The organism is Microbispora sp. CA-102843, from assembly GCF_050936215.1.
Classification (GTDB): Bacteria; Actinomycetota; Actinomycetes; order Streptosporangiales; family Streptosporangiaceae; genus Microbispora.
Map to the genome: position 1 here is coordinate 9,543,606 of NZ_JBNJNF010000001.1, position 226,062 is coordinate 9,769,667.

210 protein-coding genes, 2 tRNA genes, 4 pseudogenes and 2 riboswitches (2 of these 218 running past the window's edge) are annotated in these 226,062 nt (G+C 70.5%); of the genes and pseudogenes, 104 read left to right on the forward strand and 112 right to left on the reverse strand.

The window, feature by feature from the left end:
- The 3 genes from ACQEVJ_RS44555 to ACQEVJ_RS44565 form a co-directional block, all read left to right on the forward strand.
- On the forward strand, nt 1-318 hold the 3' portion of the coding sequence (locus ACQEVJ_RS44555; RefSeq protein WP_433111708.1) for an MFS transporter. Its footprint begins 939 nt before the window's first position; 318 of the gene's 1,257 nt are visible here — the last part of the coding sequence; the start codon falls outside the window, past its left edge; it ends in the stop codon at nt 316-318.
- A 221-nt stretch (nt 319-539) separates the two neighbouring features.
- The gene (locus ACQEVJ_RS44560; protein ID WP_433111710.1) at nt 540-1,118 is read left to right on the forward strand and encodes an RNA polymerase sigma factor; all 579 of its coding nucleotides are present in this window, start codon (nt 540-542) and stop codon (nt 1,116-1,118) included.
- Nucleotides 1,119-1,120: 2 nt separating this feature from the next.
- On the forward strand, nt 1,121-2,179 hold the full coding sequence (locus ACQEVJ_RS44565) for an LCP family protein (protein ID WP_433111713.1): 1,059 nt from the start codon (nt 1,121-1,123) through the stop codon (nt 2,177-2,179).
- Nucleotide 2,180: 1 nt separating this feature from the next.
- On the opposite strand, the pseudogene thrS reads toward ACQEVJ_RS44565, so the two are convergent.
- A pseudogene (gene thrS, locus ACQEVJ_RS44570) lies at nt 2,181-3,410 on the reverse strand (threonine--tRNA ligase); the annotation flags it as partial.
- Nucleotides 3,411-3,682: 272 nt separating this feature from the next.
- Between thrS and ACQEVJ_RS44575 the strand changes: the two are divergent.
- The 3 genes from ACQEVJ_RS44575 to ACQEVJ_RS44585 are packed head-to-tail and all read left to right on the forward strand — an operon-like array spanning nt 3,683 to nt 5,488.
- Nucleotides 3,683-4,417 (forward strand): CPBP family intramembrane glutamic endopeptidase, encoded by a 735-nt coding sequence (locus tag ACQEVJ_RS44575; RefSeq protein ID WP_433111716.1) that lies wholly within the window; start codon nt 3,683-3,685, stop codon nt 4,415-4,417.
- 31 nt (nt 4,418-4,448) lie between these two features.
- Nucleotides 4,449-4,787, forward strand: a complete 339-nt coding sequence (locus ACQEVJ_RS44580; RefSeq protein ID WP_433111719.1) for a PadR family transcriptional regulator — start codon at nt 4,449-4,451, stop codon at nt 4,785-4,787.
- Complete coding sequence (locus ACQEVJ_RS44585; RefSeq protein WP_433111722.1) at nt 4,784-5,488, forward strand: hypothetical protein; 705 nt, start codon at nt 4,784-4,786, stop codon at nt 5,486-5,488. Before ACQEVJ_RS44580 ends, ACQEVJ_RS44585 begins: the two co-directional genes overlap by 4 nt.
- Nucleotides 5,489-5,703: 215 nt before the next feature.
- Here ACQEVJ_RS44585 and ACQEVJ_RS44590 read toward each other — a convergent pair whose 3' ends face one another.
- Both ACQEVJ_RS44590 and ACQEVJ_RS44595 read right to left on the reverse strand, forming a co-directional pair.
- Nucleotides 5,704-6,525, reverse strand: coding sequence for a class I SAM-dependent methyltransferase (locus ACQEVJ_RS44590; protein WP_433111725.1), 822 nt, complete (start codon nt 6,523-6,525; stop codon nt 5,704-5,706).
- Between the two features lie 25 nt (nt 6,526-6,550).
- Nucleotides 6,551-7,150: a TetR/AcrR family transcriptional regulator gene (locus ACQEVJ_RS44595; RefSeq protein ID WP_433111728.1), complete on the reverse strand. Its 600-nt coding sequence runs from the start codon at nt 7,148-7,150 to the stop codon at nt 6,551-6,553.
- Between the two features lie 101 nt (nt 7,151-7,251).
- Between ACQEVJ_RS44595 and ACQEVJ_RS44600 the strand changes: the two genes are divergently transcribed.
- The gene (locus tag ACQEVJ_RS44600) at nt 7,252-8,406 is read left to right on the forward strand and encodes a methyltransferase (protein ID WP_433111731.1); all 1,155 of its coding nucleotides are present in this window, start codon (nt 7,252-7,254) and stop codon (nt 8,404-8,406) included.
- A gap of 1 nt (nt 8,407) precedes the next feature.
- On the opposite strand, the gene ACQEVJ_RS44605 is transcribed toward ACQEVJ_RS44600, so the two are convergent.
- From ACQEVJ_RS44605 to ACQEVJ_RS44630, 6 genes are all read right to left on the reverse strand, one after another.
- Complete coding sequence (locus ACQEVJ_RS44605; protein WP_433111734.1) at nt 8,408-9,268, reverse strand: DUF72 domain-containing protein; 861 nt, start codon at nt 9,266-9,268, stop codon at nt 8,408-8,410.
- Between the two features lie 24 nt (nt 9,269-9,292).
- Nucleotides 9,293-10,246: a DUF4380 domain-containing protein gene (locus ACQEVJ_RS44610; RefSeq protein WP_433111737.1), complete on the reverse strand. Its 954-nt coding sequence runs from the start codon at nt 10,244-10,246 to the stop codon at nt 9,293-9,295.
- Complete coding sequence (locus tag ACQEVJ_RS44615; protein ID WP_433111740.1) at nt 10,239-11,309, reverse strand: zinc-dependent alcohol dehydrogenase family protein; 1,071 nt, start codon at nt 11,307-11,309, stop codon at nt 10,239-10,241. The genes ACQEVJ_RS44610 and ACQEVJ_RS44615 overlap by 8 nt, the downstream gene beginning before the upstream one ends.
- The gene (locus ACQEVJ_RS44620) at nt 11,306-12,316 is read right to left on the reverse strand and encodes an ABC transporter permease (RefSeq protein ID WP_433111743.1); all 1,011 of its coding nucleotides are present in this window, start codon (nt 12,314-12,316) and stop codon (nt 11,306-11,308) included. Before ACQEVJ_RS44620 ends, ACQEVJ_RS44615 begins: the two co-directional genes overlap by 4 nt.
- Before the next feature lie 8 nt (nt 12,317-12,324).
- Entirely contained in the window at nt 12,325-13,818 is a 1,494-nt protein-coding gene (locus ACQEVJ_RS44625; RefSeq protein WP_433111746.1) for a sugar ABC transporter ATP-binding protein, read from the reverse strand.
- A 63-nt stretch (nt 13,819-13,881) separates the two neighbouring features.
- Complete coding sequence (locus ACQEVJ_RS44630; protein WP_433111749.1) at nt 13,882-14,895, reverse strand: substrate-binding domain-containing protein; 1,014 nt, start codon at nt 14,893-14,895, stop codon at nt 13,882-13,884.
- Nucleotides 14,896-15,033: 138 nt separating this feature from the next.
- Here ACQEVJ_RS44630 and ACQEVJ_RS44635 point away from each other — a divergent pair, with 138 nt between their 5' ends.
- The 6 genes from ACQEVJ_RS44635 to ACQEVJ_RS44660 are packed head-to-tail and all read left to right on the forward strand — an operon-like array spanning nt 15,034 to nt 20,117.
- Entirely contained in the window at nt 15,034-15,798 is a 765-nt protein-coding gene (locus ACQEVJ_RS44635) for an SDR family NAD(P)-dependent oxidoreductase (protein ID WP_433111752.1), read from the forward strand.
- Nucleotides 15,799-15,816: 18 nt separating this feature from the next.
- Nucleotides 15,817-16,521 (forward strand): FadR/GntR family transcriptional regulator, encoded by a 705-nt coding sequence (locus ACQEVJ_RS44640; protein ID WP_433111755.1) that lies wholly within the window; start codon nt 15,817-15,819, stop codon nt 16,519-16,521.
- Nucleotides 16,518-17,663 carry a galactonate dehydratase gene (gene dgoD / locus ACQEVJ_RS44645; protein WP_433111758.1) on the forward strand — a complete coding sequence of 382 codons (1,146 nt, stop codon included), beginning with the start codon at nt 16,518-16,520 and terminating at the stop codon, nt 17,661-17,663. The genes ACQEVJ_RS44640 and dgoD overlap by 4 nt, the downstream gene beginning before the upstream one ends.
- Nucleotides 17,664-17,668: 5 nt before the next feature.
- Complete coding sequence (locus tag ACQEVJ_RS44650) at nt 17,669-18,301, forward strand: bifunctional 4-hydroxy-2-oxoglutarate aldolase/2-dehydro-3-deoxy-phosphogluconate aldolase (RefSeq protein WP_433111761.1); 633 nt, start codon at nt 17,669-17,671, stop codon at nt 18,299-18,301.
- Nucleotides 18,298-19,242 carry a sugar kinase gene (locus ACQEVJ_RS44655; protein ID WP_433111764.1) on the forward strand — a complete coding sequence of 315 codons (945 nt, stop codon included), beginning with the start codon at nt 18,298-18,300 and terminating at the stop codon, nt 19,240-19,242. Before ACQEVJ_RS44650 ends, ACQEVJ_RS44655 begins: the two co-directional genes overlap by 4 nt.
- On the forward strand, nt 19,239-20,117 hold the full coding sequence (locus ACQEVJ_RS44660) for an SMP-30/gluconolactonase/LRE family protein (protein WP_433111767.1): 879 nt from the start codon (nt 19,239-19,241) through the stop codon (nt 20,115-20,117). The genes ACQEVJ_RS44655 and ACQEVJ_RS44660 overlap by 4 nt, the downstream gene beginning before the upstream one ends.
- On the opposite strand, the gene ACQEVJ_RS44665 is transcribed toward ACQEVJ_RS44660, so the two are convergent.
- Both ACQEVJ_RS44665 and ACQEVJ_RS44670 read right to left on the reverse strand, forming a co-directional pair.
- Entirely contained in the window at nt 20,105-22,495 is a 2,391-nt protein-coding gene (locus ACQEVJ_RS44665; RefSeq protein ID WP_433111770.1) for a discoidin domain-containing protein, read from the reverse strand. The two genes, ACQEVJ_RS44660 and ACQEVJ_RS44665, sit on opposite strands and share 13 nt — an antisense overlap.
- Nucleotides 22,496-22,809: 314 nt before the next feature.
- Nucleotides 22,810-27,102 carry a BTAD domain-containing putative transcriptional regulator gene (locus ACQEVJ_RS44670; RefSeq protein ID WP_433111773.1) on the reverse strand — a complete coding sequence of 1,431 codons (4,293 nt, stop codon included), beginning with the start codon at nt 27,100-27,102 and terminating at the stop codon, nt 22,810-22,812.
- 227 nt (nt 27,103-27,329) lie between these two features.
- On the opposite strand from ACQEVJ_RS44670, the gene ACQEVJ_RS44675 reads away from it, so the two are divergent.
- From ACQEVJ_RS44675 to ACQEVJ_RS44690, 4 genes are all read left to right on the forward strand, one after another.
- Nucleotides 27,330-27,752 carry a hypothetical protein gene (locus ACQEVJ_RS44675; protein WP_433111776.1) on the forward strand — a complete coding sequence of 141 codons (423 nt, stop codon included), beginning with the start codon at nt 27,330-27,332 and terminating at the stop codon, nt 27,750-27,752.
- 193 nt (nt 27,753-27,945) lie between these two features.
- Nucleotides 27,946-28,518, forward strand: a complete 573-nt coding sequence (locus tag ACQEVJ_RS44680) for a dihydrofolate reductase family protein (RefSeq protein ID WP_433111779.1) — start codon at nt 27,946-27,948, stop codon at nt 28,516-28,518.
- A 74-nt stretch (nt 28,519-28,592) separates the two neighbouring features.
- The gene (locus ACQEVJ_RS44685) at nt 28,593-29,069 is read left to right on the forward strand and encodes an NUDIX domain-containing protein (RefSeq protein ID WP_433111782.1); all 477 of its coding nucleotides are present in this window, start codon (nt 28,593-28,595) and stop codon (nt 29,067-29,069) included.
- 103 nt (nt 29,070-29,172) lie between these two features.
- Nucleotides 29,173-29,721, forward strand: a complete 549-nt coding sequence (locus ACQEVJ_RS44690; protein WP_433111785.1) for a dihydrofolate reductase family protein — start codon at nt 29,173-29,175, stop codon at nt 29,719-29,721.
- Between the two features lie 9 nt (nt 29,722-29,730).
- Here ACQEVJ_RS44690 and ACQEVJ_RS44695 read toward each other — a convergent pair whose 3' ends face one another.
- The 3 genes from ACQEVJ_RS44695 to ACQEVJ_RS44705 form a co-directional block, all read right to left on the reverse strand.
- Nucleotides 29,731-30,156 (reverse strand): nucleoside deaminase, encoded by a 426-nt coding sequence (locus ACQEVJ_RS44695; protein WP_433111788.1) that lies wholly within the window; start codon nt 30,154-30,156, stop codon nt 29,731-29,733.
- Entirely contained in the window at nt 30,153-31,007 is an 855-nt protein-coding gene (locus ACQEVJ_RS44700; protein WP_433111791.1) for an LLM class flavin-dependent oxidoreductase, read from the reverse strand. The genes ACQEVJ_RS44695 and ACQEVJ_RS44700 overlap by 4 nt, the downstream gene beginning before the upstream one ends.
- Nucleotides 31,004-31,890, reverse strand: a protein-coding gene (locus ACQEVJ_RS44705; RefSeq protein WP_433112833.1) for an IS5 family transposase whose coding sequence is annotated in 2 segments (ribosomal slippage) — nt 31,004-31,164 and nt 31,164-31,890 — 888 coding nt in all. Because the reading frame shifts where the segments join, the coding sequence is not laid out codon by codon here. The genes ACQEVJ_RS44700 and ACQEVJ_RS44705 overlap by 4 nt, the downstream gene beginning before the upstream one ends.
- 226 nt (nt 31,891-32,116) lie before the next feature.
- On the opposite strand from ACQEVJ_RS44705, the gene ACQEVJ_RS44710 reads away from it, so the two are divergent.
- Complete coding sequence (locus tag ACQEVJ_RS44710; protein WP_433111794.1) at nt 32,117-32,563, forward strand: Lrp/AsnC family transcriptional regulator; 447 nt, start codon at nt 32,117-32,119, stop codon at nt 32,561-32,563.
- A gap of 185 nt (nt 32,564-32,748) precedes the next feature.
- Here ACQEVJ_RS44710 and ACQEVJ_RS44715 read toward each other — a convergent pair whose 3' ends face one another.
- Nucleotides 32,749-33,261, reverse strand: a complete 513-nt coding sequence (locus ACQEVJ_RS44715; RefSeq protein WP_433111796.1) for a MarR family winged helix-turn-helix transcriptional regulator — start codon at nt 33,259-33,261, stop codon at nt 32,749-32,751.
- 91 nt (nt 33,262-33,352) lie between these two features.
- Here ACQEVJ_RS44715 and ACQEVJ_RS44720 point away from each other — a divergent pair, with 91 nt between their 5' ends.
- Nucleotides 33,353-35,623, forward strand: a complete 2,271-nt coding sequence (locus ACQEVJ_RS44720; protein ID WP_433111799.1) for an LLM class flavin-dependent oxidoreductase — start codon at nt 33,353-33,355, stop codon at nt 35,621-35,623.
- A 3-nt stretch (nt 35,624-35,626) separates the two neighbouring features.
- Here ACQEVJ_RS44720 and ACQEVJ_RS44725 read toward each other — a convergent pair whose 3' ends face one another.
- Nucleotides 35,627-36,580 carry a helix-turn-helix transcriptional regulator gene (locus ACQEVJ_RS44725; protein ID WP_433111802.1) on the reverse strand — a complete coding sequence of 318 codons (954 nt, stop codon included), beginning with the start codon at nt 36,578-36,580 and terminating at the stop codon, nt 35,627-35,629.
- 95 nt (nt 36,581-36,675) lie between these two features.
- Here ACQEVJ_RS44725 and ACQEVJ_RS44730 point away from each other — a divergent pair, with 95 nt between their 5' ends.
- Nucleotides 36,676-37,227 (forward strand): DinB family protein, encoded by a 552-nt coding sequence (locus tag ACQEVJ_RS44730; RefSeq protein WP_433111805.1) that lies wholly within the window; start codon nt 36,676-36,678, stop codon nt 37,225-37,227.
- Between the two features lie 85 nt (nt 37,228-37,312).
- On the opposite strand, the gene ACQEVJ_RS44735 is transcribed toward ACQEVJ_RS44730, so the two are convergent.
- Nucleotides 37,313-38,116: an aminotransferase class IV family protein gene (locus ACQEVJ_RS44735; protein ID WP_433111807.1), complete on the reverse strand. Its 804-nt coding sequence runs from the start codon at nt 38,114-38,116 to the stop codon at nt 37,313-37,315.
- A gap of 118 nt (nt 38,117-38,234) precedes the next feature.
- Here ACQEVJ_RS44735 and ACQEVJ_RS44740 point away from each other — a divergent pair, with 118 nt between their 5' ends.
- The gene (locus ACQEVJ_RS44740) at nt 38,235-38,579 is read left to right on the forward strand and encodes a MerR family transcriptional regulator (RefSeq protein ID WP_433111810.1); all 345 of its coding nucleotides are present in this window, start codon (nt 38,235-38,237) and stop codon (nt 38,577-38,579) included.
- 100 nt (nt 38,580-38,679) lie between these two features.
- Here the strand turns inward: ACQEVJ_RS44740 and ACQEVJ_RS44745 are convergent, their stop codons facing one another.
- A complete protein-coding gene (locus ACQEVJ_RS44745; protein ID WP_433111813.1) occupies nt 38,680-39,249 on the reverse strand; it encodes a TetR/AcrR family transcriptional regulator in 570 nt (189 codons plus the stop codon).
- Nucleotides 39,250-39,407: 158 nt separating this feature from the next.
- On the opposite strand from ACQEVJ_RS44745, the gene ACQEVJ_RS44750 reads away from it, so the two are divergent.
- The 8 genes from ACQEVJ_RS44750 to ACQEVJ_RS44785 all read left to right on the forward strand — a co-directional run bounded on the left by ACQEVJ_RS44750 (nt 39,408) and on the right by ACQEVJ_RS44785 (nt 45,631).
- Entirely contained in the window at nt 39,408-40,334 is a 927-nt protein-coding gene (locus tag ACQEVJ_RS44750; RefSeq protein ID WP_433111816.1) for an NADP-dependent oxidoreductase, read from the forward strand.
- Nucleotides 40,335-40,498: 164 nt separating this feature from the next.
- Complete coding sequence (locus ACQEVJ_RS44755) at nt 40,499-41,446, forward strand: aldo/keto reductase (RefSeq protein ID WP_433111819.1); 948 nt, start codon at nt 40,499-40,501, stop codon at nt 41,444-41,446.
- A gap of 300 nt (nt 41,447-41,746) precedes the next feature.
- Nucleotides 41,747-41,992, forward strand: a complete 246-nt coding sequence (locus ACQEVJ_RS44760; protein ID WP_433111822.1) for a hypothetical protein — start codon at nt 41,747-41,749, stop codon at nt 41,990-41,992.
- The gene (locus ACQEVJ_RS44765; protein WP_433111825.1) at nt 41,989-42,348 is read left to right on the forward strand and encodes a ribbon-helix-helix domain-containing protein; all 360 of its coding nucleotides are present in this window, start codon (nt 41,989-41,991) and stop codon (nt 42,346-42,348) included. Before ACQEVJ_RS44760 ends, ACQEVJ_RS44765 begins: the two co-directional genes overlap by 4 nt.
- Nucleotides 42,349-43,098: 750 nt before the next feature.
- A complete protein-coding gene (locus tag ACQEVJ_RS44770; RefSeq protein WP_433111827.1) occupies nt 43,099-43,629 on the forward strand; it encodes a ricin-type beta-trefoil lectin domain protein in 531 nt (176 codons plus the stop codon).
- 653 nt (nt 43,630-44,282) lie between these two features.
- Entirely contained in the window at nt 44,283-44,753 is a 471-nt protein-coding gene (locus ACQEVJ_RS44775) for a hypothetical protein (RefSeq protein ID WP_433111830.1), read from the forward strand.
- 138 nt (nt 44,754-44,891) lie between these two features.
- Nucleotides 44,892-45,212, forward strand: coding sequence for a type II toxin-antitoxin system Phd/YefM family antitoxin (locus tag ACQEVJ_RS44780; RefSeq protein WP_433111832.1), 321 nt, complete (start codon nt 44,892-44,894; stop codon nt 45,210-45,212).
- Complete coding sequence (locus ACQEVJ_RS44785) at nt 45,209-45,631, forward strand: type II toxin-antitoxin system VapC family toxin (RefSeq protein WP_433111835.1); 423 nt, start codon at nt 45,209-45,211, stop codon at nt 45,629-45,631. The genes ACQEVJ_RS44780 and ACQEVJ_RS44785 overlap by 4 nt, the downstream gene beginning before the upstream one ends.
- Before the next feature lie 266 nt (nt 45,632-45,897).
- On the opposite strand, the gene ACQEVJ_RS44790 is transcribed toward ACQEVJ_RS44785, so the two are convergent.
- Nucleotides 45,898-46,419 (reverse strand): DUF5958 family protein, encoded by a 522-nt coding sequence (locus tag ACQEVJ_RS44790; protein WP_433111838.1) that lies wholly within the window; start codon nt 46,417-46,419, stop codon nt 45,898-45,900.
- A gap of 194 nt (nt 46,420-46,613) precedes the next feature.
- Nucleotides 46,614-47,009: a contact-dependent growth inhibition system immunity protein gene (locus ACQEVJ_RS44795; protein WP_433111841.1), complete on the reverse strand. Its 396-nt coding sequence runs from the start codon at nt 47,007-47,009 to the stop codon at nt 46,614-46,616.
- Between the two features lie 225 nt (nt 47,010-47,234).
- Between ACQEVJ_RS44795 and ACQEVJ_RS44800 the strand changes: the two are divergent.
- Nucleotides 47,235-48,154, forward strand: a pseudogene (locus ACQEVJ_RS44800) (IS256 family transposase); the annotation flags it as partial.
- 409 nt (nt 48,155-48,563) lie between these two features.
- Here ACQEVJ_RS44800 and ACQEVJ_RS44805 read toward each other — a convergent pair.
- Nucleotides 48,564-49,820: an MFS transporter gene (locus ACQEVJ_RS44805; RefSeq protein ID WP_433111844.1), complete on the reverse strand. Its 1,257-nt coding sequence runs from the start codon at nt 49,818-49,820 to the stop codon at nt 48,564-48,566.
- 84 nt (nt 49,821-49,904) lie between these two features.
- On the opposite strand from ACQEVJ_RS44805, the gene ACQEVJ_RS44810 reads away from it, so the two are divergent.
- Together ACQEVJ_RS44810 and ACQEVJ_RS44815 are read left to right on the forward strand one after the other, a co-directional pair.
- Nucleotides 49,905-50,543: a FadR/GntR family transcriptional regulator gene (locus tag ACQEVJ_RS44810; protein WP_433111847.1), complete on the forward strand. Its 639-nt coding sequence runs from the start codon at nt 49,905-49,907 to the stop codon at nt 50,541-50,543.
- A 223-nt stretch (nt 50,544-50,766) separates the two neighbouring features.
- Nucleotides 50,767-51,006, forward strand: a complete 240-nt coding sequence (locus tag ACQEVJ_RS44815) for a tyrosine-type recombinase/integrase (RefSeq protein WP_433111849.1) — start codon at nt 50,767-50,769, stop codon at nt 51,004-51,006.
- A gap of 410 nt (nt 51,007-51,416) precedes the next feature.
- Here the strand turns inward: ACQEVJ_RS44815 and ACQEVJ_RS44820 are convergent, their stop codons facing one another.
- Together ACQEVJ_RS44820 and ACQEVJ_RS44825 are read right to left on the reverse strand one after the other, a co-directional pair.
- Nucleotides 51,417-51,737 carry a helix-turn-helix domain-containing protein gene (locus tag ACQEVJ_RS44820; RefSeq protein ID WP_433111852.1) on the reverse strand — a complete coding sequence of 107 codons (321 nt, stop codon included), beginning with the start codon at nt 51,735-51,737 and terminating at the stop codon, nt 51,417-51,419.
- On the reverse strand, nt 51,734-52,132 hold the full coding sequence (locus ACQEVJ_RS44825) for a type II toxin-antitoxin system RelE/ParE family toxin (protein WP_433111855.1): 399 nt from the start codon (nt 52,130-52,132) through the stop codon (nt 51,734-51,736). The genes ACQEVJ_RS44820 and ACQEVJ_RS44825 overlap by 4 nt, the downstream gene beginning before the upstream one ends.
- Before the next feature lie 200 nt (nt 52,133-52,332).
- On the opposite strand from ACQEVJ_RS44825, the pseudogene ACQEVJ_RS44830 reads away from it, so the two are divergent.
- Nucleotides 52,333-52,710: pseudogene (locus tag ACQEVJ_RS44830) on the forward strand (tyrosine-type recombinase/integrase); the annotation flags it as partial.
- Between the two features lie 56 nt (nt 52,711-52,766).
- Here the strand turns inward: ACQEVJ_RS44830 and ACQEVJ_RS44835 are convergent.
- The 6 genes from ACQEVJ_RS44835 to ACQEVJ_RS44860 form a co-directional block, all read right to left on the reverse strand.
- Nucleotides 52,767-52,842, reverse strand: a tRNA-Ala gene (locus tag ACQEVJ_RS44835).
- Nucleotides 52,843-52,993: 151 nt separating this feature from the next.
- The gene (locus tag ACQEVJ_RS44840) at nt 52,994-53,710 is read right to left on the reverse strand and encodes an HAD family hydrolase (protein WP_433111858.1); all 717 of its coding nucleotides are present in this window, start codon (nt 53,708-53,710) and stop codon (nt 52,994-52,996) included.
- A 39-nt stretch (nt 53,711-53,749) separates the two neighbouring features.
- The gene (locus ACQEVJ_RS44845; protein ID WP_208802288.1) at nt 53,750-53,869 is read right to left on the reverse strand and encodes a DLW-39 family protein; all 120 of its coding nucleotides are present in this window, start codon (nt 53,867-53,869) and stop codon (nt 53,750-53,752) included.
- A 305-nt stretch (nt 53,870-54,174) separates the two neighbouring features.
- Nucleotides 54,175-54,570 carry an ATP-binding protein gene (locus ACQEVJ_RS44850; protein WP_433111861.1) on the reverse strand — a complete coding sequence of 132 codons (396 nt, stop codon included), beginning with the start codon at nt 54,568-54,570 and terminating at the stop codon, nt 54,175-54,177.
- 142 nt (nt 54,571-54,712) lie between these two features.
- Entirely contained in the window at nt 54,713-55,618 is a 906-nt protein-coding gene (locus ACQEVJ_RS44855) for a helix-turn-helix domain-containing protein (RefSeq protein ID WP_433111864.1), read from the reverse strand.
- A gap of 77 nt (nt 55,619-55,695) precedes the next feature.
- On the reverse strand, nt 55,696-55,923 hold the full coding sequence (locus ACQEVJ_RS44860; RefSeq protein ID WP_433113297.1) for a DUF397 domain-containing protein: 228 nt from the start codon (nt 55,921-55,923) through the stop codon (nt 55,696-55,698).
- Between the two features lie 320 nt (nt 55,924-56,243).
- On the opposite strand from ACQEVJ_RS44860, the gene ACQEVJ_RS44865 reads away from it, so the two are divergent.
- The 3 genes from ACQEVJ_RS44865 (at nt 56,244) to ACQEVJ_RS44875 (ending at nt 58,087) form a co-directional block, all read left to right on the forward strand.
- On the forward strand, nt 56,244-56,642 hold the full coding sequence (locus tag ACQEVJ_RS44865; protein WP_433111867.1) for an ATP-binding protein: 399 nt from the start codon (nt 56,244-56,246) through the stop codon (nt 56,640-56,642).
- A 103-nt stretch (nt 56,643-56,745) separates the two neighbouring features.
- Complete coding sequence (locus ACQEVJ_RS44870; protein ID WP_433111869.1) at nt 56,746-57,567, forward strand: SAM-dependent methyltransferase; 822 nt, start codon at nt 56,746-56,748, stop codon at nt 57,565-57,567.
- A gap of 205 nt (nt 57,568-57,772) precedes the next feature.
- Entirely contained in the window at nt 57,773-58,087 is a 315-nt protein-coding gene (locus tag ACQEVJ_RS44875; RefSeq protein ID WP_433111872.1) for an STAS domain-containing protein, read from the forward strand.
- 18 nt (nt 58,088-58,105) lie between these two features.
- Here ACQEVJ_RS44875 and ACQEVJ_RS44880 read toward each other — a convergent pair whose 3' ends face one another.
- The 3 genes from ACQEVJ_RS44880 to ACQEVJ_RS44890 are packed head-to-tail and all read right to left on the reverse strand — an operon-like array spanning nt 58,106 to nt 60,322.
- Entirely contained in the window at nt 58,106-59,002 is an 897-nt protein-coding gene (locus tag ACQEVJ_RS44880) for an SRPBCC family protein (RefSeq protein ID WP_433111875.1), read from the reverse strand.
- Nucleotides 58,999-59,340 carry an ArsR/SmtB family transcription factor gene (locus ACQEVJ_RS44885; protein WP_433111878.1) on the reverse strand — a complete coding sequence of 114 codons (342 nt, stop codon included), beginning with the start codon at nt 59,338-59,340 and terminating at the stop codon, nt 58,999-59,001. Before ACQEVJ_RS44885 ends, ACQEVJ_RS44880 begins: the two co-directional genes overlap by 4 nt.
- A 46-nt stretch (nt 59,341-59,386) precedes the next feature.
- Complete coding sequence (locus ACQEVJ_RS44890; RefSeq protein WP_433111881.1) at nt 59,387-60,322, reverse strand: aldo/keto reductase; 936 nt, start codon at nt 60,320-60,322, stop codon at nt 59,387-59,389.
- Nucleotides 60,323-60,433: 111 nt separating this feature from the next.
- Here ACQEVJ_RS44890 and ACQEVJ_RS44895 point away from each other — a divergent pair, with 111 nt between their 5' ends.
- From ACQEVJ_RS44895 to ACQEVJ_RS44920, 6 genes are all read left to right on the forward strand, one after another.
- On the forward strand, nt 60,434-61,756 hold the full coding sequence (locus ACQEVJ_RS44895; protein WP_433111884.1) for an NUDIX hydrolase: 1,323 nt from the start codon (nt 60,434-60,436) through the stop codon (nt 61,754-61,756).
- A gap of 118 nt (nt 61,757-61,874) precedes the next feature.
- On the forward strand, nt 61,875-62,312 hold the full coding sequence (locus tag ACQEVJ_RS44900; protein ID WP_433111887.1) for a CBS domain-containing protein: 438 nt from the start codon (nt 61,875-61,877) through the stop codon (nt 62,310-62,312).
- Nucleotides 62,309-63,598, forward strand: a complete 1,290-nt coding sequence (locus ACQEVJ_RS44905) for an ArsB/NhaD family transporter (RefSeq protein ID WP_433111890.1) — start codon at nt 62,309-62,311, stop codon at nt 63,596-63,598. Before ACQEVJ_RS44900 ends, ACQEVJ_RS44905 begins: the two co-directional genes overlap by 4 nt.
- A gap of 102 nt (nt 63,599-63,700) precedes the next feature.
- A complete protein-coding gene (locus ACQEVJ_RS44910) occupies nt 63,701-63,910 on the forward strand; it encodes a heavy-metal-associated domain-containing protein (protein WP_433111893.1) in 210 nt (69 codons plus the stop codon).
- Nucleotides 63,907-64,713, forward strand: coding sequence for a hypothetical protein (locus ACQEVJ_RS44915; protein WP_433111896.1), 807 nt, complete (start codon nt 63,907-63,909; stop codon nt 64,711-64,713). Before ACQEVJ_RS44910 ends, ACQEVJ_RS44915 begins: the two co-directional genes overlap by 4 nt.
- Before the next feature lie 28 nt (nt 64,714-64,741).
- Nucleotides 64,742-66,979 (forward strand): heavy metal translocating P-type ATPase, encoded by a 2,238-nt coding sequence (locus ACQEVJ_RS44920; protein ID WP_433111899.1) that lies wholly within the window; start codon nt 64,742-64,744, stop codon nt 66,977-66,979.
- 145 nt (nt 66,980-67,124) lie between these two features.
- On the opposite strand, the gene ACQEVJ_RS44925 is transcribed toward ACQEVJ_RS44920, so the two are convergent.
- Nucleotides 67,125-67,454, reverse strand: a complete 330-nt coding sequence (locus ACQEVJ_RS44925) for a hypothetical protein (RefSeq protein ID WP_433111902.1) — start codon at nt 67,452-67,454, stop codon at nt 67,125-67,127.
- 171 nt (nt 67,455-67,625) lie between these two features.
- Here ACQEVJ_RS44925 and ACQEVJ_RS44930 point away from each other — a divergent pair, with 171 nt between their 5' ends.
- The gene (locus ACQEVJ_RS44930; protein WP_433111905.1) at nt 67,626-67,892 is read left to right on the forward strand and encodes a hypothetical protein; all 267 of its coding nucleotides are present in this window, start codon (nt 67,626-67,628) and stop codon (nt 67,890-67,892) included.
- Nucleotides 67,893-68,103: 211 nt separating this feature from the next.
- Nucleotides 68,104-68,349 (forward strand): transcriptional regulator, SarA/Rot family, encoded by a 246-nt coding sequence (locus ACQEVJ_RS44935; protein WP_433111908.1) that lies wholly within the window; start codon nt 68,104-68,106, stop codon nt 68,347-68,349.
- A 9-nt stretch (nt 68,350-68,358) separates the two neighbouring features.
- Here the strand turns inward: ACQEVJ_RS44935 and ACQEVJ_RS44940 are convergent, their stop codons facing one another.
- Nucleotides 68,359-68,682: a hypothetical protein gene (locus tag ACQEVJ_RS44940; protein WP_433111912.1), complete on the reverse strand. Its 324-nt coding sequence runs from the start codon at nt 68,680-68,682 to the stop codon at nt 68,359-68,361.
- Nucleotides 68,683-68,948: 266 nt separating this feature from the next.
- Between ACQEVJ_RS44940 and ACQEVJ_RS44945 the strand changes: the two genes are divergently transcribed.
- Nucleotides 68,949-69,164 carry a hypothetical protein gene (locus ACQEVJ_RS44945; protein ID WP_433111915.1) on the forward strand — a complete coding sequence of 72 codons (216 nt, stop codon included), beginning with the start codon at nt 68,949-68,951 and terminating at the stop codon, nt 69,162-69,164.
- 4 nt (nt 69,165-69,168) lie between these two features.
- Nucleotides 69,169-69,474 carry an alkaline phosphatase PhoX gene (locus ACQEVJ_RS44950; protein ID WP_433113300.1) on the forward strand — a complete coding sequence of 102 codons (306 nt, stop codon included), beginning with the start codon at nt 69,169-69,171 and terminating at the stop codon, nt 69,472-69,474.
- Between the two features lie 49 nt (nt 69,475-69,523).
- Here ACQEVJ_RS44950 and crcB (ACQEVJ_RS44955) read toward each other — a convergent pair whose 3' ends face one another.
- Genes crcB (ACQEVJ_RS44955) through crcB (ACQEVJ_RS44965) form a run of 3 tightly spaced genes read right to left on the reverse strand, consistent with a single transcriptional unit; the run spans nt 69,524 to nt 70,772 of the window.
- Nucleotides 69,524-69,895, reverse strand: a complete 372-nt coding sequence (gene crcB / locus ACQEVJ_RS44955; protein WP_433111918.1) for a fluoride efflux transporter CrcB — start codon at nt 69,893-69,895, stop codon at nt 69,524-69,526.
- Nucleotides 69,892-70,245 carry a DUF190 domain-containing protein gene (locus tag ACQEVJ_RS44960; RefSeq protein ID WP_357222965.1) on the reverse strand — a complete coding sequence of 118 codons (354 nt, stop codon included), beginning with the start codon at nt 70,243-70,245 and terminating at the stop codon, nt 69,892-69,894. Before ACQEVJ_RS44960 ends, crcB (ACQEVJ_RS44955) begins: the two co-directional genes overlap by 4 nt.
- Nucleotides 70,242-70,772 carry a fluoride efflux transporter CrcB gene (gene crcB / locus ACQEVJ_RS44965; protein WP_433111921.1) on the reverse strand — a complete coding sequence of 177 codons (531 nt, stop codon included), beginning with the start codon at nt 70,770-70,772 and terminating at the stop codon, nt 70,242-70,244. The genes ACQEVJ_RS44960 and crcB (ACQEVJ_RS44965) overlap by 4 nt, the downstream gene beginning before the upstream one ends.
- 491 nt (nt 70,773-71,263) lie before the next feature.
- On the opposite strand from crcB (ACQEVJ_RS44965), the gene ACQEVJ_RS44970 reads away from it, so the two are divergent.
- Both ACQEVJ_RS44970 and ACQEVJ_RS44975 read left to right on the forward strand, forming a co-directional pair.
- On the forward strand, nt 71,264-72,430 hold the full coding sequence (locus ACQEVJ_RS44970) for a hypothetical protein (RefSeq protein WP_433111924.1): 1,167 nt from the start codon (nt 71,264-71,266) through the stop codon (nt 72,428-72,430).
- Nucleotides 72,427-74,274, forward strand: a complete 1,848-nt coding sequence (locus tag ACQEVJ_RS44975; protein ID WP_433111927.1) for a BTAD domain-containing putative transcriptional regulator — start codon at nt 72,427-72,429, stop codon at nt 74,272-74,274. Before ACQEVJ_RS44970 ends, ACQEVJ_RS44975 begins: the two co-directional genes overlap by 4 nt.
- Here ACQEVJ_RS44975 and ACQEVJ_RS44980 read toward each other — a convergent pair.
- The 6 genes from ACQEVJ_RS44980 to ACQEVJ_RS45005 form a co-directional block, all read right to left on the reverse strand.
- A complete protein-coding gene (locus tag ACQEVJ_RS44980; protein WP_433111930.1) occupies nt 74,221-75,591 on the reverse strand; it encodes an MFS transporter in 1,371 nt (456 codons plus the stop codon). The genes ACQEVJ_RS44975 and ACQEVJ_RS44980 overlap by 54 nt on opposite strands.
- A 101-nt stretch (nt 75,592-75,692) precedes the next feature.
- On the reverse strand, nt 75,693-76,889 hold the full coding sequence (locus ACQEVJ_RS44985; protein WP_433111933.1) for a cytochrome P450 family protein: 1,197 nt from the start codon (nt 76,887-76,889) through the stop codon (nt 75,693-75,695).
- On the reverse strand, nt 76,886-78,139 hold the full coding sequence (locus ACQEVJ_RS44990) for a glycosyltransferase (protein WP_433111936.1): 1,254 nt from the start codon (nt 78,137-78,139) through the stop codon (nt 76,886-76,888). Before ACQEVJ_RS44990 ends, ACQEVJ_RS44985 begins: the two co-directional genes overlap by 4 nt.
- Nucleotides 78,136-80,343 (reverse strand): prolyl oligopeptidase family serine peptidase, encoded by a 2,208-nt coding sequence (locus tag ACQEVJ_RS44995; RefSeq protein ID WP_433111939.1) that lies wholly within the window; start codon nt 80,341-80,343, stop codon nt 78,136-78,138. The genes ACQEVJ_RS44990 and ACQEVJ_RS44995 overlap by 4 nt, the downstream gene beginning before the upstream one ends.
- A gap of 15 nt (nt 80,344-80,358) precedes the next feature.
- Nucleotides 80,359-81,564, reverse strand: coding sequence for a radical SAM protein (locus tag ACQEVJ_RS45000; RefSeq protein ID WP_433111942.1), 1,206 nt, complete (start codon nt 81,562-81,564; stop codon nt 80,359-80,361).
- 89 nt (nt 81,565-81,653) lie between these two features.
- A complete protein-coding gene (locus ACQEVJ_RS45005; protein WP_433111945.1) occupies nt 81,654-81,779 on the reverse strand; it encodes a hypothetical protein in 126 nt (41 codons plus the stop codon).
- Nucleotides 81,780-81,948: 169 nt separating this feature from the next.
- Between ACQEVJ_RS45005 and ACQEVJ_RS45010 the strand changes: the two genes are divergently transcribed.
- From ACQEVJ_RS45010 to ACQEVJ_RS45035, 6 genes are all read left to right on the forward strand, one after another.
- Nucleotides 81,949-82,161, forward strand: coding sequence for an aroma-sacti cluster domain-containing protein (locus ACQEVJ_RS45010; RefSeq protein ID WP_433111947.1), 213 nt, complete (start codon nt 81,949-81,951; stop codon nt 82,159-82,161).
- Entirely contained in the window at nt 82,158-85,271 is a 3,114-nt protein-coding gene (locus ACQEVJ_RS45015) for an AAA family ATPase (RefSeq protein ID WP_433111950.1), read from the forward strand. The genes ACQEVJ_RS45010 and ACQEVJ_RS45015 overlap by 4 nt, the downstream gene beginning before the upstream one ends.
- Nucleotides 85,268-86,170, forward strand: coding sequence for a S8 family serine peptidase (locus ACQEVJ_RS45020; protein WP_433111953.1), 903 nt, complete (start codon nt 85,268-85,270; stop codon nt 86,168-86,170). Before ACQEVJ_RS45015 ends, ACQEVJ_RS45020 begins: the two co-directional genes overlap by 4 nt.
- On the forward strand, nt 86,157-86,783 hold the full coding sequence (locus tag ACQEVJ_RS45025) for a GAF domain-containing protein (RefSeq protein WP_433111956.1): 627 nt from the start codon (nt 86,157-86,159) through the stop codon (nt 86,781-86,783). The genes ACQEVJ_RS45020 and ACQEVJ_RS45025 overlap by 14 nt, the downstream gene beginning before the upstream one ends.
- A 438-nt stretch (nt 86,784-87,221) precedes the next feature.
- On the forward strand, nt 87,222-88,952 hold the full coding sequence (locus tag ACQEVJ_RS45030) for a tryptophan halogenase family protein (RefSeq protein WP_433111959.1): 1,731 nt from the start codon (nt 87,222-87,224) through the stop codon (nt 88,950-88,952).
- Between the two features lie 123 nt (nt 88,953-89,075).
- On the forward strand, nt 89,076-89,354 hold the full coding sequence (locus tag ACQEVJ_RS45035) for a DUF1540 domain-containing protein (RefSeq protein ID WP_433111962.1): 279 nt from the start codon (nt 89,076-89,078) through the stop codon (nt 89,352-89,354).
- On the opposite strand, the gene ACQEVJ_RS45040 is transcribed toward ACQEVJ_RS45035, so the two are convergent.
- Nucleotides 89,335-89,604, reverse strand: a complete 270-nt coding sequence (locus ACQEVJ_RS45040) for a hypothetical protein (protein ID WP_433111965.1) — start codon at nt 89,602-89,604, stop codon at nt 89,335-89,337. The genes ACQEVJ_RS45035 and ACQEVJ_RS45040 overlap by 20 nt on opposite strands.
- Before the next feature lie 114 nt (nt 89,605-89,718).
- On the opposite strand from ACQEVJ_RS45040, the gene ACQEVJ_RS45045 reads away from it, so the two are divergent.
- On the forward strand, nt 89,719-90,096 hold the full coding sequence (locus ACQEVJ_RS45045; protein WP_433111968.1) for a substrate-binding domain-containing protein: 378 nt from the start codon (nt 89,719-89,721) through the stop codon (nt 90,094-90,096).
- A 34-nt stretch (nt 90,097-90,130) separates the two neighbouring features.
- On the opposite strand, the gene ACQEVJ_RS45050 is transcribed toward ACQEVJ_RS45045, so the two are convergent.
- The 5 genes from ACQEVJ_RS45050 to ACQEVJ_RS45070 form a co-directional block, all read right to left on the reverse strand.
- Nucleotides 90,131-91,912: an IucA/IucC family protein gene (locus tag ACQEVJ_RS45050; protein ID WP_433111971.1), complete on the reverse strand. Its 1,782-nt coding sequence runs from the start codon at nt 91,910-91,912 to the stop codon at nt 90,131-90,133.
- Nucleotides 91,909-92,481 carry a GNAT family N-acetyltransferase gene (locus tag ACQEVJ_RS45055; protein ID WP_433111974.1) on the reverse strand — a complete coding sequence of 191 codons (573 nt, stop codon included), beginning with the start codon at nt 92,479-92,481 and terminating at the stop codon, nt 91,909-91,911. The genes ACQEVJ_RS45050 and ACQEVJ_RS45055 overlap by 4 nt, the downstream gene beginning before the upstream one ends.
- Before the next feature lie 64 nt (nt 92,482-92,545).
- A complete protein-coding gene (locus ACQEVJ_RS45060; RefSeq protein ID WP_433111977.1) occupies nt 92,546-93,856 on the reverse strand; it encodes a lysine N(6)-hydroxylase/L-ornithine N(5)-oxygenase family protein in 1,311 nt (436 codons plus the stop codon).
- Nucleotides 93,843-95,348, reverse strand: coding sequence for a pyridoxal phosphate-dependent decarboxylase family protein (locus ACQEVJ_RS45065; protein WP_433111980.1), 1,506 nt, complete (start codon nt 95,346-95,348; stop codon nt 93,843-93,845). Before ACQEVJ_RS45065 ends, ACQEVJ_RS45060 begins: the two co-directional genes overlap by 14 nt.
- An 85-nt stretch (nt 95,349-95,433) precedes the next feature.
- Nucleotides 95,434-96,459, reverse strand: coding sequence for an ABC transporter substrate-binding protein (locus ACQEVJ_RS45070; RefSeq protein ID WP_433111983.1), 1,026 nt, complete (start codon nt 96,457-96,459; stop codon nt 95,434-95,436).
- A gap of 121 nt (nt 96,460-96,580) precedes the next feature.
- On the opposite strand from ACQEVJ_RS45070, the gene ACQEVJ_RS45075 reads away from it, so the two are divergent.
- Genes ACQEVJ_RS45075 through ACQEVJ_RS45100 form a run of 6 tightly spaced genes read left to right on the forward strand, consistent with a single transcriptional unit; the run spans nt 96,581 to nt 103,105 of the window.
- Entirely contained in the window at nt 96,581-97,621 is a 1,041-nt protein-coding gene (locus ACQEVJ_RS45075) for a FecCD family ABC transporter permease (RefSeq protein WP_433111986.1), read from the forward strand.
- The gene (locus tag ACQEVJ_RS45080) at nt 97,618-98,658 is read left to right on the forward strand and encodes a FecCD family ABC transporter permease (RefSeq protein ID WP_433111989.1); all 1,041 of its coding nucleotides are present in this window, start codon (nt 97,618-97,620) and stop codon (nt 98,656-98,658) included. Before ACQEVJ_RS45075 ends, ACQEVJ_RS45080 begins: the two co-directional genes overlap by 4 nt.
- A 50-nt stretch (nt 98,659-98,708) precedes the next feature.
- Nucleotides 98,709-99,524 carry an ABC transporter ATP-binding protein gene (locus ACQEVJ_RS45085; RefSeq protein ID WP_433113303.1) on the forward strand — a complete coding sequence of 272 codons (816 nt, stop codon included), beginning with the start codon at nt 98,709-98,711 and terminating at the stop codon, nt 99,522-99,524.
- 54 nt (nt 99,525-99,578) lie between these two features.
- A complete protein-coding gene (locus ACQEVJ_RS45090) occupies nt 99,579-101,810 on the forward strand; it encodes a penicillin acylase family protein (protein ID WP_433111992.1) in 2,232 nt (743 codons plus the stop codon).
- The gene (locus ACQEVJ_RS45095; RefSeq protein WP_433111995.1) at nt 101,800-102,381 is read left to right on the forward strand and encodes a GNAT family N-acetyltransferase; all 582 of its coding nucleotides are present in this window, start codon (nt 101,800-101,802) and stop codon (nt 102,379-102,381) included. The genes ACQEVJ_RS45090 and ACQEVJ_RS45095 overlap by 11 nt, the downstream gene beginning before the upstream one ends.
- A 16-nt stretch (nt 102,382-102,397) precedes the next feature.
- Nucleotides 102,398-103,105: a hypothetical protein gene (locus ACQEVJ_RS45100; protein WP_433111998.1), complete on the forward strand. Its 708-nt coding sequence runs from the start codon at nt 102,398-102,400 to the stop codon at nt 103,103-103,105.
- A 69-nt stretch (nt 103,106-103,174) separates the two neighbouring features.
- On the opposite strand, the gene ACQEVJ_RS45105 is transcribed toward ACQEVJ_RS45100, so the two are convergent.
- The 10 genes from ACQEVJ_RS45105 to ACQEVJ_RS45150 form a co-directional block, all read right to left on the reverse strand.
- Nucleotides 103,175-104,092 (reverse strand): RNA polymerase sigma-70 factor, encoded by a 918-nt coding sequence (locus ACQEVJ_RS45105; RefSeq protein WP_433112000.1) that lies wholly within the window; start codon nt 104,090-104,092, stop codon nt 103,175-103,177.
- Nucleotides 104,089-105,294 carry an NAD(P)/FAD-dependent oxidoreductase gene (locus ACQEVJ_RS45110; RefSeq protein ID WP_433112003.1) on the reverse strand — a complete coding sequence of 402 codons (1,206 nt, stop codon included), beginning with the start codon at nt 105,292-105,294 and terminating at the stop codon, nt 104,089-104,091. Before ACQEVJ_RS45110 ends, ACQEVJ_RS45105 begins: the two co-directional genes overlap by 4 nt.
- Before the next feature lie 118 nt (nt 105,295-105,412).
- Nucleotides 105,413-105,934, reverse strand: a complete 522-nt coding sequence (locus tag ACQEVJ_RS45115; protein WP_433112006.1) for an AAA family ATPase — start codon at nt 105,932-105,934, stop codon at nt 105,413-105,415.
- A gap of 20 nt (nt 105,935-105,954) precedes the next feature.
- Nucleotides 105,955-106,173, reverse strand: a complete 219-nt coding sequence (locus ACQEVJ_RS45120; protein ID WP_433112009.1) for a hypothetical protein — start codon at nt 106,171-106,173, stop codon at nt 105,955-105,957.
- 80 nt (nt 106,174-106,253) lie between these two features.
- The gene (locus ACQEVJ_RS45125) at nt 106,254-106,922 is read right to left on the reverse strand and encodes a response regulator (protein WP_433112012.1); all 669 of its coding nucleotides are present in this window, start codon (nt 106,920-106,922) and stop codon (nt 106,254-106,256) included.
- Nucleotides 106,919-109,501, reverse strand: a complete 2,583-nt coding sequence (locus tag ACQEVJ_RS45130) for a DUF4118 domain-containing protein (RefSeq protein ID WP_433112015.1) — start codon at nt 109,499-109,501, stop codon at nt 106,919-106,921. The genes ACQEVJ_RS45125 and ACQEVJ_RS45130 overlap by 4 nt, the downstream gene beginning before the upstream one ends.
- A gap of 6 nt (nt 109,502-109,507) precedes the next feature.
- Entirely contained in the window at nt 109,508-110,374 is an 867-nt protein-coding gene (locus ACQEVJ_RS45135) for a potassium-transporting ATPase subunit C (RefSeq protein ID WP_433113306.1), read from the reverse strand.
- Nucleotides 110,375-110,388: 14 nt separating this feature from the next.
- Complete coding sequence (kdpB, locus tag ACQEVJ_RS45140) at nt 110,389-112,524, reverse strand: potassium-transporting ATPase subunit KdpB (RefSeq protein ID WP_433112018.1); 2,136 nt, start codon at nt 112,522-112,524, stop codon at nt 110,389-110,391.
- Between the two features lie 2 nt (nt 112,525-112,526).
- The gene (gene kdpA, locus ACQEVJ_RS45145) at nt 112,527-114,188 is read right to left on the reverse strand and encodes a potassium-transporting ATPase subunit KdpA (RefSeq protein ID WP_433112021.1); all 1,662 of its coding nucleotides are present in this window, start codon (nt 114,186-114,188) and stop codon (nt 112,527-112,529) included.
- Nucleotides 114,188-114,277, reverse strand: coding sequence for a potassium-transporting ATPase subunit F (locus tag ACQEVJ_RS45150; protein ID WP_433112024.1), 90 nt, complete (start codon nt 114,275-114,277; stop codon nt 114,188-114,190). The genes kdpA and ACQEVJ_RS45150 overlap by 1 nt, the downstream gene beginning before the upstream one ends.
- Before the next feature lie 323 nt (nt 114,278-114,600).
- On the opposite strand from ACQEVJ_RS45150, the gene ACQEVJ_RS45155 reads away from it, so the two are divergent.
- The 4 genes from ACQEVJ_RS45155 (at nt 114,601) to cydB (ending at nt 118,094) form a co-directional block, all read left to right on the forward strand.
- On the forward strand, nt 114,601-115,011 hold the full coding sequence (locus tag ACQEVJ_RS45155) for a DUF3147 family protein (RefSeq protein WP_433112027.1): 411 nt from the start codon (nt 114,601-114,603) through the stop codon (nt 115,009-115,011).
- Nucleotides 115,008-115,484 (forward strand): DUF3147 family protein, encoded by a 477-nt coding sequence (locus ACQEVJ_RS45160; protein ID WP_433112030.1) that lies wholly within the window; start codon nt 115,008-115,010, stop codon nt 115,482-115,484. Before ACQEVJ_RS45155 ends, ACQEVJ_RS45160 begins: the two co-directional genes overlap by 4 nt.
- Before the next feature lie 314 nt (nt 115,485-115,798).
- Complete coding sequence (locus ACQEVJ_RS45165) at nt 115,799-117,073, forward strand: cytochrome ubiquinol oxidase subunit I (protein WP_433112033.1); 1,275 nt, start codon at nt 115,799-115,801, stop codon at nt 117,071-117,073.
- Nucleotides 117,074-117,086: 13 nt separating this feature from the next.
- Entirely contained in the window at nt 117,087-118,094 is a 1,008-nt protein-coding gene (cydB, locus tag ACQEVJ_RS45170) for a cytochrome d ubiquinol oxidase subunit II (protein ID WP_433112036.1), read from the forward strand.
- A 12-nt stretch (nt 118,095-118,106) separates the two neighbouring features.
- Here cydB and ACQEVJ_RS45175 read toward each other — a convergent pair whose 3' ends face one another.
- The 11 genes and pseudogenes from ACQEVJ_RS45175 to ACQEVJ_RS45225 all read right to left on the reverse strand — a co-directional run bounded on the left by ACQEVJ_RS45175 (nt 118,107) and on the right by ACQEVJ_RS45225 (nt 130,378).
- Entirely contained in the window at nt 118,107-119,153 is a 1,047-nt protein-coding gene (locus tag ACQEVJ_RS45175) for a glucose 1-dehydrogenase (RefSeq protein ID WP_433112039.1), read from the reverse strand.
- On the reverse strand, nt 119,153-120,970 hold the full coding sequence (locus ACQEVJ_RS45180; protein WP_433112042.1) for a glycoside hydrolase family 15 protein: 1,818 nt from the start codon (nt 120,968-120,970) through the stop codon (nt 119,153-119,155). The genes ACQEVJ_RS45175 and ACQEVJ_RS45180 overlap by 1 nt, the downstream gene beginning before the upstream one ends.
- A gap of 156 nt (nt 120,971-121,126) precedes the next feature.
- Nucleotides 121,127-121,324: pseudogene (locus ACQEVJ_RS45185) on the reverse strand (winged helix-turn-helix transcriptional regulator); the annotation flags it as partial.
- Nucleotides 121,308-121,781, reverse strand: coding sequence for an N-acetyltransferase family protein (locus ACQEVJ_RS45190; RefSeq protein WP_433112045.1), 474 nt, complete (start codon nt 121,779-121,781; stop codon nt 121,308-121,310). The gene ACQEVJ_RS45190 and the pseudogene ACQEVJ_RS45185, both read right to left, overlap by 17 nt.
- A 127-nt stretch (nt 121,782-121,908) precedes the next feature.
- Nucleotides 121,909-123,357, reverse strand: a complete 1,449-nt coding sequence (argG, locus tag ACQEVJ_RS45195; RefSeq protein ID WP_433112048.1) for an argininosuccinate synthase — start codon at nt 123,355-123,357, stop codon at nt 121,909-121,911.
- 90 nt (nt 123,358-123,447) lie between these two features.
- Entirely contained in the window at nt 123,448-124,533 is a 1,086-nt protein-coding gene (locus tag ACQEVJ_RS45200) for an ROK family protein (protein WP_433112051.1), read from the reverse strand.
- 299 nt (nt 124,534-124,832) lie between these two features.
- Nucleotides 124,833-125,420, reverse strand: coding sequence for a hypothetical protein (locus ACQEVJ_RS45205; protein ID WP_433112054.1), 588 nt, complete (start codon nt 125,418-125,420; stop codon nt 124,833-124,835).
- A 150-nt stretch (nt 125,421-125,570) separates the two neighbouring features.
- Nucleotides 125,571-127,898 (reverse strand): ThuA domain-containing protein, encoded by a 2,328-nt coding sequence (locus ACQEVJ_RS45210; protein ID WP_433112057.1) that lies wholly within the window; start codon nt 127,896-127,898, stop codon nt 125,571-125,573.
- 378 nt (nt 127,899-128,276) lie between these two features.
- Nucleotides 128,277-128,933, reverse strand: a complete 657-nt coding sequence (locus ACQEVJ_RS45215; protein WP_433112060.1) for a phosphatase PAP2 family protein — start codon at nt 128,931-128,933, stop codon at nt 128,277-128,279.
- 13 nt (nt 128,934-128,946) lie between these two features.
- Entirely contained in the window at nt 128,947-130,002 is a 1,056-nt protein-coding gene (locus ACQEVJ_RS45220) for a M56 family metallopeptidase (protein WP_433112063.1), read from the reverse strand.
- Nucleotide 130,003: 1 nt separating this feature from the next.
- Nucleotides 130,004-130,378 (reverse strand): BlaI/MecI/CopY family transcriptional regulator, encoded by a 375-nt coding sequence (locus ACQEVJ_RS45225; protein WP_433112066.1) that lies wholly within the window; start codon nt 130,376-130,378, stop codon nt 130,004-130,006.
- A gap of 102 nt (nt 130,379-130,480) precedes the next feature.
- Between ACQEVJ_RS45225 and ACQEVJ_RS45230 the strand changes: the two genes are divergently transcribed.
- A complete protein-coding gene (locus tag ACQEVJ_RS45230; RefSeq protein ID WP_433112068.1) occupies nt 130,481-130,933 on the forward strand; it encodes a hypothetical protein in 453 nt (150 codons plus the stop codon).
- Nucleotides 130,930-132,090 carry a glycosyltransferase family 4 protein gene (locus tag ACQEVJ_RS45235; RefSeq protein ID WP_433112071.1) on the forward strand — a complete coding sequence of 387 codons (1,161 nt, stop codon included), beginning with the start codon at nt 130,930-130,932 and terminating at the stop codon, nt 132,088-132,090. The genes ACQEVJ_RS45230 and ACQEVJ_RS45235 overlap by 4 nt, the downstream gene beginning before the upstream one ends.
- A gap of 9 nt (nt 132,091-132,099) precedes the next feature.
- Here the strand turns inward: ACQEVJ_RS45235 and ACQEVJ_RS45240 are convergent, their stop codons facing one another.
- Genes ACQEVJ_RS45240 through ACQEVJ_RS45250 form a run of 3 tightly spaced genes read right to left on the reverse strand, consistent with a single transcriptional unit; the run spans nt 132,100 to nt 134,790 of the window.
- Nucleotides 132,100-132,396 carry a FeoC-like transcriptional regulator gene (locus tag ACQEVJ_RS45240; RefSeq protein ID WP_182901832.1) on the reverse strand — a complete coding sequence of 99 codons (297 nt, stop codon included), beginning with the start codon at nt 132,394-132,396 and terminating at the stop codon, nt 132,100-132,102.
- Nucleotides 132,393-134,570 carry a ferrous iron transport protein B gene (feoB, locus tag ACQEVJ_RS45245; RefSeq protein WP_433112074.1) on the reverse strand — a complete coding sequence of 726 codons (2,178 nt, stop codon included), beginning with the start codon at nt 134,568-134,570 and terminating at the stop codon, nt 132,393-132,395. Before feoB ends, ACQEVJ_RS45240 begins: the two co-directional genes overlap by 4 nt.
- Nucleotides 134,563-134,790, reverse strand: coding sequence for a FeoA family protein (locus ACQEVJ_RS45250; RefSeq protein WP_433112077.1), 228 nt, complete (start codon nt 134,788-134,790; stop codon nt 134,563-134,565). Before ACQEVJ_RS45250 ends, feoB begins: the two co-directional genes overlap by 8 nt.
- 228 nt (nt 134,791-135,018) lie before the next feature.
- On the opposite strand from ACQEVJ_RS45250, the gene ACQEVJ_RS45255 reads away from it, so the two are divergent.
- Complete coding sequence (locus tag ACQEVJ_RS45255) at nt 135,019-135,249, forward strand: hypothetical protein (protein WP_433112080.1); 231 nt, start codon at nt 135,019-135,021, stop codon at nt 135,247-135,249.
- A 199-nt stretch (nt 135,250-135,448) separates the two neighbouring features.
- On the forward strand, nt 135,449-136,054 hold the full coding sequence (locus ACQEVJ_RS45260) for a superoxide dismutase (RefSeq protein ID WP_433112083.1): 606 nt from the start codon (nt 135,449-135,451) through the stop codon (nt 136,052-136,054).
- Nucleotides 136,055-136,208: 154 nt separating this feature from the next.
- On the opposite strand, the gene ACQEVJ_RS45265 is transcribed toward ACQEVJ_RS45260, so the two are convergent.
- The 5 genes from ACQEVJ_RS45265 to ACQEVJ_RS45285 all read right to left on the reverse strand — a co-directional run bounded on the left by ACQEVJ_RS45265 (nt 136,209) and on the right by ACQEVJ_RS45285 (nt 143,784).
- Nucleotides 136,209-136,838, reverse strand: coding sequence for a TetR/AcrR family transcriptional regulator (locus ACQEVJ_RS45265; RefSeq protein ID WP_433112086.1), 630 nt, complete (start codon nt 136,836-136,838; stop codon nt 136,209-136,211).
- 46 nt (nt 136,839-136,884) lie between these two features.
- Nucleotides 136,885-138,090, reverse strand: a complete 1,206-nt coding sequence (locus tag ACQEVJ_RS45270) for a cytochrome P450 (RefSeq protein WP_433112089.1) — start codon at nt 138,088-138,090, stop codon at nt 136,885-136,887.
- Between the two features lie 142 nt (nt 138,091-138,232).
- A complete protein-coding gene (locus ACQEVJ_RS45275; RefSeq protein ID WP_433112092.1) occupies nt 138,233-138,535 on the reverse strand; it encodes an STAS domain-containing protein in 303 nt (100 codons plus the stop codon).
- Nucleotides 138,535-142,707 (reverse strand): SpoIIE family protein phosphatase, encoded by a 4,173-nt coding sequence (locus ACQEVJ_RS45280; RefSeq protein ID WP_433112095.1) that lies wholly within the window; start codon nt 142,705-142,707, stop codon nt 138,535-138,537. The genes ACQEVJ_RS45275 and ACQEVJ_RS45280 overlap by 1 nt, the downstream gene beginning before the upstream one ends.
- A gap of 186 nt (nt 142,708-142,893) precedes the next feature.
- Entirely contained in the window at nt 142,894-143,784 is an 891-nt protein-coding gene (locus ACQEVJ_RS45285; protein WP_433112098.1) for a helix-turn-helix transcriptional regulator, read from the reverse strand.
- 202 nt (nt 143,785-143,986) lie between these two features.
- Between ACQEVJ_RS45285 and ACQEVJ_RS45290 the strand changes: the two genes are divergently transcribed.
- From ACQEVJ_RS45290 to ACQEVJ_RS45305, 4 genes are all read left to right on the forward strand, one after another.
- Nucleotides 143,987-145,009, forward strand: a complete 1,023-nt coding sequence (locus tag ACQEVJ_RS45290; RefSeq protein WP_433112101.1) for a zinc-dependent alcohol dehydrogenase family protein — start codon at nt 143,987-143,989, stop codon at nt 145,007-145,009.
- Nucleotides 145,010-145,034: 25 nt separating this feature from the next.
- Nucleotides 145,035-145,436 (forward strand): (R)-mandelonitrile lyase, encoded by a 402-nt coding sequence (locus tag ACQEVJ_RS45295; protein WP_433112104.1) that lies wholly within the window; start codon nt 145,035-145,037, stop codon nt 145,434-145,436.
- Between the two features lie 129 nt (nt 145,437-145,565).
- Nucleotides 145,566-145,791, forward strand: a riboswitch (cobalamin riboswitch).
- A 134-nt stretch (nt 145,792-145,925) separates the two neighbouring features.
- Nucleotides 145,926-148,397, forward strand: coding sequence for a ribonucleoside-diphosphate reductase subunit alpha (locus tag ACQEVJ_RS45300; protein WP_433112107.1), 2,472 nt, complete (start codon nt 145,926-145,928; stop codon nt 148,395-148,397).
- Between the two features lie 64 nt (nt 148,398-148,461).
- On the forward strand, nt 148,462-149,481 hold the full coding sequence (locus tag ACQEVJ_RS45305; RefSeq protein ID WP_433112110.1) for a ribonucleotide-diphosphate reductase subunit beta: 1,020 nt from the start codon (nt 148,462-148,464) through the stop codon (nt 149,479-149,481).
- 59 nt (nt 149,482-149,540) lie between these two features.
- Here ACQEVJ_RS45305 and ACQEVJ_RS45310 read toward each other — a convergent pair whose 3' ends face one another.
- From ACQEVJ_RS45310 to ACQEVJ_RS45335, 6 genes are all read right to left on the reverse strand, one after another.
- Nucleotides 149,541-150,089 (reverse strand): DUF7676 family protein, encoded by a 549-nt coding sequence (locus ACQEVJ_RS45310; protein ID WP_433112113.1) that lies wholly within the window; start codon nt 150,087-150,089, stop codon nt 149,541-149,543.
- Entirely contained in the window at nt 150,089-151,927 is a 1,839-nt protein-coding gene (locus tag ACQEVJ_RS45315) for an ATP-binding cassette domain-containing protein (protein WP_433112116.1), read from the reverse strand. The genes ACQEVJ_RS45310 and ACQEVJ_RS45315 overlap by 1 nt, the downstream gene beginning before the upstream one ends.
- 2 nt (nt 151,928-151,929) lie before the next feature.
- Complete coding sequence (locus tag ACQEVJ_RS45320) at nt 151,930-153,006, reverse strand: iron chelate uptake ABC transporter family permease subunit (protein ID WP_433112119.1); 1,077 nt, start codon at nt 153,004-153,006, stop codon at nt 151,930-151,932.
- Nucleotides 153,003-154,220, reverse strand: coding sequence for an ABC transporter substrate-binding protein (locus ACQEVJ_RS45325; RefSeq protein WP_433112122.1), 1,218 nt, complete (start codon nt 154,218-154,220; stop codon nt 153,003-153,005). Before ACQEVJ_RS45325 ends, ACQEVJ_RS45320 begins: the two co-directional genes overlap by 4 nt.
- 231 nt (nt 154,221-154,451) lie before the next feature.
- Nucleotides 154,452-154,636: riboswitch (cobalamin riboswitch) on the reverse strand.
- A 65-nt stretch (nt 154,637-154,701) separates the two neighbouring features.
- Nucleotides 154,702-157,023: a 5-methyltetrahydropteroyltriglutamate--homocysteine S-methyltransferase gene (metE, locus tag ACQEVJ_RS45330; RefSeq protein WP_433112125.1), complete on the reverse strand. Its 2,322-nt coding sequence runs from the start codon at nt 157,021-157,023 to the stop codon at nt 154,702-154,704.
- 250 nt (nt 157,024-157,273) lie between these two features.
- The gene (locus ACQEVJ_RS45335; RefSeq protein WP_433112128.1) at nt 157,274-157,711 is read right to left on the reverse strand and encodes a VOC family protein; all 438 of its coding nucleotides are present in this window, start codon (nt 157,709-157,711) and stop codon (nt 157,274-157,276) included.
- Between the two features lie 297 nt (nt 157,712-158,008).
- Here ACQEVJ_RS45335 and hpnR point away from each other — a divergent pair, with 297 nt between their 5' ends.
- Together hpnR and ACQEVJ_RS45345 are read left to right on the forward strand one after the other, a co-directional pair.
- Nucleotides 158,009-159,484 carry a hopanoid C-3 methylase HpnR gene (hpnR, locus tag ACQEVJ_RS45340; protein WP_433112131.1) on the forward strand — a complete coding sequence of 492 codons (1,476 nt, stop codon included), beginning with the start codon at nt 158,009-158,011 and terminating at the stop codon, nt 159,482-159,484.
- Nucleotides 159,485-159,651: 167 nt separating this feature from the next.
- The gene (locus tag ACQEVJ_RS45345) at nt 159,652-160,500 is read left to right on the forward strand and encodes a hypothetical protein (protein WP_433112134.1); all 849 of its coding nucleotides are present in this window, start codon (nt 159,652-159,654) and stop codon (nt 160,498-160,500) included.
- A 159-nt stretch (nt 160,501-160,659) separates the two neighbouring features.
- On the opposite strand, the gene ACQEVJ_RS45350 is transcribed toward ACQEVJ_RS45345, so the two are convergent.
- Nucleotides 160,660-161,934 carry a flavin-dependent oxidoreductase gene (locus tag ACQEVJ_RS45350; RefSeq protein WP_433112137.1) on the reverse strand — a complete coding sequence of 425 codons (1,275 nt, stop codon included), beginning with the start codon at nt 161,932-161,934 and terminating at the stop codon, nt 160,660-160,662.
- Nucleotides 161,935-162,083: 149 nt separating this feature from the next.
- Between ACQEVJ_RS45350 and ACQEVJ_RS45355 the strand changes: the two genes are divergently transcribed.
- From ACQEVJ_RS45355 to ACQEVJ_RS45380, 6 genes are all read left to right on the forward strand, one after another.
- Nucleotides 162,084-162,842 (forward strand): IclR family transcriptional regulator, encoded by a 759-nt coding sequence (locus ACQEVJ_RS45355; protein WP_433112140.1) that lies wholly within the window; start codon nt 162,084-162,086, stop codon nt 162,840-162,842.
- Nucleotides 162,843-163,038: 196 nt separating this feature from the next.
- Nucleotides 163,039-164,532 (forward strand): UbiD family decarboxylase, encoded by a 1,494-nt coding sequence (locus ACQEVJ_RS45360; RefSeq protein ID WP_433112143.1) that lies wholly within the window; start codon nt 163,039-163,041, stop codon nt 164,530-164,532.
- The gene (locus ACQEVJ_RS45365; RefSeq protein WP_433112146.1) at nt 164,529-165,572 is read left to right on the forward strand and encodes an ABC transporter substrate-binding protein; all 1,044 of its coding nucleotides are present in this window, start codon (nt 164,529-164,531) and stop codon (nt 165,570-165,572) included. Before ACQEVJ_RS45360 ends, ACQEVJ_RS45365 begins: the two co-directional genes overlap by 4 nt.
- Complete coding sequence (locus ACQEVJ_RS45370) at nt 165,569-166,369, forward strand: ABC transporter ATP-binding protein (protein ID WP_433112149.1); 801 nt, start codon at nt 165,569-165,571, stop codon at nt 166,367-166,369. The genes ACQEVJ_RS45365 and ACQEVJ_RS45370 overlap by 4 nt, the downstream gene beginning before the upstream one ends.
- Nucleotides 166,366-167,205 carry an ABC transporter permease gene (locus ACQEVJ_RS45375; RefSeq protein WP_433112152.1) on the forward strand — a complete coding sequence of 280 codons (840 nt, stop codon included), beginning with the start codon at nt 166,366-166,368 and terminating at the stop codon, nt 167,203-167,205. Before ACQEVJ_RS45370 ends, ACQEVJ_RS45375 begins: the two co-directional genes overlap by 4 nt.
- A complete protein-coding gene (locus tag ACQEVJ_RS45380; protein ID WP_433112155.1) occupies nt 167,202-167,855 on the forward strand; it encodes a UbiX family flavin prenyltransferase in 654 nt (217 codons plus the stop codon). The genes ACQEVJ_RS45375 and ACQEVJ_RS45380 overlap by 4 nt, the downstream gene beginning before the upstream one ends.
- Before the next feature lie 88 nt (nt 167,856-167,943).
- Here ACQEVJ_RS45380 and ACQEVJ_RS45385 read toward each other — a convergent pair whose 3' ends face one another.
- On the reverse strand, nt 167,944-168,669 hold the full coding sequence (locus ACQEVJ_RS45385) for an alpha/beta fold hydrolase (RefSeq protein WP_433112158.1): 726 nt from the start codon (nt 168,667-168,669) through the stop codon (nt 167,944-167,946).
- Between the two features lie 160 nt (nt 168,670-168,829).
- Between ACQEVJ_RS45385 and ACQEVJ_RS45390 the strand changes: the two genes are divergently transcribed.
- From ACQEVJ_RS45390 to ACQEVJ_RS45405, 4 genes are all read left to right on the forward strand, one after another.
- Nucleotides 168,830-169,648 carry a helix-turn-helix domain-containing protein gene (locus ACQEVJ_RS45390; RefSeq protein ID WP_433112161.1) on the forward strand — a complete coding sequence of 273 codons (819 nt, stop codon included), beginning with the start codon at nt 168,830-168,832 and terminating at the stop codon, nt 169,646-169,648.
- A gap of 1,208 nt (nt 169,649-170,856) precedes the next feature.
- Nucleotides 170,857-172,056, forward strand: coding sequence for an RNA ligase RtcB family protein (locus tag ACQEVJ_RS45395; protein ID WP_433112164.1), 1,200 nt, complete (start codon nt 170,857-170,859; stop codon nt 172,054-172,056).
- Nucleotides 172,053-172,775: a peptide chain release factor H gene (gene prfH / locus ACQEVJ_RS45400; RefSeq protein ID WP_433112167.1), complete on the forward strand. Its 723-nt coding sequence runs from the start codon at nt 172,053-172,055 to the stop codon at nt 172,773-172,775. The genes ACQEVJ_RS45395 and prfH overlap by 4 nt, the downstream gene beginning before the upstream one ends.
- Nucleotides 172,776-173,235: 460 nt before the next feature.
- Complete coding sequence (locus ACQEVJ_RS45405) at nt 173,236-174,192, forward strand: alpha/beta fold hydrolase (RefSeq protein WP_433112169.1); 957 nt, start codon at nt 173,236-173,238, stop codon at nt 174,190-174,192.
- Nucleotides 174,193-174,480: 288 nt separating this feature from the next.
- On the opposite strand, the gene ACQEVJ_RS45410 is transcribed toward ACQEVJ_RS45405, so the two are convergent.
- The 3 genes from ACQEVJ_RS45410 to ACQEVJ_RS45420 are packed head-to-tail and all read right to left on the reverse strand — an operon-like array spanning nt 174,481 to nt 177,488.
- Complete coding sequence (locus ACQEVJ_RS45410; RefSeq protein ID WP_433112171.1) at nt 174,481-175,941, reverse strand: hypothetical protein; 1,461 nt, start codon at nt 175,939-175,941, stop codon at nt 174,481-174,483.
- A complete protein-coding gene (locus tag ACQEVJ_RS45415; RefSeq protein ID WP_433112174.1) occupies nt 175,938-176,774 on the reverse strand; it encodes an undecaprenyl-diphosphate phosphatase in 837 nt (278 codons plus the stop codon). Before ACQEVJ_RS45415 ends, ACQEVJ_RS45410 begins: the two co-directional genes overlap by 4 nt.
- Before the next feature lie 57 nt (nt 176,775-176,831).
- On the reverse strand, nt 176,832-177,488 hold the full coding sequence (locus ACQEVJ_RS45420) for a DedA family protein (RefSeq protein ID WP_433112177.1): 657 nt from the start codon (nt 177,486-177,488) through the stop codon (nt 176,832-176,834).
- Nucleotides 177,489-177,619: 131 nt separating this feature from the next.
- On the opposite strand from ACQEVJ_RS45420, the gene ACQEVJ_RS45425 reads away from it, so the two are divergent.
- The 3 genes from ACQEVJ_RS45425 to ACQEVJ_RS45435 are packed head-to-tail and all read left to right on the forward strand — an operon-like array spanning nt 177,620 to nt 179,692.
- Nucleotides 177,620-178,009, forward strand: a complete 390-nt coding sequence (locus ACQEVJ_RS45425; RefSeq protein WP_433112180.1) for a BlaI/MecI/CopY family transcriptional regulator — start codon at nt 177,620-177,622, stop codon at nt 178,007-178,009.
- Between the two features lie 9 nt (nt 178,010-178,018).
- Nucleotides 178,019-178,954, forward strand: a complete 936-nt coding sequence (locus ACQEVJ_RS45430) for a M56 family metallopeptidase (RefSeq protein ID WP_433112183.1) — start codon at nt 178,019-178,021, stop codon at nt 178,952-178,954.
- A 39-nt stretch (nt 178,955-178,993) separates the two neighbouring features.
- Complete coding sequence (locus ACQEVJ_RS45435) at nt 178,994-179,692, forward strand: response regulator transcription factor (RefSeq protein WP_433112186.1); 699 nt, start codon at nt 178,994-178,996, stop codon at nt 179,690-179,692.
- Here ACQEVJ_RS45435 and ACQEVJ_RS45440 read toward each other — a convergent pair.
- Complete coding sequence (locus ACQEVJ_RS45440; protein WP_433112189.1) at nt 179,637-180,902, reverse strand: ATP-binding protein; 1,266 nt, start codon at nt 180,900-180,902, stop codon at nt 179,637-179,639. The genes ACQEVJ_RS45435 and ACQEVJ_RS45440 overlap by 56 nt on opposite strands.
- 67 nt (nt 180,903-180,969) lie before the next feature.
- Between ACQEVJ_RS45440 and ACQEVJ_RS45445 the strand changes: the two genes are divergently transcribed.
- The 3 genes from ACQEVJ_RS45445 to ACQEVJ_RS45455 all read left to right on the forward strand — a co-directional run bounded on the left by ACQEVJ_RS45445 (nt 180,970) and on the right by ACQEVJ_RS45455 (nt 184,844).
- Nucleotides 180,970-182,199, forward strand: coding sequence for an MFS transporter (locus tag ACQEVJ_RS45445; RefSeq protein WP_433112191.1), 1,230 nt, complete (start codon nt 180,970-180,972; stop codon nt 182,197-182,199).
- Nucleotides 182,200-182,586: 387 nt separating this feature from the next.
- Nucleotides 182,587-183,849, forward strand: a complete 1,263-nt coding sequence (locus tag ACQEVJ_RS45450; protein WP_433112193.1) for a COG4705 family protein — start codon at nt 182,587-182,589, stop codon at nt 183,847-183,849.
- Nucleotides 183,850-184,085: 236 nt separating this feature from the next.
- On the forward strand, nt 184,086-184,844 hold the full coding sequence (locus ACQEVJ_RS45455) for a phytanoyl-CoA dioxygenase family protein (protein WP_433112195.1): 759 nt from the start codon (nt 184,086-184,088) through the stop codon (nt 184,842-184,844).
- 172 nt (nt 184,845-185,016) lie between these two features.
- Here ACQEVJ_RS45455 and ACQEVJ_RS45460 read toward each other — a convergent pair whose 3' ends face one another.
- Both ACQEVJ_RS45460 and ACQEVJ_RS45465 read right to left on the reverse strand, forming a co-directional pair.
- Nucleotides 185,017-185,874, reverse strand: a complete 858-nt coding sequence (locus tag ACQEVJ_RS45460) for an alkaline phosphatase family protein (RefSeq protein ID WP_433112198.1) — start codon at nt 185,872-185,874, stop codon at nt 185,017-185,019.
- Nucleotides 185,875-186,108: 234 nt separating this feature from the next.
- Entirely contained in the window at nt 186,109-186,972 is an 864-nt protein-coding gene (locus tag ACQEVJ_RS45465) for a LysR family transcriptional regulator (protein ID WP_433112201.1), read from the reverse strand.
- Between the two features lie 211 nt (nt 186,973-187,183).
- Here ACQEVJ_RS45465 and ACQEVJ_RS45470 point away from each other — a divergent pair, with 211 nt between their 5' ends.
- Both ACQEVJ_RS45470 and ACQEVJ_RS45475 read left to right on the forward strand, forming a co-directional pair.
- On the forward strand, nt 187,184-188,056 hold the full coding sequence (locus ACQEVJ_RS45470; RefSeq protein ID WP_433112204.1) for an aldo/keto reductase family oxidoreductase: 873 nt from the start codon (nt 187,184-187,186) through the stop codon (nt 188,054-188,056).
- A 1,149-nt stretch (nt 188,057-189,205) separates the two neighbouring features.
- On the forward strand, nt 189,206-189,661 hold the full coding sequence (locus ACQEVJ_RS45475) for a hypothetical protein (protein ID WP_433112207.1): 456 nt from the start codon (nt 189,206-189,208) through the stop codon (nt 189,659-189,661).
- Between the two features lie 1,353 nt (nt 189,662-191,014).
- Here ACQEVJ_RS45475 and ACQEVJ_RS45480 read toward each other — a convergent pair.
- Nucleotides 191,015-192,085, reverse strand: a complete 1,071-nt coding sequence (locus tag ACQEVJ_RS45480; RefSeq protein ID WP_433112210.1) for an IS110 family transposase — start codon at nt 192,083-192,085, stop codon at nt 191,015-191,017.
- Between the two features lie 492 nt (nt 192,086-192,577).
- Here ACQEVJ_RS45480 and ACQEVJ_RS45485 point away from each other — a divergent pair, with 492 nt between their 5' ends.
- Nucleotides 192,578-193,072 (forward strand): GNAT family N-acetyltransferase, encoded by a 495-nt coding sequence (locus ACQEVJ_RS45485; protein WP_433112213.1) that lies wholly within the window; start codon nt 192,578-192,580, stop codon nt 193,070-193,072.
- A 110-nt stretch (nt 193,073-193,182) separates the two neighbouring features.
- The gene (locus tag ACQEVJ_RS45490) at nt 193,183-193,824 is read left to right on the forward strand and encodes a site-specific integrase (protein WP_433112216.1); all 642 of its coding nucleotides are present in this window, start codon (nt 193,183-193,185) and stop codon (nt 193,822-193,824) included.
- Nucleotides 193,825-193,890: 66 nt separating this feature from the next.
- Here the strand turns inward: ACQEVJ_RS45490 and ACQEVJ_RS45495 are convergent.
- The 9 genes from ACQEVJ_RS45495 to dnaA form a co-directional block, all read right to left on the reverse strand.
- Nucleotides 193,891-193,964 (reverse strand) — tRNA-Ile (locus tag ACQEVJ_RS45495).
- Between the two features lie 166 nt (nt 193,965-194,130).
- On the reverse strand, nt 194,131-194,838 hold the full coding sequence (locus ACQEVJ_RS45500) for a DUF3566 domain-containing protein (RefSeq protein WP_433112219.1): 708 nt from the start codon (nt 194,836-194,838) through the stop codon (nt 194,131-194,133).
- 217 nt (nt 194,839-195,055) lie between these two features.
- A complete protein-coding gene (gene gyrA / locus ACQEVJ_RS45505; RefSeq protein ID WP_433112222.1) occupies nt 195,056-197,557 on the reverse strand; it encodes a DNA gyrase subunit A in 2,502 nt (833 codons plus the stop codon).
- Nucleotides 197,558-197,585: 28 nt separating this feature from the next.
- Nucleotides 197,586-199,493 (reverse strand): DNA topoisomerase (ATP-hydrolyzing) subunit B, encoded by a 1,908-nt coding sequence (gyrB, locus tag ACQEVJ_RS45510; protein ID WP_433113309.1) that lies wholly within the window; start codon nt 199,491-199,493, stop codon nt 197,586-197,588.
- A gap of 396 nt (nt 199,494-199,889) precedes the next feature.
- Complete coding sequence (locus tag ACQEVJ_RS45515) at nt 199,890-200,423, reverse strand: DUF721 domain-containing protein (protein ID WP_433112225.1); 534 nt, start codon at nt 200,421-200,423, stop codon at nt 199,890-199,892.
- On the reverse strand, nt 200,413-201,600 hold the full coding sequence (gene recF, locus ACQEVJ_RS45520; protein WP_433112228.1) for a DNA replication/repair protein RecF: 1,188 nt from the start codon (nt 201,598-201,600) through the stop codon (nt 200,413-200,415). The genes ACQEVJ_RS45515 and recF overlap by 11 nt, the downstream gene beginning before the upstream one ends.
- A 173-nt stretch (nt 201,601-201,773) precedes the next feature.
- Nucleotides 201,774-202,718 carry a phosphogluconate dehydrogenase (NAD(+)-dependent, decarboxylating) gene (gene gnd / locus ACQEVJ_RS45525; protein ID WP_433113312.1) on the reverse strand — a complete coding sequence of 315 codons (945 nt, stop codon included), beginning with the start codon at nt 202,716-202,718 and terminating at the stop codon, nt 201,774-201,776.
- A 104-nt stretch (nt 202,719-202,822) separates the two neighbouring features.
- Entirely contained in the window at nt 202,823-203,962 is a 1,140-nt protein-coding gene (gene dnaN, locus ACQEVJ_RS45530; protein WP_433112231.1) for a DNA polymerase III subunit beta, read from the reverse strand.
- Between the two features lie 523 nt (nt 203,963-204,485).
- Nucleotides 204,486-206,132 carry a chromosomal replication initiator protein DnaA gene (gene dnaA, locus ACQEVJ_RS45535; protein WP_433112234.1) on the reverse strand — a complete coding sequence of 549 codons (1,647 nt, stop codon included), beginning with the start codon at nt 206,130-206,132 and terminating at the stop codon, nt 204,486-204,488.
- Nucleotides 206,133-206,567: 435 nt separating this feature from the next.
- On the opposite strand from dnaA, the gene rpmH reads away from it, so the two are divergent.
- The 8 genes from rpmH to ACQEVJ_RS45575 all read left to right on the forward strand — a co-directional run bounded on the left by rpmH (nt 206,568) and on the right by ACQEVJ_RS45575 (nt 212,375).
- Complete coding sequence (rpmH, locus tag ACQEVJ_RS45540; protein ID WP_015772801.1) at nt 206,568-206,705, forward strand: 50S ribosomal protein L34; 138 nt, start codon at nt 206,568-206,570, stop codon at nt 206,703-206,705.
- Between the two features lie 82 nt (nt 206,706-206,787).
- Entirely contained in the window at nt 206,788-207,144 is a 357-nt protein-coding gene (rnpA, locus tag ACQEVJ_RS45545) for a ribonuclease P protein component (protein ID WP_205830638.1), read from the forward strand.
- A 23-nt stretch (nt 207,145-207,167) separates the two neighbouring features.
- Nucleotides 207,168-207,455: a membrane protein insertion efficiency factor YidD gene (yidD, locus tag ACQEVJ_RS45550; protein WP_433113316.1), complete on the forward strand. Its 288-nt coding sequence runs from the start codon at nt 207,168-207,170 to the stop codon at nt 207,453-207,455.
- 4 nt (nt 207,456-207,459) lie between these two features.
- Complete coding sequence (gene yidC, locus ACQEVJ_RS45555; RefSeq protein WP_433112237.1) at nt 207,460-208,410, forward strand: membrane protein insertase YidC; 951 nt, start codon at nt 207,460-207,462, stop codon at nt 208,408-208,410.
- Between the two features lie 18 nt (nt 208,411-208,428).
- Nucleotides 208,429-208,923, forward strand: a complete 495-nt coding sequence (locus ACQEVJ_RS45560) for a protein jag (RefSeq protein WP_433112240.1) — start codon at nt 208,429-208,431, stop codon at nt 208,921-208,923.
- A 201-nt stretch (nt 208,924-209,124) separates the two neighbouring features.
- Nucleotides 209,125-209,805, forward strand: a complete 681-nt coding sequence (gene rsmG, locus ACQEVJ_RS45565; RefSeq protein WP_433112243.1) for a 16S rRNA (guanine(527)-N(7))-methyltransferase RsmG — start codon at nt 209,125-209,127, stop codon at nt 209,803-209,805.
- A 319-nt stretch (nt 209,806-210,124) separates the two neighbouring features.
- Nucleotides 210,125-210,898 (forward strand): ParA family protein, encoded by a 774-nt coding sequence (locus tag ACQEVJ_RS45570; protein ID WP_433112246.1) that lies wholly within the window; start codon nt 210,125-210,127, stop codon nt 210,896-210,898.
- Between the two features lie 490 nt (nt 210,899-211,388).
- Nucleotides 211,389-212,375 (forward strand): ParB/RepB/Spo0J family partition protein, encoded by a 987-nt coding sequence (locus ACQEVJ_RS45575; protein WP_433112249.1) that lies wholly within the window; start codon nt 211,389-211,391, stop codon nt 212,373-212,375.
- Nucleotides 212,376-212,967: 592 nt separating this feature from the next.
- Here ACQEVJ_RS45575 and ACQEVJ_RS45580 read toward each other — a convergent pair.
- On the reverse strand, nt 212,968-213,918 hold the full coding sequence (locus tag ACQEVJ_RS45580) for a D-alanine--D-alanine ligase family protein (RefSeq protein WP_433112251.1): 951 nt from the start codon (nt 213,916-213,918) through the stop codon (nt 212,968-212,970).
- A 309-nt stretch (nt 213,919-214,227) separates the two neighbouring features.
- Nucleotides 214,228-215,460 carry a PLP-dependent aminotransferase family protein gene (locus tag ACQEVJ_RS45585; RefSeq protein WP_433113319.1) on the reverse strand — a complete coding sequence of 411 codons (1,233 nt, stop codon included), beginning with the start codon at nt 215,458-215,460 and terminating at the stop codon, nt 214,228-214,230.
- Between the two features lie 352 nt (nt 215,461-215,812).
- On the opposite strand from ACQEVJ_RS45585, the gene ACQEVJ_RS45590 reads away from it, so the two are divergent.
- The gene (locus tag ACQEVJ_RS45590) at nt 215,813-216,433 is read left to right on the forward strand and encodes a GNAT family N-acetyltransferase (RefSeq protein WP_433112254.1); all 621 of its coding nucleotides are present in this window, start codon (nt 215,813-215,815) and stop codon (nt 216,431-216,433) included.
- A 99-nt stretch (nt 216,434-216,532) separates the two neighbouring features.
- On the opposite strand, the gene trxA is transcribed toward ACQEVJ_RS45590, so the two are convergent.
- The 8 genes from trxA to ACQEVJ_RS45630 all read right to left on the reverse strand — a co-directional run.
- Nucleotides 216,533-216,856 (reverse strand): thioredoxin, encoded by a 324-nt coding sequence (gene trxA / locus ACQEVJ_RS45595; RefSeq protein ID WP_030508599.1) that lies wholly within the window; start codon nt 216,854-216,856, stop codon nt 216,533-216,535.
- A gap of 78 nt (nt 216,857-216,934) precedes the next feature.
- Nucleotides 216,935-217,864 (reverse strand): thioredoxin-disulfide reductase, encoded by a 930-nt coding sequence (gene trxB, locus ACQEVJ_RS45600; RefSeq protein ID WP_433112257.1) that lies wholly within the window; start codon nt 217,862-217,864, stop codon nt 216,935-216,937.
- Nucleotides 217,865-218,015: 151 nt separating this feature from the next.
- Nucleotides 218,016-218,993 carry a zf-HC2 domain-containing protein gene (locus ACQEVJ_RS45605; protein ID WP_433112260.1) on the reverse strand — a complete coding sequence of 326 codons (978 nt, stop codon included), beginning with the start codon at nt 218,991-218,993 and terminating at the stop codon, nt 218,016-218,018.
- On the reverse strand, nt 218,983-219,624 hold the full coding sequence (gene sigM / locus ACQEVJ_RS45610) for an RNA polymerase sigma factor SigM (RefSeq protein WP_433112263.1): 642 nt from the start codon (nt 219,622-219,624) through the stop codon (nt 218,983-218,985). Before sigM ends, ACQEVJ_RS45605 begins: the two co-directional genes overlap by 11 nt.
- 9 nt (nt 219,625-219,633) lie before the next feature.
- Nucleotides 219,634-221,148: a protein kinase family protein gene (locus ACQEVJ_RS45615; RefSeq protein WP_433112266.1), complete on the reverse strand. Its 1,515-nt coding sequence runs from the start codon at nt 221,146-221,148 to the stop codon at nt 219,634-219,636.
- Between the two features lie 416 nt (nt 221,149-221,564).
- Nucleotides 221,565-223,163, reverse strand: coding sequence for a murein biosynthesis integral membrane protein MurJ (gene murJ, locus ACQEVJ_RS45620; RefSeq protein ID WP_433112269.1), 1,599 nt, complete (start codon nt 223,161-223,163; stop codon nt 221,565-221,567).
- A 93-nt stretch (nt 223,164-223,256) separates the two neighbouring features.
- Nucleotides 223,257-225,524, reverse strand: coding sequence for a hypothetical protein (locus tag ACQEVJ_RS45625; RefSeq protein ID WP_433112272.1), 2,268 nt, complete (start codon nt 225,522-225,524; stop codon nt 223,257-223,259).
- Between the two features lie 46 nt (nt 225,525-225,570).
- Nucleotides 225,571-226,062, reverse strand: partial view of an aminoacyl-tRNA deacylase gene (locus tag ACQEVJ_RS45630; RefSeq protein ID WP_433112275.1) — the 3' portion only. 45 nt of this gene lie beyond the right edge of the window; only the last 492 of its 537 coding nucleotides appear in the window; its start codon lies off the right edge, out of view; its stop codon occupies nt 225,571-225,573.

Genomic DNA, 226,062 nt, shown 5'->3' on the forward strand with positions numbered 1-226,062 from the left:
ACGGTCGTGGGCGGGGCGTTCGTGATGGGGGTGTGCTTCGACATCTTCGGCGTGCTGTGGCAGACCACCATGCAGCGCGAGATCCCGGCCGAGTCGCTGTCACGGGTGAGCTCCTACGACGCGCTCGGGTCGCTGATGTTCGGGCCGCTCGGCCTGCTGCTGGCCGGGCCGGTGGCCATCGCGGTGGGGCCGCGGCCGGCGCTGGTCGCCTGCGGGGCGGTCATCATCGTGGCCACGCTGGCCGCGCTGCTGGCCCCCGGCGTACGCGGACTGCGGGTCGTCGACGAGAAGCCCACACGCGTGCCCGCCGCGTCCTGAAACGCGACACCGGACGCGATGACGGCCTCGTACGTGTGACCAGGGCCCGGGGCGGGGCCGAAACGCCGCACCCCGGGCCGGCCGACACCTACCGAGTAGGCGCAGCGCCGGCAGCGGCACCTTTGGCGCGTCCATGCCATGAACCCGAAGCGCGACAAGTGGCGAGACATGGCTGTCAGATCCCCGAAGGGTTAGGCGGCCTCGATGCCATGGTGTCGTTGATGATCCCCCTCACCTCCCCACGCCTGGACTCGGACCTGATCGCCGAGTCCAGGGCGCGGCCCGAGGCGTTCGCGGCGCTGTTCGACCGCTATGCGGCGATGCTCTACCGCTATGTGTCCCGCCGCCTCGGTCCGGAGGTCGCCGAGGACCTGGTGGGCGAGACGTTCCTGGTCGCCTTCCGGCGCCGGGACCGCTACGACCTCACCCGCCCCGACGCCCGTCCCTGGCTGTTCGGCATCGTCAGCAAGCTCGTCTCCCGGCACCACCGCGACGAGGCCGCCCGCTACCGGGCACTCACGCGCAGCCCGCTGGACGACGTCGCGGACTCCCCCGCCGAACGAGTGGAGGACGGCGTGAGCGCGACGGCCGTCCGCCCACTGCTGGCCGCCGCGCTCGCGCGCCTGTCGAAGGGCGACCGCGACGTTCTGCTGCTCATCGCCTGGGCCGACCTGTCGTACGACGAGGCGGCGCAGGCCCTCGGCATCCCCGTGGGCACGGTGCGCTCACGCCTGAACCGGGCCCGTCGCAAGGTGCGCGAGGCGCTCGGCCACACCAATCCGCTGCGGGACGAGGAGTAGCCATGGACGACCTGACGATGCTCCGCGACCTCGGCCGTGGCCTCGAGCATGAGCCCCCGGCAGGTCTCGCACGCCAGCGGCGTCGCCTGCTCGACGAGGTGACGGGCGGTCGCCGCCCGCGCCTGACGAGATGGACGGGCGGCCGCCGGGCGGGGTGGATCGCCCTGGCGGCGGTCGCGGTGGTCACCGCCGCGCTGGTCGTGGTGCCGACCGTGCTGCTGCGCGGGACCACCGGCGCGCAGACCGTGGCGCCGCCCACCTGGGAGCGGCCGCAGAAGAACGGCGGGGCGCTCACCGTGCTGCTCCTCGGCTCCGACCGGCGCCCGACGTCCGCAAACGTCGGCGACCTGGGCGAGCGCAGCGATCTCATGGTTCTCCTGCGGCTGTCCGCCGACCGGAAGCGGGCGACGGCCGTCAGCCTGCCCCGCGACTCCATGGTCCGGATCCCGCAGTGTCGGTCGGCCGACGGCAAGACCGTCGCCGCACATCAGGACTTGATCAACCAGGCGTACGCGATCGGCGGCCTGACCTGCGCGTGGAGGACGGTGGAGACCACCACGGGCGTGCGCGTCGACCATGCCGTCGCCATCCGCTACGACGGATTGGAGAAGCTGGTCGACGCGCTCGGCGGCGTCGTGGTCACCCTCCCCCGCGCCGTGGACGACCCCAAGTCGAAGCTGAAGCTGCCGGCCGGCCGCTCGGTGGTGGACGGCAGGACCGCGGTGGCGTACGCGCGCCTGCGGTTCGCGCTCGGCGACGGTTCCGACATCGCCCGCGTCAAGCGGAACACGGCCCTGATGCAGGCGATGCTGAAGAAGGTGTCGCGTCTCGACGATCCCGCCGCCCTGGCCGCCTTCGTCCGCGTGGCCGCGACGTCCGCTACCACGGACGCGGGGCTCGACCTCGACACCATGCTCGGTCTGGCACGGGACGTGCAGCGGGCCGGCACCCGGGTCTCGTACGTGACCGTGCCGTGGCGGCCCTACACGAAGGACCCGAACCGGATCGAGTGGAAGCAGCCGGACGCCGCCCGCCTGTTCGCACGGCTCGCCGCGAACTGAGTCACGACGCGGGCTCCCACAGGGCGGCGGCGCGGGCGTCGACGAGACCGCCGACGCGGGCCAGCACTTCGGCGGCGGGCATCGCCTCCAGAGTGCGGCCGTCGCGCAGGCGCAGCGCGACCTCGTCGCCCGCCGCCTCCTTCGCGCCGATCACCGCCTGGTAGGGCACCAGCCGGGCGGTCCGGACGCGGGCGCCCAGGCTGCCGTGCTCGGGCCCGGAGACCTCCGCCCGCAGGCCCAGCTCGCTGCAGCGCCGTACGAGCGCCTCGGCCCGAGGCAGCTCGGCCTCGGTCACCGGCAGGACCACCAGCTGGGTGGGGGCGAGCCAGGCGGGGAAGGCGCCGCCGTACACCTCGATGAGGTGCGCCACGGCCCGCTCCACGCTGCCGATGATGCTGCGGTGGACCATGACGGGCCGGTGCCTGCCGCCGTCCGGGCCGATGTAGTGCAGGTCGAACTGCTCCGGCTGGTGGAAGTCGACCTGCACGGTGGACAGGGTGGCCTCGCGCCCCGCGCCGTCGGCGATCTGCACGTCGATCTTCGGGCCGTAGAACGCCGCCTCGCCCTCCACGGCCTCGTACGCCAGTCCGGAGCGGTCGAGGACGTCGGTCAGCATCGCGGTCGCCCGCCGCCACATCTCGGGGGCGGCCACGTACTTCCCCCCGGCCCCGGGCAGGGACAGCCGGTAGCGGACCGGGCGGATGCCGAGCGCGGCGTACGCGCGCCGGATCATCTCCAGCGCCCCGGCCGCCTCGGCGGCGACCTGGTCGAGGGTGCAGAAGATGTGCGCGTCGTTGAGCTGGATCGCCCGCACGCGGGTGAGCCCGCCGAGCACGCCCGACAGCTCGGAGCGGTACATGCCGCCCAGCTCGGCGACGCGCAGCGGCAGCTCGCGGTAGCTGTGCGAGCGGGAGCGGTAGATCAACGCGTGGTGGGGGCACAGGCTCGGCCGCAGCACGACCTGCTCTCCCCCGAGGTCCATGGGCGGGAACATGTCGTCGCTGTAGTGGGACCAGTGCCCCGAGATCTCGTACAGCTCCCGTTTGCCCAGCACGGGGGAGTACACGTGCCGGTAGCCCGCCCGCCGTTCGGCGTCGCGGATGTACTCCTCCAGGGTGTGCCGGATGACGGCGCCGTCGGGCAGCCAGTAGGGCAGTCCAGAGCCGATCAGCGGGTCGGTGTCGAACAGGCCGAGCTCGCGGCCCAGCTTGCGGTGGTCGTGCATCGCGGTCTCCTCGCGTTCGTCTGCGGCGAGGCGAGTGACCGGACGACGAAGCCCCGGGGCACTCGCCCCGGGGCTTCGATGAAAGTACGTGTCAGCGCGCCGGGACGGTCTCCGGCGTCGTCGTCAGGTGGGCGCGCATCATGCCGCGAACGCTAGCACAGCCGTTGATCGTCTCCGAAGCGGTTCCGCGGAAGACGGCGCTCGCTATCTAGGTTGCAATCCTAACTAGCTCGCTTTATCGTCTAAATCGCCAAGACAGGTAAGAAGGGCGGCAATCCATGAGCATCTCTGCGAGCTTCTCGACCCCGGGCCTGCTCCTGACGGTCGCGCTGACGGCCTATCTGGCCTTCGCCGCTCCCTGGCTGGGCAAGCGTCAGTACGACCGGCTGGCACGACGCCGCGCCCACGACCCCCGGGCGCTGGTGCACGCGTACCGGCTGTGGATCGCCGAGGAGTGGGTCTGGCTGGCCGTGGCGGCGTTGATCCTGGTGCTGTCGCCGGGGCTCGACCCGGCGGATCTGGGATTCGCGATGCCGGGCAACCTGGACCAGGTCGCCCCAGCGGTCGCCGGCATGATGAGCGCCATCGTGATCGGCACTCTGCTGCTCCGCCGCCTCGCCCGCTCGGGCCGTGCCGTACCCGGCCAGTCGGCCGTGGCGGAACTGATGCCGCGCACCTCCGCCGAGCGGTGGCACGGCCTCGCCATGGCGGTGACCGCGGGCGTCTGCGAGGAGATCGTCTACCGCGGCCTGCTCATCGCGTTCGGCGTCGGCGTGCTCGGCCTGAACACCACTCTGGCCGCCGCCCTGGCCCTGGTGGTCTTCGTCGCGGGCCACTTCTACCAGGGCTGGAAGGGCATGGTCGTGGTGGCCCTCCTCGGCTTCTGGCTCAGCATCGTGTACGTGTCCACCGGCAGCCTGCTGCTGCCGATCCTGGTGCACATCCTGATCGACGTCCGGGGCCTCGTGTGCATGCCGGCGCCCGCCCGGAACACGGCCGGCGAAGCGGTCTAGGTAGCACTCCTACCGTGCGAGGATGAGGCACATGGCGACCGACCGCCGCGCGAGCTGGCTCAAGGGCGTCCTCGACCTGCTGGTGCTGGCCAGCCTGACCGAGGGCGAGAACTACGGCTACGAGATCGCCAAGTTGCTCGCCGGCTCCGGGCTCGGGCAGATCCGCGGCGGCACGCTCTATCCCGTGCTCAACCGGCTGGAGGAGGCGGGCCTGGTGTCCGCCGAGTTCCGGGTGACCGAGCGCGGGCCGGGCCGGCGCTACTACCGGCTGACCGAGCAGGGCCGGCAGACGCTGGCCGAGCAGGGCCGCCTGTGGCTGGCGTTCGACGAGTCCGTACGCACGGTGCTGACCTCGGGAGGGTTGAAGTGAGCACCTACCTCGACCAACTGGAGGCCCTGTTGCGCGCGGGTGACGTGCCCGCGGCGCAGATCGAGGCCACCGTCGCCGACCTCGCCGCGTACGTCGCCGAGACCGGCGCCGACCCGGAGGAGGAGTTCGGGCCGGTCGGCGACTTCGCCGGGCAGTTGCTGGCGGCGCGGGCGCCCGAGGCCGACGCGACGGACGCCGGCGAGTGGCGGTGGACCGCCGACATCTTCACCGACCGCCAGATGCTGGCCCGGCTCGGCGACCAGGGCTGGGAGATCGACCGGGTCGACCACCTCGGCAGGTTCGTCAGCCACCGCGATCCGGAACGGCCGCAACGGTGGGAGTACCGCAGGGAACCGTCGATCGGCGGTTCCGCGCTGGCCGCGCGGCTGGCGCCCGAGGGCTGGGAGCCCTGCGGCACCTGGATGTACTGGCGGTACTTCAAGCGGCCCATGGCCGCCAGCGTGGGACCGGCCGCGCAGCTCGACTCCCCGCCCGCGGCCCCCGGCCGCAACGTCTTCTTCAGCCGGCGGTTCTACCTTGTGCTGGCCGTGGCCCTGCTCGCCCTGGTCATGCCCGGGATCCTGTGGGGGCCGTCAGGCGGCAAAGGGCCGGGCTTCTTGGCCGGCATGGCCGTCGGAGGCTGCGTCGCGATCACCGTCCTGGCGGTGATGTGGCTGTGGACGGCCCGCCGCCGCCACTGAACACCGTCCCTGGGCCTGGGCACCAGGACCTGTACGGAGTTGGGATCTTCAGGCGGGCCGGAGGCCGCGAATCCACAAGTCGGCACCTCGTAAGCAGAGCCGGCGAGTCAGCTCTCCGGGGCCTTGTCGAGCCTGCGGTCAGCGGGGTGCGTGCGCAGTGAGTTCGAGGTCGAGTCGGCCTCCGGCTTCAGGGGCGTTTTGCTCTTCGATGCGCGTCAGAAGCGGTAACGCAGGATCCAGCCTGCGTTCCTCCACGCGGGGACCAGGCCGATCAGGGCCACCAGCAGCCGATAGTGCAGCGGGGAGCGCCTGAGGAGGGAGGCGTCACCGAGGCTGCCGGCCTCCGCGAGGCGAAGCCGAGGATGGAATCCTTCGACGTCGCGCGGGTCGTCGAGAAACCATTGTTCGACGATCCCGAACTTCGTGAAAAGCGGCACCGGCCGTTTCTCACGCTGCTTCCTCACCACAGGGGAGGTGATGTTGAAGGTGATCTCACCGGCCGGGAAGTGCTCGACGATCTGGGTGAAGATCCGCCGTACGTCGTGTTCGGGGAGAAAGTTCAGCAGACCGTCGGCGACCACGATCGCGGGTCTGTCTCGCGGGACCGAATCGAGCCAGCCGGGCTCGGTGACGGATGCGCCGACGGCGGTGTGACCCGGGCGCGGAGAGTACAGCCGGCCGGCGATCTCGACGACGTCCGGTAAATCCACGTCATACCAATGGTGGCCGTCTCCCGGGTCGATGCGCCGGACACGGCTGTCGAACCCGCAGCCGATGTCGAGGACGACCGCGCCGGGCGTCCGGCCGAGAAATCCCCTGACCCAGTCGTCCATCATCCTCGAGCGCACCCCGACCGCGAAGCGTCCGAGGCCGAGCGGCTTGAACTGGTCGAAGTCGAAGCCCAGCCGGTCGATCGCCTGCTGCGCCCACTCGTCACCGAGGATCGGGTTCCGATCCCGGCTGTCGAGCCAGCGCAGGTAGAGCTCCAGAAGCGCGGTGACGCGCACTCCCGTGAAGTTGACGGGGATCTTTCCCATCCGGTCCTCCCGGTGATCACGCCGGCTACCCGCCCCTGCGATAACCGGTCTGGTTGAGCACGGCCAGCAGGAAGTCCCGGATCTCGTCCTCGCTGCTGGTGTCGGGCTGGGTGGTGAGGTGCGTGCCGACCGCGCCGGTGAGAATCGTCTGGATGACACCGAGGTCGGCGGAGGGTGGGAACCTCCCGCGATCACGCGCTTGCTCCAGGCTGGCGCGGATCGCCTCCTCGCGCCGCCGGATGCTCGCGTTCCAGTACGCCTCGCGCAGGGCCGGGTAGTCGTGAAGCGATGTCATCAGCCGGCGGGTGAGCTGTCGCAGCCGGGGCCGGGCCAGGTGGTGGGCCCATGCGGCGAGCATCTGCTCGATGTCGACCGGCTCCGGCGGCGGAGGTGACGCGTCCTGGCCCGCGCCGATCGCGGCGACGAGCAGCCGGATCTTGTCAGGGAACCGCCGGTACACCGTCGCCCGGGTCACGCCGGCGCGGCGGGCGACCTGCTCGATCGTGACGGCGTCGATCCCGAGCTCAATCAGCAGATCCACGGCTGCCGCGAGGATGGCCGCGTCGATGTCCGCGCTTCGCGGACGCCCCGGCGGCCGCTCTCGTTCCGCCCCCACCATGGACATTACAATACAGTGCTGTGCTGTATTGTAAATAGCCTGCCGAATTCGCGGCCTCCGGCCCACTTGAAGATCTGAGCTCTGTACAGGCCCTAGCCTGAGGTGCGATGGACCGTATGACGACGGCGCGAGGAGAGTTCGACCTCGCCCGCTTTCCTGAGGATCCCCGCGACCAGCTCCGCGCGTGGGACGCGGCCGACGAGTACCTGCTGCGGCACCTCGACGAGCGAGAGGGCGGGCCGGTGGACCTGTCGGGGAGCCTGGTCGTGCTGGGCGACCGGTGGGGCGCCCTCGTCACCGCGCTCGCCGCGCACCGCCCGGTCCAGATCAGCGACTCCTTCCTCGGACAGCAGGCCACCCGCGCCGGCCTCGAGCGCAACGGCCTCGACGCGGACGCCGTACGGCTGCGCACGACCAGGGACGCGCCGCCGGACCGGATCGACGTGCTGCTGGTGCGGGTGCCCAAGAGCCTCGCCCTCCTGGAGGACCAGTTGCACCGCCTCGCCCCTCACGTGCACGAGGGCACGGTGGTGGTCGGCGCGGGGATGGTCACGGAGATCCACACCTCGACGCTGAAGCTGTTCGAACGCGTCCTCGGGCCGACCCGGACCTCGCTGGCGGTCAAGAAGGCGCGGCTGATCTTCTGCTCGCCCGACCCTGGGCTGCCGCGAGGGGCGAATCCGTGGCCGCGGAGCTACGCGTTGCCCGCCGGCATCGGGGTGGTCTCCGGCCTGACCGTCGTCAACCACGCCGGCGTCTTCTCCGCCGAGCGTCTCGACGCCGGCACCCGCCTCCTGCTGGGCAGCCTGCCCGCGCGTACGGGGCCCGAGCGCGTGGTCGACCTCGGCTGCGGCAACGGGGTGGTCGGGCTCGCCGCGGCGCTGGCCAACGGCGAGGCGGAGGTGACGTTCATCGACGAGTCCTACCAGGCGCTGGCCTCGGCGGAGGCAACCTTCCTGGCGAACGCCGGAGCGGGCGCCGTCGCCCGCTTCGTGGCGGCGGACGGCCTCGCGGACTTCCCGCCGGGCACGGCCGACCTGGTGCTGAACAACCCGCCGTTCCACACTCATCGGGGCAGGACCGACGCGACCGCCTGGCGCATGTTCAACGGTTCGCGTGCCGCGCTGCGGCGGGGCGGCGAGCTGTGGGTGGTGGGCAACCGCCACCTCGGCTACCACGTGAAGCTGCGCCGGCTCTTCGGCAACTGCGCGGTCGTGGCGAGCGACCCGAAGTTCGTCGTGCTCCGTGCCGTGAAGCGGTGACTCAGAACAGGGTCAGCGGCTCGTCCGGCACGTTCGGCACGGGCTCGGGCAGGGGTTCGACCCCTGGCACCTCGGCGCGTACGTCGTCGTGGAACCGGCGGGCGAGCGTCAGCGCGTCGGCGTTGTCGGGGGTGTGGACGAACACCGTCGGCGAGCGGCCCTCGCGCAGCCACCCGGCGACCGCGTCCACCCAGTGCCGCCAGCCCTCGGCCGTACGCTCCGGGTCGTCGCGGCCGATGTAGCGGACGATCGGGCGGTCGGTGAGGGCGGCGGTCCGCAGCGGCACGCGCGGCTTCTTCGACCAGGCGTCCCGCTCGGCGTCGCTGGTCGGCAGGCTGCGGAACAGCACGGTCGTGTCGAACGGCACCCACTCGGCGCCGGCCCCGGTCAGCACCCGCTCCAGGAGCCGCGCGGCCCGGGGGTCGTCGAAGAACGCGCGGTGACGGACCTCGACGGCGTACCGGTGGTCGCGGGGGAGGCGGCCGAGGAAGGCCGCGAGCGTGCCGACGTCCGCCGGGCCGAACGAGCCCGGAAGCTGGATCCACAGCGCGTGGGCGCGCGGGCCCAGCGGCTCGATCGCGTCGAGGAAGGCCCGCAGGTCGTCGTCGGCCCCGATCAGCCGGCGCTCGTGGGTGATCGGCTTGGGCAGCTTGACCACGAAGCGGAAGCCGGGCTCTGTCTGCCGCGCCCAGGACTCGACCGTGCTCCGCGAGGGCGTCGCGTAGAACGTCGTGTTGCCCTCGACCGCGTTGCACCAGGTCGCGTAGGCCCGCAGCCGCTCCCCGGGAGGAAGCGGGTGCGGCAGGAGACGCCCCTGCCACGGCGCGTGCGTCCACATCGCGCATCCCACATGAAGCCGCATGGCCCCGACGCTATCCGGTTCGGATCACTCCCCGGCGACGGGCGGCGGCACGTCCGTCACGGACCAGGTCACGCGGTGGCGCAGCACCTCGCCGGGCGCGAGCCGGGTCAGGGGCGACATGGTCTCGGCCTCGACCAGCCGGGCGGTGGGGCGCAGGCCCTCCAGCCCCTCCAGCTCCTCCTCCTTGGGGTACTGCATCCAGATCGCGACCTCGGAGCCTTCGTCGGGATAGGGGGCGCCCGACCGCACGTCGAACCGCTGCGTCAGCGTCGCCCCGCCGGGGGCCACCACGGCGAGCCACCCGGCCGTGCCGCCGACGCCGATCTTGCCGACCACGTCGCGCACCGGCACCCGGCCCGCCGAGGGGGAGACCCGCTCCAGGACCGGCGCGCCATCGGGGGCGAACAAGGTCACCGGCGCCCGGTGCCGCTCGGTCAGCCCGATCCACACTCCGCACCGGGGATCGTCATGGCCGCGGAACGACTCGGTCTCGAACTGGGTCACCGTCCAGGCCGCCCACCGCACCGGGTGGTCGGTGACGTTCTCCAGCTCGCTGTCGACCACGAGGACGGTCTCGCCGGCCGGCATCGTGACCGTGCGGGTGACGGCCAGGCCGGTGCGCGGATCGTCGCTGCTGCGCATCCGTACGCGCAGGTCGTCGCGCTCCAGCACGGTGTAGGCGCCGGCGTCGAGCACCGGGTCGGGCGGTCCCGCCCACTCCTGCGCCGACGACCATCCCTGCGGGGCGGGCCAGGTCTTGTCTCCGCCCCAGTTCGCCCAGCTCGCGAACCCGGTGAGGGCGGGCAGCCGCCGCGCGGCGGGGGTGGGCGCCAACGACGCGCCGAGCAGGTCGGGGTTGCGCCACAGCCACTCCCGGCCCGCGGCGCGCAGCGAGATGATCCGCCCGCCGCGTCCCGGCATGACGACCGCCTCCCCCCAGGGCGCGGCGAGCCGGACCAGCGGCTCCTGGCTATTCATCGCTCTGCGTGGGGACCAGGCAGACCTTGCCGGTCCGCCCCGAGTCGGCCAGGCGGTACGCCTCGTCGGCCTTCTCCAGCGGCAGCACGTCGGTCACCAGCCGCTCCGGGCTGGCGCCCCACCGCACCAGGCGGAAGGCCAGCTCCTCCATCGCCTGCAGCGAGGTGACCCAGGAGGCGTACAGGGTGAGCTGGCGGTGCAGCAGCAGGTCGGAGACCTCGGTCTCCAGCCGGCCGCCCTCGCCCACCAGGGAGACCCGGCCCCACTCGGCCGCGCCCCGGATGGCCACGCTCCGGCCCGGGGCCGAGCCCGAGCAGTCCATCGTCACCGAACAGCCGCGTCCCCCGGTCGCCTCGTCCACGGCCTCGGTGACGCCGTCGTCGGCGATCAGGACCTCGTCGAACAGGCCGAGGGAGCGGGCGTGCGCGGCACGCTCGGGCGAGCGCTCCACGCCGAGCACCTGGCTCGCGCCGAGACCGCGCGCGATCATGGCGGCGGCCAGCCCGACCGGCCCGAGGCCGACCACGAGCAGGTCGTCGCGCCCGCCGACCCCGGTGCGCAGCAGGCCCTCGTACGCCGTGCCGAACCCGCACGCGATCAGGGCGCCGTCCACGTAGGACAGCTCGTCCGGGAGCGGCACGGCCGTGCTCTCCTCGACCAGGATGTACTCGGCGTGCCCGCCGTCGCGCTGCCAGCCGTACGCCGACCTGCGCTCGGAGTCGGAGCAGCTGATCATGTGACCGCGGCGGCAGTTGGAGCACCGCCCGCAGCCGGAGATGTGGTAGACGATCACGCGGTCGCCCACCCCGAAACGCCGGCAGCCCGGACCGGTCTCCACGACCTGGCCACTGGGCTCGTGCCCGGCGACGACCCCCTTGTACGCCGCGCCCTCCTGGCCTACGTGGGTCTTGTGCCCCCGGTAGATGTAGGACAGATCGCTGCCGCAGATGCCGGACGCGCCCACCCGTACGAGCAACTGGCCCTGACCGGGCGTGGGCACCTCGACGTCGCGGAGCACGGCGCTGAAGTCGCCGGGCAGGAAGACGCCTTTCATGGTGGTCATGAGCTACGGGCTCCGTTCCGCTGGGAGAGCATCACGTTGATCAGCACGGCGCCGACGATGATGACGCCGCGAACCACGTCCTGGAAGAAGGCGTTGACCCCGAGCAGCACGAGGCCGTTGCCGATGATGGTGATGAAGGCGACGCCCAGCAGGGTGCCGAGCAGGGATCCCTTGCCGCCGGCGAGGGAGGTGCCGCCGATCACGACCGCGGCGATCACGTCGAACTCGAGGCCGACCGACGCGCCGCCGTTGCCGGACCCGAGGCGCGCGGCCAGCAGCAGGCCGCTGACCGCGGCGAGCAGGCCGGTCGTCGCGAACAGGATCACCCGGATCCGGGAGACGTTGATTCCCGCGAGGCGGGCGGCCTCGGCGTTGCCGCCGACGGCGAAGACCGAACGGCCGTAGGCCGTGCGGTTGGCCACGAAGAGGAACACGACGAACAGGACCGCCATGATGATGGCCGGGGTCGGGATGCCGATGATGCTCCCGGACAGGACGTCGAGGAACCCGTTGGCCTCCAGCGGGACCGGCAGGCCGTCCGTCATGTACTGCGCCAGCCCGCGCAGGGCGCTCCACAGGCCCAGCGTGGCCACGAACGACGGGATGCCCCAGCGGGCGCGCAGGAAGCCGGCCCCGGCCCCGAGCAGCAGGCCCACCGCGAGGCAGACCAGCACGGCGAGGGCGAACGGGATGTGCCACTCCCCGGTGGCCTTGGCCAGCAGGACCGAGGAGAACGCCACGGCGGGGCCGATGCTGATGTCGATCTCACCGGCCACGATGACGAGGGTCATCGCCCACGCCACGACGCCGATCGTCGCCGCGTCGCGCAGGATGGCCAGCTGGTTCGTCACGGTCAGGAACCCGGGCGCCGTGGCGGCGAGCACCACGAACAGCACCACGATGGCCCCGATGAGCCCGATCTCGTTCAGCCGTTGCGTGTTGCGTCCCAGCCCGCCCCGGGCGGCCGCCTTGGCCACGGGCGGGCCCGTGGGCGTGGTCGTGCTCATGTTCTCCCTCACTCCTCGGCAATCGCTAGGGCCATGACCCGGTTGAGCTCGATCTCGTCACCGCTCAGCTCCGCCACGGCACGGCCGCCGCGCAGGACGACGATCCGATCGCAGACGTCGGCCAGCTCCTCCACCTCGCTGGACACGAAGACCACCGCGCGCCCGTCGTCGGCCAGCCGGCGCATCTGCTCGTAGATCTGGCGTTTGGCCTCCACGTCCACGCCGCGGGTGGGCTCGTCGAGCAGCAGCACGTCGCTTCCCGCGTGCAGCCACCGGGCGAGCACGGCCTTCTGCTGGTTGCCACCGCTGAGCGTGCCGATCGGCGTCCCCGGACGGGCCGTCTTGATCGCCAGACGGTCGATGAGCGCCCGGGCGGCCTGCCGTATCGCCCGGCGGTCCAGCACGCCGGATCTGCTCACCCTGCGCAGGTCGCTGATGACGATGTTCTCGTCGACGCCCATCAGCGGCACGATCCCCTCGCGCCGCCGGTTCTCCGGCGTCATGCCGAGCCCCCTGCGGAGCATCGCGGCGAACGCGCCGGGTCTTACGGCCTCGCCGCGCAGCCGGATCTCGCCGGAGGCCGGCCGGTCGAGCCCCACCAGGGCGCGCAGCGTCTCGGTGCGCCCCGAGCCGAGCACCCCGGCGATGCCCAGGATCTCGCCGGGACGCACGTCGATGTCCAGGCCGTTCAGCCGCTCGCTGACCAGGCCGCGCGCCGACAGCACCGGCGGCTCCGCGCTCGGGCGGCGGTCCCGGGACGCGACGGCCTCGGGCGCCGTGCCGAGCATCATCGCGACGATCTCGTGGGTGGAGGCCGTGCGCACGGGCAGCGTCTCCACGATCCTGCCGTCGCGGACGACCGTGGCGGTGTCGGCCACCTGCCGGATCTCGTCCATCCGGTGGCTGACGTAGATGACCGCCACGCCCTGCTCCGCGACGGTCCTTACGACGTCGATCACCTGCCGCACCTCGGCCGCGGCCAGCGAGCTGGTCGGCTCGTCGAGGATGAGCAGGGTGGGCCGCTGGCTGACTGCGCGGGCGATCTCCACGAGCTGCTGCCCGGCGGAGCCCAGCGAGCCGACCGGGCTGTCGACGTCGATGTCCACGCCGATGCGCGCCATCGCCTCCTTCGCGTCGGCGCGCATCCTGCGCAGGTCGAGCGCGCCGCGGGAGCGCGGCCAGGCCCCCAGGAACAGGTTCTCCGCGACCGTCATCTCCGGCACCAGGCTCAGCTCCTGGTAGACGGTCGCGACCCCCAGGGCGGCGACGTCCCGCGTCCCGAGGCCCGCCAGCGACTTCCCGCGTACGAGCGCCTCACCCGAGTCGAGGTGCTCGGCGCCGGACAGGACCTTGATCAGGGTGGACTTGCCGGCGCCGTTCTTGCCCAGCAGCGCGCGGACCTCGCCGCGCCGCACCGCGAAGTCGACGTCGCTGAGAGCGGTGACGCCGGGGTAGCGCTTGGTGCCTGCGCGCACCTCCGCGACGACGTCGGTGTTCGACATGGGAGCCTTCCTGGGAGCCTTCGGTGGGGACGGGGACTTCGCCCTTCAATACGGGGGGACGGTTTACGGGATCCCGTCGGCGTGCTCGGTCAGCCACTTCTCGTTCGTGGCCTTGTCGTCGGCGGTGTAGAGGATCGGGTCCACCGGGATGACGAACGAGTCGTTCTTGGCGCCGCTCGACGCCTTGCGGGCGGCCTCGTACGCGAGCTTGCCCACGGTCTGGGCGGGGACGTCGATCTCCGCCTTGAGGATGCTGCCGTCGACCAGGGCCTTGGCGATGTCGACGGTCATGTCGCTGCCGAAGACGACGGTCTTGCCGACGCGGGAGCGCGTCGTGACGGCCTTGACGCCGGCCAGGGTGCCGCCGCCCGCCACGGCGTAGAACGCGTCGAGTTCGGGGTTGGCGGTGATGATGTTCTCGGCGACCGGGGTGGCCTTGTCGACGACCGCGCCCTCCTGGTCGGCGACGTACTGGGCGCCCGGCACCGACTCGGCCAGGCCGTCCTTGAAGCCGCGCTTGCGCTCCTTGCAGACCTCCACGAAGTCGCAGTTGAGGATCGCGATCTTCGGCTTGTCGATCTTCTGGGAGGTGAAGTACGTGCCGGCCTGCTCGCCCAGCTTCTTGCCGAAGACGTACGGGTCGGACAGGACGTAGCCCCACACGTACTTCTTGGCGTCCGCGTCGTTGATGCAGGTGTTGTAGCAGACGACCGGGATGCCGGCCTTGCTCGCCGCCGCGATCGCCGGGGTGGACGCCGTGGCGGAGACGGCCGAGGTGATGATCGCGTCCACGCTGGAGGCGACCAGGGTCGACATGTACGAGGACTCCTTGGCCGCGTCGCCCTGCGCGTTGTTGCCCAGCAGCTTGAGCTGCGAGTCCTGGGCGGCGGCGGTCTCGATGCCCTTCTTCACGCCGGCGTAGAAGCCCTGCGAGTCCAGGTAGATCACGCCGACGCGCAGCTGTTCCTTCGTGCCCGAGGCGCCGCCGGACCCGGCGGACTGACCGCAGGCGGCGAGCACGGCGCCGACGGCCAGCAAGGCGATGCAGCGCATCGCCGTGAGTCGAACTGATGCCACGAATGGCCTCCCATGAGTCTGTCTTCGGTTGGCGACGCCACCGGGTAGGGCGCGCTGCGCCACGTCCAGATGATGCGGCGGACGTAACGCGCCTGTCAATTAATTGTCATAAAAAAACACTTATCGTAGAGTGACGGCGTGAACCTCCCCGGACCTTCCACGGAGGCCGGATGCTGCGCGGTCGTGACCGGCGCCGCCTCCGGCATCGGCGCGGCTACCGCCAGACGTCTCGGCGCGACGGGCATGCCCGTCCTGCTGTGCGACATCTCCCCGGCCGGGGAGGACGTCGCCTCGGCTGTCGTCGAGGCGGGCGGCACGGCAAGATTCGTGCGCATGGACGTCAGCGACGAGAGCGCGTGGGGGGAACTCCGCCGCTTCGCCCACCGGGAGTACGGCCCGGTGCGGCACCTCGTCAGCAACGCCTACGTCGTGGACGTGAGACCCGTGCACGACCTGGGCGCGGCATCGTGGCACCGGCAGCTGGAAGTGAACCTCACCGCCTCCTACCTGGCCTTTCGCACGCTACACGAGGATCTGAAGGCCACGTCGGGGGCGGTCGTCCTCGTCTCGTCGGTGCACGCCCTCGTCGGCCTGCCCGGCCACCCGGCGTACGCCGCGACGAAGGCGGCGCTGGTGGGTCTCGGCCGCCAGCTCGCCGTGGACTACGGCCCCGACGTACGCGTCAACACCGTGCTGCCCGGGCCGATCATGTCCCCCGCGTGGGACCGTGTGGCGGAGGAGGACCGGCGTCTGAGCGTGGACGCCACGATCGCCAAGCGGTTCGGCGAGCCCGCCGAGGTCGCCGCGGCGATCGCCTTCCTGCTGTCGGACGAGGCGTCCTACATCACCGCCACCACCCTCGTCGTCGACGGCGGCTGGAGCGCGACGAAGAACTCCTCCTGAGAGGGATGACCGGAGAGCATGAGCACCTACAAAGGGCGTGGCATCCACGGCCAGGTCGTCGAGATCATCGGCCGCCGCCTCGTCACCGGGCAGTTCGCCGAGAACGGGCGCATCGACCTGGTCGAGCTGGAGGCCGAGCTGCAGGTGTCCCGCACCGTGGTGCGCGAAGCGCTGAAGGTGCTGGCCGGCAAGGGCCTGGTCGACTCGCGGCAGAAGCGGGGCACGGTGGTGCGCCCCCGCGGCGAGTGGAACCTGCTCGATCCCGACGTGATCAGCTGGGAGTTCGAGAACCGGGGCGGCGAGATGCTCGGGCAGCTCGCCGAGGTGCGGCAGATGTTCGAACCGGCCGCCGCCGCGCTGGCCGCCGACCGGCGCACCGAGGCCGACCTCGCCGAACTCGAGGCGGCCCTGGAGGACATGACCGCGGCCCGCACCCCGGCCGAGGCGGCCTCCGCCGACCTGCGTTTCCACCGCGCCGTCCTGGCCGCGACCGGCAACGAGCTCCTGGTCCGCATGGAGGTCGTCATCGAGTCCGTGCTCGCGGAACGGGACCGCATCGTCCACGACGTCGTCACCGCCGACGACCCGGTGCCGAGCCACCGGGCCCTGCTCGACGCCATCAGGGCGGGGGACGGCGAAGCCGCCAGAACCTGCGCGCTCGCGCTGCTCGACAAGTCCATGGCCGACGTCGACCGCGCGGCCCGCCTCCAGGGAGACCGGTGAAAATCACGCGCATCGAAACGTTCCTGGTGCCGCCCAGGTGGTTGTTCTGCCGGGTGGAGACCGACGAGGGACACGTCGGCTGGGGCGAGCCGGTCGTCGAGGGACGGGCCGACTCGGTCAGGGCGGCGGTCGGCGAGATCGCCGAACTGCTCGTCGGCGCCGACCCGCTGCGCATCGAGGACCACTGGCAGGTCATGACCAAGGGCGGCTTCTACCGGGGCGGGCCCGTGCTCGCCAGCGCCGTCGCCGGCCTCGACCAGGCCCTGTGGGACATCGCCGGCAAGGCGCGCGGCGTCCCCGTCCACGAACTGCTCGGCGGTCCCGTACGCGACCACGTCCGCGCGTACGCCTGGATCGGCGGCGACGAACCCGGCGAGATCAAGGAGGAGGCCCGGCGCCAGGTGGAGGCGGGCTTCACCGCGGTGAAGATGAACGCCAGCGGGCGCATGTCCCCCATCGCGGGCCCGGGCGAGATCGACGAGGTCATCGGCCGCGTCGCGGCGGCACGCGAGGTGCTCGGCCCGGGCCGCGACGTCGCGGTCGACTTCCACGGCCGGGTGTCCTACCCGAACGCCCGGCGGCTGCTGCCGCTGCTCGAACCGCTCACGCCCCTGTTCGTCGAGGAACCGGTCGTGCCGGAGTCCATGTCCCAGGTGCGCAGCCTCGTGGAGGCGTCCAACGTCCCCATCGCCCTGGGCGAGCGGCTCTACTCCCGCTGGGACTTCCTGCCGGCGTTCCAGGCGGGCGTCGCCGTGGCGCAGCCGGACCTGTCCCACGCCGGCGGCATCTCGGAGGTCCGCCGCATCGCCGCCCAGGCCGAGGTGTTCGGCGCCCTGCTCGCTCCGCACTGCCCGCTGGGACCGATCTCCCTGGCCTCCAGCCTCCAGGTGGCGTTCGCGACCCCCAACTTCCTCATCCAGGAACAGAGCATCGGCATCCACTACAACGACGGCAACGAGCTGCTGGACTACCTGGTCGATCCGTCCGTCTTCGCCTTCAGCGACGGCCGGCTCTCCCGGCCGACCGGGCCGGGTCTGGGCATCGTGGTCGACGAGGCCAGAGTGCGTGAGGCCGACAAGCGGGGCCACACGTGGCGCTCTCCGATCTGGCGTTACCCCGACCGCTCCTTCGCAGAATGGTGACCGGCGTGCAACCACACGATCTGCTCGACCTCCTCAGCGCCCGGCGGCTCCTGGCCATCGTCCGCGGCGACGACCCGGCGGCGGCGCTGCGCAGCATCGACGTCCTCGCGGAAGAGGGCGTGACCCTGATGGAGGTCTCGCTCAGCGGCGCCGACGCGCTGTCGGTCATCCGGAAGGCGGCCTCCTCCCTGGGCGCGGGCGTGCACCTCGGCGCCGGGACCGTGCTGACCGCGCGGGACGCCGTCGCGGCCCGGGACGCGGGCGCGACGTTCGTCGTCACCCCCGGTCTGGGCGAAGGAGTGGACGAGGCGCTGCGCCTCGGACTGCCCGTGCTCGCCGGGGCGATGACCCCCACCGAGGTCATCTCCGCGACCGCGCGGGGCGCCGCCGCCGTCAAGCTCTTCCCCGCCTCCGCGGGAGGGGCCTCCTACCTGCGCGCGCTGCGCGACCCGTTCCCCGCCGTGCCGTTCGTGCCGGTCGGCGGGGTCGGCCTCGACAGCGTGCGCGACTATCTGCAGGCCGGCGCCGTCGCGGTCGGCCTCGGCTCGCCGCTGCTCGGCGACGCCCCGCGCGGCGGCGACCTGGACGACCTGCGCGGCAGGGTCAGGACGGCGCTCGACCTGGTGGGCGCTTCGTGAGGGCGGACGTCCTGACGATCGGCGAGGCGATGGTCACGGTCCGCTGCGCCGGACCGCTGCGCCTCGGCGGCGACTCGCGCGTGTCCATCGCCGGCGCGGAGGCCAACGTCGCGATCGCCCTGTCCCGCCTCGGGCACACCGCCCGCTGGGCGGGCGCCCTCGGGAACGACGAGCCCGGCGAGCTGGTCCTGCGCACGCTGCGGGCCGAGGGCGTCCTGACCGATCACGTCGTGCGGCGTACGGACGCCCCGACCGGCCTGCTGCTCCGGGACGTGGCGGCCGGGGGCCGGGCCCGCGTGCACTACTACCGCAGGGACTCGGCCGCCTCGACGCTGTCGTGGGACGAGGCGCGCCCCGCCGTCGACGCGGGTCAGGCGGGCCTGCACCTCACGGGCATCACGCCGGCGCTGGGACCCGCGCCGCTTGAGGCCGTCGTCGCCGCCGCCCGGCAGGCGCACCGGTCCGGGGCCTGGGTGAGCCTCGACGTCAACCACCGTTCCCTGCTGTGGACCAGGGAGGCGGCCGCGCGGGCGCTGCGCCCGCTGCTGCCGTACGTGACCGTGCTGATCGCGTCCGACGACGAGCTGGATCTCGTGGTGGACGGCGACGGCGAACGCGACCGCGTGGCGGCCCTGCTGGACGCCGGTGTGCAGGAGGTCGTGGTCAAGCGCGGCGCGGCGGGCGCGAGCTACCACGACGCGCGGACCTCGTTCGACGTCCCGGCTCGCAGGGTGCCCGTCGTGGACGTCGTCGGCGCGGGCGACGCGTTCACCGCCGGATATCTGTCCGGGCGGCTCGACGGGCTCGACGCGTACGGCCGGCTCGAACGGGCGACCCTGCTGGGCGCCGCCAGCGTGGCCTGCGCCGGGGACTGGGAGGGACTGCCCACCCGGGCGGAGCTGCCCGCACTGGCCCTGCCGGACGGGGAGACGCTGCGTTGACGTCGCCGGAGATGCTGGTCGACGCCGGTCTCGAGCTCGGCGAGGGCGCCCGCTGGCTCGGGGACCGGTGGGTCGTCGTGGACATCCTCGACGGCGCGTTGTACGAGGTCTCCCCGGGACCCGGCGCGGCGTTGACGCCGCTGCTGCGCACCGGCGGTGAACCGCTGGGCGCGGTCGCCCCGCTCCTGGACCGCCCCGGGCACTGGCTCGCGGCCGTCGGCGAGGGCGTCGCCGTCCTCCGCCCGGACGGCACGGCCCACTGGCTGGCGCGCCCCGAGGCGGGCAAGAGCGTGCGCTGCCGCATGAACGACGGGGTGGTCGATCCCGCCGGCCGGTTCTGGGCCGGCAGCATGGCCTACGACGGGACGCCCGGCGCGGGCAGCCTCTACCGGGTCGATCCCGACGGGACCGTGGTCACCGCCCTGAACGGGGTCACCGTCGCCAACGGGCCCGCGTTCTCCCCTGACGGCACGCGGCTCTATCTGGCCGACAGCGCACGCGGCGTCATCAGCGCCTACCCCCTGGACCCGCCCACCGGAGCGCTCGGCGCTCCGGAACCGCTCATCCGCCTGGACAGCGGGAGTCCGGACGGCATGACCGTGGACGACGAGGGATTCCTCTGGACGGCGGTCTGGGGCGAGTCCCGTGTCCTGCGCGTCAGCCCGTACGGCGAGGTCGACCGAGTGGTGCGCCTGCCGTGCCGGCAGCCGTCGTCCGTGGCGATCGGCGGCCGGGACGGGACACGGCTGCTGGTGACCTCCGCGCGCTACGGCCTCACCGACCCGGCGCCGGCCGACGGGGCGTTGTGGACGTGTGACGCGGGGGTGACCGCCCCACCGGCCCGCGCCGCCGTCCTGTCCCGCTATCCGGGATAGACCTCCAGCTCGCCGATCTGGGCGGCGGGCCAGCCGGTGTTGCCGGTCACGGTGATCCGCACGTACCTCGCGGAGGTCGGCGGCATCGTGATCGTCACCGTGTTACCCGATGCGGGAGTGAAGGTGTAGCCGCCCGGCCCTGCCAGCGTGGTGAACGACGACCCGTCCGTGCTCGCCTGCACCGACAACGTCTGCGTACGCGCCGCCCACGCCGCGGACGGCGGCAGCTTCAGCACCACCCGCCCGGCCGTCACCGCCGCACCGAGGTCGACCTGCATCCACTGCGGGAACGCGTTGTTCGGGCTCTCCCAGTAGCTGTTCGCGTCGCCGTCCACCGCGTTGCCACTGGTGTAGTTCTGCGTGTGCCCGCTCTCCGACGTCGCCTTACCCCGCGCCAGGTTGGTGTTCTGGGCCGCATCGGTCGTCACGGACACGCTGTTGGAGGCGGGTGAGACGTTGCCCGCCGCGTCCCGCGCCGCGACCGTGAACGTGTACGCGGTCGCCGGGCTGAGCCCGGTCACCGTGTATGTGGTGCCCTGGACGGTGTCCACGACCGTGCTCCCCCGGCGGACCTCGTAGCCGGTGACGCCGGTGTCGTCGCTCGCGGCCGACCACGACAGCGAGACGCTGGTGGAGGTCTTCGCGGTCACGGTGAGATCGCCGGGGGCCGTGGGGGCCTTCGTGTCGCGGTCCCCCACTGTGCCGTACACCTCCAGCTCGCCGATCTGGGCGGCGGGCCAGCCGGTGTTGCCGGTCACGGTGATTCGCACGTACCTCGCGGAGGCGGTCGGAACGCTGATCGTCACCGTGTTGCCGGAGGCCGGGTCGAACGTGTAGCCGCCCGGCCCTGCCAGCGTGGCGAACGACGAGCCGTTCGTGCTCGCCTGCACCGACAACGTCTGCGTACGCCTCTCCCACGCGGCGGACGGCGGCAGCTTCAGCACCACCCGCCCGACCGTCGCGGCGGCGCCGAGATCGACCTGAACCCACTGCGGGAACGCGTTGTTCGGGCTCTCCCAGTAGCTGTTCGCGTCCCCGTCCACCGCGTTGCCGGAGACGAAGCCCTGCGTGTGCCCGCTCTCCGACGTCGCCTTCCCCCGCGCCAGGTTGGTGTCGCCGCCACCGCCGACGACGGGCGGCGTCGGGCGTACGGAGGTGAGCGCGATCTGGCCCTTGAGCATCCGGCCGCCGTCCCGGGTGAGCCGCAGGTAGTAGTCCGACGAGCAGACCGTGCCGTCCTCGTCCAGCCCGAGCAGACCGGAGCCCACCGGGATCATCGAGGCGTTCTCCGCGGTCTTGGCGATCTGGTTGCCCTCGTTGAACTCGTCGAACATCGAGATGTAGATGCCCTGGGCCCCGGCGCGGATCATGTTGTAGAACTGCCGCCACATGAAGTCGCCGTGCGCCCGCTGTCGCGACTTCACGTCCCCCGGCATCACGCAGGGCTGGTAGTCGATGCCGTGGGCGTCGCAGTACGCCTGGTCGGGGACATTGAGGTCGTTGTAGAACCGGTCGGAGTCGGCGGCGTTGCCGATCCGGCCGACCATCCACGGGGAGAGCATGTTCAGGGCGTTGAACACGTTGACGAACCCCGGCCGGCAGTCGTTGACGCCCTGCCGCCAGTAGGTGGGCACCCCGCCCATCACGTAACAGCCCTGACCCTTGAACCAGTTCACCACGTCGAGGCAGGCCGCCGGGTCGGACGGGTGCTTGTCCTCGTTGAACCCGAAGCCCCAGATGCCCACGACGGGCTTCCCGTTCTGTCTGGCGTACGCCGAAGAGGCCGTCAGGGCCGACATCTTGGCCGTCCAGTCGGCCTTGATCTCGGGCTGGAAGTTCGTCCAGCCGGACACGTCGTACATGACGTAGAACTTGCGGCCGTTCGCCTCGGCCGCGGCGCGCACCTTGGCGGCCATCGCGTCACGGGTGGCGCCCTCGCCGCCGTTCGGGTTGAAGCGCTGCAGGGCGGCCGTGTCGATCTCGTTGTCCCGCATCCAGCGGAAGTGGGTGTCCACGGTCTGCTGGTCGTACGACGAGAAGAGCGTCGCGGGCTGCCCGTTGCCGAGGTTGCCGTACGCGGTCGGGTAGGCGTGGGTGAACTCCCGCATGTCGGGCCACGCCACGATGGCGGTGTTGCCGGGGGAGGGCGCCTGGGACCAGTTCTGGCTCCAGTGCCACCAGCCGTTGATGGGGGCTCCGTCGCCGGGGCACGCGAACCAGCCCTGGTAGCCGACAGTGATCTTGCCCACCACGTCGCCCGGGCCGCTCGCCGCGCTCGCGGCGGAGGTCAGCGCCGACACCAGCTGGCTGGACGACACCGCGGCGAGGGCGGATCCGGAGACGACGGACGTGATGAACGTACGACGGGAGAACGGCACGTGCACTCCTCATGCTGGGCAGCGTTCGCTGACCGCGCCGTCCTTCCGGAAGCACCGGGGACGCCAGGAGGCACGGGGCGGCCCGGGCCGTTTCCGTCCGGCGGACCGCTTGCCGTAATGGTTACCGCGCTCGACTTATTCGTGCAATAGGCCAAATTCTTGCGGCGATTTGCGCCGGGGCCCGCACGCGTTTTGCGTGCCGGTTCCGCTCGATCGCAGCCTCGACCTGGGGTGATCTCGCCGCCCGGACCTATGTCATCTGACGAGCTGGAACATCGCAGCCGGTCGGAGCCGGTCCAGGACCGCGGCGGCCCTCAGCAGGTGGGCCGGTAGTCGACCGTGGGGAAGTGGGCGGCCCACTCCGCGCGGGTGAGGTCGCGGCCGATCACCTCGCAGAGCCGCCCCACGAGCGGGCCGGGCCGGAGCTCCCAGCGGATGATCCTGCCGTCCTCTCCGCCCGAGATCAGGTCTCCGCCGGCGGTGAAAGACAGGCCCCTGATCGGAGCGGTGTGCCCGGTCAGCGTGGCCGCCGGCCTCCTGGTTTGGAGGTCCCAGACCGTGATCGTGCGATCGTCACCCGCGGACGCGAGCGAACGGCCGTCCCGGCTGAAGGCGAGGGCCTGGACCGGGGCGGTGTGGCCGGTCAGCGTGGCGTACGACGCCCAGGTCCGCGTGTCCCAGAGCTTCACGGTGCGGTCGGCGCCCGCCGTGGCGATCGACCTGCCGTCCGGGCTGAAGGCGACGTCGAGCACCGAGCCCTGCCTGGTCCTGATGGCCCGCGCCTCCCTGTCCTGGTCCAGGTCCCAGACGATCAGGTCGCCGGTGGGGCCGGTGGTGGCGAGCAGCGGATCGCGGGGGCTGAACGCCAGCGCCGAGACGAGGTATCCGCCCGGGAACGGCACCTCGACCGGCTTTCCCGGATCGCGTACGTCCCAGCGGAACCGGCCGAGCGCGGTGGCGACGAGAAAGCGCCCGCGCGGATCGAAACCGACGTCGGTGGACGCGCCGAGCCCCTGGTAGGCGGCCGTGCCGAGCCTCCGTCCGCTGCCGACGTCCCAGACGGTGAGCGTGTGGCTGCGGGTGACGGTCGCGAGCAGGCGGCCGTCCGGGCTGAAGGCGACGGCCCGGACGTGATCGGGGTGGTCGCCCAATGTGGCGATCGGGTTCCCGCGCACGTCCCACAGCCGGACGGTCCTGTCGCTGCTCGCCGACGCCACGAGCCGGCCGTCCGGGCTGATCTCGATGTCGTTCACGGCCTCGTTGTGTCCGCTGAACGGAGGAACGGCGTGCTCGCGGACCACGATGGTCCGGCCCAGCCCGGCCGAGGCGAGCATCGAGCCGTCGGCGCTCAGGGCAAGGGACAGCGTCTCTGTGCGGCTTCTGTCCTGGTAGGTCTCGACCGGCTGCCGTCGCGCCACGTCCCAGATCGTGATCAGGCCGTCCTCGTCGGCGACGGCGATCCGGCCGGCCACCGGAGCGGACATGTCCCAGGTGTACGGCGCCCGCTTGGGCAGCCCCGGCAGAGAGGTCACACGGTCGTGGGCGATCCGCCAGAACCGCACGCCGTAGTGCGACGATCCCGTGGCGAGGATCCCACCGGCGGGATCGAACCCCAGCCTGTGGACGTTCACGGCGTCGAGCGCCGCGACCTTCGCCCCGGAGGCGACGTCCCACACGAGGGGCTTCTCGGTTCCGCCCGTGGTCGACACCAGGAACGCCTGGTCGGGGCTGAAGGCGAGAGCCACGACCTCCTCCCGGTGTCCCTTCAGGGTGCGCATGCTCCCGTCGCGCAGGTCCCACAGCTCGACCGCGCCCTTGCCCACCCCGACGGCGACTCTCGTCCCGTCGGGGCTCAGCGCCATCGCGTCGGTGAGCCGCTCCCGCTGCCGCTGGAACACGGGTCGGCGAGAGGCCAGGTCCCACACGACGACCACGCCCCTGGTCGATCCGAGCGCGGCGTCCCTGACCACGGAGGCGAGCAGCCTGCCGTCGCGGCTGAACGCCGCCGCCCTGGCGTGGATCTCCCCCGGCCCCGTCCGGGCCAGAGGGCCGGAGAAGGTGGCGACGCGGGTGCGGGTCCGCAGGTCCCAGAGGCCGACGGCTCCGTCGGTGCCGGCCGCGGCCAGCCGCGACCCGTCCGGGCTGAACGCGAGCCCGAAGACCGCCGGCCCTTCCACGTTGAGCTCGATGCGGCGGCGCGCCGCGGCCGACACGCTCAGCAGGGCGCCCCGCGTCTCGGGCTCCGGATCGAGCCGGAACGCGGCGATCGCCAGCAGGCCGGCGAGATCGGGATCGGTGGCGAGGAGCGATCGGGCCTGCAGGGACTGCTGCCGCGACAGGGCGACCAGCTGCTGGTGACCGGCCTCCCTGCCCTGCCGTACGGCGACGCCGCCGCCGAGCAGGGCGAGCAGGAAGAGCGCGGCCATCCCGGCCAGCAGGCGTTGCAGCAACCGGGTGCGGCGCCTCGCCGCGGTGCGCTCGCTGTCCTCCAGCGCGCGGCTGTCCCGCAGGAAGGCGCTCTCGATGTCGTTGAGCTCCTGGGGGTGGTCCTCCGCCCAGGTCCCGGCCACGAGAAGCTGGGCGCCCCGATACAGGGCACCCGGGTCGCGGTCCAGCTCCCGCCACGTCTGCGCGGCGTCGGTGAGCCTCCGGTGGACGAACAGGTTCTCGCGGTCGTCGGTCAGCCAGCGGTGGAGCCGCGGCCAGGCTCGGATCAGCGCCTCGTGCGCCACGTCGACCGTCTCCTCGGCGAGGACGACGAGCCGCGCGGCGGCGAGCCGATCGAGCACGCGGGCGGTGACGCCGGGGTCGGCCACGCCGACGAGTTCCGTACGGGAGATGGGACGCCTGGTGTCCTCCGTGCCGTCTCCCAGCGCGGTCAGCCGCAGGAAGATCCTGCGGGCGGCCTGCCGCTCCGCCGGGGCGAACTCGCCGAAGACCCGTTCCGCGCTCTGCGCGATGGCCCCGCGTACGCCGCCGGCCGCCTGGTAGGCCGCCAGCGTGAGCCTCGATCCCGCGGTGTTCCGCCAGGTCTCCAGCAGCGCGTGCGAGACCAGCGGCAGGCTGCCCGGCTCCTCGGCGGCGTCGGCCAGCACCGTGGCCAGCAGGTCGGGTTCGACGGTGAGCCCCGCCCGGGCGGCGGGCCGTACGACGATCTCCTGGAGGTCGGGCGACGACACCGGTCCGACGAGCATCTGGGCCTCGCCGCCGAGCGCCTCGACCAGGGCGGGGTGCTGGGTCAGGTGGGCGAGGAAGTCGGCGCGGACGCCGAGCACGAGGACGACGCGGCGGCCGGTGTCGGATGCGCCGCCGAGTGCGACGCCGAGCAGAGCCTCGACGAACCGGCGGCGCTCTCCGTCGTCGGCGCACAGCGTGAAGATCTCCTCGAACTGGTCCACCACCAGCAGCAGGCGGGCCTCCGGCACACCGCCCAGCGCGGCGGTCAGGACACCCGGATCCCGGGCCAGGTCGTCGCGCAGCGCCACCGGGTCACCGTCTGACGCCTTCGCCACCACGTCGGCCAGCGCGTCCAGCGGGTGTTCCCCCGGCGTCATGAGCAGGCTCCGCGAGGGCACCGCCGCGCTGTGCCCACCGGAGACGCTGTGCCCGCCGGAGACACTGTGTCCACCGGAGACACCGTCCCCGCCGGAGACGGACCCCAGCAGGCCGGCGCGCAGCAGGGACGACTTGCCGCTTCCCGACGCGCCGAACACGCCGACCACGGGAAGCCGGTCGACCAGGTCGCGCAGCCGGTCGACCAGGTGGGAACGGCCGAAGAACCAGTCCGCGTCCTCCGGCTGGAACGCCATCAGACCCCGATATGGGCAGTCGTCCGTCTTCCGCTCCGCGGCCGGAGGCGGGGCCAGGGCCGGAAGGAGGTCCTCGTCGCCCCGGAGCATGGCCTCGTGCAGACGCTGGAGCACGGGGCCTGGCTCGATGCCGAGCTGAGCGTTCAGGAGGTCGCGGGTCCCACGGAAGACCTCCAGCGCCTCTGCCTGACGCCCGGACCGATACAGCGCGAGCATGAGATGCCCGTGCAGGCTCTCCCGGTAGGGATGATCCCTGATGAGGTCGGCGAGTTCCGCGGCCACCTCGACGTGCCGGCCCAGAGCGAGCTCGGCCTCCGCCAACCGCTCGTGCGCCATGAGCCGCGACTTCTCCAGCCGCAGGGCCTCGTCGGCGACGAGCGCGCAGTCGGCGAACTCCGCGAACGCAGGCCCCCGCCAGAGGTTCAGCGCCGCGCGGAGCAGGTCACGGGCCGATTCGAGGTCTCCTCGGCCCAGGGCCGCGCTTCCCTGGGCGGCGAGGCTGCGGAACCGCGCCGCGTCGAACGCGTCAGGGATGATCGCGTAGCCGCCCGGCCGTCCGGGCAGGACGTGGGCGCCGTACGCCCGCCGCAGTTGGTGGACGTAGAGGTGGATGTTGCGCCGCGCGGACGCGGGCGGCCGGTCGCCCCACACGGCGGCGATCAGCCAGTCGACGGACACCGGCTGGCCCGCCTTCGACAGCAGCGCCGCCAGCGTTAGCCGGAGTTTCGGCGCTCCGTCGACAGGGACCAGGTGACCCTCACGGGAAACGCTGAGCGACCCCAGGACGTGAAATTCCACTCAAATTCCGCCTCTGTCGGGACACCGGAGTGAAGAATCCAGGATCATCGCCCGATTTGTCAATGATCCAGTCAGGTCGGGTGAACCCCGGGCGGAGCCCGGACGATTCACGGACGGAAATCGGCCTCTATCAGGGCCTATACACCCCGTATACCGGCCCGTCCGATGCTCGAACCGACCCGATCCCGATTCGGCGGAAGCTGGTCGGACCACGAAGAGGAGACACAATGACCCCACGCGGAAGCGGAACGCGGATCCCGTTCCGGCGTCTGACGGCGGCGGGAATCATGGCGTCGGCGTTCCTGGGGACGGCGCTGGTCGCCGGGCCGGCCTCGGCGGAGCCGTACGGCACCCGCACCTGCAACAACGCCCCTCCGCTGATCTCGTGCTCGGCGGGGTCGCTCGAGCCGCACAGCTCGGAGCGGTGGCTCGAGGTGAAGCTGAACCCCAGCGGCGCCCTGATCTGCCACGTCCGCTGGGACCTGTACAACACCACGAACAACGGGAACCAGGTGACGGGAGGCACCAAGTATCTCGCGACCAGCAGCACGACATTCAAGGTCACCAACCTCAACGTCGGCCAGTACTACAGGCTGGAGGCCGTCTCCGACAACTGCGCGCTCTCGATCCGGCTGCGCAACTGGACCTGACCCTGACGACCGACGGGCGCGGGGCGCCGCGCCCGTCCTCATGGAAACCGGTGGATCGCCAGGCGGGGTATCGGCAGGGGCATATCCCTCCTGGCGCTCTTCCGTCGGCATCCGACAATAAAATTTGTCTTGACAGCTCAACTCGTCGGCTGCGAGTCTGGAGTCACGCAAGCGCGAGACAGAGGAGATCCAGATGCGCAAGATCGTCGCCAGCTTCTTCATGTCCCTGGACGGCGTCGTCGAGGCGCCCGCCCAGTGGCACTTCCCCTACTTCAGCGACGAGATGGGCGCGGCCGTCGGCGCGCTGATGTCCGAGTCCGACGCGATGATGATGGGCCGGGTCATGTACGAGAGCTGGGCGGCCTACTGGCCGGGCAAGGCCGGCACGGACGACCCCTTCGCCGGCTTCATCAACAACATCCCGAAGTACGTCGTCTCCTCGACCCTCGACACGGTCGAATGGCAGAACTCCACCCTCGTCACCGGCGACTTCGTCGAGGAGATCACCAAGCTCAAGCAGCAGCCCGGCAGGACGATCGGCATCAGCGGCAGCACGAACCTCGTCCGCTCGCTGATGCGGCACAACCTGCTCGACGAGCTCCGGCTGCTGGTCCACCCGATCGTGGTGGGCAAGGGCGGGCGCCTGTTCGAGGAGGGCCTGGAGATCCCGATGACGCTCACGTCCTCGGAGACCTTCCCGACGGGCGTGCTGTCCCTCGCCTACCAGCCCGTCGCGTACGCGGACGTACAGCCGGAGCGTCGGTAGTATCCGGCCATGTGACCGAAGCGCAGCCCGTAATTCGGCAGGTTTCCTCTCGAATCGTCTACAGCAACCCGTGGATGACGGTCCGAGAGGACGCGATCGAGCACCCTGACGGTTCTCCCGGCCTGTACGGATACGTGGTCAGGCCCGACTTCGTCCTGATCGTGCCGGAAGAGGACGACGGCTTCCACATCGTGGAGGAGTACCGATACCCGATCGGCCGCCGCTCGTGGAGTTTCCCCCAGGGGACGGCCGAGGCGGACACCCGTGAGGACGAGGCCCGGCGCGAGCTGGTGGAGGAGACCGGGCTCCGGGCCGACCTGCTGCGTTATCTCGGGCGCATGGACAACGCCCATGGGATGACCGACCAGGGACTGCACGTGTACGTGGCCACCGGCCTCGCCAAGGGCGAGCCCCGCCGGGAGCACACCGAGCAGGACATGCGCCAGCGGTGGGTGCACCGCACCGAGTTCGAGCAGATGATCCTCGACGGCGCCGTCAGCGACTCGTCGTCCGTCGCCGCCTACATGCTCTGGCGGCTCCGCCGCGCGTGACCGCGTAGCCGTACGCGTGTCGTTTCTGTACAAGACCCGCGTGAGCGCTCCCGCCTAATCTCTCATTCGCAGCCACCGTCATACGGCAAAAGGAGCGAAGCACATGGCCAGGATCGTCGCGAACTTCTTCATCTCTCTGGACGGCGTCGTCGAGTCGCCCGACCAGTGGCACTTCCCGTACTGGAACGACGAGATGGGCGCCGCAGTCCAGGCGGGCATGCAGACCTCGGCCGGGATGCTGATGGGCCGCAAGCTGTACGAGGAGTGGTCCGCCTACTGGACGACGACGGACCAGGACCAGGAGATCGCCGAGGTCTTCAACAACGCCCCCAAGTACGTCGTGTCGAGCACCCTGGAGAAGGCGGACTGGAACAACACCACCGTCGTCAACGGTGACGTCGCGGCCAGGATCCGCGAGCTCAAGGAGCAGATCGAGGGCGGCGACCTCCAGATGTCCGGCAGCGCGACGACCGTGCGGTGGCTTCTCGCCAACGGGCTGCTCGACGAGCTGAACCTGCTCGTCCACCCGATCGTCGTCGGCCACGGGCAGCGGCTGTTCGAGGACACCCCGACGCACAAGCTGAAGCTGGTGAAGTCCGAGACGTTCAAGACCGGGGTTCTCAACCTGAGCTACGTCCCGGACGCCGGCTGACGGCGCACGTCAGACGTAGTACCCCTCGACGGGTACGCGCGCCTCGTCGAAGAGTGCCGGCCCCTCCTGCCGGAAGGACGACGGGCCGGCCGGCGGCTTGAGCGCGCCGAGCTGATCGGTGGAGAGCGCGAAGACGACCCGGCCGAGTCCGGAGCGCTCGATGGCACCCGCGCACATGCCGCACGGCTGGCAGCTCGTGTACATGGTGACACCGGCGGCGGCGGCCAGGCCGAGTTCGCGGGCGGCCCACCGGGCGAGCTTCAGCTCGGGATGAGCGGTGATGTCGGACTCCGTGAGCGAGGTGTTGCGCTCCTCGGCGAGCACGTCGCCGTCCGGGCCCACCAGCAGCGAGCCGAACGGCGGGTTACCGCCTGCCCTGGCCTCGGCGGCCAGCCCGATCGCCCTGCGGAGGAACTTCTCGTCGTCGGGGGTCATGGATGCTCCTTCGTGTACGCGGCGGCCACTGTCTCGAGCATGTGCCACGCGGTCTCCGGATGGTTCGTCTCATCGGGGTCCCCGCAGAAGGGGTCGAGGAGGACGGTCTCGGCGCCCAGGAGGCGCAGCCGTTCCAGGTCGTCCATGACCTGGTCGAGGGTGCCTTCACCGGCCCGGCGTCCCTCGCCGGTCACCGGAGTGCCGGTGAGCCGCAGCAGGATGCGCGGGGCCAGCTCGGGCACGGGGCGCCCCAGGCTCTCCGCGACGGCGGCCAGCCGGTCCATCCGCTCGCTGAGCCACGGGAGGGTGAAGCGCAGCGGGTGCCACGCGTCGCCGAGGAGCACCGCCCTGCGAAGAGCGGCGTCACTGCCGCCGCCGACCCAGATCGGAATGTGCCCGGCCCGGTAGTCCTCCTCGTCCCGCCAGGCCAGGCGCATCGCCCGCAGGTTCTCGTCGGTCAGCGCCCCGCGCCGCCCGTACGGCACGCCGAGCGCCTCGAACTCCTGCCGGGCCCAGCCCACGCCCACGCCGAGGACCAGCCGTCCCCCGCTGAGCTCCTGGAGGTTGGCCGCCATCCGGGCGGTCAGCAGCGGGTGCCGGTAGGGCAGGATCAGCACGGTGGTGCCCAGCCTGATCCTGGTGGTGATCCCGGCGAGCCAGGACAGCGTGGTGAAGGGCTCGTAGAACGGCGCGGGATACTGCTCGGCCACGTCGGGGGTCACCACGACGTGGTCGGAGACCATGAGCAGGTCGAACCCGAGCCCCTCCACCGTCTCGGCCCAGCCGCGCAGCACGCCGGGGCGAGTGCCCGGCCCGAAGTTCGGGACGTTGACGCCTAGGGCCTGTCTCAAAGCCTGGTGAGCCAGTCGTCTATCGCGGTTATGAGAATGGCGGCTTGGTAGCGGACGGCGAGTTTGTCGTACCTGGTCGCGATGGCGCGGTGGCGTTTGAGCCGGTTGATGCCACATTCCACAGCATGACGGGCGCGGTAGTCGCGGGCGTCGAAGGTGAAGGACGACCGCCGCGGCTGCCGCGCCGCAGGCGAGCGGCGATGCGATCGGCTGGTTCGGGGATGGTGCATCTGATCCCGCGCTGGCGCAGGTAGGCGCGGATCGCCCGGGAGGAGTAGGCCTTGTCGGCGCGGACGACCTCAGGCCGGGTACGGGGCCGGCCGGGCCCGAGCCGGGGGACGCGGATGCCGGCCATGACCGCCTGGAACTGTGGTGCATCGCCCCGCTGGCCGGCGGTCAGCACCAGCGACAGCAGCCGTTGGCCCTGCTCACAGGCCAGGTGCAGCTTGGTCGACAAGCCGCCGCGTGAGCGTCCCAGCGCGTGGTCGACCGGCTCGGTGCTCACCCCACCCGGCGGTTCGGCCTGCAGACGCGGATCGCGCCGCGCGCCTGCCGCGTGCTGATGGGCCCGCACGATGGTGGAGTCCACCCCGACCTGCCAGCCGATCAGTTCGGCGGCATCAGCCAGGGCCTGCAGCCGGGTGAGGATCTTCTGCCAGACACCGGCCCGCTGCCAGCGTCGAAACAGGGCGTACACCGCCTGCCAGGAGCCGTAGCACTCCGGCACGTCCCGCCAGGGAGCCCCGACCCGTACCCGCCACCGGATCCCGTCGATGAGCTGCCGCTTGGTCCACTTCGACGGCCGCCCTGGTCTGCTCGGCGCAGGCAGCAGCGGCTCCAGCCGGGCCCACTGCGCATCGGTCAGGTCGAACCGCCTCGTCACCGCTAAGGTGGCCAACGAGGTCTCCGGTGTTCAGGTTCTTCTTGGTCGATGAACCCTCTACCGGAGACCTCACTGCTTGTCCGGGCACGACACGCCGTCAGTCAGCGGACTTCGAAACAGGTCCTAGTTTCACCGGACCAGAGTATTCAGGCGGTCCGGCCGTCGGGAAGAAAGAACGCCCTGCTTACAGGCGGTTTGACCACGGATTCCACGGTATATTCGGCCGATGGCCGAGAGTCTCGACGCGACGGACTGGTCCATCCTGACCGAGCTGCAGCGCGACGGCCGCGTACCGCTCACCGAGCTGGCCCGGCGGGTAAGCCTCAGCGCCTCCGCGACGACCGAGCGGGTGCGGCGCCTGGAGGCGACCGGTGTCATCGGCGGATACCGCGCGATCGTCGACCTGGAAAAGGTCGGGTATGCCGTGCTCGCCGTCGTGCGGCTCAAGTATCCGGGCAGCCGGCACGAGCCGCTGCACCGGCTGCTCGGCGAGCGTACGGAGATCCTGGAGTGCCTGCGCACCACCGGTGACGACTGTTACACGCTCAAGGTCGCCGCGACCTCCATGGCCCACCTGGAGAAGGTGGTGGACGAGCTCGCGCAGTTCGGCAGCACCACCACCAACATCGTCTACAGCGAGACGCTCCCCTACCGCGGGCCGCATGCCCCGTGACATCGAGCGGGTGGGCGAGGGTCCCGAGCCACGACCGACGGCGCTAGGACGAGACCGCGACGGGACGGCCGCAGGTCAGCGGGTCGTCAACCGAGCTCCTGGTCCGGCGTCCGCCAGGGTCGAGCACGTCGGCGGCGGCTGAGACGCTTGGTGGGCGGTGCCGATCTCGGCGCCACAGGACCGGGTCATGCCTCCTGTGCCAGTCCGGCCGATGTCGCGACGGCGGCGCAGCGGTCCTCGCCGGGAGCCGCCCCGGTGGCGGCGTGCTCCAGCAGCGCCAGGAGGACACGCCGGTCCTCGGACGGGAGATTGGAGAGCAGCTCGTCCTCGGCCTGCGCGACACGCGCGTCCACTTCGCCGAGGACCCGCCGGCCGTGGTCGGTCGGCACGATGCGCCGCACCCGGCGGTCGGCCGGGTCCTGCCGGCGCTCCAGGAGACCGCATCCCTCGAACTTGTCGAGCAGGTAGGTCATGACGGTGCGGTCGATGCCGAGGCGGGCGGCGAGCGCGGCCTGCGTGGGCGGGGCGTCGTGCACGACCGCGGAAAGCACCTGGTAGCCGCGCACGCCGTGCGGCAGGTCGCGTGAGGCGTCCTCGACACGCGCGCTCCACTCCCGCAGCAGCACGGTGAGGGACCACCCGAGCACGGAACCCTGCGATGACGACGTCGGGGAGCCGGCTGGTTTGCGGGTGGTCACACGGTCCACTCTAACCCGGAATAGGATGATGTTTCGATAAGTTGTGCCGCATATCGTCTGTTCGACAGATTACTTCCCTGAGAGGCCCGGCATGACGGACTACGGCCACGAACTGGCCTTCGGCACGTTCATCACCCCGCAGAACCGCGACCCGCAGGTGCCGGTCCGGCTCGCACAGGTCTCCGAGGCCGCCGGGCTGGATCTGGTGACGTTCCAGGACCACCCCTACCAGCCGGGGTTCCTGGACACCTGGACGTTGCTGTCCTGGGTGGCCGCGCGGACCGAACGGATCACGGTCTCGGGCAACGTGCTGAACCTGCCGCTGCGCCCGCCGGCCGTGCTGGCCCGGGCCGCGGCGTCGCTCGACCTGCTCTCCGGTGGCCGGTTCGCACTCGGCATCGGCGCGGGCGGCTTCTGGGACGCGATCGAGTCGATGGGCGGCACCCGCTTGACGCCGGCCGAGTCCGTGACCGCGCTGGAGGAGGCCATCGAGATCATCCGCGGCATCTGGAACGCAGGCGAGCGCCGCATCCTGCGCGTCGACGGCGAACACCACCGTGTGGCCGGGGCCAAGCGCGGCCCGGCCCCCGCGCATGACATCCCCATCTGGATCGGCGCCTACAAGCCGCGGATGCTGCGCCTGGTGGCGCGCGAGGCCGACGGCTGGCTGCCCTCGCTCGCCTATCTCAAGGACGGCGACCTGCGGCGCGGCAACAAAATCATCGACGAGGCCGCCGAGGAGGCCGGGCGCGACCCGGCGCAGGTGCACCGCCTGCTGAACATCAGTGGCGCGGTCACCGAGGCCCGTCAGGGCTTCCTGCAGGGGCCGGTCGAGCAGTGGGTGGAGGAGCTGACCGCTCTGGCGCTGGAGGACGGCGTCGGCACGTTCGTCCTGGGCTCGGACGACCCGCGGCTCATCCAGACGTACGGCGAGGAGATCGCCCCTGCCGTACGGGACGCGGTGGCGCGCGAGCGGGCGACCACCGGCACCGTCCCCGCGGCCGCCCGCCGCGGCGCCGCCGCGATCGCGCTGCGCCGCGACGGGATCGACTACGACAAGGTCCCGGCGAGCCTCGCGGCCGACGCCGTCGAGCCCGGCGACCGCGCCTACGAGTCGGTGCGGCACAACTACCTGCGCGCCGGGTCCCCCGGCCTGGTGCTGCGCCCCCGGACGGTCGGCCAGGTCGTCGAGGGGCTCGCGTACGCCCGGTCCCAGGACGTGCCGCTCGGCGTTCGCTCCGGCGGGCACGGGATCAGCGGCCGTTCCACGAACGACGGCGGCATCGTGCTCGACCTCGGCGCGCTCAACGCCGTCGAGGTCGTGGATCCGGCCACACGCCGGGTGCGGCTGGGCGCGGGCGCGACCTGGGGCGAGGTCGCCGAGGCCCTGGTCCCGCACGGATGGGCGATCAGCTCGGGCGACTTCGGCGGCGTGGGCGTGGGCGGCCTCGCGACCACGGGCGGCATCGGCCTGCTCGGGCGTAAATTCGGCCTGACCATCGACCGCGTCGTCGCCGCGGAGGTCGTGACCGCCGACGGGCGGGTGCTGCACGCCTCGCGGGAGGAGAACCCCGACCTGTTCTGGGGCCTGCGCGGAGCCGGAGGCAACCTCGGCGTGGTCACCTGGGTCGAGATCGAGGCGATGGAGCTCGGCGACGTCGTCTTCTCCCAGATGGCCCTGGACGCCAGTGACACGGCCGGGCTCCTCCAGCGCTGGGGCGCCGCGGTGGAGAAGGCCCCGCGTGAGCTGACGAGCTTCCTTATCCTCTCCCCGCCGCGCCGCGGCCAGGACGCGGTCGCCCAGCTCATGACCGTGTACGCCGGCGCGGACACCGAGGCCGCGGTGAGCGAGCTCGAACGGCTCGCCGAGGCCGGGCCGCTGCTGGGGCACCAGGGATACATGCTGCCCTATTCGGGCGTGGTGCAGCCGGCAGAAAGGCATCACACCGGAGGCGGGAGCCCCGCCGTACGCTCCGGCCTGGTCACCCACCTCGACGGTGACGTGAGCCGCGCCTTCGAGCGGATGGCGCACTCCGGGCTGTCCTACTTCCTCCAGATACGCGCCACCGGTGGGGCCGCGCACGACCTGGCTCCCGACGCGACCGCCTATCCGCACCGGCACCAGAACTTCGTGCTCACCGCCATGGGCGCCACGCAGTCGGCCCTGAACGCCGCATGGGACGCCGAGGTCGCGCCGTACACCGACGGCCTCTACCTGTCCTTCGACACCGACACGCGGCCCGACCGGCTGCTCGACGCGTTCGGCGAGGCCAATCTCGCCCGGCTGCGGCAGGTCAAACGCGCCTACGACCCGGACAACCTGTTCCGCGCCAACTTCCCCATCCAGCCGGCGGACGACTGAGCTTCAGGCCCGTTGGAACCGGGCCCCCCAGTCGCGGATCTGGTCGAGCAGTTCGGGCGGGCCGACGACGCGGAAGTCGGCGCCGACCATGCCCAGCCACATGGTCGGCCAGTCCAGGGAGTGGGTGGTCGTCCGGATCCGGCAATGCACGGCGTCGACCTCCTCGACCGTGCACCAGCGGCCGATCCGTTCGCGCACGGTGGGGGCCGGAGCGTCGACAAGCACCTCCACCCGGTAAGGACGAGGCAGGTTGTCCAGGCTGGCACGGACGAACTCGGCGGCGTCGGCGGCGGGCAGGTCCCGTGGGCGAAACCGGCAGCCGGTGACCTCCGGCGCGGTGAGCCGATCGGCCCGGAAGCTTCGCCAGTTATGCCGGGTGAGGTCGTACGCGACCAGGTACCAGCGGCGACTGAGACAGACCAGCCGATGCGGTTCGACGTGCCGCTCGGTCTGCCTGCCGTCGGCCGCCTGGTAAGTGAAGCGGAACTGTTCACGGTCCCGGCAGGCCAGCGCGACCGTGGTGAGCACGTCCGGGTCGACGCCCGCGTCGGCCGGGCCGCCCCACCCTGCGCGTACGGTCATCGTGCGCAGGGCCTCGACCCGGTGTCGCAGCCGGGCCGGCATCACCTGCACCACCTTGGCCAGCACCCGCACCGATGACTCGGCGATGCCCTCCACCGCCCCCTGAGCGGCGGTCTGCAGTCCCACGGCCAGGGCGACCGCTTCCTCGTCGTCGATGACCAGCGGCGGCAGTGCCGCACCCGCGGCGAGCTGGTAGCCGCCGTCGACGCCGCGCTGTGCCTCGACCGGGTAGCCCAGCTCACGCAGCCGATCGATGTCCCGCCGCAGGGTGCGGACGGAGACTCCCAGCCGCTCGGCCAGTTCGGTGCCCTGCCAGTACCGGTGGGTCTGCAGTAAGGAGAGCAGCCGCAGCGTCCGCGTGCTGGTGTTCGCCATGTTCCGGATTCTCTCGTCGATTCAGGCCAGAAAGTGACCGCTATGACTCCTAGCGTGTTCCTGACCGACGAGCGGAACAACGGAAGGCGGAGACCGTGAACGAGCCGACCACTCGCGACCTCGCCGACGCGCCGGCCATCACCGGCGAGCGCGCCGACCTGCTGGCGGCGCTGGCCAAGAGCCGGCACTTCTTGCGCTTCACCACCCGCGACCTCACGGACGAGCAGGCCGGGCAGCGGACCACGGCCAGTGAGCTGTGCCTGGGCGGCCTGATCAAGCACGTCACGGTGAACGAGCGGAACTGGGTGGACTTCATCCTGAACGGCCCGTCGGCGATGGGCGACGCCACGACCATGACCGAGGCCGACTGGGCCCGGTGGGCCGACCAGTTCCGGATGCTGCCCGGCGAGACACTCGCCGGTGTGCTGGCCGACTACGCCGAGGTCGCTCGCCGGACCGACGAACTGGTCGCCGCCCTCCCCGACCTGGACGCGACCCAGCCGCTGCCGAAGGCCCCGTGGTTCGAGGCGGGCGCACGATGGTCGGCCCACCGGGTGCTGATGCACATCGTCGCCGAGACCGCCCAGCACGCCGGCCACGCCGACATCATTCGCGAGTCCCTGGACGGCGCCAAAAGCATGGGCTGACCCGCGACTCCCGCAGCAGCAGCCGATCTGCTCAATAGGTACCGGCCGTGCCCGGAGGGTGGTCCGGGCACGGCCGAACCGGCCCTTACAGCGAGGTGAGCGGTTCGGCCTGGTAGGCCCGGTGCAGCACCTGCACGAAGGATGACGCCTCAGGCAAGGGCACAGAGCCGATCCGGTGCACCGCCACTCCCGGGGTCCACGAGTTCATGACCACAGCCCCCGCCAAAGCCGGCAGGTCAGCGAGAGTGACCTCCTGGACGCGTTGGGGCACACCGAGGCGATCCAACTGCCGGCGGACGATACCCATCGTGATGCCCCTCAGCATCTCGGCCTCGGGCCACACCACCGTGGCGCCATCCCAAAAGGCCAGATTCCAGATCGACCCCTCACTGAGCCGACCCCGGCGGTCGACGAAGGCGGCATCGTCGAAGCCCTGTCGAACGGCCTGACGGAGAAAATATGTCTTGGCTACCTCGCCGACGTGCTTCACGGCCGGAAGGACCCGTTCGTACTCGACCGCTGCCAGCGTGAGCGGGCCCTGCGGGCCGGACGCGGCCGGTCCGGTGCGTACCAGCAACTCGGGCTCCGCATGAGCTCCTGCGACCGTGAACTCGCCCACCGGGGAGTACATCGTGGCTGTCAGCGAAAGGTCAGCCGGGCCGGCCTGCAGCGCCGCCCGCAGACAGGCCCGCACTCGATCGTCGGGCAATGCCCGCCCGAACAGTTCCACGGAGGCGGATCGCAGGCGTTCCAGATGGAGGTCGAGGCCCCGGACCCGGCCTCCACGTACCTGCATCGCGGTGAAGTGGGCATAGCCCGCGAAGGCGAGCGGCGCCAACTCCTCGGCGCTCGCCGCGTGGCCATTATGTTGAGCAACATAAGAGGACATACATCGCTCCAGCAGTGCGAAACGGATTGGACTGCGGACAACCGCACGGAATGTCCGCCCATGGGGCGACGTTAGGGCCTCACATCAATGGAAAGGTCAACGTCGGGTGGGCGGGTCGATGCTGATCGGAGAGTTGGCCCGGCGTACCGGGGTCAGCCCGCGGTTGCTGCGCTACTACGAGGCGCAGGGATTGCTTGACTCCAGGCGTGGGCGGAACGGCTACCGTCACTACGACGAGGACTCTGTGGTCACAGTGCGGCAGGTCCGTGCCTTGCTGAAGGCCGGCCTGTCCACCGAGGTGATCCGCTCCGTGCTGCCGTGTGCACGCGGCGAGCGCCCGGACTTCGACTGGTGCGCGGACCTGTGGGACATCTTGAACGGGGAACTGGCCGCCATGGATGAGCGCATCGACAGCCTCCAACGCAGCCGCGGCGCCCTCGCCGACTACCTGGCGCAGCCCTGAGCCTCGGCGCTGTTGTCGTTCTGAGCCCATCCGCAGGAGGGCAGGCGTCTACCGACCCACATCGCAGGGCAAGCTACGCGAGCCACAGAAATACCCATGCTCACCGGTGCAGGTCCGGCGGGTCGGCAAGGGCGTGCACGCCTGCGCGAATGCGCTCAGTGTCCATGTGCTGATGCCGGCGAAGGTAGTCGATGATGTCGGCGCGTAGTGCGGTGAAGACGGCGTAGGCGAGGTAACCGGCGTCGGCGGAGGGCCGGGCGGCATGGATCCGGTCGGTGAGTTCGTCGATCCAGAACTGACTGGCGGGGTTGGCGTAGTAGGCGTGCGGACCGTAGTGCTCCAGTGCGCGGATGAGGGTGCGGTTGTCCAAGACGAAGTCGAACAGGGCATCGAGATAGGCGTGGAGCCGCGCACCGGCATCTCCGCCGGGTCCGAGCGGGGGTTCTCCGGATCGCACGCGGTTTTGCAAGGCGGTGACGCGCGGCGCGATGAGCGCTTCGACCAGTCCCAGCAGGTCGCCGAAGCGACGCATGACCGTGGCCTTGCCGACGCCGGCGGCCTGGGCGATGCGGGCCAGGCTGACGTGCTCGAGGTCCTCTCGCTGAAAGAGCGCTTCCGCGGCGGTCAATACGGCGGCGCGGTTGCGTACGGCATCGGCGCGTTCGGTCACAGCCACGCCTCCTTGCATAAGTGGACCAGTGGACCGTATCTTACCGGACCAGCGGACCGGTTCAGAGTACCGCCGGCTTCGTTCGCCGATTGCGCGGCTTGAGTGAAACGCGTGGGCCAGGCCCTAACGGGGGTGGGCGCCACCTGGGAAAGGGAACCATGAAACGGATCTGTCGGGCTGTCATGTTCGCGGAGTACGGCGAGGCCGAGGTCTTGCGTGTGGCCGAGCACGAGGTGCCCGAGCCCGGCCCGGGGCAGGTCCGGATCGCGGTCCGCGCCGCCGGTGTCAACCCGATCGACTGGAAGGTCCGTAGCGGCGTCATGGCCGCGGTGATGCCGGTGCGGTTTCCGGCCGTTCCCGGTGTCGACGTGGCCGGCGTCGTCGAGTCCGTCGGGCCGGACGTGACCGATGTCGCCGTCGGAGACGAGGTCTTCGGCAAGGCGGTCTCGGGAAGTTACGCCGAACTGGCTCTGGCGAACCGCGACGCCATCGCCGTGAAACCTGCCGCGGTGTCCTGGGAGGTCGCAGCCGCTCTGCCCGTGGCCGGCACCACGGCCTATCACGCTCTCGCCCAGCTCCGCCTGGCGCAGGGCGAGACGATCGTGATCGACGGTGCGGCTGGTGGCGTGGGAACAGTCGCAACCCAGGTCGCCCGGCTTCGCGGGCTCACGGTGATCGGCACGGCCAGCCCACGCAATCACGACTACCTGCGCTCTCTCGGGGCCATCCCCGTGAGCTACGGCGATGGCTTGGCCGACCGGGTCCGAGCTGTGGCCGCGCGCGGTGTGGCCGCCGCTGTCGACGCCTCGGGGCGTGGTTCCCTCTCCGCCCTGGTGGAGTTGACCGGGGACCCCGATCGCGTCATCACTCTCGCCGACGCGTCGGCAGAGTCACTGGGCGTACGGTTCACGTACGGCGAGCCCGACGACATGCGCGGCATTCTGACCGAAGCGGTAGCGCTGGTGGCGGCGGGCACGATCACGGTGCCCATCGCCCGCGTCTATCCCTTGACCGACGCGGCCGCCGCTCACCGCGACAGCCAGGCAGGGCATGTCCGCGGCAAGCTCGTCCTGGCGCCGATCTGAGGCCGCGGCCGGGCCGACATCGGGGAGGAGCCTGCCGCAGAGGTGGCGGCTCCCGTCTGACCAGTGTGGTCCATGATCCACAGGCAAGTTCTTACATCAAGGCGTTGACCTTGAGTTCACTCCAGCTACCAGACTCCTACCTGTTCTGACGAAGGGAGCACGATATGGCACAGGTGAACCTCGCTCTTGGGGCGATGCGCTTCGGCAGCCAGGTGGACAAGCGGACCGCGTTCGACCTGCTGGACCGCTTCACCGACGCGGGCGGCACACTGATCGACACCGCGAACTGCTACGCGTTCTGGTCCGACCCGGACGGCGCCGGCGGGCACAGCGAGGAAGTGATCGGTGAATGGCTGGCCAAGCGTCCCGGCCTCCGCGACCGCGTGCGCCTCAGCACGAAGGCGGGCGCGCAGCCGGTCGGCGGCGGCGAGTGGCCGGCCAACCGGGAGGGGTTGTCGGCCTCGGCGATCAAGTCGGCGGCCGAGGACAGCCTCCGCCGCCTGCGCACCGATCACGTCGACCTGTTCTGGACGCACATGGAGGATCGGTCGGTGGCGCTGGAGGAGACCGGGCAGGCGCTGGCGCTGCTCGTCGAATCCGGCACCGTGGCCCGCCTCGGCGCGTCCAACCACCCCCTCTGGCGGGTGGAGCGCGCCCGCAACATCGCCCAGGCCAACGGATGGCCTTCGTACACCGCCTTGCAGTTGCGTCACTCCTACCTCAGCCCGCGTCCCGGTGCGCACGTGCCGGACCAGAGCCACCGCTTCGGGTGGGTGACGGACGAGACCCTGGACTACGTCGCCTCACACCCCGAGCTCGCCCTGTGGGCCTACACCCCGCTGCTCAACGGCTCCTACGCCCGCGACGACCGCCGCCTGTCCGAGGCGTACGACCATCCGGGAACCAGCCGGCGGCTGGCTGTGCTGACCGAGGTGGCGGCCGAACTCGGTGTGAGCCGCAACCAGGTGGTGCTCGCCTGGCTGGCCGGGGGCGTCCCGTCGCTGACGCCGATCGTCGGCGTCAGCAGCGCCGCTCAACTGGAGGAGGCCCTGGCAGGCGCCGCCCTGGTGCTCCCCACGGAACTGCGCACCCGACTGGACGCGGCCACCTGAGCCCGCCGCCCGGCCGCGGTCATCGTGAAGCGCCGCCGGAGCCGGCTTGAGCAAGAAGGCAAGAGTCTCGGAAGAGCGCGTAGGCCGAATGACGATCAAAGCCCAGGCGGGGAAAACGGTTCCCAGCCTGGGCTTTTGATTGGGTGGAGCCTAGGAGATTCGAACCGATCACTTCCTGCTTGCACATCGGCCTCCTCGCAGCTGCCGACCCCAGGACAACGCACCACCGCGACAAGGGCCAGCGACGCTGGAAACCAGAACACCCCTATCGTCGCAGGTTGTGTCCGACATAATATGGGCATGAAGAAGCTGCGCTTCTACCAGTCGGCGCGGAGGCACCGCATCGGGCAGGCGCGTGCCTTGCATGTTGTCCGATCTGGGCCCCCAGTGATCGTGCCGGCCAGAGACCCGACGTTGGAGGATCGATGGGTTTGGATCGGCCCCGACGATCGGGGCATAGAGCTGGAGGTGATCGGCATCCTCACCGACAAAGCTCTAGTGATCATCCACGTGATGCCAACCGCGCTACGGGGAAGGACGCCATGACTGAGTACGAGGCAGCCTGGCCGCCCGAAGACATCGAACTGGTTCTGGACCACGACTCCGATATCGATGGCGAGTCTGAAGAGATCTACGACGCCAAAGGCAACCTCATCACCGACGAGTACGTACGGGACGCAATCGATGACGTTCACCACGCGATCGACGAAGGCCGCGTACCCGTGCCGACCAGTCGCCCCGGACGTCCATCGCTCACAGGCGAGGGCACGCATTCCCCAAGGGTCTCCTTCAGACTCCCAGAGGAGTTGCGTGAACGCGCGAAGGCCCGCGCCGAGCAAGAAGGCAAGAGTGTGTCCGCGCTGGCGCGGGAAGCCTTTGAGCAGTTCCTCAGAGCGGGCTGAGCACGCGACGGACGAGCGGCGGCTCCAAGCGGCCAAGCAGCTCGACAGTCTCACGCGAGGACAGCCCAAGAGCCGATCAGCCATAGGCCGAATGACGATCAAAGCCCAGGCGGGGAAGACGGTTCCCGGCCTGAACCGATCGTCCAGACGCAACGCGCAATCGGCCTAGCCACTCTCACCTGGCTTGAACAGCTGGTCGCGCAGCGCCGCTAACCCTGCGCGTCGTCAAGCAGCCAACGGCAGGGACACGACGAGAGGTTGATCCGGCCTTAATCGCACCCAATGGCACGACGATCACGCTCGCGACCTGCGGCGGGCGCACCAGCGCGGCCCGTCCAGGTCCGCGCCCGTCCTCCTCGCAGTTGCCGATCCCAGGACGAATTCGCCGTGTCAGGGGTCAGCGAAGCTGATAGCGAAGCGAAGCCGAAGGCGCCCTTGACTCGGCGGGCACGTCCGGGACATTCGGCCAGCGAGGAGGACGAAGGCCGTCGGATCGGAAGTGGAAGATCTTTTCTTGCTCAGGCATGGCCCTGGCCTGCTCATCTCGCTGTTCTTGATCGCTTGACGATGGGATCATTCCGAGCACATTCCGGATCTTGCCGAAGCTGTGAACCTTCCCTGTCGGCGCCGCCGTCTCCGATAGCCCCTCGGTTCCGCCGCACGATAGGACGCATGTGTTCGGTAATTGATCAGTGACGGTCAGTGATGGCATGGTGCTTGCGTCTCGATCAACTCTCTCGGAGGCAAACCATGCTTACTCGCCGTCTGCTCGCCGTCGCCGTCGTCTCCGCCGCAGTGGGTGCGGTCACCACCGCGCCCGCCATGGCCTCAGCTCACCAGCACGCCGGCAGCCCGGCCCTGGTCGGCCCCCCGGCGTGCGTCGACGTCAGCAACAATCGTGGCAACGGTACGCAGATGTACCTGTGGGAGTGCCAGAACAACAACCCCAACCAGAAGTTCGTCTTCCAGGACGGCCTCATCAAGGTGGAAGACACCATCGGTAAGGCCCAGGAGATGTGTCTGGACGCCTCCAACAGCCGCGCCAACGGCACCCGCGTGTACCAGTGGCAGTGCATCGGAAACGCTAACCAGCTCTGGGTTCTCCAGAGGGGCCAGATCATCCTCAAGTCCACCCTCAACACAGGCAACCGCATATGTCTGGACGTCACCAACAGCCGCGCCAACCTCGCGCCCGTATACCTGTGGCAGTGTGTGCCCAACAACAACCAGAAATTCGTGATCGACGACGGCCAGATCGTGGTCAAGGACACCCTCTCCTGATTTCTGGTCACACCCGGCACCTTCCCGACGCACCGCAGGGCATCGGCGTCCGGTGGGACGGCAACCCGGTTCCCCGGTGGGCCGGGGCCGAGGAACGAAGCCCCGGCTCGTCGATCGCCCCCAATCCCGTGTGATGCCCCGCCGCAACATGGCGACCGTCGTAGTGCTGCATCAGTGTGGCGGCGGCGCACCTGTGGTTGGCGGGTGCGGCTTGGTACGGCGGGCGGACCGAGCCGCCTCCGGCCGGGACCGGGCCCCAGGCCGCACGCCCGGACGGCGGGCACGCAACGGGCACGGAAGAGCGCCAGGCGGACTCGCAATCAAAGCCCAGGTGGGGAGAATGCTCCCTGGCCTGGGCTTTTGAGTGGGTGGGCCGAGGGGATTCGAACCCCTGACTTCCTGCTTGCGAATGGGAGCCAGTCACGACGTAGAGGGCTCCGCGCCCTGCTGGAGAGGTAGTTGCAGGCCGGTGGCGTTTGGTCATGTGAGGCGGCGTTGCTGTATCCCGCTGCTGTACAGCTTCCTCGATGGAACCTCGCAATGCGCCGTGCACCTCGTCTGGAACTGTCGCTCTCTGCTCACCTATCTGAGCCAGCCATGCCCCTGCTGAGCTGGCGGCGCTTCCGAAGTGCCGTCCGAGCTAGGGTCCCTCCATGGGAAGGTCTTTCATCGAGTACAAGGACCGGGGGTTCTGGACGGTCGACGCCTACGTCAGGTTGTATCTCCGCCTGCTCTGCCTGGAGATCGACGCTCTTCCCGAGAGGCCCGGCTGGCTAGCGGAGGCCCGCGAAGACTGGCACCTTCGGGCGACGGAGGACTGGTTCAACGGATTCATCGGGCTCGCGCTCGACGAGTACGTCGGGGACGACACGGTTCGCGCGGGTGAGCTCCTGGAATTGCTGGACCGGGCGAGGCTCCATGCGCTGTCCTTCGGCCGTTACGTCCCTGTGAACCTGCTCCTCCTCTGCGGGTTGGCTGAAGACGGCGGGTACTCCACAGAGGAAAGCCTCGTTCACACCGAAACGGTGGCGGCCTGCGGCGACGCCATCTCCCGGCTGCTGAAAGGTGAGATCACCTGGGATGCCGCCACATCGCCGACGTTGGGGAATCTCGGCTGGGGCTGATTCCGGCATCGCCGGAGCCCGTGCAGCCGGCCCGCTAATGGCCCGACTTTGCGGCCCCCACAAGCCAGCGTCCCGACGATGGGCACCGTGTGGTGCTACGATGTGGCACGAGATAGCACACCCCTCTACACTTGTGGGGTGAGCATCTCTGAGCCTGAACGTTCCCATCAGATCTCGCAGCGCGATCTCCGCAACCGGTCTGCAGAGATCATGGATGGGCTGGAACGCGGGGAACGGTACGCCGTGACCCGTAATGGCCATCACATCGGCGACCTCGTGCCGATACGTCGCCGACGCCGGGCCGTCTCGCGAGCCGAGTTCGCCGCGATGTCCCGAGGTATGCCGCGTCTCGATGACCGCAAGTATCGCGAGGACATGGACCGGCATGTCAACGACGATCTCTACGACCCCTACAATCGCGCGTACGGCAGAGGCGAGTTCACCGAGGGCGGGCAATGACCGTCACGCAAGGGCTGCTCGATACCAACATCCTCATCCTGCGCGCTGGGATCGACTCGGACGAGCTACCCGACGAGATGATGATCAGCGCCATCACAACGGCAGAGTTGTCGGTCGGGGTACTCGTGGCGTCCGGGCCACAAGAACTCGCTCAGCGGATGAAGATCCTGCAGGCCGCCGAGGCTGAGTTCGACCCACTTCCCTTCGACGAAAGCGCCGCCCGCGAGTACGGCCAACTTTGGACCGCTGTCATCGCCTCGGGCCGCAACCCGCGTCCGCGCACAGCCGATTTAATGATCGCTTGCGTGGCGATTGCCAACCAGCTGCCGCTCTACACCTGCAACCCAAAGGACTTCAAAGGGCTGGATCACCTGCTCACGGTGGTTCCCGTCACTCGACCACGGTGGGACGGCGCGTGACGACAGCTACCCCGAATCTGCTTCCGCCTCCGGGCGTCAAATCGAAGCCCAGACGAGGAGAACTGTCCCCTACCTGGGCTTTGAGTGGGTGGAGCCTAGGGGATTCGAACCCCTGACTTCCTGCTTGCAAACGGGAGCCAGTCACGACGTAGAGGGCGCGTCGCCCTGCTGAAGAGGAAGTTACGGGCCGGTGGTGTGTGGTCGTGTGAGGCGGCGTTGCTGTAGCGGTTGCTGTACGCAGCACCAGGCCGACCAGATTCATCTCATTAGGGGTCCCACACCCCTTTATGATTGGGCAGTGGCCGTTCCGTTTCGCGTCGGTTCCTCAGTTGGTGCCATGCGTGGCTGCATCCGCCGGCGCAGTAGCGCTCACGTCGGCGCCCGTCCGCGACAGTCAGAAGCGCGATCAGAAGACGGAATGCCTTGGCGCGCTCGTCCTGTGGCAGATTGATAATCTTCGCCAGTTGCTCAGCCAGTCGCCCCCGCGTTATCAGTACCGCCGGAGTGTGGGTGAGCCGTATCCCCGCCAAGAGGACACTCTCCGGCCCATCCTCGACGACGGCACCAGCCTGAATGCAGTAGTTGGCGAGATCGCGTAGCACGACCAACTGGTCCTCAGCTGTTAGCCCCTCGAACCAGACGACACCCCACGACACCGGACGAATGTCCTGCGCCAATTCATTCAGAATGACCCCATGCTCGTGCACATCACCCTCACTATCATGACCAGCCCGATTGCTGTACGCGGCCCCCTCGCTGAGCACCGGTTTGGGCACGCAGTTGGTCACGCATCCGAGCTAGGCGGAGCGCGGTGATGCGGACCAGTCGGTCTGTAGGCCGGGTTCTAATATCGCGTGCTCATGATCTGGGCGGATAACCTCGGTATCCCCAGCGACGTGCGAAAACGCTCGCGTTCGTTGCCATCACTTTCCAGCGTTTCCGAAGGGCATGTGCCCCCAATGTGCGCCGGCCGGGCAAAGCGTCAGGGACGAGGTGCGGACCCGAGGAACTGCTCGACCTTCTCCCGGAGACTGGATGGTAGGTCGGCCAGTTCCAGGAGGATCGCGCGGAGTTTGCGTTCAAGGTTGGGGAACTGGCTCCAGATCGCCGGGTTCCTGGTGACGACCGCCGACAATAGATCGCCTTCGTACATGTCCCCTTCTGCCAGCGGGTTGTCCCGCAATATCTCCAGCGCCAGCGGCAGAAGGTGGGGCAGTCCGACGTTCTGCCCGATCAACAAGCGCAGGTCCTCCACGTCCAGTGTGCCAATTGGTCGATGTCGTATAGCATGCACGGTCGAGACAAGGCGGGTCGCATCATCCGGTGGATCTGGCCAGCGGTCGCGCTCAAGCTCCTCCAAGGAGCGATCTCGGTTCATAGGGCTAGTCACCACCCGATTGTCCCGCGCGTACAACTCGTCTGTCCTGATCTCTCGTCTGCCGTCGACCCATCGCGAAGCGACAGCGGGCCGGGCCGGGCCGGGGTTGCGTCCACGGGAGTGGTGTAAGAGTTTCCGCTGGTAGAGGCGTGGCGTCGTGAAATGAGGACGGCCATCGCGTGATCCTTCGTGATTGCGAAGTCAAGATCGAAGGAGAAGAAAGCGATGGCCGTGAACGACAGTGTGGACCCTGCCGCCTGGCTGGCGGAGCAGATCCAGGCGCAGGATCCGGATCTGTTGCGATCCATGGTGAAGACCATGGCCCAGGCGTTGATGTCAGCCGAGGCCGACAGCCTGTGCGGCGCCTCCTACGGTGAGCGCAGCAGCGAACGGACCAACTCCCGCAACGGCTACCGCAAGCGCGAGTGGGACACCCGCGCCGGCACCGTGGAGCTGGAGATACCCAAGCTGCGGCAGGGCTCCTACTTCCCGGACTGGTTGCTGGAACGCCGGCGGCGGGCCGAACAGGCCCTGATCAGCGTCGTGGCCACCTCCTACCTGCTGGGAGTGTCGACGCGGCGGGTGGACAAGCTGGTCGAGCAACTGGGGATCGGCGGCATCTCCAAAAGCCAGGTCTCGGCCATGGCCAAGGTGCTGGATGAGCAGGTGGAGGCCTTCCGTACCCGGGCGCTGGACGGCGGCCCGCACACCTTCGTGTGGCTGGACGCCCTCACGCAGAAGGTCCGTGAGGGCGGGCGGACGGTCAACGTGCACGCCCTGGTCGCCACCGCGGTCAACGCCAACGGCCAGCGAGAGATCCTCGGGCTGGAGGTCACCTCACGCGAAGACGGCGCCGGCTGGCTGGCATTCCTGCGCGGCCTGGTAGCCCGCGGCCTATCCGGGGTGCAGATGGTCATCTCCGATGCCCACATTGGGCTGGTGGAGGCGATCGGCGCCACCCTGCCCGGCGCGTCCTGGCAGCGCTGCCGCACCCACTACCTGCGCAACCTGCTCACCACCGTGCCCAAGTCGGCCCAGCCGTGGGGGCCACCCTGGTCCGCACCATCTTCGACCAGCCCACCGCCGAGCAGGTCCGCGCCCAGCACCGCTGGGTCATCGACGCCCTGGCGGCCAAGTACCCGGCTGGGCTTGACCTGGAGGAGCCGGGCTGCTGGGCCTGCCTGAGTCGATGGCGGGCGAGACATCAGGACTTCCAGCCAGCCAGCTACGGCGCCAGCTCGCGGCCCCCGCCCCCTCTCGGAGTCGGCTTCCGCCTCCGGGCGTCAAATCGAAGCCCAGACGGGGAGAACTGTCCCCTGCCTGGGCTTTGAGTGGGTGGAGCCTAGGGGATTCGAACCCCTGACTTCCTGCTTGCAAATCGGCCTGATCACCAGGGGAAACGGCCCCGACCTGGGCGGGAAGCAGCCCGCGAGTGGCCGTGAGTGCCCCCTGTTGACCGCCCTTAATGGCCCGCTAATGGCCCGGCGATCACGCCCGCCGCCTGAGTGGCGTGCGGCCGCTGACACGGATTCGGATCTGTTCGACGCATGACCCTTATCGTCGCGACTGCTGGTCAGCGTCGCGCTTCGTCGGCTGTGGCGCAGAGTCCTCCACGAAGCGAGGACGGCAAGCGAACCAGCCGGCGATCAGCCCTGGGATGGCGGTCGCAGCGAGCACCAGGAGCGGGATCGACCATGATCCGGTCGCCTCGCGCAGCAGGCCCAAACCGATCGGGCCGAAGCACGCCAGCCCATAGCCGATGCCTTGAACGAAGCCCGACACGGCAGAGGCTGTCTGCGGGCTCTTGGTTCGACGGTTGATGAGGGTCATGCAGAGCGGGAAGGTGCTCACCCCGATTCCCAGCGCACACATCCACAGCAGCGTGCCGTCGAGCGGGGACAGGAGCAGGCCCAGGTATCCCGCTACCAGGAAGATCGCGCACCCGACGACCACGATGAACGGGTTCATCATGCGCGTGGCCAGGTGTGGAACCACCAAGGCCGCGAGCATGCCCCATGCCGAGTAGAGCGCGACCATGGAGCCGCCCAGGGCCGCGCTGCCTCCTGCGTCGGTGAGCACTGCCGGGACCCAGGTGATGATCCCGTAGTTGGACAGCGAAATCATCGCGAAGAGGATCACCAGGCCCCAGACGGTTGATGATCGGCTGATCCTCGGTCCCGCATCGGTCGCCGTCACGGCCGCGGGCGCGTGGTGATCGGCGGGCAGCCTGACTGCCAGGACGAGCCAGACCACACCAGCCACAGCGGCTGGTCCCGCCCAGATACCTACCGAGAGCCGCCACGTCGCTGCTTCTGCTATCGGGACCGCGAGGAGCGGGGCGATGAACTGGCCCGCCTGCATGAGGATCAGGTAAAGCGAGGTCCCCAGGGCCAATCGATCGGCGAACCAGGCCTTCACCAACGGAACGATCACGACGTTCGCGGCTCCGATTCCGGCCAGTGCCAGCACGGTCGAAAGCACCAGCAACGAGGGCGTTGGAGAGAAGGCGCGCATCAGGAGCGACAGAGCCGTCAGGCCCAGCGCCACAGTGGCCGTGCGCTCGAGTCCGAACTTCCTCGTCACCGCTGGGGCGAGAAACCCGAAGATGCCGAAGGACACCGCCGGCACAGTGCCGAGCAGCCCGGACAGCGTCACCCCGAAGCCGAGATCGGATCCGATGATCTCCAGCAGCGGAGTGAACCCGGTCACGGCCGTTCGCAGGTTGACCGCTGTCAGGGCGATGGCGAGCCAGGCCCACAAGGTCAGACGCCCACGATGCAACGGAACGAGCGACGAGGAGAGCGTTGCCACGTTATACTCCATTGTAATGTTAGCAGATGATAGGATTATGGGATGACTTTAGGAGAGTCTGGCACGCGACAGCCGATGCGTCGAGTGGGACTCATCGACCAGGCCGCCGAGCGCTTCCGCGAGGAGGTGGTCTCTGGACGCTGGCCGGTCGGTGAGCAGATACCGACCGAGGCCGCACTGGTGTCGGAGTTCGGGATCGGCCGGAACACGGTGCGCGAGGCGCTGCAGTCGCTGGTGCACGCAGGTCTGCTGCGCCGTGAGCAGGGCCGCGGCACCTTCGTCATCTCCAGCTCCGAGCTGACAGGCACTCTTGAACGTCAGCTCGGCGGTGGCACCCGTCGCCACTACCTGGAACTACGCCGCGCCCTTGACAGCGCCGCAGCGTCACTGGCCGCATTGAACCGCTCAGACACCGACGTCGAACTGCTGCGCGAGCTGCGCGACCGTCGAGAAGCGAGCTGGTCGACCGATGATCTCGACCTGCGAGCGAGCGCGGACCTCGCCCTGCACCGCGCGATCGTGGCAGCGACGCACAACCCTCTCTACGTCAAGCTGTACTCCAGCATGCTCGAAATCTTCGCTGCCCACATGCGCGACGAGAAGAGCGAGGACGAGGACGCGGCACACCGCCACCACCACGAGTTGGTCGAGGCGATCGCGGACGGGGACGCCGACCGTGCTGCCACGAAGGTGGTTTCCATCTTCGAACCCTTCATGCGCTGAACCACGCACTTGCCTCCCCGCTCGGGCGAGGCGTCTCTGACGGATGCCCCGCAACGGGAAGCGCTGCAGGCCGGTGATGGCGCACCGTCAGCATCCCCTCAGCCATCGTCCCGGCCCTCGTCGACCACCTCGACCAGTTCACCGGCACGGGCGAGGACGCGTTCGTCTTTCTCAGCAAGCGTGGCGCGTTCCTCCGCGGTGGCAACTTCCGGCGTGAGGCCAAGTGGGCAGAAGCGCTCAGGAGATGGGCGTCAAGGGCCTGCACTTCCACGACCTGCGGCACACCGGCAACACGTTCGCCGCGCAGTCGGGCGCGAGCCTGGCCGACCTCAAGGCGCGGATGGGCCACGACAGCGACCGTGCCGCGCTGATCTACCAGCACGCCACCCGTGACGCCGACCGGAAGATCGCCGACGCGCTGAGCGCGCGAGTCGAGGCGGAGCGCGATGCCGGCAAGAGCTAATGGCACGTTCATGGCACGAACGCCGCTTCCCATGGTGATCGGAGAAGCGGCGTTTTGACTGGTGGAGCCTAGGGGATTCGAACCCCTGACTTCCTGCTTGCAAATCGGCCTGATCACCAGGGACAACGGCCCCGACCTGGGCGAGGGACACTCCGCGAGCGACCGTGAGTACCCGTTGTTGACCGCCCTTAATGGCCCGCTAATGGCCCGGCGATCGGTCTCGTCGGCCTACGACAGACACCACTGCCAAGCTCGCTTCCAACAGCGAAGCAATCGATCATGTACTCGTCACGGGACGAGGCTGGCCCGACGAGATTCTCGGCCACGGCATCCGATACTCCATGTCGATCGGGCTGAAGTGCCATCTGCACCGTGTCGAACCCGAAGACCCTCCGGCTCCGGCCAACGCGTCAACTGACCTTCAGTTGCTCATCGCCGAAATCTGCAACAAGTTTGAGCGTGCCACCAAGCGCGGCAACGTAACGGTCCAGGACCTCACGAGTGGATACATCGCCGTTCTCGATCTGTGACACACGAGCCACGGATATGCCCATACGATCGGCGACCTGAGTTTGGGTAAGCCCACGACGCTTACGCATCTCCGCGAGCCGCCACCCCTGCGCCTCCTGGCGCAGGTGATGAACTTCGTCTTCGAACGCCTCTTCGCCGCCGGCGGTTTCGATCGCGCGCTCCAAGTGACCGCTCTCGCGCCACTTGCGATAGCTGCTCACTGGTTCATCTCCTTGTACCGCTCTGTCAGGTAGATCTCATACAGGTGTTCGGCTTGTGGAATCGCCTGCCGATACCAGCGTTCCCAGTTGCCCGCCTTATCTCCCGCTACCAGCAAGATCGCCGACCTCCAGGGGTCGAAGACAAACAAGATACGGATCTCGCTGCGACCGGTCGAACCTGGCCGCAACTCCTTCATGTTAGGAATCTTGGAACCGGTTACGGTGTCCACCAGCGGCCTGCCTTCGGCCGGACCGTTACGTTCCAGCACCAAGATCGCCTGATTGACCAGCTTGTGCGAGTCACGATCGGTCGCGTAGAGCGAGTCAAGGAACTCTCCCACCTCATTGGTGAAGAAGATCTCCCACTCGTCCACTGCAATCCCCTCGTTGCCCATCGATCGAATTCAAGAATATCCTAAACCTCACAGGCGCATCGAGAAGCCCGACGCGCCACGCCATCACGAGTGGGCGCCCCAGCAGGCAGAGCACCGAGACAGGCCATAGGCAACCTGGACGAGGAGACGTCCGCGAGTGACGGTGACTGTCCCCTGTTGGCCGGTCCTAAAGGCACAAGTCGCGGGCCGGCAAGCGCACTGTCAGCATCCCCTCGGCCATCGTCCCGGCGCTCGTCGACCACCTCGACCAGTTCACCGGCACGGGCGAGGACGCGTTCGTCTTTCTTGGCAAGCGTGGTGCGTTCCTCCGCGGTGGCAACTTCCGGCGTGAGGCCAAGTGGGCGGAAGCGCTCAAGGAGATGGGCGTCAAGGGCCTGCACTTCCACGACCTACGGCACACGGGCAACACGCTCGCCGCGCAGTCGGGCGCGAGCCTGGCCGACCTCAAGGCACGGATGGGGCACGACAGCGACCGAGCAGCGCTGATGTACCAGCACGCCAAGTGCGACGCCGACCAGAGGATCGCCGACGCGCTGAGCGCGCGAGTCGAGGCGGAGCGCGATGCCGACAAGAGCTAATGGCACGTTAATGGCACGAACGCCGCTTCCCATGATCGGAGAAGCGGCGTTTTGGCTGGTGGAGCCTAGGGGATTCGAACCCCTGACTTCCTGCTTGCAAAGCAGGCGCTCTGCCAGCTGAGCTAAGGCCCCGTGGCGGGTGCGAACTGCGCAAACACAGATCCACAGGCCGCCGGTGCGTACACCGTAGCAACAGCCCGCACCCGAGCGCCACTCGATACCCCGTCGTGCCGCCCACGCGCCCCTCGGCGCCGGGAAGACGCGCAGGGGAACGAGCCGGCGATCAGGAGGCCGAAGTGGCCACCGGCGAGGCGCCGACCTCGTTGCCGAGGACGAGCCCGGGGAAGTCGGCGATGGAGTCGATGATGTGGGTGGCACCGCCGCCGAGCAGACGGTCCTTGCTGTGGACGCCGGTGAGCACTCCGGCGACGATCGAGGCGCCCGCGCGCCGGCCGCACAGCATGTCGCTCTCGGAGTCGCCCGCCACGGCCACCTGCCGTACGTCCTCGATGCCGGAGCGCAGGACGGCGGTGAGCACCATGTCCGGGTACGGACGGCCGCGTCCGGCGTCCTCGGGACACAGCGCGAGGTCCAGCATGTCGACCCAGGTGAGGGTGCTCAGCACCCGTCCCAGGGTCGCGCGGCTGAAGCCGGTGATCAGGGCGATCTTCAGGCCCGCGTCGCGCAGCTTCGCGATGGCCTCGACGGCCCCCGGCAGCGGCACGAGGCCTGTCCGTTCGATAACTCCCTCATAGGAGCGCTCGAAGGTCAGGTTCGCGGCCTGCGCCTGGGCCTCGTTGCCGGGGAAGATGCCCCGGAAGACCTCGATTTTGGGACATCCCCGGGACCTGTGCACATGCACCATGGCACGGGCATAGGCACTGGTCCCGGGGACGATGCCCTGCGTGGCGATCGCCTCGGCGAACGCCCGTTCCACCATGTCGATGTCACCGATCGTGGTCCCGGCCAAGTCAAGGCAGGCCAGCTTCACGGGGTTCACTCCCGCATCCTTGCCACGATCAAGCACCATCCCTGGTGGTCAGTTCTCGCTGCCGGTGGCCTCGGTCCACAGATCGAGCTCGGCACGGTCGGCCTGTACCTTGCGCCAGACCAGCAGCCCGCCGACGGCGACCAGAGCGAGAACAAGCAGCTTCTTCACGGTGTGACCCCACTTCTTCGACGGTCTCACCTGCCGGGTGAGACAACGCCCGGTTCTACGGTTCCCTGCAGCCTAGCAAGGCTTCGGCGTCAGACCCGGATTGCCCGAAATTTCGGTGAACCAAAATCATGATTACGGCTCGCCCGCCTGGCCTGCCGTCCAACCCTGGCGGCAGGGCGACGAGATCAAAAGTGCCCAGCTCGCAGTGGCGCTAACCCTGTCGGCAGCCGGGGTTCGGGGAGATGGGGAAGCCTGGTTTCGGTCAGGCGGTCCGTGCTCCGCTCTCAGCGGAAGTCAGATGTCGATCAGGGAAGCGTCACGCAGAGGCGGATCGTCGTTCCCTCGGCCCCCGTACGCACGACGAGGTCGGCCAGGCGGTTCATGAGCCACAGTCCACGTCCCCCGAAGTCGAACCGCGTCGCCGACTCCTCGCGCTCCAGCGCCTCGTCGGGAATGCCGGGCCCCTTATCGGTGATCTCAGCCACCAGCACCCCCGCCTCACGCCACATGGCGATTCCCCGCGGCGGGGATCCATATCGGACGGCGTTGGTGACCGCCTCGTGCACCGCGAGCACGAAGTCCTCCAGGGCTATGCCCTCGAGCCCGGCCTCCTGCGCCGACACCATGACGAGATGCCGCACCCTGGTGACCGAACTTCGGTCGAACTCCAGGCTGAGCAGGCTGCCCGCCAAGGTTCTCACCGCCCTCCTGCTTGCCCCACGGTGTGGTAGTACTCCATTTACCGCCCACGCGCACCTGACACGTATTTTCGGGTACGGGTTGCGCCACCGTCTCCTGCGGGCGTACGGCAGCAGAGGTCGCGCACGCGACGCTAGCGCATCGTCACAGCTCAGTCATGAGCTGCCGCAGCAGCCGCTTGGTCTCCGACGCCGGTTTGGCCTGGATGCACAGACGCTCCATGACTGCGAGATAGCGGTCGATGTCCTCCCGTTTCTCCAGGTAGATGGCGCTGGTGAGCTGTTCGAGGTAGACGACGTCGGGCAGGCCGACCCCCGCGAAGCGGAGGATACTGAACGGCCCACCGGCGGCCGCGTGCCCACCGGCGCTGAACGGGATGATTTGGAGCGTTACACGAGGCAGAGTGATCATCTCGAGCAGGTGCTCGATCTGGGCCCGCATCACCTCGGCCCCACCCACCGGGCGGCGTAGCACGGCCTCGTCGATCACCGCCCACAGAATGGGCGGATCCGGCCGGACCAGCACCTCCTGGCGGTCCATCCGCAGCCGGACGCGGCGCGCGACCTCCTCGTCCGACGCGTCGGGATGGCCGAGCCGCACGACCGATTCCGCGTACTCGGGGGCCTGCAGCAGCCCGGGCACGAACTGCACCTCGTAGCAGCGGATCGCGCTCGTGGCCTGCTCCAGGCCGACGTACGCCTCGAACCAGGAGGGCAGGACGTCGTCGTACTTGTGCCACCAGCCGGGGGCGTTGGCCTGGGCGACGAGCGAGAGCAGCGCCTCCCGCTCGCTCTCGTCGGTGACGCCGTACAGGGTGAGGAGGTCGGCGACGTCACGGCGGCGGAACCCGACACGCCCCAGTTCCATCCGGCTGATCTTCGAATGGGAGGCGCGGATGGCGTGGCCGGCCTCCTCCAGGCGGATGTGCCTGCTCTCACGGAGCCGTCGCAGTTGGGTGCCGAGCAGGATGCGCAGGACGGTGGGGCTGCGGCGCGACCGTGCCGCCAGGTCGAGCGGGTGAGGCACACCCTCCATAGGGGCCGCAGTCATATGGGGTCCTTTGAGGTGCACCGATGTTTACGCCACGTTCACGATACTCGTCACGTCGGCCCGCGCAAGTGGCGAGATCATTTCTCGACTTCACCAAGGAGGTCGTCGAATTCGCCCTCCTTGGCGGAGCGGAGGAATGCGGCCATGTCCTGAAGGGGCACGATCAGCGCCGGCCCGGACGGGTGCCGGGAGTTGCGCAGGGCCACCCGGCCGTCGGGCAGCGCGGCGATCTCGACGCAGTTGCCGCTCGGATTGCTGTGCCGGCTCTTGCGCCAGGCCTGCCGCCCCAGGTGAGATGAGGGCATTCCGTTGTAGATCACGGACACGGGGCGCCTCGTTTCGGGAATCCGAGCCCAACCAACGACATTCGTGCGTTTGCACGTGCATCTGTACTTGCACAGGAGCATCAATGGGAGCAGTATGACTTACTGAGTCATCCCGCCACATGGTCGACATCAACCTCATAAGGCTCTCAATGACTGGTTATCGGACAGACCGCGCTTCCCTCGCAGAAGCCGATAGCGTTGCCCGGGACCCCTGGCTGGGCACGCTTGAGCAGGTCTTTCCGGAAGGCAAGTGCTGGCCTTGGACCGGCGGAGAGCCGTGCGGTATCCCCCAGGTAGCCGTGCACGAGTTCCACCGTGAGAGCCTCGCCGCGCGCACCGCGCGGCACTTCACCGCCGGCGTGCTGCGCACCTGGTCAATGGAGGACGTCGCCGACGACGCCGCGCTCGCGGTCTGCGAACTGGTCACCAACGCGTTGCGTCACGGCCTGCGGCATCAGGCCATCCATCCCCTGCCGGTGCGCTTGTTGATGTTCCGTTCGTCCCGCGCGCTGCTGTGCATGGTCACCGATCCCAGCAACGACGCGCCGGTGCTGCGCGAGCCCGACTACGTCGCGGAGACCGGGCGCGGCCTGCAGGTCGTCGCCGGGGTCAGCCGCATGTGGGGCTGGGCGCGGCTACGTCCCGTGGGCAAGGCCGTGTGGGCCGGCTTCACGGCCGAGGCCGCCGTCTACCGCTGATCCACTCGAAGGCCCGAAGGCCCGGATCGCGAAACACGCACGAATCCTCACTTAAGCCCGTCTTGCACCGGTAATATCGGTCATCAGGGCTGAACGGAGGATCATGCCGGGTTTCCCCCCGGTCGAGCCTGTGGGTTTCGACCCGTCCGTCCCGAACGAGGCCCGGGTCTACGACTACTGGCTCGGTGGGAAGGACAATTTCGCCGCGGACCGCGAGGCCGCAGAGGCGGCGCTGCTGATCGCGCCGGAGCTTCCCCTGATGTGCCGCGAGGGGCGCAGATTCCTGCGCAGGACCGTACGGTTCCTGGCCGCTGCCGGGATCCGCCAGTTCATCGACATCGGCTGCGGCCTGCCGACCCAGGGCAATGTGCACGAGATCGCACGGGAGTGCGCCCCCGACGCCCGCGTGGTCTACGTGGACAAGGACCCCGTCGTGGTCAATCACGGCCAGGCGCTTGTGGAGGACAACGAGCGCGTCGCGGTGATCCGCGGCGACGTACGCGACCCCGACTCGATCCTCACGCATCCGCGGCTGCGGGCGCTCGTGAACCTCGACGAGCCGGTGGGTGTCCTGCTCGTCTCGGTCCTGGCGGCGATCAACGACGACGACCTGACGATGGCCATCACCGCCCGCCTGCGCGAGGCGATCGCACCCGGCAGCTACATGGTCATCAGTCACGCGATCTCCGACCTCCGGCCGGAGGTGACGGACAAGCTCGCCCTGCTGTTCGCCAACGAATGGGCGGCCAAGGACGACGGCCGCCTGCGGCTGCCCACCCGCGCCGAGATCCTGCCATTGTTCGGCGACCTGGAAATGGTGGAGCCCGGCCTGGTCCAGGTGCCCGAATGGCGTCCGGATCCCGATGAACTGCGGCCGCCGAAGGACATGGTCTGGTCGGTCGGCGGCGTGGGCCGCAAGCGCTGAAAGCGCTGAATCTTGGATCTTCGTTGAATATTAACTGAGCCAACCATTGACAGATGCGCTGTCGGACGGCGACGCTCAGTGAGTATTTCCACTTCCAGCGAGGAGGTGGGACCGTGACGACGTTCACCATGTCCTGCTCCGAAAACATTCGCCCGAGACATGCGGGCATCGCGTCGTGCACCGGTTCGCCGTGCCGGTGCGTCTCGTGAACCCAGCCGGCGGCCACCGCGGCGTTCTCTACACGGACACCTACCTCAGCGTCAGGTGGTCCCCCACGGACTCCTCGGTGATCATCGAGGGCGAGGTCGACGTCTCCAACAGCGCCGCCCTGGCGATCGCGCTCGCCGAGGCGAGGAGCGATCGCGGCGAGATCACCGTCGACACGGGCGCCCTGCGGTTCATCGACCTGGCGGGGCTGCGGGCCCTGATGGCTCCGGCGCCCCCCGCGGCGGGCGACGCCGTACGGCTGCGCAACGTGCCGCCCTACCTGCGCCGCCTCCTGGAGATGCTCGACCAGTGACGGCCCCGCCCGCCGGGCTCAGGCGAGCAGCCGCCGCGCCAGCGTCTCTATCCGGTCCCGCCATGCCTTCAGGGCCCCGGCGGGGTCGGGCAGGCCGCTCTCCGTGACGACCAGCCGGGCGCCGTGCCCGGTGCCCCGCGACAGTTCCCAGCGCACGTGCCTGCCCTGCTCGCCGGACTCCACGTACGCGGGAAGTTCGGCAGCGGGTTTCCCGACTGCTGTGACGATCCCCTCGCCGAGGCCGTCGGGCACCGGCGCACCGGGCGTCGCGGCCGGTGCGCCGGCGACGGTCCAGACCTCCTCGACCGGCCGGGTGAGCTGGCGTTCGAACCGCACGCGCCAGTCGCTGTCCGCCTGCTCGCCCAGTCGCCCGGCCAGTCGCTCGGCCAGTCGCTCGGCCAGTCGCTCGGCCACGCCCTCGGCCAGCCCGAACGCCTCCACGTACGCCTCATGGAGGTGGGCGAAGTTTCCCTCGGGCCACTCGACGGGGTCTCCACCGGCGACCGACTCCAAGGCGTCGAGGCAGACCTGCCAGCCGGACGCGTAGCTCGCCGCGGCCGGTCGGTCATCGAAGACCTGGGTGAAGACGAGCAGGCAGCCGCCCTCGTCGGGCAGCAACTCGAAGCGCAGGAGGTTGTCGCCCTCGCGTGGCATCTCCTCCGGAGAGTGCTGGAGGAAGGCGAACAGGCGGGGCGGGTCGAGCTCGGTGATCTCTGCGTCCATCGTCATGCCGCCGCCGTCGAACGTGATCTTTCCGCCCACCCGCAGGTCCATCTCGACGACCGTGAACGGGAACCACTGGCCGAGCCGGTCGGGTTCGGTCACCGCCCGCCAGACCTTCTCCGGAGGGTGGGCCAGCCTGCGCTCCATGCGCAGCGACGGCCGCCCGTCGAACATGCCGAGCGTCGCGTTCACGGTGTCTCCTCTGAATCGTCGTGTGTCGGGTCGTCGGGCGTCGCGTCCAGGTGCCGTTCCAGCGCGTCGAAGCTCTCCGACCACAGCCGCCGGTAGGGCGCGAGCCAGGCGTCGATCTCGGCGAGCGGCTCGGGGCACAGTTCGTACCACCGGCGCTGGGCGTCCCTGCGCACACGGACCAGCCCGGCCTCCCGCAGCATCTTGAGGTGCTTGGAAGTGCCGGGCTGGGTCAGGCCGAGCCGCTCGGTGAGCTCCCCGACCAGGCGGGGGCGTTCGAGCAGCAGGTCGAGGATGCGCCGCCTGGCGGGCTCGGCGAGTATGTCGAAGGGCGCTGGCACACTCTCGAACATACCCGATCAGCTATATAGCCGCAATTGCATATAGTCAGCTCACGATCTCGTTCAGCTCCTTCAGCGCCGCCTCGTCCGGTCGCCACGCCGCCGCCGCGACGTTGGCCTTGATCTGCTCGGGCCGGGTCGCCCCCGCGATCACGGAGGAGACGGCCGGCTGCGCGAGCAGGCCGCCGATCGCGACGTCCAGCAGGGTCACCCCCTGCCGCTCGGCGAACTCCTGCAGCCTCTCCACCGTCTCGAACCGCGCGTCGGTCAGGTACTGCGGCCGGCCCGAGAGGCGGGTGCCCGCCGGCGGCTCCTCCCCGCGCCGGTACTTTCCGGTGAGCAGGCCGTTGGCCAGCGGGAAGTACGGCAGCAGGCCGATGCCGTGGTGCAGCAGCGCCGGGACGAGCTCCTTCTCCACCCGCCGGTCGAGCAGGCTGTACTCGTTCTGCGCGCTCACGAAACGCTCGAAGCCGCCGGTGCGGGCGATCCAGTCCGCGTCGGTGACCTGCCACGACGCGAAGTTGGACGAGCCCACGTAGCGGACCTTGCCCTCCCGCACCAGGTCCGCGAGGACCGACAGGGTCTCCTCGATCGGCGTGGACGGGTCGGGGAAGTGCAACTGGTAGAGGTCGATCCAGTCGGTCTTGAGGCGGCGCAGCGACCGCTCGACCGCCAGGCGGACGTACCGCCGCGAGGCCCGCGCGCCCCAGTCGGGCCCGTTGGCGCCGTTCACGTCCCCGCCGAACTTGGTGGCGATGACGACCTGGTCACGCCGCCCCTTCAGCACCTCGCCGAGCAGCGTCTCCGACTCCCCGTAGATGTCGGCGGTGTCGATCAGCGTGACGCCGGCGTCGAGCGCCGCGTCGACCACGGCGCGCGTGGCGTCGAGGTCGATCCTGCGGCCGAAGTTGTTGCCGCCGAGGCCGAGAGCCGAGACGACGAGTCCCGAGTCCCCAAGCCGCCGGTAGGTCATTTCGGTCATGCCCCTGCATCCCTTCTTCACGGAGCCCCTCCCTGCCGGGAGAGCTCTCCTCACCGTATTTCGGTCCCTTCCGGCAGCGGACGCCGGACCGTCCGCGAGAGGATGCCGGACATGACCTCCGTGCGGCACAGCGTCCGGGCCATCCTGTTCGACGGCGACGATGTCGTCCTGTTCCGGCGCGTGCGGCCGGGGCGGGAGCCCTACTGGATCACGCCGGGCGGCGGGGTGGAGGCCACCGACGCCACTCCCGAGGCGGCGCTGCGCCGCGAGCTCGACGAGGAGCTCGGGGCGACGGCGGGACCGGCGCTGCACGTGTTCACCCTCGCCGAGCCCGGCCGCCTGAGCACGGTCTTCGCCTGCCGGCTGGTGTCGCTCGACCTGTCACGCCGCAGCGGCCCGGAGTTCCTCGAACCGGACATCGGCCTGCACGAGGTGCGGCGCGTACGCCCCGAGGAGGTGCGCACGCTGAACATGGTCCCGCCCGAACTGGGGGAGTTCGTCTCCGCGAACGCCGCGACCCTGCCCGCGCTGCTCGACGCCGCGACGTACGCCCCAGGCCGCTACCGGCCGGTCGTCGACGTGCACCTGCTACTCACGGACGGCGAGAAGGTGCTGCTCGGCCGCCGCCAGGGCACCGGCTACGCCGACGGGGAGTGGCAGATCATGCCGTCCGGGCACCTGGAGGAGGGGGAGTCGGTGGTGGACACCGCCGTCCGGGAGGCCCGCGAGGAGCTCGGCGTCGAGGTAGACGGCTGCGAGGTGGTCCACGTGATGCACCACCGCAACGCGGGCGGGACGGCCCGCATCGGGATGTTCCTCGTGCCGCGCTCCATCACCGGCACACCGGTCAACGCCGAGCCGCACAAGTGCGCCGAGCTGGCCTGGTTTCCGCTCGACCGGCTGCCCGAGCGGACCGTGCCGTACTCGCGGGCGGGCGTGGAGGCCGTGCGGCGGGCACTCGCCCCGGCCTCGCCGGGCCTCCCCACGTCCGCCGATGCCGCTTCAGGGGCACCGGTCTTCTCCCTCCACGGCTGGACGATCCCCGGTTCCGCCGATCTGGCGGCCGAGGCCGTACGTGCCGGGTTCGAGGAGGTCACGGTCTGCCTGACCGGCTGGCTCGACGGCGCGGTGCTCGTCCACTCCGACGACGAGACCGACCGCCTGCCCGCCACCGTCGTACGGCCGGGCGAGGGAGTGGAGGCGGCGCTGGCGCGGCTCGCCCCGGTGGGCGAGCTGACCTTCGCCGGTGCGGACGACTACGTCTCCGCCCGGGGACGCGCCGGACGCCGTCTCGCCTTCTCCGCCCGGCTGACGGAGGCGCCCGAGGGCACGATCCCGCTGCCGGCCGGGTCGCTCGGGCGCCTGCCGTACGCCGAGGGGGTATTCGTCCGCCGCGCCTCTTCGGGGCTTTTGTACGACTTGTCCGACCGATAGCCTGTTCCGGGGCGTGCCGGGAAGTCTGGTCGGCGAAGGGGTCCCCCATACCCGGGGGCCGTACCGGCGACCGGAAGGCAGACGTGAGCACAGCCGCACGTGGCAGGCAGGTGAGATCATGCGTGCCCGGGATCTCGTAGTGCCGTTCCCCACCGTGGACCTCGACTCCCCCGTGGCCGACGCCGCGCGCCTCATGGCCGAACGCGAACTGCCCGGCCTGATCGTGCTGGACGAGCGCGGGACGCCGGTGTCGATCCTGCCCGGCACACAGGTGCTGCGCCTGGCCGTGCCCCGCTACTGCCAGGACGACCCCGCGCTGGCCCGGGTGATCGACGAGGCGCACGCCGACGCGTTCGTCCGCGCGCTGGGCGAGCGCACGGTCCGCCAGGCGATGCCGGAACGGCCGCGCGAGCTTCCTGTGACCGATCCCGACGCCACGCTCCTGGAGGTCGCCGCGCTGATGGCGCGCACCCGCAGCCCCCTGGTCGCGGTGCTCGACGGCGAGCGACTGCTGGGCGCGGTCACGCTCTCCGCGCTGCTCAAGCGGCTCACATGACGGTGACCGCATGGGTGGCGGCGATCGTCTTCGTCGCCACGTACGTCCTCATCGCCAGCGAGAAGGTCCACCGGGTCAAGGCCGCCCTGGGCGGCGCCGCGATCTTGCTGCTCGTCCACGCGACCACGGCCGGCTCCGCGTTCTTCTCGCAGGAGTCCGGCGTGGACTGGAACGTCGTCTTCCTGCTGCTGGGCATGATGATCATCGTCGGCGTGCTGCGGCAGACCGGCGTTTTCGAATACCTCGCGATCTGGGCCGCCAAACGGGCCAGGGGACGGCCGTTCCGGCTCATGACGCTGCTCCTGGTGATCACGGCCATGGCGTCGGCGCTGCTGGACAACGTCACGACCGTGCTGCTGATCGCGCCGGTCACGTTCCTCGTCTGCGAACGCCTCGCCCTGCCGGTCGCGCCGTTCCTGATCGCCGAGGCGATGGCGTCCAACATCGGCGGCACCGCGACCCTCGTCGGCGATCCGCCGAACATCATCATCGCCTCCCGCGCCGGGCTGACCTTCAACGACTTCCTCGTCCACCTCACGCCGCTGGTGGTCGTGCTGACGGCGGTCTTCATCGGGCTGTGCCGGCTGCTGTTCCGCAAGGCGTTCCGGTACGACCCCGAGCGCGCGGCCGAGATCATGCAACTGGACGAGCGGGCGGCCATCCAGGACAAGGTCATGCTCGTGCAGAGCCTGTCCGTGCTCGGCGTGGTCATCGCGGCGTTCGTGCTGCACCCGGTGCTGCACTACGAGCCGTCGGTCGTGGCGCTGCTCGGGGCGGGGCTGCTCGTGCTGGTCACCAAGATCACCACCGACGACGCGCTGCGCGAGGTGGAGTGGCCGACGCTCGTGTTCTTCGCCGGGCTGTTCGTGATGGTCGGCGCGCTCGTCGAGACCGGCGTGATCGCCCAGGTGTCGCGGGCGGCGGCGGAGGCGACGGCCGGGCGGCCCGGCGTGACCACCATGGTCCTGCTCTGGGCGTCGGCCGGGCTGTCCGCGATCGTGGACAACATCCCCTACGTCGCGACGATGAGCCCCATCGTGGCCGATCTCGCGCAGCACGTGCCCGGCGGCGACCACAACGTGCTGTGGTGGGCGCTCGCGCTCGGCGCGGATCTCGGCGGCAACGCCACCGCCGTGGGCGCCTCCGCCAACGTCGTCATCCTCGGCATCGCCGAGCGCAACGGCGCGCGGATCAGTTTCTGGCAGTTCACCAAGTATGGCCTGGTGGTCACCGTCGTCACGGTGGCCGTGTGCGTGCCGTACCTCTGGCTGCGCTACCTCTTGTAGGTCGGCTGGGCCCCCGGAACAGGGGCCTCGACTTGACGCAGGAATACCGTAGGGGGGTACGGTGTTCACGTCGATGAGGCACGAGTTACAGGAGAGATCGCCATGACCAGCACCTACACCGTCACCGGCATGACCTGCGGCCACTGCGTCAGCTCGGTCAGCGAGGAGGTCGGCGCGGTCACCGGCGTGACCGACGTCCGGGTGGACCTCGCCTCCGGCCTGCTGACGGTCGAGACCGACGGTGGCATCGACGACGCGACCATCGTGGCGGCAGTCCGGGAGGCCGGATACGACGTGGCGGGTGTCTCGTGAACGCCCCCGCCCAGTTCGGCGCGCACGCCGCGGCCGGCCACTCCCACACCGGCGCCGCGGGTCTGCAGATCTCCCAGGGCGGCTACACGCTGGTCCCGCTGACCACGACGCTCACCCCGGGGAAGACCGCGGACTTCCGTTTCACCGTCACCGGGCCCGACGGCGCGCCGGTGACCCGCTATCAGGTGAAGCACGACAAGAAGCTGCACTTCATCGTGGTCTCCCGGGACCTCGGCGGCTTCTGGCACCTCCACCCGGAGGAGGCCGGCGACGGGGTCTGGTCGGTACGGTTCACCCCGCCGGCCGCCGGGACCTACCGCGCCTACGCCGACTTCGCCCCCGAGGGCGGCCCGGACCTGACGCTCGGCGCCGATCTGCACGTCCCGGGCACGTACGAGCCCCGGCCGCTGCCGCCGGCGAACACCACCGCGCAGGTGGACGGATACACAGTGACGATGTCGGGCGACCTCGTGCCGGGCCGGGTCAGTAAGCTCGTGTTCACGGTGAGCAAGGACGGCAGGCCCGTCGGCGACCTCGAACCCTACCTGGGGGCGTACGGCCACCTGGTCGCGATCCGTGCGGGCGACCTGGCCTACCTGCACGTGCACCCCGAGGACGGCACGACCGCGGCCGGAGTGACCTTCGCCGCATCGGCGCCGAGCGGCGGGGACTACCGCCTGTTCCTCGACTTCCAGCACGGGGGAACGGTCCGCACCGCCGCCTTCACCGCCTACGCGGACGCGACGGGCGCGACGGACGCGGCGGGCGCGGTGAATACGGGCCACGTCGGGCACGACGGCTGACGGCACGACGCGAGAGGAAGGAGTGGTGATGCCGGCGACAACCGGTGACCGGCCGAGTGGCGCGGTCGAGCTTTCGATAGGCGGCATGACCTGCGCGTCGTGTGCCAACCGGATCGAGCGCAAGCTCAACAAGCTGGAGGGCGTGTCCGCGACGGTGAACTACGCCACGGAGAAGGCCAAGGTGACCTTCCCCGAGGGCCTGGACCCTGCGGCGTTGGTGGCGGAGGTGGAAAAGGCCGGATACACGGCCAAGCTGCCCGAGCCGCCGAAGCCCGAGCAGGCGCCCGCCGAGCCGCAGGATGAGTTGGCGGCCTTACGGACCCGGCTGTGGGTCTCGGTGGTGCTGGCGGTGCCGGTGATCGCGTTGGCGATGATCCCGGCACTGCAGTTCACCTACTGGCAGTGGCTGTCGCTGACGCTGGCGGCGCCTGTCGTGGTGTACGGCGGGCTGCCGTTCCACAAGGCGGCCTGGACCAACCTGCGGCACGGCACGGCCACGATGGACACGCTGGTGTCGCTGGGCACGATCGCCGCGCTGGGCTGGTCGCTGTGGGCGCTGTTCCTCGGCGACGCCGGCACACCGGGCATGACCCACGCCTTCGACCTGACGATCGCCCGCAGCGACGGCTCGGGCAACATCTACCTGGAGGCCGCCGCCGGGGTGACCGCGTTCATCTTGGCCGGGCGGTACTTCGAGGCCCGCTCCAAGCGCCGCGCCGGTGCGGCGCTGCGGGCGCTGCTGGAGCTGGGCGCCAAGGACGTCGCGGTGCTGCGCGGCGGCCGGGAGGTGCGCATCCCCATCGGCGAGCTGGCGGTGGGCGACCAGTTCGTGGTCCGGCCGGGGGAGAAGATCGCCACCGACGGCGTCATCGAGGAAGGCGCCTCGGCGGTCGACGCCTCGATGCTCACCGGCGAGTCGGTCCCCGTCGAAGTCCGGGTGGGGGATGCGGTCACCGGGGCGACGGTCAACGCCGGCGGCCGGTTGGTGGTGCGGGCCACCCGGGTGGGGTCGGACACCCAGCTCGCCCAGATGGCGCGCCTGGTCGAAGACGCCCAGACCGGCAAGGCGCAGGTGCAGCGCCTGGCCGACCGCATCTCGGGGATCTTCGTGCCGATCGTCATCGCGTTGTCGGTCGCGACGCTGGGGTATTGGCTCGGCACGGGTGAAGGCGTCGGGGCGGCCTTCACCGCCGCGGTCGCGGTGCTGATCATCGCCTGCCCCTGCGCGCTGGGGCTGGCCACGCCGACCGCGCTGCTGGTCGGCACCGGCCGCGGCGCCCAGCTCGGCATCCTGATCAAGGGGCCCGAGGTGCTGGAGTCCACCCGCACGATCGACACGGTCGTGCTGGACAAGACCGGCACCGTCACCGAGGGGAAGATGACCCTGGTCGAGGTCCACCTGGCCGGCGGACAGGACCGGGATGAGGTGCTGCGCCTGGCCGGGGCGCTGGAGCACGCCTCCGAGCACCCCATCGCCCAGGCGATCGCCCGGGGCGCCGCCGAACGGGTGGGGGACCTGCCCGCCCCGGAGGACTTCGCCAACGTCGAGGGCCTGGGCGTGCAGGGGATCGTGGACGGCCACGCCGTACTCGTCGGCCGGCCCCGTCTGCTGGCCGACTGGGCCCAGCACCTGCCCACCGATCTGGCCCAAGCGCTGGAGGAGGAGCAGGTCGCGGGCCGCACCGCGGTGGCGGTCGGCTGGGACGGTGCGGCCCGCGCGGTGCTGGTGGTGGCCGACACCGTCAAGCCGACCAGCAAGCAGGCCATCGCGCAGTTGCGTGGGCTGGGGCTGACGCCGGTGCTGCTGACCGGCGACAACGAGGCGGTCGCCCGGACGGTCGCCGCCGAGGTGGGGATCGACGAGGTGATCGCCGAGGTGCTGCCGGCCGACAAGGTCGATGTGGTCAAGCGGTTGCAGGCCGAGGGCAGGACGGTGGCGATGGTCGGCGACGGGGTCAACGACGCCGCCGCGCTGGCCCAGGCGGATCTGGGTCTGGCCATGGGCACGGGCACCGATGTGGCGATCGAGGCGGCTGATCTGACTCTGGTGCGGGGGGATCTGCGGGTGGCGGCCGATGCGATCCGGCTGTCGCGGCGGACGCTGCGCACGATCAAGGGCAATCTGTTCTGGGCGTTCGCCTACAACGTCGCGGCTCTGCCGCTGGCCGCCGCGGGGCTGCTCAATCCCATGATCGCCGGAGCGGCGATGGCGTTCTCCAGCGTCTTCGTCGTCAGCAACAGTCTCAGGCTCCGCCGCTTCCGCTGAGGATTCCGAGGCCGGTTCGTCCACAGGCTGTGGACGAACCGGCCTCAGCCGTATGTGGACCGCCGACGCGCGACATCGGCCGGGCAGGTGCCGCCGAGCAGCCCACCGGCGGCGTGTCCGCCGGATGTGCCCGGCCCACGGGCCGTCAGCGGCGCAGGCGGCGGCCGGTCTCCTCGGTCACCTGCCGCAGGACCGCCGCGAGTTCCGGACGCTCCGTCAGGACGCCCTCGATCCGGGCGCGCCAGGCGCCGACCTCGGCGGACAACAGGTCCTCACCCGCGAAGTGGGGGCCCTGCGCATGCTGGGCTTCAGCCCGTTGAAGACGCGAGCGGGTGCGGGTCAGGTCCAGCTCGTACGTCTGCCCGAGATGGCGTCCGAGCGTCTCACCCAGCCACCAGTAGGCGTCGGCCGTCGCGGCCGCGACGAACACCCGGGCGCTCTCCCACGCCACACGTTCCCTGTGGATGACGGCCACGCGATCGACGGTACGTCCGGACCTCACGGTGGGCAATGGCCGCTTCGCCGTCGGTTTCTCTGCGGGCTCTTGGCGCTTCGCCGGGAGCGTCCTGAGTTTGTCACAACCTACACACGGATACGAAGAGTAACGATCGAGCACGATTAGTTACACCTGAGATGAGGAATCTTCATGCACCGCCCTATCCGCCTTATGTCCCTGGCCGCCCTGACCTGTGCGGGCCTGCTCGCCACCGCACCCGCGTACGCGAGCTGTGGGTGTGACACGCCGAAGGCCGCCGCGCCCGCGGCCGCCGCTCTGGATCTCGGCGCGGGCCTCAATCTGGGCCTCGGCCTCAACGTCGCCCTCGACCTGGACCTGAACGCGCGGGCCGGCGTCGGCGCGGGCGCGGGGACCACGAGCTGCGGCACGCCCACGGTGCTGCGCCGGTGCCGCTGACGGGGCCTGCGTGACCCGGCCGGCGCCGGGTCACGCCACCCGAAAAACCTCGCGCACGATTGGACCGATCACGTGCAGATAGCGGGCCAGGGCACGAGCGAGCAGCGGCTTCCCCGCATCCTCGACGACAAGATGTGCTTCGCGCTGTACGCCGCCTCCCGCGCGGTCACCGGCCTCTATCGGCGGCGCGCTGCACCTCGACTACGGCACGATGACGCCCCTGCTCAAGCGCCTGGAGGCGAACGGCCTGCTGCGCCGGGAGCGCCGCGCCGACGACGAGCGCACGGTGCAGATCACTCTGACCGAGAAGGGCGCCGGGCTGCGGGAGCGCAGCGACGACATCTTCGCCTCGGTCGGCGACGCGATGGCGCTCGAACCCGAGGAGTTCACCCGCACGCTCGCCACGCTGCGGCGCCTGACCGCCAACGTCACCGCCGACGCGAACCGGCGAGGCTGAGGGCCGCCCTCACCGCTCAGCCGGCGACCCCCGCCCGCGCCCGAACGCTCGTTCAAGGGCTATGCGGGTGAGCCAGCCAAGGGCTGCGGTGAACAGCGGCGGCCACACGATCGGGCCGAAGCTGTAGGTGACCAGCACCACGAGCGGGATCCATACGCGGTGGACAGCTTGGTAGAGCGCGCCAGGCGGACGAACCCCGACGAGTCGCGCCAGGTCGATCAGCACGAAGAACACGAGCGTGGCAACGGTGGTCGGCAAGCCGTACTTGACACTCTCGAAGACCGCGAACGCGGCCAGGAAGAGCGCGATCGCCCCCCAGCCGATCTTTCGCAACCGACCACCGCGTTCCCGCGCGGGCTGCGACGCCTGAACGGGGAAGGGGCGATGGGGGCGTCTGCCTGCTGAGCGCGGGGTCAAATCCGGAAGTCCGCGCACCAGTCATCGGCAGCCCCGGTAGCCGGCTGCGCCCACTCACCTGCACCCTTGACGATCCGCACAACCGCGACTTTACCGGCAGCAGGCCCTAAGAGATTCCGTGGGCCGCGTTCCTTGCCTCCCTCGAACCGTTCCTGCTCAAGACGGAGGACAACCCGGAGGGCGTGGACGGCAGCGTGTTCGAGGGCATCCTCGAGGCCGTCACCAAGGACCGCTACGCCTACTTCACCGACTTCTACAACGCCTTCTACAACACCGACGAGAACCTCGGCACGCGCCTGAGCGAGGAGGTCGTCCGGGCCGGCTGGAACACCGCCGCGGGCGCCTCGTGGTACGCCTCGTCCGCGGCCGGACCCCGAGTCGGAGACCGTCACGCTTAAGACGATCTTCGGCGTCGACCCCGACCCGGAGCAGGACACCAACTACGACGGGCCTGACAACATCACCGTCTCGCCGTACGGCGGCGTCATCCTGGCCGAGGACGGCGAGGGCCTGTCGCACCTGGTCGGCGTGACCGACAAGGGCGCGCCCTACCCGATGGCCCGCAACGAGCTCAACGACAGCGAGTTCACCGGCCCGACGTTCAGCGACGACGGGCGCATCCTGTTCGCCAACATCCAGACCCCGGGCTACGTCTTCGCGATCACCGGTCCCTGGACCCAGAAGCACAACGGCCACGGGCACCACTGACCCCGTGTCACGCCGCCCCACCGACACCGGTGGGGCGGTTGTGATGGTTTCAGCCGAGGAGGGCGGCCAGCGCGAATCCGGCGGCGGCGGCGAGGAGGCCGAGGACCAGGCTGCCGAGCGCGTTGAGCCCGGCCTCCAGGACCGAGCCCTCCTCCAGCAGCCGTACGGTCTCGAAGCCGAACGTGCTGAACGTCGTGAACGCGCCGCAGAAGCCGGTGCCGAGCAGGGTGACCGCCTCGGCGGGCAGCCCGAGGTCGTCCCGCGCGCCGAGCAGCAGCCCGAGCACGAGCGACCCGGACACGTTCACCGCCAGCGTGCCCCAGGGGAACACGCTGTCGTGCAGGCGCTGCACCAGCCGATCGATCAGATAACGGGCGGGAGCGCCGACGATGCCGCCGAGGAAGACGAGCAGCGGGGTCACGGCTCCGCCCGCCCCGGCTCACGCCCCACGTAGCGGTAGACCTCCACGGGATCGACGATCACCAGACCCTCGGTCACCAGTTCGTCCAGTTCCGCCACGAACGCACTGATCCTCTCTGGGACGTCCACGATGACGACGGCGACGGGCAGGTCCTCGCTGAGCGACAGCAGGCGGCTGGTGTGGATGCGCGAGGAGGCGCCGAAGCCCTCGATGCCCCGGAACACGCTCGCCCCGGCCAGGCCCATCGTGCGCGCCCGGTGCACGATCTCGGTGTACAGCGGCCGGTGCCGGTACTGGTCGCTCTCGCCTATCAAGATCGTCAGTCGCTGTGCGGGGCCGTGCAGTCTCATCCGGCCCTCCTCGCGCGTCGCCGTACGGGGAGGCCCGCCAGGGTGCGGGCGAGGACGATGCCGCACCAGACCGCCACCAGTCCGGCGACCAGGCTGCTCGCCGCGTACACAGCGGCCATCGGCCACGCGCCTCGCGACGACCTGTCCACGATCTCCGTCGTGAAGGTGGAGAACGTCGTGAATCCGCCGAGGAAACCGACCCCGAGGAACGGACGGACGTAGCGGCGCGGCGGCCAGACGTCCAGGACGAAGACCATCAGGACCCCGAGCGCGAAGCAGCCGGTGACGTTGGCGAGGAACGTCCCCCAGGGGAATCCGGTGGGCGACGCGGGGAGCGCCTGGCCGACCAGATATCTGGCCTCAGCGCCCACTCCGCCGCCGAGGGCGATCATCGCGAGGACGTCCCAGGTCCGGCGGCGGGCCGGGGCCGCCGTCCGGCGGAACATGTCCCGTTCGTGGCGGAGGTCCACGTCGGGGTCGACCGGCAGATCCGCCTCTTCCCGATCGCCGCGTACGCGCCGGCTCACGCCGCCCTCCTCACCCCTCGCCACCCGGCCTGTCGCCCAACCTGTCGTCAGCCCGTCGCCCGGCCTGTCCACGGTCCGCGCGACGGTCGCGAAGGGAGCGGGTTCCGCACGAGTGCATCCCAGTTTAGGTGCCGCGCTGGAATGAGCCACCGGCCGCCGTGGTCGTCGTGACCCGGGCGATTATCGATCAGCACGAGGGGTGCCCCTATTCAGGAATTGCTGCCGACCACAAATTACACACCGCGACAGAACAGCAGACAGGACTTCCGGAAGTCACCACTTTCCGGACATACATGTCCGGTGACCTGCTTGGACGCGCAACTCCCACATTTCACAATAAAACTATCGATTAACCACATTACGTTCTATTGACAGCAAACCCGGACCACCGTTGACTTGTGGGATATGGGCGTGATCAGGAAAACGATGCCGGTGGAGGCGCCACCGGCGCGAGGTGACGGATTCGGACCGAGCACGGCCGCGGTCACGCCTTGAGCGCCGCCGGCGTCCCGGGTCCGGCCGGGCCCGGCCGGTCGTGCGGCGGCCCTCACCTCACCGTCGACCTGCGCGGATCGCCCGGCTCGGTGTCGTGGCGGCTCCCGGAGACCGGGCCCGTCACGGACCCCGCACCCTGCGTCGTGCTGGCCGACCGTGCGGGCTGCGCCGAGTTCGCCGTCCTCCAGGACACCCTGCACCACCTCGGGGTGCCGAGCGTACGCGTCGACGCCGAGAGCGTGGCCTCGCTGCGGCTGACCGTCACGGTGACCGGCGAGGCCGAGCACGGCGGAGCCGCTGGAGGGAGAACGTGTGGGGTGCTCGACCTGGACGGCCGCCGCGTCGCCCCGACCGTCGTCTGGGCGCGTCACTTCTCCCCCCGGGCCATGCCCGCGACGGCGAGCGCCACGCAGACCCTCCTGCGGGCCGAGTCCTGGGACGCGTTCGTGCGCCAGCTCTGCTCGCTCGCGCCGGAGAGCCTGCCCGGGAATCGTCCCGGCCGCCTGGAGCAGCTGGCGGGCGCGGCGGCGGCCGGCATCCGCGTCCCCCGGACGGTCGTCACCACCGCCCCGGCGGAGGCCGCCGCCGCGATGCCGGGCCCCAGGGTCGTGGTCAAGGTCGTCGGGGAGCACTTCGTCGAGGCCTCGCCCGGGCTTCTGACCGGGGTGCTCCCCGAGATCGCGGCACGTGCGGAGGTCCTGCGCCGGCCCGCCCTCGACTATCCGGTCATCGTGCAGGAGCACGTCGAGCACGACGCCGAGCTGCGGGTCTACCACGTCGCCGGGGCCGTGCACGCGTACGCCGTCGGCAAGCGGGCCCCCGACTCGCCGTGGCGTGAGGAGGCCGAGGTGACGGTCACGCCGGTCGCCGCCCCGCCCGCGGTCGCCGACGCCGTACGCGGGCTGGCGAGCCTGTGGGGGTTGACCTACGGCGCCTTCGACCTGCTGCTCAGCGCGGGCGAGGTGGTGTTCCTCGAGGTCAACACCGACGGCGACTGGCGCTGGTTCGAGGCGAAGGCCGGGGGACGCGCGGTCTCCACGGCCGCCGCGCTCGCGATAAGGACGCTCCACCTGGCGGCCCTGGAGAACGCCGGACCTCCATCGCCGCTCGAACTCGTCGACTTCCTCCTGCTGGGCACTCGGACACTCGGCTCCGGCCGGTGACCGAGGTCGCCGCGCAGACCCGGACCAAGGAAAGCGCCATGGGTGACGTGAGCTCGCCGCGACTGCACTGCTCGATTCTCGGCTCGCTGGAGGTCCGCGTCGCGGGCCGCAGGGCCGTCATCGGCGCTCCGAAACAACGGCTCCTCCTGGCGATACTGCTGTGCCACGCGAACGCGGTCATCCCGTCGGACCAGCTGATCGACTCGTTGTGGGGCGAGACCCCGCCGCGTACGGCGCGCAAGAACCTGCAGGTCTACATGTCCGCGCTCCGCAAGATCGTGGGCGATCGGATCAGCTTCCAGGGGTGGGGCTACCGCATAAGCGCCGATCGCGAGGAGCTCGACCTGCTGCGCTTCCTGGAACTCGGCAGGTCGGGGCGCGCCGCCGTCCGGAGCGGAGACCTCGCCACCGCCGCCGCGCTGCTGGGCGACGCCGTCCGCATGTGGCGGGAACGGCCGCTTGAGGAGTTCTGCCATGTCCCGCTCGTGGCCGCCGAGGTGGGCCGCTTCACCGAACTCTTCCTGTCGATCTACGAGGACTGGGTCGAGCTGGAGATCGAGCTGGGCCGCCACGTCGAGGCCCTGGGCTCCCTCGACGTCGTCGCCGCGCGGTTCCCCGCCCGCGAGCGCGTCGCGGCGGCCAGGATGACCGCCCTGTCGCGATGCGGGCGGGCCGCCGAGGCCCTGGCGCACTTCGAGGGCCTGCGCCGGCACCTCGCCGCCGAGATGGGCATCGATCCCAGCCCGGTGATCAGGCAGCTCTACCAGGCCATCCTCCGCGGTGACGGGCCCCCGCCCGCGCGGCTCCCCGGCCTGGCCGCCGTCGCCCGCCCCCGGTCCGTACGCGCCCTGGCGAACCGGCTGCCCCGCGACATCGACGACTTCGTTGGCCGGGAGACGGAGGTGCACCACATCCTGGACGAGCCCGCACCCGTCACGGTGATCACGGGCGGGCTCGGCACCGGCAAGACCGCCCTCGCCGTGCACGTCGCGCACATGCTGGCCCCCCGCTATCCGGACGGCGCCGTGGTGATCCCGCTGCGGCGCCACGGCGTCCCCAGGACGGCCGCGGACGTCCAGCGGGAGATCCTGGAGGACGTGGGGCTGGAGGTCGCCGGCGTGCGCGAGGACGACGTGCTGGCCTCCGTCTGGCGGTCGTGGCTCGCCGACCGCAAGGTCCTGCTGGTGCTCGACGACTCGCCGGACGAGTCGAGCGTCCGCATGCTGCTTCCCGGCACCACGTCGAGCAGGGTCCTGGTGACGAGCCGGAGCAGGCTCAGCGGGCTGGAGTCGGTGGCCAGGATCGGGCTCGAAGACCTGTCCACGAGTGAGGGCGTCGAGTTCCTGAGCCGGTCGATCGGCCGCGACCGGGTGGCCGGGGATCTGCCCGCCGTCCTCCGGATCTTCCGCAGGTGCGGGTTGTCGCCCCTGGTCCTGCGTCTACTCGGGTGCCGCCTCGCCGGGCTGCGGCACCTGCCGCTCGGCCTGCTGGCCGATCGGCTGGAACGGATCGAGAACGTGCTGGACGAGTTCGTCGCGGGGGACGTGTCGCTGCGCCGGCGGTTCGAGGAGTCCTACGCCCACCCGTCGTGGCCGCACCGCGCCGCGTTCCTCGCCCTGGGCGCGCTCGACGGCCCTGTCTTCGGGCACGAGGAGCTCGTCGCGGCGCTGGACGGCACCGAAGGGCCGGGCGAGCGGGTCATCGAGTCCCTGCTGGAGGCCGGCATCCTGTCGATTCCGCAGATCGAGACCGACGCCGAGGTGGTCGCCCACTCCTTGTCGTACGCGATGTCACCGCTCGCCCACCGATTCGCGGCCGAGCTCCGCGGGGACCGTCCCCACTGACTCCTGGGCCGCTGCCGAATCTCCGGGAGCGGAGTCCGTGGCGGCGGTGCCGGGCTCGGGGGTGCCGGGCTCGGGGGTGCCGGGCGCCGCCACCTCGAGGCCACGCAGCGCGGGGCTGATCGAGGCCAGCGCGCAGCCCGCCGCCAGCAGGCCGCCCACGGCCACCAAAGCGCCGGCTCCGCCGACGTACTGCGCCAGCAGTCCGCCGAGCAACGGCCCGACCGGGGTCAGGCCCATGCTCGCCATGGTGAACAGTGAGACCAGCCGGCCCATCATGGCGTCCGGCACGAGCCTGGCGACCAGGACACGCAGGACCACGTTGAGAGCCGGCACCGCGACCATCGCAAGGAAGAGCGGGACCACCGGCCAGTACGGGCCGAACGGCAGGGCGGTCGCACAGACGGCCAGCGCGAAGAACCCCACCACGGCCAGCATGAGCTTCCCGGGCGGCAGCAGGCGCCCGATCCTGGCCGACAGGGTCGCCCCGAGCAGGCCGCCGAGGCCGAGGCCGGCCAGCACGATGCCGGTCGCGGCCGGGTCGCCGCCGCGTGCCTCGACCATGACGATGACGGGCAGCAGCAGCGCGTTCGCGACGAGGTTGGCGACCAGGGAGAACGCCAGCCCGGCGCGCAGGCCGCGCTGGCGCCACAGCCAGCCCGCCGCCTCCATGACGTCGGCCCGTATCCCGGTCTGGCGCCGCTCCTCCGTCTCCGCCGTCTCCGCCGGCCGGCGCGGCACCCGCGCGAGCACGACGCACACCAGCGAGACCAGGTAGCTGAGCGCGTCCACGGCGAAGGGGAACGCCCGGCCCAGGCCGAACAGGAAGCCGCCGAGCGGCGGCCCGGCGAGGGAGGCCGCGTGCCCGCGCGCCTCCTCCTGGGCGTACGCCTCCGGAAGCTGCTCTGGAGCCACGACGGCGCGGATCGCGGCGGCCCTTGCGGGGCTGAAGAAGGAGTCGGCGGCGCCGTTGACCACCGCGACCACCACGATCTGCCACAGTGCCACCCGGCCGGCCAGGATGGCGACGGTGAGCGCGGCCAGGGTGAGGAACCGGACCGCCTCGGCGGCGATCACGATCCGCCGCCGGTCCCACCGGTCCACCCACGCCCCGGCGGGCAGGGAGATCAGGAGGTTGGTGGTGATCCGGCAGGCGCTGACCAACCCGGCCAGCGCGGCAGAACCGGTGACGGTCAGGATCAGCAGCGGGAAGGCCACCCAGGTGAGCGTCGTTCCCAGTTCCGATGCCGCCGCCCCGATCCAGAGCATCTGGAACCGGAAGTTACGGCGCAGCGGCGGTAGTTCGCTTCGCTCGGTCATGCCAATGCCACCTCGTCGATAGGTGCTCTGAGCGTCCCAACCGGCGGTTGGCGTGCAGTAGGGACGCGGTATGGGGCCGGTATGCGCCCGGCGGGCGGACGTCAGCCGTGCAGGCGGACGGGCAGCTCGGCCAGGCCCCTGTTGAGGTGGTTACCTCGCCAGGCCAGCCCGTCCGGCGCGACCACGGGTGTGATGCGGGGGTAGCGCGTGAGTATCGCGCGCAGCGCCACGGTCAGCTCCATCCTGGCCAGCGCGGATCCCAGGCAGAAATGCGTGCCCAGGCCGAACGTCAGGTGCCTCGTGGCCGTGGCGCGGCCGAGGTCGAGCACGTCGGGATCGGCGTGCCGGGCGGGGTCCCGGTTGGCCGCGGCGATCGACAGCAGGACCCGGCCGCCCGCGGGGATGACCGTGCCGCCGACGAGCACGTCCTCGGATGCCGTCCGCATCGTGCCGAAGGGCCCCGGGGTCTGGAAGCGCAGCAGTTCCTCGACGGCGTGCGGCAGCGTGCCCGGGCCCGCGCGTAGCGCGGCGAGCAACTCGGGCCGGGCGAGCAGCGCGGCCATCGACATGCCGATCATCTGGGCGGTGCTCTCGTAGCCGGCGAGCAGCAGCGTCGCGCAGAGCGAGACCACCTCGTCCCGGCCGACCGCGCCGCCGGGCTCCCACGCCGCGACGACGGCCGAGATCACGTCATCGCCGGGCTCCGCCCGCCGAGGTCCTGCGCGCCGCGCCACCTGCTCCCGGAAATAGGCGTCGAGCCGGTCGAGGTTCGCCTGGACCCGGTCCCGGTCGCGGATCGGCCGGGCGAAGACGGACTCCGCGCACACGTACAGCCACGGCCGGTCGGCGGCGGGGACGCCGAGCAGCGCGCACATCGACTGGAAGGAGAAGGCGTGGGCGAACCGCATGAGATCGGCCGGGTCGTCCCGCCCTGCGGCGTCGAGCAGCTCGGCGGCAGCCGTCTCGACCGCAGGCCGGTACGCCTCGACGCGGGCCGGGGTGAGCCAGGGCGCGGCGAGCCGGCGGAGCCTGGTGTGGTGCGGCGGGTCGTGCCCCACCAGCGTGATGTCCAGCGCCCGGCGCGTCGGCGGGTAGGGATCGGTCCGCCCGCCCCGCATCGACAGGCGGGGATCCAGGAAGGCGTCCCGGACGTCCTCGTCCCGGGTGATCATCCACACCGGCCTGCCCGCGGGCGTCGTGACCCGCGCCACCGGGCAGCCCTCGCGGAACGGCGCGAGGCGTGAGTACGGATCGGCGGGGAACCCGGGGTCGAATGGCGTCGGCGAAACCGTCGTCACGTGCGTGCCTCCATCCGCTCCGCCGTGCGGAACCTCTCGCTGTGCTCTTCGTGGCCGATCTCGGGCGCCATGAGCGTTTCCGCGGTGCAGGACGGTGCCTGTCCGGCCGCCGCGACCACGTGGCCGGCGGCCAGGGCGGGGCCGTCCCACCGATTCAGCCCGGCGCCCAGCCGCCGTACGCGCTCGTGCAACGCGCCGTCGTCGCGCGCCGCCGCCAGCGCCGCGGCGCCCGAGCCCGGCTCGTCGCCGCCGGGGAACCGGACCGCCACCCCGGCCCGTACGCACGCCTCCGCGAGCAGCGGCTGCTCCGACCCGGCGGGCGCGACGGCGAGCGGCCTGCCGTGCCGCAGCGCGGCCAGCACCGGAGACGTGGTGCCGTTCGTGAGCACCAGCGCGGCCCGCTCGACCAGCGGCCCCATCCAGGGTTCGCGCACCACGAGGACGTCGGCGCCGGCGGCGGGGCTCGGGTCGCCGCTACGAGCCCGCTCCACGAGCGCCTGGAACGGGCCCCCGGTGAACGCCTCGTTCAGCGCGGGCCACAGGCTCCACCCACCGAACTGCCGGCCAAGGTGCACGTAGACGACCGGCTTGCCCACCCCGGCCAGGTGGCGGTCGATCCGGTCCAGCTCGCCGGGGTCGGCCGCGGGCTCCCAGGGGCACGGCCCGACGTGCCGCACCCCCTCCGGCAGAACGGCGCCAGAACATTCCAGCGCGGGATGCCCGCGCAGCAGCAGGCCGGAGCCGATCAGCGGGCGGTCGGGCCGCGGGTCACGGCGCGGCGGAAGACCGACGCGCTCGCGCAGCCCCCGATAGTGGCGCAGCAGCTCGCGCAGGCGCCACTCGCGCCGCACCACGTGCTGCGGCTCGCCCTCGCCGCCCGCGGCGTACGGCCACAGGTGCGCGGCGAAGCCGAGCACCACGACCGGCAGGTCGAGCGTCTCCGCCGCGAGCAGCGCGCCGTGCCCGAGGACCGAGGTGACCAGCACGTCGGCCCGCGACTCGCGGGCGGCGTGCCGCACCGCCCGATACTGCGCCTCACCGCCGTGGGTCCAGCGGCCCACGGAGAAGCCGCCCGTCCCCTCGTATCCGGCCGCGTCCAGCGCCGCCAGCCCCGCGGCGCCCGCCGGGCGGGCGGCGCCCGACCTGCCGAGGACGAGCACGCGATGCCCCCCGCGGCGCAGTTCGAGCCCCACCGCCACCGCGGGATAGAGGTAACCGGGGTCGCTGAACGGGCACAGCAGGACGTTCACGTCGGCGGATCCAGGCCGAGGTGGGCGGCGAGGAAGGCGATGACGTCGGCCAGCAGCGCCGCCTTCCGGGACGCCGCCCTGGCGCCGTGGCCGACGTCGCGCTCCAGCCGGTACAGCACCGGGCCCGGCCCGGCCGACGCGTGCTGGAGCATCGCGCACATCTTGCGAGAGTGGCACGGATCCACCCGGGTGTCGCCGCCCGCGACCGCGAAGAGCACGGGCGGGTATCGCACGCCCGGCCGGACCGCGTGGTAGGGCGAGTAGGCGAGCAGCGCCCGGAACTCGTCGGGATCCCCCACGCTGCCGTACTCGGCCCGCCAGCTCGATCCCATGCCCAGGCGCTCGTAGGCGAGCATGTCCAGCAGCGGCGCGACGCAGACGACGGCGGCGTACTTCTCCGGGTGCTGGGTGAGCGCCGCGCCGGTCAGCAGGCCCCCGTTCGACTCGCCCATGATCCCCAGCAGGTCGGGGCCGGTCCAGCCCTGCGCGAACAGGTGACCGGCGGCGGCGTCGAAGTCGTCGAAGACCCGCTGCTTGCGCACTCCCGTGCCGGCCTGGTGCCACTCGTCGCCCTCCTCCCCGCCGCCGCGCAGGCAGGCGACGGCGAAGACGCCGCCCGCCCGCACCCAGGCCAGTGCCTGCGGCATGTATCCGGGGGACATGGGCACCCCGAACCCGCCGTACCCGGTCAGGATCGCCGGGCGCGGCCGGTCGGGCTCGCCGGGGGAATTCAGGGCGGGAGACAGGACGAACATGCGGACCTGCGTGCCGTCGTGCGAGGTGAAGGTGGTGTGGGTGGTGGTCACCCCGGAAAGTCCGGAAGGCTCCCCAAGGACGTCCTGCCCGGGCTGGTCCGGCTCGGTGGTGCCCGTACGGGCGTCGTACCGGAGCACGAGCGGCGGGGTGGTGTGGTCGCAGTACGTGAACCAGGCCACGTGCCCGGCTTCGGGCCGCACGGAGAACGGGCCGGCCTCCCCACTCCCCGGCAGGGGCACGCTTCCCAGCTCGCGGCCGTCGGTCAGGTCGTGCACGGTGATCTCGGACACCGCGTGCCTCGTCCAGCGCACCAGGGCGAGCGGGCGCGGCAGCTCGGGGCCGGTCAGCGGCACGAAATCCGCCAGCACGGCGTCTGGCCGCTCGGCGACGAGGGTCCGCCACGTCTCCGGGCCGGGGTCGGCGGCGCTCGTCACGACGACCCGGCCCCGCGGCGCCTCGTGGCCGGTGCGCAGCCACAACGGGTCGCCGGGCCCCGCGTCGGGGGCGATCCGCAGCGCGCCTCGGGCGGGCAGGCCCACCTGGACGGGTCGCAGCGCCGGGCTCTCCGGCGGGCCGCAGGACAGGTCCGCCAGCCACAGATCGGTGGCCGGATCGGTCCCGACCGTCGCGGTCACCGTCAGCCAGCGGCCGTCCGGGGTGACCGCGACCGTGTAGAAGGAAGTCTTCTCCCGGCCGTCGCCGAAGACCACGACGTCGCCGGCCGGGTCGGACCCGACGCGGTGGAGCTGGACACGCCGGTGGTACCGCTCCTCGCCGGGGTTCAGCTCCGGGGGCAGCCGCCGCACGTAGTAGAACGCCCGGCCTCCGGGCAGCCAGGCGACCGGCGAGCGCCGCACCCGGTCCACCGGCCCGTCCACCACCGCCCCGGTCGCCACGTCGAGCACGCGCAGGAGCGACTCCTCGGTGCCGCCGGTGGAGAGCTGGTAGGCGAGGAGGTCTCCTTCGACCGACGGGTGCCACGCCTCCAGGACCGTACGGCCGTTCGGGTCGAGCGCCGCCGGGTCGACGAGCGGACGGGTCACGCCATCCTCCGACACCATCAGCCTGGGCTGGTCCTCGCCCGGCTCCCTGCGGGTGAAGAAGATCCGGTTCCCGCGCGGGCGGGGCGGGGACGACAGCGGCACCCGGCTGAGACGGACCAGCTCCGCGTGCCACCTTGGCAGGTGCCGCCAGCCGGCCCGCTCGCGCCGGAACAGCGCCTCCTGGGCGGCGGTCCACGCGAGGGTCCGCTCGTCGCGGGGATCCTCCAGCACCCGGTAGGGGTCGGCGACGACCAGGCCGTGGAACACGTCGGCCGAATCCGAGCGGGGCGCCTCCGGATAGCGCGCGGCCGTTTTCGCCCCGTCACGGCCGGCCGGGTCCGTCGCGGGCGCCGGCTCGGCCTCGTGCACCGCACGCCTCACGGCGGTCGCGTCAGGATGGTCCACGACGGTCCTCCCGCGTCATGCCGTGCCGGACCCGAGCCGCCCGGTGGCGCTCAGATAGTCGAGGAGCGCGGCGTCCACGTCGTCCTGGAACCTCGTCAGCTCGGACAGATCCCCGGCGTACTGGTAGGACTCCTCGCAGGAGATCCACCTGCCCGCGGTCCTGTCGGCCGGCAGGTAGCCGTCCCTGACCGTGCCGACCTGCCAGTCCGGCTTCCCCGCCGTCTCCCAGCAGCTGGACAGCGTGCCGTCGGCGTTCACCACCGCGCCGTACCTGCCGTCGCGGTACGAGCACGCCTGGCAGGGCGTGTGCGCGCGGGGGCGGGGCACCGCGAAGCCGAGTTCGAGCGCGCGGCGCTGCCAGCGGTTGAAGCGGGCCGCCATGTCCTCGGAGAAGATCAGATCGTTGTCGTAGCCGACGCCCACGTCGCCGACCCTGGCGAAGTAGAGCGAGCAGCGCGACGGGTCGAGGTCCCGCCCGAGCCGTTCGACCAGCGTGTCGATCCTCGCGTAGTTGTGGTGGGAGACGTTGACGCGGATGTCGCACCTGATCGGCGTGGCCGCCGTCATCGCGGCCATGGCGGCGACGATGTCGTCGAAGGTGCCGCCGCCCACGCGCCGCACCCGGATGCGGTCGTGGTCGGCCCGGTCGCCGTCGAACGTCACCTGCACGTCCCGCAGGCCGAGGCCGGCCAGTCGCCGGGCGAGCGGGACGGTCATCAGCGTGCCGTTGGAGGTCATGCTCGCCCAGCGCAACCCGAGAGCGCCGGCCCGCTCCAGCAGTTCCACACACGCCCGAGGGTTCAGCAGCGGCTCGCCGCCGAAGAGCATGAGCACCAGGCTGTCCAGGCCCGCCTCCGCCTGACGGCGGCGGGTGAAGCCGAGAATGAGGTCGATGGTGGCGGACGTGAGCCGGGAGTAGGCGATCCGCGGCGGCCGGCTCCCGCCGGCGGCGTCCTGCGCGGTGTTCTGGAAGCAGTAGGCGCAGCCGAGATTGCAGTTGGTGCTTGTCAGCACCGTGAGCGAGTAGCTGCGGTAGGCGGGCGGGCTGAACAGGCCCCGCTCGCGCAGCACGCGCTCCGCCTCGGGGCGCAGCTCGCGCGCCGGGGTGAGGTGGTGCGTCTTCAGACGGGCTATTCCACCGGGACCCAGAAACCACCAGCCGCGCTCCCCTCCGATCACGCGCGGCCGCGCCTCGGGTCCCCGGTGCTGACCTTTGTTCATCGGATCTCCGCGTCAATACGAGAGCTGTGCCGGGGAGGTTCCCGGTCTCCGCCCGGAGACCGGGGGAAGACCGGGAACCGGGGTGGAGGTCAGTTGGCCTTCTCCTGGTGCACGCCGCACCAGGGGGTCTCCTCGCCCTCCTCGTCCGAGTGGGCGACGACCTCGGGGGCCTCGGTCTCCTCGGGCTCGGGCAGGTTCTCGTTCTGTTCGGTCATGGCACGCTCCTCGGGGTGTCGTGGCCAGTGCGATCCAAACGGTAGGAGCGGCCAGTTCAGGGCCAGTATGGCGACGGCATGGCGTCGCCATACTGGCCCTGAACCCTCCGTCTCTACCGTGATGTACGCCCACGTGGCCGACAGGTCCCGCACGACCAGGAGGTGGCCGATGAACAGCCGCGAGGTTCAGGGCGGGCCGGCGCCGTTCGACCCGTTGACGGCCCTGCGCGATGCGGGCCACCCGGTGGATCTGCTCAACGAGCGGCAGCGACAGGTGTTCGCCGAGCTGAGCAGGCCGGAGGTCGAACTGCTCAACTCGATCAAGACCCGCCTGGACGCGGCGGCCGGCGAGGTCGAGGGACAGGAGCTCAAGCTCGTATGAGCGCTGGGGCGGCCCGCCCTGCGCGCCGGAACGTCGTCGTCGTCTTCATCGACCTGGTCGGCTCGACCGAGCTCGCAGAACGGCTCGACCCCGAGCTCCTCCGGGACGTCCTCGACCGCTACTACCAGGCGTGCACCTCCGGCATCGAGGAGCACGGCGGCGTGGTGGAGAAGTACATCGGGGATGCGATCATGGCCGCCTTCGGCATCCTCGCCGGCCGCGAGGACGACGCGCTCCGGGCGGTCCGCGCGGCGCACGCCGCGCGGCAGCGGGTGCGGGAGCTGAGCGACGGCCTGGCCCCCACCCACGGCATCCGGCTCGACGTGCACTGCGGCGTGAGCGCCGGGGAGGCGGTGGTCATCGCCACTCCGGGAGCGGACCTGCGCGTCATCGGGGACACCGTCAACACCGCCGCCCGCCTGCAGTCGGCCGCGGGCGTCGGCGAGATCCTCGTCGGGGACGAGGTCGCGCGCATGGTGCGCGCCCAGGCGCGCCTCGAGCCCGTGCCACCGCTCACGTTGAAGGGCAAGAGCCACCCCGTACGGGCCTGGCGGGTGACCTCCCTTGAGCCGGACACCGGGCACGACGACGACCAGATCCCGCTCATCGGCCGCGCCACAGAGATCGGGAGTCTCCGCACGGCGTACCGCGAGGCGGTGCGGGACCGCCGGTGCCGGGTGGTGACCGTGCTCGGCGTGCCGGGGATCGGCAAGTCCCGGCTCGTGCGCGACTTCGTCCACGAGCTGCCCGCCGAGGTCACCGTGATCAGCGGCCGGTGCCGCTCGTACGGCGTGGGGATCACCTATCGCCCCATCGTGGAGATGGTCGAGTCCCTCGGCGACGACTGGCGGGACATCCAGCCGTCGCTGGAGGCGTCGAGCGGCTCCACCCTGCGCGGCCTGGCGACCGCCGACGCCTCACGCGCGCCGCGCACCGGGGAGGACGCGGGCGTCGAGGAGATCTCGCGGGCGGTGCGCGCGCTGTTCGAGGCGCTGGCCCGGCGCGGGCCGCTGGTGGCGGTCTGGGAGGACCTGCACTGGGCCGAGCCGACCCTGCTCGACCTGATCGACGACCTCGCGGCGTGGCTCGCCGACGTGCCCGTCCTGGTCGTACGGGTGGCCAGGCCCGAGCTGCTGGAGGCACGGCCCGCCTGGGGGGACGGCGCGGAGCGTGCCGTCGCGTTCGAGCTGGGAGCGCTCGACGCCGCGCAGATGGAACGGCTGGTCGCCGAGCTGGCCGCGAACCGGCTGCCGGAGGCCGAGATGGAGGCCGATGTGGAGGCCGAGGTGGTCGCCCACGACATGGCCGCCGGCCAGGCCCTGTGCCTGCGGGTCGCGCAGAGCTCCGACGGCAACCCGCTGTTCGCCGAGCTGCTGCTGGAGACGCTGGCCGAGGAGGGGGAGGACGCCCCGCTGCCGCCCACCATCCAGGCGCTGCTCGGCGCGCGCCTGGACCGGCTCGACGAGGGGGAGCGCGACGTGCTCGAACGCGCCGCGACGATCGGCCACGGCTTCACCCGCGACCAGCTCGACGTCCTCTGCGCGGCAGAACCGCAGGCCCGGCTCGACGTCGACGAGCTGCTCGGGCGCCTGATCCGCACGCGCATGATCCGGCGCGGGGACGCTCCGGGGTCGTTCCACTTCGCCCAGACGCTGACCCGGGACACGGTCTACGCCATGACCCGCAAGGACCTGCGGGCCACCTGGCATCTGGCCCTCGCCGACCGGATCGCCGTCCGGGCCGGCGCCGCCGCCTCTTCCCCCGCCGTCTCGTCCCGTGCCGGCGAGGAGGGCTCGCACGGCGACCTGGCCCACCACCTGGAGACCGCCTGCCTGCTCAAACGCGAGGTGCGGCCGGACGACCCGCTGCTGCCGGCGCTCACCGAGCGGGCCGCCCACGCCCTCGTCGGCGAGGGCACCCAGGCGCTGCACCGCAAGGACCTGCCCGCCGCCATCGCCCTGCTTGAGCGGGGACGCGACCTGCTGCCGGTCGGCCACACCGAGCACCGGGTGCTGGCGGTGCGCATCTGCGACGCCGGGCTCGCCCGCGGCGAGGCCGACCGGCCGTACGACGCGCTGGACGTGGCCGAGCGGATGCTGCCGGACGACCGGCGCAACCGGCTCATCTGCTCCATCCAGCGCGAGACGCTGGCGACGCGCTTCGGCACCCGCCCCGCGTCGGCCGAGCCGTTCCGCGACCTGCTGGCCGCCGACCCCGGCGACGACCTCGGGTGGTGCCGTTTCCACCATCTGGAGGCGCTGGTGCGCATCGGCGAGGGCCGGTTCGGGGCGGCCGAGGAGGCGCTGCGCGACGCCCTGGCCCGGGCCCGCTCCCTCGGCGACAGATATGAGGAGAACCGCCTGCTCAGCGGGCTCTGCGAGCTGGCGCAGTGGTCCCCCACGCCGCTGGCCGAGGGGCTGAGCCTGTGCGTCGGGGTGTCGGCCAGGTTCCGCGCCGACCGGGCGATACTCCTGCCCGTCCTGGTCACCGAGGCGCGGCTGCTCGCGCTGGCCGGCTACGTCACCGCCGCCAGGGCCGTCCTCGACAAAGCCGACCGGCACGCCGGCGACCTTCACCTCGACCTCGCGGCGACCGCGGTCCTCCAGGTGCGCGGACTGGTGGAGTCGCTCGTCGACCGGCACGCCGAGGCGGAGGCGCTGTTCCGCAGGGCGGCGGCCGACCTCCACCGGGCGGGCCAGTCCGAGCCGGCCAGGACGCTGGAGCTCTACGCGGCGCGCGAGCTGCTCAGGCAGGGGCGTCACCCCGAGGCCGCGCGGGAGCTGGACCGGCTGCGGGCCGCGGGCGGACGGCTGCAGGCCCGCGGCGAGCTGACCCTTCTCGCGCTGAGCGCCCGGGTCGCGTCCCTCGACGGCGACCACGGCGCGGCGGGCGCCGTCGCCGCTCTCGCGGAGGAGCTGCTGGCCCGCACCGACGACCCCTGCCTGCGCGGGGACGTCCTGGCCGACCTGGCGGAGGTGCACCGCGCGGCCGGGCGCACCGGCGCGGCGGCCCGGGCCGCCGCCCGCGCGCTGCGCGACTACGCGGCCAAGGGAGCGGAGCTGCCCGCCCGGCGGGTACGCCGGTGGATCGAGGAGGAGAGGCGACCTTGACGCAGCCCCCATGGCGCCGGGAGCGGCGTGACCACTTCCCCGGGGTGCCGGCCTGGAGCCTGGCGACCTCCCGGCTGGCCCCGGAGGAGTTCGGCGTGAGCCGCCTTGAGGACGTCACCAGGGAATGGGCATGGGGTGGTGACGGCGCGGGTGGTGATTGCGCGGGTGATGACGGCGGGGCGGGCGTGCGTGTCTGCGTGCTCGACACCGGCGTGGACGCCTCCCATCCGCGGGTCGGCGGCCTGGAACGTTCGCTGGTGGTCGCCGGCGACGGCCCGGACCTGACGGTCGCCGACTGCGACCCGGCCGACCCCGTGGGGCACGGGACCGCCTGCGCCGGCGTGATCCGCTCGATCGCCCCGGCCGTCTCACTGACCTCGGTGCGGGTGCTGACCGACGGGCGCTCCGGCAGCGGCGCCGCCCTGCTGGCCGGGCTGCGCTGGGCCGTCGAGGAGGGGTTCGACCTCGTCAACCTCAGCCTGTCCACCACCAGGAGCCAGTATCTGCCCGAGCTGCACGAGCTGGCCGACCGGGCGTACTTCCGGCGCTGCCTGCTGGTGGCCTCGGCCCACAACATGCCGGTGGTCAGCTTCCCCTGGACCTTCTCCTCGGTCATCTCCGTGGCCAGCCACGACGAACCCGACCCGATGACCTACTACTACAACCCCGCGCCGCCGGCCGAGTTCCTTGCCCGGGGCGTCCGGGTCCCGGTGGCCTGGCGCGGGGGCAGGGAGATCCGCAGCACCGGGAACAGCTTCGCCGCGCCGCACATCACCGGGATCTGCGCGCTCATCCTGAGCAGGCACCGGTGGATGACCCCCTTCCAGCTCAAGTCCGTGCTCTACCTGGCCGCCAGCAACGTCGTCGCATCCAAGGGAGGCGCGCATGTCCGTGCATGAACGGCGCTCCGACAGCGAAATCACCGAGCGCAGGCTGCTGCAGTCCACCGTCGAGGTCGCCCGGCACGTGTTCGCCTCGGCCGCGGCGTCGGTCTTCCTGGTCGACCAGGAGACCGGCGAGCTGGTCTTCGAGGCCGTGTCGGGCGAGGGGGAGCAGCACCTGATCGGGACGCGCTTCCCGCCCGGCACGGGCATCGCGGGCTGGGTCGCGGCGAGCGGCCAGCCGATGATCGCCGACGAGGTGACCGCGGTGCCGCAGTTCGCCCACGACGCCGCCGAGTCCACCGGGTACGTCCCCCGCAGCATCATGGCGGCGCCGGTCATCCGGCAGGAGACCTGCATCGGTGTGCTGGAGGTGCTCGACAGGTCGTCGGACTGGCGGGGGGACCTCGCCGACGTGGACCTCCTCGCGATGCTCGCCGCCCAGGCCGCGTACGGCCTGGAGCTTCTGCTGCGGCTGCGGCGGGCCGAGGCGGCGCTCTCCGCCGCACCCGGTGCCGACGACGTCCACGTGCTGCTGCAGCGGATCTCCGACCGGGTGCCGCGAGGCGGCGGGGCCGCCGACCCGACCGCCCTCAAGCTCCTCGCCGTGGCGGAGGAGCTGTTGCACTAGACCCCTCCCGCGGCACTGGACCGGCTACGACGCGCTTCGATGAGAGTGCTGCTGGGCAGCGACTGCTATCAAGGCGCCACCGCCGCGCTGCGCAAGCGCCTCGCCCAGATCGAACCGCAGCAGGCCGGCGCCGCCGAGACCGACGCGGACTCATGAGCGTCACCGTGGGGGCAACAGGCTCACCGCGTGCACGCCGGCTTGACCAAGGGGAGCACCACACCGACAGCTGCGGTGTGCGACGGGCGGCCGGACGGAGCCTGTCCACCAGGTGACCGCGGCACCGCTCCCACGCGGGTGAACGAACCCGCGCCCGCACCCCTGGTCCGATGTCTCTCCCGCCAAGGCGAAATCGGTTCCATACCGCCGCTGAACCGAATCCGAACTCGTGGAACTTAACGTGCCAACCGACTGACCCCGACGGCGGATTGGAGCCCTGCCATGCCGAGGAGTCCCCGCGACGCCGCCAGCACGCTGACCGAGATGCTGGAGGAGCTGACCGCCCCGATGAGCGAGGACGAGCGAGCGCTGGTCCGCGGCTGGCTGAGCGGACCGGACGGGACCGCGAACCGCGGGCTCACCACCGGCCGGGAACGCGCGGCCGCGGCGTTCACCCGGCCCCGCGACGACGACCCCCGCGCGGTGCGCACGGTCGGGGTCATCGGCGGCGGCACGGCCGGTTACCTCACCGCGCTCGCCCTGCAGGCGAAGCGGCCCTGGCTGGAGGTCACCCTGGTCGAGTCCTCCACCGTGCCGATCATCGGAGTGGGCGAGGCCACGGTGCCGCTGATGGTGACCTTCCTCCACCACTACCTCGGCATCGACCCGCTGGAGCTCTACCGGGAGGTCCAGCCGACGTGGAAGCTGGGCATCAGGTTCGACTGGGGACCCAACCCCGACGGCTTCATGGCGCCGTTCGACTGGGCCGCCAACTCCGTGGGCGTGCTCGGCTCCCTGGCCGAGCAGGGGGACATCAACGCCTTCACCCTGCAGTCGCTGCTCATGAAGTCGGATCGCACCCCCGTGTTCGGCCCGGACGACGCGCCGATCTCGCTCATGAAGTATCTGGCGTTCGCCTATCACCTCGACAACGAGCGGTTCGTACGGTTCCTCACGTCGCTGGCCCGCTCGCGGGGCGTCGGGCACATCGATGCCAAGATCGCCGACGTCGTGCTGGGCGGGCACGAGTGGGTCGACCACCTGCTCACCACCGACGGCCGCCGCCTGTCGTTCGACTTCTACGTCGACTGCTCCGGCTTCCGCTCGCTGATGCTCGGCAAGGCCATGGAGACGCCCTTCCACAGCTACGCCGACAGCCTGTTCACCGACTCCGCGGTGACCGGCAACACCGAGCACGGCGGTCATCTCAAGCCGTACACGACCGCGACCACGATGGACGCGGGCTGGTGCTGGACCATTCCCACGAGGGAGAGCGACCACCACGGGTACGTGTACTCCTCGGCCGCGATGAGCGACGAGGACGCCGCCGCCGAGCTCGCCCGCCGGTTCCCCGGCATCACCCCGCCGCGCCAGGTGCGGTTCCGGGTCGGGCGGCACGACCTCGCCTGGCGAGGCAACATGATGGCGATCGGCAACTCCTACGGCTTCGTCGAGCCCCTGGAGTCCAGCGGGCTGCTGATGATCACGCAGGGCATCCTGGCGCTGGTGACCTCGCTCCCGGCGTCCTGGTCCGACCCGGTCGGCCGAGATGTGGTGAACGCCGTCCTGGGCAAGAAGTGGGACGAGATCCGATGGTTCCTGTCGGTCCACTACCGCTTCAACACCCGGCGTGACACGCCCTTCTGGCGCGAGGCGCGCACCCGTACGGATGTGTCCGGGCTGCAGCCCCTGCTCGACGTGTACGCCGCGGGCGCGCCGCTGCGCATGCGCGACACGCTGACGCGCAGATATCTGGAGCTCACCGCCCCGACGTTCTACGGGCTGGAGGGCATCGACTGCGTCCTGCTCGGCCAGGCGGTGCCGACCCGGCTGCTGCCCTCCTCCGAGCCGATCGAGCGGTGGCGGGCGCGCAAGGCGGCGGCCGACGCGCTCGTGGCGCGGTCGCTGCCGCAGCGGGAGGCGCTGGCGCTGTTCGACGCCGAGCCGCGGCTCCACGAGGAGTTGCTGAAGGACCGGGACAGCTGGGTGACGCGGTCGGCCGCCACGCTCTGATCCCTCCCCCCTGGCGTGCCTTGGCCGAGTCTGGGACCGCGGCGGAGATTGCCGACCTGGTCGAAGGCGGTATGAGCCAGGACGAAAGCCACGATCGTCAGGGGGGAACAGCCGCTTATGGAGATGCCCGTAGTCAACCGTTGCGAGGCCACCTCGTGCGCGTACAACCGCGACGGCATGTGCCACGCCACCGCCATCACGGTCGGGGACGCGTCACACGCGCACTGCGACACGTTCTTCACCGCGCCCACCCGGGGCGGCGACCAGGAGACCGTGGGCCGGGTGGGCGCCTGCAAGATGTCCGACTGCAGACACAACGTGGCGCTGGAATGCCAGGCGCCCGGCATCGACATCGGCTACTCCCAGGACGAGGCCGACTGCCTCACGTACGCCCCGGCGTAGGCCCGCCGGCGAGCAGGCCAAGGCTGCGGGCGAGCTGTTCGGCCTTCTTCAGCACGTCGTCCTGCCACGAGGTGAGCGGGTGCTGCGGAGAGGAGGCCCACACCTCGTCGAAGGGGTCTCCGACGCCGGTCTCGTGCCCCGAGAGGGTCTCCAACACGGCCAGGCCGCAGAACGGAACGTACACAGGGGAGTAGCCGCCCTCGTGGGACATGACGAGGCGGCCCTCGCAGACCTCCTCGGCGATGTCCATCAACTGCCGGGTCAGCGCGCGGTAAGACGTATCCGGTGGTCGTGACTCCTCCGCTCCCTGGAAGGGAGCTGCTTCTCGCTAAGCCGCTTCCGCAGCGTCCCTAGAGGCGTCGCGGTGGACGCCTCGCCCGAGACGCTCGACGCGGTCGTGCGCGACCTGATGGCCTCCCGTCCCGACCTCGACGCCCTCGTCTGCGCCCGGGACGGCAGCGCCCTGCGCGCGCTCGGCACGCTGCGGTCGCTGGGACGGCGGGTCGGTGAGGAGCTGCTGCTCGCGTCGTGCGTGGCGAGCCAGAGCCTGGAGATGTGCGACCCGCCGATCACCGCCGTCGACCTGCGCCCGCGCGCCTACGGCGCGAGCGCCGCCGAACTGCTCGCGGAGATCCTGGCGGCGGACGCGGCCGACGACGAGCCCATCACGCGAGTGCACCCGGCCGAGCTACGGATTCACGCCTCGACCGGCTCCGAACCCACCGGACCCGCTCGTCCATGACGGAGTCACCGCCCCCTCGCAGCGTGCGCGGACCTCAGGCCGTAATGGCGAAACGGGCGATGGGGTTGACCAGCTCGCCGGCCATCTGCAGCGCGGCCGACGGGTCGGCCAGGTCCACCATCTGCCGGTTGTTACGCAGCTGCAGGCGGTTGAGGCACGACAGGGCGAACGTCTCGGCGAACAGGTCGTAGCGCCGGAACCGGTCCGCGAGGTGCGGGACCGACCGCCGGTAGGCCGCCGCGCAGTCGGCGACGGTCCGCCAGAAGGCGTCCTCGTCCAGCACGCCGTCCGTGGCGAGCACCGCGTTGAGGAAGCGCAGGAAGCAGTCGAAGACGTCGGTGAAGATCGACAGCAGCCGGTGTTCCTCGGGCACCTCGGCGCGGATCCGCCGGACCTCGGGCGGCAGGTCCGCGTCCGGGTCCATCACCACGATCTCCTCGGCGATGTCCTTGAAGATCACCCGTTCCACCGCGCCGCCGTTCAGGACCAGGATGACGTTCTCGCCATGTGGCATGAACGCCAGGTCGTACGCGTAGAAGGCGTGCAGCAGCGGGACGAGGTACGCGTCGAGGTAGCGCCGCAGCCACACCTCGGGAGCGAGGCCCGACTGCTCGATCAGCGCCGCCGCGAACGACCGCCCCTCGCTGTCGGTATGCAGCAGGGCGGCCATGGTGGCCAGGCGCCGGCCCGGCTCCAGACCCGCGACCGGGCTCTCCCGCCAGAGCGCCGCCAGCATCTTCCGGTAGGGCGAGTAGCGGTCGGTGGCCGCCTCGTAGAGGCGGTTGCGGTAGCCGACGGCGGCCCGCTCACGGATGATCGTCAGACCGGTCGCGCGGAGGACCTCGTCGTCCCTGATCAGGTCGGCGAGCCAGTCGTTGATCGCCGGGGTGCCCTCCATGTACGCCGCGGACAGGCCCCGCATGAAGCCCATGTTCAGCACGGAGATGGCCGTCTTGACGTAGTGCCTGGCCGGCGCGGTCGCGTTGAAGAACGTGCGGACCGACTGCTGGGCGAGGTGCTCGTCGTCGCCGGGGCCCAGGCAGACCAGCCGCCGCTCGGCGACCTCCGCCGCGAACGTCACCGAGATCCGGTTCCACCACTGCCAGGGGTGCACCGGCACGAGCAGGTAGTCGGCCATGTCGAGCCCCAGGTCGGCCAGCGTGCCCGTGAAGCGGGCCAGGACCTCCTCGCCCAGTTCCTCGCGCATGAGCCGTTCGTAGTCGATGTCGCGCGAGCAGGAGAACGTGGTGTGGGCGCGGTGGGCGGCCAGCCAGATCAGCCGTACGGGCGCGGCCGCCTCGGGGGCGTACCTGTGGTGGTCGTCGATCCCGTAGCCGATCCGGCCGCTGTTGGCCACGAAGCACGGATGGCCCTCGGTCATCGCGGCCTCGATCTCCTGGAAGCCTGCCTTCGCCAACTCTGCCGCGCCGACGGGCCGCCGGCTCAGCTTGTACGCGAGGCTCGCCAACGTGGAGGTGATCTCCTCCAGGTAGACCGGGAGGATCTCGTCGCTCAGCCCGAGCGGGCCGCGCATCTCGGTGACGAACTCCAGCGCGTCCAGCGGCAGGGTCTCGCCGGAGAGCCGGTGGCGGGTGACCTCGCCGATGTGCCAGTGGTCGAGGGACATCACCGTGGCGGTGAAGCGATACTCCACCCTGCCGTCATCGGCGCGCACGGCGTACAGGTCGTCGCCGAGCGGGCGCGGGGTGAACAGCCGCTCGTGGGCGAACTCGGCGAGCGCCTTGCGCACCAGCCGCCGGTTGGCCTTCTCCCAGGTGGCGGGGGTGAGATGGGAGACCACGTCGATGGGATTCACGCCGTCGCCTCCCCGGTCGCCGCGAGGAACCGCTCCCGGGTGCAGACGCTCAGCAGGGCGTCCTTCTCGGGCTTGGCGACCGGGCCGGCGACCTCGAAGCCGACGGCCGCGTTGAGCGTGTGCACCGCCGTGTTGCGCACGTCGGGCTCGACCACCACCCGCCGGGTCGCGGGATCGGCGAACAGCAGCTCCATGACCGTCGTGATCACGGCCAGGGTGAAGCCGTGGATCGGGGTCTCGGCGGGCGCGCACAGGAAGTGCATGCCGACGTCGCCCTCCTCGGCGTCGTAGAGGCCCGCCAGCTCGACCCGGGCGGGGTCGTAGCGCTCGGCCAGGAAGGCCGGGCGGCCGTTCACCAGCCCGAGGAACGCGTCGCGGTGCGGGTGTTCGACGATCTCTCGGTACTCCTTCTCCACGCGGGCGACGTCGGCGTCCTGCATCATCCAGAACACGGCCTTGGGGTGGGTGACCCACGCGTGCACGGCTGGCGCGTCGGCCTCCGGGTCGAGCCGGCGTACGGCGAGCTCGCCGACCCGGTCGTCCGTGCGACGGAAGAGGATCTCGTTCATGCCACCCCCTCGCCTGACGGCTCGGGGTCGCATGGAATCGCACTGTGCCTACCGATTCGCTCGCTCATGCGACCACGCCCTCGGGCGCCCCGAACTCCTGGAAGGCGATGGCCTTCTCGATGGGGTAGTGCTCCCGGCCCAGGATCTGGCTGATGATCCACGAGTTGCGGTAGGGGCCCATCCCGAGGTCGGGGGAGGTGACGCTGTGGGCGTGGGTGGCGCCGTTCTGCACGAAGATCCCCCGGCCGGTGACGTCGACGCTGTAGTTCCTGGCCACGTCGAACCGGCCGTGCCGGTCCCACCGGATCCGGTCGCGTACGGGGGAGAGGAAGGCGGGCGGCTCGTAACGGTAGCCGGTGGCCAGCACGAGTCCCTGGGTGACGAGCGTGAAGTCGCGCTCCTGCTCCACGTGGCGCAGCCCGAGCGTGTACTCGCCCCGGTCGGCGTCGTAGGCCGCCTCGCGCAGCTCGGTGCAGGTCAGCAGCCGGGTCGGGATCGGGCCGCCGACGGTCTTGGCGTACAGCACGTCGAAGATCTCGTTGATCAGCGCCGCGTCGATGCCCTTGAAGAGGCCCTTCTGCTCGGCTTCCAGGCGATAGCGGGTGTCCTCCGGGAGCGCGTGGAAGTAGTCCACATACTCGGGGGAGGTCATCTCCAGGGTCAGCTTGGTGTATTCCAGCGGGAAGAACCGCGGGGACCTGGTCACCCAGTTCAGCCGGTAGCCCCGCGTGTCGATGTCGGCCAGCAGGTCGCGGTAGATCTCCGCGGCGCTCTGCCCGCTGCCGACGACGGTGATGCTCTCCTTCTCCTGCAGCGCGGCCTTGGCGTCGAGATAGCCGGCGTTGTGGACGAGGTCGCCGCCGAGGCCGCGGCAGGCCTCCGGCACGTACGGCGGGGTGCCGGTGCCGAGCACGAGGTGCGGGGCCCGGTGCTCAATCTCACGGTGCTCGGTCTCCTCACCGCCGTCGGTGACCGCGCGTACGACGTAGTGGCCGTCGGCCTCGTCGTACGTCACCGAGGTCACCCGATGGCCGAAGCGGACGCTCCGCAGCCGCCCGGCGGCCCACCGGCAGTACGCGTCGTATTCGGCGCGGAGCTGGTAGAAGCTCTCGCGGATGTAGAAGGGGTACAGCCTGCCGGTCTCCTTCAGGTAGTTCAGGAAGGAGTACGGCGAGGTCGGGTCGGCCAGCGTGACGAGGTCGGCGATGAACGGCGTCTGCAGCGTCACGGAGTCGAGCATCATCCCGGGGTGCCAGGCGAAGCCGGGCCTCGCCTCCAGGAACACGCCGTCGAGCTCGGCGACGGGCTCGGCGAGGCAGGCCAGGCCCAGGTTGAACGGCCCCAGCCCGATCGCGACGAAGTCATGAGTGGACATGCGTTACCTCCGAGTGGTCGGCGAGCGGGGCGAGGTCGTCCACGTACCGCTGGGCGTGTCCGGCGAGGAGGTCGAGGACGTGCGCGACGTCGTCCATCGTGGTCTCCGGGTTGAGCAGGGTGAACTTCAGGTAGTGGCGGCCGTCGACCTTGGTCCCCGCGACGACGGCCTCTCCGGAGGCGGCCAGGGCCTCGCGGGCGTACAGGTTCGCGTCGTCGGCGAGCTTGCGGCCCGGGCCCTCGTGCCGCAGGTAGTCCGGCGGCAGGTAGCGGAAGACCAGGGTGCTCAGCGGCGACCGCGTGACGACCTCGAAACGCGGGTCCTCAGCGACCAGGGCGTGCGCCTCGGCCGCGCGGTCCACCACCTCGTCGAACAGCTCGCCGACCGCGTCCGGGCCCATCACCCGCAGCGTCAGCCAGAGCTTGAGCGCGTCGAAGCGGCGGGTGGTCTGCAGGCTCTTGTCCACCTGGTTGGGGATCCCCCGCTCGGCCATCCGCAGGGGGTTGAGGTAGTCGGCGTGGTGGGCCGCGTGCCGCAGCACCGCGCCGTCGCGCACCAGAACGGCGCTCGAGCTGACCGGCTGGAAGAAGGACTTGTGGAAGTCGACGGTGACCGAGTCGGCCCGCTCGATCCCGTCGAGCAGATGCCGCCGCCTGCGGGAGACCAGCAGGCCGCAGCCGTACGCCGCGTCCACGTGCAGCCACACCCCCGCCCGCGCGCACAGATCGGCGATCTCCGGCAGGGGGTCGATCGAGCCGAAGTCGGTGGTGCCGGCGGTGGCCACCACGGCCATGACCACCAGCCCGTCGCGGCGGCAGCGGTCGAGTTCGCGGGCGAGCGCGGCCGGCCGCATCCGCCGCTGCGTGTCGGTCTCCACGGTGACGACGGCGTCCGGCCCGAGGCCGAGCAGGTTCGCCGCCTTGCGCACGCTGAAGTGCCCGGCCTCGGACGTGATCACGCGCAGCCGCGACGGAGCGGCGCCGGCCTCCTCGCGGGCGAGCAGCAGGGCGTGGAGGTTCGACTGGGTGCCGCCGCTGGTGAAGACACCGTCGGAGGCGGGGCCGAAGCCGATCCGGCCGGCCGTCCACTCGATCAGGCGGCGCTCGATCAGGGTGCCGCCCGCGCTCTGGTCCCACGTGTCGAGCGAGGAGTTCACGGCCGACAACACCGCCTCTCCCAGCAGCGCGGGGATCACCACCGGGCAGTTGAGGTGCGCCAGGTAGCGGGGGTGGTGGAAGTAGACGGCGTCGCGCAGGTAGACCCTTTCGAGCTCGTCGAGGGCGGCGGCGTGGTCGTGCAGCGGCCGTTCGAGGTCGATCGCGGCGATCTCCGGCGCGAGCCGTTCCGGCGACACGCCGCTGAACGGCCGGTCGGCGCGCCGAATCCGGTCCGCCACCCGCTCGGTCCCCGCGGCCATCGCCCGCCGGTACCCCTCCACCGTGCGGTCGTTGAACAGGTACGGCCGCGCGGCCCCGGCATGGGGAAAGGTCATCGTCATCCTTACCGTTAGAAGTTAGGTTAGGCAAACCTAACTTGTGGGTATCGACAGGCGTCCCCGGCGATTTCTCCGAAGACGGTCAGCTGACCTTCTTGGCTTCGCGGATCGCCGTCGCCAGGTTTTCCAGGATCGGAGCGGCTCCGGCGTACGAGAAGCGCGGCACGGGGTCCCAGGCGACGACCTGATCGGCCTTGACGGCGGGCAGCTTGCCCCAGGACGGCTTGGACGTCAGGTCCTTGGGCTGCAGCGCGGTGCTGCGGTTGTCGAGCAGGATCAGGTCGGCGTCGTACTTGTCGGCGTTCTCCCAGCTCAGGTTCTCGTAGTAGCCGCCCTCGCCGGGCTTTTCCGGCTTGACGACGTCGACTCCCAGCTGGGCGAAGTACATGAGGTCGGTGTTGACCTCCGGGTTGGACACGTACAGCACGTCGGGACTGCCGGAGGCGGCCAGCACCTTGATCCCGGGGTTCTCCGCGACCGCCTTGCGCACGCTCTCGGCGGCGGCCTCGAACCGGGCCTTGGCCTCGGCGACCTTCGGGGCCTTGAGGTCCGCGCCGAGCGACTCGGCGAGGGCGGCGTAGCGCTCGATCGGCTCGGTCATCGGGACGCGAGCCGTGCTGACGGCCACGACGGGAGCGAGCTTGACGATCTTGTCCTTGCTCTCGTCCGGGACGTACCACAGGGCGCCGGGGTCGTACATGTGCGTGACGAGAAGCTCGGGACGCAGCGCGGCGTACTTCTCGATGTTGAACTCGCCCCAGACGTTGCCGAGGATCGTGACCTTGTTCACGTCCAGGTCGCCGGCCTGCGGGTCGGGCGAGCCGTCGTCGCGCTTCGTCTCGCCGAAGACGCCGACGACTTTCTCCTGCAGGCCGTAGTCGGCGAGCACCGCCGCCGTCCCGGTGAACGCCACGACCCGCGACGGGACGGCCCCGGCCGTGATCGTCTCCTTCCTGTCGTCGGTGAAGGACCACGACTTCGCGCTCTGACCTGCGGTGGAGGGCGCCGGATCGCTCGACCCACAGGCGGCCAGCGCCAGGGTGAGTACGGCGGCTCCGCCCGCCGCGAAGAGGCCGCGACGGGACATGGGGGAGTTCAGGTTTCGCACGGTTCGTCTTTCTCTCACGGGCCGGAGGCCTTGGGGTTGATCGCTAGTTAGGTTACCCTTACCTAAGTTCTTGTCCAGAGGGGCGGTGGAAATCGTCCCCCTCCCCCCACCGGAGCAGTCCGTGGTCGTCACAGAGTCCTCGCAGATCAGCGCGCCCGCGCGGGTGCCGCGAAAACGCGCGGAAAACGGCCGGCGCGCCGCGGCGCTGCTGGGCTCGGCGATCGCGCTGGCCGCCGTCCTCGTGCTCAGCCTCGGGCTCGGCGCCCGGCAGCTCTCCCCGGCCGAGGTCTGGCACGGGCTCGTCGACGCCGACTCGGCCGCCTACACGGTCGTCCACCAGATGCGGCTGCCGCGCACCCTCCTCGGGCTGCTCGCCGGAGTCGCGCTGGGAGTCGCCGGCGGCGTCATGCAGGCGCTGACCCGCAACCCGCTGGCCGACCCCGGCCTGCTGGGGATCAACGCGGGCGCCTCGGCGGCGGTGGCGACGGCCGCCGGACTGCTGGGCGTGGCGACGTTCCAGGGCTACGTCTGGTTCGCCCTGGCCGGGGCGGCGGCCGTGTCCGTGCTGGTGTACGCGGTGGGCGGCGGCCGGGCGGCCACCCCGGCGCGGCTGGCGCTCGCGGGAGCCGCCATCAACGCGGCGCTCTACTCGTACGTGAACGGGACGATGCTGCTCGACGCGGCCTCGCTGGAGACCATGCGCTTCTGGACGGTCGGCTCGCTGGCGAGCGCGCAGGGAGAGACCGCGGCCATGATGGCGCCGTTCGTCGCGGCGGGCCTGCTGCTGGCTCTGGCCCTGGCCAGGCCCCTCAACGCGCTCGCGCTCGGCGACGACTCCGCGCGCTCGCTCGGCGCGCATCCCGCCCGGGTCCGCGCGGGCGCCATCGTGGCGGTGACGCTGCTGTGCGGGGCAGCGACGGCGGCCTGCGGGCCCATCGTCTTCGTCGGGCTCATGGTGCCGCACCTCGTCCGGGCGCTGACCGGACCCGACCAGCGCTGGATGCTCCCCTGCTGCGCGCTGCTCGCGCCCGTGCTGCTGCTCGGCGCCGACGTGTTCGGGCGGCTGGTGGCCCGGCCCGGCGAGCTGCAGGCGGGCATCGTCACGGCGGTGCTGGGCGGCCCGCTGTTCCTGTACTTCGTGCGAAGGAAGGTCAGGGCGTGAGCGCTGTACGGCCGATGCCCGCCCGAAGGATCGCCGGCGGTATTCCCCTGCGGTTCAGGGCTGTCGCCGTGGGAGCCGGCTGCCTGCTGCTCGCGCTCGTCTTCGGCGTGCTCGCGGTCGGCGGCGGCGACTACCCGATGAGCCCCTCCGACGTCGTACGCACCATCCTGGGCGGCGGCAGCCCGGCCGAGGACTTCATCGTGCACGAGCTCCGGCTGCCCCGCGTGGTCACCGCGCTGCTCGTGGGCGCCGCCCTCGCGCTGGCCGGCGCGGTCTTCCAGTCGCTCGTACGCAACCCGCTGGGCAGCCCCGACCTGCTCGGGTTCACCCAGGGCTCGGCGGCCGGGGCGCTCCTCGTGGTCGTCACCGGAGGCAGCAGCGCGGCGCTCGCGGGCGGGGCGGTGCTCGGCGGCGTCCTCACCGGAGTGGTCATCTACGGGCTCGCCTGGCGCGGCGGCCTGCACGGCCACCGCCTCGTGCTGGTGGGCATCGGTGCCACCGCGATCCTCACCGGCGTCAACGGCTACCTGCTGACCCGGGGACGGCTGATGGAGGCGGCACGGGCCATGCTGTGGCTCACCGGCAGCCTGGACGGGCGCGGCTGGGAGGACGTCCTCCCGCTGCTCGCCGCGATGGCGGTGCTGGCGCCGGTGGTGCTGCTCGGCTGCGCGCGCCCGCTGGCGATCACGGAGATGGGCGACGACCTGGCGCGCGGCCTCGGCGTACGGGTGCAGGGCATGCGGCTGGTCCTGCTGGCGGCGGCCGTGCTGCTGACCTCCCTGGCGGCGGCGGCCGCCGGGCCGGTGTCGTTCGTCGCGCTCACCGCCCCGCACCTGGCCAGGCGGATGACCCGGTCGCCCGGTCCGAACCTGCTCGCCGCGACGTGCACGGGCGCGGCGCTGCTGACGGGCGCCGACCTGGCCGCGCAGCGGCTGTTCGCGGGCCACCAGCTGCCCGTCGGGGTGGTGACGGGGGTGCTCGGCGGCGGCTACCTCGTCTGGCTGCTCGCCGCTCAGCGGAAGGCGGGACGGATATGACCGAGACGATCGCGTACGAGACCAGCGGGCATGGGAACGGAGTGGCGGGCATGCACGACGACGGGCCGCGCCTGAGCGGCAGCGCGCTGACCCTCTCTTACGACAAGAGGGTCGTCGCCGAGGGCCTCGACGTCGCCATCCCCGACCGGTCCTTCACCGTGATCATCGGGCCCAACGCCTGCGGCAAGTCCACGCTGCTGCGGGCGCTGGCGCGCACGCTCCGGCCGGCCGCCGGGACCGTGCTGCTCGACGGGCGGGACATCACCTCCCTGCCCGCCAGGAAGGTCGCCAGGACCCTCGGCCTGCTGCCCCAGACGTCCGTCGCGCCGGACGGCATCACGGTCGCCGAACTGGTCGGCCGCGGGCGCTATCCCCACCAGCGGCTACTGCGCCAGTGGTCGGCGGACGACGAGCGGGTGGTGCGCGAGTCGATGGAGGCCACCGGGGTCGCCGACCTGGCCGGGCGCCTGGTCGACGAGCTGTCAGGAGGGCAGCGCCAGCGCGTGTGGATCGCGATGGCGCTGGCGCAGGAGACGCCGCTGCTGCTCCTGGACGAGCCGACGACCTACCTGGACATCGCCCACCAGATGGAGGTCCTCGACCTGTGCGCCCGGCTGCACGAGGAGCGCGGACGCACGCTCGTGGCGGTGCTCCACGACCTCAACCACGCCGCCCGCTACGCCACCCATCTGATCGCGATGCGCGACGGCCGGGTCGTGGCCGCCGGGGCGCCCGGAGAAGTCATGACCGCCGACCTGGTGGAGGAGGTCTTCCGGCTGCCCTGCCGAGTGATCGACGACCCGGAGACCGGCACCCCGCTCGTCGTTCCCGCCGCCCGCCGCCGTACGGAATCGGCTACACGGTGATGAGGATTCCGCCGGGGACGGCGTCGTGAGCATCCAGCTGTCGGAGACGGCGTCGTGAGCGGGGTGTATCGGGACGCGTGGGGCATCCCCCACCTGCGCGCGGGCGATCCGTACAAACTGGCCTTCGCCCAGGGACGTGTCACCGCCCTTGATCGCGCCTGGCAGATCGAGGTCGAGCGGCGCCGGGCCACCGGCACGTCGGCGGCGATCCTCGGGCCGGACGCCGTCCCGTGGGACCGCTTCGCCCGGCAGGCCCGGCTCGCGGACACCGCCGAGCGCTGCCTGCACGCCCTGGACGGCGACACGGCGCGCTGGGTGAGCGCCTACGTGGACGGCGTCAACGCCGGGCTGCCCGAGGGGGCGCGCCGCGCACCGGAGTTCGCCACGGCACGGCACGAGGCGGCGCGGCAGGAGGCGGCAGGGCTCGCGCCGGGCCGGTGGGAGCCCTGGACGCCGATGGCGATCTGGCTGTCCCACCACATCCTCTTCGCGCACTTCCCGGCCAAGCTGTGGCGCGAGGCGGTGGCCGAACGGCTGGGACCCGAGGCGGTCGCGCTGTTCGCGGCCGACGGGCCGGGCACCGGCGGGAGCAACGGCTGGCTGGTCCCCGGAGACCACACCGCCACCGGCGCGGCCCTGATCGCGGGCGATCCCCACCGGTTCATCGAGGACCCCGGCTTCTATCAGCAGATCCGCCTGGCCTGTCCCGAGTTCGACGTGGTGGGACTGGCCGTGCCGGGCGTCCCGGGCACTGCCCACTTCGGGCACGCCGGCTCGGTCGCCTGGGCGATCACCAACGCCATGGCCGACTACCAGGACCTCTACCGCGAGCGGCTCCGGCGCGAGGACGGCCGCGTCGAGGCGCTGGGACCCGACGGCTGGCGTCCCTGCACCGCCCACGTCGAGGTCGTCGAGGTGGCGGGCGAGGCCCCGGTCGAGGTCGAGGTCGTCGAGACCGAGCGCGGCCCGGTCGTGATGGCGGACGCGCCCGTCCGGGGGGAGACCGGCCGAGACCACGACCAGGCAGCCGACCGCCGCCCCGGGCGGGAGACCGGCCACGGACGCGTGTGGGAGGCGGTGAGCCTGCGATACCCGCCTCGGGTGCGCCGTGACCTGGGGTTCGCGGCCCTGCCGGCGCTGCTGCGGGCGAAGACCGTGGCCGACGTGGACCGGGCGCTCGACCGCTGGGCCGAGCCCGTCAACGTCGTGCTCGCCGCGGACACCGACGGCGGGCTGCTGCACCGGGTCGCCGGGGTGGTGCCCGTCCGCCACCCGGACAACGCGCTGCGGGCCGTGCCCGCCTGGGAGCCCGGCCACGAGTGGGGCGGCCGGCACGCACCGATGCCCCGCCGCGCGGTCCACGGCATCACGGTCATGGCCAACGAGCAGGGGCTCGCCGCGCCGCTCGGCGTCGAGTTCGCCCCGCCGTACCGCGCCGACCGGATCAGGCGCCTGCTCGACGGCTCGCCGCGCTGGTCGGCCGGGGACATGGCGGCCGTCCACACCGACACCCTGCTGCCCAGCGCGGGCCCTCTCCTGGACCTGCTGGCCGAGCTGGACGGGCTCGGCCCCGAGGCCGTACGCCTGCGGGACCGGCTGCTCGCCTGGGACCGGCGCATGGACGCCGCCAGCACCGACGCGGCGGCGTACGCGGCCGTCCGGGCCGAGGTGGTGCGGCGTCTGGCGGCCCATCCCGTCCTGGCCCCCCTGGCCGGACTGGACGCGGAGGCTCCCGAGGTCTTCCGGCCGTGGCTCGCGCTGACTCCCCGTGTCGCGTACGCGCTGGAGAGCCTGCTGACCACCGACCTGCTGCCCGGGCTGGACCGGGCAGCCCTCGCGGAGCGGGCCCGGGCGGCGCTGGAGGACGTGGCGGCGGGTGGCGAGAAGGCCGGCGTCCGTTGGGGCGACCTGCACCGGCTCGCCCCCTGGCGGGCGCTGCCGTCCCCTGCGATCTCGCCCCCTGTGGACAGCGCAGGATCTGTGGACAGTGCGGGCTCTGTGGACAGCGCGGCGCCTGTGGATACGGGCCTGCCGGGCGACCACGACTGTGTGCTGTCCACGTCGAGCGTGCCGGGCGTCACCCATCACAGCGCCCGGGGCCCGGCGGCGCGCTACGTGTGGGACCTCGCCCGGCGCGACGGGAGCCTGTGGATAGTCCCGTTCGGCGCGAGCGGCGTCCCCGGCGACCCCCATTGGCGTGACCAGCACCCGCTGTGGCTGCACGGCGAACTCGTGCCGGTGACCACGGACTGGAACGAACTGATTGAGGAGCGACATGACCCCTGACGCACGCACCACGGCCTCCGCACGGCGCGAGGCCGTGTGGGAGCAGGTGGTCGAGGGATTCGGCGTCTTCCGCATCGTGCCGGTGGACCCGCCTGCCGACGCCGGCCTGATCCATTCCTGGGTCGCCGAGGAGCGGGCCCGGTTCTGGGGCATGCTCGAGGCGAGCCGGATGCGGGTTCTGGAGATCTACGACTACCTGGACGGTCTCACCACCCACCACGCCTACCTCGTCCACCGCGACGACCGGCCGGTGGCGCTCTTCCAGACGTACGAGCCCGAGGCCGACCCGGTCGGGGAGTGCTACGACGTCCGGCCGGGCGACTTCGGCGTCCACCTGCTCCTCGCGCCGGCGACGGGGGAGGGCGAGCGCGGCTTCACCGCCGCCCTGCTGTCCGTGCTCCTCGCGTACGCGTTCTCCGACCCGCGCCACACCCGGATCGTGGCCGAGCCGGACACCCGCAACGACAAGATGATCGGCCGGATGCTGCGGACCGGCTTCACCCCCGGGCCCGAGATCGACCTGCCGGACAAGCGGGCCCGGCTGCTCTTCCTCACCAGAGACCACCGCTGACACCAAGGAGTGCGGAGTGCTGCTCGACGCCCTTTCCGACCATCTGGAAGGCCTCGCGGCGGAGCGGGGCGGCGTGCTGGGGGTCCTGCCCAGGCTTGTCGCCGACGACTCCCCCGGCTGGATCCCCGCCGCCGACCTCGTGCGGGAGCCGTACGAGGGTCTGCTCGCGCTGGTGGACGAGACGGCCGGACGCTGGAGCGCGCCGCGTCACGTGGCGGCGGCGCTGCTGTGGAAGACCTTCGGCTACTGGCACACGATGCCGATGGCCCTGGGCTGGGGTCTCGGCCGCCGGGTGCCGCTGATGCGCCTGGAGGACACGCTGGTCAGGCCGTCCGCGGCCGGTGTGACGGTGGCGGCGTCCCGGGTGACCGTGGCCGTGCTTCCCGGTGACCCGCTGGCCGGGACCGAGGGCACCGTCGTCGTCCCCGACCTCGCGGCGGCCATCAGGGAGGCGCTCCTGGAGAGCCAGTATCCGTTCGTCAGGGCGCTCAGCACCGTGACCAAGGTGGGCGAGCGCACCCTCTGGGGCTCCACCGCGGAGGCGTTCGCCCACCCGCTGCTCACGCTCGGGTCGTACGCCGAGGCGGCCCGGCTGCTGGACGAGATCGGACGGCCGGTGGCCGGACTGCTCGCGCCCGACGGCGACGGATACCGCCGCCGCACGTGCTGCCTGTGGGTCACGCTGCCGGACGCCGACCCCTGCTCCACCTGCTGCGTGTGCTGATTTCGTGCCACGAAAGCACGGGCGCGGCGGCCGATCGCCGCCGCGCTCGAACCCCGTGCGGACCAGTGCTCACCGCGTCCCGAGGCTGTGGGTGGCGCCATCGGCGATCGCCTGGAGTTTGTCCGGGTTGGCCACGTTGTGAATGGTGGTGATCCGGCCGTCGGCGTCGAAATCGAAGGTGACGGTGGCGATCACGCGTCCCTGGCCGCTGAAGACGATGCCCGGCCCGCCGTTGATCTCGGCGAGTTCGGTCTTCATGTCGGCGGGCTCGATGCCCTGGTAGCTGACGGTGCCGATGGCCGCGAACCAGGCGGCCACCGTCGCCGCGCCCATGACCGGGCGCAGGGCCTGACGGACCTTGCCGCCGCCGTCGGTCCACAGGGTGACGTCCGGGGACAGCAGCTCCATCAGGGCGTTCACGTCACCGCCGGTCGCGGCGGCGAAGAACCGCTCGGTCGCCTCACGCTGCCGTGACCGGTCGGTCGCGAAGCGCGGCCGCCGGGCCCGCACATGCTCGCGAGCGCGGTGCGCGGCCTGCCGCACCGCGGCTTCGGAACGCTCGACCGCCTCCGCGATCTCGGCGTGGCTGAAGTCGAAGACCTCCTTCAGCACGAACACCGCGCGCTCCAGCGGGCTCAGCGTCTCCAGCACCACGAGCATCGCCATCGACACCGACTCGGCGTCCGTAACGGCCTCGGCGGTATCCGCGCTGGTGAGGATGGGCTCCGGAAGCCACGGCCCCACATAGGTCTCACGCTTGTGCCGGGTGGAGCGCAGCCGCTCCAGCGCCACATTCGACACGATCCGCGTCAGGTACGCCTTCGGGTCGGCCACCTGCGAGCGGTCGGCCGCAGACCAATTGATCCAGGCGTCCTGAACCGCGTCCTCGGCATCGGCCGCGGTGCCGAGGATGCGGTAGGCCACCGAGAACAGCAGGTTCCGATGCCGGACGAACACCTGCTGGCCGAGGTCGGAGGGCTGGGTCACCGCGCCTCCCTGACCCGGGTGAAGCGGCCGCCACGGGGCCAGAACGCGCCCGATGCGGGCATCTTCTTCATGCGGCCCCACGTGGGCCAGGGTGAAGCAGTCACCGTCTCCTTGTAGCGCACTGCGATGCGGCCGGTGAGGTACAGCCCCCGGGGGCTGTCGTCGGGGTGGGTGAACTGCACGACCGCGTCGTGCCGGCCCAGGCTGACCGGCGTGTGGTAGTAGCCGAAGCGGAACGGCTTGGGCCGCTTGCCCTTCAGCTCCCGGACGATCGACACAGCGGCGTGCACACCGGTCGGCATGCCGCCCTGGCAGGTGCCGTGCATGACGCCGTAGCCCTGGCGGATCGCCGCCGCGTCACCCACGGCGTACACCTCGGGGTGGGACACCGACCGCAGCGCGGCGTCGGTCACGATGCGGCCGTGTTCGTCGACGGTCAGCCCGGCGGCGGCGGCCAGCGGCGACACCCGCGTACCGCTCGTCCACAGGACCGCGTCGGCCGCCACGCTCTCCCCGCCGGCCAGCTCGACCATGTCGGGCAGCACCTTCACCACCTCGGCCCCGCTGCGTACGCTCACGCCCAGGCGCTCGAGCGCGGACCGCAGATAGGCCTTGGCCTTCGGGTTCATGGCCGCACCGGGTTCGGTCCGGCCCACCAGCACGACGTTCAGCTCCGGGTGCCGTTCGGCGATCTCCGCGGCCGACTCGACGCCGGTCAGCCCGCTGCCGACGACCACCACCGTGCCGCTGCCGAGCCGCGACAGCCGGTCGGCCAGCACCTCGGCGTCCTGCGTGCTGTTCAGGGTGTACGCGTGGTCCTCGACGCCAGGCACCGCCGCCGTGTCGGCCACGCCGCCCAACCCGTAGACCAGCGTGTCGTAGGGCAGGACGCGTTCGTCGTCGATCCGCACGGTCTTCGCGTCCGCGTCCACCGCCGTCACCCACCCGCGCTCGAAGCGCGCACCCGTGCCCTCCAGCAGTTCGGGGAGGCTCAGCTCGGCGAGCCGCTGCCCGGTCGCCGTCATGTGCAGCCGCAGCCGCTCGGTGAACCGCTCCTGCGCGTTCACCAGAGTCACCTGCACCTTCTCACCCCGCTTGACCCGAGACGCGAGCTGGATCGCCGCGGACAGGCCCGCGTACCCCGCTCCCAGGATCACCACCCGGTGTGTGGTCGCCGCGCCGGCTTCGTGCTGTGCGCTCATCGTTCCGCCTCCTCGATTGCCACTGACGACCAGCAGATGGAAGCGGGCCGCCCGTACGTGACATGCGGCCGACGTGATGCGCGCCACATGCGCCTTGGTCAGAGGAGCGGGAAGCGGGTCAGGCCGGATCGGGCGCGACGGCGGCGGCGATGTGCGTCGCCACCTCGATCGGCGGGATGCGCGTCGTCTCGACGACATGTGCCTCTCGGCTGAGCCAGTGAAGAGCGTCCTGGTAGGCCGTCAGGTGGTTCAGCCTCCATGGCGAGTTCGCGGGCGTGTCCCCCTCGATCCTGCGGACGAGCGTGGCCCGGTCGGCGTGGAGCACGAAATGGTGCAGCGGGATGCCCGCCGTCTCCAGGCCCGCGCGGATCTCCTGCCAGTACTCCTCGACCAGGACGGTCTGGGCCAGGACGAGGACGCCGCCGACCTGGCCGGCCAGTCGTGTGACGGTCTCCACGACGAGCGTTCGCCAGAGCGTCCAGTCCTGGAAGTCCCCGACCTTCGGCAGGCCCGTGGCATGCCGGAGCATGACGCCCACCTGCTCGGGGTCGAAGAAGTGAGCCCCCGGGATCAATCGCACGAGTTCCGCCGCCGTGGTGGTCTTCCCCACGCCGAACGTCCCGTTCAGCCAGATGATCACGTGTAGAGCCTGGGCCGGGTCTACTGCGGCTGGGGTGTGGCGGGTTCGTTGCGGCCTCGCCGTACGGCGGCGGCCCGGGCGGCGAGGAGCACGGACAGGGCCTCGCAGTCGTCCGGGGTGAGCGGCGCGAAGGGGAGCAGGTAGAGCCTGCCCCCGGGGCCGTCGACGAGCTCGACCGGCAGGGAACGCGTGGGCACCTCTGTCGGCGCGGTGATGGTCGGCGCGGTGGTGGTGGTCATGATGACTGTGATTCTTCCGCACCCGACCGACAGTTCCGCGCCCGCGACGCCACCCCGATGCGCCGCCGCGCGCATGCGTGTCAGGGGGCGAAACGGTAGCCCATGCCGGGCTCGGTGATCAGGTGGACGGGGTGGGCGGGCTCCTTCTCCAGCTTGCGCCGGAGCTGGGCCATGTACTGCCGCAGGTAGTGCGTCTCCTTGACGTACTGCGCGCCCCACACCTCGCTCAGCAGCTGCCGCTGGCTGATCAGCTTGCCGGGATTGCGCACGAGGAGTTCGAGGATGTGCCACTCGGTCGGGGTCAGCCGTACGTCGCCGGAGACGGTCTTGTCGGCCAGGTCGACCACGTGCTCCCCGATCCGTACGCTGGCGGGCTCGCTCTCCCGGGGGCCCGTGCGCCGGGTCACCGCACGCACGCGGGCCAGCAGTTCGTCCACCCCGAAGGGCTTGGTGACGTAGTCGTCCGCCCCGGCGTCCAGCGCGTCGATCTTGTCCTGGTTGCCGGTGCGCCCCGACAGCACGATGATCGGCGCGCTGCTCCAGCCGCGTACGCCGTGGATGACCTCGACTCCGTCCATGTCGGGCAGCCCGAGGTCCAGCACGATCAGGTCGGGACGCCGGTCCGCGGCCTCGCGCAACGCGGAGCCGCCGTCCACCGCGACGGCGACCTCGTATCCGCGCGCGGCCAGATTGATCCGCAGCGCGCGCAGGATCTGCGGCTCGTCGTCGACGACGAGGATCAGGCTCACGACAGCGCACCGCCGAGATCCATCGGGCTTTCGAGCACGCCGTGGGTGTGCACGGCGACGGGCAGGGTCAGGATCATGGTGAGCCCTCCCCCGGGCGTCTCGTCGGGCGTCAACTCTCCTCCCATCGCCTCGGTCAGTCCGCGCGCCAGGGCCAGGCCCAGCCCGACCCCGGTGTGGTTGTCCCTGTCCCCCAGGCGCTGGAAGGGCAGGAAGATCCGGTCGTAGGCGTCGCGCGGCACACCAGGTCCACGGTCGATTATCCGGATCTCGGCCCGTTCGCCGTACCTGCTGGCGGTGACGAGCACACTCTCGCCGACGGGGGTGTAGCGGACGGCGTTGGCGACGACGTTGGCGAGCACCCGCTCCAGCAGCGCCGGATCGGCGACGACCTCGGGCAGGTCGTGCGGGATGTCGATCTTCACCTCGGCGGCGAGCGGCCCGAGGTCGTCGACCGCCCTGGGCACGACCTCCTCGACGGCGACCGGCTGGGCGGCCACGCCCAGCACCCCGGCCTGCAGGCGGCTCATGTCGAGCAGGTTCGCCACCAGGCGGTCGAGCTTGGCCAGCGACTCGTCCGCGGTCTCTAGCAGCTCCGCGAGGTCCTCCTCGGACCACTCGACGTCGGTGGCGCGCAGGCTCTCCACGGCGGCCTTCGCGGCGGCCAGCGGGGTGCGCAGGTCGTGGCTGACCGCCGCGAGCAGCGCGGTGCGCATCCTGTCGGCCTCCGCGAGCGGCCTGGCCTGCTCGGCCTGCTCCTCCAGCCGTTCCTGCCGCAGAGCGACGGCCACCTGCGCGGCGAACGCCTCGATCACGCGGCGCTCGGACGCGTCGAGCAGCCGTCCGCGCGCGGCGAGCACGAGGTCGCCGTCGATGTCCACGTCGGTGGCGGCGGCGTCCGGGCAGGTGCACGGCTCTCCCCCCGAGGTGGCGACGATCCGCCAGGAGGCGGGGTCGGACCGGTCGTCCGGTCCCTGCCCCGCCTCGGGCCGACGTTCCAGCAGGGTGACCGAGACCAGGCCGAACGTCTCCCGCGTACGCGCGAGCAGGGAGAGCACGGCGGCCTCGCCGCGCAGCACGTGACCGGCCAGCGCGGACAGGATCTCCGCGTCCGCTCCGGCGCGGGCCGCCTCCCGCGTACGGCGGGCCGCCACGTCCACGATCATGCTGACCGCCGCCGCGACGAACACGAAGACGACCAGGGCGAAGAGGTTCTCCGGGTTGGCGATCGTCAGGGTGTGCAGGGGCGGGGTGAAGAAGAAGTTGAGCAGCAGGGACCCGGCGACGGCCGCCGTGATCGCCGGCCTCATGCCGCCGATCAACGCCACGCCCACCACGGTGCTCAGGAACAGCAGGATGAAGCTCGGCAGCGCCAGCGTGCCCCGGAAGGGGAGCAGGACGGCGGTGAGCAGCGGCAGGCCGGTGAGTGCGACGGCCCACCCCGCCAGCCTGCGCCGCCGGGTGAGCGCCGCCCGCGACCACTGCGGGCGCTCCCGCCCCTTCTTGACCTGCTCATGCGTGATCATATGGACGTCGATCGAGCCGGACCTGGCGGTCGTCTCGACGCCCACCCCCCTGCTGAAGATCTGGGCGAACCGGCCGCGCCGGGAGGCGCCGAGCACGAGCTGGGTGGCGTTGACGCCGCGGGCGAACTCCAGCAGCGCCCGCGGCACGTCGTCGCCCACCACCTGGTGGTAGGTGCCGCCCATGCTCTCCACGAGGGCGCGCTGGCGCGCCAGCAGCGCCGGGTCGCCGCCGGCCAGGCCGTCCGCGCGGGTGACGTGCACGGCGAGCAGGTCGGCACCCTTGGTGCGGGCGGCGACGCGGGCCGCCCGCCGCACGAGGGTGTCACCCTCAGGTCCCCCGGTCAGCGCGACGACGACCCGCTCGCGCGCCTCCCACGTGTCGGCGATGCCGTGCTCGGCGCGGTAGCGGTCGAGCTGCTCGTCCACCTCGTCGGCGAGCCACAGCAGGGCCAGCTCGCGCAGCGCGGTGAGGTTGCCGACGCGGAAGTAGTTGGCCAGGGCGGCGTCCACCTTCTCCGGCATGTACACGTTGCCGTGCGCGAGCCGCCGCCGCAGCGCCTCCGGGGTCATGTCGACCAGCTCGACCTGGTCGGCCCGCCGTACGACCTCGTCGGGCACGGTCTCGCGCTGCGGGATGCCGGTGATGTGCTGGACGACGTCGTTGACCGACTCGAGGTGCTGGATGTTCACCGTGGAGATGACGTCGATCCCGGCGTCGAGGAGCTCGTCGATGTCCTGCCAGCGTTTGGCGTTGCGCGAGCCCGGCACGTTGGTGTGCGCCAGCTCGTCGACCAGGGCGACCCGCGGGCGCCGGGCGATGACCGCGTCGACGTCCAGCTCGGTGAAGTCCGCTCCCCGGTACGTCAGGGTCCTGCGGGGGACGATCTCCAGCCCATCCAGCAGTTGCGCGGTGCGTACGCGGCCGTGGGTCTCCACCAGGCCGACCACGACGTCCGTGCCGCGTTCCCTGCGGCGGTGCCCCTCGCAGAGCATGGCGTACGTCTTGCCGACCCCCGGTGCCGCGCCGAGGTAGATCCGCAGCCGCCCGCGTGGCATGGCCCGTCACCTCTCCCTGTCGAGGGCCAGATTGAGCTCCAGCACGTTCACGCCGCGCTCCCCCATGAAGCCGAGGGCGCGGCCTGTCGTGTGCTCTCTTATCAGTGTCCGCACTCTGCCCACATCGAGCCCCCGTTCCCTGGCCACCCGGGGGGCCTGCAGCTCGGCGTACGCGACGGAGATGTGCGGGTCGAGTCCGCTGCCGCTCGCCGTCACCGCGTCGGCGGGCACTTTCACGTCCGTCACGTTTCCGCGCACCGGCACCGTATGCCCTGATGAATAGTCCTCGCCAGGCCTGCCGCACTCGACCTTCACGCCCTGATAGGCGGCGACGAACGGCGCGGCCGGGCACGCCTGGTTGACGCTGACCACTCTGGTGGGCCTGCCGACGGCGGGGAAGACCTTGAGCACCGCGCCGACCCCGTCCGCCGTGCAGTAGGGCCTGGCCCCGCTGACGCCCTCCAGTTCGCCGACCGCCTTGGAGCGCGCGCACACCTGGGTGAGCAGGGAGACCCTGCCCTTCCTCGCGGCCTGGTCGGCCCCCCGGGGGTCGGGCAGCCGGTCGACGACGTCCTGCGGGCCGAGGTTGCTCGCGCCCGAGGCCAACGGGTCGTAGCCGCCCGCGGAGGGGCGGCTCTGGAAGTAGCGGCGCACCGGGCGGCCGTTCCGGTCGGTGAAGAGCTGCCCGATGAGGGCGCTGCCCACGTCCCTGCCGTCCTCGCGCAGGATCGAGCCGCTGGCCCGGTGGGGGAGCAGGACCTGGGCGATGCCGGTCACCAGCAGGGGATACAGCCCGCCCAGGATCACCGTGAGCACGGCGACGGCCCGGACCGCCGCGAGGTGCCGGCGGAGTGTGCTCGGCAGGCGTTCCATCACGTTCCCAACCATCAGGACATCCCCGGAAGGAATTGGACGAACAGGTCGATGAGCTTGATGCCGACGAAGGGCGCGACGATGCCGCCGAGGCCGTAGATGTAGAGGTTGCGGGACAGCAGCGTGGACGCGCTGGAGGGCCGGTAACGCACGCCGCGCAGGGCGAGCGGGATGAGTGCGACGATGACCAGGGCGTTGAAGATCACCGCGGACAGGATGGCCGACTGCGGGCTGTGCAGCCGCATGACGTTCAGCGCGTCCAGACCCGGATAGACCGCCGCGAACATGGCGGGGATGATCGCAAAGTACTTCGCGATGTCGTTGGCGATGGAGAACGTGGTCAGCGCCCCACGCGTGATCAGCAACTGCTTGCCGATCTCGACGATCTCGATGAGCTTGGTGGGGTTGGAGTCGAGGTCGACCATGTTCCCGGCCTCCTTGGCCGCCGAGGTGCCGGTGTTCATCGCCACCCCCACGTCGGCCTGCGCCAGCGCCGGGGCGTCGTTGGTGCCGTCCCCGGTCATCGCGACCAGCCGCCCGCCCTCCTGCTCCTTGCGGATCAGCGCGAGCTTGTCCTCGGGAGTCGCCTCGGCCAGGAAGTCGTCCACCCCGGCCTCCCTGGCGATGGCCCTGGCGGTCATCGGGTTGTCCCCGGTGATCATCACGGTGCGGATGCCCATCCGGCGCATCTCGTCGAACCGCTCCCGCATGCCCTGTTTGACCACGTCCTTGAGGTGGAGCACCCCGAGCACCCGGGCCTTGCCGCCGGACACCTCGCCGACGACGAGAGGCGTGCCGCCGGAGGCGGAGATGCCGTCCACCAGGTGCCCGACGTGCGCGGTGGGATGGCCGCCGTTGTCGCGCACCCATTTCATGACCGAGGTCGCGGCGCCCTTGCGGACCTGCCGCCCGTCCACGTTCACCCCGGACATGCGGGTCTGGGCGGTGAAGGCGATCCACTCCGCGTGGGCCAGCTCGCCCGGCTGACGTTCGCGCAGGTCGTAGGCGTGTTTGGCGTGGACGACGATCGAACGCCCCTCGGGGGTCTCGTCGGCGAGGCTCGCCAGCTGGGCCGCCTCGGCCAGGTCGAGCTCTGAGACGCCCTCGGCCGGGACGAACTGCGACGCCTGCCGGTTGCCGAGGGTGATCGTGCCGGTCTTGTCGAGCAGCAGCGTGCTGACGTCACCGGCGGCCTCGACCGCCCGCCCGCTCATCGCCAGCACGTTGCGCTGCACGAGGCGGTCCATGCCGGCGATGCCGATGGCCGACAGCAGCGCGCCGATGGTGGTCGGGATCAGGCAGACCAGCAGCGACACCAGCACCACGCCGCTCACCCCGTCGGCGCCGAGTGCGAGCGTGTCCGGTACGCCGGGGTTGTTCGCCTTGGAGTAGATCGCGAGCGGCTGCATGGTCACCGTGGCGATCAGGAAGATCACCGTCAGCGCGGCCAGCAGGATGTTCAGCGCGATCTCGTTGGGGGTCTTCTGCCGGTCCGCCCCCTCGACCAGGGCGATCATCCGGTCGATGAAGCTCTCGCCCGGCTTCTGGGTGATCCGCACCACGATCCGGTCCGACAGCACCTTGGTGCCGCCCGTGACCGCCGACCGGTCCCCGCCGGACTCGCGGATCACCGGCGCGGACTCGCCGGTGATCGCCGACTCGTCCACGCTGGCGATGCCCTCGACCACGTCGCCGTCGCCCGGGATGACCTCCCCGGCCTCCACGACGACATGGTCGCCCTGGCGCAACTCCTGGGCACCCACCGTCTCCCACCGTGCGGGGTCGCGTGGGTCCCCCAGGCGCCGCGCGATGGTGTCGCGCTTGGCCGCCCGCAGCGTGGCGGCCTGGGCCTTGCCCCGGCCCTCGGCCACCGCCTCGGCCAGGGTGGCGGACAGCACGGTCAGCCACAGCCAGACCGCGATCGCCCAGGCGAAGAACGAGGGGTTCGCCACCGCCAGGCCCGTGGTGAGGAACGCCCCGATCTCGACGACGAACATGACCGGGTTACGCCACAGCGTCGCCGGGTTCAGCTTGCGTACGGCGTCGGGCAGCGACCTCACGAGCTGCCGGGGATCGAGCAGACCGCCGCCGATCCTGCCGCCGGTTCCGCCGCCGGTTCCGCCGTTCGCGCGCCGTGATGACGTCGACATGGCTAGGAGAGTCCTTCCGCGAGCGGCGCGAGCGCGAGGGCCGGCAGGAACGTGAGGGCGACGAGCACGACCGTGACTCCGGCCACCATGCCGACGAACTGGGGGCGATGGGTGGGGAGCGTCCCGGCGGAGACCGGCACCGGCGCCTGCCGGGCCAGCGATCCGGCCAGGGCGAGGATGAAGACCATCGGCAGGAACCGGCCGAACGCCATGCAGAGGCCGAGCGCCACGCACCACCAGGGCGTGCCCGCCGAGATCCCGGCGAACGCCGAGCCGTTGTTGTTGGCCGCGCTGGTGAACGCGTAGAGGATCTCCGACAGCCCGTGCGGGCCGCCGTTCAGCATGGCCGCGAGACCGGCCCGGTTGCCCATCGCCGCGGCCGTGCCGGCGAGCACGAGGGCCGGGGTGACCAGGAAGTAGAGCGAGGCCAGCTTGATCTCGCGCGAGCCGATCTTCTTGCCCAGGTACTCCGGCGTACGGCCCACCATCAGACCGGCGACGAAGACGGTGATGATTGCCAGCACGAGGATGCCGTACAGGCCGGAGCCGGCGCCGCCCGGCGCGACCTCGCCGAGCATCATGTTGAACATCGTCATCATGCCGCCCAGCGGGGTGAAGGAGTCGTGGGCGGAGTCGGCGGCGCCGGTCGAGGTCAGCGTGGTGGCGGCGGCGAACGTCGCGGAGCCGGGCACGCCGATGCGGACCTCCTTGCCCTCCAGTGCCGCGCCGACCGCCCGGGGGACCGTGGCGCCGCCGGAGACCTCGAAGACGTTCGTCAGCAGCACGCTCGCCAGGGCGATCACCGCCATGACGGCGAGGATCGCGTGTCCCTGCCGCACCTGGCCGACCATGCGGCCGAAGGTGCGCGGCAGCGCGATCGGGATCGCCAGGAGCAGGACGATCTGCAGCCAGTTCGTCCACCCGGCCGGATTCTCGAAGGGATGGGCGGCGTTGGCGTTGTAGAAGCCACCGCCGTTGGTGCCGAGCACCGTGATGGCCTCCTGGCTCGCCACCGGGCCTCCCGTGATCGCCTGGGTGCCGCCGGTCAGCGTCGTCACCTCGTGCGGCGACGCGAGGTTCTGCACCACGCCCCCGGCGACCAGGACCAGCGCGGCGACGAAGGCGATCGGCAACAGGACCCGGAACGTGCCGCGCACGAGGTCCACCCAGAAGTTGCCGATGGTGTCGGCCTGCCTGCGGGCGAAGCCCCGCACGAGCGCGACCGCCACGGCCATGCCGGCCGCCGCCGACACGAAGTTCTGCACCGCGAGTGCGGCCATCTGCACCAGGTGACCCATGACGGTCTCACCCGGGTACGCCTGCCAGTTCGTGTTCGTCGCGAAGCTGACGGCCGTGTTCCAGGCGACGTGGGCGGGGACCGGGGGCCGCCCGAGGCCGAGGACCAGCCTGTCCTGAAGGCGCTGCATGCCGTACACGACCAGCACGGAGACCGCGGAGAAGGCCAGCAGGGCGCGTGCGTAGACCGCCCAGGGCTGCTCGGCGTCCGGCCGCACGCCGACGAGCCGGTAGACGAGGCGCTCGGCCGCGCTGTGGCGGGTGCCGGTGTAGACCCGGTACAGATAGTCGCCCAGCAGCAGGTAGACGACGGCGAGCACCGCGACGACGGACAGCACGAGCACGGCCCCTGCCGCTGCCGCGCCCATCAGAAGCGCTCCGGGAACAACAGGGCCGCGACCATGAAGACCACCAGCGCCGTGGCCACGCCGAGACCGACGGCGTTGATCACGCTCACAGGCGCTCCACCGCCCTCACAACGAGCCCGAAAACCGTGAACACCGCGATCGTCAGAGCGACGAAGATGACGTCCGCCATCCCCACTCCTCGGTTGTGATTACGTCCGCCGGCCTACGACGGTCTCAGCACAAGCAAAGTCCGAGATCGGGGGCATTTGGCCGCTCTTGACGGCTTCCATACGGGTTCCAACCGAGTATTGACGGGCTCTGTACGCGGCCCACGCCGAGGGTTTCGGGCGTTCCCGTGCCGGAAATCAACGCGGTTCAACCGGCGAGCGGCGCCCCCCGAACATCTGTGTCGGCTCCGGGGAGGGGACGCGGCGTGGGCGAGGTGACCGACCAGATCGTGGAGGTCGTCCTGAAGGCGCTGGCCGGGGGCGTCTTCGTGCTGGCCTTCGCGGCGCTGGCCGAGATGCTGACGCCGAAACGGCTCGCCGGGGTGTTCTGCGCCGCCCCTTCGGTGGCCCTGGCCAGCCTCATCGTCACCGCGGGCATCGCCGGCGTCCCCGACGTCCTCGCCTCGGCCCGGGGCATGCAGATCGGAGCGGTCGGCTTCACCCTCTACTGCCTGATCGCCGTTCCCCTGCTGCGCAGGTGGGGCGCCTGGTGGGGCGCGGTGGCCGCGCTCGCCGTCTGGGGCGTCGCCGTGGCCGCCGGGTACGCGCTGGCGCCGCAGGGCCTGCTCACCCTCCGGAACGGTCCGTTCTCCCAGCCGTCGGCGCTCGTACGGTGAGCGCCCGTCGTGACGGCAGCCCGGCTCCCGACGACCGGGCTCCCGACGACGGCCGGGCTCCTGGCGACGACCGGGCTCCTGGCGACGGCCGGAAGGTGCGGCTACGGCTCAGTGAGCTCAGGCGACCACCCGGGCGCGACTGGGCGGTCCGGTTCGCGTTCGGCGCCGGAGTGTCGGCGCTCGCCGGGGTGGTGTCCGTGCTGGCCGGCCCGCGCACGGGCGGGCTCTTCCTCGCGTTCCCGGCGATCCTGCTGGCGAGCGTCACCCTCATCGCCAAGGAGGAGGGCGTACGCCAGGCCGGGCAGGACGTGGCGGGCGCGACCTTCGGCACCCTCGGCCTGATCGGCTTCGCCGTCGTCGTGGCGCTCACGGTGACCGTCTGGCCGCTGTGGCTGTCCCTCACGATCGCCACCCTGACGTGGGCGGCCCTCTCCCTGGCCCTGTACGCCGCCGTGGCCCGGCTCCGCCGCTGAGCCCGATCGCGGGCGGCGCCCGGCCAGGACGGCGCTCGATCACCCCCCGGCATTCGCCTCGGCCGCCCGGCGAGCGGCGGCCGGGTCCGCGGGTGGCGGACTGTTCCACCTGCAGTGGGATCACCCGGCGAAGGGCGTGCCCGAATAGCCCCCGCGACGGGCGGCAGGGTGTGGTCCGCTCGCCTGCCGGGAGAAGTGGATGCGACGTCCGGGATATGATCCGTCCACTCTTGCGGACTTTGCGAGGAAAGGGCTGATTTGTCGCTCCACCACGCGCCCCGGACCTCTCCTCGCCGGGTGACGGGCGGACGCCGATGACGGACGAAACGCTGGCGCGCCTGCAGTTCGCGACGACGGCCGGTTTCCACTGGCTGTTCGTGATGCTCACCCTCGGCCTCGCCCCGCTGATCGCGGTGATGCACACCCGGCACGCCCTCAGCGGCGCACCGCTCATGGAGCGCATGACCCGGTTCTGGGGCCAGATCTACGTCGTGAACTACGTGCTGGGCATCGTCACCGGCCTGGTCATGGAGTTCCAGTTCGGGCTCGCCTGGAGCGGGCTGTCCGAGTATGCGGGCAACGTCTTCGGCGCCCCGCTCGCACTCGAGACGATCGTGGCCTTCTTCGCCGAGTCCACCTTCCTCGGCATGTGGATCTTCGGCTGGGGGAAGCTGCCGAAGGCGGTGCACGTCACGCTGATCTGGCTGGTCACCCTCACCGCCTACGCCTCGGCGTACTGGATCATGGTGGCCAACGGCTTCCTGCAGCACCCGGTGGGGCACGAGGTGCGCGGCGGCGTCGCCTACCTCACCGACTTCGGCGCCATGCTCACCAACCCCAACGCGATCAACGCGCTGGTGCACGCCGCCACCGCCGCGCTGATGACCGGCGGGGTGTTCGTGGCGGGGGTGAGCTCCTACCACTTCCTCAAGCGCACGGCGGAGCGGGAGTTCTTCCGCGCGTCGCTGCGGCTCGGCCTTTTCGTGGCCACGCCCGCGGCGTTCGTGGCGCTCTACTACGGGTTCGTGCAGATCCCGACGCTCGTGGACACCCAGCCGATGAAGGCGGCGACCCTGCGGGGCCACATCGACGACGTCGGCTCGTTGCGGGTCGAGGACGTGCAGGCGCAACTGGCGCAGCGGTTCGGCGCGGGCGACTACCGGCCGCCCGCCTGGATCGCCACCGCCTTCGACGTCATGCAGGGCGTGGGTTATCTGATCTTCCTGCTGATCGTCGTGGCCCTCGTCCTGCTCTACCGGGACTGGTACCTCCGGTTCCGCCCGGCGGCGTACCTGATGCTGGTCGCGGTTCCCCTGCCCTTCGTCGCCGCGCTCGGCGGATGGCTGCTGCGGGAGGTGGGGCGCCAGCCGTGGGCGGTGTACGGCGAGCTCACGACGGCCGCCGCGCGGTCGCCCGTCGGCTCGATGACGGCTTCCCTGGTCCTGTTCTGCGGGGTTTTCCTCGCGCTGGCGGTCGTCGACTGGGCGCTGATCGCCCGGTACGCCCGCCGTGGCCCGGCCGACACCGACCTGGGCGGATCACCCGGCGACGGGCAGGCGGAGCGGCCCACCGCGTCGCTCGCCCTGTGAAAGAGGAGCCCCCGTGACTCTCGAACTCGTGTGGCCGGCCCTGCTCGGCCTGCTGCTCGCCGGCTACTTCGTCCTGGCCGGTTCCGACTACGGCGTGCAGATGCTCGAACCCTGGCTCGGCCGTGACGACCGCGAGCGGCGGGCGCTGCTCAACGCCTTCGGCCCGTTCTTCCTCGGCAACGAGGTCTGGCTGGTGGCCGCGACCGGGGTGCTGTTCGGCGCCTTCCCCTTCCTGGAAGGGCGGCTGCTGTCCGGGATGTACTTCCTGTTCGCGGCGATCCTGGCCGGGATCGTCGTCGGCAACACGGCCGTACAGTTGCGCAGCCGCCACCGGAGCGCCTCGGCACGTCGGCTCTGGGATGGGCTGATCTTCCTGGGCGGACTGGTGCCCGCCGTGGGGTGGGGGCTCGTGGCCGGCCGTCTCCTCGCCGGAGTGCCGCTGGACGCCCGGAACGCCTTCTCGCTCGGACCGGCCGACCTGTTCCACCCCTTCGTGCTGCTGTGCGGCGCCACGACCACCGCGGTCTTCATCGCGCACGGGGCGTCCTTCCTGGCGTGGCGGACCGACGGCAAGCCGAGCGCGCGGGCGGCGAGGGCCGGCCGTCGCGCCCTGCTCGTGGCGGCCGTGGCGGCGGCGGCCGTCCTCGTCACCGGGTTCCTCTCCTCGGTGCGGCACGCCCTCGTCAACCCGTGGCCCGCCCTCGTGGCCGGCACGGTCTTGGTGGTCGCGCTCCTCGCAGGGGCGGCCCTGCTGCGCGCGGGCCATGCGGGCCGTGCCTTCGCCGCGACCTCGTGCGCGGCCGCCCTGCCCGTCGTCGCCCTCGGTGCGGGCCTGCACCCCTTCGTACTGGTCTCCTCCGGCGCTCCCGGCACCGGCCTGCGACTGGCGGAGGCGATGGCGGAGGCGGGCACCCTGCGGCTTCTGACGGGCTTCGCCGCGGTCATGGTGCCGCTGATGCTCCTTTCCCAGGTCTGGAACTGGTGGATGTTCCGCGACCGGGCGCGTACCACGTACCTGTGAGCCGGAGGACCGTCACAACTCGACGACGACCTTGACGTCCTCCGGCCCGGCGGTGAAGGCGTCGCGGAACGACTCCAGCGGCACCCTGCGGGTGATCAGCCGGTTCAGCCAGGCGAGATCGGCCTTGGCCAGGGCGTCGGCCGCGGCGGCGTAGTGGCCGAGGTTGGCGTTGACGGAGCCGATGAGCACGTCGTTCTCCAGCACGATGTCGCGGTTGAGGCTGCCCGCGTCGAGCGTGATCCGGCGCCCGGAGGAGGAGACGCCGGTGAGGCAGACGATGCCGTACGGCGCGGTGTTCGCGGCCACGGCGAAGATGACCGGTCCGGCGCCGGTCGCCTCGATGACGACGTCGGGGCGCACCTTCGCGGCGACCTCCCCGGCGTCCTCGGCGTGGTAGACCGCGCCGAGGTCCCGCACGAGGCCCGGTTTGGGGCCGTCGGTGACCCGGTCGAGCACGTGCACCTCCAGCCCGCGCTGCACGCCGAGCAACGCGGCGAGCAGGCCGATCGGCCCGGCGCCGGTGACCAGCGCGGTCTTCGGCGCGAACCAGGCCCGGGCGCCGACCTTCTCCACCTCGTCCCAGGCCTTGGCGACGACGCTGGTGGGTTCCATGAGCATTCCGACATCGGCCAGTCCGGGGTCCAGCCTGACGGCGTAGCCGGGCTCGACCACCCAGCTCTGGCTGGCGTATCCGTCCAGCTCCTTGATGCCGCGCTCGGTGTAGCGGCCGTTGCGGCACATGTCGAACTGCCCGTGCGCGCAGGCGCCGCACGGCACCGGGTCGGGCCGCCGGACCACTCCGACCACCAGGTCACCCGGGGCGAAGCCGCTGCCGGAAGGCGCCTGCCGCACCCTGCCCAGCGATTCGTGACCGATGACCAGGCGGTCGCGGCCGGGCGGGGCCCAGCCGTACTCTCCGGCGGCGATCTCCTTGTCTGTGCCGCACACGCCGACGGCGAGACCGTCGACGAGCAGGTTCCCCTCGCCCGGCTCGGGATCGGGGACCTCGGTGACGGCCAGGGAGTCCTTCTGAAGCGGGATGACGGTGAGAGCGCGCATCAGCGCTCACCTCCAACGTGCTCGTGGCTGTACGCGACGTGCTCGGCCGGCCGGGTGCCGGACAGGTGACGGGCGGCGTTCACCAGTCCGACGTGGCTGAACGCCTGCGGGGTGTTGCCGAGCTGCCGCCCGGTGACGGGGTCGTACTCCTCACTCAGCAGGCCGAGGTCGTTGCGCAGGCTCAACAGCCGCTCGAACAGCTCGTACGCCTCCCGGTGGCGGCCGATGCCGTACAACGCGTCGGCGAGCCAGTACGTGCAGGTGACGAACGCCCCCTCGGTGCCGGGAAGGCCGTCGACGTTGCCGTCGGCCTGCGGCCGGTAGCGCAGCAGGAACCCGTCGGAGCACAGCTCGCTTCGCACTGCCTCGACGGTGCCGGCCACCCGTGGGTCGTCCCACGGCAGGAACCCCACCCTGGGGATCAGCAGCAGGGCGGCGTCCAGCCCCTTGGAGCCGTAGAACTGGGTGAACGTGCCCCGCTCGGGGTCGTAGCCGCGGTCGCACACCTCGGCGTGGATCTTGTCGCGGGTGGCGCGCCATCGGTCCACGGGCCCGTCCAGGCCGAAGCGCTCGACGGCCTGCACGGCCCGGTCCAGGCCCGCCCACGCCATGACCTTGGAATGCACGAAGTGGCGGCGGTCACCGCGCACCTCCCACAGCCCGTTGTCCGGGTCGTCCCAGTGGCCCTCCAGGAAGTCCAGCAACGCCCGTTGCAGGTCCCATGCCGGCTCGTCGGCGTGGATACCGGCCGCCCTGGTCAGGTGCAGCCCGTCGAGGACCTCGCCCCACACGTCGAGCTGGAACTGCCCGGACGCCGCGTTGCCCACCCGCACCGGAGCCGAGCCCTCGTAGCCGCCCAGCCAGTCGAGCGTGTACTCCGGCAGGCGGCGGGTGCCGTCGATGCCGTACATGATCTGCAGGTCGGCCGGGTCTCCGGCCGCGGCCCGCAGCAGCCACTCCCGCCAGGCCCTGGCCTCGGCGACGAAGCCGGTGCCCAGCAGCGCCTGCAGCGTGAACGTCGCGTCGCGCAGCCAGCAGAATCGGTAGTCCCAGTTGCGCGGCCCGCCCAGCTGTTCCGGCAGCGAGGTGGTGACCGCGGCCACGATGCCGCCCGTCGGCGCGTAGGTCAGCGCCTTCAGCACGATCAGCGATCGGCGCACGGCCGCCTCCCACCGGCCCTCGTACCGGAAGCCGCGCATCCACGACGTCCAGAACGCCTCCGTGTCGGCGAGGGCCTTCTCCGCGTCCACCGGACGCGGCATGCGCTCGTGCGAGGGCCGATAGGTCAGCACGAACGGCACCCGCTGCCCGGCAACCACCTCGAACTCAGCGTAGGTGGTCATGTCCTCGCCCTGCAGCGGCACCGGTGTCTTCAGCCAGGCGGCGTCCGGTCCGGCGATCGCCGCGAGCCGTCCGTCCTGGTGCCGCACCCAGGGCACGATGTGCCCGTAGTCGAACCGAAGCCGCAGCGCCATCCGCATCGGCACCCGTCCGCTGACGCCTTCCACGACCCGCACCACGTCGGCCGCCTCGCCGCGTGGTGGCATCGCGTCGATCAGCCGTACGGATCCCTCGGGAGTGTCCCACTCCGTCTCCAGGACGAGGGAGTCGCCGCGGTAGCGGCGGCGCGTGCAGAGCCCACCGGCCGCGGGGGCGAGGCGCCAGAACCCCGCCCGCTCGTCGCCCAGCAGGGCGGCGAAACACGCGGGGGCGTCGAACCGGGGCAGGCACAACCAGTCGATCGACCCGTCGCGCCCCACTAGCGCGGCCGTGTGCAGGTCGCCGAGCAGCCCGTAGTCCTCGATCCGCAGTGCCACCGCGTCTCCCCCTCCGGCGGTCGATGCGCGAACAAGGGCCGCGCTACCCGAGCAAAGGGAACGTATGCACTGTGCAAAGAACCGTCGCCCGCCGAGGGCAGGGCTTTCGGCCGTACCCACCTTTTTGTGAGTACTTGTCGGCCGGGGACGGCCGTCGTGCACCTCACGGTGCACCAGCCCGTCGGCCTCCATCTCCCGGAGCGTCTGAGTCAGCACCTTCTCGGTGAGGCCCGGCAGCCGCCGGACCAGCGCCGCTAGACAGCGCCGCGACCTCCAAGGTCCTCGCGCCGCTCGGATGGGGTGTACACGCGGAAACCGCCGATCCGTCTCGACATGGTCACCGCGCGCTGTCAGGAGTCCAGCGCAGGGTCATGTCGGGCAGACCCTCCATGTTGTCGCTGCCGTCGCCGGTGCCGGCGACGGTGAAGCCGTGACGCTCGTAGAAGGCGCGGGCACCGGTGTTCTGCTGGAAGACATGCAGCGATACCCCAGTGGAGCTGTGCCGCTTGACCTCTTCGAGGAGCAGGGTGCCGACGCCTTGACGCAGGACATCCGGGCGCAGGTAAAGGTGCTCGAGTACACCACTCTCGACAGCGGCATAGCCGACGATCTCCGCGCCGCGTACGGCGACCCAGGTCCGGCACTCCCTCAGGACGACATCCCGAGCCCATCGGGTCACCTGGTCGTGGCTGCGCTTCTGCGGAGGCAGGTACGGCATGGTCGCCGCCCGGGAGGCCATGTGGACACGCGCGATCGACGCCGCATCCTCCGTGTCCGCGAGCCGGATCACCGTCCTGCTGTCGACATCCATCGCAGCAATCTACAAGTGCGCCCAGGGCCTGAGGACGTGAGTGAGGCGTCCGCCCTGGGACTTGCGAGACCGTGATCGGCCGTCGATCGAGGGCGCCCGGCGGGCCGGGCGCCCCCGGTCGTGGCTGTCAGTCGGTGCCGAGCTCCATGGCGGCCTGGTCGAGCAGTTCCTCCTCGGTGGAGACCTCTCCGCGAGAGGCGATCGCCTCGGCCCCGCCCTCGGGCATCGCGCCGATCAGCCCGGTCGAGGCCGCCTGGGCGGCTCCGATCAGCGCCGGCTGCTGGCTGCCGACCATGCCGAGCCTGGCGTACTGCTCCAGCTTGGCGCGGGAGTCGGCGATGTCGAGGTTGCGCATCGTCAGCTGGCCGATGCGGTCCACCGGGCCGAAGGCGGAGTCCTCGGTGCGCTCCATGGAGAGCTTGTCCGGGTGGTAGCTGAACGCCGGTCCGGACGTGTCCAGCACGGAGTAGTCCTCACCGCGCCGCAACCGCAGGGTCACCTGCCCGGTCACCGCCATGCCGACCCAACGCTGCAGCGACTCGCGCAGCATCAGGGCCTGCGGGTCCAGCCAGCGGCCCTCGTAGAGCAGCCTGCCCAGCCGACGCCCCTCGATGTGGTAGCTGGCGAGGGTGTCCTCGTTGTGGATCGCGTTGACCAGCCGCTCGTAGGCCGCGTGCAGCAGCGCCATGCCCGGCGCCTCGTAGATGCCCCGGCTCTTGGCCTCGATGATCCGGTTCTCGATCTGGTCGGACATGCCCAGGCCGTGCCGGCCGCCGATGGCGTTGGCCTCCAGCACCAGATCGACGGCGGAGGGGAAGTCCTTGCCGTTGATCGTCACCGGACGTCCCTGCTCGAAGCCGATCGTGACGTCCTCGGCGGCTATCTCGACGGCGGGGTCCCAGAAGCGCACGCCCATGATGGGATCGACGATCTCGATGCCCGTGTCGAGGTGCTCAAGAGACTTGGCCTCGTGAGTCGCGCCCCAGATGTTCGCGTCGGTGGAGTAGGCCTTCTCCACGCTGTCCCGGTAGGGCAGCCCGTGGGCGAGCAGCCACTCGGACATCTCCTTGCGCCCGCCGAGCTCGTTGACGAAGTCGGCGTCCAGCCACGGCTTGTAGATCCGCAGGGAGGGGTTGGCGAGCAGACCGTAACGGTAGAACCGCTCGATGTCGTTGCCCTTGAAGGTGGAGCCGTCTCCCCAGATCTGCACGCCGTCCTCGAGCATCGCGCGCACCAGCAGGGTGCCGGTGACGGCCCGCCCGAGCGGAGTGGTGTTGAAGTACGTGCGGCCGCCGGACCTGATGTGGAACGCCCCGCAGGCCAGGGCCGCGAGCCCCTCCTCGACCAGGGCCGCCCGGCAGTCGACCAGCCGGGCGATCTCCGCGCCGTACGCGGTGGCACGCCCGGGCACCGAGGCGATGTCAGGTTCGTCGTACTGGCCGACGTCGGCGGTGTAGGTGCACGGCACTGCACCCTTCTCCCGCATCCACGCGACCGCTACCGAAGTGTCGAGGCCGCCGGAGAAGGCGATCCCGACACGCTCGCCGACAGGCAGAGAAGTGAGCACCTTGGACACGAGTAGAATATATACACGGGAATGCATGATCATGCAATCCGGTTCGAGCTGGGTGTCGCCATCGTCGGACCGCCGGGGTGCGAGCGCCGATCACCGGGGGAACCCGTAGACCTCCTCACTCACGAGCCTGGCCGCACCGATGACGCCGGCCTGCGGGCCGAGGTCGCTCATCATGATCGGCAGATTCCTGGTCGCGAGGGGCAGCGAGCGGCGGTAGATCGCGCCGCGGATCTCGGCGAGCAGGACGTGACCCAGGAGCGTGAGCCCACCGCCCAGCACGATGAGGCTCGGGTTGAAGAACGACACCAGGCCCGCCAGCACCTCGCCCACGCGCCGTCCACCGTCGCGCACCATCTGGACGGACGTCGCGTCACCGGCGGCGACCGCCTCACCCACCTGCGCGGCGGTCAGCGTGCCGTCACGTTCGAGGAGCTCCCCGAGCAGGGGCGAGCGCCCCGACCGGGCCGCGGCGAGCGCGTCGCGCGCCAGCGCGTCGCCGCCGAAGGACGCCTCCAGGCATCCCGTGTTGCCGCAGGAGCAGATCTCGCCGGAGTCGGCGACCGGTATGTGCCCGATATCCCCCGCGCATCCGTCCATGCCGCGATAGAGCTCACCCTTGGCCACGATTCCGCAGCCGATGCCCGTGCCGACCTTGACGAACAGGAAGTTCTCGACGGTGCTCGCCGCACCGGCGTGTTGTTCGCCCAGCGCCATTACATTGACATCGTTGTCCAGTACGACCGGACAATCGAACTGCCGGTGGAGGACATCGCGCACCGGATAACCGTCCCACCCCGGCATGATCGGTGGCGACACCGGGATACCGCGTGAGAAGTTCACCGGGCCGGGCACGCCGACGCCGACTCCCAACGGCCTGTCCACTCCCAATTTCAGGAGCAGCCTGCGGCTCTGTTCCGCGGCGAGTTCGAGCACCGGATCGGGACCTTGGCGTACGTCGCATTCCGCGCGTTCGAACGCGAGGACGCGCAGCCTGCCATCGGTGACCGCCGTGGACACCGAGGTCGCGCCGATGGCGATGCCGACGAAGCGGACCCGGCCGGCGAGATCGATGACGGTCGACCGGCGGCCTCCGCGAGACGCGGCCGGGCCGATTTCCTCGACGAGTTGGAGCGCCGTAAGCCGGCCGAGTTCCGCCCCGATCGTCGTACGTGACACTTCGAAGTGTTCCGACAGCTGAATGCGAGATTGCGGACCTGCGTCACGCAATCGCGTGAGTATTTTGGCCTGGAGCCGGGTTTCGGCTCGCCCTGGCACCGAAGTCTCCATCCGCCAAGTTTCTCACTGGGTGGCACCTCATCCGCCATCCGCGCGAAGTCCGGCGTCGGCCGGAATTTCGCCGCTTCGACTCATCTGAGAAGGATTTGTGACGAAGTACGGTCGGATCCGGGGACCGTCCGGCAATGAAACTTTCATTGACGACTCAGTCGAACTCCGCGGCCGCGGAAGGCGCGGGATCAATTTTCATCGGCGTCGCCGTGTTCGGCCACCCGGCCGAAGGTTCTCGTCCCGGCCAGCGCCGAGAGCCGGATCGTGTCCACGCCGTCGCACGTGAGCTCTGTCGAGGCGGTCGTGGCACGCAGGGCCGGTTCGCGTCCGCCCGGCACGGCCACCGTCGCGGTCTGCAGATACGTCCACTCGCGAAGCGCCTGGATCGACGCCTCCGGCAGCCGCGGCGAGTACTCGATCACTACGGCGTTGTCAGCGACCAGCAGGTGTTCCAGGCTGGCCCTCGTCGGCCTGTCCTTGTCGGACGGGCCGTAGAAGGACTGGGCCGGATGCGTCCACGGACCGGTCTCCCCGGCGGGCACGCGCGGCCCGGTGCGGCAGTCGACCGGCGACGACACCGTCCCAGCCGAGTCCGATGCCGAGCCCGACGCCGAGCCCGACGCAGGGGCCGGGAGCGACGGCATCCCCGACGACACCGCCGCCTGCGGTGAGCCGTCCGGCCGGGAGCCGAGCGCGGCGGCGGACGTCGCACCGCACGCGCCGCAGCACACGAGCGACGTCAGGGCGAGTGCGGCCCGTGCGAGGGCGTGACGCATCGATCCACTCCTGTCCGGTCGGCGGGCGGCACCCCGCCCGGGCTCACTCGGCGGCTCGGGACGGCCTTCCGTGGCCGGCTCAGGCCGGCGGAACCGCCGTCGCGGTGGGCCGGGCGCCGATCACGCCCGGGCCACCGCGACCGGTCCGGGTCAGCGGCCGCTGACCTTGAGGGACGCCGAGCGGGAGAACAGCTCGCCGGTCGGGTCGGACACGCGGACCCGGTACTCCGAACCGGAGAGCTCAGGCGCCGCCGTGACGACGATCGCAAAGGACGTCTGCCCGGCCACGTCGGTCCACTCCGCCGAGCCCGGCGACTTCACCTGCCACTGGTAGGCGACGTTCCGGCCCTCCGCGGGGGCGGAGAACACCGCGTCCTCGCCGGCGCCGACGGCCCTCGACTTCGGCTGGGACGTGAACCGCAGTCCCGCGCCCTTGTCGTCGAGCACCTTCATCCACGAGACCAGCTCGTCCGCCCGCTTGCGGAGCGTGGCCTGGCCGGGCCCGTGGAGATTGGCGTCGACCAGATGGCGGAAGGTCTTCGCCTGCGCGAGGGCGTCGGCGTAGTCCTTGACGAGGTACGCGTCGTACGACGCGCCGAGCGCCTGGTTCAGCCCGGAGGCCAGATCGGCGCCGACGGACCCGTCCGCCGCACCGGCGGCGACGAGCTTGCGCAGCTCGTCATGGGTGACGCAGTTCGCCTCGGTCTGACCGGCCGCCCACTTGACGCCCTCCAGGATGTTCTTCTGGAACAACGGGTCGAGGGTGTTCTCCCAGTTGTGCAGGAGCGCCTGGGTGAACGAGCGCCCGCCGTCGTAGTTCTGACACCACGAGATCGGGTGGTCGGCCCCCTCGATCCGGCCGGCAGTGGCGCCGATGCTGCCGACGTAGGTCGACTCGTTCAGCGTCTGCAGGACGTGAACCTTCTCGCGCGGCAGGAAGGTCCAGTTGTACAGCTCGTCGACGATCTTCAACGTCTCCGGGAACTGGCGGGTGGCCGGGTTGGTGCCGTCCTCGGTGACCACCTCGCCGATGTTGCAGGCCCCGCAGGTGTTCTGGATGCCACCGCCGTTGGACCCGTGGTTGTCGAACTCGCCGCCGGCCAGGCCCTTGTACCAGTCCCACTGGTGCATGGAGTCGGTGGCGCCGTGCAGGGCGACGAAGCCGCCGCCGTCGTTGATGTACTGCTTGAGGACGGCCTGCTCGTTCACCTTGACGTTCGGGTCGGCCCCCGAGGGACGCGCCGTGGAGAACGTGTCGTTGCCGACGCTGGAGACGCCCACGATCGCGTCGTACCGCGAGAGGCGCTCGATGCTCTCGAAGGGGTTCGGGACCGACACCTCGGGGCTCAGGTAGTCGTACACGTCGACGTCGAAGTTGTTGGCCCGGCCCATGTCCTGGATCACGGACATGGTCAGCGGGATGTGCTCGTGCCGGAAGGCGCCCGGCTTCGGTCCGAAGAGAAGGATCTTGAACTTCGGCTTCTTGTTGCGCACCGGCTCGGCCGGGACGCGGAAGGGGGCGCGGGCCATGCCCTGTCCCTCGCTCACCGTGACGCCGGTGGCGATGTCGGGGTGCTTGACCCCCCGGAGCTCCTCCACCAGGTAGGCGGCGTCCTTCACGAGGGAGTCGCGCATGTGGCCCTCGGGCACGACCTCGCCGGCGAGCCGGCCGAAGCGCGTCAGCGCGGCTTGGGCGTCGCCGCCGTCCGCCTCGGCGAGCAGGGCCAGCAGGCGGTCGCCGTTCGGCGAGGAGACCTTGCCCGCGGCGACGTAGCGCTGGACCAGGGCGCGCAGGTCCGCGACCGAGGTGGTGATCTGGAAGGTCAGGGTGTATTTGGCCCCGTTGCCGGCGGAGTCGCCGAGGTTGACCGCCCACGTGTGCGCGCCGACGGACAGAGTGGCCGGGTCCAGCGGCAGCGGGTAGGTCCACGTGCCGTCGATCCACATGTCCCGCACCGCGGCGCCGCCCGAGCCCGGAGTGGGGTCGGTACGCGTCGGCGTGATGGAGGAGGCGAGCGCACTGTGGGGCACCTTGCCGTTCGCGACACCGGGCCAGGCGGCGACCGGCGGCTTGGTGTCGATCCTCACCGTGACCGTCTTGGCGGCCGACACGTTGCCGGCCGCGTCGACGGCGCTGTAGCGGACGGTGCTGTTGCGATCGCCCTTGATGACGTAGTCGGCCGTGCCGCGCGCGCCGTTCCGTACGGCCGGCACCTCCACGGCGGGGTCCGACCCGACCGTCACCCGGAAGGACGCCACGGCGTCGTCGTCCGTCGCGGACAGACGCAGCGTCACCTCGTCGCCGATGAACCAGCCGTTGGTCCCGGTCGTGCTCGACGGCGTGTACGCGGTGGTGGTCGCGCCGTTGTAGTTCAGCACCTCGGCGACCGGCGACAGCGTGGCCGTGTCGAGGACGGGTGCCGCTCCGGACTCCGCGGCGAGGGCCACACCCGGCGCGCCGAGCAACAGGGCCGGCACCGTGAGCACGGCGGAGGCCAGGGCGGAACGAGATCGCGGCCTGGGACGTGGTCGAGAGGATGGCATGTCACTCCTCTTGTCGGTCGGACAGAAGCCCATCGCGCTGCGACGCCCGACCCACGAGCCCCATCCCAGTCCAACGCGATGACTCTGGGAAGTCTGAGCTTCACCTCAAGACTTTGTCAACGATCAGCCACACTTTCCATCGATCTCGACAAAAGAATTCGACATGATGTCCAGAGTTTGGCTCAAGCGCGTCCTTACTGCTTCCACTTTCGGCAAAAGCCGCGTACCTTCGCAGCCAGAGCTGCCCGCACGGAAGGATGATGAGCGCCGGCGACGCCAGGACGGGGCGGTCCTGCCCCCCGTGGGGCCCCTTCACCTGTGGTCGCGAGCGCCACGTCCATAGAGGAAGGGAAGGCGGTCGACAACGCTGCCGATAGGCCTTCGCAGGGCGATGACGGCCGAGGTGCCCGCGGTGCCCGCCAACATGGAGCCGACCACGTCGGTGGGGTAGTGGACACCGAGATACATGCGGGCGAGCGCCTGCGCCACGACCAGAACGCCCCCGGCGCACACCACAAGGGCGAACCAACGCGTGCGGGCCGCGAGAAGGGCGGCGGCGATCGCCAGCGACACCGTCAGCGCGACATGCCCGCTGGGATAACTGTCGTGGCCGGTTTCGACCACAAGCTGGTCCACGATCGGTGGCCGGGGCCGGGCGACGATCTGCTTGAAGATCGCACTGGTGGTCCAGCCGGCCGCGACCACCGAGGTCGCCAGTACGGCCGCGCACACGCGTCCCGTCAGGGTGAGCGTGGCCGCGAGAAGCGCGATGATCAAGACACCCGCGACCGGCCCGAAGACGACGTTGAGGATGTCGGCGACCGTTGTCAGCGCCGGAGTGCGCAGCGCCTCCACCGCCAGGTCGGCGTTCAGGTCCACGCCCGTCACTGTGGCGGTCCTCGCGACGGCTCCCAGAAGACCGGTGGCGACGGCGAGCAGGACGGGCAGGCGAAGGCGCCTGAGGATCATGAAACTCCTTCGTTCAGCGAACGCACAGACGTCCGGCCGCGGCTTGGGCTCCGGCCGGACATCCCGTTCGAAGCGGCGTACCGCGCAGAGCGGACACCTCCGCCACGCTCGTATGGCGCCCGCCGTCGACCACGTGCACGACCGGTGGAGAAGACTCCGCCTCTTCGAACAGGGACTCCGTATCGGTGCGGGACTCGTTGGTCGCGACGAGGCAGGCGGCCACGGCCACGATCAGCGCGGCCACCGTCAGAGGACGGCGGCGCGGAGGCGCGGTCAGCAGGTGGTTGACCCGGGGAAGCACGTCGCCGTGACCGAAGGCGAGAGCGGCGAGGCCCGTCCGCCGCCGATGTCCCCCGCCGGCCAGCGCCGCCTTGACGATGGCACGGGCCGCGACCTTCCGATCACCCACCTCCTCGGCCGCGCGCTCGTCGGCCCAGCGCTCGGTGGTGTACTCCACCGCCCGCGGCAGGGACGCCAGCAGCGGGTTCAGCGCGGCGGCCACGGCGGCCGCCGTCCGGTAGAGGTGATGGCGGTGACGCAGGTGGGCGCGCTCGTGGGCGAGCAGGACCCTTCGCTCATCCGCATCGAGGGCACGCAGGATCCCGGTCGTCACCACGACACGGCCGGGATCGCCGAAGCCCCCCGGCACGGCGTACGCGTGCGGAACCGGGTTGTCGACGACCACCAGGCCGCCCGAGGCGGCGGACGCGCGGCGGCAGGCCCGCGACGCCCGCCGCCAAGTGAGGACCTGCCGCGTCGCGGTCCTGACCGCCAGAGCCCCCACGACCGCGAGCGCCAGCAGCGCGAGCTGCGCGGCGGGCCGCGGCACCGGATCGAGCGCTTCCAACAGGCCTGCGGACCAGTCGCCGAAGGACGCGACCAGCGGCACCTGGCCGAGGTAGGTGCTGGCCAGGAAGACGAGTGTGAGGACCGAGCTGGCCGCGCACGCCACGCCGGCCACGACCAGGAGCCGGGTGGCGGTGGCCGGCGCGAGCCGGCGCCCGAATCGCGGAATCGCGAGACCCAGCAGCGCCGAGACGACGAACGGCAGGTAGACGACGATCCGCATGTCAGTCGTCCATCTCCCGGAGCAGCTGCTGCAGGATCTGCTCGTCGTCCGCGCTGAGCCGCGACACGAACTGGGCGAGCACCGCCGCCCTGTCGCTTCTTCGGGCGAGCAGCTCGTTCATCGCCTCGGCGGTGTGCGACGCCTCGTCCACCGCGGGGGCGTAGACGAACCCCCGGCCAGAGCGCTGCCGGGTGGCCAGGCCCTTGCGCTCCAGGCGCGCGAGCGTGGTCATGATCGTGGTGTACGCCAGGGAGCCGCCGAGCTCGGCCTGCACCTCGGCCGGGCTCATGGGCGCCGGCTTCGACCACAACACGGCGAGCACCTCGTCTTCCAGCATGCCCGCCGGACGTCTGTCGCCATGTCCCGTGTCGGTCAACCCAACCTCCCTGACCACGAACTACTATCACAGTAGTAGTTACTATCGAGCTAGTAGGTCGAGGCTACCCCGCGAACGCGGAACGCACAGGAGGCAGGGCCGATGACATCAAGGCACGCCGAAGTGGAGCAGGTCTGGGCGCGAGACGGAAGAGTCCTGGTGATCGGCCGCATCGTCGACGCGGCCCCCAGCCCGCCGGCGCGGACGACCGCGACCCTCACCCTCACCAACCGCGACCGCCCCGGTCTCGTGCTGAGCTGCCCGGCGACGGTGGACGACGGGCGGTTCCACGCGGCCTTCCCCGTCGAACTGGTCGTCTCCGCCGTGTCCTCCCGCCGGATCGACGGCCGTCAGGTCTGGGATCTCCATCTCAGGCTGCCCGGCGATCCTGAGCCGCTTCGGGTAGGACGCCACCTGGACGACATCCCCGACAAGAAGAAAATCATGACCTTCCCCGCGCAGACGGGCGAGGCGGGGACGGGCGCCGTCAGCGTCAAGCCGTACTACACGATGATGCAGAACCTGTCGCTGATCTCCAGGCCGGTCCACGCATGAAGATCCGCTACCTCATCGCGAACCTCTACGGGGTCGGCGGCACCATCCGCACCGTGATCAACCAGGCCAACGCCATGGCCGCCGATCACGACGTCGAACTGGTCAGCGTCTTCCAGGCCAGGGACCGGCCGAAGTTCCCCCTCGATCCCCGGGTCCGCCTGCACGCCCTGGCGGACCTGCGCGGCCCGCGCTGGCGGCATCCCGTCCGCGGCTGGCTCCGGCACCGGCCGAGCCTGCTCGTGCCTCCCACCGAGGTGCGCTACGCCACCTTCAGCCAGCTGAGCGACCAGAAGATCGTGAGGTATCTGCGCTCGCTCGACGACGGCGTGCTGGTCACGACCCGCCCCGCGCTCAACCTGCTCTCCGCCCGCTACACCCCGCAGAACGTCGTACGGGTGGCCCAGGAACACATGCACCTGCGCTCCCACAAGCCCGAACTCGTCGCCGAGATCGCCCGCTGGTATCCGCGGCTGGACGCCGTGGTCAGTCTCACCGACGCCGACGCGGTCGAGTACGCGGCGCTGCTCGACGGCGCGCGGACCCGCCTGGCGACCATCCCCAACGGCCTGACGCCCGCCGACCGGGCTCCCGCCGCGGTGGACGGCAGGATCATCGTTGCGGCGGGGCGGCTCACCCGGCAGAAGGGGTTCGACCTGCTGATCAAGGCGTTCGCCGAGGTCGTCGCCGACCACCCCGACTGGCAGCTGCGCATCTACGGCGACGGCAGGGAGCACGGCAGGCTACGGCGTCTGATCCACCGCCTGCATCTCTACAACCACGCCTTCCTGATGGGCGGCACGACCACGCTCGAACAGGAATTGGCCAAGGGGGCGATGTTCGTCCTCAGCTCGCGATACGAGGGCTTCGGCATGGTGCTCACCGAGGCGATGGCCCACGGGCTGCCCGTCGTGAGCTTCGACTGCCCCCACGGGCCCTCGGACATCGTCACCCACGGCCGGGACGGGCTGCTGGTTCCCCCCGAGGACGTGGGCGCGCTCGCCGCCGCCATGAAGTCGCTGATCGGCGACCCGTCGCGACGGCACGCGCTGGGCGACGCGGCCAGGACGTCGGTCATGCGGTACGACATGGACCGGATCCGTCTGACCTGGGAGCGGCTGTTCACCGAACTGCACACCGGAACGGCCCGCGCCAGGTAGGCGTCGTGCTCAGGCGTCCTCGCGGCGATCCTCCCGGCGGCGTACGGTGATCGCGAGCAGCACCGGGCCGTCGCGCCGCGTGCCGCAGCCCGGCTTCCCGTCGTCGCCCAGCGCGCAGGTGCCGCAGCCGCCGCTCGGGCAGGCGGCCGCGATGTCGTCGGACGAGAGGCGCCCCTTGCGGACCCAGTATTCGACCATCGCGTCGACCTCATCGCGGCCGAGGCCCAGCCGCCGGGCGATGTCGTCCAGGCTGACCCCGCCGCGGGCGGCGGTGATCTCTTCGAGGACCCTGCGCAGCGCGCTCACAGGAACAGGCTCCCCACGCGGAAGACCGCCACCGCGAGCAGCCAGGCCAGCGTGAGCTGCATCCCGATGCCGAACAGGGTCAGCCGTCCCCCGATCTCCGCACGCTGGGCGGCCACGGTCGTCATGCACGGCGTGTAGGCGAGCAGGAACACCAGGAACGCCAGCACCGCCGGAACCGGATGGCCGCGCGAGGTCTGCTCGATCGTGGCCCGCAGGGCGCCGCCGAGCCCGCCTGGCTGGTGCCCGTCCGCCGGCTCGCCCATGCTGTACGTCTGCGCCATCGTGGAGACGACGGCCTCCTTCGCCACGAATCCGGTGATCAGGGCGGCCGAGGCGTGCCAGTCGCCGAACCCGGCCGGGGCGAAGGCGGGGGCGACGGCGTGCGAGGCGGCGCCGAAGACACTGTGCTCGATCGGGGTGCGGCCGAACGACCCCTGGCCGCCGAACGGGATCGACGACAGCAGCCACACGAGCGTGACCGTGGCCACGATGATCCCGCTCGCCGTCTTCAGGAACGCCTGCAGCTTCACCCACGACTGCGCCCCGATCACCCGTACGGCGGGCAGCCGGTAGGGCGGGAGGTCGAGGACGAGCGGCTCCTCGGCCATGCCGCGGAACAGGGTGCCGCGCAGCAGCAGGCCCATCCCGATGACCAGGGCGATCGACAGCACGTACATCGCGAAGACGACCGTGCCGGCGGCGCTGCCGAAGAACGCGGTCGCCACGAGCACGTACACCGTGAGCCGGGCGCTGCAGGTCACGAACGGGATCAGCAGTCCGGTCAGCAGGCGGTGCCGCCGGTCGGACAGGATGCGGGTGCCGGCCAGGGCGGGCACGTTGCAGCCGAAACCGACGATCAACGGCAGGAAGGCGCGGCCGGGCAGGCCGATGAGCCGCATGAGCCGGTCGACAACGAACGCCGCCCGCGCCAGATAGCCGGAATCCTCCAGCACGGACAGCAGCACGAACATGATGGCCATCAGCGGGACGAACGAGAGCACCTGCCCGACGCCCGCGATGAGCCCGTTCAGCACCAGGCCGCGGATCGTCTCGCCCGCTCCCAGCACGTCCAGCAGGCGGCCCGCCCCGGCGGAGACCGGGCCGTCCACGAATCCCTGGAAACCGGCCATGAGCGGCGCGGCGGCCTTCGTGGTCAGCGCGAACACCGCCCACATGACCGCAAGGAAGATCGGCGGCCCGAACCACCGGGAGGTCAGCACCCGGTCCACCCGGTCGGACCAGGTGGCCCGCCCCGCCCTGCGGCGGGTCACGACGTGCGCGATCACCTCGTGCACCCACGCGTACCGCTGCTCGGCGACCAGCAGCTCCGGGTCGTCCGGCTCGTCGTCGCTCGGCTCGCCGCCGGCCAACGCGGCGCCGGCGGCCCGTGCCGCGGCGGCGGTCTCCTCCGGTACGCCGGGCACGTCCTCCCCGGTGAGCAGCGCGATCGACAGCCAGCGCGCCGGGTAGCGTACGGCGGACTCGGCGGGCACCTCGGCGGTGATCGACGCCAGCGCGGCCTCGATGTCCTCGCCCAGGACGGGTACGGCCGGCCTGCGGGGAGCGGCCAGCGCCCGCGCTACGACACGGTCGAACTCGGCCACGCCCTCACCCCGGCGCGGCACCAGGGGCACGACGGGAGCGCCGATCAGCTCGGACAGCCGTCCGGCGTCGATCTGAATGCCCCGGCTCTTCGCGATGTCGACCATGGTGAGCGCGACGACGAGCGGCACGCCCGTCTCCATGACCTGAGCGAGCAGGTAGAGGTTGCGCGCGAGGTTGGCGGCGTCGACGGTGATGACGACGAGGTCGGGGCGGCCCCCCATGCCCCGGTCGACGAGCAGGTCCCTGGTCAGCGCCTCGTCGGGCGAGCCCGGCACGAGACTGTAGGTGCCCGGCAGGTCGATGAGGGTGATCTCGCCGTGGGGTGAGCGCCAGGTGCCCTGCGCCACGCTCACCGTCTTGCCCGGCCAGTTGCCGATCCGCTGCCGCGCCCCGGTCAGCATGTTGAACAGGGTGGACTTGCCCACGTTGGGATTGCCGACGAGGGCGACCCGCGGATCACCGGCGTTGACGCCGCCCGGGACGTCCTCGTCGCAGCAGGGCTTGGTCAGGAGGGCCTTGGTGACCGGCGCCTTGATGATCGACGCCTTGGTGACCGGCTGTTCACTCATCGGCCGGCTCCACCACCAGCGTCGCCGCCGTCAGGGCGTCGACGGCCACCCGGCCGTCGCCGAGGGCCAGGACGAGGCCGCCGTGCATGCCCCGTCCCAGCACCGAGAGCGACGCGCCCGGCACGAATCCCAGCTCGGCCAGCCGTCTCCGATGCCGCCGGTCGCCGGTCACGCGGCACAGCCGCATCTCGGCGCCTCTCGCGAAGTCACCCGGTCTCATTGGCACCTCCCGCCTCAGGTTACCTAAGGTTAGGTTTGCCTAATACCGACGGGGTGTGATAACGCCGCCGGGATCAGCCGTGGGCGGACTCGGAGAGGGAGCGCCACTCCCGCCAGGTGTCCAGGCGTTCGGCGTTGGGCCCGCTCCGCGATCGGCAGGCGGTAACCGCCGAGGAACAGGCGCAGCGGGGGCCGTTCCACGTCCACGACCGCGAGGACCGCCTCGGCCGTGACGTCGGGGTCGATCGGGGCCCTCCTCGCCGCGGCGGGCGAGACGAAGGAGTTCAGCCATCCCGTCCTCGGGCCGCTCGTCCTGCGGCGTCACAGCCTGACGGTCGGCGAAACGGACGGCCAGGTCGTCATCGCCTACCAGGCCGAGCCCGGCACCCCCTCTGCCGCCGCCCTCGCCAGGCTCACCGCCCCCGCGCCGGATCACGACGGCACCTTCCGGTCGACGTAGGCGACCCGCCGGCGCAGGCGAGGGCGAAGATCCCTCTTACGGCAAGCGTGCGCAGGCCGGTGGCGAGGAACACGTGGGCCTCCTCCAACGCGATCGCGCTGTCGACCCGCACCCATCGCGGTTCACCCCTCCCCTTGCGCGAGCGCGAATACTTGCCACAAACTTGTAGTTGCGAATAACTTGCAATAAGGAGCGTTCGATGACTCGTTACACGCTGCCGGACATGCCCTACGACTACGCGGCGCTCGAACCCGCGATCACGGGCGAGATCCTGGAGCTGCACCATGCCAAGCACCACGCGGCGTACGTGAAGGGTGCCAACGACACCCTCGAACGGCTTGCGGAAGCCAGAGACAAGGGCGAGTTCGGCGGCCTGGTCGGGCTGGAGAAGACCTTCGCCTTCAACCTGTCCGGCCACGTCCTGCACTCGATCTTCTGGCAGAACCTGTCACCGGACGGCGGTGACCGGCCCGACGGCGCGCTGGGCGAGGCGATCGACGAACACTTCGGCTCGTTCGAGGCATTCCAGAAGCAGCTCAGCACGGCGACGAGCACGGTTCAGGGCTCCGGCTGGGGTGTGCTGGCATGGGAGCCGCTCGGCCGGCGACTGGTGGTCGAGCAGGTGTACGACCACCACGGGAACGTCGGCATGAACGCCACTCCGCTCCTGGTGTTCGACGCCTGGGAGCACGCGTACTACCTGCAGTACCGCAACGTCCGGCCGGACTACGTCGAGAAGTTGTGGAGCCTGATCGACTGGAACGACGTCATCGCCCGGTTCGAGGCCGCACGCGCCGCGGCCTGAACCGCAGGCCCCGGCTGGGGCCCTCCGCGACCGGCGACGGCCTGTGGGTACCCGGAATCCTTCCGAGCACTGTTCCGACACAGGCCGTCGCTCACGCACCCCGACGCCCCAACGGCTACGGACCCGCTGTGCGGCCGGTCGGGACGCGCGGGCGTCACACGGGCCAGCCGCCCCGCTTGCGCGGTGACCTGAGCGGCACCGCGGCCGGCAGCGGAGAGGCCGCGCCGGGAGACAGGGCGTCGAGGACGAGCGTGAGGTAGCGCCGCCAGCCGTCGCTGCCCGGGTCCATGGTCCACAGCACGCCCATCAGCATGACCATGATCCTGGGCAGGTCGTCCGGGGTGAGGTCGGCACGGATGAGACCGGCCTGCTGCCCGCGCCGGGCCAGCAGAGTCAGCGACTCGATGAACGGGCTGCTGGCCTCCGCGGTGATGGCGCCGGAGTTCCGGGCGGCGGCCAGGGTGTTGTGTTCACGGGCCGTCGTGGACATCGCCGCCTCGAGCACGGTGGCCAGGCCGCGCCGGGGATCGTCGTCACCGAGCGCCTGTTCGATGGCGGGCGCGATGTTCTCGGCGAAGCTCTGGTCGAGGGCCGCCCTGACCAGGCCCGCCTTGTCGGGAAAGTGGCGGTAGAGCGTCGCGATGCCGACCCCGGCGTGGCGGGCGATGTCTTCGAGCAGCGCGTCGGGCCCCTGCTCGGCCCAGACCTCCCGGGCTGCGCGCAGAATCCTGCCGGAGTTGCGTGCGGCGTCGGCGCGCAGCCGCCGCGAGGTCTCGGTGGTCACCACCACAGCATAACCAAGTGATAGGTGGCTATCGATTATGCGCTCGTCAGGGCTGGTCCCAGGTGACAAGCATGTGCTCGGGTCCCCGGGTGGACAACCCCGTCTTCCACACGACGTCGTCCCCGGAGCCGGCGAGGCGGAGCCCCGGCAGCCGTGTGAGCAGGGTACGCAGGGCGACCTGCAGCTCCATCCGGGCGAGCGGGGCGCCGAGGCAGTGGTGCGCCCCGTGCCCGAACCCCACATGCGAGGCCTGCTGACGGTCGAGTTCGAGTTCGTCGGGGTCCGTGTAGACCGACTCGTCGCGGTTGGCCGACACCAGGCTCACGACCACGGGCTCACCGGCACGCACCGTGACGCCGCCCAGCTCGACGTCCTCCAGCGCGTAGCGCGCGATGGAGGCGCCGCTCCCGAGCGGGACGAAGCGCATCAGCTCTTCGACCGCCCTGGGTATCAGGTCGAGGTCCGCGCGCAGCGCCGCGAGCTGAGCGGGGTGGGTGAGCAGCACGTAGACGAAGTTCGGGATCTGCGTGGCCGTGGTCTCGTGCCCGGCGACCAGCAGCGCCTCGGCCAGCGACAGCATCTCCTCCTCCGACAGCCGCTCCTCGTTGTCACGGGCCGCGACGAGCGCGCTGAGCAGGTCGTCTTTGGGGGTCTGCCGGCGCTGGGCGATCAGACCGGCCATGTACTCCCGTAGCAGGCCCATGCAGTGCACCACCTGCTCGGGGGTGAACCGCGTGGTGGACAGGAGCGCGTCCGACCAGGTGCGGAAGTCGACACGGTCCTCGACGGGCACCCCCAGCAACTCGCAAATGACCGTGATCGGCAGCGGCAGCCCGAAGTCCTCGACGAGGTCGGCCGGGGCGCCCTTGGCCAGCATCGCGCCGACGAGACCGTCGGCGATCTCCTGGGTCCGTGGCCGCAGCAGCTCGATCCGCCGTACGGTGAACGCCTTCGACACCAGCCTGCGCAGCCTGCTGTGCTCGGGCGGGTCGAAGCTGAGGATGCTCCCGGAGCGGGACTGGTGGGGCCGCATCCGCGGCTCGTCGCGGCCGATCGCCGCGGCCCGGCTGAACCGCGCGTCGCCGAGCACGACCTTGACGTCCTCATAGCGGGTCGCGAGCCAGGCGGGCTCTCCGTAGGGCAGCCGGACCCGGCACAGCGGTTCCTCCTGCCGCAGGTCGGAGAACAGCGCGTCCACCTCCAGCCGGTCCGCCTGGCCGAAGGGGAAGGTCCGGGGTTCGGCAGTGGTCATGATGCCTCCAGAGCGGATCGTCGTTCACTACGAGCCCGGGTATCGCCACTTGATAGTCAACTATCACATGACTCGTGTAAAGAGATCAACGCAAGCGAGAGCAAAATCTCACTTGAGGAGAAACCGCGCCGGAAAGCCCGCCCTACCGGATGTCGGGGTCGCCGTCGTGGACGGTGGCGAGGTCCGCGAGCCCGGAGATGGTCAGGACGGGAGTCAGCAGCGGGTTGGCGATGAGGGTGATGTGGTCGGCATGGGCGAACAGGACGCTCAGGCCCGCGCTGTCGAGGTATTCGACGGAGGTCAGGTCGAGGACGACGGGCCCCGGGGTGCTCTCGAGAGCGGCCGCGAGGGCGTCGGTGTTGCTCATGTCGATCTCACCGGCCGCGGTCAGGAGAGCGGCGCCGTCCGGGCGAACCCCAGGAGTGAGGGTCAGGGGCGTGGTCATCAGGCGATCCTCATCTGCATGTCGACGGTGGTGCCGTACGGGCCGGGGGTGATGGTGACCTGCTGCATCATGGCGCGCATGAGCGCGACCCCGCGCCCGCGGTGGGCGTTCGCCTCGGGCTCGGGAGACTTCCAGCGGCCGGTGTCGGCGACGGTGAGACGCAGCTTGTCGACGGACGCCTCGGCCCGCAGGCGGACGATGTCGCCGGGGGTGTGACGGTGGCCGTGTTCGATGGCGTTCGCGCACGCCTCACCGGCGGCGACCAGGACGTTCTGCACGATCTGGGCCGGTAGGTCGCACTGGCCGAGCCAGCCGCGCAGCGCCTTGCGGACGGGCGCCAGCTGGGACGACTCGGCGGGGAAGGTCATCTCCAGCGGGGCCGGGTGCCGGTAGAGCAGCAGAGCGACGTCGTCGTCGTAGCCGTCGACGGGCGCCAGGCGGATCATCACCTCGGTAGCGAGGTCGTCGACGGCGACGTTCCGGCCGTCCTGCACGGCCTGGCTGGCCTGGTCGATGCCCGAGTACAGCGAACGGCGGCGGCGCTCGACCAGGCCGTCCGTGTACAGCATGAGCGTGGCGCGCGCGGGGATGATCGTCTCGCTCTCCGGACGGGTCGCGCCCGGGCGTACGGCCAGGGGAACGGAACGTCCGCCCTCGAGCAGGCCCGTACTGCCGTCGGGGTGGGCGAGGATCCCCGGCGGATGCCCGGCGCTGGAGTAGGACAGGCGCCCGGTTTCCGGGTCGAGGACGGCGCAGAAGACGGTGGTGCACCTGGCGCCGGGGACGCTGGCGGCGAACTGGTCCAGGGCCATGAGCACGCGGGCCGGGCTGTCGTCCTGCAGCAGCAGCGCGCGGCACGCGCTGCGCAGTTGTCCCATGACGGCGGCGGCCTCCACCCCGCGCCCGACGCAGTCGCCGACGACGATCCCGATGCGTCCCCCCGGCAGGGCGATCGTGTCGTACCAGTCGCCGCCGACCTCCAGGGGCCGGGTGGCGGGCTCGTAGCGTACGGCGAACCCTTCGGGAAGGTGGGCGGGGCCGAGGATGGCGCGCTGCAACGCGATGGCGGTCTCGCGTTGCTGGTCGATCTGGTGGGCGCGGACCAGTCCCTGAGCGAGACGCCCGGCCAGCAGCGACAGCAGCAGCTGGTCCTCGCTGGTGAAAGGCCGGTGGTCGCCCAGGTCCACCCACAGGGCCAGCTGGCCCTCGGGGTGCTCCAGCAGGATGCCGACCCCGTCGCGGTCGGCGGCCGGGGTGAGCAGCGGCCGCTGCAGCAGATCGGTGAGCATACGGCGGCGTTCGTCGGGCAGCCCGTGCCAGTCCACCGGCTCACCGGTGGCGGTCAGGGTCGGCTCGTCGCCGTGGTCGAAGACGGCGGCCAGCACGGACTGGGCGCGCCACAGGCTCTGCAGTTCCCGCAGGGCGCCGGTCAGCGCGTCGGAGAGGCTCGCGGCCTGGGACAGGCCGGTGCTCAGCGAGGCGAGGGCGCTCTCGCGCTGGATGGCGTAATGCTCGGCGGTGACGTCGCGGAAGGTGCCGACGACGACCCGGCGCCCGGTGTCGGGATCCTGCGCCTGGTTGAAGGTGACGCTGACCCACATCCGGTGCCCGTCACGATGGGTGACGGGGATGGTGTAGCTGCCCTGGCCCGGGCCGAGAAGGCCGCCGAAGGCGTCGGCGACCTGCTGGTGAGCCTCGGGATCGGCGGCGGCGTCCGGCCACCACGGGTGGATCGGCGTGTAGGGCAGGTTCTCGGGGCCGTAGCCGAGGATGTCGGTGAAGGCGCTGTTGATCTCGACGACGGCACCCTGCTCGTCGCAGACGAAGAACGCCTCCTGCAGCGAGTCCACCAGTGCGGTGCGCCAGCGCGCCTGGTGCTGGCGCAGCCGCGCCATGTCCATGTTCGCCCTCACCCGCGCGAGCAACTCCGCGGCGGCGAAGGGCTTGACCAGGTAGTCGTCGGCTCCGGCCTGCAGGCCCTCGATGGACGCCTCCTGGCCCGCCCTGGCCGACAGCAGCACCACGGGGACGGCGGCGGTGCGTGGATCGGACCGCAGCGCCGCGACCAGGGACAGGCCGTCCAGGCGGGGCATCATCACGTCGCTGACCACGAGGTCGGGCGCGTCCGCGCGGATGGCGTCCAGGGCCTCCATCCCGTCGCCCACGGTGCTGACGAGGTAGCCGGCGCTGTTGAGGAGACGGACGAGATACTCGCGCATGTCCGCGTTGTCGTCGGCCACCAGCACCCGCGCCGGGGCGGCGGAGCCCCCGGATCGGGCGGCCGAGCCGTCGTGGGACGGCATTCCCATGGTGTCCCGGGCGGGCTCGCCTGTGTCGTCCCCGGGCAGCCAGCGCAGCGCCTCTTCGACGTACGGGTCCGCGGTGGTGGAGGTGGCACCGGCACCGGCCGTCGTGATCGCCTCGGCGGGCAGGTGCGCGGAGCCGTACGGCATGCGGATGGTGAAGCGGGTGCCCTCGCCCTCGACGCTGTCGGCGGTGATGGTGCCACCGTGCAGGCCGACCAGCTCCTGCACGAGGGCCAGCCCGATGCCGCTTCCCTCATTGGACCGTGAGCGCGCGTTCTCGATGCGGTGGAACCGCTCGAACAGTCGCGGCACCTCCTCGGCCGGGATGCCGATGCCCGTGTCGGTGACGGTCACCACCGTGTGGGCGTCCTCCCTGCGCACGGCGACGCCGATCGAGCCCTCGAAGGTGAACTTCAGCGCGTTGCTGAGCAGGTTGAGCACCACCTTCTCCCACATGCCGCGGTCGATGTAGACCGGCTCGTCGTGGGGAGGGCAGTCGACCCGGAAGTCCAGCCCCGCCTTGTCGATGGCGGAGCGGAAGAGGCTGGCCAGCTCGGCGGTGACCGTGGCCAGGTCGACCGGCTCATAGCTGGCCTGCATCCGGCCGGCTTCGATGCGGGAGAAGTCCAGCAGGGTGTTGACCAGCTTGCCCAGCCGCAACCCGTTGCGGCGGATGACCTCAAGCTCCTCGCGCACCTGCGCGTCGGCGCCCTGCAGACGGCCGCGCAGTTCCTCCACCGGCCCCATGATCAGGGTCAGCGGCGTGCGGAACTCGTGGCTGATGTTGGAGAAGAAGACGGTCTTCGCACGGTCGAGCTCGGCCAGCTCCTCCGCCCGCCGCTGCTGGGCCTCGTAGCTGCGGGCGCTCGCGACGCCCGCCGCGACGTGCCCCGCGGCCAGCTCGATGAACCCGCGGTACGCCTCGTCCAGGGGACGGTACCGGTTTAGCGCGGCCACCAGGAACCCGTACGGCGCACTGCCCTGCTGGAGCAGCGGCACCACCAGCGCCTGCGTGGGCGGCTCCGGCCAGTCTCCGGCCGGGAGACCGGCGAACGGGGTGCCGTCGAGCGGCACGATCACCGACTCTCCCCGAGCCAGCGCCGCCGCGGGCCACACCGCGTCCGGGTCGTCGGCCGGCAGCCTGAGAGGGGCGGCCGGATGCCCGGCGGAAATCCCGGTGGCCCCTGCCAGCCGTGCGCCGCCGTCGTCCTGGAACAGGTAGGTCAACGTGAACGGAAGGTCATGCAGGTTGCGGCCGAGCTGACGGCAGGCGAAGGCCAGCATCTCCTGCTCGGTGCGGACCACGCTGGGATCGGAGCCGAGATCCCGCAGGGTCGTCATTCGCCGCTCGCCGATGACCCGCTCGGTCTCCTCGCTGACGACGCACAACATGCCGACCACGGTGCCGGAGTCGTCCCGAAGGGGGCTGTAGGAGAACGTGTGGTAGCTCTCCTCCGGGTAGCCGGCCCGTTCGAGGAACAGCAGCAGCGCCTCGTCCCAGGTCGCCTGCTCCGTGGCCAGCACGGTGTCGATCCGCGGGCCGATGTCGTCCCAGATCTCCGCCCAGACCTCGCTGGCGGGCCGGCCCAACGCCCACGGGTATTTCCGGCCCAGCGTGTCGCGGCGGTAGGCGGCGTTGCAGAAGAACGTCAGCTCCGGCCCCCACGCCATCCACATGGAGAACCGGGACGACAGCAGGATGCTCACCGCCGTCTGCAGGCTCTGCGGCCACTCCTCCGGCGGGCCGAGCGGGGTCGCCCGCCAATCCACCAGGGCCAGATCCCCGCCGACCTCGTCGTCGGCGGCGAACACGTCGGCTCCGGCCGCTGCCGGCGGCCCCTGCTCGGCGTCCTCACAGCGCGCCACTTGACACCCTTTCGTTCACGCCGAGCCCAGCCCACCCGCACCGGACTCCGTACCGTGCCGTTGCCACGCGTCGGGCCCGACCAGAGGTGTGGGGGAGGTCAGTGACACGTGCGCAGCAGGATACTCCCGCCCGGCGAACCCGGATGAACCGTACGGACATGCTTGTCCGGGCGGACTTCTGGCCCGTCAGCCGGCCGGGAGCGGCTGCGTGGGGGAGCCGGCTTCCTGGGTGGCGGCCCAGGAGGCGAGCAGGCGCAGGCCTTGCTCCGATGACGAGCCCGGTTCGGCGGTGTAGACGGTGAGGGTGAGGCCCGGAGTGGCGACCATCGCCAGACCTTCGTAGGCGAGGGTGAGGTCGCCGACGACGGGGTGGTGGAACCTCTTCACACCGGTGCCGTGGTGGCGGACGTTGTGGGCGCCCCACCGGGTGCGGAACGCGTCGCTGCGGGTGCACAGCTCGCCGACCAGGTCGTGGAGTTCCTTGTCGTGCGGGTCGCGGCCGGCCTCGGTGCGAAGAATGGCGACGGTCATGTCGGCGGCCAGGTCCCAGTCCAGGTAGAAGCGGCGGGAGGCCGGGTCGAGGAAGGTGTATCGGGCGAGGTTCTGCGGCCGCCGGCCGGTGGCGTACATGTCGCAGTAGAAGGCACGCGCGAGCCGGTTGGCGGCCAGCAGGTCCATCCGGCCGTTGCGGACGAACGCCGGCCCTGCGGTGACCGCGTCCAGGGTCCACTGCAGGCTCCGGTGCGGCGCCCACTGCCTGCCGGAGCGCTGCCGGGGCCGGGCGAGCGCGTCGAAGCCGTCGGCCGATTGCGCGAGGTTGAGCAGGTGGGCCCGCTCGGCGTCGTCGAGCCGCAGCGCGCGGGCGACGGCGTCGAGAACACCGGGGGACACGCCGGCGAGGTTGCCGCGTTCGAGTTTGGCGTAGTACTCGACGCTGACGTCGGCCAGCGCCGCGACCTCGCTCCTGCGCAGCCCGGGAACGCGGCGCCTGGCGCCGCCGGGCAGCCCGGCCCGCTCGGGAGTGATCTTTGCACGCCGCGAGACGAGGAACTCGCGGACTTCTTCCCGGTTGTCCACTCCTCGACGGTACGTTCCCGCGCCCGGTGGAAGGGATGTACTGCCGGTACACCCCTCACCAGGCACTCCCTGGGCGCGCGGGAAGCCGGTTACCTGGATGGCGTGGCACTTCCCTCCCGGCCGTGATCGCAGCGAGGAGGGGTGCCCCTACCCGGTCCGTCCGCGACGGACCCGTACGACTCAGCACATAAGGAGCAATCGAATGCGTGGTGTCGTGATGCACGCCCCCGGCGATGTCCGGGTGGAGCAGCGTGAGGACCCGAGGATCATCGCCCCGACCGACGCGGTCATCCGCCTGTCGGCGACCTGTGTCTGCGGTTCCGATCTGTGGCCGTACCGCGGGATCGAGGCCGTCGACGGCCCGTCCCCGGTGGGCCACGAGTACGCGGGCATCGTGGAGGAGGTCGGAAGCGAGGTGACGTCGGTCAGGCCCGGCCAGTTCGTGATCGGCTCGTTCTTCGCCTCGGACAACACCTGCGAGATCTGCCGGGCCGGCTACCAGTCCTCCTGTGTCCGGCGGGAACCGATTGGGCTGCTCGGCGCCCAGGCGGAGCGGCTGCGCGTCCCGCTCGCCGACGGCACGCTCGTCGCGACGCCGGAGGTCCCCGGCGACGACCTGATCCCGAGCTTCCTGGCCGCGTCCGACGTGCTCGGCACCGGCTGGTTCGGCGCGGTGGCCGCCCAGGCCGGCCCCGGCAAGACGGTGGCGGTCGTCGGCGACGGCGCCGTCGGCCTGCTCGCGGTGCTGGCGGCCAAGCAGCTCGGTGCGGAGCGGATCATCGCCATGAGCCGCCACGAGCCGCGGCAGAAGCTCGCCCTGGAGTTCGGGGCGACCGACATCGTCACCGAGCGCGGCGACGACGGCGTGGCGAGGATCAAGGAGCTGACCGGCGGGCTGGGCGCGCACTCGGTCGTCGAGGCGGTCGGCACCCAGGAGTCGATGCTGCAGGCCATCCGCTCCACCCGCCCGGGCGGGCACGTCGGTTACGTGGGAGTGGCCCACGGTGTCGTACTGGACGGCACGGAGCTGTTCTTCTCCCACGTCCACCTGCACGGCGGCCCGGCCCCGGTGCGCCAGTACCTGCCCGACCTGATCGACCTGATCTGGAACCGCAGGATCGACCCCGGCAAGGTCTTCGACCTCCACCTCCCGCTCGACCGGGCCGCGGACGCCTACAAGGCCATGGACGAGCGCCGCGCCGTCAAGGCCCTGCTGCGCGTGTGATCCCTACACCGATGAAGGAGAAGAAATGGAGATCGTGAAGCGGCCCCCGACCGGAAAGCTGCCCGCGCGGTGGTTCACCGGCGACGCCTGGGCGGACGTGATCTACCGGGGCGAGGAGCCGTCCCGGGCGCGGGCGAACATCGTCCGGTTCGCACCCGGCGCGCGCACCGCCTGGCACTCCCACGGCTTGGGGCAGACCCTCTACATCGTCGAGGGCGTCGCCCTGATCCAGTCTCGCGGCGGCGAGATCCTCCAGGCCCACCCCGGCGACGTGATCTGGACGCCTCCGGGTGAGGAGCACTGGCACGGCGCCGCACCCGACCGGTTCATGGTCCATCTGGCGCTGTGGGAGACCGACGACGTCTCCTGGCTCGACCACGTCACCGACGCCGAATACACCGGCCCGCGCGTCAGCGCCCGCCCCTGACCTCTGCGACCGTGTCCGGGTTCCGAGATCACAACCCGAGGGCAGCGGTGGCTCCGCCACTGGGCACACAAAGGGCGCGTAACCACTGTGACGCGACATGTTGGGTGTGACTTTTCTCAGCCCCCTATATATGGTGGTCGCTGCAGCTGGTTCGGCCGTCCATCCAGGACGGCCGAGGCAAGAGGGAACCCGGTGCGAGTCCGGGACTGCCCCGCAGCGGTGAGTGGGAACGACCGTTGTCACATGCACTGGATCCGGCCTACGGGCGATCCGGGAAGCGACAACCAGTAGGCAAAGCGGCGATATGGCCGCGCCGCCCACGAGTCCGAAGACCTGCCAGCGCGCCGTACACCGAGTGAATGGGTGTGCGGCCGGTCGGAGGCCGCGCGGGACGGCCGATGGCTCTGGCGCGCCGCTTTCGCATGCTCGCCGGAATGCCTCCTGCGCGCTGTCTCGGGCCTTGGGGACCGAGTTCGCGAGGAGAGAGCTGTGACGGTCACAGGGGTGTCACCGGACGGGGTGTCGTCGGTGGACGCCGAGCGGCAGGTTTCCATGCCGCGACGGGTGCAGATGCACGTACGCAAGCGCAACGGGGCGAGCGAGCCGGTCGACGTCAACAAGATCGTCCGAGCTGTGGAGCGCTGCGCGGACGATCTCGCCGACATCGATCCGCTTCGCGTGGCGACAAAGACGATCAGCGGCCTGTACGACGGGGCCACCACCGCCGAGCTTGATCGGCTGTCGATCCAGACCGCGGCGGAGATGATCGGCGAGGAGCCGCAGTACTCGCGGCTGGCCGCCAGGCTGCTGGCCGGGTACATCGACAAGGAGGTCCGAGGCCAGGGGGTGGCCTCCTTCAGCCAGGCGATCCGGCTCGGGCACGCGCAGGGGCTGATCGGCGACGCCACGGCCGACTTCGTGGCCGCGAACGCCCGCAAACTCGACGACGCGATCGACCTCAGGGGCGACCTCCGGTTCGAGTACTTCGGCCTGCGCACGGTGTACGACCGTTACCTGCTGCGCCATCCCTCCACCCGGCTGGTGCTGGAGACCCCGCAGTACTGGCTGCTGCGCGTGGCGTGCGGCCTGGCGACCACGCCGGCCGAGGCGATCGGCTTCTACCGGCTGATGTCGTCGCTGGCCTACCTCCCCAGTTCGCCGACCTTGTTCAACTCGGGGACGCGCCACACCCAGATGTCCTCCTGCTACCTGGTCGATTCCCCCCGCGACGAGCTGGGCTCGATCTATGAGCGGTACGCACAGGTGGCGCAGCTGTCGAAGTTCGCCGGAGGGATCGGCATCTCCTGGTCGCGGGTGCGTTCGCGGGGAGCGCTCATCCGGGGCACCAACGGGCACTCCAACGGCATCGTGCCGTGGCTGCGGACTCTCGACGCGTCGGTGGCCGCCGTCAACCAGGGCGGCCGCCGCAAGGGCGCCGCCTGCGTCTATCTGGAGACCTGGCACCCCGACATCGAGGAATTCCTCGAACTGCGTGACAACACCGGCGAGGACGCCCGCCGCACCCACAACCTCAACCTCGCCAACTGGATCCCGGACGAGTTCATGCGCCGGGTCGAAGCCGACGCGATGTGGTCGCTGTTCGACCCGAACGAGGTCCCGGAGCTGCCCGACCTGTGGGGAGAGGACTTCGACGCCGCCTACCGCGCCGCCGAGGCCGCCGGCCGGTACGTCCGTCAGGTCAAGGCCAGGGACCTGTACGGCAAGATGATGCGCACGCTGGCCCAGACCGGCAACGGCTGGATGGCCTTCAAGGACGCGTCCAACCGGCTGTGCAACCAGACCGCCGAGTCCGGCAACGTGGTGCACCTGTCCAACCTGTGCACGGAGATCATCGAGGTGTCCGGCGACACGGAGACCGCCGTGTGCAACCTCGGTTCGGTCAACCTCGCCGCGCACCTCGCCACGCACCCTGCCGGAAGCGAGATGGACTGGGAGCGGCTGCGCGCCACGGTGCGCACCGCGGTCACCTTCCTCGACCGCGTCATCGACATCAACTACTACCCGAGCCCGCAGGCCGCGGCCAGCAACCCCCGCTGGCGGCCGGTCGGCCTCGGCGTGATGGGCCTCCAGGACGTCTTCTTCGCGCTGCGGATGCCGTTCGACTCCCCCGACGCGAAGGACCTGTCCACCCGCATCGCCGAGGAGATCTACCTGACGGCGTTGGAGACCTCGGCCGACCTGGCCGCGAAGGCGGGCCCTCATCCGGCCTTCCAGCAGACCTGGGCCGCCCGCGGGCTCCTGCAGCCCGACCTGTGGAATGTGACCGGCACTCAAGACGAGCGCTGGACGGCACTGCGTGAGCGGATCGCCGAGCACGGGCTCCGCAACTCACTGCTCATCGCGATCGCGCCCACCGCGACCATCGCGTCCATCGCCGGGTGCTACGAGTGCATCGAGCCGCAGGTGTCCAACCTCTTCAAGCGTGAGACCCTCAGCGGCGAGTTCCTCCAGATCAACAGCGCGCTCGTGGCGGAGTTGAAGGCGCGCGGCCTGTGGAACGAGGAGATCAGGGCCGCCGTCAAGCGGGCCGACGGCTCGGTCCAGGGGATCGAGGAACTCCCGGCGGAGCTGCGTGAACTGTTCCGCACGGCCTGGGAGCTGCCCCAGCGAGCGCTGATCGACATGGCCGCCGCGCGGGCGCCGTACATCGACCAGAGCCAGTCGCTCAACCTGTTCATGAGCGCGCCGACCATCGACAAGCTCTCCTCGATGTACCTGTACGCCTGGAAGAGCGGCCTGAAGACCACCTACTACCTGCGATCGCGTCCGGCTACGCGCATCCAGCAGGCGACCGTGTCCCTCGCGTCGCAGAAGGCGACGGTGTCCCTCGCGTCGCAGAAGGCGCGGCCGGAGCCGGCGGTCTCGGAGAACGCCGCGATGACCGCCGAGGCGCTCGCCTGCTCGCTGGAGAACCCGGAGTCGTGCGAAGCGTGCCAATGAGCACGCCCCCTGGAAATCCGCACGTCTCGCAGAACCCCCAAGCATCACTCGAAAGGCGAGAGCCATGACCACCGACCCCGAGACTCCGATGCTGCTCGACCCGGGAATGAGCCTCACCCTGAGGCCGATGCGCTACCCGCGCTTCTTCGACCGCTACCGGGACGCCATCAAGAACACCTGGACGGTTGAGGAGGTGGACCTGCACTCCGACCTCAAGGACCTGGACCGGCTCTCCCCCGCCGAGCGGCACCTGGTCAGCCGCCTGGTCGCCTTCTTCGCCACCGGCGACACCATCGTGGCCAACAACCTGGTGCTCAACCTCTACCAGCACATCAACGCCCCCGAGGCCCGCCTCTATCTGTCCCGGCAGCTGTTCGAAGAGGCCGTCCACGTCCAGTTCTACCTGAACCTGCTGGACACGTACGTACCCGACGAGGACGAGCGGTTCGCGGCGTTCGCGGCGGTCGAGAACATCCCCTCCATCCGGCGCAAGGCCGACTTCTGCTTCCGCTGGATCGACTCGGTCTTCGAACTGCGCGAGCTGCGCACCCGGGAGGACCGGCGGGCCTTCCTGCTCAACCTGATCTGCTTCGCCGCGTGCATCGAGGGTCTGTTCTTCTACGGGGCCTTCGCCTACGTGTACTTCCTGCGCTCGCGCGGCCTGCTCAACGGTCTCGCCTCGGGCACCAACTGGGTGTTCCGCGACGAGTCCATGCACATGGCCTTCGCCTTCGACGTGGTGGAAACGGTCCGCCAGGAGGAGCCGGGGCTGTTCGACGAGGAGATGGCGAACCAGGTCCGCGAGATGCTCGCCGAGGCGGTGGAGTGCGAGGTGCAGTTCGCCGAGGACCTGCTCGGCGGCGGCGTGCCCGGCATGTCGATCGCCGACATGCGGGCCTACCTGGAGCACGTCGCCGATCGCCGGCTGGCCCAGCTGGACATCCCACCGCTGTACGGCGCGAAGAACCCGTTCGCCTTCATGGAGCTGCAGGACGTCCAGGAGCTCTCGAACTTCTTCGAGCGGCGGGTGTCGGCATATCAGGTGGGCGTGACCGGAACGGTCAGCTTCGACGCCGACTTCTGACCCCGGTTCGGTTCTGGCGCGCCCCGAAGGGCGCGCCAGACCGACGAGGTCCACTCCGCTCACGCGTGTGCGAAGCCCTTGCCGGTGCGGTCCAGCGGGTCGGGCTCCAGGCCGAGGTAGGTGGCGCGGAGTTCGTCCCAGGCGGCCAGCCGGGTGAAGTCCGGCGGGTCGAGGATCTGCTGGCGGTCGGTGAGGAACGGGTTGGGCAGCAGCACGGTCATGAGCTGCTCGTCCCTGCCGTTGAACATGCGTACGCCCCAGGAGGTCGGGCTGCCGTCGGCGTTGACGGAGCGGTACAGCTCGGCCCGGGCGCAGCGGCGGATCCGGCCGAGCTCGGGACCGCTCGCCGTGTGCTCGCCGATGCACAGGTGGAAGTGCCAGCGGCCGAAGTCGACGGTGACGTACCCGTCGTACAGGCTGATCCGCTGGGGCGCGTTGGGCGCGGCGACCTCCCAGGCGGCGCCCTGGACGATCACGCCGAACCAGATGTGCTCCCAGTGCTTCTCGAAGATGTCCTTCACCAGGGACAGCAGGGTCTGCTCGTCGGTGGGCAGCGCCCAGACGTGCAGGGTCCCGGTGCCCTGCTCCTCGACGACGGTGTGGCTCATCAGGCTCCTTGAGATTCTCGTACGGCACGCGCCCACTGGTCGCGGCGGGCGTCGGGATCGATCAGGGCGCAGTCGCCGCACTTGCCGCCGCCCGGCAGGCGGTAGTACAGGCAGCAGCTGCGGCGGACGAAGAAGGGATGGCCGGGCGCCGGTTCCGCCAGCTCTCCGGTGCCTCGCAGCGGGGGCATGGCCAGCAGCTCGCGGCCCAGCGCGGCGGCCGCCCCGGTGAGCTCGGGCCGTACGCGGGCGAGGGCGCGGACGGTCCCGGCCAGTGCGGAGGCCGCGTTGCCCCACAGCAGGCCCGGCGCGATCTTCACAACCCCCTGGACCGCGGCGGCGAGCGGTTCCAGCAGCTCGGTCACCACGGTGCGGTGCAGGTGCTCGGCGATCCGCGCCGGGTCGCGGATCTGCCATCCGTCCAGGCCGGCGGCGCGCAGCGGCAGCGGTCCACCGGTCACGGCCTGCCAGTGGACCCGCCGGGGATCCAGGTCGACGATCAGGTCGTGGGCGATCACGGCGCCGAGCGGAGGCGACCACAGCCGGGCGGCGATCCCCTGGAACAGGATCGAGGCGGCCACCCTGCGCTCGGCGGTGCCCAGGCGGCCGGCGACGGCCGTGATCCTTTCCGCAAGGACGCCGGGATCGGTGAACAGGTCGGCCAGTGGCCGCCATCCGTCCTCGACCTGGTCGATTTCGAGCGCGAAGTAGCCGCCGACGGTGGAGACGTCGGCGGCCGCGCCGGACACGGCCGCCGGAGCGGCGGGCAGCAGCGCCGGTGATGTCTCCACCAGCGTGTCCGCCGTCCGGCGGCTCCACGCGGTCAGCTCGGGCAGCGTGGCGAACTCGACGACGTCGCCGTCGAAGGCCGCCACGTATCCGTCGCCGGCGTGCCGTACGGCCAGCTCGACGGCCTCGTCGTCCGAACCGGCAGACCAGGTGAAGGTGTCGTCGCCGCTACGGCACGTACGCCAGCCCGCTCTGGACAGCGCGCGCTCCAGCAGCGGGCCGTGGATGCCGTCGGCGGTCACCCGCACTCTTCCTCCATTGCCCGTCCGGAGCGCGAACACTCCGGAGGCGGGGTCGAAGGACAGCTCGTCCCCATCGAAGGCGGCGCCGATCACTCCCGCGAGGGTCAGTTCCTCCGGTGTCCCGGTCTGCAGGAGACCGCCGGAGGCGAGCAGCCAGATCCGGTCGGCGACCCGCAGCGCCAGCTCCAGATCGTGTGTGGACACCACGACGGCGAGGTCCCTCTCGCGGGCGAGGCGGCGCAGCAGGCCCAGCAGCGCCACCCGGGAGGTGACGTCCAGGAACGCGGTCGGCTCGTCCAGCAGGATCGCCGCGGGCTCCTGCGCCAGGGCGCGCGCGACCAGCACCCGCTGGCGCTCACCGTCGGACAGCTCCGTGACGGGACGATCGGCCAGGTGGGCGGCGTGGACCGCCTCCAGCGCCCAGGTGACGATTTCCCGGTCCGAGTCCGACAGGCGTCCGGTGAACCCGGTGTGCGGGTGCCGTCCCAGCCCGGCCAGCTCGCGGGCGGTCAGCAGGGCGGGCAGGTCCCGCTCGGTCAGCACGACGGCGAGCCGCCGGGCCAGCTCCGCCGCCGGTATCGCTTCCACAGCGACGCCGTCGATGAGGACCCGCCCGTCCAGGGCGGGCTGCAGCCCGGCCATGGTCCGCAGCAGGGTGGACTTGCCGGTGCCGTTCGGGCCGATCAGCACCGTGAGCTCGCCGGGCGCGGCGGTCGCCTCCAAGCCGTCCAGCACGCGTCGTGGAGCGCGCCCGCGTCGCGCGGGATATCCGGCGCACACGCCGTCGAGGCGCAGACCTCGATCGTCCATGGTCACACCGCCAGTCCGGTCCTGGCCGCGCGGCTGCGCAGCAGTACGGCGATCACCACGGGGGCGCCGAGGATGGTGGTCACCGCGTTGAGCGGAAGCACTGCCCCGCCGCCCGGCACCTGGGCGGCCACGCAGCACAGCAGCGCCACCGCGGCACCGAGCAGCGCCACACCGGGCATGAGCAGCCGATGGTCGGCGGTGCCCAGCGTCAACCGGGCCACGTGCGGTACGGCCAGGCCGAGGAAGGCGACCGGCCCGCAGAAGGCGGTCACCGCTCCGGCCAGCACCGAGGAGACCAGCAGGGTCAGCGTGCGCGTCAGCCGCACCCGCACCCCCATGGTGCGGGCGTAGCTCTCCCCGAGGAGCAGCGCGTTGAGCGGCTTGACCCCGGCCAGCGCCGCCGCCAGCGCGACAAGGCAGACCGGGCCGAACAACGCGAGATCGGCCCACGTGGTCCCGGCGAAGCTGCCCAGGCTCCAACTGATGAACTGCTGGGCGCGCTGCGGGTCGGTGTAGGTCAGCAGCACCGTGATCACCGAGGTCGCGGCCGAGCCGACCATCACCCCGACGATCAGCAGTGTGACCACCGACCGCACCCGCCGCGACAGCGCGAGCACGAGAGCGAGCACCGCCGCCGCCCCGGCGGAGGCGGCGACCACGACACCGGCCCGGCCGAGCCCGGCCACGCCCGCGGTGAACGCGCCCGCCACTCCGCCCCAGCCGATGATGATCAATGAGACGCCCAGGCTGGCCCCGGAACTCACCCCGAGGATGTACGGCTCGGCCAGCGGGTTGCGGAACAACGTCTGCATCTGCACCCCGGCCGCGCCGAGGGCGGCTCCGGCCAGAGCGGCGGTGATCGCACGCGGAAGCCGTACCGTCCAGATGATCTCGCGTACGGCGGGGTCGGCCGAGCCGTCGCGCAGCAGCGCGGGCAGCGCCCGGGACAGGGGGATCGAGGTGGAGCCGAGCGTGACGGCCAGCGCGAACGCGACCGGCACCGCCAGCGCCAGGATCGACAGGACCACCGCCCGGCGGCGGTGCGCCGCCGGGACAGCCGTCAGTGCCGCCGCGGTCAACTGGTCATCTTCTGGTAGAAGGTGAACTCGTGGCCCGGGGCGAGGTCGGGATGCAGGATCGCCACCAGGTCGCCGAGGATCAGATCGGGCCGGGCGACGCCGCGCTCCCAGTAGTCGTTGCCGCCGCCCGGGCCCATGGTCTTGTTGGCCGACCACACCTCGCCCGTCTCGAAGGCGGAGAACTTGGCGTAGCGGGCGTCGGACTTCTCCACGTCCGCCAGGGACTTCCACTCGTTGACCTGGGCCAGCCAGACCTTCGCGTCCTTGGCCTTGGCCAGCACCGCCTCCAGGTCCAGCGTGGTGCTGCCGGAGCCGGAGGCGTCCGCCCACGCGTAGATCCCGCCGGCGTCCTTGATCAGCCCGGCCACGTAGCTGCCGCCGTTGGGCATCGACCACTGGCCCTGGTACATCTGGCCGGGCAGCACGGTGACCGGCGTGGCCGCCTTGGCCTTGGCCGCCAGCGCCGTGTAGTCGGACTCGATCTTCCCGAACACCTCGTTCGCCCTGGCCTCGGTGCCGGTGAGCGCGGCCATCAGCCTGATCCACTCGGCGCGCCCCAGCGCGGTGGACTCCAGCCACTCGGCGTTGGCGACCACCTTGATCCCGGCCTGGCGCAGGGGACCGTACGCCTTGTCCTCGGTGCCCTGCGTCATCAGCACGTCGGGCTTGGCGCCGATCACCTTCTCGGTGTCGACCTCCTGCCCGGAGGCGTACTCGGTGACCGCACCGGACTTCACCCGCTCCAGCACCTCCGGGGAGGTGATGTAGCCGGCCGAGGCGACCCCCTTGAGCCGGTCCAGCACACCCAGTTCGGTGATGAACGGCAGGTGCGTGGTCGAGGCGGAGTAGAGCGACTCGATGGGTGTCTCGATCGTCACCGCGCCCGCGAGTTCGCCCGACAACTGGGGGGCGGGCGTGCCGCAGCGCACCAGCACGTACGTCTCCGGCTTGGCGTTGGGGGCGGGCTGCTTGACCGTGACGACCTGGTAGTTCTTCGCGTACGTCAGGGTGAAGTTGGTGGCGTGCCTCAGGGTCTGCTTGACCGGGAAGTAGTCCGTGTTCGCGTCGTAGGAGGTGACGCAGCGGCTGTCGGCCGTCGCCGCGCCCGTGGCGGGCGACGCGGATGGTTCGGTGCCACCGCAGGCGGCCGTGGTGAGAAGGATCGCGGGTAGGACGGCGAGCAACGCGCCGCCGATCGGGCGGGGGATACCCATCGGTGGTCTCCTGTGAACGGGCCGCGACCGCCGTTCCTCGACAGCGTGACGCGGCGAGCGAGGAGCCGGATCACCACGAGAGCCCGGCACGGCGGCGGGTTTCACGACCGTCAGGCATGAAACAGCCGCCCGGGAAGCCGGTAGCCGTGCCGCGGGCAGGGAGAAGGGCGTCACGCCGGTTGCATGGCATGGCGACCACCGTCCTCTCTTGGGGAGATCCGCCCCAATTTCATCGAGGAGGCGACCGCGTGAGTCTCCTGGCTCTCGGGTCGAAGCTCGCCCCTGCCTTCCCACCCGCGTGCGGGCAGTGGCGTCGTCGGGGTTCGCTCGCCGATCACAGTGGCGGGACCGCGCCGGATTCACACCGGCTTCCTCGTTCCGCCGTCGCCTTCACGACCATGGTCGCATACGACGCATGCGCAACCGCAGTCGGGTGATCCCGGTCCGGCACGGTGTTCAGCCGTGCCGGACCGGGGACGTGTCAGGCCCGCGGGTGGTCGGCCACTTCGGCACGGATCTCGCGAGCGGCCGTGACGAGGTTCTCCAGCGAACGGCGGACCTCGGCCCAGCCGCGGGTCTTCAGGCCGCAGTCGGGGTTGGCCCACAACCGACCGGCCGGGATGGCCTCCAGGCCCGTACGCAGCAGGGACACCAGCTCCTCGCTCCCCGGCACTCGGGGGGAGTGGATGTCGTAGACCCCTGGCCCGACCTCGCGCGGATACCCGGCCTCGGCCAGCTCATGGGCCACCTGCATGTGCGAGCGGGCGGCCTCCAGGCTGATCACGTCCGCGTCGAGATCTTCGATCGCCGCGAGGATCTCACCGAACTCCGCGTAGCACATGTGGGTGTGGATCTGCGTCTCCGGCCGTACCCCTGCCGTGGCCAGCCGGAACGCCTCGGTAGCCCAGCTCAGGTAGGCGGGCCGTTCCGCGGCCCGCAGCGGCAGCGTCTCGCGCAGGGCGGGCTCGTCCACCTGGATCACGGCGACACCGGCCGCCTCCAGGTCGGCGACCTCGTCGCGCAGCGCCAGCGCCACCTGGCGGGCGGTGTCGCCGAGCGGCTGGTCGTCGCGGACGAAGGACCAGGCCAGCATCGTGACAGGGCCGGTGAGCATGCCCTTCACCGGCCGGCTGGTCTGCGACTGGGCGTACCGGGTCCAGCGCAGGGTCATCGGCTCGGGGCGGGAGATGTCCCCGGCCAGGATCGGCGGCCGGACGTAACGCGTGCCGTAGGACTGCACCCAGCCGTGCCGGGTGGCGATGTACCCGTCGAGCCGCTCGGCGAAGTACTGGACCATGTCGTTGCGCTCGGGCTCCCCGTGCACCAGGACGTCCAGGCCGGCCTTCTCCTGGAAGGCGAGGACCTCGCGGATCTCGGCCGCGATCCGCTCGTCGTAGGCGTCCCGGTCGATGCGCCCCGCCAGCAGGTCGGCGCGGGCGGTCCGCAGCTCGGCGGTCTGCGGGAAGGAGCCGATGGTGGTGGTCGGCACCAGCGGCAGCTCCAGCCGGGCGCGTTGTGCCCGCGCCCGTTCGGCGTACGGCTGGGCGCGCCGGACGTCCTGCGGTGTCACGGCCGCCGCGCGGGCGCGTACGGCCGGGTTGCGGGTGAGGGTGGAGGTCGCCCGGGACTCGAGCGCCGCCCGGTTGTCGGCGAGGTCGGCGGCGATGGCGCGGGTGCCCCGCGTCAGACCCCGGGTGAGCGTGACGATCTCCGCGGTCTTCTGCCGGGCGAAGGCGAGCCATGGGGTGATCTCGGGGTCGATCTCGGTCTCGACGGCGACGTCCAGCGGAACGTGCAGCAGTGAGCAGGAGGCGGCGACATCGACCTGCCCGGCCAGACCGAGGAGGGTGGCCAGCGTGGACAGCGACTTCTCCAGGTCGTTGATCCAGATGTTGCGGCCGTCCACGACACCGGCGACCAGGCGCTTGCCGGGCACGCCGCCGACCTTGGCGAGATCGTCCAGATTGGCCGCGGCGGGGCCGGTGAAGTCGAGCCCGAGCCCCTCGATCGGCGCCTGCGCCAGCACCGGCAGCGCCTCGCCGAGCCGGTCGAAGTAGCCGGCGACGAGGATCTTCGGCCGGTGGCTGAGCGAGCCGAGGTGCCGGTAGGCGGCGGCGACCGCGTCCAGGACGGCCTGCGGCCGGTCCTGAGCCAGGGCCGGCTCGTCGAGCTGCACCCACTCGGCGCCCGCCGCTCTCAGCGCCGCGAGCACGTCGGCGTAGACGGGCAGCAGCCGGTCGAGCAGCGTGAGCGGCTCGAACCCCGGATCGGCACCGGGCGCGGGCTTGGCCAGCAGCAGATAGGTCACCGGTCCGACGAGTACGGGGCGCGGATCGTGCCCGAGCGCGAGGGCTTCCAGCAGCTCGGCGACGGGCTTGGCGGGGTCGGCGGCGAAGACGGTGTCAGGCCCCAGCTCCGGCACCAGATAGTGGTAGTTGGTGTCGAACCACTTGGTCATCTCCAGCGGGGCGACATCCTGGGTGCCGCGTGCCATGGCGAAGTAGCCGTCGAGCGGGTTCGCCGCGACGGCGGCACGGTGGCGCTCGGGGATGGCGCCGACCATGACAGTGGTGTCCAGAACGTGGTCGTACAGCGAGAAGTCACCGGAGGGAACCTCGTCGAGGCCCGCGTCCGTCAGTTGCCGCCAGTTGTCGCGGCGCAGCCCCTCGGCGGTCGCGCGCAGCTCATCGGCGCTCACCCGGCCGGACCAGTAACCTTCGACCGCTCTCTTCAGCTCGCGGTCCGGCCCCTGACGCGGGTATCCGTACACGGTGCCGAGCGAGGTGGCGGGGGTGTCGGTCACGAAACTCTCCTTCGCGAGTCACGAGAGACCTCGGCGGTCCCGGGAGCGCGAAGGCGCGACCGATGAGCAGACGTGGCGGCCTGCCTGGTCCCGCCGGGCCCGCCCTCGAGGCCGTCGACGTCACCGCACGCGGTCGCGTGCGGGCAGCGGCAGGTCTTCGGACTCATGGGCGTCGTGCTCGTTCCTACTGGCCGTCGCTTCCCGCTACCCGCTTACACGTTGCAGTAGTGCGGCGCCGTCGTAAAGATCTTCAGCTGACCGATGCCGCGGCGACGCAGAACTCGTTGCCCCCCGGGTCGGCCATCACGATGTGATGCCCGTCGACCTCCTCCAGGACGTTCCCACCGGCCTTCACCAACCGCTCGGACTCCGCTTTGATCCGCTCCCACCGCTCATGGGAGTTGCCATGCCCCGGCACTCGGACGTCGATATGAAGCCGGTTCTTCGCCGTTTTGGGCTCGGGGACCTTGAGAATGGAGAGCCGGGGGCCGACGCCGTCCGGGTCGCAGAGCCACGCGCCGCCCTCCACGGCGTCGTCCTCAGGCAGATCGAATTGTGCGAGCCATTCCTCACGGGTTGTGAAGGGAGCGGGCGGAGGCTCGTCGATATACCCGAGCGCGGTCTTCCAGAACTCGGCGAGGAGCTGTGCGTTCGTACAGTCAAGGGTGAGGTCGATCCTGGCTGCCATGTCAGGACCATACTGGGCGTGATCAGGCCGGGAATCCGGGCGCGGACGCGCACGCCTCACCTCCCTGATCAACCCGTCTGCCTCGACCCGCCGCGAAGCGGCAGCGGGCCGGCGACAGCAAGCTGCCCCGCCTTACCCGGCAGTTCTCCGCCGCTATCGGCCGCCAGTCCCGGAATTCCGCTACACACGAGTCCCCTGATGTGGCCTGATTACGGTGTAAATCGGCTGGGTAGCAGGGGGTTATGAGATGTGTGTAGCGTCGCGGCCGGAGCCGGGTCGAGCGGAATGGGAGTGTGTATGCGCACCCTATTGGTCCACCCCAGCGGCCTCATGTACACGGAGATCTTCCTTAGGCTCGAACCCTTGGGTTTGGAACGGGTGGCGGCCGCCCTCCGCGCTGCGGGTCACCAGGTGCGCCTGCTCGACCTGCAGGTCTTCTCACACCGTGACCTGTATCGCGAACTGATCGACTTCGAACCGGAATGCGTCGGGTTCGGTCTGAACTACCTCCCTAACGTCCCGGAAGTGCTCGACCTGGCCCAGCGCGTCAAAAGCCTGTTCCCGCACTGTTTCGTGTTCGCGGGAGGGCACAGTGTCTCGTTCATCGCGCCGCACGTCATCGCCCAGTCCGACGGGGCTCTCGACGCCATTCTGCGAGGGGAGGGCGAGGTCGGAGCGCCGCTGCTGCTGGAAGCCGCCCCCGACGGAGGGCTCCTCGAGGTTCCAGGAGCCGTGACCGCCGAGGGTGTCTCCAGCAAACCGCCGCTCCTGCTCGACAGCCTGGACGAGCCGCGTCCGGCGCGGGACCTGACCCGGCGCCGCGACAAGTACTTCATCGGAGTGCTCGATCCGGCCGCCTCCGTCGAGTTCACCCGCGGCTGCCCTTGGGACTGCTCCTTCTGCAGCGCCTGGACCTTCTATGGCCGGAGCTACCGGAAGCTGTCGCCGGAGGCGGCCGCGGAGGAGGTGGCCTCGATCCGGGAACCGGGAGTCTTCATCGTCGACGACGTCGCCTTCATCCGGCCGGAGCACGGTGACGCCATCGCCGCGGAACTGGAGAAACGGAAAGTGAGGAAGGAGTACTACCTGGAGACACGTGCCGACGTGCTGCTACGCCACCCGGAGGTGTTCCGGCGATGGCGGCGCCTCGGGCTGAACTACATGTTCCTCGGCATGGAGGCGCTGGATGAGCAGGGACTCGAGCTGTACCGCAAGCGGACCAGTCCCGACCAGAACATAAAGGCTCTCGAACTGGCCCGTGACATGGGACTCACCGTTGCGATCAACCTCATCGTGGACCCCGCCTGGGATGCCGAGCAGTTCCAGCTCGTACGCCAGTGGGCGCTTTCGGTGCCCGAGATCGTCAACCTCACCGTCATGACCCCGTATCCCGGGACGGAGATCTGGCACACCGAATCACGGAAACTCACCTCGCGCGACTACCGCCTGTTCGATATCCAGCACGCGGTGGTTCCGACGACGCTTCCCTTACGCGAGTTCTATCGGGAGCTGGTGAGGACCCAGGCGGTGATGAACCGCAAGCACCTGAGCGTGACCGGCGCAATGAAGACGCTCGGCGTCATCGGCCGCAATCTGCTACGCGGGCAAACCAACTTCCTCACATCGATCTGGAAGTTCCCCTCCGTTTACAACACCGATCGCCAGCATGGAGATCATCTCCGTGAGGTCCGCTACGAGCTGCCGGTACCCGAACAGCGCGTTCTCCTGCCGGACAATCGGCGGGGGCTCTACATCCACCAGCGGCCTCACTGACCCGACCGGCCGTACATGATCTGCATCCGCTCCCGCCGGCGCCCCCGCCGGAGGCAGAAGGAGTGCGACCCTGGGGGATTTGCCAGTTGTCGCAGGGGCCGCCCGTCCGGCAGGAACACCGTGAACCACTGATTGCTTTCGCCCGTCTCAGGTGCATGAGAGGCACCTTGCTCCTCGCCGTGCTCGTGACGCTCACCGCCTGCGGGACGGCCCCGGCCGCGACCACGACCGCATCCTTGACGCGATACCAGGCCGACCCGACCGTGCTGTCCAACCCACAGCATGGCCCCCAACTCTGCGCTTCCGTCGCCGAGTCCCTGCCGCCCCAGTGTGGCGGCCCTGACATCATCGGGTGGGACTGGAACAGGGTGCAGCATTCCGCCCGGAACGGCGTGCGCTGGGGCGAATACCACGTGGTCGGTACCTGGGACGGGAAGAGTCTGACGCTCACCGAGCCCCCGCGCCCTGCCCAGCGCAGCGACGTTCCACCCGACCGATCCCGCTTCACCACACCGTGCCCGGAGCCTGTGCGCGGCTGGCGCCCGGTGGACCCCGCGAAGGCCACTGACAGGGCGATGGAGGCGGCGCTCGCCAGGGCCCGGGCGATCCCCGGGTACGCGGGCAGTTGGCTGGACCAGAGCTACCTGGAAGAGATCGATGACTACGATCCCAAAGACCGCCGATACGTGGAGCGGTACGCCAACGATCCCAAGCGGCTCGTGCTGAACCTGATGTTCACCGGCGACGCGGCCGCCCGCGAATCCGCGATCCGCGAGGTGTGGGGTGGCGCGCTGTGTCTGAGCCGCGCTGAGCGCACGGAGGCGGAGCTTCGGGCACTCCAAGAGCGGGCGGGGAAAGAGATCAAGGGCGTTCAATCGGCCGCGGTGGACGAGCGGGCGGGCCGTGTCGAAATCGGGGTTTGGGTCGCCACACCAGAGCTACAGCGTGAGATTGACGAGAAGTACGGGAAGGGCTTGGTGGTCCTCGAAGGCATCCTCAAGCCCGTGGGCTCGTAATCGACCTGGCATCCCGGCCGCGCGAACGCCCTGGTCGGGGAATGCGGAGGCACCCAAAAGAAGGACGGGGGCCCAGGCGGCCGCGGCAGGTGCCGCGGCCGCCGTCGAGGGTGGTGCCCGGGCCGGCCGGCCGGCTCCCAGCGGCCGATCACAGCGCGCTCAGCGGTCGGCGCGCATGGCCTCGGCGGAGTAGCCCGCGATCTCCTTGTACCGCTGGGAGATCTCGGCGAGCTCCTCCACCTTGATCACGTCGTCGATGGACTCGAACGGCCGGTCGCCGGTCCGCTGCCACACCTCGCGGATGATCACGTCCGGCGGCACGCTCCGGTTGGCGAGGACCACCTGTGCGGTCGCGGGCAGCCGTTCCGCCTCGTACGCCCGCAGCGCCGTCACCGGGTCAAGCGTGCCGCTCAGGTGGTTACGAAGCGCCTGGGCGTCCAGGATCGCCTGCCCGGCACCGTTGGAGCCGCGCGGCACCATCGGGTGGGCGGCGTCGCCGAGCAGGGTGATCCGGCCCTCGCTCCAGTGGTCCAGGGGGTCCTGGTCGACCATCGGGTACTCGAGGACGGTCTCGGAGGCTCGCATCATCGCCGGCACGTCGAGCCAGTCGAAGTGCCAGTCCTCGAAGGCCCCGATGAAGTCCTCCAGGTCGCCGCGCCGGTTCCAGTCGCGCTGCAGGTGGCGCGGGGTCTGGATCTCGACGACCCAGTTGATGAGCTGGTCGCCGTCGGGCAGGTTCCTGATCGGGTAGGCGACGAGCTTCCCACGGTCGATCCAGCCGGCGCGCACCATGCTCGCCCCGGACAGGAACGGGCTGCCCTTGGTCACGCCACGCCACATGTTGATGCCCGAGTAGCGCGGCTCGCCCTCGTGTGGGTGGAGCTGCTTGCGCAGCACCGAGTGGATGCCGTCGCAGGCGACCAGCACCCGGGCGCGTACGGAGGGCAGCTCATCGCCGCCGGGCCCGGTGAAGTGGGCGGTGACGCCGTTCTCGTCCTGCTCCGCTCCGACGCACCGGTGGCCGAGCACCACGGCGTCCTCGCCGATCCGCTTCCGCACCGCCGCGAGCAGGACCGCCTGCAGATCGCCGCGGTGGATGGAGTACTGCGGATGCTCGTAGCCGGCGTGCCGGCCGGACGGCTCCCGGTAGATGAGCTGGCCGAAGCGGTTGAAGAACACCGACTCCCGCGTGACGACCGCGACCTCGGCCAGTTCCTCGCCGAGATCGAGCCGGTGCAGGACCCGCGAGGCGTGCGGCAGCAGGTTGATGCCCACGCCCACCGCGCCGACCTCGGGCACAGCCTCGTAGACGCGGCAGCCGATTCCGGCGTCGTGCAGTTCGAGCGCGAGCACCAGGCCGGCGATGCCGGCGCCGACGATGAGGACCTCTTCCTCGATCGAAGGGCTTGCGGGATCGGGGGACCGTGGCGGCATGAAGACTCCTGGCTCCTGTGCTGTTGGGCCGTCAGGCGGGGGATGGGCCGTTGCCGGCAGTGGCGCCTGATCGGGCGCCGAGCACATGGTGCCATCGTGTTGTCTATTGCAGACGTATCCGGCAAGGTTTTTCTGCTATACAGAACAACATGGTTGACGCCCTCCCTCCTTACGCCATCGGATCGGTGGACAAGGCGCTGCTCATCCTGCTCATGGTCAGGGACCGAGGGGAGGTGCGGGTCACCGACGTCAGCGACGAGCTCGATATCGCCCGTTCCACGGCCCATCGGCTGCTGCTCACGCTGGCGCACCGCGGGTTCGTCGCCCAGGACCGGGTCACAAGGGCGTACCGCGCCGGCCGCGTCGTGGTGGAGATCGGACTGACCGCGGTGGGCGGGCTCGACGTGCGGCGTAAGGCCAGGCGGCACATGGAATGGCTGGCGGCCGAGCTGCACGAGACGGTCAACCTGATCATGCTGGAGCGCAACGGCGCCCGGTTCATCGACGGGGTGGAGGGCGACCGGCCGCTGCGGGTCTCGTCACGCACCGGGACGCTGCTGCCCGCGCACAGCACCTCGGGCGGCAAGGTCCTGCTCGCCGAACTGCCCGACGAGGAGGTGCTCGCGCTCTTCCCCGACGGCCTCACCCGGGTCACCGACCGCACCATCACCGACCCCGATGCCCTGCGCGCTGAGTTGCGCAGTGTGCGCGACCTGGGCTACGGAGTGAATCACGAGGAGAGCGCAGCCGGGCTGGACGCGGTGGCCGTCTGCGTACGCGACCACCTCGGCCGCGCGCTCGCCGCGCTCGCGGTCAGCCTGCCCCACCAGCGCATGACCCAGGGCAACCTGCACATGATGCTCCCCTTGCTGCGTGCCGCCGCCGAGGGCATCAGCCAGGATCTGTGATCGCGTGGCCGCCCGATGGGCGGCACAAATTGTTCCGCTGTGCAGAATCTATGTCCGCGTGATTCCATTTTGCGAAAACCCGCCGTAGCTTCTGGCAACGAACCGGTCGATCCGGTCGCTGTGCCATGAAACGGGTATATCTCATGATTCTGCATGAAAACGGCCACCGCAGCCTGCTTTCGCGCGGGTGGCGCCGGTGAGCTACAACGACTACGACGGCCCCCACGCCGACCTGCGCGAGCTGATCGAGCGGATCGACCGGTCCGGTCAGCTGGTACGGCTCGGGGGCGTCGACCCGCACCTTGAGCTCGGCACCCTCATCGAGCTCATCGCGCACCGCGGCGGCGAGGGCGGTCCGGCCGTGCTGTTCGACGACCTCGTGGGCGCCAAGCCCGGCCACCGTGCCTTCTCCGGCGCCACCAACTCGGCCGAGCGGCTTGCCCTCACTCTCGGCCTGCCGTCACCCCGTCATCCGCTCGACGTCGTGCGCGCCTACCGGGACCGGATGAAGACCCACGAGCCGATCCCGCCGGTCACCGTGGACGACGGCCCGGTGCTGGAGAACATCCTGCGCGACGACGAGGTGGACGTGACCACGCTGGTCGCGCCGCTCCTGCACGAGCGGGACGGCGGGCGCTACATCGGCACCGACGACCTGGTCATCATGCGCGACCCGGACGACGGCTGGGTGAACATCGGCACCTACCGGAGCATGGTGCACGGCCCCGACCGGGTGGGCCTGTGGATCTCCCCCGGCAAGCAGGGCAGGCAGATCAGGGAGAAGTACTTCTCCCGCGGCGAGCCATGCCCGGTCCTGATCTCCTGCGGCCACGACCCGCTGCTCTTCCTGGCCTCGGGCAACGAGCTGCGTTACGGCCTGTCGGAGTACGACTACGCGGGCGGGCACCGCGGCCGGCCGTTCGAGGTGGTGGCCTCCGAGCTCCACGGGCTGCCCATGCCCGCCAGGGCCGAGCTGGTGCTGGAGGGCGAGATGTACCCGGGCGAGGTCGCACCCGAGGGGCCGTTCGGCGAGTTCACCGGCTACTACGCCGGCGGCCGCTCGGACCAGCCCGTGGTGCGCGTCCGCCGGATCTACCACCGCAACGACCCCATCGTGACCGTCGCCTCCCCGATCAGGCCCCCCTCGAACTTCTCCTACAGCAAGTGCGTGATGAAGGCGGGGATGATCTGGGACGAGGTCGAGCGGGCCGGGCTGTCCGGCGTGCAGGGCGTCTGGTGCCACGAGGCGGGGGCGGCCCGGCTGTTCAACGTCATCTCCATCAAGCAGGCCTACGACGGCCACGCCAAGCAGGCCGGGCTGCTCGCCGCGTCCTGCCAGTCCGGCTCCTACCTCGGGCGTTTCGTCGTCGTGGTGGACGAGGACATCGACCCGACCAACATGTTCGACGTGCTGTGGGCGATGTCCACCCGGTGCGACCCGGCCGACGACATCGAGATCATCCGCCGGGCGTGGAGCGGACCGCTCGACCCGCGCATCCCGCACGGCCAGACGCACAATTCGCGGGCCGTCATCATGGCCGTCCGCCCGTACGACCGCCTCAAGGACTTCCCGCCCGTCGCCGAAGCGAGCCCGGAACTGCGCGACCAGGTCGCGCGCAAGTTCGCCGACGTCCTGGCGGGACTCGGCTCCCCATCCCCCCACCTGCAGCAACCGAAGGAAGCACAATGATCAGGCTCCGCCTGGCCGCGATCGCCGCGGTGACCGCCTCGCTGTCCCTTGGCATCACCGCGTGCGGCGGCGACGACGAAACGTCCGCCACCGCGGGCGGCGACGACGCCACCATCACCTACGGCATCTACGAGCCCGGCGCCGACTCCGGCTACCTGCTGATGGGCCAGGAGAAGGACTTCTTCGCCAAGCACGGTGTCAAGGTCGAAGTCGTCCAGCTGAAGAGCGCCCAACAGGCCTTCCCCGCGCTGCTGGCCAAGCAGGTCGACGTGATCCAGGGCAACCCGAGCGAGGCGCTGCTCGCGGCGCAGAAGGGCGCGAAGCTGAAGTTCGTCGGGTCCACCATGCCCGGCCAGAACTACGCCATCTATGGCAAGAGCGACCTGGCCTCCCTGGCCGCCTTGTCCGGCGCCACGCTCGGCGTCTCCACCCCGACCGGCCTGCCGGCGGTGGTCGCCAAGGCCATGATGCTCCAGTCGTCCGTCGATCCGTCCTCGGTGAAGCTCGTCAACTCCGGCGGGTCCGCCGACCGGTACAAGGCGGTGGTCTCCGGGCAGATCCAGGCCGCCTCCGCACCGCTGGACTACACCGCGCAGGCCGCCAAGGACGGCGTCAAGCTGCTCGGCCGGGCCAAGGACGTGGTGCCCGACTTCCCCAGGTATGCGCTGATCACCAGGGACGACGTGCTCCAGACGAAGGGCGCCGCGGTCACCGGCCTCATCGCCGGCCTGGTCGAGGGCATCCGGTACGCCGACGGGCACCCGGACGAGGCCGGGGCGCTGGTCGCCAAGACGCTCAAGGTGGCGGCGGACGATCCGATGATCTCCGAGACCTACAAGGAGTTCCACGACGGCGGCTACCTGGCCATGAACGGCGAAATCCCGGTCAAGCAGATCACGTATCTCGCCGACCTCCAGGTGAAGCTCGGGATCACCCAGAAGGCGATCGCGGTGGACCCGATGGTGGACGACAGCTACCGCCAGAAGGCCGTCGCCGAGATCGGCGAGGTCCCCTCGAACTACTACGGAGACGCCAAATGAGTGGCGACCTCGCGGTTGACGTACGGGGAGTGTCCAAGGTCTTCACCGACGACAAGGGCCGCGAGGTGCAGGCGCTGCGGGACGTGACGTTCCAGGTGCGCCGCTCGGAGATCGTGGCCCTGACCGGGCGCAGCGGGTGCGGCAAGACCACGCTGCTGCGGATCATCATGGGCCTGGAGCACCCGACCTCCGGCACGGTGAAGGTGGACGGCGAGCCGGTACGCGGCTGCGGGCCCAACCGGGGCATCGTCTTCCAGAACGCCGAACTGCTGCCCTGGCGTACCGCACTCGCCAACGTCGAGTTCGGCCTGGAGGCCCGCGGCCTGCCCAAAGCGGAACGGCGGGCGGCCGCCGAGCGGGCGATCGAGCTGGTCGGGCTGACGCACGCCGCGAGCCGCCGGCCGCACGAACTGTCCGGCGGCATGCGGCAGCGGGTCGGCATCGCCCGCGCGCTCGCCATCGACCCCGCCGTGCTGCTCATGGATGAGCCCTTCTCCGCGCTCGACGCGCAGACCAGGGAGAAGATGCAGGCCGAGCTGCTGGAGATCCATGAGCGGACCGGCAAGACCATCATCTTCGTCAGTCACGACATCGACGAGTCCGTGCTGCTCGCCGACCGCGTGGTCACCCTCGTACCCGACCCCGGCCGGGTGCACGGTGTGCTCGACACCGCCTTCGGCCGCTCCACGTCCCTGGACGAGCGCCGCGGCTCCGCGGAGTTCGCCCAACGCCGCCACGAGCTGCTGCAACTCGTGCACGGCCGCGAGATCCGGCAGCAGGATGGAGTGTCCGCATGACCGCCCTGGTAGAGCAGGCGGCGCCCGCCGACGACGAGACCGCCCTGTCCAGGAAGATCCGATCCCAGGGCCGCAGCGGCCGTGACCGCCTCGTCACCGCCGCGGGCGTGGTCGTCCTGCTGATCATTTGGGAGCTCGCCGCCCGGCAGGTCGACCCGATCCTTGCCGCGCCGCCCAGTGCCGTCCTCAAGGCGCTGATCAGCATGATCGGGGACGGCACGCTGCTCACGGCGGTATGGGGGAGCGCCCAGCCCTTCCTGGTCGGCTACGTGCTGGCGATTGTGGTCGGGGTGCCACTGGGCCTGCTCATCGGCCGGTTCCGGGTCGTCGAGGCGGCGATCGGCTGGCTGGTCATCGCGGGCTACGCGATGCCGATGATCGCCCTCACCCCGGTCTTCATGCTCTGGTTCGGCCTGGGCTTCGCGGTCAAGGCCGCGATGGTGATGACCATGACGGTCTTCGCCATCGCCATCAACACCTGGAACGGCGTGCAGCACGTGCCCCGTACCCTCATCGAGGTCGGCACCGTCTTCTGCGCCTCGCAACCGCGCATCCTCGGCCAGATCGTGATCCCGTCCGTCATCCCATCGATCATGACCGGGTTGCGTATCGGCATCGGCAAGGCCGTGGTCGGCATCGTGATCGCCGAGTTCTTCACCGCGATCGGCGGGCTCGGCGGGGTCATCGTGGACGCCGGGCACAGCTTCCAGCCGGACCGGATGTTCGCCGCGGTCGTCGTGCTGATGGCCGCAGCGGTGGCGCTGACCGGGCTGATCGGCCTGATCGAGCGGCGGCTGGCCCCGTGGAACCGGTCGATCGCCGGAGGTGCGCGATGAACACCCCGATCGCCGGGGCGCCGCGCCGGGTCATCGTCGGAGTCTCCGGCGCGACCGGGACGGCCCTTGCCGTACGGACGCTGCAACTGCTCGGCGCGGCGGGGGTGGAACGGCATCTCATCGTCAGCCCCTCCGCACGGCGCACGGCCGCGTACGAGATGCCGGAGGCCACGTTCGACGCCGAGGTGGTGCACAGCTTCCGCGACATCGGCGCCTCCATCGCGTCCGGCTCCTACCCGGTGGACGCGATGATCGTGATCCCGTGCAGCGTCAAGACGCTGGGCGCCATCGCCTCTGGGGTGTCGGAGAACCTGCTGGTGCGGGCCGCCGACGTGACCCTCAAGGAACGCCGCCGGCTCGTGCTGTGCGTACGCGAGACACCGCTGCACCTGGGACACCTGCGGGCGATGGTCACCGCGACCGAGATCGGCGCGATCATCGCGCCCCCGATGCCGGCCTTCTATTCCGCCCCGGAGTCGCTGGACGACGTGGTGGACCACATCGTGGCCCGGGCGCTGTCGCTGATCGGCGTGCATGTGCCCGGCGCGCCGCCGTGGCAGGGGACTCCCGCCTCGGCGGCGCGTACCGGAGATCAGAGCCAGCCCGGCAGTGAAGGCTCGGCGACCGCGCTCGGACGTCCCAGCAGGTAGGCCGTCACCTCCGACAGCTCCCCGCGCACCGGCACCGGGGAGCTTTCCCGCGCCCTCTACCCCGGCCCGCGCGGCCCGATCGGGCGGGTCAGCCGAGCTTGAGCAGCAGTTCGGTGAGCTCGGCCGGCATAGTGATCATGCAGTCGTGGCCCGTCTCCAGTTCCCACACCTGTGCCGGGCTGCCGTTGGGCTGTATGGCCGGGACGGGCCGCCGCGTGATGCCCTCCGGTACGCCGGCGACGCAGTGAATGTGCGTCCGCGGAATCGTGTGCACGGCTGGGTTGTCCAGCCGGACCGGTTGCCGCAAGCAGAGCACCGGCTGATCCGACAACATCGTCCGCAGCCACGCCACGTCCGCCGGGTCGGTGACGCCGAACAGGCCCAGGGGCGGCGGCAACTCGGGCATCGGCGGGATCCGCCAGCCGACCTCGGACTCCGCAGCGCGGTCGATGAGGGCCTGGGTCATGGGATGCACATCGACCGCGCTCTCGCCGTCCTCCGGGACCATCGCGTCGAGATAGACCAGATGGGCGATCCGGTCCGGGATCCGGTTGGCGGCGGACGAGATGACCAGCCCGGCGTAGCTGTGGCCCACCAGGATCACGTCGGTGAGCTCCTCCTCGGTGATCAGCCCGACGATGTCGTCGACGTGCGTGTCCAGCCCTACCTCGGGGCCGAGCAGATGCGCCTTGTCGCCGTAGCCGGTCAGCGACGGCGCGACCACCCGATGCCCGGCCGATGCCAGCAGCGGGACCACCCGCTCCCAGCATTGCCCGCTGTGCCAGGCCCCGTGTACGAGCAAAAATGTTGACATGGTGTAGCTCCTTGTTTGCGGAAGGGACCACCAGCCGATTTCGCCAGCGTTCGTCCCGGAAGTGAGGTTTCCGCTCACCCGCTGACAGAGCCAGAGCCCCCGCGATCCTGGGGGTGACAGGACCAGGCACGCACGAAAGTGCGCGAATTACAGTGGGGACATGAGCGACGAATCCAACCTTCTGGGCGATTACGTACGCGCCCGCCGGGAGCTCGTCACTCCTGAACAGGCCGGCATCCCCTCCGTGGGCGTACGGCGCGTGCCGGGCCTGCGCCGGGAGGAGGTCGCGATGCTCGCCGGCATCAGCGCCGACTACTACCTGCGCCTGGAACAGGGCCGCGACCGCAACCCCTCCGCGCAGGTCCTCGAGTCCCTCGCCCGCGTGTTGCTGCTCGACGACGACGCGACGGCCTACCTGCTAGGCCTCGGGGCGGGAAAACCCCGGCGGCGACGGCGGCCCCGGAAGGAAACCGTCCCTCCTGGCGTCGCCAAGCTCGTCGTCACGCTCCCGCTCCCCGCGTACGTGGAGGGCCGCTACTTCGACGTCCTCGCCGCCAATGCGCTGGCGACCGCTCTGTCGCCGCGACTCGTGGCAGGGGGCAACCGCCTGCGGGACGTGTTCCTGAACCCCGCCGAGCAGGCCCTCTACCCGGACTGGGAGGACGCCGCGCAGGGCATGGTCGCCGGCTTCCGCGAGTCCGTCGGCACCGACACGGACGACCCCCGATTCATCGAACTCGTCGGCGAACTCTCCCTCGCCAGCCCTCGCTTCAGCAGGCTCTGGGCCCGCCACGACGTGAACACGTGCGAAGGCACACCCAAGCACATCGACCACCCCCAGGTCGGTGGCCTCTGGCTGAACCGGGAGAGATTGGGCGTCAGCGGCGCGACAGGTCAGACGCTCGTCGTCCTCCACCCGGACCCCGGCACCGACAGCGCTGACAAGCTGGCGCTCCTCGCGTGCGTCGTGCGGACATGACCCCGCCCATGCTCGGCCGCTCGGCCGGGTGGCCCAGCCTGCGGAGATCGCCGAGACGCTCTGTTTCCTCGCCTGGCCGTCGAGCACCAGGCAAAGCCGTTTCTGGCCTCGCCGCGTTCAATCTCCGCCCCCCACACGGGGAGACCAGGTGCTCCACCGGCGGCTTGCCGGACCGAGGGATGGACTGCACGCTACACAAGCGGGCATCTCGCTCGTAATGAGCGCCTGCTTGCAAACGCACCACGTGGGGAACAACGCGGCCGGCTCGGGCGTGTGGTGGTGGATTTCGGCGTGAGCGGGTGTGCGGTCCTGTTGCTGTGCTTTGCTGCTGTACGTCTTCGGCTGGCATGGCGTGCATTGGAGCGGCGATTCAAATGGCACTCCGCAGGAAGTGGCGTCGAAAGGCCCGCAAGTACGTGCTGGCCTGGAGTCTCTTTCTTGTCGCGGGGCTCCTGTGGCAGCTGTTCGGTGACTACTTGAGCGGCGGTCGGCAAGAGATCGGCCCGGTACAGGTAGTCGGTGCTGTTGCCGGAGTCGGGGTCGTCTGGCTCTTGGGCATCGCAGTCATCGTGTGGGCTATTCGTGGGGGCGATGAGGACGGGAAGTACGAGGAAGAGCGCGCAGGATAGGCCGCAGATCAGCGACCGACTGCGGTACGGCGGTCCATGCAAATTGCCCCGAGCCTGAGCAGATGCGATCAGTTGTCGTCGGAGGGCCTGGGGCGTGGCAGAACCACGATAAGGAACGTTGCAATCGGTCCGAGAAAGAGGGAGAGCAGCCACCAAGCGAACCCCGAACGGCCCTTTCCCTGCGCTAAGCCGGCGTTGATCAATGTGAGGGTGAGGTAGCACCAGCCCGCGACGTCGTTTGCGTTCATCGACTCCATGGCGATGATTTTGGCATACAGCTATTTTCCGTGCGGCCCGCACACTTTCGCCCTGTCCTGATATCTCGGGACTCAATGAGAGTGCACCCATCCGCCATGGCCTCAGCGTGTCGACCGCAGCGCACCCGCACGTCGTTGAGTGAGGGTGCGTGCAGGCGTGCAAGCCCGTACGGCCGAAAATCGCTTGCCTCGCGTGGCGGGCTCAGGAAACGTTGTGTCCATGATGCTCTGACGGACAGCAACCCGCTACTTCGAGATGCCACGGCGCCGACTCCCGCCGTAATGCCGCCCGCCCATAACCTGTTCAGCAAAGAGAGCGTCTTTGTCTCAGCAACACTCCCGGCAGGAGTTCCTGCCGCCGTCCATCCCGGCCACGGGGTCGGCCACCGTCGCCGTTTTCGCCTCCCCCACCAGTTGGATCGAGTCCGATGCCGTCGCTCAGTGCCACCAGGTGGCCGCCCTCGACGGCATGATGCACGTCGCCGCCATGCCGGACCTGCACCCCGGCAAGGGCGCCCCCATCGGCGCCGCCATGGCGTCGACCAGGCTGTACCCGTTCCTGGTGGGCTCCGACATCGGTTGCGGCATCGCCGTGTTCCCCGTCAAGCTCAAGCGCGCCGTACCCGAGAAGCTCGCCGCTCGGTTCCCCGATCTGGATCGCGCGCTGCATCCTGAGCAGGATGCCGACGACCCGGCCTGGGCCGTTGTAAAGGGCGATATTCCTGCCGGTCACGTCGAGGGCCTCGGGACGGTCGGCCGGGGCAACCACTTCGTCGAGCTGGCGCGCATCGGGACCGTCTTCGAGCCAGGCCACGCGAGCCGTCTCGGACTCGCCGCCGGCGACCTGGTCCTCATCGTCCACAGCGGTTCCCGAGGGCTGGGCGAACGCATCCTGCGAGCCCACACCGCGGTCCACGGCGCGGGTCCCGCCCCTGATCCCGGCGCCTACCTGGCGATGCACGACGACGCCGTACGCTGGGGATCACTCAACCGGCGGCTGCTGGCCGCCCGGGTCGCCCACGCGCTGGGGACCGAGCCCACCGAGCCGATCCTCGACCAGTGCCACAACCTGGTCGAGGTCCGCGACGAGATCTACCTGCACCGCAAGGGGGCGGCGCCGGGCGACGGCCGCGACGTGCTCATCGCCGGTACGCGAGGCACCCCTTCCTACCTGGTGGCCGGCCACGCCGGGCCGGACGCCAACCACTCCGTGGCGCACGGCGCGGGCCGCAAGATGTCCCGTGCGGACGCCCTGCGCCGGGGCCGGGCCAAGCACACGGTCGAAGAACTGCGCCGCACACCGATGGGGTCGCTGGTGGTGTGCGGCGACCGCCAACTCCTCTTCGAGGAGGCACCAACGGCCTACAAGCGCATCGAGCAAGTCATCGCCGACCTCGTCGACCATGACCTGGCCACGCCCGTGGCCACCACCATCCCTCTGGTCACCTACAAGACGCCCGACCTCGGGTCCACACCCCAAACGGACCACCGGGACCACCGCCGCAAGCGAGGCCGGCCGTGAGCGTTCACCTGCTCCTGTCGGCCGGGCGTGGCCCGCAGGAGTGTGCCTGGGCGCTGGCCCAGCTGCTGCACCGCCTTGAAGCCGACGCCACCCGGCGGAATCTGGAGACCCATCGGGTCCAAACTGTCCCCGGAGACCGGGCCGGCACCTACCGATCCGTCCTCATCCAGATCGCAGGAGGCGGCGCCGAGGCATTCGCCGCCTCGTGGACCGGAACGCTGTGCTGGCAGGCCCCCAGCCCATACCGGGCCAACACCGGCCGGAAGAACTGGTACGTCATCGCCCAACCGTGCCAGGTCGACACCCCGCGCACGACGTTCGCGGAAGCAGACGTCGACATCGTCGCCTGCCGCACCGGCGGCCCCGGTGGTCAACATCGCAACAAGGCCAGCACGGCGGTACGGGCGACCCACCGGCCCACGGGGATCGTCGTCGTGGTCGACACCGAGCGGCAGTTCAGCCTCAACCGCCGCATCGCCATGCGGCTGCTGCGCCGAACCATCGAGCACGGCGACGAGGCGGCAGAGCGCGCCGCCATCACCGCCCACTGGCGCATCCACGACGCCCTCGTACGCGGCAACCCCACCCGCATCGAACGTCCGGAACCGTCGAAGCAGGACCTGGCCCCGCAGAAGCAGACGCGCCGACGACAGCGGCAGTCCACCCGACCACGCCCACCGCGGGAGGAGAGTCTCATCCGGCAACATGAGGATCGCTAGGGCAAGAGCGGGCGGTGCCGCCGTCCGGCTGCACCGCTTGCCCGCTGTAAGCCTCCGACATTGGTCAGCCGTTCGGGCTGCCGAAGGGTCCTTTGCCTAACTTGTTCTGCGCGACGGCATGCTCAATGGCTTGCTGATATGTGAGCCATCCTTGCTCGCATTCGCTAGACCAGTCACATTCGTGACGATTCGACCCGACTTCTTGGGGCTTGAGCGGGCGAGGGCGTGAGTGCGCCTGCACACCGGAGGCCAGCCGCCACTACCGGCACGCCTGGCCCTGCTCCTGGCGTCCGCACCGCACGACAGAGCGCGGCGATCGCGGCCCTCCCCGGCAGACCGCACTTGTCCCCCGCACGAGCTACCGACAAATGTCCACCGTACGGGGACGATCCCGGACCGACCGATCCGTAGCGTTACGACGCAGCCACGGCGCTCCGTTCGCTTTTCCCACTACACCGCCGTGCGCATCACCCCGGCGTCGACTCCCTCACTGGAGGACCTCATGCTCCGCAAGATCAAGACACCCGTTGTGGCCGCGCTGTGCTGCACGGTGCTCGGCGCGGGGGTCGCCGGCTGCGATGGCGACTCGTTGGAGAACTGGGACCCTTTCGCCCCCGCCACGCGGACAGCCGATGCCGCCCCGATCTCCGGGACCGAGAAGATCGACGTCGCGGGCCGGTCGGTGAACGTGTCCTGTTCGGGCGACCCGGAGAAGGGCAGGCCGGTCGTCATCCTGATGCACGGGGGAGGCGATGGGCTGGACAAGCTGGCCGCCATCCAGAAGACGCTGAGCAAGCAGAACCGGGTCTGTTCCTACGACCGGCTCGGCGCGGGCGCGAGCGACCAGCCGGACGGCCCGCAGAGCTTCTCCAGCACCGGGAAGATCCTGACCGGGGTGCTCGACCGAGTCGCCGGTGACAGCCCGGTCGTCCTGGCCGGGCACTCGCTGGGCGGCCTGATCGCCGCCAGGTACGCCCCCGACCACCAGGACAGGGTCAAGGGGCTGGTCCTGATGGACGCCACCCCATCCACCATGGTGGACGACATCAAGAAGGCGATCCCCGAGTCCGCCACCGGCCCGGCGGCCGAGTTGCGCGCACAGAACCTCGCGATATTCAAGGGCGAGAATCCGGAGAAGCTCGTCATCACGGACGGCAAGGTCCATTCCGCCGGGAACATCCCGGTGGAGGTGATCCAGCACGGGAAGCAGTACCTCGCGGCCGTCCCCAAGTACGGGCCGCGCCTGGAGCAGGCGTGGGCCGCGGGCCAGCGCAAGTGGCTCGCGCTGTCCAGCGGCAGCAAGCTGAGCACGGCCACGGACAGCGGCCACTACATCTACGTCGACCAGCCCGATGTCGCCGTCCAGGCCATTGAACGCGTCACCGCGCAGGCCACACGTCAAGCGCATGGTGAGTGACCACAGGTCCAGGATCAGTGGCCAGTGCGTCTGAGCGAGGTAGTCGGCGAGGTGCTCGCGGGTAGCGGCCCTCCGCGCACTGGGGCATGAGTTAGGTCAGACGGCCCAGCTCGCGGCCTTCATCGAAGAACTCGCTTGACAAGCCCTTGACGCCCCATGCCCGTGAGGACCGCACGTTCCCAGTCGCGGCGCTCGGCGAGGCGCGCGCATGGCCGCGAATACGGCGTGAACCGCGCCTTGGCACGTGTTCAGGGGCCGGGCGCTGGTCCGGCTGGGCGCCGGCGGGGGTTAAGGCAGGTAGGCGGTGTAGCCGGTGCCCCGGAGCCGGTGGGCGGTCCAGGCCTGGGCGTAGCCGGGAGGTCCGGAGCGTGTTTTGGCGAGGGCTGCCGTGGGTTCGGTTGCGGCGCGGCGCAGCAGGGCTGCTTCGGTGGTGTTGCGATTATTGCCGCTGACGTCGGCGGAGGCGCAGCCGGCGTAGTAGCCGATCGGCTGGGAGTGGCTGCCGGTGACCAGGCAGGGCGGGTGCAGGCCGAGGCGGCGAAGGTCGTCGGCGACTGCCCGGTAGCGGTCGGTGGTGGCTCGTGCGTCGGCGTGCCTCTCCTGGAGGACCGTGTACTGCACCGTCAGGTGCACGACGAGCAGCGCGGCAAGAACGCCGGCGACGGCGGCACGCGCGGGGACCGGGCGGACGGCTCGCACCGTACGGCCAGCCAGGGTGGCGACGGGCAGGGCCAGCAGGGCGTAGACGGGCAGCAAGAAGCGCGGTGCGGAGTAGCCGATGAGGACGAGGTAGGGGACGCTCAGCGCGGCGGCGCAACTGGCGGGCAGCACGGTCTCGGCCGCCCGCCCGGCGCACAGGGCCACCACGCATGCCGTCAGCGCGAGCACGGGAAGGGCCAGCCACCACAGCGTGAGTTCCGGGTGGGTCAGCGGGACGGTGCAGGGGCGGCACAGCAGGGGTCCGTTCAGGCTGCGCCAGGCGTCTCCGCCGGCCCAGTGCAGGCCCATGCCGCCTTCGGTGGCGCTGGAGGCGTGCAGGCGGGCGCCGATGCCGCCCCATCGCACGTACGCCTCGGCGATCCACTGGGCGCCGCCCACCGCGAGCCCGCCCGCGATGGCGAGGGCGAGGGCCGGGCGCCGCCAGGCGGGCACAATGCCGCAGGCGGCCAGCAGCGGCGCCGCGAGCCAGACGCCGTCGGAGAAGCGGAAAAGTGTGGCTGCCGCGACGGCGCCGCCCAGGCCGAGGAGCACCCCCCTGGACGCGCCGGGCCGGTGGGCGCGCAGGAACCAGCCGACCGCCGCCACCGCTGACAGTGCCACCCACAGGTTGGGCATGGCCTGAGGCCCGTACAGCATGGTGGCCCACAGGCCTGCGAACAGCAGGGCGGCAAGCGCGGTCCGGGCGGGCCCGAGCAGCGGGCGCCAGACGCGGTACGCGGCATAGAGCGCGGCGGCCGACAGCAGCGCCAGCACGGTCCTGAGCACGGGGGTGGAGCCGGTGACGGCCAGCACGGGGGCCGCCAGGAAGCTGATGCCCCGCGAACGCGGCGCGCTGAAGTAGGCAGCCGGATTGCGCGGGTCGACCTGGGACAGGTACACCGTCTCGTCCCAGCCGAGCCCGAGGTGAGGCGCGGCGAGAGCCAGCTGGGCCGCCACGTAGCAGGCGGCCACCAGGGCCAGCCACGGGATCCGCCTGCACACCCGGCCCTGCGCCCCCTTACACGGCCGGGCGGCGACCCGGGTGGTCATGCGTTGATCACTCCGGCGCCCAGCAGCGCGAACAGCAGCACCCCGACGACGATCCGGTAGATCACGAAGGCGTTGAACGAGTGCCGGGCGACGTACCGAAGCAGCCAGGCGATGGAGGCGTAGGCGACGACGAAGGACACCGCAGTGCCCACCACGAGCGGTGCGATGCCGACTCCCGCGCCGACGGCGTCCTTGAGCTCGTACAGGCCGGCCCCCGTCAGAGCGGGGATGCCGAGCAGGAACGACAGCCGGGTGGCCGCGACCCGGTCCAGGTCCAGGAGAAGGGCGGTGGACATCGTCGCCCCGGAGCGGGAGAAGCCGGGGAACAGCAGGGCGAGAATCTGCGAGGAGCCCACCAGCATGGCGTCCTTCAGACCGATGTCGGCCTCGCCGCGCTTGTGGCGGCCCATCCGGTCGGCGAACCACATCACCGCGCTGCCGGCCAGCAGCGAGCCGGCCACCACCCACAGCGAGGCGAGCGAGCCCTCGATGAGCGGCTTGGCGGCAAGCCCCACGACCACGATCGGGATCGTGGCGTAGACGACCCACCAGGCGAAGGCGTAGTCGTGGTTCTGCCGCTCCGCGGGCCGGAACAGGCCGCGAAACCAGGCGGAGACGATACGGACGATGTCAGGGAAGAAGTAGACCAGCGCGGCGGCGATCGCCCCGACCTGGATCACCGCGGTGAAGGCGACCACCGCGGCGTCGCTCACGGGGACGCCCATCAGGCCCTCGGCGATCTTCAGGTGGCCGGTGGAGGAGACCGGCAGGAACTCCGTCACCCCTTCGACCACACCGAGCATCACGGCTTGCAGGACACTGATATCACTCATCGGCAGTCTGACTCTCTCTCCAGGGAGGCGCTGGGGTCGGGCAGCGCAACCGCATCGTCACGGGGCGGACTCCCGGGTGGGCTCCGCCTTTGTATCCGCACGTCCGCGGGCCCGCAGCGCCTCCAGAGCCAGCGGCAGCAGCGAGACGGCGACGATCACGCCGATCAGGGGCAACAGGTAGCGGTCGACGTTGGGGACGCTGGCCCCCAACGCGTATCCGGCGAGCACCAGGCCGACGGTCCAGATCAGCCCGCCGGCGACTTGCCACAGCGCGAAGGTGCGCGCCGGCATCCGGACCACTCCGGCGAGCGGGTTGAGCACGGTTCGCACCAGTGGGATGAACCGGGCCAGGAAAACGGCCTTACCGTGCCCGTAGCGGGCGAGCAGGTCCTCGGCTCGTGCCGCGCCGCGCAACAGGTGCGAGTTCCGGGTACGGCCCAGCAGAGCCGGGCCCACCCGGCGGCCGATCACGTAGCCGGTCTGCGCGCCGAGCAGCGCCCCGGATGCGGCAGCGACCAGCACCGCGGGCAGGGAAAGGCGGACGCCGCCGACCGTGGTGGCGCACAGCAAACCCGCGGTGAACAGCAGCGAGTCTCCGGGCAGGAAAAACCCGATCAGCAGGCCGGTCTCGGCGAACAGCACCACGAACACACCCGCGGCGCCGAATGCCGTCAGCAGCGAGGTGGCATCCAGCGGATTGAATCCCGTCGACACCCAGCGGTCCTTTCCCGGCCTGCCCCTGTCCGTCGGCTCAGGGCGCGTGGCACACTCGGAACACGGCAGCTTTTACACCGCCGTAGAAGTTCTACACGACTGTAGAAGATGGGCAAGGGGAACGACAACCCATGAGCGCCACTCCACCCGGGCGGGGCCACAAGCGCGCCAACGGCGAGCGGGAGGCCGAGATCCTCGACGTCCTGCTGCGAGCGGACACAGCGCTGACCCCTGGAGAGGTCGCCGAGCGTCTCGGCGGCGAGCCGACCTACAGCACCGTGGTGACCATCCTCACCCGGTTGTACGCCAAGCAGCTGCTCGTCCGGCACCCGCGCGGCCGGGCCTACGCCTACGCCCCCGTCACCGACGAAGACGGGTTCGCCGCCCGCCGCATGCGCAGCGTTCTTGAGGAACGGCCCGACCGTCAGGCCGTGCTCGCCCGCTTCGCCGACGGGCTGTCCCCTTCCGACGCGGATCTCCTGCGCCGGCTGCTTGGGCCCGACCCGCACTACGGGCAGTAGAGGATTCGGATGCGCATCGCCGTCTACCTTCCGCTGCTGTTGTCGCTGCTCGCTCCGCTCGGTGCGCGAGTCCTGTCGGAACGGTGCGAACCTCGCGTGGCCACCTGGCTGCTCACCGTCTCGGCACTGGTGCTGGGCGCGGCGAGCACGCTGTCGCTGGGCCTCCTGGCCATCACCGGACTGATCCGCATCCCCCTGCTCGCCGACCTCGGGCACTGGTCCGTCAACACCGTCCAGCGGGACGACCCCACCCATTTGTCGGTCGCCGTGGTCGCAGGCCTTCTGCTCGGCGGTGCCGTACTCGCCGCCGGCCGCATGCTGTGGACCCGCGCTCGCTCACTGGCCGCCGCGGCCCAGCAGGCCGCCTGTATGCCCGCCCACGACGACCTGGTCGTCATCGAGGACGAGACCCCCGACGCTTTCGCGGTGCCGGGACTGCCTGGACGCATCGTGGTGTCCACCGGCATGCTGCGCCTGCTGGACGACGGCGAGCACGACGTCCTGCTCGCCCACGAACGAGCCCACCTGGCAGCGCATCACTACCTCTTCGTCGCGCTCGCAGGGCTGGGCGCCGCGGTAAACCCTCTTCTGCGCCCGCTCGCCGCCGCCGTCACCTACACCATCGAACGCTGGGCCGACGAACGCGCCGCCGCCGCGACCGGCGACCGCGCCCGGGTCGCCCGCACTGTCGGCAAAGCCGCCCTGGCCGCCCCCCGCACCGCCGGGAACCGTCTTCCGGGCCACGCCCTGGGCATCCTCGGCCATCGCGGCCTGCCGCGGGACGCCGGGCCGGTGCCCCGCCGGGTCGCCGCCCTGCTCTCACCGCCCCTGCGCCACCGTCCCGAAATGGCCATCGCCGCAGGCGCGGTCCTCGCCGTCGCCACCTGCTCCATCGCCGAAGCCACCCACGACCTACACCTGCTGTTGGAGCTCATCGGCGTCTGACAGCCTCTCCCATCAGAGTGTTGGTGTAAGGCTGGGTGCATGGCACGGGTGCTTGTGGTGGAGGACGATCCGGTGATCGGGCCGGAGCTGGAGGCGGCGCTGACCGTCGCGGGATACCGGACCGACCTCGCGGCCACGGGGGCGAAGGCGCTCGATCTGGGCAGGGCGGTCATGCCCGATCTGGTGCTCCTGGACCTGGGGCTGCCGGACGATGACGGTGTCACCGTGTGCCGCCGGTTGCGGACGGTTCTGCCGCAGGCGGTGATCGTGGTGCTGACGGCACGCACCGCGGAGTTCGAGGTGGTCGTGGCGCTCGACGCGGGGGCGGACGACTATCTGACCAAGCCGTTCCGGCTGACCGAGCTGCTGGCCAGGATTCGAGCCCACTTGCGTCGCCAGGCGGCGCCCCGGGACGACGATCAGACCTTGAAGGTGGGGCGGCTCAGCCTCGACCTGCCGGCTCGCAGGGCGTACGTCGCGGGCGACGAGGTGGCGCTGCGGCCCAAGGAGTTCGACCTGCTGACGGCGCTGGCATCCCGCGCCGGTGAGGTCGTCTCCCGCGAGGAGTTGATGGACGAGGTGTGGGACGTCAACTGGTTCGGGCCGACCAAGACACTCGACGTGCACGTGTTCGCGCTCCGCCGCAAACTCATCGATCACGGCGAGGATCCGCAGCGGATCGCTACGGTACGGGGACGGGGCTACCGTTACGAGCTGCCGGAGACAGCAGAAGGCTGAAGACCGGCGGAACGGTCCTGCGCAGGACCAGGCGGCCCGCCTCGGCCTCGGCCAGCGAGCGGGCCAGCGCCAAGCCGATGCCGTGCCCGTCGGCCGCCCGCCGCGCGAACACGTCCAGACCCTCGGGGACTCCCGGTCCGCGGTCGGCGACCTCGATCGCGATGCCGTCGGCGAGGTCCGCCGCCTCGACGGTGACCTCACCCTCACCATGGACCAAGGCGTTGTCGAGCAGCACGCGCAGGATCTGCCGTACCGCCGCGGCGGAGGCGGCGACGGGGGGCAGGTCATCCGGCACGCTGACCGTCAGCCGACGCCCCTGGGCGGCGAGCGCGCCCTGCCAGCACTCCCTGACTTCGTCGAGCACGGCGGGTACGTCGAGCGGCGCCGACCCGGTCCGATTGTCACGAGTGAGCCGTACGAGGTCGTCGATCACGGTCTGCAGCCGCTCGCCTCGCCCGAGCGCGGTGTGGACGGCGTCGGCGAGGGCGGCGTCCGGCCGGGCCAGGGCCGCCTCCAACCCGAGCATCATCCCGGTGAGCTGAGTGCGGAGCTGGTGGGAGACATTGGCGCTGAAGGCGCGCTCACGATCGAGCACCTCACCGAGCCTGCGGGCGGTGGCTTCCAGCGCGAGCCCGGCCTGGTCGGCCTCCCGCACATTGGATCGCGACGCCCGGATCGTGAAGTCCCCGTCGCCGAGGGCCTGCGCGGAGCGTGTCAGATCCTCCAGCGGTGCGGCGAGCCTCGCCGACTGACGCCGTGCGAACGCGGCGGCCAACCCGATCACGAGTACGGCGAGCCCGGCCATGATGAGCCACGCGATGTGCGTCTTGCCGACCACCGTGTCGTACGAGGTGGCGACCCTGACGACCCCCGGCGTCTCGTCGGACGGGATGGGCTCGGTGGCGATGAGGACGCCACCCTCCACACCCTCTCTGAGCGGCGACCGGGCAGGGCCCGAGCCGAGGATCCGCCGCCCGTCTGTCGTGTAGACGCCGACGGTCATATCGCGGGGAAGACCGGTGGGGAGCGAAACCGGGGTGGCGTTGGAGAAGGTGGAGGCCACCCACGTCGCCTCCATTTCCAGTGACTCGATCGCTCCGTCGTGGTAGAGCCGGGCGACGGCCACGGCCAGCGGCACCGCGAACAGGGAGACGGCCAGCACGGCCACCCCCGTGATCGTGGTGAGCAGACGGCTGCGCAACGACCTCATCCGCCCATGGTGGCCCCCCGAAGGTAAGCGGGACGCTAACCAAGCAATGAGTAACCTACTCGTCACTATGCGTGATAGCAATCTCGTCCGGCTCCTGCTGACCAGCCAGTTCTCCATCAAGTTCGGCTTCACCCTGCTGATGCCGTACCTCGCGGGGCACCTCACGCACGGCCTCGGCCTTACCGCGTCGGCGGTGGGACTGATCCTCGGGATCCGCAACGCGAGTCAGCGCGGCCTGGCGCTGGTCGGCGGGCATCTGGCCGACCGGTTCGGGTGCCGAGCCGCCGTCGTGACCGGGTGCGCGCTGAGGTCCGCGGGGTTCGGACTGCTCGCGTTCGCCGACAGGGTGCCGGCGCTGCTGCTGGCCTCGGCGGCGACCGGTTTCGCGGGCGCGCTGTTCGACCCGGGGATACGCACCATGCTGGCGACCGTCGCCGGTGACCGCAGGACCATCCTGTTCGGCCGTTTCAACGTGGCCGGGCAGGCCGGGCTGCTGCTCGGCCCGCTGGCCGGGCTGGTGCTGGCCGCGCTGGACTTCCGCCTCGTCGCGCTCGTCGCCGCCGCGGTGTTCGCCGTTCTCGCCATGGTCCAGGCGGTCGCGCTTCCCGCCGTCGCCGCCACGGCCCCCAGGGAGGACCGCGCCGGATGGCGAAGGGTCCTGCGGGATCGCTACTTCCTCGTCTTCTCCCTCGCCATGGCCGGGTCGTACCTGCTGCCGTTCCAGATCTACGTCACGGTGCCGCTGGTCATGGGCCGCACGCTCGGGCCCGAACAGAACTTCGGGATGGGCGAACTGTTCGCGCTGTCGGCGGTGCTGGCGATCGCGTTGCAGGGACGGGTAGGTGCGTGGGCGGCGAAGCGGTGGTCACCGCCGCGCTGCCTGGCGGCCGGTCTCGTGGTGATGGCGCTGGCGTTCGTGCCTCTGGTCGCGTTTCCGCAGCCCGTCGTGCCCTCCGTCCTCAACGAGGAGGTGGCCGAACATCTCGCGATGCTGCCGATGCTGGCCGGCGCGGCACTGCTGGCCGTGGGAACGATGCTGATCTGCCCGTTCGAGATGGACGTCATCGTACGGCTGTCGCGCGGGCGTCTCGTCGCGACACACTACGGCCTCTATTCGACCGTGTCCGGCGTCGCGACCGCCGCGGGCAACCTGCTCACCGGTCTGATGTGGGAATCCCCGTACAGATGGCTGCCGTGGACGGCCTTCGTGGCGCTGGGATGCGGGTGCGCCCTGGGAGTGGCCCTTCTCAACCGCCGACGACTGCTGGCGCCAGTCCGAACGGCACCCTTGGGGTAAGAACGCGGCTTATCTCGCGCTAAGCGGGCGTTAACCATCGCCCTCCTACCGTTGCCTCATGCGTTTACGCCAATGTCTGGCACTGTGCTTTCTGGCACTGTGTTTTCTGGCGCTGGGCGTCCTGGCGGGCATCGTCAGAGTGGGCACCTTGACCAACTCGCTCAGCACCCGTGCCAGGCGCCACGGCACTCGATCGTGAAGAAAACCGGAACCGCGGCCGGCCTCGTCGTTCAGCTACCTTCCTCCGCCCTGACGCGAAGCGGATTGAGTTGCTCACCGGAGAAACACGAGGCGGCTTCCACTCACTCCCTCGCCGATGACGGCGTCCCTTTTCCTGTCTGGAGCGTGCGCATGGTAGCCACCTCTGCTCCCCCTCGACTGCGACAAATGGCGAACAAGGTGCCCCTGGTCACCGCGACCTTCTGGGTCATCAAGATCCTTTCGACGACGGTCGGGGAGACGTTCGCGGACTACCTGTCAGTCAATGTCGGGCTCGGCCCGGCAGTGACCGATGGTTTGGTGTTCGTCGTCCTGGCAGCGGCCCTGGTGCTGCAGGCCTCCACCCGCCGCTACACCCCGTGGATCTATTGGCTGTCCGTGGTACTGGTGAGTATCTCGGGGACGCAGATCACCGACTTCCTCACCGACACCCTCGGGGTCAGTCTGTACGTCAGCACGGCGCTGTTCGCGGTGCTCCTCGCCGTGGTTTTCACCGTCTGGCACCGGCAGGAGATGACTCTGTCGATCACGGCGATCAACACGCCCCGGCGGGAGGCGTTCTACTGGGGCGCCATTCTGACCACCTTCGCGCTGGGCACCGCGGCCGGCGATCTGTCCACCGAGGCGTTGAGTCTCGGGTTCCGCAACGGTGCACTGATCTTCGGCGGCGCCTTCCTCGTCACGCTGGTGCTGTGGCGGATCGAGGCCTGGCAGGTGGCCGCGTTCTGGGCCGCCTACATCCTGACTCGCCCGCTGGGCGCCGCGGTCGGTGATCTGCTCACCCAGGACCACTCGCTCGGTGGTTTGGGTCTCGGCGCCACCCGGACCAGCGTGTTGTTCTTCGCCGTCATCGTCGTGCTTGTCGGGCGCGAGCAGGTGGTCACAACCAGGGCCCGCCGCGCGGGCGCGCACTCGGCGGATACCGGGGGCAAGTCAGGCCGGGCGAGCCTGGGCCGGCCATCGGACCTGGTGTGGGCTGCCGTCGGCATCGCCGCCGTCGTCGGGATCGGCAGCTGGCTGTCGGTCGGAGCCGCCGGCCAGGCTCCCGGCTCAATCGTGGCGGCGACCGGATCCGCTGACTCCCCTGGCGCGGCAGCAGGGGATTCGACAGCGGCGGGGGCTACAAAGGCACGGCAGGTGGTGTCAGCCAAGCTTGGGGATCTGTCCTCCTTCGCGGTCATCATCGACGACGTCAACGCGCTGACCGCCAAGGGCGACCTCGCCGGCGCGAAAACGCGGATCAAAGACCTCGAGGTGACCTGGGACGCCGCAGAGGCAGGCCTCAAGCCCCGCTCCCCCCAGGACTGGCACGCCTTGGACAACGCGATCGACGGGGCGCTAACCGCGCTGCGCGCCGGCAATCCGGCCCAGGCACAGTGTGTCGCGGCGCTACAAACCCTTGAGAAGACCTTGAACCAAGAGCAGAGCTGAACCGCGCCACCGCACTCAACCGGACCGGCCGGGCCGGCTGAAGGGGCTGTCAGGCGGTCCGAGGGGGTACAGGACGCCTTCCTTGGCGTAGTGCGGCTCTTCGAAGATCCAGTAGTAGAGGGGTGGCCGGAAACGCTAGAGGGACCGCGGCTGAGGCCGGAACTCCGGATAATGCTTTGGCGGGACGACACTTCGCTAAGCATGCTGTGATCATGCTTAGTGACGCGCAGCTGAGGATGTTCGTTGCGGACGGCTTCGTCCGAATCCAGGGCGCGTTCCCCAGAGAGATCGCGGACGAGTGCCGCGAGATCATCTGGCGGGACCTGAATGCCGATCCCGACGATCCAGCCACATGGCCGCGGCCGGTGGCGGCACGCCCGGATTACGCGGGGGAGCCGTTCGAGGCCGCCGTCAACACGCCGCGTCTCTACGCCGCATTCGACGACCTCGTGGGAATGGGGCGGTGGCTGCCGCGCACGAGCCTGGGAGGCTTTGTGATCCGCTTTCCCGGCGGGGAACCGGCCGTCGTCGACGGGTGGCACGTCGATGTGAGCTTCCCCGGCCACGACTCCGATCCGGGCGACTACATGACCTGGCGTGCGAACGTCGAGTCCAGGGACCGCGTACTGCTGATGTTCTTCCTGTTCTCGGACGTGGGGGAGGATGACGCGCCGACTCGCCTGCGCGTGGGTTCTCACCTGGACGTGGCGCGGGTCCTGGAACCTGAGGGCGAGGACGGCTTGGGCGCCAGGGAGTTGGCCCGGCGTGCGGAGGGCGCCAGCAAGCATCGTCCGGTCGTCCACGCCACGGGCAGGGCGGGTGACGTCTACCTGTGTCACCCGTTTCTGGTGCACGCCGGCCAGCCGAACCTCGGAAAAGAGCCCCGTTTCCTGGGCCAGCCGAAACTCAGCCCGGCCAAGCCGCTCCAGCTCGACCGTGTAGACGGGGCCTTCTCTCCCGTCGAGACTGCGATCAGGCGAGGCCTTGGATGGTGACCACCCACTTTTGATCACAAGCAAGCCAGACGGAGTGATCATCTCCGCCGACACGTCCGTGATCAGGCTCACCGCGCCCAGGGCCGGCACGGTTCCCGGAACCGCGGCCCACCGCCGTCCCGGGTGCGGGACGACGGCGGGCGCGTCGCGACTGTCCGCGAGGTACACGCGGTCAGTTCCAGATGCCGGAGATGGCCGACGCCGACGCCGCGTTGCCCGCGTGGCCGGTGCCGTACATGTCCTCGATGGTGCGCAGCAGGTTGTAGTGGTTGTAGGTGGTGCCGGAGGACGACCCCGCCAGCACCGGCTGGCCGTACAGCACGGTGGCGATGCGGTTGCCGCTCAGCCGGTTGTCCTCGTCGAAGGTGACCACGAGAAGGCTGTTGTGGGTTTTGGCCCAGGTCGCGTACGCGCCGAGGTTGTTGTTCAGCCAGGTGTCACCGGTGGACACCGAGCAGTCGTGCATGTCGCTACACAGGTTCGGGATGACGAACGACACCTTCGGCAGCTTGGTGAAGTCGGTGGGGAACTGGGCGAAGGTGTACGCGGTGGACGTCGGCACGTTGGAGAACCCGAACCAGGGGTTGTGCTTGCGGGCGTACTTGCCGCTGCTGCATGTGGTCGAGCCCTGGCTGGGCAGCGTCTCGTTGTAGCTGGCCCAGCTCTTGCCCGCGGCGATCAGCTCCGAGGCCAGGTTGGGCGCGGAGCTGAAGCCGGGGGTGTAGCAGGAGTCGTCGGTGACGCCCTGCGTCGACCCGGAGAACATGGCGAAGTAGTTGGGCTGGCTGGGGTGGGTCTCGGCGTAGAAGGCGGTCAGGTTGGCTCCGCCGCTCTTCAGGGAGTTGATGTAGGGGGCGCTGGAGCTGCCGATGACTTGGGAGTAGGCGTGGTTTTCGAAGACCACGACCACTGTGTGGTCCGGCGTCGGCAACGTGGCCGTCTGGGCGCAGCCTCCGGCGGCCCACAGGCCCAGGGAGGCCGCGGACAGCGTGAAGGCGGTGGCGAGAGCGGTGATCCGGCGGGACGGCATGGCTGTCCTCCACAGGGGGGTGTCTGCGACCAGCTCAGGCTAGGAACGCCCCGTGACGCGGACCGCAACGCCTGACGCGAAAGTCGGCCGAACGGTGCGTGAAGCTCCTTCACCCCATCGAGATCGCAGGGCCTTCGGCTGTCGGGGGTGTTGCCGCGTTAGGCCTGCGGACCCGCAAGGGCATGGCGGCGGTGTGTCATCAGGGTGACGACGGCGATGGAAGGCACGAGAGGGTCATAGCCGTGTGGCCGTGCGGATCAGCCCGGCGAGGGCGAGGGAGCGGCTGTGCGCGGGCCAGGCGATGTGGGTGACGACGGGGGGTGCGTCGGCCAGGGGGACGGCGGTGTGCTCGGCCCATAGCCATGCGCGGGCGGAGTCGGGGAAGACGGCCACGGTGCGTCCGAGGGCGATTAGCTGGGCCAGCTGCGTCTGGTCGTGGATCTCGGGACCCGGGCCGGGTGGGTACGTGCCGTGGCGGGACCAGCGGGCGAGCGGAAGATCGGGGATGTCACTGACATCGGCCAGGGACAAAGTCTTGTGCGCGGCGAGGGGGTGCCCGGCGGGCAGAACGGCGATTTGCCCCTCGGTCATCAGTTCCTCGCTGTCGAACCCAGCGAGGGAGTTGAACGGCGCGTGCATGAGCGCCACATCAGCGCGGCCATCGCGCAGCATGCCTTCCTGCTCACACGTGCCGCTCGGCAGCACCTCGATCTCGGCGGCGTCGGGCTCGGCCGCGTAGGCGTGGAGGAGCTTGTGCAGCAGCTCGTGAGACGCGCCGGCCTTCACTGCCAGCACCAGGCGGTTGCGGGGGCCGCCCGGACTGTCGGTGCCACCGGCGCGACGGGTGCGGCGGGCGGCGGCGGTGGTCGCGTCGAGGGCTGCGCGGCCCTCGTGTAGCAGTACCTCTCCGGCGCCGGTCAGGGATACGCCGCGGCGGTTGCGTTTCAGCAGGGAGACCCCGAGGCGTCGTTCGAGCTGCTGGATTGCCCGGGACAGCGGTGGCTGGGCCATGCCGAGGCGCTCGGCGGCGCGGCCGAAGTGCAGTTCCTCGGCGACGGCCATGAAATACCTCAGCTCGCGGGTCTCCAAGGTGTCCATGGCCACACCGTACCTCGGTGATACCTACTGAGTATGACAGGCCACCGTATCGGTGTTGGCGGCACCGCTTGTCCGCGAGCGAACATCGACGGCACGAGCGAAACGAAGATCGCGCTGGTGACCCCCGCAAACAAGGGGTGCCGTTAAAGAACGGCGAACCAAGTGACAAGTAACCCTCTGTAGTATCCAGCTCAGCAGGAGAGACACAGGCATGAACACACCCTCCGCGTCACTGCCCGGCGGCACCTGGACCCTGGGTGATCTGACCGTCACCCGTTTCGGCTACGGCGCCATGCAGCTCGCCGGCCCCGGGGTCATGGGCCCGCCTGCCAACCACGACGGCGCGCTCGCCGTCCTGCGCGAGGCCGCCGCCCTCGGGATTACCCATATCGACACCGCCGGTGCATACGGACCACGCGTCACCAACCAGCTGATCCGTGAAGCGCTGCACCCCTATCCCGAATCGCTGCACATCGTGACCAAGGTCGGCGCGGTCCGCGATCAGCAGGGCGGCTGGCCCCCTGCCCGGCAGCCCGAGGACCTGCGCCGCGCCATCCACGAGAATCTTGAGGACCTTGGCCTCGATTCGCTCGACGTGGTCAATCTCCGGCTCGGCGACGCTCAGGGTCCCCAGCCCGGTTCGCTCGCCGAGCCCTTCGAGACCCTCGTCGAACTCCAGCAGCAGGGCCTGATCCGACACCTTGGAGTGAGTAACGCGACGGCGGAACAGGTCGCCGAGGCGCAGACGATCGCGCCGATCGTGTGCGTGCAGAACATGTACAACCTCGCCTACCGTCAGGACGACGAGCTGATCGACGATCTCGCCGACAAGGGCATCGCCTACGTGCCTTTCTTCCCGCTCGGCGGCTTCACCCCGCTGCAGTCCACGGCGCTTTCTGCCGCGGCCACCCGGCTGGATGCGACGCCGATGTCGGTCGCGCTGGCCTGGCTGCTGCGGCGGTCGCCAAACATCCTGCTCATTCCCGGCACCTCGTCGGTGGCGCACCTGCGCGAGAACGTCGCCGGCGCGGGACTCTCGCTCTCCGACGAGGAACTCGCCGAGTTGGACAAGATCGGCCACTAGGGCGTACAGGTTGAGATCATGCTGTTGCATGCTCGCCTGCGCTGAGACCGTCGACGCTGGTAGATCATCTCGTGGTGGCGTTGGTGACCTTGCTGATGACGAGTAGTCCTTGATCGAGCCCCACCTGCCCTTGGGCGAACGGGGCCCGATCCCGGATTTGGCCTCCCCTGGGCCGAAGCTCTGCTCGCCTGGCTTGTCACTGCACACGCGCGGGGCGACGTGAGGCCTGACCCTGTCCTCTGCGCTCACGACGCAGTTTCAGTTCGATCAAGGTGCCGCCAGAAACTCACTTGAACGCGTCGGTGCCCCCTCATGACGGACAGCGCGACGGTCAAACGATAAAAGGCCAGGTCCCTAACCTCGGGATCTGGCCTTTGAGCTGGTACTTCGTGGTGGGGCTACCAGGACTTGAAACCTGGGACCTCTTCCTTATCAGGCAACGGCAACAGGTGTTCGAACTGGCCTTACATGGCCTCTACCTGCGGAGGCAGTCCACTGCCGTCCGCCAGCGTCCAGTGTCGTTCGTCGGCGTTGTCACGCAGTTGGTCACTCACCCGATCTGTTCCGAGACTCCATACGCCAGCACGAACGCTAGACACAGAAGACCGCTGATGGCCACGACCAGGGCGCGATAGGGCGCACGGGGATTAGGTGACACTACCCAGCTTGTGGGCGTAGCCGCTGAAGCAGCGAAGATTACGGCCGATGCGATGCCACCTGCACCGGCCACTCCCACGCTCGGAAACACCAGAAAGATCAAGCCGCCGAGAATAAGAACGCTGGCCACCGTGTAGAGCCCAAGCCTGCAAACCACACTTTTCTCCCTAGCCGCCTGCTTGGCCGCTCGGGCGCGTCGCCGTTTTGCTCGCCTGCTTGAGTGCTGCGCGTTGCTCACTTGCCGCCCTCGGCTCTTCGATCTAGTCAATCATGGAACGCTTACTGTTTCGCTCTGGTTCCAGGATGACCCTCAGGTCATCGAGATCCAATCCATCCTGACTGCTGCCCTGCGGCGACTGCCCAGCTCATGCGCTGAGCTGGGCAGTCAACGTTCGCCGCTTCTCATCGTTTCGCGCTGCTTTTCGCGCTCATGTGCCCTGGATGTGCCCTGCCGTCGAGGCGTTGTCGTACCCAATGGCTATCTTCCTCTGCATGGCAGTCCCGGAGATCATCCCTATCGGGTACGAACCCGACTACCACACCGACACGATCGGCCATTGGGACGGCGGCCAATTCCTTGGCTCTGTCGTCGCCGCCTTCCCCAAGGGCTACACCCATACCGACGACTGGCTCTCACACAAGCGCTGGTACGCCGTCCTGCACACCTTCGACGCCGCCGGCCACCACGTTGGCTCCCGCATCGAGCGCACCGGAACCGATGACCACCACCGGGCCTCCGTCGACACCCCCCAGGACCGGCTGAACCGGTGGCTCGACGCGCTCCCCGGCCTCCGCTACAGCGACATCGCCATCCGGCCCTTCCGCCATGAGTTCGACGACGTGCTGTTCGGCCTCGTCATCGAGACCTTCGAGGGCCAGCAACACGCCGAGCTCTACCCGAACAACATCGGCTTCTACGAACCATGGGATGGCTCATACGACACATGACCACCTGATCCGTAGGGAAGGGCAGGCCGCTCGTTGATGGCTCGCCGCCCTGTTGCGCCGGTGGATGCGGGCCGGTGGGGTGCGATCGTGTTGGGCGGCGTTGCTGTATGCGCTGCTGTATCAGCAACGCCCCGCTGACCCGCCCGATTTGAGAGTAAGGATGTTTCCCAATCTGTGGTCATCTTGCAGCAGAAAAACGGTATGCGTGGGCGTGTCGGCATCGTACGGCAAGCCCGGCCGGGTATTTCCCTCGACGCAGTGATCAGTCAGCTGAGGAATCGGGAAAGGTGGGCCATGATGAATTGCGTACGTCTGGGCACCGTCGCTGTTTCCACGGCGTTTCTATCAATTGCGATATCGTCTGCCGCATCCGCCGACGTCGTTCCGGTGGCGCCGGCACCGGCACCCATGGCGCCGTCCATGGCGACTGTGCCGCGCACCCACGCCCCAGCGAGGGTTTCCACGCCCACGCTACTCCCCCGACTCACCGCACTCCGCCGGTTCACCGCACAACCCTCCCTTCGAACGGCGCTAGAGCCGCGGGAATGGCAGCCGGGGTGGGATCCCTACTATGAGGCGCAGTTGAACCTTCAATTGCAACTAGAGCCGGAGTTGGCACGCGAGGCGCGCGAGGCGGAGTTGGAGTTGACTGAAGAAACATTTGCCGTGTTCCTTTCCCCGGCCCTGCAGGAAATGAGGGAGCGTGAGGCGGCCAGGGAACGGAGATGGGCGGAGCAGGAAGCGCTAATGCAACACCTTAGATGAGGTCACCCACTTCCCGGGTTCACTATTCGTCTGATAGCTCAATGGATAGAGCGCCCTTCTCGCAAAGGGGAGATGTGGGTTCGAATCCCGCTCAGCTTCGGGGCCGGGAGTGTGAGGTTTCCACTCCGGCCCCTCCTGTCGGTCGATCTACACAGCGGAGGGCAGTGGGGAAGGCGGTTGCTTCGTCGTAGGGCTGGCCGGTGGTCAGGGAGTGGTGGACGATGCCGAGCATTCGGTGAACAGGGTGCGTTGTGCGCCCGGGGCGCGCTATATCTCCAGGCGTCTGGCCCGGCAGGGCTACCGTCGAGGGAGGGGGCGGAGCCTCATAGCTGTCCTGCAGTCGCCTCCAGCGACCTGGGCCGTACCGCCTTGATCCTGCTGGCTGCGGTGGTCCTCTATCGTCCTGCGTCCCATCTTCCAAGTTGAGAGCGCGCGGGCGGTGTACGGCCGGGACCGGCCGTAGAGCCGCCTGTGCGGCCCGCACGCTCGTACCCTGTACTGATCTCTCGTCTGCCGTCGACCCATCGCGAAGCGACAGCGGGCCGGCGACGGAGGGTCAAGCCTTGCCTCGCGATGCTCCTATGACTGTCAAGCGGCCTGATCTACGCGTGCTGAGGCGGCGTCTGGGGTGGTGAGGTCCTTGTAGATCTCTCGTGCGACGTAGCGTTTCAGGCAGCGGATGATCTCTTTCTTGGACAGCCCCTCCCCGGTACGGCGCTGTACGTAGGCGTTGGTGGTGGGGCAGTGGGCCATGCGGCTGATGACGATGACGTGCAGGGCGCGGTTGGCGTCACGATCGCCGCCGCGGTTCAACCTGTGGCGGCGGATCTGCCCGCTGGAGGCGGGGATGGGTGCAACGCCGACCAGGTGGGCGAAGGCGGCCTCACTGGTCAGCCGGTCGGGGTTGTCTCCGACGGTGATGAGCAGTTGGGCGGCTGTTTCGAAGCCGATCCCCCGGCGGTCGAGCAGACGGGGAGCCACCCGGGCGACCAGCGGCCGGAGCTGCGCGTCCAGGTCGTTGATCTCGTCGGAGAGCTGCCGGTACCGGCGGGCCAGGCTGCGTAGGGCGTATTTGGCGGCGGTGGTGGGGTCAGCGGGGCCGTCGCCGGGGCGGAGCTTGAGGCAGGTTTCCACAAGCGCTCGAGAGGGTCGGCCGCGCAGTTGCTCGCGTAGATCGGCTGGCGCGGTCACCAGGAGCGTCTTGAGCTGGTTGATCGTCGCCGCCCGGGCCTTGATAGCGCTGGCGCGGGTGACGTGCAGCACACGGATGACTTCAACCAGGCCGTCACGGGTCTTGGGCACGGTGCTGGCGCGGCCGGCCAGGGTGGCCTCGGCAGCGGCGTAGGCGTCGATGGGATCGGACTCGCCCTTGTGGCGGCGTGTCTTGCGGTCGGTCCGGTCGACGTCAACGACCTTCACCTGGGCCCGATGGAGGTAACGGGACAGTCCGGCGCCGTAAGCGCCGGTGCCCTCGACCCCCACCATGGCCAGGCGGCCGTAGCTGCGCATCCACTGCAGCAGGGCGGCGTAGCCGTCGGGGGTGGTGGGGAACTCCTGGTCGGCCAGGCGCCGGCCGCTCATGAGGATGACCGCCGCGTGGTGGGTACTGCCGTGGGTGTCAACGCCGCCGATGATCCGCATCTTGCGGTTGCGTGCCATGCTGGAACCGCCGCTCTGTCGTCGAGACGAGACGGCACGCGCCGGCCAGGCGGACGGACAGCACAGTGATGGGCAGCTGGCAGGCTCCTATTAAGTCACGCCGCTCGTCCGGCTGCGTGCACTGCAGACGCCCCCGAGCGAGACCGACAAATCGCGAAAAGGACACCGGGGTCTGTGTACATGTGGGTCAGGTCTCACTCGGTGACGCCCGAACCCATTCTCACTGTGTACGTCAGCCGGTCGCCGTTCCTCGGCAATCGGACGCCAAGGGGCACAGACGGGCTTGAGCCGGAGGAGCCGGAGGAGCCGGTCTGCTGGGCTTGCCTGGGTCGTGGCGGGCGCGATGATCAGGCTTCCACCTCAGCCAGCTACGGCCTTGGCCCAGGCGCGGGCGATCATCCCGGAGCCGAGGCCCCCGCCGGAGGAGTCTTGTGGGCCATGGTGGTAGCAGGGGGGCTCAAGCCGTGAGCGGGTGGTGGAGGAATGCAAGGCATGAAGAGTGTGGTGCTACGTCGGCTGGTTGGTGAGGACTGGCATATCTGGAGAGATCTTCGGCTTGCTGCGCTCGCTGATGCGCCGGACATCTTTCATGGCGACCTTGAGGAGGAGCGGGCCCTGGGGGAGGGGGAGTGGGTTCGATGGACCTTGGGCGGCGTCAAGACTGTCGCATTGTGTGAGCAAGAGCGGGTCGGGGTGGCTGCTGGGCGACTGCGGGCGGAGCGGGCCGGGACTGCGGAGTTGTACGGCATGTGGGTTGATCCGCGCTTCAGGGGCGCCGGGGTCGCGGCGATGCTTGCACAGGATGTGTTGGCCTGGGCGAGGGAGAGGGGGAGCGAGGTTGTGGAGCTGTGGGTGATCGCTGGCAATGGCCCGGCGGAACGCCTTTATCGGCGGCTCGGGTTCGAGGCGACCGGTGAGCAGGAGTTCCATGCAAGCATTCCGGGCCTGAGCAAGTACGTCATGGCGCGGAGAACAGACTTCGGCTGAGACGCGTAGTGCAGCGGATGCGGCGACGGGCAGGTGCGACGCGCGAGGGGCGGCCTGAGCCGCCGTCGGCCGGGACCGACCCCCAGGCCGCATGCCCGGACGGCGGGCGGGTGAGGGGCCGCGATGCGGCGGCGCGCAGCGCCGCCGCCTTGACGGCCGATGAGGCGAGGGCCTTCCTGCGGGCCGCGCGCTATGACCCGCTGTATCCGGCCTTCGTGCTTCTCCTCGTGTACGGCCTGCGCCGTGGCGAGGCTCTGGGGCTCCGCTGGGTGGACGTCGACTTTGACGAGGGCCACGTCCACATCCGGCGTCAGCTCGTCCGGGTCGGCAAGGAACTGCACCACGGGCCGGTGAAGACGAGGGCCGGCAACCGGTCGCTGCCTCTCCTCGGCGTCGCGCGAGAGGCGTTGGAGATCCAGCGGGACGGCCAGAAAATCCTCCGCGACGAGGCGGGAAAGGACTGGACGGACACCGGGCTCGTCTTCACGACTAGATCGGGAAAGCCGATCGAGCCGCGCAACCTCGCCCGGTCCTTCGCCCGGATCGTGGAGACGCACAAGCTCCGGCCGATCCGCGTGCACGACCTGAGGCACACCGCCGCGTCCTTGCTCAAGAAGCTCGGCGTCGCACCGCGTGACGCGATGGAGATCCTCGGGCACAGCCGGATCTCGGTGACGATGGAGATCTACACGCACGGGGACGGCGAGAGCCGGGAGAATGCCCTCAAGAGGGTGACAGGACTGTTCGAGTGAGTCTGTTGCAGTACTCGTTGCAGCAAAGCGCCCCGGAGCTTGATCGCTTCGGGGCGTTTATCGAGGTGGGGCTACCAGGACTTGAACCTGGGACCTCTTCCTTATCAGGGAAGCGCTCTAACCGACTGAGCTATAGCCCCGCGCCGCGCAACGAACGTTACCGTATCCCGTTTCCGGTGGCGAATCCGTCGTTCCGAACGAGGAAAAGCTTACCGTGTCCGGGCCCGTGGTCGTGCCATCGAGGCGCATCCGTACGGCGGGCCGCTCGTGTGGGCGGCCTGCCGTACCGTGGCTGCCGTAAGGGGGTCACTCGGCTTCGCTGAAGGTGACCTCGACACCGCCCACGAGATCCGCGGAGATGTTGTAGATCACGGCGCCGAGGGTGGACAGCGCGGTGATGAGCACGACGTTCAGCGCGCCCAGCAAGGCCGCGTACCCGAGGATGCGGACCGGCTCGAACCAGCTGCCGATGTCGATGGTGCCGGCCCCCTTGCCGCCGGCGCCGCCGCTCGTGGTGAGCTGCGTGACGGTGTCGGTGATCGAGGAGAAGACGCCGAGTGCCGACAGCACGCCGTACAGCACGGCGACGGCCACGAACAGCACGACGAAGCACACCAGCGACACGACGAAGCTGAACTTCATCGCCGACCACGGCTCGATCCTGCGCAGGACCAGGTGGGCCTTGCGCGGCGGACGCAGTCCGGACTTCTTGTCCTTGCTCTTGTCCTTGGAGGACTCGCCGCGCTCCGCGCCCGGGCCGAAGCTCAGGCCGCGTACGGAACCGCCGTCCGCCGAGGGCCGACCGTTGTCCACAGGCGGACGGCCGTTGTCCACAGGGGGTGTGGACGCGCCGAGGCCGGCGGGCCGGGGATACTGCGCGGTCGCCCCGCCGCCTTCGGACCTGCCGTTGTCGGGCGCGCCGTCCGCGGCCGTCTGCCGCTTCCAGGGCTGGTCGGCGGCCGAGGTCCGGATGCGCATGGTGTCGTCGGCCTTCGCCTTGTCGGCGGCGGTCACGTCATCTCCTTCGGAAGCCACCTTGGCGACGCTACCGCCATCGTGCGCCCGCGCGGTAACGCCGTTCGGGGACGACGCCGGGCGGGCGCCCGTGGGTCTCTGCTTGCTGCCGGGTGTCCGCGGCCCGCCGGTGTCGCTCATGCCACACCCTCGCCGGACGGCTCGGGTGCGCACTCGCGAATCGCACCGTGTTCATCGAGTCGCTCGCTACGCTCGCTCATGCCTCGCCTCCTGCCCCGTTCTCCTCAGTCTCCAACGACTCGGCGTTGCGAGCGAGGGCCACAACGCTGTCACCCTCGGCCAGGTTCATCAGGCGGACGCCCATGGTCTGGCGGCCCGACTGCTTGATCTCGCCGGCGCTGGTACGGATCACCCCGCCGGCAGAGGTGATCGCGAAGACCTCGTCCTCGGGACGCACCATGACGGCTCCGACCAGCTTGCCACGAGCGCTGACGATCTTCGCCGTCAGGACGCCCTTGCCGCCCCGGCCCTGGACCGGGTACTGGTCGGCGGGTGTCCGCTTCGCATACCCACCCTCGGTCGCGATCAACACGTCGTCGCCGTCGCTCATGACGTTCATCGCGAGAAGTTCGTCACCGTCGATGAATCGCATGCCGATCACACCGCTGGTGGCTCGGCCCATCGGGCGCAGCGCCTCGTCGGAGGCGGTGAACCTGATCGACTGCGCGTTCTTGGACACGAGCAGCAGGTCATCACCCTCGGAGACGAGACGGGCGGCGATCACCTCGTCATCTTCGCGCAGATTGATCGCGATCAGGCCACCGGATCGCGGCGAATCGTATTCGGAAAGACGCGTCTTCTTCACCAGGCCGCTGCGGGTCGCCAGCACCAGGTAGGGCGCCACGTTGTAGTCCCGCAGGTCGAGGATCTCCATCACGTGCTCGTCGGGCTGCATGGCGAGCAGGTTGGCCAGGTGCTGGCCACGGGCGTCCCGGCCCGAGTCCGGCAGCTCGTACGCCTTGACCCGGTAGACCCGGCCCTTGTTCGTGAAGGCCAGCAGCCAGTGGTGCGTCGTGGTCACGAAGAAGTGCTCGACGATGTCGTCCTGGCGAAGCTGGGCGCCCCTGACGCCCTTGCCGCCGCGCCGCTGCGCCCGGTAGAGGTCGGTGCTCGTCCGCTTGGCGTACCCGCCGCGCGTGATCGTGACGACCACGTCCTCCTCGGCGATCAGGTCCTCGATGGACATGTCGCCCTCGTACGCGATGATCTCGGTCTTCCGCTCGTCGCCGTACTTGGCGACGATCTCCCCGAGCTCGTCCGACACGAGCCGGCGCTGCCGGACCTCGGAGGCCAGGATGTCCTGGTAGTCGGCGATCTGCGTCATCAGGCCGTCGTACTCGTCCTGGATCTGCTGCCGCTCCAGCGCGGCCAGCTTGCGCAGCTGCATGTCCAGGATGGCCTGCGCCTGGACCTGGTCGATGTCCAGCAGCGTCATCAGGCCGCCCTGCGCCTCGGCCGCCGACGGCGACCGCCTGATCAGGGCGATGACGTCGTCCAGCCGGTCGAGGGCCTTGAGCAGGCCGCGCAGGATGTGCGCCCGCTCCTCGGCCTTGCGCAGCAGGAACCGGGTCCGCCGGACGACGACCTCGATCTGGTGCGTGATGTAGTGCCGGACGAACTGGTCGAGCCGCAGCGTCCGCGGCACCCCGTCGACCAGCGCGATCATGTTCGCGCCGAACGTGGTCTGCAGCTGGGTGTGCTTGTAGAGGTTGTTCAGCACGACCTTGGCGACCGCGTCGCGCTTGAGCACGATCACGAGCCGCTGGCCGGTGCGCGAGGAGGTCTCGTCGCGGACGTCCGCGATACCGGTGATCTTCCCGTCGCGGACCAGCTCGGCGATCGTGAGCGCCAGGTTGTCCGGGTTCACCTGGTACGGCAGGGCCGTGACGACCAGGCACTGCCGTCCCTTGGGGTCCTCCTCGACCTCGACGACGGCCCGCATGATGATCGAGCCGCGGCCGGTGCGGTAGGCGTCCTCGATGCCGCGGCGGCCGACGATCAGCGCGCCGGTCGGGAAGTCGGGGCCCTTGACCCGGGTGAGCAGCCCGTCGAGCAGTTCCTCGTCGGACGCCTCGGGATTGTCGAGCGCCCAGATGACGGCCCCGCCGACCTCCCGGAGGTTGTGCGGCGGGATGTTGGTCGCCATGCCGACCGCGATCCCGGCCGACCCGTTGACCAGCAGGTTCGGGAACCGCGACGGAAGGACGATCGGCTCCTGCGACCGCCCGTCGTAGTTGGGCTGGAAGTCGACGGTCTCCTTGTCGATGTCCCGGAGCATCTCCATGGCGATCGGCGCGAGGCGGCACTCGGTGTACCGCATGGCCGCGGCCGGGTCGTTGCCCGGCGAGCCGAAGTTGCCCTGCCCGTCGACGAGCGGATAGCGCAGCGACCACGGCTGCGCGAGCCGTACGACGGTGTCGTAGATCGACGTGTCGCCATGGGGGTGGTAGGAGCCCATGACGTCGCCGACGACCCGGGAGCACTTGAAGTAACCGCGGTCGGGCCGGTAGCCGCCGTCGAACATCGCGTACAGCACGCGGCGGTGCACGGGCTTGAGGCCGTCGCGGACGTCCGGCAGCGCGCGGGACACGATGACGGACATCGCGTAGTCCATATAGCTGCGCTGCATCTCGGCCTGGATGTCGACCGGCTCGATCCGATCGGCGGGGGGCCCAGGCGGCGTGTTCACTTCCGTCACGAAAAGTCCTTCTGGTTAGCCGCGCTGCTCAGACGTCAAGGAAGCGTACGTCTCGGGCATTGGTGATGATGAAGTTCCTGCGCGCCTCGACGTCCTCGCCCATCAGCACGCTGAACAGGTTGTCGGCCTGGGCGGCATCGTCGAGGGTGACCTGGCGCAGCACCCGCGTGTCGGGGTTCATGGTGGTCTCCCACAGCTGGGAGGCGTTCATCTCGCCCAGACCCTTGAACCGCTGCACGCCGTCGTGGAGCCGCGGGTCGCGCCGGCCGCGGCCGACGCCCTCCTCGATGATCGCGTCCCGCTCCCGGTCGGAGTACGCGTACGACGCGTCCTCGCCCTTGCGATCCCACTTGATCTTGTAGAGCGGCGGCTGGGACAGGTAGACGTGGCCCGCCTCGATCAGCGGCCGCATGAAGCGGAACAGCAGTGTCAGCAGCAGCGTGGTGATGTGCTGGCCGTCGACGTCGGCGTCCGCCATCAGGATCAGCTTGTGGTAACGCAGCTTCGAGATGTCGAACTCGTCGTGCACGCCGGTGCCGAGAGCCGTGATCAGCGCCTGGACCTCGTTGTTCTTGAGGACCTTGTCGATCCGGGCCTTCTCGACGTTCAGGATCTTGCCGCGCAGCGGGAGGATCGCCTGGAACTTGGGGTCGCGCCCGCCCTTGGCCGAGCCGCCGGCCGAGTCGCCCTCGACGATGAACAGCTCACACTTCTCCGGCTCCGACCACTGGCAGTCGGCCAGCTTGCCGGGGAGCCCGCTGCCGCTCTCCAGCAGCGACTTGCGGCGGGTGAGGTCGCGCGCCTGGCGGGCCGCGATGCGGGCCCGGGACGCCTGGAGCGACTTGTTGATGATCTCCTTGGCCTCGCCCGGGTTGCGCTCGAACCAGTCGCGCAGGTGGTCGTTGCAGGCCTTCTGGACGAACGACTTCGCCTCGGTGTTGCCCAGCTTGGTCTTGGTCTGGCCCTCGAACTGCGGGTCGGCCAGCTTGACCGAGATGATCGCGGCAAGACCCTCGCGGACGTCGTCGCCGCTGAGGTTGTCGTCCTTGCCCTCCTTGAGGAACTTCTGCTCGCGCGCGTACCGGTTGACGATGGTCGTCAGCGCCGCGCGAAAGCCCTCCTCGTGGGTGCCGCCTTCGGCGGTGTTGATCGTGTTGGCGAAGGTGTAGACCGACTCGCTGTAGGAGGCGTTCCACTGCATGGCGATCTCGACCGAGATGCCGTCACCGTGCTCCTCGAAGTCGATGACCGAGTTGTGGATCGGGTCCTTCTTCGAGTTCAGATGGGTGACGAAGTCAGACAGGCCGCCCTCGTAGTGGTACGTGACGACCTTGGATTCGCCCTCGATGATGTGGTCGGGCCGCTCGTCGGTGAGCCTGATCGTGAGGCCCTTGTTGAGGAAGGCCATCTCCTGGAAGCGGCGCGCCAGCGTCTCGAAGTTCCAGGTGACGGTCTCGAAGATCTCCGTGTCGGGCCAGAAGCTGATCGTCGTGCCATGCTCGTCGGTCGGCTCGCCCTTCTGCAGCGGGGCCGTCGGCTTGGCCGTCACGTACTTCTGCCGCCACACGTGGCCGTCGGTGCGGACCTCGACCTCCAGGCGCGTCGACAGCGCGTTGACGACCGAGGCGCCGACGCCGTGCAGACCGCCCGAGACGGCGTACGACTTGCTGTCGAACTTGCCGCCGGCGTGCAGCACGGTGAAGACGACCTCGACCGCCGGCCTGCCCTCGGCGGCGACGATGCCCACGGGAATGCCACGTCCGTGGTCCATCACGCGCACGCCGCCGTCGGCGAGCAGGGTGACCTCGATCAGATCGTTGTAGCCGGCCAGCGCCTCGTCGACCGCGTTGTCCACGATCTCCTGGACCAGGTGGTGCAGCCCGCGCTCACCGGTGGAACCGATGTACATGCCGGGGCGCTTACGGACCGCTTCCAGCCCTTCGAGAACGGTGATAGAGCTAGCGTCGTAGGACAAGTGCGAAATCCTCCTGCCGCGGACACGCGGCGGGCGACACCGTGGATTGGCTGCCCCTGCCGTGCCCGTCACCGTCGTGAGTGCCCCGATGCGCCCACCCAGGGGAAGTCGGCCCATGGGACCGGGGTGACGCAAACCGGACGTGTCCTTGAGTCCGTTTACATTCTACCGGTCCGACGGACATCAAGTGGCATTCACGGGGGCTGTGATGCCCTGTCGCTTGATGATCATGTTTCCGACCATCCCCCACGCGGAACGGGGGTGGGAGCCTCAGACGCGATTTTGGGCCGGTTCGGGCTCCCCAAGGGTCGATTCGGAGATCGCCGCGGGCCTCGGGAGGCGCTCGCCGCCTCGCGCTCAGCCGTACGTGTCGCCGGGCCCGCGGCTCCCGCGTACGCGCAGGCCGCCCTGAGGGCGGTGACCCGCGCCGGGGCCGTGCACCTTCACCTGGGTCACGGTGCCGTCGCCGAGCTCCTCGTTCAGCCGCCTGACCAGGGTGGACGCGAGCAGCCGCACCTGGGTCGCCCAGGCGGTCGAGTCGGCGGCGACCATCACCTCGCCGTCCTCGAAGCTCTCCGGCGTGGTGTGGGCGGCCAGCTCGGAGCCGACGATCTCCGCCCAGCGGCCGAACACCCCGCCCACCGCGACCGGCTGCTCCCATCCCCGGGCGGCGAGCAGGTCGCGGATCGCCCGGCCGAACGGCAGCGGGTCGCCGGAGTCCCGCCGCGGGGCGCCGGAGCCGGAGCGGCGGCGCGGCTCGGTGCGCGGGAGCTGCCCGCGTCTCAGCGCGTCGGACTTCGCCTGGGCCAGCTTCTCCCGCGCCATCGCGGCACCCCGCGCGACCGCGCCCTGCGGCGACTGTCCACCGCCTGTGGATATCTCATCGGACACGGGTCACGCTCCCTTCCATCACGTCGAACCGGGCGCCGGCCAGCTCGGGCGGCACGTCGTCCGGCACCGCCGCCGTGATGAGCACCTGCTCGGCCGGGGCGACGATCTCGGTGAGCCGCCTGCGCCGCTGACCGTCCAGCTCGGCGAAGACGTCGTCCAGGATCAGCACGGGGTCGCCGCCGTCGGCTCTCAGCAGGTCGTAGGCGGCCAGCCGCAACGCGAGCGCGAACGACCACGACTCGCCGTGGCTCGCGTAACCCCGGGCCGGCAGCTCGCCCAGCCGCAGCAGCAGATCGTCGCGGTGCGGGCCGACGAGGGTCACCCCGCGTTCGAGCTCCGCCTGGCGCGCCTCCGCGAGGCCCGCCCGCAGGTGCTCGGCCAGCAGTTCCCGGTTTGTCCCCAGGGTGGGGATATCTGTGGATAACCCGGACGGCCGGTATTCGAGATCGGCGAGTCCCGACGACGGGGCGAGAGTGGCGTACGCCTTCGCCACGAGCGGACGCAGCGCGTCCACCAGGCGCAGCCGCGCCGCGAGCAGTTCCGCGCCGTGGCCCACCAGGTGGGAGTCCCAGACCTCGAGCGTGCTCAGGACGTCTCCCGCGCCGGCGGCGGCGAAGGCCGCGTCGTTCTCCTGCCTGCGGCCGCCGCGCCGCCGTCCCGCCCGCGTCGCCGCGGCCGTACGCAGGAGCGCGTTGCGCTGCTTGAGCACGCGCTCGTAGTCGGCGCGCACGCCGGCGAACCTGGGGACGCGGGCGACGAGCAGGTCGTCCATGAATCGGCGGCGCTCGGACGGGTCGCCCTTCACCAGTGCGAGGTCCTCCGGGGCGAACAGCACGGTCCGCAGCAGGCCGAGGGCGTCGCGCGGCCGGGGGATGGGCGAGCGGTTCACCCTGGCGCGGTTGGCCCGGCCCGGGTTGATCTCCACCTCGATCAGCGCGCGGCGGTCGTCCCTGACCACGGCCGCGCGCACGATCGCCCGCTGCGCGCCGTGCCGTACGAGCGGCGCGTCGGTGGCCACGCGGTGGCTCGAATGGGTCGCGATGTAGCCCAGCGCCTCGACCAGGTTGGTCTTGCCCTGCCCGTTCGGCCCGACGAACGCCGTCGCCCCCGGTTCCAGAGCGAGTTCGACCTCCGGGTACGACCGGAAGTCGGTGAGGGACAGGCTCGCCACATGCACGCCCGCAAGGCTAGTGCCCCTCCCGTCGAGCGCGGGCATGCGCGCCGATTCGTCCACAGCCTGTGGATGATCGACGCCGCCGCCCTGCGCCTGTGAACGAGATGAAGGGCGCCGGCGCGGAGTTCGCCCCGCTGTGGAACCACCAGGGCGAGGTGGACGCCGCTAACCGCGCGTCAGCGCTCGGCCTCCACAGGCGGGGTGACGTCGGCTCCGGGGGCGTCGGCGCCCTTGCCGGTCTGGCCCTCGGTCGAGGCGACCGCGTGCCCGCCGAACTGGTTGCGCAGCGCCGCGATCATCTTCATCGACGGGGAGTCGGCCTGGCGCGAGGCGAAGCGGGCGTACAGCGCGGCCGTGATGGCCGGCAGGGGCACGGCGTGGTCCACAGCGGCCTGGACCGTCCACCGGCCCTCCCCGGAGTCCTCCGCGTAGCCCTTGAGCTCGGCGAGGTCGGGATCCTCCTCCAGCACCCGCACCAGCAGGTCGAGCAGCCAGGACCGGATGACCGTGCCGTGCCGCCAGCTCTTGAACGTCTCGGGGACGTTGGTGACGACGTCGCTGGCCTCCAGCAGCTCCCAGCCCTCGGCGAAGGCCTGCATCATGCCGTACTCGATGCCGTTGTGGACCATCTTCGCGAAGTGGCCGGCGCCCACGCTGCCCGCGTGGACGAAGCCGTCCTCGCCCTCGGGCTTGAGCGTCTCGAAGATCGGCATGAGCCGGTGGACGTGCTCATCGTCGCCGCCGGTCATCAGGGCGTAGCCGTACTCCAGGCCCCAGACGCCGCCGCTGACGCCCACGTCGACGAAGCCGATGCCGTGGGCGGCGAGGTCGGCCGCGTGCCGCTGGTCGTCCAGATAGTGCGAGTTGCCGCCGTCGATGACGGTGTCACCGTCCGACAGCAGGTCGCGCAGCTGCTCGACCGTGTTCCGCGTCGCCGCCCCCGCGGGGACCATGACCCAGATCGCGCGCGGCGCCTGAAGCCTCTCGACGAGCTCCTTCAGGCTGCCGACGTCGCTGAGGGAGGGATCGCGGTCGTAGCCGACGACCTCGTGGCCGCCGCGCCGCAGCCGCTCGGCCATGTTCCCGCCCATCTTGCCGAGCCCGATCATGCCGATCTGCATCTGAGACACCCCTCAACCTCTGCGTCGTCCACCGAGGCACGCGTACCCATGCAACGGGGGTCCATGCCCGCAGGAGATCGTACGCCCGGGGTGTTCGGGCCGCGTCAGCTGGAGAGGCGGATGGGCATGATGAGGTAGCGGTAGTCCTCGCTCCCTCCGTCGTCCACAGGCTTGCCCCCGGTGAGGATGGCGGGCTTGGTCGGCGTGGTGAACTGGAGCCGCGCGACGTCGGAGTCGATCGCCCCCAGGCCCTCCAGCAGGAACTGGTGGTTGAAGGCGATGTTGATCTCGTCGCCGTCGAACTCGACCGGCAGCGCCTCCACGGCCTGCGCCTCGTCGCCGCTGCCGGCCTCCAGGACGACCTCTCCGCCGCGGAAGGCCAGCCGTACGGGGGTGTTGCGCTCGGCGACGAGCGCGACGCGCTTGACGGCCTCGACGAACGAGGCTGTGGACAGGTCCGCGCGCGCGGAGAACTCGGTGGGCAGCAGCGAGCGATACTTCGGGAACTCGGGGTCGAGCAGCCGGGTCGTCGTCCGCCGTCCGGAGCTGGAGAACCCGATCATGCCCTCGCCGGTGCCGCCGGCCGAGCTCAGCGCGATCTCGACCTCCGCGCCGCTGCCGCCCAGCGCCTTGGCCGTGTCCGCCAGCGTACGGCCGGGGATCATCGCCACGGCCTGGAAGTCGGGCTGCTCGGGCTGCCACTTCAGCTCGCGTACGGCGAGGCGGTAGCGGTCGGTGGCGGCGAGGGTCACGGTGTCGCCCTCGATCTCCATCCGTACGCCGGTCAGCATCGGGAGGGTGTCGTCCTTGCCCGCGGCGACGGCCACCTGGCCGACGGCGGAGGCGAACACGTCGCTGCCGACCCGTCCGGCGGCGGGGGGCATGGCCGGCAGGGAGGGATAGTCCTCCACAGGCATGGTGAGAAGTGTGAACCGGGCGCTGCCGCAGGTGACGACGGCCTTGGCTCCGTCCACAACCAGTTCGACCGGCTGTGCGGGGAGCGCGCGGGTGATCTCGGCGAGGAGCTTGCCGGAGACGAGCACCACGCCCGGCTCCCCGGTCTGCACGTCGAGGGTCACCTCGGCGGAGACCTCGTAGTCGAAGCCGGAGAGCTTCAGCCGCTGGTCGTCGGTCACCTCCAGCCGCATGCCGGCGAGCACCGGCACCGAGGGACGGGCCGGAAGGCTCCGTGCCGTCCACGCCACGGCCTCGGCGAGCACGTCGCGATCGATCCGGAACATCACGTGGATCAGCCTCCTGGGTGTCGCTGCTTCGTCAAGTCTTCACTCTCCCGCACCTGTGTGCCTCCAGAACCCCTTCTATGGTTCTTGAGTTCCTTAGGGAGAGATACAAGTCGTCTCATTAGGCAGTGTGGATATGTGGATGTCGAGCATTTTCGCAGCTCAGTGGAGCTGATTCATCCACTGCGGGTGTGGGGGAAACGTGGACGGACCCCCTGTGGACTGTGGGTGGTCCCGCTGTCCCCACACCCGTTCCCCAGGCGAAGGGCCCTCTGTCCACGAGTAATCCACGATGTTTCCACCGGTTGTCCACGGGGTAAATGGGACAGCTGAGTTGTGCGTGACGAGTACGCACAGGGCGTCCCCAGCTCGTCCACGGGTATTCCCCAACCCATCCCCAGCTTCTCCCCAAAGTTTTCCCCAAGTGGGGACGGCGCGTTGGCGGGCCGGAGAGGGTGGGGGTAACGCGACGGAGCCGTCGCCGAGGGCAGTGCTTTTGATCCACAGAGTTATCCACAGCTGTGTACTAAGCGTTGCGTGCGCGCTGCTTGATCCGCGTCGTCAGCTCGTTGACCTGGTTGTACATCGAGCGCCGCTCGGCCATGAGCGACCGGATCTTACGCTCCGCGTGCATCACGGTGGTGTGGTCGCGCCCGCCGAACTGCTGGCCGATCTTGGGCAGGGACAGGTCGGTGAGCTCGCGGGCCAGGTACATGGCGATCTGCCGGGCGGTGACCAGGGCGCGTGAGCGTGAGCTTCCACACAGGTCGTCGAGCGTTACGCCGAAGTACTCGGCGGTTGTGGACATGATGAGGGAGATGGTGATCTCCGGACTCGCGTCCTCGCTGATGAGGTCCTTGAGGACGATCTCGGCGAGCTGGATGTCCACAGACTGCCGGTTGAGGCTGGCGAACGCGGTGACCCGGATCAGCGCCCCCTCCAGCTCGCGGATGTTGGTCGCGATGCGGCTGGCGATGTACTCGAGCACGTCGGGCGGCGCGGCCAGGCCCTCCTGGATGGCCTTCTTGCGCAGGATCGCGATGCGCGTCTCCAGCTCGGGTGGCTGGACGTCGGTGATCAGGCCCCACTCGAACCGGTTGCGCAGCCGGTCCTCCAGCGTCACGAGCTGCTTGGGCGCCCGGTCGCTGGAGATGACGATCTGCTTGCTGGCGTTGTGGAGGGTGTTGAAGGTGTGGAAGAACTCCTCCTGCGTCTGCTCCTTGCCCTCGAGGAACTGGATGTCGTCCACGAGGAGGATGTCCACAGCACGGAAGCGGGAGCGGAACCCGTCGGCCTTGTGGTCGCGGATGGAGTTGATGAAGTCGTTGGTGAACTCCTCGGAGCTCACATACCGCACCCGGGCACCGTCGTACAGGCTCTGCGCGTAGTGGCCGATCGCGTGCAGCAGATGGGTCTTCCCCAGCCCGGAGTCGCCATAGATGAACAGCGGGTTGTACGCCTTGGCGGGGGCCTCGGCGACCGCGACGGCGGCGGCGTGCGCGAAGCGGTTGCTGGCGCCGATGACGAACGTCTCGAACGTGTACTTGGCGTTCAGCCGGGCCGGCTCGCCTGAGGTGCGGCCGCCGCGGGCGTCCCAGCGGTTCTGCCCGGCGCCGGGCACAGGCCCGGGCACGGGACTCGGGCCCGGCACCGGCTCGGGCTTGGGCGCCGCGGGCGGTTCGGGGGAGTAGCCGCCGGGCCGCTGCGGGCGGTCCGGCGGGGACATGTGCTGTGGATACTGCTGGCCCTGTGGATAGTGCGGCCCATGCGGCTCGGCGTCGTGCCGGATCGGGCCGTCCTCACCTAAGGGGAAGCGCGGAGCCTGGGGGCGGGCCTGTGGATAATCTGTGGACGGCGCCTGTGGGCGATGGTCGGCCGGCGGGGCCGCGGCGGGGTCGGAAGCGGCGGGCAGGCCGGCGCCGGGATCCACCATCACGGCGATCCGGACGGGCCGGCCGAGCTCCTGCGACAACGCGTGCACGATCAGCGGGCGCAGCCGTACCTCGATGACCTCCTTGGCGAAGTCGTTGGGGGCCGCCAGGAGAATCGTGTCGTTGATGAGGCCGGAGGGCTGCGTCATCTGGAGGAACGCGCGCTGCTGCCCCGAGACGCCCTCGTCGAGCAGGGTCCTGAGCGCCCGAGCCCATACAGCGTTGAGATCGACGCCTTCCATGGCTCGGCCCCTCCTCTCGTTACGCGGCCCCGCTCGCCCGCCGCGATCCGTGTCGTGTCTCAGTCCCGTACGCCTCGCCGCACCGGCCCTCGTCCGGATGCCATCCACATGTGATCCACATGATGTGCACAGCCCGCGCGTCCTCCCCGGGCACATTCACGCTGATGGGGGGAAGGGCCGGACGGCCGACGGTAGCGGTGTGCGCAACCTGCGTTCAAGGCGTTGTCCACAGCCTAACGGCCCATGGTCGCTCGCCGTACTCGCTTGGCGTCACGGGTGCCGGTTTGACCTGACGTATGGTGGGCCCGTAACGTGTCCCGGTCGGCTAATCACGCGACGGCTATTTCGCATGCCCGCGCATCTGACGAGCCGTGACCATGGAATGTACCGCGTCCGCGGAACGCCGCGGACGTACTTGAAGCCTGGAGCCCACTCGTGAGCAAGCGTACTTACCAGCCGAACAACCGTCGTCGCGCGAAGACCCACGGCTTCCGGCTGCGCATGCGCACCCGGGCCGGCCGCGCCATCCTGGCCGCGCGCCGCCGCAAGGGCCGCGCCGAGCTGACGGTCTGACAATCAGACGCCGCCCGCCCGTGCCGAGCGGAGCGGGCGGCCGTACGTCGAGGAAGGCCCGGTGCTGCCGTCCGCGTCCCGCATGCGGCGGGGTGACGAGTTCGCCGACGCGATTCGCCGTGGGCGGCGCGCCGGGCGTCCCACCCTGGTCGCACACCTGAACCTGCGCGACGCCGACGAGCCACCGCTGGTCGGCTTCGTCGTGAGCAAGGCGGTCGGTGGCGCCGTGGTGCGGAACCAGGTCAGGCGCAGGTTGAGACACCTCGTGCGGAGCCGTCTACCGCTGCTGCCTAGAGGTAGCCTTCTGGTGGTACGCGCCAATCCACCGGCCGCGTCCGCGCGTAGCGAGCACCTGGCCGCCGAACTCGACGTCGCGCTGAGTCGTTTACTCCGGCGGCGCGGGTCCGATTCCCGGACCCCGACGGATGGACGGTCATGACAGCGCAGCAACCGACCCCGGCCATGGTGCCCGGGGAGGCCGATCGGCCCGCGGCCGGGCCGGTCGCCCGTGTGCTGCTCGCGATCATCCGGTTCTACCGCGCCTTCATCAGCCCGATGCTGGGGCCGAGGTGCCGGTTCGAACCGTCCTGCAGCGCCTACGGTCTGGAAGCCGTCGCCGTTCATGGAGCGGTGCGCGGGGTATGGCTGACCGTCAGGCGTATCGGACGGTGTCATCCGTTCCATCCTGGAGGTTTCGACCCGGTGCCCCCACGCCGAGTCCGGTCTCACGACGAAACGCAAGGGAGCTAGCTCGGTGGAGCTGCCATTCCTGAACTGGCTGTATACGGCGGTGGCCTGGGTGATCACCCAGATCCACGCCGGCTACAGCACTTTCATCCCCTCCAGCAGCGGTCTCAACTGGGCGCTGACCATCATCACGCTGACCGTGCTGATGCGTCTGCTGATCTTCCCGCTCTTCATGAAGCAGATGCGCTCGTCGCGCAAGATGCAGGAGCTGGCGCCCAAGGTCCAGGAGCTGCGCAAGAAGTACAAGAACGACAAGCAGCGCATGAACCAGGAGGTCATGCGGCTGTACCAGGAGGCCGGCGCCAACCCGCTGGGGGGCTGCCTCCCGATCGTCGCGCAGTTCCCGATCTTCATCTCGATGTTCACCGTGCTGCGGGCCATCGCCGAGGACCGGGCCGTTTTCGGCATGACCAAGGAGCTGGTGAACAGCGCGCGTGCCGCGCACGTCATCGGCGCACCGCTGGCGGCGAAGTTCTTCGACAGCGCTGAGATCATCAGGAGTCTCGGCGCCCAGCCGGTGCTAACGAAGATCGTTCTCGGCTGCTTCGTGGCCGTCAGCTCGTGCACCACGTTCCTCACCGTCCGGCAGAGCGTGAAGCGCTCGATGGCGCAGATGCCGGACAACCCCATGGCGCAGCAGCAGAAGATCCTCATGTACATCTCGCCGCTGTTCGCCGTCTTCAGCTTGAACTTCCAGCTCGGTCTGATCCTGTACTGGGTGACCACCAACCTGTGGACGCTCGGCCAGCAGCACTGGTTCTACAGCCGTCATCCCATGCCGGTCGTGGACGAGAAGGGCAACGTCACCACTCCCGAGCCGACGAACGGCATCTTCACCAAGCTGGTGGGGAAGCCCAAGGCGGCGGCGCAGCCTGAGCCGGAGCCGGCCCCCAAGATCGTCCGTCAGCAGCCGACGCGCCAGCCTCGTAGCAAGCGCACCGGCAGCAAGAAGTCGTAGGAGAAGGAGAGCCCGGACGTGACCGAAGCTGAGGAGACCCTCAAGCCTGCTCCCGACGTCGAAGCCCTGGAACAGGAGGGTGAGATCGCGGCGGACTACCTGGAGGGCCTGCTCGACATCGCCGACCTGGACGGCGACATCGACATGGACGTCGAGGGAGACCGCGCCGTGGTCTCGATCGTGGGGATCAAGGGCGAAGAGCTCGTCGGGCCCGGCGGGGAGGTGCTGGAGGCGCTGCAGGAGCTGACGCGCCTGGCCGTGCACCGCCAGACGGGGGAGCGTTCGCGGCTCATGCTCGACGTGGGCGGCTATCGGGAGCGGCGCCGGGCCGAGCTCACCAAGGTGGGGGCCGCGGCGGCCGACGACGTCAAGCGCACCGGCGAGCCGAAGGCGCTCAAGCCGATGACGCCGTTCGAGCGCAAGATCGTTCACGACGCCGTCGCCGCGGCGGGCCTGCGCAGCGAGTCCGAGGGCGAGGAGCCCCGCCGCTTCGTGGTGGTCCTGCCCGCCTGACCGCTTTTCACAGTTCCGATCGCGGGGAAGCCGCCGGTCCCGACATCCGGGACCGGCGGCTTTTCCGTCCTGTACGTCCCTTCCTCGCCCTGCGCCTTCGGCCGGGGCCGTACGGTCGGCGGCCGCCGGATGTACGGCCGGCCGTCGCCGAGGGGGAAGGACGGTTACCCTTGGCCGAGAGCGTTCCTGGATGAGTGAGTGATGACGGAGAGCAACGAGCTGCCCGAGGCGCCCCCGGTGGCGCGGGAGATCTTCACCGATGAGGCGTTGGAGCGGGCCCGGGTGTTCGCCGAGTTGCTCGCCGGGCCCGGCGTGGTGCGGGGGTTGCTGGGGCCGCGCGAGGTGCCCCGTATCTGGGACCGGCACCTACTGAATTGCGCGGTCGTGGAGGAGGCGATCCCGCCGGACTCCAGTCTGATCGACATCGGCTCGGGCGCGGGCCTGCCCGGCCTCGTGCTCGCGATCGTCCGCCCCGATGTGACGGTGACGCTGCTGGAGCCGCTGCTGCGCCGCACCGTGTTCCTGTCCGAGTGCGTCGAGGCGCTCAAGCTCGACAACGTGGAGGTGCTGCGCGGGCGGGCCGAGGAGCTCGCCCGCAAGCGCGTCTTCGACGTGGCGACGGCGCGGGCGGTCGCGCCGCTCGATCGTCTGCTGTCGTGGTCGATGCCGCTGCTGCACGAGGGCGGGGAGTTGCTCGCGATGAAGGGGGAGCGGGCACAGGAGGAGCTGGACGCGGCCCGTCCCCAGTTGGAGGCGTTCGGGGTGAGGCACGTCGAGCTGGTCACAGTGGGGCGCGGTAAGGTCGAGCCGCCCGCGACCCTCGTTCGCGTCGTCGCCGGACGATCTCCGCGAACGGACACACGGAGGCGACGAAAGAGGTGAACCGGTGGCGGACGCCGGATCAGGCGGTGTGACAGCGGGCCTGGGTTGGCCGGAGACTCGGCTCCCCCTACGCTGGGAGATCGCGACAGCAGGCCGGTCCTCCGGGGTGGGCTGGCCTCGTCCCTCTGCTTCGCCGGTCGAAAGGACGACGACCGTGTCCCAGACCCCCCTTAACCCTGGCGATTCGCCGCTGGTACGAGAGGCACTGAGTTCTGTGGTTTCACGTGAAACAGCCGCGCCCCCGCAGGCGGCTGCGCCTTCCGTCGCTTACTCGACGCGCGACGAGGGGGCCTGGCCCCGGCCTTCCCGGTGTCGCGTGATGACGGTGGCCAACCAGAAGGGCGGCGTGGGGAAGACCACCACGGCCGTCAATCTCGCGGCGGCGCTGTCCATGCACGATCAGCGCGTTCTCGTGGTCGATCTCGACCCGCAGGGCAACGCGTCCACCGCGTTGGCGACGGAACACCGGTCGGGGATGCCGTCGGTGTACCAGGTCCTCGTGGACGACATGCCGCTGTCGCAGATCGTGAAGCCGGTCCCCGACATGCCGAACCTGTACTGCGCTCCCGCCACCCTCGACCTCGCGGGTGCGGAGATCGAGCTGGTTCCGATGGTCGGCCGGGAGACCCGTCTGCGGCGGGCGCTCGCCTCGTTCGACGCGATGGAGTTCGACTACATCCTCATCGACTGTCCGCCGTCGCTGGGCCTGCTGACCGTGAACGCCATGGCGACGGCTCAGGAGGTGCTGATCCCCATCCAGTGCGAGTACTACGCCCTGGAGGGGCTCACCCAGCTCATGCAGAACGTGGAACTGGTGCGCGCGCACCTCAACCAGACGCTGTCGGTCTCGACCATCCTGCTCACGATGTACGACGGCCGGACCCGCCTCGCCTCACAGGTGGCGGAGGAGGTGCGGACCCACTTCGGCGACACCGTGCTCGACGCCGTCATCCCCAGGAGCGTCCGCGTCTCCGAGGCGCCCAGCTACGGCCAGTCGGTCATGACGTACGACCCGGGATCGAGCGGGGCGCTGGCGTACATGGGCGCCGCCCGCGAGATCGCCTATCGGGCTGCGGCCCTCACCGGCGCCTGACAGAGCCCTGGCGGCGCCCCGCGCGGCGTGCTGCGGTGTTGACGGTGCCGAGAGGCGGCATGCGGACGCACGTGAAGGCTTCGGGGAATGGCTTCGGATGTGATGGCCTCGAATGTGACGGCTTAGGGACGCCATGACTTCGGGGACGCCAGAGCTTTGGGACACCATTGGCTTCGTGGTCGTGGTGGCTTCTGGACGGCATGGCTTTTGACGTTTCGGCTTCGGGACGTCACTGCGCCGGGCGTAAGCTCCGGTCCTCGCGAAGCCCGCTCCGCTGGGCCTTCGCTGCGGTCCTCGCTCCCGCCCGCTCCGCTCCTTCCGCCGGCCCCGTGCGGGGTCTGGCGGGTGGGGTCGTGCACGGCTGGATGCGCGGAGACTCATGACGAGGCTTCGCAGCGGTACTCTCTCCTGGTGTGTGCGTGCCGGTGCCCAGTGACCCCGAGTCGCTGGGCACCGCCTTCTGTGCGGGTGCGGGTATGAAGGAGCAGCGGTGAGCCAGCAGCGTCGGGGACTGGGCAAGGGTCTTGGGGCTCTGATCCCTACGGGACCGATCGTCGATCCGGCGTCCGTGGCGAGCGCTCCGCCTGTCGGTCCGCCGTCGGTCGCGCCGGGGACGGACATGGCGGGCCTGCGTCCGGTGGAGGGCGCCTACTTCCAGGAGATCGAGGTCGACTCCGTCTCCCCGAACCCCCGGCAGCCGCGGGAGGTGTTCGACGAGGACCGGCTCGACGAGCTCGCGGCGTCCATCAAGGAGGTCGGCCTCCTGCAGCCGGTCGTCGTCCGCGCCGTGGAGGCCGGCGGCTTCGAACTCATCATGGGGGAGCGGAGGTGGCGCGCCTCGCAGATCGCCGGGCTTGACCGCATCCCCGCGATCGTCCGGAGCACCCAGGACGACGAGATGCTCCGTGAGGCGCTGATCGAGAACCTCCAGCGGGAGCAGCTGAACGCGCTGGAGGAGGCGGCGGCCTACCAGCAGCTTCTGGACGACTTCGGGGCCACCCACGAGGTGCTCGCCAGGAAGGTCGGAAGGTCGCGCTCGCACATCAGCAACACCCTGCGACTGCTGAACCTTCCTCCCGAGGTGCAGCGCCGGCTGGCGGCGGGGGTCATCAGCGCCGGACACGCGCGGGCGCTGCTGACGCTGAGCGATCCGGTCGCCCAGGAGAGGCTGGCGACTCGGATCGTGGCAGAGGGGCTGTCGGTTCGGACCGTCGAGGAGATCGTGGCTCTGGGCGAGGCGACCGCGGGGCCGGCTCCACGTAAGCCCCGGGCGAAGAAGCCGACCGCCCCGGCGCTACGCGACCTGGCGGACCGGCTCTCGGACCACTTCGAGACGAAGGTGAAGGTCGATCTCGGCAGCCGGAAGGGCCGCATCGTGGTGGAGTTCTCCACGATCGACGACCTGGAGCGCATCATCGACACGATGGCGCCGGAGGCCGCCAACGCGATGCGCAGCGGGGGCATCACGGCGGAGTAACCGCAGGGCCTGCGCCAGCACAGGCGATCTGCCGCGGGTTTCACGTGAAACAGCGCTCACGTGAAACACGCCCAAGGCCTCCTTCCCGCCTCCGTCATCTCCGGCCGGCAACTCAGTTGCCACGCTCGTCGCGGAAGGCCACACGGGAACGCGGCGTTCGGAAGGAGGCCGTTGTGGAGCCTGCCGTGATGTCGGGGGTGTGAGATGCCCGTCCGGCGTCTCTAGTGAGCTGTCCCCAAACGTTCGCCAGCGTCGAGGGAGCGGAGCGGAAGGGAGCGAGGACCGCAGCGAAGGCCCAGCGGAGCGGGCTTCGCGAGGACCGGAGGTTCCTTCCGGCGCAGTGACCGACCCGGCCAAGGTTCACGTCCGAGTACGCGTGGGCGCCCGGCGCCTCGCTCAACCTGCTGCCCAGCGACCACTTCTCCCACAACGACCTCGCCCGGTCCGTAGACACCCCGCTGGGCACTCCGGAACTCGTGGAAGCATCGATTGCGGGTGCCGGGGGTGGTTCGGTTCGAGCCGCCCCTCCAGGCGGGCGACGGGGGCCCTGGGAGCCTGGAGGGGAGTGTTTCACGTGAAACCGGGAGCGGGATCAGCCTCGGATGGCGGCGAGCTCCAGGAGCCCCTTGCAGAGCGTGCCGAGGTCCCGGCCCGCCGCCTCCGCCGCCATCGGCAGCAGTGAGGTCTCCGTCATGCCGGGTGCCACGTTCACCTCAAGGAAGTACGGCTTGCCGGCGGCGTCGACGATGAGGTCGGTGCGGGAGATGTCTCGCAGACCGAGCGCGGTGTGGGCGGCGACCGCCATACCCGCACACGCCTCGGTGGCCTCGGGGGAGAGCCGGGCCGGTGCGAAGAACTCCGTCTGCCCGGCCGTGTACCGGGCCGCGTAGTCGTACACGCCTCGATCCGGCACGATCTCCACCGGCGGCAGGGCGACCGGTCCGTCGCCGAGATCCACCACGGAGACCGCGACCTCCACGCCCTGGACGTACCGCTCGATGAGCGCGGTGTCGCCGTAGGCGAAGCAACCGACCATCGCGGCGGGCAACTCCTCCGCAGTGCGCACGATGGAGGCGCCCAGCGCGGAACCGCCTCGCGAGGGCTTGACGAAGAGCGGCAGGCCCAGCCGATCGATGATGCGGGCGAGCACGGCCGTGGCGCCGAGATCGTGGAACGTCTCCTTGGGCAGCGCCACCGAGTCGGGCGTGTTCAGTCCCCAGGAGCGGACGACCGCCTTCGCCGTGGGCTTGTCGAAGGCGACCCGGCAGGCGTCCGGCGTAGCCCCGACGTAGGGCACGCCGAGCAGTTCCAGCACCGATCGGATGGCGCCGTCCTCTCCGGCGCCGCCGTGCAGGGTGACGAAGACCGCGTCCGGCGGGTCCGCCAGCACGGCGGGCACGAGGGTGGCGTCGGCGTCGCGCGTCTCCACGTCCACACCGGCCGCACGCAGCACCTCCGCGACGCGGCGTCCCGACCGGATGGAGACCTCACGCTCGTAGGAGAGCCCTCCCGCGAGGATGAGCACGTGGCCCAGATCGCTCATCGCGCCTCACCGCCGATGTGCTCCACCACGGCGCCGGTTTCGGTCCAGCGGTGATCTGTCTCGCCTGGCCCGAGTCGCGTCCCCCTCCACGGACGCGCGGGGGGCGATCCTTGGGTCATCGTTCGCTCGCTCACGAAGAGGGCCTTTCTCGCCTCGAGAAGTCAGTACGGCCAGCCTGAACAGGCTAGTGCCCCGCCCGCGCCGCCGCGTCGCCGCGTCACGTCCCAGGCAAGGTCGTACTTGCGCCGGAGCCGCCCATGAGCGATGTCATGGGCGGCTCCTCCGTCGTGGGGGCAGCGGCCGTGCCGTCTAGGCGAGATCCGGGCCGGGGGTTTCGACGCCGGCGTGCCCAGGTATGGAGCCCGTGCCGAACGTGTCGCGCAGCCTGAGCTCCTGCTCGATCACGCCGGCCAGGCGGCGCACGCCCTCCTTGATGCGGTCGGGCTCCGGGTAGCAGAACGACAGACGCATGTTCCGCGCGCCGCCGCCGTCGGAGTAGAAGCCGGTGCCCGGCACGAACGCGACCCGCTCGGCGACCGCACGGGGGAGGATCGCCTTGGAGTTGAGTCCCTCGGGGAGCGTCACCCAGACGAAGAACCCGCCGGCGGGGCGGGTCCACGTGCAGCCGGGCGGCATGAGCACGTCGAGCGCGCCCAGGAGCGCGTCACGCCGCTCGCGGTACAGCTCACGGAACGACTTGATCTGCTCGCGCCACGGCTGGGTGGCGAGATACTGGCCGACGGCGAGCTGGGTGAAGGACGAGTGCGACAGCACCGCCGACTCCATCGCCAGGACCAGCTTGTCGCGTACGGCATGCGGGGCGAGGGCCCAGCCGACGCGGAAACCGGGGGCGAGGGTCTTGGAGAACGAGCCGAGGTAGACAACGCCTTCGGGGTCGTCGGCCCGCAGCGCCCGCATCGGTTCCCCGTCGAACCCGAGCATGCCGTAGGGGTTGTCCTCCACCACGAGGACGCCGGCGCGGCGGCAGATCTCCAGCACCTGGCGGCGGCGCACCTCGTTCAGCGTCACGCCGGCCGGGTTCTGGAAGTTGGGGATGGTGTAGAGGAACTTGATCCGGTTGCCGGCCGCCTGGAGCGCGTAGATGGTCTGCGCGAGAGCCTCGGGGATGAGGCCCTGGTCGTCCATGGCGACGTGCACGACCTTGGCCTGGTAGGCACTGAATGTCCCGAGCGCGCCGACGTACGAGGGTCCCTCGGCGAGCACGACGTCGCCGGGGTCGATGAAGATCCGGGTGATCAGGTCGAGCGCCTGCTGCGAGCCCACCGTGACGACCACGTCGTCGGCGTTCGCCTCAATCCCCTCCATGCGCATGACCTCGCAGATCTGCTCGCGCAGGGCGGGGTCGCCCTGCCCGGAGCCGTACTGCAGGGCCACGGATCCGCGCGAGGTGACCAGGTCGGCGACCAGCTCGCTGACGAGGTCGAGGGGGAGCGCGTTGACATACGGCATGCCGCCGGCGAGCGAGACCACCTCGGGCCGCGACGCGACGGCGAAGAGAGCTCGGATCTCGGAGGCGACCATCCCGGCAGCGCGGGCGGCGTACCTGTCGACGTAGGCGTCAATTCGCGACCCATGGGTCGCGTTCGTCCGACCGTGATCTATCTCTTGTGCCACGGTCCACCTCCGATCACGTAGCCGAGAAATCCAGAGTACGGTAACGCGCCACTCCGATCACAACAGGGTATTGACCATCAAGGGCCCCTTTTCTTGCATTCCTGCCCCACTGGTTTCGGCCTGGCCAACCCCTTTAATGGTCGTCGGCGGCTGTTGTGGCGCACCCGCTCCGGCTCTTCCGCTGAGTTACGATGCGAGCTGGAGACGCCGTATTCGCGCGCTTTTCTGGCAGGACTCCTGACGGGGATTGGGGCATCACGTGTCGCGTCGGCTGGTCAATGTCACCCTCGACAATCTCGATGACCTGCCGCGCCGGTGCCGGCGGTGCGTGTTCTGGGAGCTCGACCCCGTCAGCGGCGGGCGCGCCGCGGAGGCGGGCGATCCGGCCCTGGAGAAGGAGGCGTGGATCTCGGCGACCCTCCTCGAATGGGGAAGCTGCGGGAAGATCGCCTACGTCGACGGCGTGGCGGCCGGGTTCGTCCTCTATGCCCCGCCGTTGTACGTCCCGCGCTCGGTGGCGTTCCCCACGTCCCCGGTCAGCTCCGACGCCGTGCTGCTGATGACCGCGCACATCGTGCCGGAGTTCACCGGCGGAGGGCTGGGCCGGATGCTCGTGCAGGGCGTCGCGAAGGACCTGACCCGCCGCGGCGTACGGGCGATCGAGGCGTTCGGCGACCTGAAGTGGGAGCAGCCCGGCGGCTGCGTGCTGCCCGCGGACTACCTGCTGTCGGTCGGGTTCAAGACCGTGCGCCCGCATCTGCGCTTCCCCCGGCTCCGGCTGGAGCTCAAGACGGCCGTGTCGTGGCGTGAGGACGTCGAGGTGGCGCTGGAGCGCCTGCTCGGGTCGATGTCCCCGGAGCGGGCGCTGCGGCCCGTCTGAGGGGATTCCAGCGGGTCCCGCGGACGGGGCCGGAGAACGCGAAAGCCCCCCGCACCGCACGCACGGGGGGCTCTTCGGGTGGTGCCGGCGGAAACGGCGTCAGATGACGCCGTCGAGCTCGCGCAGCAGCATGGCCTTCGGCTTGGCGCCGATGATCTGCTTGACGACCTCGCCACCCTTGTAGACGTTCATCGTCGGAATCTGGAGCACACCGTAGTCCCGCGGCGTGACCGGGTTCTCGTCGATGTTCAGCTTGACGATGGTCAGCTTGTCGGCGTTCTCGGCGGCGATCTCCTCGAGGATCGGCCCGACCTGACGGCACGGACCGCACCACTCGGCCCAGAAGTCGACCAGAACCGGCTTGTCGCTCTTGAGGACCTCTGCCTCGAAGCTCGCGTCCGTCACGCTCTTGATCGCGCCCACGGTATCTCTCCCCTTGCATGAGTGGTGTGGCGGTGCAGACAACCGCGGGGACGGTCCCCGCATTCCCGATGTCGGGACTCAGGCGTTCAGCGTCAGCCAGCGCTCGGCGTCCAGCGCCGCCGCGCATCCGGTCCCGGCCGCCGTGATCGCCTGACGATAGATGTGGTCGACGACGTCCCCGGCCGCGAACACCCCGTCGATGTTCGTCCGCGTCGACGGCGAGTCGACCACGATGTACCCCTGCTCGTCCAGATCGACCTGGCCCTTGACCAGGTCGGTGCGCGGCTCGTGTCCGATCGCCACGAACACGCCCCCCACCGGCAGGTCGGACTCCTCGCCGGTCTTGACGTTGCGCACCCGCACCCCGGAGACGCGCTCCTCACCGAGCACGTCGGCGACCTCGCTGTCCCAGACGAAGCGGATCTTCTCGTTCGCGAACGCCCGATCCTGCATGATCTTGCTGGCGCGCAGCGAGTCGCGGCGGTGGATCACCGTCACCGACTTCGCGAACCGGGTCAGGAAGATCGCCTCCTCCATCGCCGTGTCGCCTCCGCCGACCACCACGATGTCCTGGTCGCGGAAGAAGAACCCGTCACAGGTGGCGCACCACGACACGCCCCGCCCCGACAGCCGCTTCTCGTTCTCCAGCCCGAGCTCGCGGTAGCCCGACCCCGTGGCCAGGATCACCGTCTTGGCGTAGTAGGTGTCGGTGTAGGTCTTGACGACCTTCGGGTTCGCCTCGAGGTCCACCTCGACCACGTCGTCGGCCACCAGCTCGGCGCCGAACCGCTCGGCCTGCTTGCGGAAGTTGTCCATGAGGTCCGGGCCCATGATGCCGTCGGGGAACCCGGGGAAGTTCTCCACATCGGTCGTGTTCATCAACGCCCCGCCGGCGGTGACCGACCCCTCGAAGACCAGCGGCTTGAGGTCCGCGCGCGCGGTGTAGACGGCCGCCGTGTAGCCGGCCGGCCCCGACCCGATGATGATCACGTTACGAACGTCGCTCAACGGACCCGCCTTCTTCGATCCCGGTTGATGTGCAGTGCCGACAACAGATCCTAGGGCCCGGTCATTCCCGGCCCGGTCCCCGATACGGCGAAGCCCCCCGGAGGTCGCGGGGGGCTTCGTCACTGCTGATGGTACGGCTCGCGCCGCCTGGTCACTTCCAGGAGGCCAGAACCTCGGGCCGCAGCTTGTGGCAGCGCGAGTCCACCACGACCACCCGGACGGCGTTGCTGCTCTTGTCCTCCCAGAACGCCATGACCGTGGCCTCATTGCCGTTGTAGAGGGCCTTGTCGACACCGATCGGCGTGCGGTCGAGCTGGGTCGAGAACCGCTTGACGCAGGTGTCGAGGTCCTCGTCGTCGTTGGTGCCCGAGCCGGGCGCCACGCCGAAGTAACCCAGCAGCGGCCCGCGCAGCTCCCGGCTGGTGTAGTTGTGGCCGCTGGCGTAGGTCGAGTAGGTCAGCGCCTCGACCTCGGCCGGGCTCTTCTGGCCGGGGTCGCCCTGGCTCACCACCGGCTGGGACGGCGAGTCGCCGAACGAGAGCAGGCCGGTGGCGAGACCGCCGCTCCCGATCACGACGGCCGCCGCCGCGGCGACCGCGGCCGGCAGCGCCCACGCGCGCCGTCTGGACGCCTTGCGGCCCGCCGTACGCGTTCCGGAACGGCGCCTGGCCGGCACGATCGTCCCGTCGTCGGCGACGACGCCCAGGGGGGCCGTGGTCGCGGCGATCGGCGCCGGCTCGCGCTCCGGCTCCACGTGCGTCTCCGCAGCCGTTTCCGCGGTGGTTCCCACCGGGGTCGCGACCGGAGGCTCGACCGTCTCCCACGGAGCGCTCTCCCACGGGGCGATCTCCCGTGGAGCGCTGTCCCATGGGGCGTCCCGCAGGACGCGGTCCCAGTCCGGCGCCTCGGCGGCCAGCGCCCGGTCGATGCGCCTGGCGACGCCCAGAGGCATCGCCGGCACCGGCATCGCCGCCAAGACCTCGCGAACCGCGGCCAGGTCGGCGAGGCTCTCCCCACAGGGGTCGCAGACCGCGAGATGCTCGCGGACCCGCCGGGCCGTCGTGTCGTCGAGGAGACCCTCCGCCAGTTCGGCGAGAACCTCCAGGTCGTAGTGCGTGTCACCCGTCACGAAGTTCTGCTCCCTTCCCGGATGAGACGCGAGTGAGGTCAGATCGGTTCCGTAGATGCGAAAGAATCGGGGCGAGTTTGGCGCGGCCCCGCGCGCAGCGGCTCTTCACGGTGCCCGGCGGGACACCCAGCACCGCCGCCGCGTCGTCCACCGCGTACCCCATCATGTCGACCAGCACGAGGGCCGCCCTCTGGTCGGGCGGCAGCAGCTTCAGCGCCGCCGTGACCTCCAGGGAGACCTCACGCTCGCCCGCCTGGTCGGTGGCCGGGACCTCGCGCTCCACGGCCTCGATGAGCTCGTCGTCGGCTATCGGGCGCACCGATTTGCGGCGCATGCGGTCGAGGCAGGCGTTGACCACGATGCGGTGGAGCCACGTCGTGACAGCCGCCTCGCCGCGGAAGCTGTCCGCCTTCCGGTACGCCGAGACGAACGCGTCCTGGACCGCGTCGGCGGCCTCGTCGGGATCGCCGAGCGTACGGAGGGCGACCGCCCACATCCGGTCGCGGTGCCGCCTGACGATCTCGCTGAACGCGTGAGGGTCGCCGCCGAGATGGCGGGCCAGCAGATCGGCATCGGACGTCGCGCGGCGCGCGTGCTCAGCCGTCGGGGGATTGTCTGGTGGGGAATTCACAAGTCCCTGCTATGCCGATCCTGGGGAATGCACCGTTACTTCGTAGATAGTGCCACGATACTGCGAGCCCGAGGGGGGAAGTCGGGTGAACCAGATCAAAACGTACTGACCCGTAGCGGCCTTTTCCGGGGTGAGCGTCACGGAACCCGAGGCGCCCTTCTTCTCCGCCACGGTCTTCAGCGAGGACAGTTCCGCCGCGTCGCCCACCTTGAGTTGCACGGTCGCGCCGCCCGCGTTGCCCAGGGAGACGACCACGTCGGCGATGGGGACCGGCTTGCCCATGTCCAGGATGAGCCCGACGCCGTCCTTGAGCCGCCCCAGGTCGGCGCTGCTGTAGCTGTCGGTGTGCCACTCGGTGGACGGCTTGCCGTCGATGGCGAGCGGGGCGATCTCCGGCTTCTCCGCGCGGTCCGAACCGAGGGGATCGAACCCGGTCGCGCTCACCGGCTTGACGGTGACCGGCTTGCGCGAGGGGGACGGAGACTGCGAGACGTCCGACTGGTTCACCCGCGGGGTGTTGCCGAGGTTCTTGCCCACGGTCCAGGCGCCGACGCCGACCGCCGCCATCACGAGCAGAACGATGACGGCCAGCAGGATCTTGCTCGCGGTGCCGGTCTGCGGGCGCGGCGGCCCACCGGCCATCGTCATCTGGTGCGCCATATGAGACGGCATGTGCGGCGGCATGGTGGACATGCCCAGTCTGTCCGGCGCCTCGCTGTGCAGATTCAGCGCGGGCGGGGCGGTGGTGACGGGGGCCGGCGCGGGGCGGGGCACCTCGGCGAGCGCCTCGGCCACGTCGGCCGGGGTGGCCAGCGGCGGCAGCCCCCGCCGCGGCTCCTGCAGCAGCGCGCGGCAGGTGATGGCGTCCAGGTAGCCGGGGACTCCGGCGGTGACCTGCCGGGGCGTGCAGACCTTGCCGTCGTCCAGGGGCGCGGCCGGCAGCCCGCAGTCGGAGTCGCCGGGCCAGTGGCCGGTCAGCGCCGCGTAGAGCAGGCGGCCCAGCCCCTCGGCGTCCTCCCGGGCGGGCTCGTCGCTGCTGAGGTCGAGGATCGCGGCGTCGACGGCGAGCCCGAGGAGCTTGACCGTGCTGCCGCTCGTCCAGACCAGCCGGGCGGGGGTCAGGTGCAGGTGGGTGAGCCCGGCCGCGTGCGCGTGCGCCAGGGCCTCCGCGGCCTCGGCGACCAGGGCGGCGCCGCGCTCGGGCTCGATGGGCCCGCTCTCCAGCAGGTCGAGGAGCGAGTCTCCGCTGACCCACTCGCTCACGACGTACGCCGTGCCGTCCTCGTCGGCCGCGTCGAAGACCTGGGTGAGGCGGGGGTCGGTCAGGCGGCTCGCCAGACGGGCGGCGGTGACAACCTCCTGGACCCGGGGGAAATCGGGCGTGAACGTGTGGACCGCGACCGGGCGGGCGAGGATCTCGTCCAGGGCCTTCCACAGGGTCGCGCCGCCGGATTCGTGGACCCGGTCCTCCAGGCGGAACCGATCCGCCAGCCGGGTCCCCGGTTCGACCGTGGACATGCTCATGCGGCCGCTCCGCTCCGCGGCCCGTCGGCATGCATCAGCCGATGCCGGGTGGTTCCGCCCACGCCTTCCCGCTTCCGCTCGCCGGTCCGAAACTCCAGATCGCGCCCCTAAGACCTCCTGCCTGCCGTGGTCGCCGAGCGGAGCACCGCCGGGTCGGCGAGACCCCGGAGACGAGCATCCGCGGGCCGGAATCGGCCCGCGCGGCGCCCGCCGCCCGGTCCTCCTCCGCCTCGCGGTCGCCCGCCCGGCCGAATCCATCGGTAGGGCAAGTTCTGCGGGACGTTCCCTGGGTGGTGTCTCAACACTCCCTGGCGCACCATGCTAGTGCCGTGCCGCTTGTGCCCGCCTTCCCGATCGAAGACGTCCGAATCGGACTTTCGGGTTACCTTCCAGTTGCCGGTCGTTCTTGAGGACTCTTACCGTCCTACCCGGCTTGCGACAAGTCCAATGATGGAGCGGACCTCGGGCACCCGCAGCCGGTGTGCCGCGAGCATGTACAGCATCAGCCCGGCGCCGCCGCCCACCACGAGCACCACGGCCGAGGTGACCGGGGTGATCGCGGTGACCTCCCTGGCCAGCCACAGGACCGCCAGCGCCAGCGCGGCGGCGGGGATCGCCGCCGCGTACATCCGGCCCAGGCCGGCGGTGATCTCCCGGCCGCCGAGCCCGCCGATCTTCCGGCTCGCCAGCACCCACGCGACCCCGGTCAGCGCGATGTACGTGATCAGGTAGGCGAACGCCAGTCCGATGACGACGTACCGGTCGGGGAGCGTGAAGTAGGCGACGAGACTGAGCGACGCGTTGATGACCACGTTCACTCCCGCCATGATCGCGGGGGTGCGGGTGTCGCCGAAGCTGTAGAAGACCCGCAGCAGGAGCTGGAAGATCGAGAACGGCACGAGCGCGACGCCGAACACCTGCAGCACATGACCGATGTAGATCGCGTTGGCCGTCGTCATGTGGCCCCACGAGAAGATCAGCGTGGTGACCGCGGGGCCGAGCACCATCAGCAGCAGTCCCGCCGGGACGATGACGGAGGAGACCAGTCGCACCCCGGAGGAGAACTCCTCGCGGGCCGTGGCGAAGTCCCCGTCCGCCACGAGTCTGCTCATCCTGGGCAGCATCGCCGTGATCACCGACACCGCGATGATCCCGTACGGGAGCTGGAAGAGCTGGAACGCGTACGCCCACGCGCTGTTGCCGGCACCCGGCGCCCGGTCGCCCGCGCCGGTGGCGAGCTTGGTGGTGACCCAGAACCCGATCTGGTTGATGCCGACGAAGGCGAACGTCCACACGGCGGTCCTGGCCGCCTCCCCGAGCCCGGTGTTGCGCACCCCGAATCGTGGGCGGAACCGGAACCCGGCCCGGTGCAGCGCGACGATCAGGACCAGTGCCTGGGCCACGATGCCCGCGGTGGTGCCGAGCCCGAGCAGCATGAGGTCGCGCTCGCTCACCTTCTCGATGTCGGACGTCCCGACGGCGTAGTAGGCGGCCAGGACTCCCATGACCACGATGTTGTTGAGCACCGGCGCCCACATGGGCGCGCCGAACCTGTCCCGCGTGTTCAGGATCGCCCCGGCCAGCGATCCGATCCCGAAGAACGCGATCTGCGGGAGCAGGAACCTGGCCAGTGTGGTGGCCACCTCCACCTTGTCATCGGACCAGTTCGAGGCGGTGTAGAGCTCCATGATCGGCCGGGCCAGCAGCACGCCGATCACCGCGACGGCCGTCAGCACCACCACGGCCAGCGTCATCAGCCGCTGCTCGAACGCCTGGCCTCCGTCGGGGTCCCGCCTCTGCGCCCGTACGATCACCGGCACGACCACGGCGCTGAGGACGCCCTGGAGCAGCAGGTCGAGCAGGATGTAGGGGATCTGGTAGGCCGCGTTGTAGGCGTCGCCGAGGGCGATGGTGCCGATGGCCGCGGCGAGCATCGCCGTGCGGACGAAGCCGGTGAGCCGCGAGACCATCGTCCCGGCCGCCATGATCGCGCTGGCCCGCAGCATCCTGCTCATGGTTGTCCTTCGGTTCATGGCGGCCGGGATCGGGTGGCCGCCTTCCTCCAGTGGTCCCAGACTTCAGGGTGGTCCAGACTACGGCGACCCAGACTACGGCGACTGCGTGCGCTCGGCCGGGACGGCTCCCGGCCGGTCGGCGGGCGGGCCGTCCGCGTCATTCGGCCCGTCGAACGGGAACGCCTTGCGCGACCTGCGGCGCAGGATGCGCATCACCACGGCGGCCAGCATGATGACCACGGCCGCCCCCACGATGACGAGGGCGATGCCGGTGTAGCCCGTCGCGCGCACGACGACGCGCACCGCGCCGCCGTACTTCTCGTCGTCGTCGGTCAGGAGCTGCACCGAGATGCTCGCGTCGCCGCCCTCGTTGCGTACGATCACCGGCACGTTCACGAGCTGGCTGCGCCCCGTGAGGATCCTCGTGGTGGGGGTCACGTAGACCCCTCCGGGGGCGTCGATCGCGAGCCGCGACTTGCTGGCCGAGGTGACCCGGATCTTGATCTGGATGTTCTTGTCCAGGTTGTTGGCCACGCTGACCGGGACCTGGCCGTTGCTTCCCGCGACCGCGCGCGGGGTGTCGAGCACGGACACGTCGTCGATGCGCTCGTCGATGGCCTTCTGCACCTGCCCGGCGAAGGACAGCGCCCGCTTGCCGTCGCCCCGCCAGGAGGCCGAGGTCAGCCGGAGTATGGCCGTGTGGAAGACGTCCGTGTGCTCCTCGGTGACGGTGGCCACGGCGTCGGCCTTGCGCTCCAGCTTGCGTACGGTGGCGAGGTAGGAGCGGGTCAGTTCGGCCTGGCGGTCGCGGTCGGTGTACGTCAGGTCGCCGCGCGGCACCCCGGCCCGGCCGGGCTTGACCGATTCGAGCGAGGTCATGCGCAGCCAGGGGGCGCTGGAGACGGCCTGCAGGAGGCCGGAGACGAACGCCGGGTCGGGGGTCCACAGGTGCGACTCGGGGGCCGCGATCACGGTGCGGACGGCCGTCCTCGCCGTCGCGCCCTGCCCCATCTGCCCCATCTGCCCCATCTGCCCGGTTTGTCCGGTCTGGCCCGGCTGTCCGAACTGGCCGGTCTGCGGGGTCTGCTGCTCGAAGGCGATCATCGCGGTCTCGGCGAGGAACCGCTGCCGCGCGAGCATCGCGGCGCCGGGGGCGGACACGTCCCCGCCGAGGACCTCGCTGAGCGTCGGGTCGGCCAGCAGCGCGGTGAGCGGGTTGTCCGCGACGGTGTCGAGCCTGGCCGCCCCGTCGGGAGTGGTCTGCGCGGGCGGGGGAAAGGACTGACCGTTCTGCGTCGCGTCCTGCCCCGCGGCCCGCGGCGGGAGCGCGTCCCCCGACAGCAGCACGGACGTCACGCCCGACATCGCCAGTTCGTCCACCGCGTCGCGGTCGACCGTTCCGCCCGCCGGCCACGCGGTGGTGCCGCGGATCTCCCGGCCGAGCACTTCGCTCGCGAGCGCGGCCCCGCGCTGGATGGACGCCGCGGCCTGCTTGTCGAGGCCGTGGTGGACCAGCGCGGCCACGTCCGGGTCGGCGTACGGCGTGGCGACGACGGTCTTGTCCGTCAGCGCGCTGCGCAGGCCGTTCAGCCACTGGCCCGCGGCCGGGTCGGCGTTCTTGCGCGTGCCGCGCACGCTCCTGGTCCCGGAGGACAGGAGGCGGACGTCGTCGAGCAGGGCGGGGTCCACGAACCAGGTCACCCCGTCGCCGGTGTCCTGCGCGGTCTGGAGCAGCGACGCCAGGCGGCCGGACGTGAGCGAGGCGGACAGGTCGTCGTCCATGAACGTCGCGTCGTCGGCGCGGTGGGGCCGGTCCACGATCGGCAGGGCGACGGCCAGCTTGACCTTGGGGATCTGCTCGTCCTTGGGGGCGTAGGTCAGGAAGGTCCGCTCGATGCCGAGCCGCTGCCCGGTCGCCGCGTCGGTCACCTCGATCTCGAAGGGGTAGACCCCCGGCCGGGGCATGCCCAGCTCCCCAGGGGTCACGGTGAACCGGAAGGGGAGCTTGCCCGACTGGTCGAGCGGCGTGGCCTGGATCCTGGTGCTCCAGTTGGTGGTGCCGTATCCCTGCTCCGACAGGTAGGCCGCCATCTCAGCGCGGGAGGCGAACGGCCGGCCCCGGGAGTAACGGACGGCGACCCGCACGGAGGACCCCGGAGTGCCGGAGACGGTCCCCGAGATCGTTATGGGGGCGATGGCGGCGCGCACGACCTCCGGCGTGATCTCGCTCACGAGGAGCGGATCGGCCGGAGCCGCGGCCGCGACACGACCCGGAGGTGCCGCGACAGCCGTACCGGCCATGCCCGCGGGGGAGGCGAGCAGGGCGGTCAGCAATGTCAGCAGCGCGGCCTTACGGATCATGTGCCGGCCGGCGGTGAGGTACGGCGCACGCCCAGAATGCTATGGCCTAAGCCGTCCGCATAGGACTCGCCAGGCTCGCGAGACCCCTCCTGAGGGTGGCGGTCAGGTCGACGGGCTTGGCCGCCACCAGGTCGAACAGGTGGATGGCACGCACTCGCAACGCGGTGCGGCGCTCGCCGGTCGCGGTGTGCACGACCTCGTCGGGATCGATGCGCTCCATCAGGCGCTGGTCCACCAGAACGGTCAGATCGTCGGGGAGCAGCAGCGGGCAGACCAGGCCGTGCGCGTAGTCGGTGGCGGAGTTGACGGTGAAGGCGGACGCGGGGGTTACCCTGTGGGCGCGCAGGACGGCGCCCACCGCCGCCGGCCCGGGACAGGAGTTCACCGCGCTCACCACGGCCACCTCGTGTGTCCTCCCGCGCGCCGACACCTCGAACAGCGACACGCACAGGCACGTCTCGGGAGTGACCCCCAGCACCTCGGGAAGCTCGTCCGAGCATGTCAACGGGCGCGGAAGACGTACGATCTCATGGTGGAT

Excerpts from the sequence above, each read along its gene's own strand:
- ACQEVJ_RS44560 (WP_433111710.1), top strand. The coding sequence starts at position 540 with ATGATCCCCCTCACCTCCCCACGCCTGGACTCGGACCTGATCGCCGAG.
- ACQEVJ_RS44565 (WP_433111713.1), top strand. The coding sequence starts at position 1,121 with ATGGACGACCTGACGATGCTCCGCGACCTCGGCCGTGGCCTCGAGCAT.
- ACQEVJ_RS44575 (WP_433111716.1), top strand. The coding sequence starts at position 3,683 with ATGAGCATCTCTGCGAGCTTCTCGACCCCGGGCCTGCTCCTGACGGTC.
- ACQEVJ_RS44580 (WP_433111719.1), top strand. The coding sequence starts at position 4,449 with ATGGCGACCGACCGCCGCGCGAGCTGGCTCAAGGGCGTCCTCGACCTG.
- ACQEVJ_RS44590 (WP_433111725.1), bottom strand. The coding sequence starts at position 6,525 with ATGGGAAAGATCCCCGTCAACTTCACGGGAGTGCGCGTCACCGCGCTT.
- ACQEVJ_RS44595 (WP_433111728.1), bottom strand. The coding sequence starts at position 7,150 with ATGTCCATGGTGGGGGCGGAACGAGAGCGGCCGCCGGGGCGTCCGCGA.
- ACQEVJ_RS44600 (WP_433111731.1), top strand. The coding sequence starts at position 7,252 with ATGGACCGTATGACGACGGCGCGAGGAGAGTTCGACCTCGCCCGCTTT.
- ACQEVJ_RS44605 (WP_433111734.1), bottom strand. The coding sequence starts at position 9,268 with ATGCGGCTTCATGTGGGATGCGCGATGTGGACGCACGCGCCGTGGCAG.
- ACQEVJ_RS44610 (WP_433111737.1), bottom strand. The coding sequence starts at position 10,246 with ATGAATAGCCAGGAGCCGCTGGTCCGGCTCGCCGCGCCCTGGGGGGAG.
- ACQEVJ_RS44615 (WP_433111740.1), bottom strand. The coding sequence starts at position 11,309 with ATGACCACCATGAAAGGCGTCTTCCTGCCCGGCGACTTCAGCGCCGTG.
- ACQEVJ_RS44620 (WP_433111743.1), bottom strand. The coding sequence starts at position 12,316 with ATGAGCACGACCACGCCCACGGGCCCGCCCGTGGCCAAGGCGGCCGCC.
- ACQEVJ_RS44625 (WP_433111746.1), bottom strand. The coding sequence starts at position 13,818 with ATGTCGAACACCGACGTCGTCGCGGAGGTGCGCGCAGGCACCAAGCGC.
- ACQEVJ_RS44640 (WP_433111755.1), top strand. The coding sequence starts at position 15,817 with ATGAGCACCTACAAAGGGCGTGGCATCCACGGCCAGGTCGTCGAGATC.
- ACQEVJ_RS44675 (WP_433111776.1), top strand. The coding sequence starts at position 27,330 with ATGACCCCACGCGGAAGCGGAACGCGGATCCCGTTCCGGCGTCTGACG.
- ACQEVJ_RS44680 (WP_433111779.1), top strand. The coding sequence starts at position 27,946 with ATGCGCAAGATCGTCGCCAGCTTCTTCATGTCCCTGGACGGCGTCGTC.
- ACQEVJ_RS44685 (WP_433111782.1), top strand. The coding sequence starts at position 28,593 with ATGACGGTCCGAGAGGACGCGATCGAGCACCCTGACGGTTCTCCCGGC.
- ACQEVJ_RS44690 (WP_433111785.1), top strand. The coding sequence starts at position 29,173 with ATGGCCAGGATCGTCGCGAACTTCTTCATCTCTCTGGACGGCGTCGTC.
- ACQEVJ_RS44695 (WP_433111788.1), bottom strand. The coding sequence starts at position 30,156 with ATGACCCCCGACGACGAGAAGTTCCTCCGCAGGGCGATCGGGCTGGCC.
- ACQEVJ_RS44710 (WP_433111794.1), top strand. The coding sequence starts at position 32,117 with ATGGCCGAGAGTCTCGACGCGACGGACTGGTCCATCCTGACCGAGCTG.
- ACQEVJ_RS44720 (WP_433111799.1), top strand. The coding sequence starts at position 33,353 with ATGACGGACTACGGCCACGAACTGGCCTTCGGCACGTTCATCACCCCG.
- ACQEVJ_RS44725 (WP_433111802.1), bottom strand. The coding sequence starts at position 36,580 with ATGGCGAACACCAGCACGCGGACGCTGCGGCTGCTCTCCTTACTGCAG.
- ACQEVJ_RS44735 (WP_433111807.1), bottom strand. The coding sequence starts at position 38,116 with ATGTCCTCTTATGTTGCTCAACATAATGGCCACGCGGCGAGCGCCGAG.
- ACQEVJ_RS44740 (WP_433111810.1), top strand. The coding sequence starts at position 38,235 with ATGCTGATCGGAGAGTTGGCCCGGCGTACCGGGGTCAGCCCGCGGTTG.
- ACQEVJ_RS44750 (WP_433111816.1), top strand. The coding sequence starts at position 39,408 with ATGAAACGGATCTGTCGGGCTGTCATGTTCGCGGAGTACGGCGAGGCC.
- ACQEVJ_RS44755 (WP_433111819.1), top strand. The coding sequence starts at position 40,499 with ATGGCACAGGTGAACCTCGCTCTTGGGGCGATGCGCTTCGGCAGCCAG.
- ACQEVJ_RS44760 (WP_433111822.1), top strand. The coding sequence starts at position 41,747 with ATGAAGAAGCTGCGCTTCTACCAGTCGGCGCGGAGGCACCGCATCGGG.
- ACQEVJ_RS44765 (WP_433111825.1), top strand. The coding sequence starts at position 41,989 with ATGACTGAGTACGAGGCAGCCTGGCCGCCCGAAGACATCGAACTGGTT.
- ACQEVJ_RS44770 (WP_433111827.1), top strand. The coding sequence starts at position 43,099 with ATGCTTACTCGCCGTCTGCTCGCCGTCGCCGTCGTCTCCGCCGCAGTG.
- ACQEVJ_RS44775 (WP_433111830.1), top strand. The coding sequence starts at position 44,283 with ATGGGAAGGTCTTTCATCGAGTACAAGGACCGGGGGTTCTGGACGGTC.
- ACQEVJ_RS44785 (WP_433111835.1), top strand. The coding sequence starts at position 45,209 with ATGACCGTCACGCAAGGGCTGCTCGATACCAACATCCTCATCCTGCGC.
- ACQEVJ_RS44795 (WP_433111841.1), bottom strand. The coding sequence starts at position 47,009 with ATGAACCGAGATCGCTCCTTGGAGGAGCTTGAGCGCGACCGCTGGCCA.
- ACQEVJ_RS44825 (WP_433111855.1), bottom strand. The coding sequence starts at position 52,132 with ATGGGCAACGAGGGGATTGCAGTGGACGAGTGGGAGATCTTCTTCACC.
- ACQEVJ_RS44855 (WP_433111864.1), bottom strand. The coding sequence starts at position 55,618 with ATGACTGCGGCCCCTATGGAGGGTGTGCCTCACCCGCTCGACCTGGCG.
- ACQEVJ_RS44860 (WP_433113297.1), bottom strand. The coding sequence starts at position 55,923 with ATGCCCTCATCTCACCTGGGGCGGCAGGCCTGGCGCAAGAGCCGGCAC.
- ACQEVJ_RS44870 (WP_433111869.1), top strand. The coding sequence starts at position 56,746 with ATGCCGGGTTTCCCCCCGGTCGAGCCTGTGGGTTTCGACCCGTCCGTC.
- ACQEVJ_RS44890 (WP_433111881.1), bottom strand. The coding sequence starts at position 60,322 with ATGACCGAAATGACCTACCGGCGGCTTGGGGACTCGGGACTCGTCGTC.
- ACQEVJ_RS44895 (WP_433111884.1), top strand. The coding sequence starts at position 60,434 with ATGACCTCCGTGCGGCACAGCGTCCGGGCCATCCTGTTCGACGGCGAC.
- ACQEVJ_RS44900 (WP_433111887.1), top strand. The coding sequence starts at position 61,875 with ATGCGTGCCCGGGATCTCGTAGTGCCGTTCCCCACCGTGGACCTCGAC.
- ACQEVJ_RS44905 (WP_433111890.1), top strand. The coding sequence starts at position 62,309 with ATGACGGTGACCGCATGGGTGGCGGCGATCGTCTTCGTCGCCACGTAC.
- ACQEVJ_RS44910 (WP_433111893.1), top strand. The coding sequence starts at position 63,701 with ATGACCAGCACCTACACCGTCACCGGCATGACCTGCGGCCACTGCGTC.
- ACQEVJ_RS44920 (WP_433111899.1), top strand. The coding sequence starts at position 64,742 with ATGCCGGCGACAACCGGTGACCGGCCGAGTGGCGCGGTCGAGCTTTCG.
- ACQEVJ_RS44930 (WP_433111905.1), top strand. The coding sequence starts at position 67,626 with ATGCACCGCCCTATCCGCCTTATGTCCCTGGCCGCCCTGACCTGTGCG.
- ACQEVJ_RS44935 (WP_433111908.1), top strand. The coding sequence starts at position 68,104 with ATGACGCCCCTGCTCAAGCGCCTGGAGGCGAACGGCCTGCTGCGCCGG.
- ACQEVJ_RS44960 (WP_357222965.1), bottom strand. The coding sequence starts at position 70,245 with ATGAGACTGCACGGCCCCGCACAGCGACTGACGATCTTGATAGGCGAG.
- ACQEVJ_RS44980 (WP_433111930.1), bottom strand. The coding sequence starts at position 75,591 with ATGACCGAGCGAAGCGAACTACCGCCGCTGCGCCGTAACTTCCGGTTC.
- ACQEVJ_RS45000 (WP_433111942.1), bottom strand. The coding sequence starts at position 81,564 with ATGAACAAAGGTCAGCACCGGGGACCCGAGGCGCGGCCGCGCGTGATC.
- ACQEVJ_RS45005 (WP_433111945.1), bottom strand. The coding sequence starts at position 81,779 with ATGACCGAACAGAACGAGAACCTGCCCGAGCCCGAGGAGACCGAGGCC.
- ACQEVJ_RS45010 (WP_433111947.1), top strand. The coding sequence starts at position 81,949 with ATGAACAGCCGCGAGGTTCAGGGCGGGCCGGCGCCGTTCGACCCGTTG.
- ACQEVJ_RS45015 (WP_433111950.1), top strand. The coding sequence starts at position 82,158 with ATGAGCGCTGGGGCGGCCCGCCCTGCGCGCCGGAACGTCGTCGTCGTC.
- ACQEVJ_RS45025 (WP_433111956.1), top strand. The coding sequence starts at position 86,157 with ATGTCCGTGCATGAACGGCGCTCCGACAGCGAAATCACCGAGCGCAGG.
- ACQEVJ_RS45030 (WP_433111959.1), top strand. The coding sequence starts at position 87,222 with ATGCCGAGGAGTCCCCGCGACGCCGCCAGCACGCTGACCGAGATGCTG.
- ACQEVJ_RS45035 (WP_433111962.1), top strand. The coding sequence starts at position 89,076 with ATGCCCGTAGTCAACCGTTGCGAGGCCACCTCGTGCGCGTACAACCGC.
- ACQEVJ_RS45040 (WP_433111965.1), bottom strand. The coding sequence starts at position 89,604 with ATGGACATCGCCGAGGAGGTCTGCGAGGGCCGCCTCGTCATGTCCCAC.
- ACQEVJ_RS45055 (WP_433111974.1), bottom strand. The coding sequence starts at position 92,481 with ATGAACGAGATCCTCTTCCGTCGCACGGACGACCGGGTCGGCGAGCTC.
- ACQEVJ_RS45060 (WP_433111977.1), bottom strand. The coding sequence starts at position 93,856 with ATGTCCACTCATGACTTCGTCGCGATCGGGCTGGGGCCGTTCAACCTG.
- ACQEVJ_RS45065 (WP_433111980.1), bottom strand. The coding sequence starts at position 95,348 with ATGACCTTTCCCCATGCCGGGGCCGCGCGGCCGTACCTGTTCAACGAC.
- ACQEVJ_RS45085 (WP_433113303.1), top strand. The coding sequence starts at position 98,709 with ATGCACGACGACGGGCCGCGCCTGAGCGGCAGCGCGCTGACCCTCTCT.
- ACQEVJ_RS45095 (WP_433111995.1), top strand. The coding sequence starts at position 101,800 with ATGACCCCTGACGCACGCACCACGGCCTCCGCACGGCGCGAGGCCGTG.
- ACQEVJ_RS45110 (WP_433112003.1), bottom strand. The coding sequence starts at position 105,294 with ATGAGCGCACAGCACGAAGCCGGCGCGGCGACCACACACCGGGTGGTG.
- ACQEVJ_RS45120 (WP_433112009.1), bottom strand. The coding sequence starts at position 106,173 with ATGACCACCACCACCGCGCCGACCATCACCGCGCCGACAGAGGTGCCC.
- ACQEVJ_RS45130 (WP_433112015.1), bottom strand. The coding sequence starts at position 109,501 with ATGCCACGCGGGCGGCTGCGGATCTACCTCGGCGCGGCACCGGGGGTC.
- ACQEVJ_RS45135 (WP_433113306.1), bottom strand. The coding sequence starts at position 110,374 with ATGGAACGCCTGCCGAGCACACTCCGCCGGCACCTCGCGGCGGTCCGG.
- kdpB (WP_433112018.1), bottom strand. The coding sequence starts at position 112,524 with ATGTCGACGTCATCACGGCGCGCGAACGGCGGAACCGGCGGCGGAACC.
- kdpA (WP_433112021.1), bottom strand. The coding sequence starts at position 114,188 with ATGGGCGCGGCAGCGGCAGGGGCCGTGCTCGTGCTGTCCGTCGTCGCG.
- ACQEVJ_RS45165 (WP_433112033.1), top strand. The coding sequence starts at position 115,799 with ATGACGGACGAAACGCTGGCGCGCCTGCAGTTCGCGACGACGGCCGGT.
- ACQEVJ_RS45175 (WP_433112039.1), bottom strand. The coding sequence starts at position 119,153 with ATGCGCGCTCTCACCGTCATCCCGCTTCAGAAGGACTCCCTGGCCGTC.
- ACQEVJ_RS45190 (WP_433112045.1), bottom strand. The coding sequence starts at position 121,781 with ATGGATGTCGACAGCAGGACGGTGATCCGGCTCGCGGACACGGAGGAT.
- ACQEVJ_RS45205 (WP_433112054.1), bottom strand. The coding sequence starts at position 125,420 with ATGCGTCACGCCCTCGCACGGGCCGCACTCGCCCTGACGTCGCTCGTG.
- ACQEVJ_RS45215 (WP_433112060.1), bottom strand. The coding sequence starts at position 128,933 with ATGATCCTCAGGCGCCTTCGCCTGCCCGTCCTGCTCGCCGTCGCCACC.
- ACQEVJ_RS45220 (WP_433112063.1), bottom strand. The coding sequence starts at position 130,002 with ATGCGGATCGTCGTCTACCTGCCGTTCGTCGTCTCGGCGCTGCTGGGT.
- ACQEVJ_RS45230 (WP_433112068.1), top strand. The coding sequence starts at position 130,481 with ATGACATCAAGGCACGCCGAAGTGGAGCAGGTCTGGGCGCGAGACGGA.
- ACQEVJ_RS45235 (WP_433112071.1), top strand. The coding sequence starts at position 130,930 with ATGAAGATCCGCTACCTCATCGCGAACCTCTACGGGGTCGGCGGCACC.
- feoB (WP_433112074.1), bottom strand. The coding sequence starts at position 134,570 with ATGAGTGAACAGCCGGTCACCAAGGCGTCGATCATCAAGGCGCCGGTC.
- ACQEVJ_RS45250 (WP_433112077.1), bottom strand. The coding sequence starts at position 134,790 with ATGAGACCGGGTGACTTCGCGAGAGGCGCCGAGATGCGGCTGTGCCGC.
- ACQEVJ_RS45260 (WP_433112083.1), top strand. The coding sequence starts at position 135,449 with ATGACTCGTTACACGCTGCCGGACATGCCCTACGACTACGCGGCGCTC.
- ACQEVJ_RS45270 (WP_433112089.1), bottom strand. The coding sequence starts at position 138,090 with ATGACCACTGCCGAACCCCGGACCTTCCCCTTCGGCCAGGCGGACCGG.
- ACQEVJ_RS45275 (WP_433112092.1), bottom strand. The coding sequence starts at position 138,535 with ATGACCACGCCCCTGACCCTCACTCCTGGGGTTCGCCCGGACGGCGCC.
- ACQEVJ_RS45290 (WP_433112101.1), top strand. The coding sequence starts at position 143,987 with ATGCGTGGTGTCGTGATGCACGCCCCCGGCGATGTCCGGGTGGAGCAG.
- ACQEVJ_RS45295 (WP_433112104.1), top strand. The coding sequence starts at position 145,035 with ATGGAGATCGTGAAGCGGCCCCCGACCGGAAAGCTGCCCGCGCGGTGG.
- ACQEVJ_RS45305 (WP_433112110.1), top strand. The coding sequence starts at position 148,462 with ATGACCACCGACCCCGAGACTCCGATGCTGCTCGACCCGGGAATGAGC.
- ACQEVJ_RS45310 (WP_433112113.1), bottom strand. The coding sequence starts at position 150,089 with ATGAGCCACACCGTCGTCGAGGAGCAGGGCACCGGGACCCTGCACGTC.
- ACQEVJ_RS45315 (WP_433112116.1), bottom strand. The coding sequence starts at position 151,927 with ATGGACGATCGAGGTCTGCGCCTCGACGGCGTGTGCGCCGGATATCCC.
- ACQEVJ_RS45325 (WP_433112122.1), bottom strand. The coding sequence starts at position 154,220 with ATGGGTATCCCCCGCCCGATCGGCGGCGCGTTGCTCGCCGTCCTACCC.
- ACQEVJ_RS45335 (WP_433112128.1), bottom strand. The coding sequence starts at position 157,711 with ATGGCAGCCAGGATCGACCTCACCCTTGACTGTACGAACGCACAGCTC.
- hpnR (WP_433112131.1), top strand. The coding sequence starts at position 158,009 with ATGCGCACCCTATTGGTCCACCCCAGCGGCCTCATGTACACGGAGATC.
- ACQEVJ_RS45350 (WP_433112137.1), bottom strand. The coding sequence starts at position 161,934 with ATGCCGCCACGGTCCCCCGATCCCGCAAGCCCTTCGATCGAGGAAGAG.
- ACQEVJ_RS45355 (WP_433112140.1), top strand. The coding sequence starts at position 162,084 with ATGGTTGACGCCCTCCCTCCTTACGCCATCGGATCGGTGGACAAGGCG.
- ACQEVJ_RS45365 (WP_433112146.1), top strand. The coding sequence starts at position 164,529 with ATGATCAGGCTCCGCCTGGCCGCGATCGCCGCGGTGACCGCCTCGCTG.
- ACQEVJ_RS45370 (WP_433112149.1), top strand. The coding sequence starts at position 165,569 with ATGAGTGGCGACCTCGCGGTTGACGTACGGGGAGTGTCCAAGGTCTTC.
- ACQEVJ_RS45375 (WP_433112152.1), top strand. The coding sequence starts at position 166,366 with ATGACCGCCCTGGTAGAGCAGGCGGCGCCCGCCGACGACGAGACCGCC.
- ACQEVJ_RS45380 (WP_433112155.1), top strand. The coding sequence starts at position 167,202 with ATGAACACCCCGATCGCCGGGGCGCCGCGCCGGGTCATCGTCGGAGTC.
- ACQEVJ_RS45385 (WP_433112158.1), bottom strand. The coding sequence starts at position 168,669 with ATGTCAACATTTTTGCTCGTACACGGGGCCTGGCACAGCGGGCAATGC.
- ACQEVJ_RS45390 (WP_433112161.1), top strand. The coding sequence starts at position 168,830 with ATGAGCGACGAATCCAACCTTCTGGGCGATTACGTACGCGCCCGCCGG.
- ACQEVJ_RS45410 (WP_433112171.1), bottom strand. The coding sequence starts at position 175,941 with ATGACCACCCGGGTCGCCGCCCGGCCGTGTAAGGGGGCGCAGGGCCGG.
- ACQEVJ_RS45415 (WP_433112174.1), bottom strand. The coding sequence starts at position 176,774 with ATGAGTGATATCAGTGTCCTGCAAGCCGTGATGCTCGGTGTGGTCGAA.
- ACQEVJ_RS45425 (WP_433112180.1), top strand. The coding sequence starts at position 177,620 with ATGAGCGCCACTCCACCCGGGCGGGGCCACAAGCGCGCCAACGGCGAG.
- ACQEVJ_RS45430 (WP_433112183.1), top strand. The coding sequence starts at position 178,019 with ATGCGCATCGCCGTCTACCTTCCGCTGCTGTTGTCGCTGCTCGCTCCG.
- ACQEVJ_RS45435 (WP_433112186.1), top strand. The coding sequence starts at position 178,994 with ATGGCACGGGTGCTTGTGGTGGAGGACGATCCGGTGATCGGGCCGGAG.
- ACQEVJ_RS45440 (WP_433112189.1), bottom strand. The coding sequence starts at position 180,902 with ATGAGGTCGTTGCGCAGCCGTCTGCTCACCACGATCACGGGGGTGGCC.
- ACQEVJ_RS45445 (WP_433112191.1), top strand. The coding sequence starts at position 180,970 with ATGCGTGATAGCAATCTCGTCCGGCTCCTGCTGACCAGCCAGTTCTCC.
- ACQEVJ_RS45450 (WP_433112193.1), top strand. The coding sequence starts at position 182,587 with ATGGCGAACAAGGTGCCCCTGGTCACCGCGACCTTCTGGGTCATCAAG.
- ACQEVJ_RS45455 (WP_433112195.1), top strand. The coding sequence starts at position 184,086 with ATGTTCGTTGCGGACGGCTTCGTCCGAATCCAGGGCGCGTTCCCCAGA.
- ACQEVJ_RS45460 (WP_433112198.1), bottom strand. The coding sequence starts at position 185,874 with ATGCCGTCCCGCCGGATCACCGCTCTCGCCACCGCCTTCACGCTGTCC.
- ACQEVJ_RS45465 (WP_433112201.1), bottom strand. The coding sequence starts at position 186,972 with ATGGACACCTTGGAGACCCGCGAGCTGAGGTATTTCATGGCCGTCGCC.
- ACQEVJ_RS45470 (WP_433112204.1), top strand. The coding sequence starts at position 187,184 with ATGAACACACCCTCCGCGTCACTGCCCGGCGGCACCTGGACCCTGGGT.
- ACQEVJ_RS45475 (WP_433112207.1), top strand. The coding sequence starts at position 189,206 with ATGGCAGTCCCGGAGATCATCCCTATCGGGTACGAACCCGACTACCAC.
- ACQEVJ_RS45480 (WP_433112210.1), bottom strand. The coding sequence starts at position 192,085 with ATGGCACGCAACCGCAAGATGCGGATCATCGGCGGCGTTGACACCCAC.
- ACQEVJ_RS45485 (WP_433112213.1), top strand. The coding sequence starts at position 192,578 with ATGAAGAGTGTGGTGCTACGTCGGCTGGTTGGTGAGGACTGGCATATC.
- gnd (WP_433113312.1), bottom strand. The coding sequence starts at position 202,718 with ATGCAGATCGGCATGATCGGGCTCGGCAAGATGGGCGGGAACATGGCC.
- dnaA (WP_433112234.1), bottom strand. The coding sequence starts at position 206,132 with ATGGAAGGCGTCGATCTCAACGCTGTATGGGCTCGGGCGCTCAGGACC.
- rnpA (WP_205830638.1), top strand. The coding sequence starts at position 206,788 with ATGCGGCGGGGTGACGAGTTCGCCGACGCGATTCGCCGTGGGCGGCGC.
- yidD (WP_433113316.1), top strand. The coding sequence starts at position 207,168 with ATGGTGCCCGGGGAGGCCGATCGGCCCGCGGCCGGGCCGGTCGCCCGT.
- rsmG (WP_433112243.1), top strand. The coding sequence starts at position 209,125 with ATGACGGAGAGCAACGAGCTGCCCGAGGCGCCCCCGGTGGCGCGGGAG.
- ACQEVJ_RS45570 (WP_433112246.1), top strand. The coding sequence starts at position 210,125 with ATGACGGTGGCCAACCAGAAGGGCGGCGTGGGGAAGACCACCACGGCC.
- ACQEVJ_RS45580 (WP_433112251.1), bottom strand. The coding sequence starts at position 213,918 with ATGAGCGATCTGGGCCACGTGCTCATCCTCGCGGGAGGGCTCTCCTAC.
- ACQEVJ_RS45585 (WP_433113319.1), bottom strand. The coding sequence starts at position 215,460 with ATGGTCGCCTCCGAGATCCGAGCTCTCTTCGCCGTCGCGTCGCGGCCC.
- ACQEVJ_RS45615 (WP_433112266.1), bottom strand. The coding sequence starts at position 221,148 with ATGAGCATGTCCACGGTCGAACCGGGGACCCGGCTGGCGGATCGGTTC.
- murJ (WP_433112269.1), bottom strand. The coding sequence starts at position 223,163 with ATGAGCAGGATGCTGCGGGCCAGCGCGATCATGGCGGCCGGGACGATG.
- ACQEVJ_RS45625 (WP_433112272.1), bottom strand. The coding sequence starts at position 225,524 with ATGATCCGTAAGGCCGCGCTGCTGACATTGCTGACCGCCCTGCTCGCC.